At 33.4% G+C, this 230,686-nt stretch carries 230 protein-coding genes, 1 other RNA gene, 3 pseudogenes and 3 other annotated features (2 of these 237 cut by a window edge); of the genes and pseudogenes, 122 read left to right on the top strand and 112 right to left on the bottom strand.

Annotation, left to right across the window (positions count from 1 at the left end):
• Both MHI39_RS13115 and MHI39_RS13110 read right to left on the bottom strand, forming a co-directional pair.
• Positions 1 to 445 carry the 5' portion of a GNAT family N-acetyltransferase gene (locus MHI39_RS13115; protein WP_259545392.1) on the bottom strand. The gene continues 71 nt to the left of window position 1, outside the view, so only the first 445 of its 516 coding nucleotides appear in the window; it begins with the start codon at positions 443 to 445; its stop codon lies off the left edge, out of view.
• A gap of 239 nt (positions 446 to 684) precedes the next feature.
• Positions 685 to 1,239, bottom strand: coding sequence for a DJ-1/PfpI family protein (locus MHI39_RS13110; RefSeq protein WP_058003733.1), 555 nt, complete (start codon positions 1,237 to 1,239; stop codon positions 685 to 687).
• Positions 1,240 to 1,609: 370 nt separating this feature from the next.
• Between MHI39_RS13110 and MHI39_RS13105 the strand changes: the two genes are divergently transcribed.
• From MHI39_RS13105 to MHI39_RS12965, 29 genes are all read left to right on the top strand, one after another.
• On the top strand, positions 1,610 to 1,798 hold the full coding sequence (locus MHI39_RS13105; protein WP_058003732.1) for a hypothetical protein: 189 nt from the start codon (positions 1,610 to 1,612) through the stop codon (positions 1,796 to 1,798).
• Between the two features lie 170 nt (positions 1,799 to 1,968).
• Complete coding sequence (locus tag MHI39_RS13100) at positions 1,969 to 3,468, top strand: amidase (RefSeq protein WP_342541387.1); 1,500 nt, start codon at positions 1,969 to 1,971, stop codon at positions 3,466 to 3,468.
• Positions 3,469 to 4,017: 549 nt separating this feature from the next.
• Entirely contained in the window at positions 4,018 to 5,844 is a 1,827-nt protein-coding gene (locus MHI39_RS13095; protein WP_342541386.1) for a nucleoside-diphosphate sugar epimerase/dehydratase, read from the top strand.
• 14 nt (positions 5,845 to 5,858) lie between these two features.
• Positions 5,859 to 6,734, top strand: coding sequence for a UTP--glucose-1-phosphate uridylyltransferase GalU (galU, locus tag MHI39_RS13090; RefSeq protein WP_212945676.1), 876 nt, complete (start codon positions 5,859 to 5,861; stop codon positions 6,732 to 6,734).
• 43 nt (positions 6,735 to 6,777) lie between these two features.
• Positions 6,778 to 7,806 carry a UDP-glucose 4-epimerase GalE gene (gene galE / locus MHI39_RS13085; protein WP_342541385.1) on the top strand — a complete coding sequence of 343 codons (1,029 nt, stop codon included), beginning with the start codon at positions 6,778 to 6,780 and terminating at the stop codon, positions 7,804 to 7,806.
• Between the two features lie 83 nt (positions 7,807 to 7,889).
• A complete protein-coding gene (locus tag MHI39_RS13080) occupies positions 7,890 to 8,504 on the top strand; it encodes a sugar transferase (protein ID WP_342541384.1) in 615 nt (204 codons plus the stop codon).
• 28 nt (positions 8,505 to 8,532) lie between these two features.
• The gene (locus MHI39_RS13075) at positions 8,533 to 9,687 is read left to right on the top strand and encodes an aminotransferase class I/II-fold pyridoxal phosphate-dependent enzyme (RefSeq protein ID WP_342541383.1); all 1,155 of its coding nucleotides are present in this window, start codon (positions 8,533 to 8,535) and stop codon (positions 9,685 to 9,687) included.
• An 82-nt stretch (positions 9,688 to 9,769) separates the two neighbouring features.
• Positions 9,770 to 10,123 carry a helix-turn-helix transcriptional regulator gene (locus tag MHI39_RS13070; RefSeq protein ID WP_251336785.1) on the top strand — a complete coding sequence of 118 codons (354 nt, stop codon included), beginning with the start codon at positions 9,770 to 9,772 and terminating at the stop codon, positions 10,121 to 10,123.
• 47 nt (positions 10,124 to 10,170) lie between these two features.
• Positions 10,171 to 11,013 (top strand): SGNH/GDSL hydrolase family protein, encoded by an 843-nt coding sequence (locus MHI39_RS13065; protein WP_342541382.1) that lies wholly within the window; start codon positions 10,171 to 10,173, stop codon positions 11,011 to 11,013.
• Between the two features lie 57 nt (positions 11,014 to 11,070).
• Positions 11,071 to 11,802 (top strand): Wzz/FepE/Etk N-terminal domain-containing protein, encoded by a 732-nt coding sequence (locus tag MHI39_RS13060; RefSeq protein WP_342541381.1) that lies wholly within the window; start codon positions 11,071 to 11,073, stop codon positions 11,800 to 11,802.
• On the top strand, positions 11,792 to 12,481 hold the full coding sequence (locus tag MHI39_RS13055; protein WP_342541380.1) for a CpsD/CapB family tyrosine-protein kinase: 690 nt from the start codon (positions 11,792 to 11,794) through the stop codon (positions 12,479 to 12,481). The genes MHI39_RS13060 and MHI39_RS13055 overlap by 11 nt, the downstream gene beginning before the upstream one ends.
• 42 nt (positions 12,482 to 12,523) lie before the next feature.
• Positions 12,524 to 13,288 (top strand): CpsB/CapC family capsule biosynthesis tyrosine phosphatase, encoded by a 765-nt coding sequence (locus MHI39_RS13050; protein ID WP_342541379.1) that lies wholly within the window; start codon positions 12,524 to 12,526, stop codon positions 13,286 to 13,288.
• A 59-nt stretch (positions 13,289 to 13,347) separates the two neighbouring features.
• Positions 13,348 to 14,460: a glycosyltransferase family 4 protein gene (locus MHI39_RS13045; protein ID WP_342541378.1), complete on the top strand. Its 1,113-nt coding sequence runs from the start codon at positions 13,348 to 13,350 to the stop codon at positions 14,458 to 14,460.
• Between the two features lie 72 nt (positions 14,461 to 14,532).
• Positions 14,533 to 15,597 carry a glycosyltransferase gene (locus MHI39_RS13040; RefSeq protein ID WP_342541377.1) on the top strand — a complete coding sequence of 355 codons (1,065 nt, stop codon included), beginning with the start codon at positions 14,533 to 14,535 and terminating at the stop codon, positions 15,595 to 15,597.
• 6 nt (positions 15,598 to 15,603) lie between these two features.
• Positions 15,604 to 16,686: a glycosyltransferase gene (locus MHI39_RS13035; protein ID WP_342541376.1), complete on the top strand. Its 1,083-nt coding sequence runs from the start codon at positions 15,604 to 15,606 to the stop codon at positions 16,684 to 16,686.
• A gap of 29 nt (positions 16,687 to 16,715) precedes the next feature.
• Positions 16,716 to 17,801, top strand: a complete 1,086-nt coding sequence (locus MHI39_RS13030) for a glycosyltransferase (RefSeq protein ID WP_342541375.1) — start codon at positions 16,716 to 16,718, stop codon at positions 17,799 to 17,801.
• Between the two features lie 47 nt (positions 17,802 to 17,848).
• On the top strand, positions 17,849 to 19,153 hold the full coding sequence (locus tag MHI39_RS13025) for an O-antigen ligase family protein (RefSeq protein WP_342541374.1): 1,305 nt from the start codon (positions 17,849 to 17,851) through the stop codon (positions 19,151 to 19,153).
• A gap of 19 nt (positions 19,154 to 19,172) precedes the next feature.
• Positions 19,173 to 20,162, top strand: coding sequence for a glycosyltransferase (locus tag MHI39_RS13020; RefSeq protein WP_342541373.1), 990 nt, complete (start codon positions 19,173 to 19,175; stop codon positions 20,160 to 20,162).
• A gap of 57 nt (positions 20,163 to 20,219) precedes the next feature.
• Positions 20,220 to 21,710 carry a lipopolysaccharide biosynthesis protein gene (locus tag MHI39_RS13015; protein WP_342541372.1) on the top strand — a complete coding sequence of 497 codons (1,491 nt, stop codon included), beginning with the start codon at positions 20,220 to 20,222 and terminating at the stop codon, positions 21,708 to 21,710.
• A 4-nt stretch (positions 21,711 to 21,714) separates the two neighbouring features.
• A complete protein-coding gene (locus MHI39_RS13010; RefSeq protein WP_342541371.1) occupies positions 21,715 to 22,263 on the top strand; it encodes a GNAT family N-acetyltransferase in 549 nt (182 codons plus the stop codon).
• Positions 22,256 to 23,389, top strand: coding sequence for a GNAT family N-acetyltransferase (locus tag MHI39_RS13005; RefSeq protein ID WP_342541370.1), 1,134 nt, complete (start codon positions 22,256 to 22,258; stop codon positions 23,387 to 23,389). Before MHI39_RS13010 ends, MHI39_RS13005 begins: the two co-directional genes overlap by 8 nt.
• A gap of 84 nt (positions 23,390 to 23,473) precedes the next feature.
• Positions 23,474 to 24,385 (top strand): glucose-1-phosphate thymidylyltransferase RfbA, encoded by a 912-nt coding sequence (rfbA, locus tag MHI39_RS13000; protein WP_071975914.1) that lies wholly within the window; start codon positions 23,474 to 23,476, stop codon positions 24,383 to 24,385.
• A gap of 13 nt (positions 24,386 to 24,398) precedes the next feature.
• Positions 24,399 to 25,418, top strand: coding sequence for a DegT/DnrJ/EryC1/StrS family aminotransferase (locus tag MHI39_RS12995; protein ID WP_342541369.1), 1,020 nt, complete (start codon positions 24,399 to 24,401; stop codon positions 25,416 to 25,418).
• A 44-nt stretch (positions 25,419 to 25,462) separates the two neighbouring features.
• On the top strand, positions 25,463 to 26,503 hold the full coding sequence (gene rfbB, locus MHI39_RS12990) for a dTDP-glucose 4,6-dehydratase (protein WP_342541367.1): 1,041 nt from the start codon (positions 25,463 to 25,465) through the stop codon (positions 26,501 to 26,503).
• Between the two features lie 20 nt (positions 26,504 to 26,523).
• The gene (locus MHI39_RS12985; RefSeq protein ID WP_342541366.1) at positions 26,524 to 28,242 is read left to right on the top strand and encodes a M28 family peptidase; all 1,719 of its coding nucleotides are present in this window, start codon (positions 26,524 to 26,526) and stop codon (positions 28,240 to 28,242) included.
• Between the two features lie 36 nt (positions 28,243 to 28,278).
• The gene (locus tag MHI39_RS12980; protein WP_342541364.1) at positions 28,279 to 29,205 is read left to right on the top strand and encodes a beta-1,6-N-acetylglucosaminyltransferase; all 927 of its coding nucleotides are present in this window, start codon (positions 28,279 to 28,281) and stop codon (positions 29,203 to 29,205) included.
• Positions 29,206 to 29,274: 69 nt separating this feature from the next.
• Positions 29,275 to 30,300, top strand: coding sequence for a GNAT family N-acetyltransferase (locus tag MHI39_RS12975; protein ID WP_342541363.1), 1,026 nt, complete (start codon positions 29,275 to 29,277; stop codon positions 30,298 to 30,300).
• 52 nt (positions 30,301 to 30,352) lie between these two features.
• Positions 30,353 to 31,402 carry an acyltransferase gene (locus tag MHI39_RS12970; protein WP_158022198.1) on the top strand — a complete coding sequence of 350 codons (1,050 nt, stop codon included), beginning with the start codon at positions 30,353 to 30,355 and terminating at the stop codon, positions 31,400 to 31,402.
• A gap of 112 nt (positions 31,403 to 31,514) precedes the next feature.
• Positions 31,515 to 31,613 carry a putative holin-like toxin gene (locus tag MHI39_RS12965; protein WP_139254858.1) on the top strand — a complete coding sequence of 33 codons (99 nt, stop codon included), beginning with the start codon at positions 31,515 to 31,517 and terminating at the stop codon, positions 31,611 to 31,613.
• 217 nt (positions 31,614 to 31,830) lie between these two features.
• Here the strand turns inward: MHI39_RS12965 and MHI39_RS12960 are convergent, their stop codons facing one another.
• Positions 31,831 to 32,895 (bottom strand): permease, encoded by a 1,065-nt coding sequence (locus MHI39_RS12960; RefSeq protein ID WP_342541360.1) that lies wholly within the window; start codon positions 32,893 to 32,895, stop codon positions 31,831 to 31,833.
• Between the two features lie 197 nt (positions 32,896 to 33,092).
• On the opposite strand from MHI39_RS12960, the gene selD reads away from it, so the two are divergent.
• The 9 genes from selD (at position 33,093) to ssrS (ending at position 39,751) form a co-directional block, all read left to right on the top strand.
• A complete protein-coding gene (selD, locus tag MHI39_RS12955; protein ID WP_342541358.1) occupies positions 33,093 to 34,142 on the top strand; it encodes a selenide, water dikinase SelD in 1,050 nt (349 codons plus the stop codon).
• 107 nt (positions 34,143 to 34,249) lie between these two features.
• Positions 34,250 to 35,287, top strand: a complete 1,038-nt coding sequence (gene mnmH / locus MHI39_RS12950; RefSeq protein ID WP_058003706.1) for a tRNA 2-selenouridine(34) synthase MnmH — start codon at positions 34,250 to 34,252, stop codon at positions 35,285 to 35,287.
• A 250-nt stretch (positions 35,288 to 35,537) separates the two neighbouring features.
• Complete coding sequence (locus MHI39_RS12945) at positions 35,538 to 35,636, top strand: putative holin-like toxin (RefSeq protein ID WP_235813293.1); 99 nt, start codon at positions 35,538 to 35,540, stop codon at positions 35,634 to 35,636.
• A 343-nt stretch (positions 35,637 to 35,979) separates the two neighbouring features.
• Positions 35,980 to 36,297: a DUF3892 domain-containing protein gene (locus MHI39_RS12940; RefSeq protein ID WP_078111289.1), complete on the top strand. Its 318-nt coding sequence runs from the start codon at positions 35,980 to 35,982 to the stop codon at positions 36,295 to 36,297.
• 184 nt (positions 36,298 to 36,481) lie between these two features.
• A complete protein-coding gene (tnpA, locus tag MHI39_RS12935) occupies positions 36,482 to 36,943 on the top strand; it encodes an IS200/IS605 family transposase (RefSeq protein WP_058006971.1) in 462 nt (153 codons plus the stop codon).
• Between the two features lie 252 nt (positions 36,944 to 37,195).
• A complete protein-coding gene (locus tag MHI39_RS12930; protein WP_342541357.1) occupies positions 37,196 to 38,065 on the top strand; it encodes an ABC transporter permease subunit in 870 nt (289 codons plus the stop codon).
• Positions 38,058 to 38,981, top strand: coding sequence for an ABC transporter permease subunit (locus MHI39_RS12925; RefSeq protein ID WP_342541356.1), 924 nt, complete (start codon positions 38,058 to 38,060; stop codon positions 38,979 to 38,981). The genes MHI39_RS12930 and MHI39_RS12925 overlap by 8 nt, the downstream gene beginning before the upstream one ends.
• Before the next feature lie 258 nt (positions 38,982 to 39,239).
• The gene (locus tag MHI39_RS12920) at positions 39,240 to 39,446 is read left to right on the top strand and encodes a hypothetical protein (RefSeq protein WP_058003702.1); all 207 of its coding nucleotides are present in this window, start codon (positions 39,240 to 39,242) and stop codon (positions 39,444 to 39,446) included.
• A gap of 109 nt (positions 39,447 to 39,555) precedes the next feature.
• Positions 39,556 to 39,751, top strand: a non-coding RNA gene (ssrS, locus tag MHI39_RS12915) — 6S RNA.
• A gap of 336 nt (positions 39,752 to 40,087) precedes the next feature.
• Here ssrS and MHI39_RS12910 read toward each other — a convergent pair.
• On the bottom strand, positions 40,088 to 40,249 hold the full coding sequence (locus MHI39_RS12910) for a hypothetical protein (protein ID WP_158022199.1): 162 nt from the start codon (positions 40,247 to 40,249) through the stop codon (positions 40,088 to 40,090).
• A gap of 377 nt (positions 40,250 to 40,626) precedes the next feature.
• Positions 40,627 to 40,812 (bottom strand): hypothetical protein, encoded by a 186-nt coding sequence (locus tag MHI39_RS12905; protein WP_058003701.1) that lies wholly within the window; start codon positions 40,810 to 40,812, stop codon positions 40,627 to 40,629.
• Between the two features lie 252 nt (positions 40,813 to 41,064).
• Here MHI39_RS12905 and MHI39_RS12900 point away from each other — a divergent pair, with 252 nt between their 5' ends.
• The 9 genes from MHI39_RS12900 (at position 41,065) to MHI39_RS12860 (ending at position 49,570) form a co-directional block, all read left to right on the top strand.
• Positions 41,065 to 41,517: a VanZ family protein gene (locus MHI39_RS12900; protein ID WP_236722853.1), complete on the top strand. Its 453-nt coding sequence runs from the start codon at positions 41,065 to 41,067 to the stop codon at positions 41,515 to 41,517.
• Between the two features lie 49 nt (positions 41,518 to 41,566).
• The gene (locus tag MHI39_RS12895) at positions 41,567 to 41,689 is read left to right on the top strand and encodes a hypothetical protein (protein ID WP_259545352.1); all 123 of its coding nucleotides are present in this window, start codon (positions 41,567 to 41,569) and stop codon (positions 41,687 to 41,689) included.
• A gap of 134 nt (positions 41,690 to 41,823) precedes the next feature.
• A complete protein-coding gene (locus tag MHI39_RS12890) occupies positions 41,824 to 42,273 on the top strand; it encodes a DNA starvation/stationary phase protection protein (protein WP_058003699.1) in 450 nt (149 codons plus the stop codon).
• A 632-nt stretch (positions 42,274 to 42,905) separates the two neighbouring features.
• Positions 42,906 to 43,385: a glutathione peroxidase gene (locus tag MHI39_RS12885; RefSeq protein ID WP_058003698.1), complete on the top strand. Its 480-nt coding sequence runs from the start codon at positions 42,906 to 42,908 to the stop codon at positions 43,383 to 43,385.
• A gap of 71 nt (positions 43,386 to 43,456) precedes the next feature.
• Positions 43,457 to 44,290, top strand: coding sequence for a pyrroline-5-carboxylate reductase (gene proC / locus MHI39_RS12880; RefSeq protein WP_071975929.1), 834 nt, complete (start codon positions 43,457 to 43,459; stop codon positions 44,288 to 44,290).
• A gap of 267 nt (positions 44,291 to 44,557) precedes the next feature.
• On the top strand, positions 44,558 to 46,015 hold the full coding sequence (locus MHI39_RS12875; RefSeq protein WP_058003696.1) for an aldehyde dehydrogenase family protein: 1,458 nt from the start codon (positions 44,558 to 44,560) through the stop codon (positions 46,013 to 46,015).
• A 21-nt stretch (positions 46,016 to 46,036) separates the two neighbouring features.
• Positions 46,037 to 46,900 carry a methyl-accepting chemotaxis protein gene (locus MHI39_RS12870; RefSeq protein WP_058003695.1) on the top strand — a complete coding sequence of 288 codons (864 nt, stop codon included), beginning with the start codon at positions 46,037 to 46,039 and terminating at the stop codon, positions 46,898 to 46,900.
• A 137-nt stretch (positions 46,901 to 47,037) separates the two neighbouring features.
• Positions 47,038 to 47,907, top strand: a complete 870-nt coding sequence (locus MHI39_RS12865) for an NAD-dependent epimerase/dehydratase family protein (RefSeq protein WP_342541352.1) — start codon at positions 47,038 to 47,040, stop codon at positions 47,905 to 47,907.
• A gap of 547 nt (positions 47,908 to 48,454) precedes the next feature.
• Positions 48,455 to 49,570, top strand: a complete 1,116-nt coding sequence (locus tag MHI39_RS12860; protein ID WP_058003693.1) for a M20 peptidase aminoacylase family protein — start codon at positions 48,455 to 48,457, stop codon at positions 49,568 to 49,570.
• A gap of 105 nt (positions 49,571 to 49,675) precedes the next feature.
• Here MHI39_RS12860 and MHI39_RS12855 read toward each other — a convergent pair whose 3' ends face one another.
• Positions 49,676 to 50,968 (bottom strand): Nramp family divalent metal transporter, encoded by a 1,293-nt coding sequence (locus MHI39_RS12855; protein WP_342541350.1) that lies wholly within the window; start codon positions 50,966 to 50,968, stop codon positions 49,676 to 49,678.
• Between the two features lie 283 nt (positions 50,969 to 51,251).
• Between MHI39_RS12855 and MHI39_RS12850 the strand changes: the two genes are divergently transcribed.
• Both MHI39_RS12850 and MHI39_RS12845 read left to right on the top strand, forming a co-directional pair.
• Complete coding sequence (locus MHI39_RS12850; RefSeq protein WP_058003691.1) at positions 51,252 to 51,680, top strand: MaoC family dehydratase N-terminal domain-containing protein; 429 nt, start codon at positions 51,252 to 51,254, stop codon at positions 51,678 to 51,680.
• A complete protein-coding gene (locus MHI39_RS12845; protein WP_342541348.1) occupies positions 51,677 to 52,075 on the top strand; it encodes a MaoC/PaaZ C-terminal domain-containing protein in 399 nt (132 codons plus the stop codon). Before MHI39_RS12850 ends, MHI39_RS12845 begins: the two co-directional genes overlap by 4 nt.
• A gap of 40 nt (positions 52,076 to 52,115) precedes the next feature.
• On the opposite strand, the gene MHI39_RS12840 is transcribed toward MHI39_RS12845, so the two are convergent.
• On the bottom strand, positions 52,116 to 53,096 hold the full coding sequence (locus tag MHI39_RS12840) for a S66 peptidase family protein (RefSeq protein WP_180211901.1): 981 nt from the start codon (positions 53,094 to 53,096) through the stop codon (positions 52,116 to 52,118).
• Positions 53,097 to 53,267: 171 nt separating this feature from the next.
• Here MHI39_RS12840 and MHI39_RS12835 point away from each other — a divergent pair, with 171 nt between their 5' ends.
• The 4 genes from MHI39_RS12835 (at position 53,268) to MHI39_RS12820 (ending at position 58,167) form a co-directional block, all read left to right on the top strand.
• The gene (locus MHI39_RS12835; RefSeq protein ID WP_058003688.1) at positions 53,268 to 53,729 is read left to right on the top strand and encodes a flavin reductase family protein; all 462 of its coding nucleotides are present in this window, start codon (positions 53,268 to 53,270) and stop codon (positions 53,727 to 53,729) included.
• A gap of 88 nt (positions 53,730 to 53,817) precedes the next feature.
• Positions 53,818 to 55,299, top strand: a complete 1,482-nt coding sequence (locus MHI39_RS12830; protein WP_342541347.1) for a helix-turn-helix domain-containing protein — start codon at positions 53,818 to 53,820, stop codon at positions 55,297 to 55,299.
• Between the two features lie 142 nt (positions 55,300 to 55,441).
• Positions 55,442 to 56,827 (top strand): TldD/PmbA family protein, encoded by a 1,386-nt coding sequence (locus tag MHI39_RS12825; protein ID WP_078110995.1) that lies wholly within the window; start codon positions 55,442 to 55,444, stop codon positions 56,825 to 56,827.
• Entirely contained in the window at positions 56,824 to 58,167 is a 1,344-nt protein-coding gene (locus MHI39_RS12820) for a TldD/PmbA family protein (RefSeq protein WP_342541346.1), read from the top strand. Before MHI39_RS12825 ends, MHI39_RS12820 begins: the two co-directional genes overlap by 4 nt.
• Before the next feature lie 95 nt (positions 58,168 to 58,262).
• On the opposite strand, the gene MHI39_RS12815 is transcribed toward MHI39_RS12820, so the two are convergent.
• Positions 58,263 to 59,792, bottom strand: coding sequence for a sodium/solute symporter (locus MHI39_RS12815; protein WP_058003684.1), 1,530 nt, complete (start codon positions 59,790 to 59,792; stop codon positions 58,263 to 58,265).
• Entirely contained in the window at positions 59,789 to 60,130 is a 342-nt protein-coding gene (locus tag MHI39_RS12810) for a DUF485 domain-containing protein (RefSeq protein WP_251345202.1), read from the bottom strand. Before MHI39_RS12810 ends, MHI39_RS12815 begins: the two co-directional genes overlap by 4 nt.
• Positions 60,131 to 60,516: 386 nt before the next feature.
• On the opposite strand from MHI39_RS12810, the gene hutU reads away from it, so the two are divergent.
• From hutU to MHI39_RS12790, 4 genes are all read left to right on the top strand, one after another.
• A complete protein-coding gene (hutU, locus tag MHI39_RS12805; protein ID WP_078110998.1) occupies positions 60,517 to 62,181 on the top strand; it encodes a urocanate hydratase in 1,665 nt (554 codons plus the stop codon).
• Between the two features lie 29 nt (positions 62,182 to 62,210).
• Positions 62,211 to 63,488 (top strand): imidazolonepropionase, encoded by a 1,278-nt coding sequence (gene hutI / locus MHI39_RS12800; protein WP_058003681.1) that lies wholly within the window; start codon positions 62,211 to 62,213, stop codon positions 63,486 to 63,488.
• A gap of 284 nt (positions 63,489 to 63,772) precedes the next feature.
• Positions 63,773 to 65,107 carry a YjiH family protein gene (locus tag MHI39_RS12795; RefSeq protein WP_058003680.1) on the top strand — a complete coding sequence of 445 codons (1,335 nt, stop codon included), beginning with the start codon at positions 63,773 to 63,775 and terminating at the stop codon, positions 65,105 to 65,107.
• Between the two features lie 135 nt (positions 65,108 to 65,242).
• Entirely contained in the window at positions 65,243 to 65,854 is a 612-nt protein-coding gene (locus tag MHI39_RS12790) for a hypothetical protein (RefSeq protein WP_342541345.1), read from the top strand.
• 109 nt (positions 65,855 to 65,963) lie between these two features.
• On the opposite strand, the gene MHI39_RS12785 is transcribed toward MHI39_RS12790, so the two are convergent.
• Positions 65,964 to 66,236 (bottom strand): alpha/beta-type small acid-soluble spore protein, encoded by a 273-nt coding sequence (locus tag MHI39_RS12785; RefSeq protein WP_058003678.1) that lies wholly within the window; start codon positions 66,234 to 66,236, stop codon positions 65,964 to 65,966.
• A 178-nt stretch (positions 66,237 to 66,414) separates the two neighbouring features.
• On the opposite strand from MHI39_RS12785, the gene MHI39_RS12780 reads away from it, so the two are divergent.
• Genes MHI39_RS12780 through MHI39_RS12755 form a run of 6 tightly spaced genes read left to right on the top strand, consistent with a single transcriptional unit; the run spans position 66,415 to position 72,012 of the window.
• A complete protein-coding gene (locus MHI39_RS12780; RefSeq protein ID WP_342541343.1) occupies positions 66,415 to 67,101 on the top strand; it encodes a GntR family transcriptional regulator in 687 nt (228 codons plus the stop codon).
• Entirely contained in the window at positions 67,095 to 68,297 is a 1,203-nt protein-coding gene (locus MHI39_RS12775; protein ID WP_342541342.1) for a CoA transferase, read from the top strand. Before MHI39_RS12780 ends, MHI39_RS12775 begins: the two co-directional genes overlap by 7 nt.
• On the top strand, positions 68,297 to 69,199 hold the full coding sequence (locus MHI39_RS12770; RefSeq protein WP_071975941.1) for a hydroxymethylglutaryl-CoA lyase: 903 nt from the start codon (positions 68,297 to 68,299) through the stop codon (positions 69,197 to 69,199). The genes MHI39_RS12775 and MHI39_RS12770 overlap by 1 nt, the downstream gene beginning before the upstream one ends.
• A gap of 1 nt (position 69,200) precedes the next feature.
• Positions 69,201 to 70,229 carry a DctP family TRAP transporter solute-binding subunit gene (locus MHI39_RS12765; protein WP_058003675.1) on the top strand — a complete coding sequence of 343 codons (1,029 nt, stop codon included), beginning with the start codon at positions 69,201 to 69,203 and terminating at the stop codon, positions 70,227 to 70,229.
• A 14-nt stretch (positions 70,230 to 70,243) separates the two neighbouring features.
• A complete protein-coding gene (locus MHI39_RS12760) occupies positions 70,244 to 70,741 on the top strand; it encodes a TRAP transporter small permease (protein ID WP_071975943.1) in 498 nt (165 codons plus the stop codon).
• Positions 70,738 to 72,012, top strand: a complete 1,275-nt coding sequence (locus MHI39_RS12755; RefSeq protein WP_071975944.1) for a TRAP transporter large permease — start codon at positions 70,738 to 70,740, stop codon at positions 72,010 to 72,012. Before MHI39_RS12760 ends, MHI39_RS12755 begins: the two co-directional genes overlap by 4 nt.
• A 100-nt stretch (positions 72,013 to 72,112) precedes the next feature.
• Here the strand turns inward: MHI39_RS12755 and MHI39_RS12750 are convergent, their stop codons facing one another.
• Genes MHI39_RS12750 through MHI39_RS12740 form a run of 3 tightly spaced genes read right to left on the bottom strand, consistent with a single transcriptional unit; the run spans position 72,113 to position 75,095 of the window.
• Entirely contained in the window at positions 72,113 to 72,997 is an 885-nt protein-coding gene (locus tag MHI39_RS12750; protein ID WP_058003672.1) for a glycine betaine ABC transporter substrate-binding protein, read from the bottom strand.
• A 1-nt stretch (position 72,998) separates the two neighbouring features.
• Positions 72,999 to 73,844, bottom strand: coding sequence for a glycine/proline betaine ABC transporter permease subunit OpuAB (opuAB, locus tag MHI39_RS12745; RefSeq protein WP_058003671.1), 846 nt, complete (start codon positions 73,842 to 73,844; stop codon positions 72,999 to 73,001).
• The gene (locus MHI39_RS12740) at positions 73,845 to 75,095 is read right to left on the bottom strand and encodes a glycine betaine/L-proline ABC transporter ATP-binding protein (protein ID WP_058003670.1); all 1,251 of its coding nucleotides are present in this window, start codon (positions 75,093 to 75,095) and stop codon (positions 73,845 to 73,847) included.
• A gap of 304 nt (positions 75,096 to 75,399) precedes the next feature.
• Here MHI39_RS12740 and MHI39_RS12735 point away from each other — a divergent pair, with 304 nt between their 5' ends.
• The 6 genes from MHI39_RS12735 (at position 75,400) to MHI39_RS12710 (ending at position 80,155) form a co-directional block, all read left to right on the top strand.
• Positions 75,400 to 75,954 carry a GbsR/MarR family transcriptional regulator gene (locus MHI39_RS12735; protein ID WP_058003669.1) on the top strand — a complete coding sequence of 185 codons (555 nt, stop codon included), beginning with the start codon at positions 75,400 to 75,402 and terminating at the stop codon, positions 75,952 to 75,954.
• Between the two features lie 117 nt (positions 75,955 to 76,071).
• Positions 76,072 to 76,431 (top strand): DUF1641 domain-containing protein, encoded by a 360-nt coding sequence (locus MHI39_RS12730; protein WP_158022200.1) that lies wholly within the window; start codon positions 76,072 to 76,074, stop codon positions 76,429 to 76,431.
• Positions 76,432 to 76,559: 128 nt separating this feature from the next.
• Positions 76,560 to 76,952, top strand: a complete 393-nt coding sequence (locus tag MHI39_RS12725) for a CidA/LrgA family protein (protein ID WP_058003667.1) — start codon at positions 76,560 to 76,562, stop codon at positions 76,950 to 76,952.
• Positions 76,927 to 77,613, top strand: coding sequence for an LrgB family protein (locus MHI39_RS12720; protein ID WP_058003666.1), 687 nt, complete (start codon positions 76,927 to 76,929; stop codon positions 77,611 to 77,613). Before MHI39_RS12725 ends, MHI39_RS12720 begins: the two co-directional genes overlap by 26 nt.
• A gap of 160 nt (positions 77,614 to 77,773) precedes the next feature.
• A complete protein-coding gene (locus MHI39_RS12715; RefSeq protein ID WP_058003665.1) occupies positions 77,774 to 78,403 on the top strand; it encodes a lytic transglycosylase domain-containing protein in 630 nt (209 codons plus the stop codon).
• Positions 78,404 to 78,619: 216 nt separating this feature from the next.
• Positions 78,620 to 80,155 carry a BCCT family transporter gene (locus MHI39_RS12710; protein ID WP_342541341.1) on the top strand — a complete coding sequence of 512 codons (1,536 nt, stop codon included), beginning with the start codon at positions 78,620 to 78,622 and terminating at the stop codon, positions 80,153 to 80,155.
• 232 nt (positions 80,156 to 80,387) lie between these two features.
• Here MHI39_RS12710 and MHI39_RS12705 read toward each other — a convergent pair whose 3' ends face one another.
• On the bottom strand, positions 80,388 to 80,528 hold the full coding sequence (locus tag MHI39_RS12705; protein WP_065107248.1) for a small acid-soluble spore protein P: 141 nt from the start codon (positions 80,526 to 80,528) through the stop codon (positions 80,388 to 80,390).
• A 113-nt stretch (positions 80,529 to 80,641) separates the two neighbouring features.
• Between MHI39_RS12705 and MHI39_RS12700 the strand changes: the two genes are divergently transcribed.
• Positions 80,642 to 80,899, top strand: a complete 258-nt coding sequence (locus MHI39_RS12700; RefSeq protein WP_058003663.1) for a hypothetical protein — start codon at positions 80,642 to 80,644, stop codon at positions 80,897 to 80,899.
• Between the two features lie 86 nt (positions 80,900 to 80,985).
• On the opposite strand, the gene sspO is transcribed toward MHI39_RS12700, so the two are convergent.
• Complete coding sequence (gene sspO, locus MHI39_RS12695; RefSeq protein ID WP_058003662.1) at positions 80,986 to 81,135, bottom strand: small acid-soluble spore protein O; 150 nt, start codon at positions 81,133 to 81,135, stop codon at positions 80,986 to 80,988.
• Between the two features lie 181 nt (positions 81,136 to 81,316).
• Here sspO and MHI39_RS12690 point away from each other — a divergent pair, with 181 nt between their 5' ends.
• From MHI39_RS12690 to MHI39_RS12655, 8 genes are all read left to right on the top strand, one after another.
• Entirely contained in the window at positions 81,317 to 82,126 is an 810-nt protein-coding gene (locus MHI39_RS12690; protein WP_058003661.1) for a YitT family protein, read from the top strand.
• A 539-nt stretch (positions 82,127 to 82,665) separates the two neighbouring features.
• The gene (acnA, locus tag MHI39_RS12685) at positions 82,666 to 85,377 is read left to right on the top strand and encodes an aconitate hydratase AcnA (protein ID WP_342541340.1); all 2,712 of its coding nucleotides are present in this window, start codon (positions 82,666 to 82,668) and stop codon (positions 85,375 to 85,377) included.
• A gap of 112 nt (positions 85,378 to 85,489) precedes the next feature.
• A complete protein-coding gene (locus MHI39_RS12680; protein WP_078110632.1) occupies positions 85,490 to 86,107 on the top strand; it encodes a TlpA disulfide reductase family protein in 618 nt (205 codons plus the stop codon).
• Between the two features lie 221 nt (positions 86,108 to 86,328).
• Entirely contained in the window at positions 86,329 to 86,463 is a 135-nt protein-coding gene (locus tag MHI39_RS12675) for an FbpB family small basic protein (RefSeq protein ID WP_071975949.1), read from the top strand.
• Between the two features lie 64 nt (positions 86,464 to 86,527).
• The gene (locus tag MHI39_RS12670) at positions 86,528 to 86,671 is read left to right on the top strand and encodes an acid-soluble spore protein N (protein ID WP_058003659.1); all 144 of its coding nucleotides are present in this window, start codon (positions 86,528 to 86,530) and stop codon (positions 86,669 to 86,671) included.
• 104 nt (positions 86,672 to 86,775) lie between these two features.
• Positions 86,776 to 87,009 carry a small acid-soluble spore protein Tlp gene (gene tlp / locus MHI39_RS12665; RefSeq protein WP_058003658.1) on the top strand — a complete coding sequence of 78 codons (234 nt, stop codon included), beginning with the start codon at positions 86,776 to 86,778 and terminating at the stop codon, positions 87,007 to 87,009.
• Positions 87,010 to 87,109: 100 nt separating this feature from the next.
• Positions 87,110 to 87,526: a thioesterase family protein gene (locus MHI39_RS12660; RefSeq protein ID WP_212945606.1), complete on the top strand. Its 417-nt coding sequence runs from the start codon at positions 87,110 to 87,112 to the stop codon at positions 87,524 to 87,526.
• A gap of 28 nt (positions 87,527 to 87,554) precedes the next feature.
• Entirely contained in the window at positions 87,555 to 87,872 is a 318-nt protein-coding gene (locus tag MHI39_RS12655) for a hypothetical protein (protein WP_278890677.1), read from the top strand.
• Between the two features lie 125 nt (positions 87,873 to 87,997).
• On the opposite strand, the gene MHI39_RS12650 is transcribed toward MHI39_RS12655, so the two are convergent.
• From MHI39_RS12650 to plsY, 3 genes are all read right to left on the bottom strand, one after another.
• Positions 87,998 to 88,288, bottom strand: a complete 291-nt coding sequence (locus MHI39_RS12650) for a HesB/YadR/YfhF family protein (RefSeq protein ID WP_212945604.1) — start codon at positions 88,286 to 88,288, stop codon at positions 87,998 to 88,000.
• Positions 88,289 to 88,375: 87 nt separating this feature from the next.
• Positions 88,376 to 89,521, bottom strand: a complete 1,146-nt coding sequence (locus tag MHI39_RS12645) for a CapA family protein (protein ID WP_278890676.1) — start codon at positions 89,519 to 89,521, stop codon at positions 88,376 to 88,378.
• Positions 89,522 to 89,630: 109 nt separating this feature from the next.
• Positions 89,631 to 90,230 carry a glycerol-3-phosphate 1-O-acyltransferase PlsY gene (gene plsY / locus MHI39_RS12640; RefSeq protein ID WP_212945602.1) on the bottom strand — a complete coding sequence of 200 codons (600 nt, stop codon included), beginning with the start codon at positions 90,228 to 90,230 and terminating at the stop codon, positions 89,631 to 89,633.
• A 141-nt stretch (positions 90,231 to 90,371) separates the two neighbouring features.
• On the opposite strand from plsY, the gene MHI39_RS12635 reads away from it, so the two are divergent.
• The 5 genes from MHI39_RS12635 (at position 90,372) to parC (ending at position 98,808) form a co-directional block, all read left to right on the top strand.
• Positions 90,372 to 92,084: a glycosyl hydrolase family 18 protein gene (locus tag MHI39_RS12635; protein WP_278890675.1), complete on the top strand. Its 1,713-nt coding sequence runs from the start codon at positions 90,372 to 90,374 to the stop codon at positions 92,082 to 92,084.
• An 84-nt stretch (positions 92,085 to 92,168) separates the two neighbouring features.
• Entirely contained in the window at positions 92,169 to 93,452 is a 1,284-nt protein-coding gene (locus MHI39_RS12630; protein ID WP_278890673.1) for a purine/pyrimidine permease, read from the top strand.
• 88 nt (positions 93,453 to 93,540) lie between these two features.
• Positions 93,541 to 93,954: a CoA-binding protein gene (locus tag MHI39_RS12625; protein ID WP_212945599.1), complete on the top strand. Its 414-nt coding sequence runs from the start codon at positions 93,541 to 93,543 to the stop codon at positions 93,952 to 93,954.
• 427 nt (positions 93,955 to 94,381) lie between these two features.
• Positions 94,382 to 96,358: a DNA topoisomerase IV subunit B gene (gene parE, locus MHI39_RS12620; RefSeq protein ID WP_212945598.1), complete on the top strand. Its 1,977-nt coding sequence runs from the start codon at positions 94,382 to 94,384 to the stop codon at positions 96,356 to 96,358.
• Entirely contained in the window at positions 96,358 to 98,808 is a 2,451-nt protein-coding gene (gene parC / locus MHI39_RS12615) for a DNA topoisomerase IV subunit A (protein WP_342541338.1), read from the top strand. Before parE ends, parC begins: the two co-directional genes overlap by 1 nt.
• Before the next feature lie 70 nt (positions 98,809 to 98,878).
• On the opposite strand, the gene MHI39_RS12610 is transcribed toward parC, so the two are convergent.
• The gene (locus MHI39_RS12610; protein WP_341044194.1) at positions 98,879 to 99,835 is read right to left on the bottom strand and encodes an MraY family glycosyltransferase; all 957 of its coding nucleotides are present in this window, start codon (positions 99,833 to 99,835) and stop codon (positions 98,879 to 98,881) included.
• 273 nt (positions 99,836 to 100,108) lie between these two features.
• Here MHI39_RS12610 and MHI39_RS12605 point away from each other — a divergent pair, with 273 nt between their 5' ends.
• From MHI39_RS12605 to bla, 8 genes are all read left to right on the top strand, one after another.
• Positions 100,109 to 100,867: a hypothetical protein gene (locus tag MHI39_RS12605; protein WP_212945596.1), complete on the top strand. Its 759-nt coding sequence runs from the start codon at positions 100,109 to 100,111 to the stop codon at positions 100,865 to 100,867.
• Between the two features lie 57 nt (positions 100,868 to 100,924).
• Positions 100,925 to 101,395 (top strand): staygreen family protein, encoded by a 471-nt coding sequence (locus MHI39_RS12600; RefSeq protein ID WP_212945595.1) that lies wholly within the window; start codon positions 100,925 to 100,927, stop codon positions 101,393 to 101,395.
• Between the two features lie 91 nt (positions 101,396 to 101,486).
• A complete protein-coding gene (locus MHI39_RS12595) occupies positions 101,487 to 101,948 on the top strand; it encodes a PH domain-containing protein (RefSeq protein WP_212945594.1) in 462 nt (153 codons plus the stop codon).
• A gap of 386 nt (positions 101,949 to 102,334) precedes the next feature.
• Positions 102,335 to 104,497, top strand: a complete 2,163-nt coding sequence (locus MHI39_RS12590; RefSeq protein ID WP_342541337.1) for a penicillin-binding protein 2 — start codon at positions 102,335 to 102,337, stop codon at positions 104,495 to 104,497.
• 67 nt (positions 104,498 to 104,564) lie between these two features.
• Positions 104,565 to 106,595: a penicillin-binding transpeptidase domain-containing protein gene (locus MHI39_RS12585; RefSeq protein ID WP_342541336.1), complete on the top strand. Its 2,031-nt coding sequence runs from the start codon at positions 104,565 to 104,567 to the stop codon at positions 106,593 to 106,595.
• 170 nt (positions 106,596 to 106,765) lie between these two features.
• The gene (locus tag MHI39_RS12580) at positions 106,766 to 107,155 is read left to right on the top strand and encodes a BlaI/MecI/CopY family transcriptional regulator (RefSeq protein ID WP_251336857.1); all 390 of its coding nucleotides are present in this window, start codon (positions 106,766 to 106,768) and stop codon (positions 107,153 to 107,155) included.
• Complete coding sequence (locus tag MHI39_RS12575) at positions 107,152 to 108,951, top strand: BlaR1 family beta-lactam sensor/signal transducer (protein WP_342541333.1); 1,800 nt, start codon at positions 107,152 to 107,154, stop codon at positions 108,949 to 108,951. The genes MHI39_RS12580 and MHI39_RS12575 overlap by 4 nt, the downstream gene beginning before the upstream one ends.
• A gap of 133 nt (positions 108,952 to 109,084) precedes the next feature.
• On the top strand, positions 109,085 to 110,002 hold the full coding sequence (gene bla, locus MHI39_RS12570) for a class A beta-lactamase (RefSeq protein WP_342541440.1): 918 nt from the start codon (positions 109,085 to 109,087) through the stop codon (positions 110,000 to 110,002).
• A 500-nt stretch (positions 110,003 to 110,502) separates the two neighbouring features.
• Here the strand turns inward: bla and MHI39_RS12565 are convergent, their stop codons facing one another.
• From MHI39_RS12565 to MHI39_RS12545, 5 genes are all read right to left on the bottom strand, one after another.
• A complete protein-coding gene (locus tag MHI39_RS12565; protein WP_342541332.1) occupies positions 110,503 to 111,372 on the bottom strand; it encodes an LAGLIDADG family homing endonuclease in 870 nt (289 codons plus the stop codon).
• A 159-nt stretch (positions 111,373 to 111,531) separates the two neighbouring features.
• Entirely contained in the window at positions 111,532 to 112,491 is a 960-nt protein-coding gene (locus tag MHI39_RS12560; protein ID WP_342541331.1) for an alpha/beta hydrolase, read from the bottom strand.
• A gap of 55 nt (positions 112,492 to 112,546) precedes the next feature.
• Positions 112,547 to 113,284 carry an SDR family oxidoreductase gene (locus tag MHI39_RS12555; protein WP_342541330.1) on the bottom strand — a complete coding sequence of 246 codons (738 nt, stop codon included), beginning with the start codon at positions 113,282 to 113,284 and terminating at the stop codon, positions 112,547 to 112,549.
• Positions 113,285 to 113,303: 19 nt separating this feature from the next.
• The gene (locus MHI39_RS12550; protein WP_342541329.1) at positions 113,304 to 113,897 is read right to left on the bottom strand and encodes a hypothetical protein; all 594 of its coding nucleotides are present in this window, start codon (positions 113,895 to 113,897) and stop codon (positions 113,304 to 113,306) included.
• A 198-nt stretch (positions 113,898 to 114,095) separates the two neighbouring features.
• The gene (locus tag MHI39_RS12545) at positions 114,096 to 114,950 is read right to left on the bottom strand and encodes an NAD(P)/FAD-dependent oxidoreductase (protein WP_342541328.1); all 855 of its coding nucleotides are present in this window, start codon (positions 114,948 to 114,950) and stop codon (positions 114,096 to 114,098) included.
• 116 nt (positions 114,951 to 115,066) lie between these two features.
• Here MHI39_RS12545 and MHI39_RS12540 point away from each other — a divergent pair, with 116 nt between their 5' ends.
• Positions 115,067 to 115,762: a LuxR C-terminal-related transcriptional regulator gene (locus MHI39_RS12540; protein WP_235813290.1), complete on the top strand. Its 696-nt coding sequence runs from the start codon at positions 115,067 to 115,069 to the stop codon at positions 115,760 to 115,762.
• Between the two features lie 214 nt (positions 115,763 to 115,976).
• Here MHI39_RS12540 and MHI39_RS12535 read toward each other — a convergent pair whose 3' ends face one another.
• The 3 genes from MHI39_RS12535 to MHI39_RS12525 all read right to left on the bottom strand — a co-directional run bounded on the left by MHI39_RS12535 (position 115,977) and on the right by MHI39_RS12525 (position 117,677).
• Entirely contained in the window at positions 115,977 to 116,672 is a 696-nt protein-coding gene (locus MHI39_RS12535) for a hypothetical protein (protein WP_259545324.1), read from the bottom strand.
• Positions 116,669 to 117,490: an ABC transporter ATP-binding protein gene (locus MHI39_RS12530; protein ID WP_259545323.1), complete on the bottom strand. Its 822-nt coding sequence runs from the start codon at positions 117,488 to 117,490 to the stop codon at positions 116,669 to 116,671. Before MHI39_RS12530 ends, MHI39_RS12535 begins: the two co-directional genes overlap by 4 nt.
• Positions 117,491 to 117,554: 64 nt before the next feature.
• Positions 117,555 to 117,677, bottom strand: coding sequence for a hypothetical protein (locus MHI39_RS12525; protein ID WP_342541327.1), 123 nt, complete (start codon positions 117,675 to 117,677; stop codon positions 117,555 to 117,557).
• A 150-nt stretch (positions 117,678 to 117,827) separates the two neighbouring features.
• On the opposite strand from MHI39_RS12525, the gene MHI39_RS12520 reads away from it, so the two are divergent.
• Complete coding sequence (locus MHI39_RS12520; RefSeq protein ID WP_259545322.1) at positions 117,828 to 118,652, top strand: aldo/keto reductase; 825 nt, start codon at positions 117,828 to 117,830, stop codon at positions 118,650 to 118,652.
• Between the two features lie 183 nt (positions 118,653 to 118,835).
• Positions 118,836 to 120,134, top strand: coding sequence for an ATP-binding protein (locus tag MHI39_RS12515; RefSeq protein WP_342541326.1), 1,299 nt, complete (start codon positions 118,836 to 118,838; stop codon positions 120,132 to 120,134).
• A 62-nt stretch (positions 120,135 to 120,196) separates the two neighbouring features.
• Here the strand turns inward: MHI39_RS12515 and MHI39_RS12510 are convergent, their stop codons facing one another.
• The 3 genes from MHI39_RS12510 to MHI39_RS12500 form a co-directional block, all read right to left on the bottom strand.
• Positions 120,197 to 120,331 carry a hypothetical protein gene (locus MHI39_RS12510; RefSeq protein ID WP_257234000.1) on the bottom strand — a complete coding sequence of 45 codons (135 nt, stop codon included), beginning with the start codon at positions 120,329 to 120,331 and terminating at the stop codon, positions 120,197 to 120,199.
• A gap of 244 nt (positions 120,332 to 120,575) precedes the next feature.
• A complete protein-coding gene (locus MHI39_RS12505; protein WP_058003633.1) occupies positions 120,576 to 121,187 on the bottom strand; it encodes a VTT domain-containing protein in 612 nt (203 codons plus the stop codon).
• Between the two features lie 164 nt (positions 121,188 to 121,351).
• Positions 121,352 to 121,963, bottom strand: a complete 612-nt coding sequence (locus MHI39_RS12500) for an HAD family hydrolase (protein WP_071975966.1) — start codon at positions 121,961 to 121,963, stop codon at positions 121,352 to 121,354.
• Between the two features lie 321 nt (positions 121,964 to 122,284).
• Between MHI39_RS12500 and MHI39_RS12495 the strand changes: the two genes are divergently transcribed.
• The 3 genes from MHI39_RS12495 to MHI39_RS12485 all read left to right on the top strand — a co-directional run bounded on the left by MHI39_RS12495 (position 122,285) and on the right by MHI39_RS12485 (position 124,690).
• Entirely contained in the window at positions 122,285 to 123,046 is a 762-nt protein-coding gene (locus MHI39_RS12495; RefSeq protein ID WP_236036304.1) for a hypothetical protein, read from the top strand.
• A gap of 128 nt (positions 123,047 to 123,174) precedes the next feature.
• Positions 123,175 to 124,311, top strand: coding sequence for a DUF2515 family protein (locus tag MHI39_RS12490; RefSeq protein ID WP_071975967.1), 1,137 nt, complete (start codon positions 123,175 to 123,177; stop codon positions 124,309 to 124,311).
• A complete protein-coding gene (locus tag MHI39_RS12485; RefSeq protein WP_342541325.1) occupies positions 124,223 to 124,690 on the top strand; it encodes a CBO0543 family protein in 468 nt (155 codons plus the stop codon). Before MHI39_RS12490 ends, MHI39_RS12485 begins: the two co-directional genes overlap by 89 nt.
• On the opposite strand, the gene thrS is transcribed toward MHI39_RS12485, so the two are convergent.
• Positions 124,681 to 125,901 (bottom strand): threonine--tRNA ligase, encoded by a 1,221-nt coding sequence (thrS, locus tag MHI39_RS12480; RefSeq protein WP_071975968.1) that lies wholly within the window; start codon positions 125,899 to 125,901, stop codon positions 124,681 to 124,683. The two genes, MHI39_RS12485 and thrS, sit on opposite strands and share 10 nt — an antisense overlap.
• Before the next feature lie 90 nt (positions 125,902 to 125,991).
• Positions 125,992 to 126,219: a binding site (T-box leader), on the bottom strand.
• A gap of 68 nt (positions 126,220 to 126,287) precedes the next feature.
• Positions 126,288 to 126,511 (bottom strand) — a binding site (T-box leader).
• An 897-nt stretch (positions 126,512 to 127,408) separates the two neighbouring features.
• On the opposite strand from thrS, the gene MHI39_RS12475 reads away from it, so the two are divergent.
• On the top strand, positions 127,409 to 128,278 hold the full coding sequence (locus MHI39_RS12475) for a hypothetical protein (RefSeq protein ID WP_058005493.1): 870 nt from the start codon (positions 127,409 to 127,411) through the stop codon (positions 128,276 to 128,278).
• A 29-nt stretch (positions 128,279 to 128,307) separates the two neighbouring features.
• Here MHI39_RS12475 and MHI39_RS12470 read toward each other — a convergent pair whose 3' ends face one another.
• From MHI39_RS12470 to MHI39_RS12410, 13 genes are all read right to left on the bottom strand, one after another.
• Positions 128,308 to 128,589, bottom strand: coding sequence for a DUF6509 family protein (locus MHI39_RS12470; RefSeq protein ID WP_058005492.1), 282 nt, complete (start codon positions 128,587 to 128,589; stop codon positions 128,308 to 128,310).
• 80 nt (positions 128,590 to 128,669) lie between these two features.
• Positions 128,670 to 130,628, bottom strand: a complete 1,959-nt coding sequence (locus tag MHI39_RS12465; RefSeq protein WP_342541322.1) for a translation factor GTPase family protein — start codon at positions 130,626 to 130,628, stop codon at positions 128,670 to 128,672.
• A gap of 199 nt (positions 130,629 to 130,827) precedes the next feature.
• Complete coding sequence (locus tag MHI39_RS12460; RefSeq protein WP_058005490.1) at positions 130,828 to 131,883, bottom strand: aldose epimerase family protein; 1,056 nt, start codon at positions 131,881 to 131,883, stop codon at positions 130,828 to 130,830.
• Positions 131,884 to 131,986: 103 nt separating this feature from the next.
• The gene (galT, locus tag MHI39_RS12455; RefSeq protein WP_342541320.1) at positions 131,987 to 133,477 is read right to left on the bottom strand and encodes a UDP-glucose--hexose-1-phosphate uridylyltransferase; all 1,491 of its coding nucleotides are present in this window, start codon (positions 133,475 to 133,477) and stop codon (positions 131,987 to 131,989) included.
• A 5-nt stretch (positions 133,478 to 133,482) separates the two neighbouring features.
• The gene (galE, locus tag MHI39_RS12450) at positions 133,483 to 134,475 is read right to left on the bottom strand and encodes a UDP-glucose 4-epimerase GalE (RefSeq protein WP_342541319.1); all 993 of its coding nucleotides are present in this window, start codon (positions 134,473 to 134,475) and stop codon (positions 133,483 to 133,485) included.
• A gap of 36 nt (positions 134,476 to 134,511) precedes the next feature.
• Entirely contained in the window at positions 134,512 to 135,687 is a 1,176-nt protein-coding gene (locus MHI39_RS12445; RefSeq protein WP_342541318.1) for a galactokinase, read from the bottom strand.
• Between the two features lie 342 nt (positions 135,688 to 136,029).
• The gene (locus MHI39_RS12440; RefSeq protein WP_078111068.1) at positions 136,030 to 137,022 is read right to left on the bottom strand and encodes a LacI family DNA-binding transcriptional regulator; all 993 of its coding nucleotides are present in this window, start codon (positions 137,020 to 137,022) and stop codon (positions 136,030 to 136,032) included.
• A gap of 131 nt (positions 137,023 to 137,153) precedes the next feature.
• Entirely contained in the window at positions 137,154 to 138,155 is a 1,002-nt protein-coding gene (locus MHI39_RS12435; protein ID WP_259545312.1) for a glycoside hydrolase family 43 protein, read from the bottom strand.
• Between the two features lie 116 nt (positions 138,156 to 138,271).
• The gene (locus MHI39_RS12430; RefSeq protein WP_342541317.1) at positions 138,272 to 140,011 is read right to left on the bottom strand and encodes a sugar-binding domain-containing protein; all 1,740 of its coding nucleotides are present in this window, start codon (positions 140,009 to 140,011) and stop codon (positions 138,272 to 138,274) included.
• Between the two features lie 12 nt (positions 140,012 to 140,023).
• Positions 140,024 to 140,446, bottom strand: a complete 423-nt coding sequence (locus tag MHI39_RS12425; protein ID WP_259545311.1) for a hypothetical protein — start codon at positions 140,444 to 140,446, stop codon at positions 140,024 to 140,026.
• Between the two features lie 174 nt (positions 140,447 to 140,620).
• Complete coding sequence (locus tag MHI39_RS12420; RefSeq protein WP_306420390.1) at positions 140,621 to 141,463, bottom strand: carbohydrate ABC transporter permease; 843 nt, start codon at positions 141,461 to 141,463, stop codon at positions 140,621 to 140,623.
• 17 nt (positions 141,464 to 141,480) lie between these two features.
• Positions 141,481 to 142,404 (bottom strand): sugar ABC transporter permease, encoded by a 924-nt coding sequence (locus MHI39_RS12415; RefSeq protein ID WP_342541315.1) that lies wholly within the window; start codon positions 142,402 to 142,404, stop codon positions 141,481 to 141,483.
• An 87-nt stretch (positions 142,405 to 142,491) separates the two neighbouring features.
• Positions 142,492 to 143,745, bottom strand: a complete 1,254-nt coding sequence (locus MHI39_RS12410; RefSeq protein WP_259545309.1) for an extracellular solute-binding protein — start codon at positions 143,743 to 143,745, stop codon at positions 142,492 to 142,494.
• 297 nt (positions 143,746 to 144,042) lie between these two features.
• Here MHI39_RS12410 and MHI39_RS12405 point away from each other — a divergent pair, with 297 nt between their 5' ends.
• The gene (locus MHI39_RS12405; RefSeq protein WP_212945564.1) at positions 144,043 to 144,948 is read left to right on the top strand and encodes an ArsR family transcriptional regulator; all 906 of its coding nucleotides are present in this window, start codon (positions 144,043 to 144,045) and stop codon (positions 144,946 to 144,948) included.
• 141 nt (positions 144,949 to 145,089) lie between these two features.
• On the opposite strand, the gene ileS is transcribed toward MHI39_RS12405, so the two are convergent.
• From ileS to MHI39_RS12365, 8 genes are all read right to left on the bottom strand, one after another.
• Positions 145,090 to 148,173, bottom strand: a complete 3,084-nt coding sequence (gene ileS / locus MHI39_RS12400) for an isoleucine--tRNA ligase (protein ID WP_259545308.1) — start codon at positions 148,171 to 148,173, stop codon at positions 145,090 to 145,092.
• 52 nt (positions 148,174 to 148,225) lie between these two features.
• Positions 148,226 to 148,467 (bottom strand) — a binding site (T-box leader).
• A gap of 277 nt (positions 148,468 to 148,744) precedes the next feature.
• Positions 148,745 to 148,975 (bottom strand): hypothetical protein, encoded by a 231-nt coding sequence (locus MHI39_RS12395; RefSeq protein WP_071975981.1) that lies wholly within the window; start codon positions 148,973 to 148,975, stop codon positions 148,745 to 148,747.
• 51 nt (positions 148,976 to 149,026) lie between these two features.
• Entirely contained in the window at positions 149,027 to 149,200 is a 174-nt protein-coding gene (locus MHI39_RS12390; protein WP_158022201.1) for a hypothetical protein, read from the bottom strand.
• Complete coding sequence (locus MHI39_RS12385; RefSeq protein WP_180211921.1) at positions 149,200 to 150,372, bottom strand: DUF4062 domain-containing protein; 1,173 nt, start codon at positions 150,370 to 150,372, stop codon at positions 149,200 to 149,202. The genes MHI39_RS12390 and MHI39_RS12385 overlap by 1 nt, the downstream gene beginning before the upstream one ends.
• Positions 150,373 to 150,435: 63 nt before the next feature.
• Positions 150,436 to 151,980: an ABC-F family ATP-binding cassette domain-containing protein gene (locus tag MHI39_RS12380; RefSeq protein ID WP_342541314.1), complete on the bottom strand. Its 1,545-nt coding sequence runs from the start codon at positions 151,978 to 151,980 to the stop codon at positions 150,436 to 150,438.
• Positions 151,981 to 152,376: 396 nt separating this feature from the next.
• Positions 152,377 to 152,946 carry a YdcF family protein gene (locus tag MHI39_RS12375; RefSeq protein WP_342541313.1) on the bottom strand — a complete coding sequence of 190 codons (570 nt, stop codon included), beginning with the start codon at positions 152,944 to 152,946 and terminating at the stop codon, positions 152,377 to 152,379.
• Between the two features lie 96 nt (positions 152,947 to 153,042).
• Positions 153,043 to 153,852, bottom strand: a complete 810-nt coding sequence (locus tag MHI39_RS12370; RefSeq protein ID WP_342541312.1) for a DNA-formamidopyrimidine glycosylase family protein — start codon at positions 153,850 to 153,852, stop codon at positions 153,043 to 153,045.
• A gap of 150 nt (positions 153,853 to 154,002) precedes the next feature.
• On the bottom strand, positions 154,003 to 154,758 hold the full coding sequence (locus MHI39_RS12365) for an exodeoxyribonuclease III (RefSeq protein ID WP_342541311.1): 756 nt from the start codon (positions 154,756 to 154,758) through the stop codon (positions 154,003 to 154,005).
• A 211-nt stretch (positions 154,759 to 154,969) separates the two neighbouring features.
• On the opposite strand from MHI39_RS12365, the gene MHI39_RS12360 reads away from it, so the two are divergent.
• Positions 154,970 to 155,122 carry a YpzG family protein gene (locus tag MHI39_RS12360; RefSeq protein ID WP_065107310.1) on the top strand — a complete coding sequence of 51 codons (153 nt, stop codon included), beginning with the start codon at positions 154,970 to 154,972 and terminating at the stop codon, positions 155,120 to 155,122.
• A gap of 259 nt (positions 155,123 to 155,381) precedes the next feature.
• A complete protein-coding gene (locus tag MHI39_RS12355) occupies positions 155,382 to 157,097 on the top strand; it encodes a transglutaminase-like domain-containing protein (protein ID WP_342541310.1) in 1,716 nt (571 codons plus the stop codon).
• A gap of 52 nt (positions 157,098 to 157,149) precedes the next feature.
• Here MHI39_RS12355 and MHI39_RS12350 read toward each other — a convergent pair whose 3' ends face one another.
• From MHI39_RS12350 to MHI39_RS12315, 8 genes are all read right to left on the bottom strand, one after another.
• Positions 157,150 to 158,076 carry a manganese-dependent inorganic pyrophosphatase gene (locus MHI39_RS12350; protein ID WP_342541309.1) on the bottom strand — a complete coding sequence of 309 codons (927 nt, stop codon included), beginning with the start codon at positions 158,074 to 158,076 and terminating at the stop codon, positions 157,150 to 157,152.
• Positions 158,077 to 158,241: 165 nt separating this feature from the next.
• Entirely contained in the window at positions 158,242 to 158,883 is a 642-nt protein-coding gene (locus MHI39_RS12345) for a spore coat protein (RefSeq protein WP_342541308.1), read from the bottom strand.
• A 95-nt stretch (positions 158,884 to 158,978) separates the two neighbouring features.
• Positions 158,979 to 159,407, bottom strand: coding sequence for a cell wall hydrolase (locus MHI39_RS12340; RefSeq protein ID WP_058005476.1), 429 nt, complete (start codon positions 159,405 to 159,407; stop codon positions 158,979 to 158,981).
• Between the two features lie 104 nt (positions 159,408 to 159,511).
• Positions 159,512 to 160,111 carry a DUF4304 domain-containing protein gene (locus MHI39_RS12335; protein ID WP_058005475.1) on the bottom strand — a complete coding sequence of 200 codons (600 nt, stop codon included), beginning with the start codon at positions 160,109 to 160,111 and terminating at the stop codon, positions 159,512 to 159,514.
• 125 nt (positions 160,112 to 160,236) lie between these two features.
• The gene (locus MHI39_RS12330) at positions 160,237 to 161,442 is read right to left on the bottom strand and encodes a hypothetical protein (RefSeq protein WP_342541307.1); all 1,206 of its coding nucleotides are present in this window, start codon (positions 161,440 to 161,442) and stop codon (positions 160,237 to 160,239) included.
• 13 nt (positions 161,443 to 161,455) lie between these two features.
• Positions 161,456 to 162,289 (bottom strand): hypothetical protein, encoded by an 834-nt coding sequence (locus tag MHI39_RS12325; RefSeq protein ID WP_341042281.1) that lies wholly within the window; start codon positions 162,287 to 162,289, stop codon positions 161,456 to 161,458.
• Positions 162,286 to 162,975: an ABC transporter ATP-binding protein gene (locus MHI39_RS12320; RefSeq protein WP_058005472.1), complete on the bottom strand. Its 690-nt coding sequence runs from the start codon at positions 162,973 to 162,975 to the stop codon at positions 162,286 to 162,288. The genes MHI39_RS12325 and MHI39_RS12320 overlap by 4 nt, the downstream gene beginning before the upstream one ends.
• The gene (locus MHI39_RS12315) at positions 162,972 to 163,361 is read right to left on the bottom strand and encodes a GntR family transcriptional regulator (protein WP_071975995.1); all 390 of its coding nucleotides are present in this window, start codon (positions 163,359 to 163,361) and stop codon (positions 162,972 to 162,974) included. The genes MHI39_RS12320 and MHI39_RS12315 overlap by 4 nt, the downstream gene beginning before the upstream one ends.
• 436 nt (positions 163,362 to 163,797) lie before the next feature.
• Here MHI39_RS12315 and MHI39_RS12310 point away from each other — a divergent pair, with 436 nt between their 5' ends.
• Genes MHI39_RS12310 through MHI39_RS12300 form a run of 3 tightly spaced genes read left to right on the top strand, consistent with a single transcriptional unit; the run spans position 163,798 to position 164,857 of the window.
• Positions 163,798 to 164,163, top strand: coding sequence for a DUF2089 domain-containing protein (locus MHI39_RS12310; RefSeq protein WP_018393054.1), 366 nt, complete (start codon positions 163,798 to 163,800; stop codon positions 164,161 to 164,163).
• Between the two features lie 13 nt (positions 164,164 to 164,176).
• Entirely contained in the window at positions 164,177 to 164,566 is a 390-nt protein-coding gene (locus MHI39_RS12305; protein ID WP_071975996.1) for a hypothetical protein, read from the top strand.
• Positions 164,567 to 164,575: 9 nt separating this feature from the next.
• Entirely contained in the window at positions 164,576 to 164,857 is a 282-nt protein-coding gene (locus MHI39_RS12300) for a hypothetical protein (protein ID WP_071975997.1), read from the top strand.
• Between the two features lie 380 nt (positions 164,858 to 165,237).
• Here MHI39_RS12300 and MHI39_RS12295 read toward each other — a convergent pair whose 3' ends face one another.
• From MHI39_RS12295 to MHI39_RS12285, 3 genes are all read right to left on the bottom strand, one after another.
• Positions 165,238 to 165,615: a YbaN family protein gene (locus MHI39_RS12295; protein ID WP_071976043.1), complete on the bottom strand. Its 378-nt coding sequence runs from the start codon at positions 165,613 to 165,615 to the stop codon at positions 165,238 to 165,240.
• Positions 165,616 to 166,086: 471 nt separating this feature from the next.
• Positions 166,087 to 166,338 (bottom strand): GlsB/YeaQ/YmgE family stress response membrane protein, encoded by a 252-nt coding sequence (locus MHI39_RS12290; protein ID WP_058005467.1) that lies wholly within the window; start codon positions 166,336 to 166,338, stop codon positions 166,087 to 166,089.
• A gap of 266 nt (positions 166,339 to 166,604) precedes the next feature.
• Positions 166,605 to 167,282 (bottom strand): hypothetical protein, encoded by a 678-nt coding sequence (locus MHI39_RS12285; RefSeq protein WP_342541306.1) that lies wholly within the window; start codon positions 167,280 to 167,282, stop codon positions 166,605 to 166,607.
• Positions 167,283 to 167,529: 247 nt separating this feature from the next.
• Between MHI39_RS12285 and MHI39_RS12280 the strand changes: the two genes are divergently transcribed.
• The gene (locus MHI39_RS12280) at positions 167,530 to 168,000 is read left to right on the top strand and encodes a hypothetical protein (protein WP_342541304.1); all 471 of its coding nucleotides are present in this window, start codon (positions 167,530 to 167,532) and stop codon (positions 167,998 to 168,000) included.
• On the top strand, positions 167,963 to 168,463 hold the full coding sequence (locus tag MHI39_RS12275; RefSeq protein ID WP_342541438.1) for a magnesium transporter CorA family protein: 501 nt from the start codon (positions 167,963 to 167,965) through the stop codon (positions 168,461 to 168,463). The genes MHI39_RS12280 and MHI39_RS12275 overlap by 38 nt, the downstream gene beginning before the upstream one ends.
• Positions 168,464 to 168,576: 113 nt before the next feature.
• Here the strand turns inward: MHI39_RS12275 and MHI39_RS12270 are convergent, their stop codons facing one another.
• Both MHI39_RS12270 and MHI39_RS12265 read right to left on the bottom strand, forming a co-directional pair.
• A complete protein-coding gene (locus MHI39_RS12270; RefSeq protein WP_180211934.1) occupies positions 168,577 to 170,820 on the bottom strand; it encodes an AAA domain-containing protein in 2,244 nt (747 codons plus the stop codon).
• 119 nt (positions 170,821 to 170,939) lie between these two features.
• On the bottom strand, positions 170,940 to 172,883 hold the full coding sequence (locus MHI39_RS12265; protein ID WP_278892806.1) for an endonuclease MutS2: 1,944 nt from the start codon (positions 172,881 to 172,883) through the stop codon (positions 170,940 to 170,942).
• Positions 172,884 to 173,393: 510 nt separating this feature from the next.
• Here MHI39_RS12265 and msrA point away from each other — a divergent pair.
• The gene (msrA, locus tag MHI39_RS12260) at positions 173,394 to 173,930 is read left to right on the top strand and encodes a peptide-methionine (S)-S-oxide reductase MsrA (protein WP_058005444.1); all 537 of its coding nucleotides are present in this window, start codon (positions 173,394 to 173,396) and stop codon (positions 173,928 to 173,930) included.
• A 268-nt stretch (positions 173,931 to 174,198) separates the two neighbouring features.
• Here the strand turns inward: msrA and MHI39_RS12255 are convergent.
• Together MHI39_RS12255 and MHI39_RS12250 are read right to left on the bottom strand one after the other, a co-directional pair.
• Positions 174,199 to 175,025: pseudogene (locus MHI39_RS12255) on the bottom strand (dihydrodipicolinate synthase family protein).
• Between the two features lie 188 nt (positions 175,026 to 175,213).
• Positions 175,214 to 176,209 (bottom strand): zinc-dependent alcohol dehydrogenase family protein, encoded by a 996-nt coding sequence (locus MHI39_RS12250; RefSeq protein WP_058005443.1) that lies wholly within the window; start codon positions 176,207 to 176,209, stop codon positions 175,214 to 175,216.
• Positions 176,210 to 176,363: 154 nt separating this feature from the next.
• On the opposite strand from MHI39_RS12250, the pseudogene MHI39_RS12245 reads away from it, so the two are divergent.
• Positions 176,364 to 176,714 (top strand): annotated as a pseudogene (locus MHI39_RS12245) (IS1595 family transposase); the annotation flags it as partial.
• Between the two features lie 30 nt (positions 176,715 to 176,744).
• Entirely contained in the window at positions 176,745 to 177,383 is a 639-nt protein-coding gene (locus MHI39_RS12240) for a DUF3885 domain-containing protein (protein WP_058005442.1), read from the top strand.
• Between the two features lie 398 nt (positions 177,384 to 177,781).
• Here MHI39_RS12240 and MHI39_RS12235 read toward each other — a convergent pair whose 3' ends face one another.
• The 7 genes from MHI39_RS12235 to MHI39_RS12205 form a co-directional block, all read right to left on the bottom strand.
• On the bottom strand, positions 177,782 to 178,531 hold the full coding sequence (locus MHI39_RS12235; RefSeq protein WP_078111194.1) for an ABC transporter permease: 750 nt from the start codon (positions 178,529 to 178,531) through the stop codon (positions 177,782 to 177,784).
• Positions 178,532 to 179,293 carry an ABC transporter ATP-binding protein gene (locus tag MHI39_RS12230; protein ID WP_216383289.1) on the bottom strand — a complete coding sequence of 254 codons (762 nt, stop codon included), beginning with the start codon at positions 179,291 to 179,293 and terminating at the stop codon, positions 178,532 to 178,534. It abuts the gene before it with no gap.
• A gap of 168 nt (positions 179,294 to 179,461) precedes the next feature.
• Positions 179,462 to 179,803 carry a DUF1048 domain-containing protein gene (locus tag MHI39_RS12225; protein WP_180211940.1) on the bottom strand — a complete coding sequence of 114 codons (342 nt, stop codon included), beginning with the start codon at positions 179,801 to 179,803 and terminating at the stop codon, positions 179,462 to 179,464.
• A 70-nt stretch (positions 179,804 to 179,873) separates the two neighbouring features.
• Positions 179,874 to 180,194: a PadR family transcriptional regulator gene (locus MHI39_RS12220; protein ID WP_058005438.1), complete on the bottom strand. Its 321-nt coding sequence runs from the start codon at positions 180,192 to 180,194 to the stop codon at positions 179,874 to 179,876.
• Positions 180,195 to 180,600: 406 nt separating this feature from the next.
• Positions 180,601 to 180,900, bottom strand: a complete 300-nt coding sequence (locus MHI39_RS12215) for a hypothetical protein (protein WP_071976010.1) — start codon at positions 180,898 to 180,900, stop codon at positions 180,601 to 180,603.
• A gap of 394 nt (positions 180,901 to 181,294) precedes the next feature.
• Complete coding sequence (murI, locus tag MHI39_RS12210; RefSeq protein ID WP_058005436.1) at positions 181,295 to 182,092, bottom strand: glutamate racemase; 798 nt, start codon at positions 182,090 to 182,092, stop codon at positions 181,295 to 181,297.
• A gap of 576 nt (positions 182,093 to 182,668) precedes the next feature.
• Positions 182,669 to 183,797, bottom strand: a protein-coding gene (locus tag MHI39_RS12205) for an IS3 family transposase (protein ID WP_152984831.1) whose coding sequence is annotated in 2 segments (ribosomal slippage) — positions 182,669 to 183,532 and positions 183,534 to 183,797 — 1,128 coding nt in all. Because the reading frame shifts where the segments join, the coding sequence is not laid out codon by codon here.
• Between the two features lie 143 nt (positions 183,798 to 183,940).
• On the opposite strand from MHI39_RS12205, the gene MHI39_RS12200 reads away from it, so the two are divergent.
• Positions 183,941 to 184,405, top strand: a complete 465-nt coding sequence (locus tag MHI39_RS12200; protein WP_058006725.1) for a low molecular weight protein-tyrosine-phosphatase — start codon at positions 183,941 to 183,943, stop codon at positions 184,403 to 184,405.
• Positions 184,406 to 184,483: 78 nt separating this feature from the next.
• Here MHI39_RS12200 and MHI39_RS12195 read toward each other — a convergent pair whose 3' ends face one another.
• The 3 genes from MHI39_RS12195 to MHI39_RS12185 all read right to left on the bottom strand — a co-directional run bounded on the left by MHI39_RS12195 (position 184,484) and on the right by MHI39_RS12185 (position 186,695).
• Positions 184,484 to 184,969, bottom strand: a complete 486-nt coding sequence (locus tag MHI39_RS12195; RefSeq protein WP_058006726.1) for an NUDIX hydrolase — start codon at positions 184,967 to 184,969, stop codon at positions 184,484 to 184,486.
• Between the two features lie 246 nt (positions 184,970 to 185,215).
• On the bottom strand, positions 185,216 to 186,091 hold the full coding sequence (locus MHI39_RS12190) for an aminoglycoside phosphotransferase family protein (RefSeq protein WP_342541300.1): 876 nt from the start codon (positions 186,089 to 186,091) through the stop codon (positions 185,216 to 185,218).
• Between the two features lie 79 nt (positions 186,092 to 186,170).
• Positions 186,171 to 186,695, bottom strand: coding sequence for a GNAT family N-acetyltransferase (locus MHI39_RS12185; protein WP_058006728.1), 525 nt, complete (start codon positions 186,693 to 186,695; stop codon positions 186,171 to 186,173).
• A 519-nt stretch (positions 186,696 to 187,214) separates the two neighbouring features.
• Between MHI39_RS12185 and MHI39_RS12180 the strand changes: the two genes are divergently transcribed.
• Together MHI39_RS12180 and MHI39_RS12175 are read left to right on the top strand one after the other, a co-directional pair.
• On the top strand, positions 187,215 to 188,471 hold the full coding sequence (locus MHI39_RS12180) for a cytochrome P450 (protein WP_058006729.1): 1,257 nt from the start codon (positions 187,215 to 187,217) through the stop codon (positions 188,469 to 188,471).
• Positions 188,472 to 189,096: 625 nt separating this feature from the next.
• Positions 189,097 to 189,729 carry a Vat family streptogramin A O-acetyltransferase gene (locus MHI39_RS12175; protein ID WP_071974859.1) on the top strand — a complete coding sequence of 211 codons (633 nt, stop codon included), beginning with the start codon at positions 189,097 to 189,099 and terminating at the stop codon, positions 189,727 to 189,729.
• A gap of 87 nt (positions 189,730 to 189,816) precedes the next feature.
• On the opposite strand, the gene MHI39_RS12170 is transcribed toward MHI39_RS12175, so the two are convergent.
• Both MHI39_RS12170 and MHI39_RS12165 read right to left on the bottom strand, forming a co-directional pair.
• The gene (locus tag MHI39_RS12170) at positions 189,817 to 190,353 is read right to left on the bottom strand and encodes an HAD-IIIA family hydrolase (protein ID WP_058006737.1); all 537 of its coding nucleotides are present in this window, start codon (positions 190,351 to 190,353) and stop codon (positions 189,817 to 189,819) included.
• Between the two features lie 32 nt (positions 190,354 to 190,385).
• The gene (locus tag MHI39_RS12165) at positions 190,386 to 191,651 is read right to left on the bottom strand and encodes an MFS transporter (protein ID WP_342541297.1); all 1,266 of its coding nucleotides are present in this window, start codon (positions 191,649 to 191,651) and stop codon (positions 190,386 to 190,388) included.
• Between the two features lie 156 nt (positions 191,652 to 191,807).
• On the opposite strand from MHI39_RS12165, the gene MHI39_RS12160 reads away from it, so the two are divergent.
• Complete coding sequence (locus MHI39_RS12160) at positions 191,808 to 192,419, top strand: DUF2238 domain-containing protein (protein ID WP_058006731.1); 612 nt, start codon at positions 191,808 to 191,810, stop codon at positions 192,417 to 192,419.
• A gap of 287 nt (positions 192,420 to 192,706) precedes the next feature.
• The gene (locus MHI39_RS12155) at positions 192,707 to 193,957 is read left to right on the top strand and encodes a DUF445 domain-containing protein (protein ID WP_342541296.1); all 1,251 of its coding nucleotides are present in this window, start codon (positions 192,707 to 192,709) and stop codon (positions 193,955 to 193,957) included.
• Positions 193,958 to 194,196: 239 nt separating this feature from the next.
• On the opposite strand, the gene nadD is transcribed toward MHI39_RS12155, so the two are convergent.
• The 12 genes from nadD to MHI39_RS12095 form a co-directional block, all read right to left on the bottom strand.
• Complete coding sequence (nadD, locus tag MHI39_RS12150) at positions 194,197 to 194,811, bottom strand: nicotinate (nicotinamide) nucleotide adenylyltransferase (protein WP_342541294.1); 615 nt, start codon at positions 194,809 to 194,811, stop codon at positions 194,197 to 194,199.
• A 2-nt stretch (positions 194,812 to 194,813) separates the two neighbouring features.
• The gene (locus MHI39_RS12145) at positions 194,814 to 196,286 is read right to left on the bottom strand and encodes a nicotinate phosphoribosyltransferase (RefSeq protein WP_071974861.1); all 1,473 of its coding nucleotides are present in this window, start codon (positions 196,284 to 196,286) and stop codon (positions 194,814 to 194,816) included.
• A gap of 14 nt (positions 196,287 to 196,300) precedes the next feature.
• A complete protein-coding gene (locus MHI39_RS12140; RefSeq protein ID WP_058006735.1) occupies positions 196,301 to 196,849 on the bottom strand; it encodes an isochorismatase family cysteine hydrolase in 549 nt (182 codons plus the stop codon).
• A 93-nt stretch (positions 196,850 to 196,942) separates the two neighbouring features.
• Complete coding sequence (locus MHI39_RS12135; protein WP_058006736.1) at positions 196,943 to 197,719, bottom strand: NUDIX hydrolase; 777 nt, start codon at positions 197,717 to 197,719, stop codon at positions 196,943 to 196,945.
• A 95-nt stretch (positions 197,720 to 197,814) separates the two neighbouring features.
• The gene (locus MHI39_RS12130; RefSeq protein ID WP_259545297.1) at positions 197,815 to 198,303 is read right to left on the bottom strand and encodes an SRPBCC domain-containing protein; all 489 of its coding nucleotides are present in this window, start codon (positions 198,301 to 198,303) and stop codon (positions 197,815 to 197,817) included.
• A 224-nt stretch (positions 198,304 to 198,527) separates the two neighbouring features.
• Positions 198,528 to 199,367 carry a YitT family protein gene (locus MHI39_RS12125; RefSeq protein WP_071974865.1) on the bottom strand — a complete coding sequence of 280 codons (840 nt, stop codon included), beginning with the start codon at positions 199,365 to 199,367 and terminating at the stop codon, positions 198,528 to 198,530.
• Between the two features lie 312 nt (positions 199,368 to 199,679).
• Positions 199,680 to 200,438, bottom strand: a complete 759-nt coding sequence (locus MHI39_RS12120) for a glucose 1-dehydrogenase (RefSeq protein WP_180213564.1) — start codon at positions 200,436 to 200,438, stop codon at positions 199,680 to 199,682.
• Between the two features lie 157 nt (positions 200,439 to 200,595).
• Positions 200,596 to 202,254, bottom strand: a complete 1,659-nt coding sequence (locus MHI39_RS12115) for an ABC-F family ATP-binding cassette domain-containing protein (protein WP_342541292.1) — start codon at positions 202,252 to 202,254, stop codon at positions 200,596 to 200,598.
• 236 nt (positions 202,255 to 202,490) lie between these two features.
• A complete protein-coding gene (locus MHI39_RS12110; RefSeq protein WP_259545294.1) occupies positions 202,491 to 202,637 on the bottom strand; it encodes a hypothetical protein in 147 nt (48 codons plus the stop codon).
• A 230-nt stretch (positions 202,638 to 202,867) separates the two neighbouring features.
• Complete coding sequence (locus MHI39_RS12105) at positions 202,868 to 203,341, bottom strand: tetratricopeptide repeat protein (RefSeq protein ID WP_071974868.1); 474 nt, start codon at positions 203,339 to 203,341, stop codon at positions 202,868 to 202,870.
• 33 nt (positions 203,342 to 203,374) lie between these two features.
• Positions 203,375 to 204,265 (bottom strand): GNAT family N-acetyltransferase, encoded by an 891-nt coding sequence (locus MHI39_RS12100; protein WP_342541291.1) that lies wholly within the window; start codon positions 204,263 to 204,265, stop codon positions 203,375 to 203,377.
• Between the two features lie 132 nt (positions 204,266 to 204,397).
• Positions 204,398 to 204,841: a hypothetical protein gene (locus tag MHI39_RS12095; RefSeq protein WP_071974870.1), complete on the bottom strand. Its 444-nt coding sequence runs from the start codon at positions 204,839 to 204,841 to the stop codon at positions 204,398 to 204,400.
• A gap of 390 nt (positions 204,842 to 205,231) precedes the next feature.
• On the opposite strand from MHI39_RS12095, the gene MHI39_RS12090 reads away from it, so the two are divergent.
• Entirely contained in the window at positions 205,232 to 205,711 is a 480-nt protein-coding gene (locus tag MHI39_RS12090) for a DinB family protein (RefSeq protein ID WP_071974871.1), read from the top strand.
• A 245-nt stretch (positions 205,712 to 205,956) separates the two neighbouring features.
• On the opposite strand, the gene MHI39_RS12085 is transcribed toward MHI39_RS12090, so the two are convergent.
• The 7 genes from MHI39_RS12085 to MHI39_RS12055 form a co-directional block, all read right to left on the bottom strand.
• On the bottom strand, positions 205,957 to 206,982 hold the full coding sequence (locus MHI39_RS12085; RefSeq protein WP_071974872.1) for a cytochrome d ubiquinol oxidase subunit II: 1,026 nt from the start codon (positions 206,980 to 206,982) through the stop codon (positions 205,957 to 205,959).
• Positions 206,979 to 208,325, bottom strand: a complete 1,347-nt coding sequence (locus tag MHI39_RS12080) for a cytochrome ubiquinol oxidase subunit I (RefSeq protein ID WP_278892335.1) — start codon at positions 208,323 to 208,325, stop codon at positions 206,979 to 206,981. Before MHI39_RS12080 ends, MHI39_RS12085 begins: the two co-directional genes overlap by 4 nt.
• A gap of 560 nt (positions 208,326 to 208,885) precedes the next feature.
• Positions 208,886 to 209,644, bottom strand: a complete 759-nt coding sequence (locus tag MHI39_RS12075) for a class I SAM-dependent methyltransferase (protein WP_278892337.1) — start codon at positions 209,642 to 209,644, stop codon at positions 208,886 to 208,888.
• A 44-nt stretch (positions 209,645 to 209,688) separates the two neighbouring features.
• Complete coding sequence (locus MHI39_RS12070; RefSeq protein ID WP_259545291.1) at positions 209,689 to 210,135, bottom strand: SRPBCC domain-containing protein; 447 nt, start codon at positions 210,133 to 210,135, stop codon at positions 209,689 to 209,691.
• 28 nt (positions 210,136 to 210,163) lie between these two features.
• Positions 210,164 to 210,346 carry a hypothetical protein gene (locus tag MHI39_RS12065; RefSeq protein ID WP_251336971.1) on the bottom strand — a complete coding sequence of 61 codons (183 nt, stop codon included), beginning with the start codon at positions 210,344 to 210,346 and terminating at the stop codon, positions 210,164 to 210,166.
• Between the two features lie 789 nt (positions 210,347 to 211,135).
• A complete protein-coding gene (aroA, locus tag MHI39_RS12060; protein WP_259545290.1) occupies positions 211,136 to 212,446 on the bottom strand; it encodes a 3-phosphoshikimate 1-carboxyvinyltransferase in 1,311 nt (436 codons plus the stop codon).
• Positions 212,447 to 212,493: 47 nt separating this feature from the next.
• Entirely contained in the window at positions 212,494 to 213,264 is a 771-nt protein-coding gene (locus tag MHI39_RS12055) for a prephenate dehydrogenase (protein ID WP_342541290.1), read from the bottom strand.
• Positions 213,265 to 213,344: 80 nt separating this feature from the next.
• Here MHI39_RS12055 and MHI39_RS12050 point away from each other — a divergent pair, with 80 nt between their 5' ends.
• Positions 213,345 to 214,022, top strand: a complete 678-nt coding sequence (locus tag MHI39_RS12050; protein WP_058006963.1) for a helix-turn-helix domain-containing protein — start codon at positions 213,345 to 213,347, stop codon at positions 214,020 to 214,022.
• 32 nt (positions 214,023 to 214,054) lie between these two features.
• Positions 214,055 to 214,909, top strand: a complete 855-nt coding sequence (locus MHI39_RS12045) for an IS3 family transposase (protein ID WP_139254916.1) — start codon at positions 214,055 to 214,057, stop codon at positions 214,907 to 214,909.
• A 69-nt stretch (positions 214,910 to 214,978) separates the two neighbouring features.
• Here the strand turns inward: MHI39_RS12045 and MHI39_RS12040 are convergent, their stop codons facing one another.
• Positions 214,979 to 216,172, bottom strand: coding sequence for an MFS transporter (locus MHI39_RS12040; RefSeq protein WP_278892367.1), 1,194 nt, complete (start codon positions 216,170 to 216,172; stop codon positions 214,979 to 214,981).
• A gap of 99 nt (positions 216,173 to 216,271) precedes the next feature.
• Entirely contained in the window at positions 216,272 to 216,718 is a 447-nt protein-coding gene (locus tag MHI39_RS12035) for a MarR family transcriptional regulator (protein ID WP_058006793.1), read from the bottom strand.
• A gap of 438 nt (positions 216,719 to 217,156) precedes the next feature.
• Here MHI39_RS12035 and MHI39_RS12030 point away from each other — a divergent pair, with 438 nt between their 5' ends.
• Both MHI39_RS12030 and MHI39_RS12025 read left to right on the top strand, forming a co-directional pair.
• Positions 217,157 to 217,621 (top strand): hypothetical protein, encoded by a 465-nt coding sequence (locus tag MHI39_RS12030; protein ID WP_278892366.1) that lies wholly within the window; start codon positions 217,157 to 217,159, stop codon positions 217,619 to 217,621.
• 490 nt (positions 217,622 to 218,111) lie between these two features.
• On the top strand, positions 218,112 to 218,498 hold the full coding sequence (locus MHI39_RS12025) for a hypothetical protein (RefSeq protein WP_058006791.1): 387 nt from the start codon (positions 218,112 to 218,114) through the stop codon (positions 218,496 to 218,498).
• Positions 218,499 to 218,732: 234 nt separating this feature from the next.
• Here the strand turns inward: MHI39_RS12025 and MHI39_RS12020 are convergent, their stop codons facing one another.
• From MHI39_RS12020 to MHI39_RS12010, 3 genes are all read right to left on the bottom strand, one after another.
• Positions 218,733 to 218,933: a cold-shock protein gene (locus tag MHI39_RS12020; RefSeq protein WP_058006790.1), complete on the bottom strand. Its 201-nt coding sequence runs from the start codon at positions 218,931 to 218,933 to the stop codon at positions 218,733 to 218,735.
• 214 nt (positions 218,934 to 219,147) lie between these two features.
• A complete protein-coding gene (locus tag MHI39_RS12015; protein WP_058006789.1) occupies positions 219,148 to 219,570 on the bottom strand; it encodes a GNAT family N-acetyltransferase in 423 nt (140 codons plus the stop codon).
• Positions 219,571 to 219,613: 43 nt separating this feature from the next.
• On the bottom strand, positions 219,614 to 220,102 hold the full coding sequence (locus MHI39_RS12010) for a DinB family protein (RefSeq protein WP_278892364.1): 489 nt from the start codon (positions 220,100 to 220,102) through the stop codon (positions 219,614 to 219,616).
• A 213-nt stretch (positions 220,103 to 220,315) separates the two neighbouring features.
• Between MHI39_RS12010 and MHI39_RS12005 the strand changes: the two genes are divergently transcribed.
• Positions 220,316 to 221,071, top strand: a complete 756-nt coding sequence (locus MHI39_RS12005; RefSeq protein ID WP_058006799.1) for an AAA family ATPase — start codon at positions 220,316 to 220,318, stop codon at positions 221,069 to 221,071.
• A gap of 236 nt (positions 221,072 to 221,307) precedes the next feature.
• Here the strand turns inward: MHI39_RS12005 and MHI39_RS12000 are convergent, their stop codons facing one another.
• Positions 221,308 to 222,198, bottom strand: coding sequence for a superoxide dismutase (locus MHI39_RS12000; protein ID WP_278892362.1), 891 nt, complete (start codon positions 222,196 to 222,198; stop codon positions 221,308 to 221,310).
• A 142-nt stretch (positions 222,199 to 222,340) separates the two neighbouring features.
• On the opposite strand from MHI39_RS12000, the gene MHI39_RS11995 reads away from it, so the two are divergent.
• The gene (locus MHI39_RS11995; protein ID WP_058004457.1) at positions 222,341 to 223,156 is read left to right on the top strand and encodes an EcsC family protein; all 816 of its coding nucleotides are present in this window, start codon (positions 222,341 to 222,343) and stop codon (positions 223,154 to 223,156) included.
• Between the two features lie 102 nt (positions 223,157 to 223,258).
• Here MHI39_RS11995 and MHI39_RS11990 read toward each other — a convergent pair whose 3' ends face one another.
• A complete protein-coding gene (locus MHI39_RS11990) occupies positions 223,259 to 224,167 on the bottom strand; it encodes a hypothetical protein (RefSeq protein WP_278892360.1) in 909 nt (302 codons plus the stop codon).
• A gap of 53 nt (positions 224,168 to 224,220) precedes the next feature.
• Positions 224,221 to 225,027 carry a GNAT family N-acetyltransferase gene (locus MHI39_RS11985; RefSeq protein WP_342541288.1) on the bottom strand — a complete coding sequence of 269 codons (807 nt, stop codon included), beginning with the start codon at positions 225,025 to 225,027 and terminating at the stop codon, positions 224,221 to 224,223.
• 960 nt (positions 225,028 to 225,987) lie between these two features.
• On the opposite strand from MHI39_RS11985, the pseudogene MHI39_RS11980 reads away from it, so the two are divergent.
• Positions 225,988 to 226,380, top strand: a pseudogene (locus tag MHI39_RS11980) (GNAT family N-acetyltransferase).
• Between the two features lie 107 nt (positions 226,381 to 226,487).
• Here the strand turns inward: MHI39_RS11980 and MHI39_RS11975 are convergent.
• The 6 genes from MHI39_RS11975 to MHI39_RS11950 form a co-directional block, all read right to left on the bottom strand.
• Complete coding sequence (locus tag MHI39_RS11975; protein WP_342541287.1) at positions 226,488 to 226,820, bottom strand: antibiotic biosynthesis monooxygenase; 333 nt, start codon at positions 226,818 to 226,820, stop codon at positions 226,488 to 226,490.
• Positions 226,817 to 227,227: an ankyrin repeat domain-containing protein gene (locus MHI39_RS11970; RefSeq protein WP_342541286.1), complete on the bottom strand. Its 411-nt coding sequence runs from the start codon at positions 227,225 to 227,227 to the stop codon at positions 226,817 to 226,819. The genes MHI39_RS11975 and MHI39_RS11970 overlap by 4 nt, the downstream gene beginning before the upstream one ends.
• Complete coding sequence (locus MHI39_RS11965; RefSeq protein ID WP_342541285.1) at positions 227,202 to 228,008, bottom strand: ABC transporter ATP-binding protein; 807 nt, start codon at positions 228,006 to 228,008, stop codon at positions 227,202 to 227,204. The genes MHI39_RS11970 and MHI39_RS11965 overlap by 26 nt, the downstream gene beginning before the upstream one ends.
• Positions 227,995 to 228,966 (bottom strand): iron ABC transporter permease, encoded by a 972-nt coding sequence (locus tag MHI39_RS11960; RefSeq protein WP_280615750.1) that lies wholly within the window; start codon positions 228,964 to 228,966, stop codon positions 227,995 to 227,997. Before MHI39_RS11960 ends, MHI39_RS11965 begins: the two co-directional genes overlap by 14 nt.
• Positions 228,967 to 229,035: 69 nt before the next feature.
• Entirely contained in the window at positions 229,036 to 229,989 is a 954-nt protein-coding gene (locus MHI39_RS11955; protein WP_342541284.1) for an ABC transporter substrate-binding protein, read from the bottom strand.
• A 178-nt stretch (positions 229,990 to 230,167) separates the two neighbouring features.
• A protein-coding gene (locus MHI39_RS11950) for a metal ABC transporter permease (RefSeq protein ID WP_058004450.1) crosses the window boundary here: on the bottom strand, positions 230,168 to 230,686 show its 3' portion. It continues 333 nt past the right edge of the window; the window shows 519 of its 852 coding nt (coding positions 334–852); its start codon lies beyond the right edge, outside the window; it ends in the stop codon at positions 230,168 to 230,170.

The raw sequence follows: 230,686 nt of genomic DNA, 5'->3' as shown, positions 1-230,686 counted from the left end.
GTGCATGTTTTTCTAGGGCAAAAGTGCGAAATCCAAATTTGGAATAAAGATTTTTGGCTGCAATATTTGATGCTACAACCGATAAGTATATTTGTTCGATCACTTTTAACTCATTTGCTTTATTTATTACTTCCTTTAACAATGCGTTGGCTACCCCGAGTTTTCGTTTGTCTGGTTTAACAAAGAGTGCAAAGATGGATCCTCGATGCTTCAGTTTTCGTTTTGTTTCTTTAACAAAAGTGACGGTTCCAATTAATTCTTGGTTATCAAATGCACCAAAAGTAAATGCAACGTCTGATTCTAATTTTGAAATATACTGTTCGAGTGGGGCATCTTTTTCTTCCTCGTAACTAGAACCAAAAGCTTCCGGACTCATTTGTAAAGCTTGTAAGCGAAGGGTTCGATATCTAATAGCGTCAGTTCCGTTTAAATGTCTGATCTCCATATTGTTTCCTCCAAAGTGAATCGCAAAGAAGAAGACTCTTTTCTCAAACGTTACTCCAGTTTTTAGCTAAAGTTTCAAAATTAATTAATATTAGCTGAAAATCGCTAGCTGTCTAATTTTGACTGAGAAAAGAGCTGTAAACTCCTTCAGAACCGCTGAATCTTTATTAGGGTAAAAGCCAATCGCTAGGCTTTTTTCAAAAGCAAAAAACGATTCGAAAACCATTCAAATAAAAAGAATCAACTTTTATTTACTTGCTTAATAAACTCACGCATTAAACCTGGTAAATCTGGCCATGCATGTCCCGAAACAAGATTTCCATCTACATGAAGGGGTTCTGAAATATATTTAGAACCAACTGCCTCTACTTCAGGTTTACATGCGATATAAGCAGTCATTTCCCTTCCTTTAATATGATCACGTACAGTTGTTAACACAAGACTTGCGTGACAAACAGCAGCAATCGGCTTATTCTCTATAAAGAAATGACTTACAATTCTTGGAATGTTATCATTTAAGCGAATATATTCAGGTGCACGCCCACCAGGAATAATAAGACCATCATAATATTCAGGTTGAACTTCCTCGAAAGCACTACCCGCTTCAATTAAATATCCAGCTTTTTCTGTATAAGTATCCCAACCGATAAAATCGTGCACAACAGTATGCAACTTTTTCTTAGATGGAGCGGCAATTGTTACCTCATAACCTTCTTCTAAACACCGAAAATAAGGATAGTAGATTTCTAATGCTTCTACAGCGTCACCGGCAAGGATTAATATTTTTTTTGCCATTAAAATGCCTCCCTAATTTATAAGATTATAGTTTATAAATACAGTTCAACAAATGAAATGGAAATCCTTTAAAAAAATGAAAATAACTATTATAAATATTTGACTGAAATATGGTTGTATTTTTATAATAAATATATAAATAATCAGTTAATTCGTTACTTGAAAATTCTTCTTTCGCCAATGTAGTGAGGGGAGAGAGACTGGTACTTAATATGTTGTATTAAATGTAAATACTATATAAGGTAACTTAAATAATAATAAGTAGAAGCCTCAGTTAACCATGATTATGGATAATCTTATATGAGTCATTTTTTTTACATGATCTCATAAACTAAGATAAATATTTCTTATGATAAGGGTGGGATATTGTATGCCAGTAAAAGTAACAATGGCCAATGGGAAGGAATATTTGGTTGATACACATATCGACGATTTTATGAAAAAAGTTACAAATCAAATGGGACTGATGACTAATGTTATACAGAAATTTGGGAATTTAATTATCAACCCAACCTTTATCTCATCTGTAGAGGTTATTGATCGTGATAAAGCATTATAAGTAAAAATAAAATAAGTATTCAAAGATGATTGTCTCATTTATTGGATGATCATCTTTTTTAATAGGGTATTTTATGTTATACAGGACTTAGTAAGTGTTCATGACCTTAATGTCTTACAGTATAATTGAATATTAGTAAAATATAAGCTTAATATTGATGGGGTGTAGAAATGGATAAAGAAGTGTATCTAACACATGATGGAGTTTCCTTGGCAAACTTGATTAAGAAGAAAGAAGTTTCACCTAAAGAACTTGTTGAAGCAGCGTATGAACAAATGGAAGCTGTAAATCCTCATTTAAATGCAGTAGTACGTACCCGAAAAGAGAAAGTAATGGAGGAAATTGACCAATTACATATAGAGGAGCAACCGTTTGCTGGTGTTCCCATAGTATTAAAAGATATTTCTCAAGCTATCAAAGGGGAACCACTGACTTCAGGCTCCAAGCTTTTTACCGATAATATTTCTAGAAGAGATTCCAATTTTGTGGACCGTTTGCGTAAAGCCGGATTTCTTTTCTTAGGTCATACAAATACACCAGAGTTTGGATTAAAAAATATAACTGAGCCTGAAATTTATGGGCCTACAAGAAATCCATGGAACACTAATTACTCTGCAGGAGGATCAAGTGGTGGATCAGCTGCCAGTGTTGCATCTGGAATTGTTCCAATCGCAGGGGCAAGCGATGGTGGTGGCTCCATTAGAATTCCAGCATCCTTTACAGGTCTATTTGGGCTAAAGCCAACTCGTGGCAGAACACCTGTTGGTCCAGGTGTAGGTCGTCAGTGGCAAGGTGCATCAATTGATTTTGTATTATCACGTTCCGTTCGAGATAGCGCGGCCTTATTAGATGTTTTACAGACCATTCAACCGGAGGCAGCCTTCCATATACCATTGTTCGATGGAAGTTATTATGAAGAAATGAAAAAGAAAGCAAATAAGAAATTCCGTATTGCCTTTACTACTAAATCCCCAGTGGGAACGCCAGTAGATGAGGAAGCAAAGCAGGCAATATATAAAACTGTCCAATGGTTAGAAGATCAAGGCTATGAAGTAGAAGAGAAGTCTAATAATGTTGACGGAATTCGCTTAATGGAAAACTATTATATTATGAATAATGGTGAAATGGCAGGAATGGTTGATTCAATTGAAAAATCTTTAGGAAGAGCGATAACAGCAAATGATATGGAAATTGTGTCATGGGTATTAACTGTCGCAGGAAAATCAGTTACTGCCGCTGAATTTACACAAAGCATCGCTGAATGGGATTTAGCTGCTGCTCAAATGGCCGAGTTTCATAATAACTATGATCTGTATTTAACACCTGCAACGGCTAATTCTGCACCAAAGATTGGAGAGTTAACTCAAAATGAGAAAGAAATTAGTGAGCTAATGAAGATAAGTGAGTTAACGAAAAATGAACAATTAAAGCTGGTTTATGATATGTTTGAACCAAGCCTAACCTATACTCCATTTACACAATTAGCAAACTTAACAGGTCAGCCCGCTATTTCTGTACCTGTACATATAACAAAAAATGGCCTTCCTCTTGGGGTTCAATTTATGGCTCCAAAAGGAAAAGAGCATTGGTTATTCAAAATTGCAGGTGAAATTGAGGATTCTGATCTATGGATTGGTATGAAGGGGAATCCACTATTTGCTAATGCGTAAGAAATAGTCAGTTTAATAACTTGATAAATCATGAGACTAAACCAATAGATAACGTGTTGGTTTGGTCTTTTTTAGATTATTTTAATTAAAAAAGGATATTGACATGTTCTTTATAAAGAACTATAATGAAGTGAATTAATCAACTAGGAAAATAGTTGTAATTGTATATAAAACAATATAAGTTTTGAATAAATTTTATTAGTAATAAAAGAAAATTTTTTCTGTATGACATCTTAAAAATATTGATTTCTTATCAATCTATGTTCTTTATAAAGAATTAATGATGATAAATTTAAGTACTTTTAGAACACTAATAGACAATCGTAATTTTTTTTGCACGATTGTTCTTTATTAAGAATAATATTGTTCTTTTATAAGAAAGACTTGTTGTTGGTGATGTCTCCTAGCCACTATCAAAGGAGGCACTCGATCATGCTGTGGGTTGTAAAAAAACCTTAGACGCAAGTCGTCAAGAGTGTGGTGTGAGGGCGGGTTAAATGCCCAATTTTTAAACTAATTATTCATATTATATAAAAAGGGGGGAGGTTTTTGACATATCAACAAAGAATTTCCTTATTTCTTCTTATAGACACTATTATCGTATTGACAGCTATTTTTATCGGCTGTTTTTTAGTTTATGAAAGTTTTAATGTTATTAATTATCCAATTGTATTAAGCTGTGCTGCCATATTAATCAGTCATTATTTTTTTTCATTTCATTTTCATTTATATAAGAAGTCATGGGAATATGCGAGTATAGGTGAATTAGTCATTATATTAAAAACGGTTACTGCATCCATTATTATTTCAGCAATTGTCCAAGGAATGATTATTGGTGAAATTTTTTATCGACTTCTAGTGGTTACGTGTTTATTACATATGATTTTAATAGGTGGTTCAAGGTTTTGCTGGAGAGTCTATCGGGATCGATATCTTGTAAAAGATGTCAATAAAAAAAGAACATTAATTATTGGTGCTGGTTCTGCAGGAACGATGGTAGTCCGCCAATTATTAAAAAGAAATGATTCTGAACTGTTACCGATAGCTTTTATTGACGACAATCGAAATAAACATCATTTAGATATATTAGGAATCCCAGTAATCGGTTCGGTGAGTAATATTACAAATATTGTAAGTAGATTAAATATAGATCATATCATCATTGCAATTCCCTCCTTAAAGAAACAAGAATTAAATACCATCTTTCAAGAATGTGCCAAAACAGATGCTAAGACACAAATATTACCAAGATTAGAAGATTTATTAGTGGGTAATATTTCAGTTAGTAAATTACGAGATGTAAAAGTAGAGGATCTACTCGGCAGAGAGACGGTAGAATTAGATATTGAAGGCATATCTGAGCACATATCCAATAAAGTAATTTTAGTAACAGGGGCAGGGGGTTCAATCGGCTCTGAAATTTGCCGACAAATTGCCACCTTCCATCCAAAAAAACTGATATTACTGGGTCATGGTGAAAATAGTATTTATAATATTGAAATGGAATTAAAAGAAACATATAAACAATCAATAATTGATATCATCCCAGTTATTGCAGATATACAGGATATAAAAAAAATGTACAGTGTCATGGATACATATCGCCCAAATGTTGTTTACCACGCTGCAGCACATAAGCATGTGCCGTTAATGGAAGCTAATCCAGAAGAAGCAGTAAAAAATAATATTGTCGGAACGATGAATGCTGCTAATGCATCTAAATGGGCAAAAGTTGAGACATTTGTCATGATATCAAGTGACAAAGCAGTGAATCCTACAAATGTGATGGGAGCTACGAAAAGATTAGCAGAAATGGTCATTCAACATATGAATAGAGATTGTGAGACTAAATTTGTAGCCGTTCGTTTTGGAAATGTGCTAGGAAGTCGAGGAAGTGTGGTTCCATTATTTAAAAAGCAAATTGAAAAAGGTGGACCTGTGACAGTAACTCATCCCGAAATGACGCGCTATTTTATGACGATCCCCGAAGCATCAAGACTTGTTTTACAAGCAGGTGCACTAGCAAATTGGGGACAAATTTTTGTATTAGATATGGGTGAACCAGTAAAAATTGTTGATTTAGCAAAAAACTTGATAAGACTTTCTGGTTTTACAGTAGATGATATTGGAATTCAGTATAGTGGAATTCGACCTGGAGAAAAATTATTTGAAGAATTACTAGATTTTGATGAAATTCATGAAGAACAAATCTATCCGAATATTTATATTGGGAAAACAAAAGAAATATACATCAATGAAATTGAAGACATTATTTCTAATCTAACTGTTCTTGATAAAGAAACATTGAAAAGAAGACTTATAGATTTAGCTAATCATCAACATGTTACACAATCGTTAATCCAATATTCTGGGTAGGGGAGCCATGGAACATGAAAATAAGGAAAGCGATTATTCCAGCTGCAGGCTTAGGAACACGATTTCTTCCAGCAACAAAGGCAATGCCAAAAGAAATGCTGCCTATCGTCGATAAACCTACTATTCAATATATAGTAGAGGAGGCAATCGAATCAGGGATTGAAGACATTATTATCGTAACAGGAAAGGGTAAACGTGCCATTGAAGATCATTTTGATCATTCATTTGAATTAGAACAAGTCCTTTTTGAAAAAGGCAAGCTTGAAATATTAGAGGAAGTACAAAAATCCTCAAATATGGTCGACATACATTACATACGCCAAAAAGAGCCAAAGGGATTAGGGCATGCAATTTGGTGTGCGAGGAAATTCATCGGTGATGAACCTTTTGCCGTTCTACTCGGTGATGATATTGTCAGGTCTAACAAACCATGCTTGAAACAATTAATGGAGCAATATGAAGAATATGAACGTACTATACTTGGAATAAAGCAGATAGATTTTGAGGATGTTCCTAAATATGGAATAATTGATGCTCACAAAGTTGGAAATAAGTTATATCAGATTAATCATTTGGTCGAGAAACCGTTGATTGATGATGCTCCTTCTAATTTAGCTATCATGGGTAGATATATCTTAAAACCACCCATTTTTACTATACTTGCAAATCTTAAACCAGGTGCTAATGGAGAAATTCAACTCACAGACGCTATCGATCAATTGAATCAGACTGAAGAGATTTTAGGATATGATTTTGAGGGAACGAGATATGATGTTGGGGAGAAATTAGGTTTTATAAAAACAAACATTGAAATGGCTTTACAAAGGGAAGAGTTAAAAATGGGTTTATTAAATTATTTATCTACTATTTTTCAAAAAACTAACAGATAAGAATAATATATGAAATTTAGAGGATTACATGGAGGTGAACTTTATGTCAATTTTAATTACAGGAGGAGCAGGATATATTGGTAGTCACACATGTATTGAATTATTAAATGCTGGACATGAGGTAATGGTAATTGATAATTTCTTAAATAGTAAACCTGAAGCGTTAGAACGTGTTCAACAAGTTACTCGTAAGCCTATTAAAATTTATCAAATGAATATTATGGAACAAGAAAAATTAGAAAAAATATTTTCTGATAATCAAATTGAGGCGGTTATTCACTTTGCGGGTTTAAAATCTGTTGGCCATTCTGTAAAAAACCCACTTTATTATTATAGGCATAATATAACGAGTACTTTGATTCTTTGTCAAGTTATGCAAAAATTCAATGTGAAAAATTTAGTGTTTAGTTCGTCAGCAACTGTCTATGGTATTCCTGAAAGCATACCAATATCGGAGAAAAATCAACTATCTGCTTTGAATCCGTATGGGAGAACGAAACTATTTATTGAAAGTATTTTAGAGGATTTGATTAAATCTGATCCATCCTGGAGCATAGTTATATTAAGGTATTTTAATCCAATTGGTGCGCATGAAACTGGACTGATAGGAGAAGATCCATTAGGTATTCCGAATAACTTAATGCCCAATATTTTAAACGTAGCTTCAGGTGAAAGAGATACACTTTTAATTTACGGTGACCATTACCCAACGAAAGATGGAACTTGTATCCGAGATTATATTCATATTAATGACTTGGCCAATGGACACTTAAAGGCACTAGAGAAAACATTGAATTTTTCAGGAATCGAAACTTATAACCTTGGTACTGGTCAAGGATATAGCGTACTAGAAATAATAGCAACTTTTGAAAAGGTAACAGGAATAAAAATACCTTATTCAGTTAGTGCACCTAGACCCGGTGACGTCCCGATTTGTTATTCCGACCCAACTAAAGCCAAACTTGAACTTGATTGGTGTGCAAAACTTCCATTAGAAAAAATGTGTATAGATTCATGGAGATGGAAGTTGAACAATCCAAACGGTTATAAAAAAATACAATATGCTAATTAGAATAAAAGAAGTTTATTTTAATAATATTTATGACTTCTGGATCTGCCATATGTTTTTATTGAATTGATATTGGATGTGAGCATATGAAAAGGATAATGGATATATTAATTTCATTTTTATTGCTAGTTCTATTATTTCCTTTAGTAGTCATGATAGCTGTTTTAGTTAAATTCAAAATAGGATCTCCAATTATATTTAAACAACAACGGCCAGGATTAAATGGAAGGCCATTCTATATTTATAAATTTAGAAGTATGAATGATTCGATGGACGATAATGGAAAATTGCTACCTGATAATGAAAGATTAACTGAATTTGGAGCATTACTTAGAAAATATAGTCTTGATGAACTTCCCCAATTGATTAATGTTCTTAGAGGTGAATTAAGTCTAGTAGGACCAAGACCATTACTAATGGAGTATTTACCATTATATACAAAAGAACAAGCAAAAAGACACCTGGTTAAGCCTGGAATTACTGGATGGGCACAAGTTAATGGTCGAAATTCTATAACATGGGATAAAAAATTTGAGCTAGATATTTGGTATGTAAATAACCAAACCATCCTATTAGACTTAAAAATTTTATGGTTAACTATTGTCAAAGTAATTAAAACAGAAGGAATAGATCAAACAGATAAGGTAACAATGCCACATTTTAAAGGAGAAGTAAAACAAATAGACCGAAAACATGGATGAATTTTGAACAAACATGGAAGGTGCTTAAATGGTTAATACAATAGTAAAAAATAGAATCTATCTTTCCACACCGCATATGAGTGGATCAGAAATAAATTATATTAAAAATGCATTTGAACAGAATTGGATAGCCCCGCAGGGACCAAATGTAGAAGCATTTGAAAGGGAAATTGCATCATTACTAGGTGTGGCTGATGCAGTAGCTGTAAGTTCAGGAACAGCTGCAATTCATTTAGCACTTTCTCTTTTAGATATAAAAAAAGGAGATCGTGTTTTTTGTTCTACATTAACCTTTATTGCATCAGCGAATCCAATTCTTTACCAGGGAGCTGAACCTGTTTTTATAGATTCCGAGTCGGAAACATGGAATATGTCACCACTAGCATTAGAGGAAGCCTTTCAAGATGCATGTTCTGAAGGGAAACTTCCAAAGGCAGTTATCATTGTTAATTTATATGGACAGTCGGCAAAAATGGAAGAGCTTTTACCAATATGTCAAAAATATAACGTTCCAGTAATTGAAGATGCAGCGGAATCATTAGGATCTTTTTATCAAAATAAGGCAAGTGGTACATTTGGGGATTATGGCATTTATTCTTTTAATGGCAATAAAATTATTACAACCTCTGGTGGAGGAATTTTGATATCCAAGCAAGCGAATACATTAAATAAAGCTAGATTTCTATCTACTCAAGCAAAGGATCCTGCGCCACATTATCAACACAGTCAATTAGGTTATAATTATCGTCTGAGTAATATATTAGCAGGAATTGGAAGAGGACAATTAGAAGTACTAACTCAAAGAGTAAATGAAAGAAGGCGTATATTCGAAATCTATGAACGTGAACTCGGTGGAATACCTGGTCTATCATTTATGAGGGAAAGTAAGAGAAGTTTCTCAAATAGATGGTTAACTACGATGACAATAAATCAAACTATTACAGGTATTTCTAATAAAGATTTGTTAATCTATTTAGAAAAAGAAAATATTGAAGCGAGGATGATTTGGAAACCACTTCATTTGCAACCATTATTCACTACTTGTAAGTATTTTTCTCGGAATAATGAAAATATTTCTGAAAAAATTTTTAAAACAGGAATTTGTCTACCATCAAGTTCTAATATGACACTAGAAGATCAAATGAGGGTAATTCAATGTATTAAAAATCTGCTAGGAAGATAGAGTTTAATATTTATTACTAAGTTCGTGACAACAAATAATCATCTTATTATTTCTAGCAAAGAAAATGTAAAGAGGTATATAAATGATAGGAAAAAATATAGTTGAACTTAGAAAAAAAAGGGGATATACACTATCTGAACTATCAAAACTTACAAATATATCTAAGTCTTATTTAAGCAATATAGAAAGAAATATTAATAATAATCCTTCCCTTGAAGTAATGCAAAAAATAGCTAAGGTACTTAAAGTAGATATATTAACGTTATCAAAGACAATTCCCAACCAAGATGCTCAACCATATATTGAGAAAGAGTGGATTGATTTTATCAATGAATTAAAAAAATTGGGTTTAGAAAAAGATCAATTACATCAATATATTATCTTAATAGAGTTTATTAATTGGAAAAATCAACATTCTAAGCAAAATAATTTCTAATTTTCCACAGTTAAAGAATGTTGGATTTTTATGTATTGGAGAGAAAAATGAAAAAGTTCATTGTTTTTCTAGTTGCTCTAATGTGTATTGGAGTTATATTTTTTGGTTATAAATACTGGGGAAATATAGAAGCAGCCGCTGAAAAAGAAGGTAGATTAGCAATTGAGAAAATAAATAAGAAAGAAAGAATTGAAAAGGAACTTCTTATAGATCGTTTAAATCCGGAAACCAATCAAACTCAATCAATCATTGATTTTCTTCGCTACAGATTTCTAACAAAAAATAAGGCGGTTATTTCGATTATTGGAGGTAATATAGGAGCATCGACTGGTGCTAGTACACTTTCATATACATGGACAGAACAATTATTTGAAAAACTGCAAGCAGATAGCGAAGAATTAGAAGCATTACAAATTGTCAATTATAGTAGTGAAGGTTATTCAACCTCTGATTTATTAAATGGGGGGAAAATTGATTTAGTTATTAAAGATCAACCCGATTTAGTTATATTGGGGAGTTCATTAATTAATAACTATTCTCAATCTATTAGTCTAGAGCAAACTACATCTAATCTTAAAAATATAATGTCAAAATTACAAACTGGTTTACCCAATTCAAAGATTGTAATTATGTCGCCTTATCCAATTGGAAATAGTAAAAATAAAAATAGCTTAGGACTCAGTTATTTAGATTATTTGAATCATTCGAGTAAACTTATCAGTCAAAATAAATGGGATAGTATTGACGTTTTCAAGGAAATTGAAAATCAATTAACAGACAGAAATATATTATTAGTTGATATATTAGCCAATGATTATATTCATCTTAACGATAAAGGGAATATCCTTTTATATGAAGTAGTGTATAAATATTTAAACCATTCGCGATAATTAAAAACAATTACTGTTTAATAGCTCTGACTATTCATTCTCTTATAGGAGGGCCGTATGGAAGAAACATTAAACTTAAAAGAGGTTTTAAATATTATTAGAAGACGGCTGAAGCTAATTACACTTATTAGTATGTTTGCGATATTTTTTAGCGCCACAGTTACGTTTTTTTTATTAACTCCTATTTACCAAGCTTCAACACAAATTTTAGTAAATCAGAAAAATAAGGACAATCAACTTGACCTAAATCAAATGCAAAGCAATGTTTCATTAATAAATACTTATAAAGAAATAATTAAAAGTCCAGTTATAGTAGAAAAAGTGATAAATAAGTTGCAAATCGATCAAAGTGTTGAACAGCTTAATAATAATATAATGATTAACACTAGGGATAATTCTCAAGTGTTTTCTTTAATTGTACATGATAAAAACGCTGGAATGGCAGTTTTAATCGCTAATACAATTTCAGAAACTTTCCAAAAGGAGATTAAAGGGATAATGAATGTGGATAATGTCAGCATTCTAGCAAGAGCGGAATTAGATAAAAATCCTATTCCTGTTAAACCGAATCCAATAATGAATATCGCTTTAGCTGCGATTATTGGATTAATGGTTGGTGTTGGGATATCATTTTTGCTCGAATATTTTGATAATACATTAAAAGATAGTAAGGACATTGATGCATATCTAGGCTTACCTATCCTTGGAACTATTCAAAAGATTCCACAGCGCAAAGCTAGAAGAAAAATAAAAAAGTCCAAAATGGGAGTTGAAACTTTTGAATCGTAAGAAGAAAAAAAATTATATTAATGCAGTAGATTTGGTAAGTTATAAATTTCCACATTTACCTATTACCGAACAGTACCGATTAATTAGAACAAATATTTTATATTCCTCTGTAGATAAAGAAATCAAAACCATTATGGTAACATCACCCGATCCTTCTGAAGGTAAATCTACTACATCAGCAAATCTAGCAATTGTTCTAGCTCAACAAGGAAAACGAGTTCTTTTAGTGGATGCAGATTTAAGAAAAGCATCTGTTCATTATACATTTAATGTAAGTAATATTGATGGACTAACAAGTGTACTTACAAAGAAAATTAGTTTATTAGATGGTATATCAAAAACATATGTACCCAACTTGGAAATTTTAACAAGTGGTCCTATACCACCTAACCCTTCGGAATTATTGAATTCAGAAGCAATGGAAAGAATAATAGATGAATTGAATAGTAGATATGATTATATTGTGTTTGATACACCACCTGTACTTGCAGTTACTGACTCTCAAATACTGGCAAATAAATGTGATGGTATCGTTTTTGTGATATACAGTGGTAAAACTCGTAAGGATCGTGCAGTTAAAGCAAAGCAACTGCTTCAAAAAGCAAAATCACAAATTCTTGGCGTAGTTGTAAATGGATTAGAATCGAAGAACGAGGTGTATTATAGCCAATATAAATAATTTAATTTTTCTACCCTTAACAAAAAGGAGGGAAATGCAGTCTTGATAGATATTCATTGTCATATTTTGCCATATATTGACGATGGTCCAAAAAATTATGACGAAGCACTAGATATGGCAAAAGGAGCAGTAGAAGCGGGAATTACACATTTATATGCTACACCGCATCATTTTAATGGTCGTTTTGAAAATCAGAAGGATAAAATTATAGAAAATGTAGCTATTTTTAATGATAAATTACAAAAAGAAAATATCCCTCTTATCATTCATCTAGGACAAGAGCTTAGAATTCATCGTGAGATATTTCTAACATATGAGTTGGATGAAATTCTAACCTTAGATAATAAAGGAAAGTATTTATTATTAGAACTTCCTTCATTCGAAGTTCCTACTTACACACATGAAGTAATTTATGAATTATTACTAAAGGGAATCACCCCAATTATTGTCCATCCCGAGCGGAATAAGGGATTTATACAGGATTTTGACGAGCTAATTAAAATTGTTCAAGGAGGAGCATTAACCCAGATTACTTCTGGTAGCTTAATAGGTCATTTTGGGAAAAAGGTTAAATCGTTTTCTCAAAAAATAATAGAACAACAATTAGCACATTTTATTGCTACAGATGCTCATAGTACTATTACAAGACGTTTTTCTCTTCAAGAAAGTTATAATACAATATCAAATTTATATGGAATGCAACAAATGTATTATTTTAAAGAAAATGCTGAAATACTTTTAAATGGGGACAATCTCTCAATTGAAAAGCCAAAAATAACGAGAAAAAAGATTCTAGGCTTATTTTAAAATCGATAACTATACAATAAATCTATATCACTATCAATATAAGAAAAGGAACTTGGCCAATGAAAAAAATATTGTTTACTGCTACTGTTGATAGTCACATTCTTACGTTTCATTTGCCTTATTTAAAGTGGTTTAAAGATCAGGGAATTGAAGTTCATGTAGCTAGTAACGGTGATGCGAACATTCCATTTGTTGACAAAAAATATAATATACCAATCGAAAGATCTCCATTTAAAAAGGCAAATTTAAAAGCATTGAATAGATTTAAGGAAATCATTAATTGTAATGATTATCATATGATTCATTGTCACACCCCAATGGGGAGTGTGTTAACTAGGTTAGCTGCGAGAAAGGCACAAAAAAACGGAACAAAAGTAATTTATACAGCACATGGTTTTCATTTTTACAATGGAGCTCCACTTTTAAATTGGCTAATGTACTATCCAGTTGAAAGATGGTTATCGAAATATACTGATTGTCTAATCACTATAAATAATGAGGATTTTCAAACCTCTAATAGGCTCCATTCAAAAACCTTAGAATTAGTCAATGGAATTGGAGTTGATTTGAATAAATTTGTTCCTCAAACTGTAAAAAGCAAGTATGAGCTACGACAAAAATATAACTTCAATGAAGGAGATTTTATATTAATATTTGTAGGAGAATTAAATTACAATAAGCATCAAGATCTTTTAATTAACGTCATGTATTTATTAAGTAAAAAGTATTCCAATATTAAACTTTTACTAGTAGGTAATGGAGACTACTTCGGAAACTATAAAGAGCAAGTAAATAAATTACATTTACAAGAATTTGTTCTATTTTTAGGTTATCGCAATGATATAAGGGATTTACTGTTGTTATCGGATGTATCAGTTTCTTCATCAAGAAGAGAAGGATTGCCAGTTAATGTTATGGAAGCAATGGCTACAGGTTTGCCTCTTGTAGTAACTAATTGTAGGGGTAATCGTGATTTAGTAATGAATGAAAAAAATGGTTTTTTAATAGGTATAAATGATATTGATGGTTTCTCTATAGCAATTGAAAAGTTATATCAATCTCAGACATTACGAGAAACATTTGGAATCAATAGTTTAGAGCATATTCATAAATATTCATTAGAAACAATAAAAAAGAAAATGCAGAAGATTTATACGGACTTTATTGATTGAAATTTCAAGTAGTAAAATCCAAAAGTTATTTTGTAAGTAATTCTGTTACAATTTATTGATTGGAGTTGTCAAATGAAAACAAAGGTTTTACATTTGCTTTCTAGTAATAGCTATTCAGGAGCTGAAAACGTAGTTTGCCATATCATAGATATGTTTAAGAATGAAATAGATATGGCCTATTGTAGTCCTATTGGAACAATAAAAGAAAGTTTGGATGAAAAAAATATAGATTACCTTCCTTTAGAAAACGTGTCATATATTGAATTAAAAAAGGTAATTAGGTCATACAAACCGGATATAATCCATGCACATGATATACGAGCCAGTGTCATAGCAGCTCAATTTTCAAAGAAAGTTCCTATCATTTCACATCTTCATGGAAAATTCGAAGAAATGACTAAATTATCTGTGAAATCAATTTTATATAGGATGTGTATTTATAGATTTCGTCATATATTTGCAGTTTCTCAAAGCATCATAAAAGATTATTATTTTTCTCATACGCTCGCAAAGAAAGGATCTGTTTTATACAATGTGGTGAATGAACAGGCCCTTATTGAATTGGTTAAGAACAAACCTAAGTATAATTTTGATTTTATTTTCTTGGGGAGATTTTCGTATCCGAAAAACCCAAAAAGATTAATTAAAATCATTGCAATGATTGTCAAGCGAATGCCAAATGCAACGTTTGTTTTAATAGGAAGCGGTAATTTATTAGAAGAAACAAAATTACTTGCAAAAGAATTAAATGTTTATAAAAATATTACCTTTACTGGATATGTAAAAAATCCCTATCCTTATTTAAAATCATCCAAAGTAATGCTCATGACCTCAAGAACTGAAGGGACACCGATGTGTGTATTAGAAGCAATGCTATTTGGGATTCCTGTTATTTCAACAGCTATTGATGGAATTAAAGAAATCGTCGATCATGGCAGCAATGGTTATTATTTTTATACAGATGATGAAATTGTTAATCAAGCTATTCAATTAATTAATAATGAAGAATTGAGAAAAATCAAATCAATTGAAGTATACAAAAAGGGAAAAGTAATTAATAATATGGAATCTTATAGAGATAACCTATTTAAAATATATAGAAATAATTTTTTTCTAAATAACGAAATAAAGCGGTGAAAAAAATTGCAAAAAATTAATCTTTCAATTGTTATCCCTTCGTTAGATACTGGTGGTGCAGAAAGCATGGCTTATCAGCTTGCAAAGAAAATAGACAAAGATATATTTAACTTGAATTTCATATGTTTATATTCTAGTAATGGGACACCATTTGAAAAAGAGCTGATAAATTCAGGAGTTAACATTACTCATTTGAATAAAAAATTGGGATTTAGCCTTATTACTTATTTGAGATTGTGGAAGCAATTAAAGATACATCATTCAAATCTTGTCCATACACATTTAGGTGCTTGTTTATATGCATTTCCATGGACACTTTTCCATAATAAAAAGCTAGTGCATACTGTACATAATGTTCCTTTAAAAGAATTACCTTTTCTGCATCGTATCATCTTAAAAATATTGTATAGATCAAAAAAAGCTATACCCATTGCTATTTCAGACACGATTCAAAGGCAGATCAGTACATACTATCAATTAAAAACTGAAAATATTCAAGTCGTTTATAACCCTGTTAATATAGATCTGTTTATTCCCAGTAAAACGACGGTGAACAATGGTGGAATTAAATTTATATGTGTAGCGCGATTAGTTAATCAAAAAAATCATTTCACATTACTTAAGGCTTTTTCAGTAGTAAATAAAAAAATACCAACTAGTACATTACTTCTGGCAGGTGATGGCGAATTAATGGAAGAGTTGAAGAAAGCAGCTATTAAACTTAATATAAGTAAACATGTAGTTTTTTTGGGCAATGTAGAGAATATACCTATGCTGCTTCAAACATCAGATATCTTTGTACTATCTTCTATTTACGAAGGACTTCCTATGACAATACTTGAAGCGATGGGAGCAAAGCTTCCTGTAATAGCAACACGAGTAGGAGGTCTTCCTGACATTGTTAAAGGGAATGGAATATTAGTTGAACCCAATGATAGTGATGGATTGGCATCTGCTATGATCCAATTAGCTGAAGATAAGCATTTAAGACAAAAAATGGGATGCCTTGGTTTTGAAATGTCGAAAAAGTACGATATTTCAATCATTGCAAATCAATATGAAGCAATTTATAAAAAATTTTCATTATGAAAAAACTCGAATGAGGTGATTAATTAATAATGAGTAAGACTAAAATAGCTTTAGTTGTACCTTCTCTAGTTATTGGAGGTGCGGAGAATGTTGTATTCCAACTTACCAAAGCATTACACAGAGAAACAGATATTGACTTAATAGTCATTTGCTTAAGTATTAGAAAAAACACCTTGTTTGAATATGAATTATCAAATCAAGGTATACAAGTAATTTATTTAAATAATAAAGGTAAGCTAAGTGTTATCACAGTGTTTTTACTTTGGAAATATTTAAGCAAATTTAAACCAAAGATTGTTCATACCCATTTGCATTCTTCTTTATATGTATTTCCTTGGATTTTTTTTCACGATTCTCTATTACTTCATACAATCCATAGTACACCAAGATTTGAATTTTCTTCGAGAATTATTCGATTGATGAAAATACTTTACAAAAGGCGAATAGCCATACCGATTGCTATCTCAGAAAAAATTAAGCTTGAAGCAGCTAAATTATATAAACTTCCGCTAGATAATATAGAGCATGTGAAAAATCCTGTTAATCTGGAAAAATTCAAAAGGAAAGATAAAGCAGTAAGTCATCAACCATTAGTAAAGTTTATTCACGTAGCCAGGCTTGATCCTCAAAAGAATCAAAGATTATTACTTGAAGCTTTTGCTATATTGTGTAAAAACGGCACTGATGCAACGTTAACAATAGTTGGTGATGGTGATTTAAGGGAGCAATTAGAGGCTTTTGCTTCATCTTTAAAAATACAGGATCGCGTATATTTTATAGGTAGTATAAATGATGTAGAACACTACTTAAATTGTTCAGATATTTTTGTATTATCGTCGATTAATGAAGGATTACCTTTATCCATACTTGAAGCAATGGCAATGGGATTACCAATTATATCAACAAATGTAGGAGGAATTGGAGATGTTGTACAAGAAAATGGAATATTAGTTGAAAGTGAAAATATAAAAGCGCTAAGTAATGCAATGATGAAACTTGCAAAAGATAAGGATTTAAGATTGAAAATGTCCGAAGCGTCTTTTAGATTAGTAAAACAGTTCGATATCTCAATAATAGCTCATGAATATAAGAAACTTTATCTCAAATATAGTTGAATATAATTAAGCAGTTTTCCAATTAGAGGCAGGTGAAAAAGATAGTAATGAATGAGGGATTAACAGTCAACAGTATAAATGAATCCAAAACACACGTGAGAAAATTAGTTTTATTTTGTTTACTAATTTGCTTAGGTGTTTTTTTTCGTGATATGTATGGAATTCCAATAAATAAATATATTTTTTTGATGATATCTGTTTTTGCTTTCTTGTTATTAAATGAAGGGGCAATAGTTGCTTTTATTGCTTTTATTATTCCTTTTTTACCTGGTTTACCTGCTAATTATATTATAGGTTTAGCCATTCCATTTCTTTTGTTCAAACAAAAACATGTAAGACTAAATATATATATGTTTGCTGCATATGCATTCTTATTATTAGAAATGTTGCATTTATTCTTCCCACTATCTTCATTAGGAGATTTTTTCAAATTCAGTAGTTATATTATCTTACTCACTCTTATCTTATTAAAGAAAAATAATGACTATAATTATACAGTTATACTATTATCCTATTGTTTTGGTGTCATTTCTGCTTTTACCTCTATTCTTATTCATTCGCTACAATATATGCCACTTTATTTAGTGTTTGAAAAAGGAATTAGAATAGGAAATATTGCTTCAGTCAATCAACAATTTGATCCAACTATTATTACTTTAACGATGGATCAGAATACATTAGGATATTTTTGCGCGATTGGAATTGCTGTTTTATTAATTTTACAATATGCAAAGAGGTTAAAATTAACAATTGGTATTCCATTAACAATCATTATGTTTATCTACGGTAGTTTGACCTTATCAAGAACATTTATTTTGATATCATTTTTGGTATTTTTTTATTATTTCATTATAAACCTTAGAATGAATAGTACTTCAATAAAAGCTGTTTTCTCATTATTGTTTGCAGTAATTTTAATGATAGTCACAATTCAAACTTATTTTCCGAGTACTTTAGAGCTAATAATTACTCGTTTTCAAGAGAGTGATCTTACAAATGGACGAGGACAAATTTTTGAACAATATAATCATTTTATATTTTCAAGTTTAAAAAATTTCCTTTTTGGAATAGGAATTCAAAACATGAATATAAAGGCAAATCTTTTTAATGTGCCCCATAACGGATTACAACAAATCTTTGTAGCAGGGGGAGTAGTGGGGTTATTTTTATTGTCTTTATGGTTGATAGGAATGTATTGCCTTCACGCACCTAATAGTAAAAGACAGCTTCCAGTTTTTTTATTGCCATTAATTACGATGTTTGCATATATTCAGGGATTACAATTTTTATATCCCTACTTTATTATGTTGCCGTTAATTGTTGTATTTTCTGCATTACGACTTTCTGATTAAGTTACGTCATATTCTTTGCATGAATGAAGGGAGAATCGACTTGAGCATATTAGTGAGTATCTTATGTATGACTTATAACCATGAATTATATATAGAAGATGCCATAGAAGGCTTTTTACAACAAAAAACTAACTATGATGTAGAAATCATTATCGGAGAGGATTGCAGCACCGATAACACAAGAAAAATAGTAAAAAAATATATGAACGAATATCCAGGGAAAATTAAAATGATAACGTCAGACCATAATGTAGGTATGAATAAAAATGCTCAAAGACTAATAGAAAGCTCTCGAGGAAAATATATTGCTATTTGTGAAGGTGATGATTATTGGACTGATCCTTTTAAATTACAAAAACAGATTGATTATATGGAAGAGCACCCTGAATGTAGTTTATGTTTTCATGCAGCTGAAATTGTTATTAATAAAGAAAAGCAAACAGGAAATATAGTAAGGCCATATAAGAATAATAAAATTTGCCCGACAGACGATATTATATTGGGCGGAGGCGGATTTTGTCCAACTGCATCCTTACTTTTTCCTCGAAGAATTATTGAATATTTACCAGATTTTTTCCAAAAGTCGCATGTAGGCGATTATCCGTTGCAAATGTGGGCTGCCTGTCAGGGGTATGCATATTATATGGATGAGATTATGGCAGCTTATAGGATTGGTAATCAAAGTTCATGGACTAATCAATTAATTCGAGAGGGGGATTTAAAGGAAAAGTTAATTAAGGTAAAAATGGGTGATATTCAACTATTAAAAGAGTTTAATCGAACGACAGATAATAAATATAATCCTGTTATTGAAGAAACAATCCTAAAAAGAGAGTTTGAAATTTTACTGCTTCAAAATAATTTAAGAAAACTTAAAACTACCAAATATAAGATTTTGTATACTCAATTGACAACAATAGAAAAACTTAAACTCCTTACAAAATTTTATTTTCCAAGGGCATATAGAGCAATGGTTGGGATGAAGAAAATAATGTATAGAAATAATTGAATAAGATATGGGTAAATTTTCAATTAAAAAATAAAATTATAAAAGTAGGAATATACGATGGAAGTAGGAAAATCATTAAAAGAAAAAACAATTACAGGGTTATTTTGGAGCTTCACTGATCAATTTGCTAGTCAAGGAATTCAGTTTTTTGTTCTTTTGATTCTTGCAAGGTTAGTATCGCCTGAAGATTTTGGATTAATTGGGATGGTGTCCATATTTATTGCAATCTCTAATACTTTAATTGATTGCGGATTAACTCAGGCACTGATACGGGAAAGAAAAGTTAGCCAAGAAGAATATTCAACTATTTTTTTCTTCAATTTCGTTATGGCTAGTTTATTATTTATAATCCTTTACTTGATTGCACCATTAGTAAGTACATTTTTCCATGATTTTCGCTTAGTTACTATATTACGAGTTTTATCAATAGGATTACTTATAAATTCATTAGGAATTATACAAAGAGTCATTCTTATCCGGAATATAAATTTTAGAACACAAACCAAAATAAACTTTGTTGCTGCTCTATGTGCTGGAATAATCGCAATCATTTTTTCATTATTTGGATTTGGTGTATGGAGTATCATTATACAAAGTCTCATTTTTCAGTTGGCGCAAACAATTCTCTTATGGAAATGTAATAAATGGATACCAACATGGACATTTAGCTATCAATCCTTACAAAAATTTTTTTGGTTTGGAAATAAATTGTTGATTTCTAATCTAATTGATACTTTATACAATAATTGTTATTCGATCATTATCGGAAGATTATATCCAGCTGCACAATTAGGTTATTATACAAATGCTTCAAAACTTGGAGATGTCATAATTAATTCTACAACTAGCTCTCTTCAACGCGTTACTTATCCTGTATTAAGTACTATTCAAGATGAGGAAAAGCTTTTATCAGAGGGGTTTCAAAAAATAATAAGAATTACTGCATATATAATGTTCCCGCTAATGTGTGGAATGATTGTAATATCAGATTCTTTGATTCCGTTGTTATTAGGACCACAGTGGAATGATGCAATTATTTATTTTCAACTTATAGCATTTGCAGGAATGATCTACCCTCTACATGCAGTCAATCTAAATATTCTCCAGGTAAAAGGACGATCTGACTTATTCCTAAAATTAGAAGTAATTAAGAAGATTCTCCTAACCTTACTAATTGCAATATCTCTATCGTTTTCCCTTGGAATTCTTGGTTTACTTGGAGCTGCAATTTTAAGCTCTTATATTTCATTATTTATCAATGCGTACTATTCCGCAAAAGAAATATCCTATTCAATTTGGAAACAACTTAAAGATATACTCCCTTTATTTTTGCTTTCAATATTTATGGGTAGTTTTGTTTTTTTTATCGGAGTAATTTCACCTGGAAATTTGATAATTAAATTGATTTTCCAAGTAATTAGTGGTTGCTTATTGTATGCATCCATAGGTTGGATGTTTAAAATGAAGGAGTTTATAGTAATTTATAGCTTGCTATTTCAACTATTTAATAAAGTAAGTCGTCAAAATTTCAAATCAAAAGGAGCTTAATTTCGTGAGTGAAAATATTAATGTAATAGAAAAATATAAATATGTATTAGATAAAAAAGGAATCGATTTAATTTTACTTGAAAAAAGTGAAAAGGATAAAGAAAGATTAGAACAACTATTTATTCAATTAGATTCCATTTTTTTAATACCACAACAACAAAATATGCCATTGAAAATTTATGTAGAAAAGTTAATAAATCAAGCATTTAATTTTGTTTTAGTCGAATCTAATTGTGATATTGGACTAATATCTATCTATGCAAATGACTTTGTTAGTAAAACATCCTTTGTTAATGCGATTGGTATATTGACATCTCATCAAGGAAAGCAATTAGCTTCTATTACTTCGGAATTTATTATTGAATATTCTAAGGGGGTAGGAATGGAATATATGAAAGCTCATATTAATAAAGCTAATTATAAATCTTTATCTTTAGTAAAGAAGTTTGGTTTTAAGGTACTATCAGAAGAAACAGATAAATTTGTTGTCATTAAGGATTTAAAAGAAATAGATTTACATTCTTCTGTCCGGAGTGAATCTCATCATGTATGAAGTAATTTCTCATTGTAATAAATCAAAATGGCAAGATAAATTAAATCAATTTATAAAGAAGGATATATATTACAATCACTCTTTTTCTAATTTATACAAAAATATAGAAAATGGCGATCCATATTTATTTTATTTTGAAAATGAACATGGAAAAAAAATTTGTTATGTTTTTTTTAAAAGGAAACTAAGTATTTTGCCTTTTAAAAATAATACTTCTACATGTAAGTTATATGATATTACGACTCCACCTTTCGGATATGGTGGTCCTTTATTCGATGGGGAAGATGCAGATTTGGTCAACCAATTTAGGAAAGCATTTAATCAATATTGTTTAGAAGAGAATATCATTTCTGAATTTATTAAATTTCATCCTTTACTCCAAAACCATCGATATATGGAAAATTTAATGGAAATTTCATATGACAGGGAAACCATCTTTATTGATTTGACAATACCTGAAAAGAGAATCTTTGAACAATATCATAAAAATCATAAAAGGAATATAAAAAAAGCAATAAAAAACCAACTGATATTTAAGGTCTTTAAGAATGAAAAAATGTATGACCAGTTACATGAATTTACTAAGTTATATAAAGAAACCATGGATAAGGTCAATGCATCACAAAAATCCTATTATTCTATGGACTATTTTAAGAAATTGATAAGAGGATTTACAAATAAAGCAATAATTGGAGCTGTGTTTCATGAAGAAAAGATGATTTCGGCTGCCATTTGTATGTATGAGGGTACCACATTACATTACCATTTAGGATGTTCGGATAAACAATTCTTAAACCTAGGAAGCAACACATTTCTCTTTCATAATCTTTCTTTATGGGGAAGAAGTAACGGTTTGGACGCATTTTATTTAGGTGGTGGGCATAGTGCATTACATAATGGGGGTACTATCGAAAGAGATTCGTTATTCCAATTCAAGTATCGATTTAATCAACACGGAGTACTCAAATTTTATATTGGGAGAAAAATACATAATCCGATACAATATGAATTATTGGTGAATCAATGGGAGAACTATTATTCTGAAAAGCCAAACCCTAATTTTTTTCCATTGTATCGAAATAAATGTAATGTATATAATTCTTCGAATCATACAAAGTTAGTCTAAAGAATACATTTCGATAGAGTAACTAAGTGATCACTGAATCTATTAGTTATAAGATTTTGAGCTTTAAAATAGGAGGTTTAATAGATGAAAGGGATTATTTTAGCAGGTGGTAGTGGAACTAGATTGTATCCAATTACTGAAGCAGTCTCCAAACAACTTTTACCAATCTACGATAAACCGATGATATATTATCCGTTATCGGTTTTAATGCTTGCGGGTATTCGCGAAATCTTAATCATATCCACTCCTAAAGATGTCCCACTATTTAAAAATCTTCTTGGGGATGGAACTAAATGGGGTATTAAACTAGAATATGAGGTTCAAAAGCATCCACGTGGTTTAGCGGATGCTTTTATTATTGGAGAAAAGTTCATTGGAGATGATCAAGTTTGTCTTGTGTTAGGAGATAATATTTTCTATGGTCAAGGGTTTACACCGTTATTAGAAATTGCTGCAAATTTAAAAGAAGGAGCGATAATTTTTGGATATCAAGTGAGAGATCCAGAAAGATTCGGTGTTGTGGAAATAGATCAATTTAATAACGCTCTTTCCATTGAGGAAAAACCAGCGTATCCTAAGTCCAATTATGCAGTAACAGGTTTATATTTCTATGATAATGACGTTATTGAAATTGCTAAGAACGTAATGCCATCTGAAAGAGGTGAACTTGAAATTACAGATATTAATCAGGAGTATCTAAAAAGAAAAAAATTGAAAGTTGGGCTTCTTGGACGTGGTTTTACATGGCTTGATACAGGAACATTTGAAAGCTTAATAGAAGCAAGTCAATTTGTAGAGACTATAGAAAAGCGACAGGGATTTAAAATTGCCTGTTTAGAGGAAATAAGCTATCGAAAAAAATGGATAACAGCGGATGATGTGTTGCATTATGCCCTACAGTATAAAAATGATTATGGGGCTTACTTAAATAATTTAGTAGTTGGGAGGTTAATAGATGATCCCAGTATCACAACCATTTCTTCCTCCGAAGGATGAGTATTTTAATCTATTGACAGAGCTATGGGATAGTAAATGGTTAACGAATCATGGTAAATACGTTCAAGTATTGGAAGAAAAGCTCCTGGAATATTTGAATGTTTCATCAATACATTTTGTTACGAATGGAACCATCGCTTTACAGCTCGCAATTAAATCATTAAATATAAAAAATGAAATTATTACAACTCCCTTTTCATTTGTAGCTACGACAACTTCTATTTTGTGGGAAAACTGCGAACCAGTGTTTGTCGATATTGACCCGAAAACACTAAATATTAATCCGAATGAAATTGAAAAAGCTATTACTCCTAAAACTGAAGCTATATTAGCAACTCATGTTTATGGAATCCCTTGTGATATTGAAAAAATTGGAAAAATAGCAAAAAAATATAATTTAAAAGTGATTTATGATGCCGCACACGCTTTTGGTGTCAGAATAAATGGAACTTCATTGTTAAGTTATGGTGATATATCTACAATCAGTTTTCATGCGACAAAGCTTTTCCATACAGTGGAAGGAGGTGCTGTAATAAATAATTCCGAAAAGAAACTAGATTATAGGATAAGAGCGTTGAGGAATTTTGGCATTATAAACGAGGATTTTGATACAGTAGGAATTAATGGGAAAAATTCTGAAATGCATGCAGCTATGGGATTATGTAACTTAAAGTATATTAATCAAATAATTGAATGCAGAAAAACCATCACAGAAGTCTATGATTCAATTCTTATCAATCGTTTTGAGAGACCGTTTAAATCAAATAATCTTGAGTATAATTATGCCTATTATCCAATTATTTTTGAGACAGAAAAAGACCTATTAAAAGCTAATGAACGATTAAAGAAAAATAACATAGAATCAAGAAGATATTTTCATCCTTCTCTAAACAAATTACCATATCTAAAGCACGGATATTCCTGTCCAATTTCTGAAAATATTTCAAAAAGGATTTTATGTCTACCACTCTATAGTGAGTTACTTCTAAATGACGTTCAAAAAATATCCAATATAGTGTTGGGAAAAATTTAATAGGAACAAATGATCTTTTTTTTAATTATAAAGGAGAATAACTAATGAATTGGTTAATTACTGGTGGAGCTGGTTTTATCGGCTCTAATTTTGTGGCTTATATACTTAAAAAACATGAAGATATTAATATAATTAACTTGGATAAATTGACTTATGCAGGAAATATTAAGCATCTTGAATCTGTTATGAATAATCCCCGACATACTTTTGTGGAGGGAGAGATTTGTGATGCTGAGCTTGTTGGCCGTTTATTTGATATCTATCAGTTTAAAACAGTCATTCACTTTGCTGCGGAGTCACATGTTGATAATTCGATTAATAATCCACAAACATTTATTCAAACAAATGTACTTGGTACATTTAACCTTCTTGAAGCTGCTCGCAAGAGTTGGATGAAGGGAATTGGTAGTTATAAGGAAGGCTATCAAAGTGCTAGGTTTATTCATATATCTACCGATGAGGTATATGGTTCACTTGGAGAGAAAGGGTTATTTAATGAAAATTCATCCTATGCACCAAACAGCCCATATTCAGCAAGTAAGGCATCAGCGGATTTAATCGTACGAAGTTATTATCATACATATAAGTTGAACGTAATAACAACGAATTGTTCAAACAATTATGGACCGATGCAACATGAAGAAAAACTTATACCAACTATTATCAGAAAAGCTTTGGCATTAGAATCAATACCTATTTACGGTGATGGTAAAAATGTTCGTGATTGGATCTATGTAATTGATCATTGTCGCGCGATTGAAATGGTATTTTTTAAAGGAAGAGTAGGTGAAACATATTTAATTGGTGGACATAATGAGAAAACAAATTTAGAAATTGCCCATGAGATATGTGATATTTTAAATTGTTATATACCTGTACAAAAAAATGATAAAGAAATAACTAATTATAAGCAATTAATTACTTTTGTCAAAGATCGACCTGGTCATGATTTTAGATATGCAATTGATGATTCCAAGCTACGTAATGAGGTTGGATTTGTCATGAAAAATTCATTTTCAGAAGGACTGAAGAAGACTGTTTTACATTATTTAAAACAAAATACGTCCTATATTTTGTTGAAGTAAATGAATATAAGGAGCATATTATGAAAAAGGAATCTACTGAAACTTCACCCTCAACAAAGTTTGGAGCATTTATTAGAAGTGTATTAGTCATGTTTACTCTATTAATAGTGATTTCTATAACCGTATGGATTAGCTTTTTTCAGTTTCGCTTACCGCAGGTTCTCCCTTTAAATATAAAATCAGACCAATTCTCAGCTATGAATGCTCTAAAGTACTTAGAAAATTTTGCCGAAACCCCACATCCTCTTGGTTCAGAAGAACATGATCGTGTGAGGGATTATTTAATGGCAACATTAACCAATTTAGGTGTTTCTCCACAAATTCAAAAGGTGGATAGCCCTGATTCTGCATGGGGAGTCAAATACAATGGACAAATTGAAAATATTCTTGTGCGAATTCCTGGGAAAGATTCATCAGGGGCAATAATGATTTCTGCACATTATGATACAGTGGAGGGAAGTGTAGGGGCTGCTGATGACGGATCAAGTGTTGCATCTATTTTGGAGACAGTAAGGATATTAATGCAATCTTCAAAATTAAAAAATGATATCATTATCTTAATCACTGATGGGGAAGAAAGTGGGCTATTAGGGGCTCAAGCATTTGTTAAATTCCATCCTTGGGCAGAGGATGTGCGTTTAGCATTAAACTTTGAAGCACGTGGAAGTGGTGGTCCCTCCATTTTATTTGAAACAAATAGTATGAATGGTACTTTAGTCAATGAATTTATTAAGAGTGTACCAAATCCAATTGCTCATTCCTTTATTTATGATTTATATAAATTTATGCCTAATGATACCGATTTAACGGTTTTTAAAAACGCTGGTATGTACGGACTAAATTTTGCTTTTTTTGAAGGTCTCAATGCATATCATACTTCGAACGACAATATAGAGGCATTAAGTTTAAATAGTTTACAGCATCACGGTGAAAACATGACTAGTTTAGTACAACATTTTGGCAATATGAATTTAATAGATTCTAAACCTGAAAAGATAGTATTTTTTAATCTATTCGGCAAAAATGTCATAACATACTCAGAAAAAATTGTTTTACCTATTATGATAATCATTATCCTAGCTTATATATTAACGTTTATTCATGGTTATTTCCGTGAAAAACTATCTTTTAAAGGAACTTTTATAGGGTTTTTAATTTTTTTATTTACGATTACTATCACATACATCTTAGGCAGTGTACTATGGAAGGTATTATTAATTTTTAATTCAGAAAATACATTAGCGTTTGAATCAGATCTCAAATTAACTAATCCTCTTTTTGTATTTTTTATAGGGGTTATTTTTATAATGATTTCAGTACTTTATCGAATTTTTTCATTGAAAATTGGTCGAAGTAACTTCGCAATGGGGGCATATTTCAGTTGGCTAATGCTAGTCGTTATCACGAGTGTATTTTTTAAGGGATCCAGTTATATATTCGTCTGGCCGCTATTTTTCGCCTTAATAGGACTGAATATTCAATTAATCATGAAAGGATTTAATTTAATAATAAACTATATGACTTCTATTGGGTTTATTTTTCTTACTATACTATTAACTGCCCCAATCTTGTATCTGATATATGTCTTACTATCTTTAAATAATATGGGATTATTGCTCGGATTAGTCTCTTTACTTAGTGCATTTATTATACCTGCTATAGACATATCTAACTTAAGAGTAACAAGGAAGACTAATCGAAAAAGAGAAATTAGTACTTTTGAATCGACCAGAATTTAATAAGTTTGCAAAATTGTAGGAGAGGAGAATATTCATTTGAACACTTTAAGAACTGCATTCTTATTACAAGTTCATAAAAATCCAGAACAGGTTAATGCATTTATTGAACAATTGATTTCAGAAAATCATGCAGATGTATATGTCCATATAGATAAAAAAAACGATGACCAACTTTGTGGAGAAATAGTACAAAATGATCGTATTCATATTTTACAGAACAATATTTCTTGTGATTGGGGAGATATAAGTCAAATAGACACAACCATTTTATTATTAAAAGAGGCACTATCAACAAAGCGTACATACGACTTTATTATCTTAAGAAGTGGTCAGGATTTGTTAGTTAAAAATGGATTTAAAGAGTTTTTATCTGAACATAAAGGAACCATTTTTATGACTTTTTATGAAAAAACAAAAAAAAATTTAGCTTCTATGAAGGTAAATTGGCCAAAAATAACCCGTAGAAGATATACTACACTCCATCCATATAGACTTTACAGACGAAGTGTTCGTTTATTATATGAAATGGGGATCAATATGTATCCAAATATGAAACCATGGCCAGAGAAATTTACATTTTATCATGGATCACAATGGTTCTGTATCCCCTTTGAAGTAGCGAAATATATTATTGAGTTCTTGGAAACTAACGAATGGTACTATGAATATTTTAAAAACACACTGGTCCCAGATGAATGGTTTTTTCAAACATTAATAATGAATTCACATTTTAAACATCAGGTTGTCAATGATAATCTGATGTTTTTAAAATGGGGCGAAACATTTCGAACTGGAAATTCACCTTTGAATATAAGCTTCAAGGATATTAAGTTAATTCAGGAGTCTAATAGTTACTTTGCAAGGAAGTTTGATGGAACCTTTGATCAATCTGTCATTGAATATTTTACTAAGTCAGTTCATTTTGGTAGAGACAACAAAAGAGAGCACAAACAGATACAATGAGTGTTATCGGTTAAAAATGTTCTATACGTGTTTAATTGTCATCAAAAAAATATATGAAGGATGTTATACATGATTAATGTAAATATAAATGATAATTGGAATGAATTAATTAAACGATTTCAATCATTAGATATTTATTATTCACAAGAATATGTAAGTTTATCTGCAGATATTGAAAAAGGAGAACCTGAAGCATTTTTTCTAGAGAATGAATGGGGAAGACTTTTTTACCCTTATGTTAAACGGAAAATAGATGTAAATAAAAATTATTACGATATAATAACTCCTTATGGATATGGCGGTCCAATGTATGAAGGTGATAAAAGAATATTAAACCAATTTTATTCAGAATTTAAAAAGTATTGCATCGATCATGACATCATTACAGAAACGATTAGGTTACATCCATTACTAAATATTACAGATGAAGTAAGAAAGATCATTCCTGTAGGATTTATTCGAAATACAACTGCAGTGGATTTAAGAGAACCATTAGAAAAAATTAAAAATAATTATTCATCTAGTAATAAAAGAAATATTAACAAGGCAATAAGAGAAGGGGTCCGCGCTGTTGTTTCAAATGATAAAAAAGATATTGAAGTATTTATAGAATTATATTATGAAACGATGGATCGAAACAAAGCTACTCCATTCTACTATTTTAATAAATCTTATTTTTATCGGCTAATGGAAGAAACTGAACTAAGTAAGCCATATCTTCTTTTTGCCGAAAAAGATGGAAAGAAAATTGCAGGGTTAATAGTAATTATGGGGAAAGAATTTGCTCATTACCATTTAGGCGCTTCTAAAACGGAGTTTCTTAATTATAGACCTAATAATCTACTATTTGATAAAATGATTGAATTATCTAAATCGATGAATTTAAAAGCTTTACACTTAGGAGGTGGATATACGGACAATGATAGCTTATTTAAATTTAAAACATCTTTTACCAATAACTTTAACTTTGAATATTATTTAGGAAAACATATTTTAAATAAGTCAGTATATAAGGATCTTTCAAAAGTGGTTAAAAATAGTCTGAAAACTAGCTCAGATAACAGCTATTTTCCTCAATATCGAATGAATGGTTAACAAAAATCTACCTTTATTAAGGGGGGATAATACTATGAGAAGGCATTTGAATTTGATCCAATTTTCTAGAGCATTTGTACCTTTTCTTGTTATATTATTACATGCAAAGGCATTTATGAATTTTTATTTTCATTATAATTTTTTAAGTTTATCAAATGTATCGAAATCTGGGGGAGTTTATTATTTTTTTGCATTATCCGGATTTATGATTTTTTACTTATACAAAGAGGAGATAGGAAATCATAAGATAATAAAACAATATTTATATAATCGATTTATTCGTATCTATCCTATTTATTGGATGATGACTTGTGGTATTTTAATTATCTTTATTATTTTTCCGGTTTTAGTACAGTCTCACACTGTAAATATGGGTAAAATCATTACATCCTTACTACTTATTCCAAGTAAAACTGAACCAGTATTGGGAGTTGCTTGGTCACTAGTTCATACAATCTATTTTTATCTAATCTTTACTCTAGTTTTCATTAAATATAAACTATTTTCTCGTTACATCCCTTTATTATGGATTTTCTTTTCAATCATATTTAGTATTCATTTACTACATAGTTCCAATTACATTATTAATTTTCTCTTTAATTTTAATAATTTAATCTTTGTTTTAGGAATTTTATGTGCTTTTCTAGTAACAAGAATAAAAATTAATATTAATGTATCTTGCTTCTTTGTTTCTTTAGGAATAGCCGGTTTTCCCTTATCTTGGATAAATTCTCAATTTACATTCATTCCAATAGATCTTCAGATCACAACTACAATTTCGTCTTTATTTTTAATTTTAGGATTTTCTTCGATAGACTTGCAAAAGGAGATAAAGATACCGAAGTTTGCAAATTTCTTAGGAAAGGCTTCTTTTTCTATTTATCTTACTCATTTTTATTGTATGTCAGCAATTAGTGTACTTTTAAGTACTTATCTAAAACTACCTTTACCTAATTTTGTGATTGCTATCTTATTAATTACTTTATCAACTTTGTGTGGATGTTTAGTATATATATTCCTCGAAAAACCTATTTATCAAAAACTAAAATCCTATAGAAATAAAAGGGGGACTAGCCATAAACCTAGTTCAATTAATGTTTAATTTTAAAAATTTTTTATAATTAAAGTAAGTATTTTTAAAATTACGTCCATACTGATATCAACACAGCAGCAGGGTGGTAGTGGTCACTCCTTTAAAAAGGGGGTGATTACTATTGATCACAGTTTACGAAGCGTTATCGCTCATGATCACTTTTGGATCATTAATCGTAGCCGTGATTACTATTGTTATTTCTCTTGAGAAAAGAAAATAACCCACCCTGGGTGAGTTACGGTTCGTCATGGACCACTGCAGCTCTTGCAGTCGCTGTGTAAAGGAGCATTGGCTCACAGCCAATGCTCCTTCTATATTATATTTACTTAACAGGAATATATACATATGTTAATCGGAATAGGTAGATATCCGCGAAAAATGAAATATATCCGCTAAATTTTACTTTTATCCGCGAAATACGAAATAAATACGCGAATCTAAAGCAACATCCACCCAACTAATCCACTAATTACTCCAATTACCACCACTGACCCCATAACAAAATACATAACCTTCTTCGGAAATGATCGAGCTACCATAATCAGCGATGGCACACTAATAGCTGGTAATGTAATTAGAAGTGCAGCAGCTGGTCCGCCACCAAGTCCAAGTGACATAAATGTTTGAATAATCGGGATTTCTGCTGCTGTTGGGATAACAAAAAGCATTCCTACAACTGCAAAAAGAATAATCGCCATTAAACTATTTGTAGTGGATTCACCAATATGTGGAAATAACCAAATGCGTGCAGCACCGATAACTAAAACAGATAGGACATATGCAGGTACAATATACACAATCATCGTACCGATACTTTTAAACCATCTAATCATAAAATTGCCTTTAGGCTCTTCAATTGTAACTACTTGATCGAGATCAATCGGTTGTAGATCTTTTGCGAATCGATTGGCAAGATAACTTACCCCAAAAGTGATAATTAATCCAAATACTAATCGGATTAAGGTAAATTTCCATGATAATACAAAGGTCATAAAGACAAGAGTTGCCGGATTAATAAGGGGATTACCCATCCAAAAAGCTAGTGCAGCTCCGACTGAAACATTCTTTTTGCGTAAGCCTACTGCAATTGGTGCAGCGCAGCATGTGCACATCATACCCGGAATAGCTGCAAGTCCAGCAACTGCCGTACTACCAAATGAGGTTTTACCTAATACTTTTAATAACCATTGAGTTGGCAATAATACTTGAAGAAGAGAACCAAGTAAAATCCCTAATACAGCTGCTTTCCAAACCGATTGGAAGTAGACTTTAGCATAATCCAAAGCTGATTGCCAGAAGGGAATTTGGTGATTGGATGAATCCCCCAAGATAGAAGAACCAATTGAATGAGTATCAGCTGCTAAAATAGCTTTATGATAATACGGCCACCATTTGACATATAGTAAACCAGCAACCGTAATCAATAAAAAGGCAACAATGAACCATAGAGTTTTTCTACTGTTCACTTGTTGCTGCTTTATTGAATGATCTAGTTGTGACATAGGGTGAAGCCTCCTGTGAAAAGTAGAATGATAAATTTTAAAGACATAATATTATATCATAATATTAGGGGAGATACCTAAATTAATGAATTTTCCTTGGATACATAGTAAATTTATCAATCCCTTCATTATGCAAGTATTGACATGTTGTTCTATAATATGAATAGATGAATCGTAAAAGAAAGGTTGTTGTCAAAATGACAAATTCAAGTCAAGTAAAACTAACATCATTAACGACGAAGGGAGGCTGTGGCTGTAAAATTGGCCCTGCTGATTTGGCACAAGTGATTCGGACCTTGCCGCAAAGTACGCCAAATCCAGATCTATTAGTTGGCTTAGATACTAGTGATGATGCAGGTGTCTATCGTTTAACAGATGACTTAGCAATCGTACAAACTGTCGACTTTTTCACCCCAATTGTAGATGATCCTTATTCTTTTGGCCAAGTTGCGGCTGCGAATGCGATTAGTGATATTTATGCGATGGGAGGAACACCTTTAACTGCATTAAATATTGTTGCATTTCCAATTCACACATTAGATAAACAAATTTTATCTGATATTTTACGTGGTGCTGGAGATAAATTAAAAGAAGCGGGAGTTACATTAGTGGGAGGGCATTCCATCGATGATCAGGAGCCAAAGTTTGGACTCGCTGTTACTGGAACCATTAATCCAAAGAAAGTACGCACAAATGCAGGAGCAAAACCAGGGGACAAGCTTGTTTTAACGAAACCTATCGGTGTTGGAATTATGACTACTTCTTTAAAAAGAGATTTATTATCTGATGATGAAATTGATCGTGTAACTAATGTGATGAGTACATTAAATAAAACGGCTGCGGAAACGATGCAAGCATATGATGTACATGCTTGTACAGATGTAACCGGTTTTGGTCTGCTTGGACACACAACTGAAATGGCCAAAGGAAGCAATACAGGTATTCGAATTTATAAAAATGATGTACCTACATTACCACGTGTAAGAGAATTAGCAGAAGCAGGTGCCGTACCTGGTGGAACTAAAAATAATTATGATCATGTCAAAGCGGATGTATCTTTCCCTGAAACAATGGATCAAATTGACCAATGGATTTTATGTGACGCTGTTACATCTGGAGGGTTATTGATCTCCCTATCTAGTGATGAAGCTGAACATTTACTATCTGATTTAAAAAATGCTGGAGTGGAAGCAGCAATAATCGGTGAAGTTACTGAAGAACATCCTGGAAAGATTACGGTATTATAATTTTAATTGAAATATATTGGGGGTTGTTTAAAAAGTAAAAGGGTTCTTGATCCTTAATAGACAACTCCCTTTTTCACATAGCTAAACCCTAGAAAGGTGGAAACATTGTGTTCCATGATATAACAGTAAATGAATTATTAAAATTAAAAAAGAATAATGAAGTCACACTAGTTGATGTTCGATCCCCCTCTGAGTATAAGGAAGCAACTATACCAGGTAGTATAAATATACCTTTTTTTAATGATGAAGAAAGAGCAGAGATTGGGACTATTTATAAACAAGTCAGCCCCGAGGCTGCAAAAGAACGAGGACTTGAAATCGTCTCAGCTAAACTACCTAGCTTTGTAAAAGAATTCTCAGGATATGAAGGCAAGAAAGCTGTATTTTGTTGGCGTGGTGGCATGCGAAGCAAAACATCAGCTACAGTTCTGTCTCTAATGGGAATCAAAGTTTTTCGTTTAAGTGGTGGATACCGTGCTTACAGAAATTGGGTAGTAGAAATATTAAATACGCTTGAAATAAAGCCTGAAGCTTATGTACTAAATGGGTATACTGGGTCAGGGAAAACAAAGATTTTACGTCAATTACAAAAAGAAGGTTATCCAGTATTGGATTTAGAAGGAATGGCCAATCATCGCGGTTCTATATTTGGACAAATTGGTCTTCATGCAAATAATCAAAAATCATTTGACTCCCAGTTCATCCAAACCCTACTGCCTTTGCAGGAATCTCCATTTATTCTTTTCGAGGGTGAAAGTAAAAGAATTGGAAAAATCATGCTACCTGATGTATTAATGAAAAAAAAGGAAAATGGATTACAATTATTTATTGAAATGCCAATTGAAGAGAGAGTTCGTCACATTTTAGATGATTATGAGCCATGGATTCATCAAAAGGAATGCTTAGATGCATTTTCAAGGATTAAAAGGCGAATTCACACACCAATCGCTGCGCAAATTGAGTCAGATTTAATAAAAGGGGAGTTTGCTTCAGCTGTAGAATTACTTTTGGTTTATTACTATGATCCATTATACAACCATACTGCAAATTTATATCCGGATGATCGTAAGATGACTATAAAAGTGAAGAATGTGGATCAAGCTATACAAGTGATTCGTGAACGATTAAGTGTCAAAATAAAATAACTAATAAAAGAAAGCCGTTCAAGCGACAATCATTGTTTGAACGGCTTTCCTTTTAGTTAAGTATAATAGTATTATGTCAAGTAATGATGACTGTAGACCATTCATCATACATTTAAAAAAAGTGGTAGGTATATTGAATTAATTTTGTAAAAATTTTCAAAAGAGTTAAAAAGCTTGTGCTATAATAACGATAACACAGTATAGCAGGGTGGGCAGTGGTTACTCCTTAATCTTGAAAGGAGGGTCACTGATGATCACATTTTACGAGGCCTTATCGCTAATGATGATGTTTGGGTCATTAATCGTTACCGTGATTACAGTTGTTATTTCTCTTACAAAAAAGAAATAACCCACCCTGCCAGGCCATGGAAAGGGTAGGTTAAAAAGAGATTTCCTTAGTACTAAGTGCCACTGCACATCAGGCAGTCATACTGTGTAGGAGAACATTGGTATATTACCAGTGTTCTTTTTTATCTTTCTTTATTATATACAAAGACAACCCTTTCTACAATGGATAAGTCATTGTACGTTAGAGGATAATTTTCGCCCCAATGTCTATTTTAATTAATTCAACACCAGATGTACATCATGACAAAAGTAGGGTTTTCTGGATGTGAATAAAGTCTGTATCTACCACTAATAAACATATTTAATGAATATTTGCTTATACTACAGGATTGGAGGTGTGTAAAATGAGTTCAAAGAATTTTGAGGAAATCTACGAGCAATATAAACAGCAAGGTACTGAAAATTCTATACTCGAAAACGAAAATCGATATCAAAACGATGGAAAAGAAGAAATTATCGCAGTTAGAAAAAATGATGATGGAGATATTATAGCTATTAAAACAAAGCAAGGTAGGGAATTAGATTATGTGACTGCATTAGAGGAAGCAAAAGCAGGCAAACTGGCTCATGTCGATGTGTTTCATAAATACGGACGAGACATTTTAAGAAGTGAACCTGATGGAATTAAAGAAAATAATTTGGATGAACTCCCACAATTTTAAATTTTATAAAGGCAAAGTATATAGCTTTGCCTTTTATTTTTATGGTTTAGAAAACCCCTGGCTATGCCGGGGGTTCCAGAGAGCTTATAGCGTGGTAATAAAAAAACCTCACTTCAGGGTAAGATAAAGTTGGTTTCCCGACCACTTCATCTCACCATAGAAGGAGGTATGCCCTGTGAAGGACATGAATAGTTTAGCACACACAACATGGAATTGTAAGTATCACATAGTTTTTGCCCCAAAGTACAGAAGGCAGATTATTTATGGAAAATATAAAAAGAGCATTGGGCAAATCATACGAGATTTATGTGAACGGAAAGGTGTAATAATTCATGAAGCAAATGCCTGTCCAGATCACATTCATATGTTAGTCAGTATTCCACCTAAATTAAGTGTATCTCAATTCATGGGTTATTTAAAAGGAAAAAGTAGCCTCATGATATTTGATCGACATGCCAATTTGAAGTATCGATACGGAAATCGGAAATTCTGGTGTAGGGGCTTCTATGTTGATACAGTAGGCAGAAATAAGAAACAAATACAAGAATACATTAGAAATCAGCTAAAGGAAGACTATATGGGTGATCAATTAACATTATTCGAGGAATATGACCCATTTACAGGAGAGAAAAATAAGAAGAAATAAAGAAATTCTTTAGAATTAGTGAGTGAATGTGGTGCAGGCGGGAAACCCTCTCAGTGGGCCTTTTAGGCCAAGGCCGGTAACATAGGCTTTCAGCCGCAGAGCAAACCACCAGTTCACACTGGTGGTTTTGATTGATTGATAGGAGTTGTATCTGACATAGTGTATAAATTTTTAATAACAGTTCAAAAATTCGGATAAATTTGATAAAATTTTACGCATATCGTTATAATTTAGGAATTGAAGGTGACTCGTTTGCTAAAAAGTGTTTTCCAAATCTTATTAATAGTAATTATCATTTTTATTATTGCTGCTGTACCATCGATGTTTGGATTAAAGGAATTAAATGGTAAACATCTTATTCAATTACATCCAGAGGCGATCATTTATAATATTCAAAGCTTTTTTCATTCAATTAAAGAAGGGACATTAGGTACATATTATATTAATGGAGTTCCACATCCTGTACTAGAAGATATTCAATCATATACAAAAAACTCAAGTTTATTATTATTTTTAAGTATGTTGGTTTCACTTATCTTTTCAATTACCTTTGGTGTTTTTTTACACCATTGGAAAATCACCTATTTTTTCAGATGGATGATCAATGCTTTATCTATCATTCCTGATTTTATTATCATCATTTTATCAATTACTCTAGCTATAAAGTTTTATCAAATGACAAACATTCGTTTAATCACATTATCACCATTAGCTGATACAGTAAATTTGACATTTCCACTTATCATTCTTTGTTTAATGCCTTCCTTTTATTTATTTAAAATGACTAATTCAAAGTATGAGGAAATTATAAGCGCTGAATATATCCGAACAGCTGTAGGGAAGGGATTAAGTCGCCCGTATATAAATAGTCGCCATGTATTAAAAAATTTAATTCCTTATCTTACTGGGGATATAAAAAAGGCTATTTCCCTCACGATTGGAAATTTGTTTATTATTGAGTATTTATTTAATATTAGAGGTTTGACGATTTTTATTTTTTCTGATTACGAATTTCAAAAAGTAGTTTTTTCACTTCTCATTTTGTTTGCGATTGCTGCAATTTGCTATCTTTCTATTAAAATCTTTTTCATTTTAATTGAGAAGGTGATTATACATGAGTGATAAAAGAAAATGGAATTTCTATCTACTTATTAGTAGCATTATGGTAGTTTTCTTGCTATTAATCGCTATTTTCGGTCCCGCATTGGCTCCACATCGTTTAACTGATTCCATTACCATCTATCAATATGGAAAAAAAGAAATTGCTTTTCCACCTTTACATCCGTTTACATATAAAGAGTTTCCATTAGGTACTGACAAATGGGGTTATGATATACTGACACTTTTATTATATGGAGCGAAATACACAGTGTTTACAGCAATGGGTATCGCTATTCTAAGATTATTGCTTGGTTTGTGTATTGGCTTATGGACTGGAATTTCGAAAAAGAAAATCAATACTTGGCAAGCTGTAGAAAATTCATTATCATATGTACCTTCATTTTTAATCATTTTTTTTATTTTATGGCCAATATCATTTTACTACAACATTAAGCCCATCCTTTTAATTTTAATTTTTGTCATTGTAGCATCATTGATCGGTTTTCCAACAGTAGCTGGTACCATACGTGAAAAAACAAGACAAGTATATCAGGCTTCTTTTGTAGAATCTGCTATAACCACGGGTTCGTCAAAGTGGAAAATAATAAAAAATCATATCATTCCACATATTAAAGAGGATATAGTTATCTTGTTTGTCCTTGAAATTGTTACTGCTATAACAATAATGGGGCAATTAGCTCTGTTTAATATTTTTATAGGTGGTACACAAGTTGAGTTTGACCCGGTTCTCTATCATTCAATTACGAAAGAATGGGCTGGATTAGTTGGACAAGCAAGAGATTTTATCTGGAGAGACCAGTTTGTCCTGTTTATCCCATTACTCTTTTTATTATATGCCACCATAAGTTTTCAACTTCTCGCTATCGGATTAAAGAAATTCTTCGATAAGCAATATAAAAGAAGTAGATGGATCTAATAAGGCCAATATCATTAACTGTTTTTCATAGTTTGTTGCATTTGTAAAAGCCTTACTACCAGCTTTCACCTTAATAAAGGGGAAAGAACGTTCTTACGAAGTTTGCAGCTATTTTCTTTAGTAAAATGTGGAGACTTGTCGTTCTTCAACTTATTTTTATTCTTTTTTACACTACCTAAATAGCATGATTGTTTGAGTAAATAGCCATATTATTTGAATAATGGTAAATAATATGAAGTAAAAAAGAGGTGGATACACTTGGAAAAAAACAAAGATGAGCATCAAATCATTAAACTTGAACGAGTAACCGATCGACAAATTGTCAATCAATATTTGGATAAGGGATGGACACTTTTAGAAGTGATTATTCAAAATGATGGCGATGAACATTCATCATACCTACTCGGTTGGGACAAGGCAAATGGTGAAATTAACGAATATGAAAATGGAATTGATTATTTTTAGGAGGATCTTTCTTGGTTATTATATATAATTAGTATTAGTGAAAAGAATGAAACAATCTTAGGCATTGTTACCTATTGATTTTTCCTCTTCAATATAGTAATATAATGATTACAAGCTGCATTGTTCGTATTGATAATAAAGTTTTAACCTTTAAGCTGTAAAAGGGAGTTTTATATTAGAACTGGAATGACATGCTTCCGCCTATATGGCATGGATGACAAGCAGGAATGTTCTTGCAAACACCCACTTTGAGGAGTGGTGGTTTAAAACTTTCTTACTACTCATACGGCAAAGGCGGCCTTTAATAATGAAACTACTAGATCGGTTCTGATGAGAACTGATTTTTTTATGCTTAAAATCCATAATAGAAATGAATAACAGGAGTACATTTTCTATTCGATTCATATATTGATACAACTTAGTAGGTGCTTCCAGTTGATCATAAATTTTCATGTTTAAATCATGGTCAAAATGTTTAGCATACTTAGCTGTTTATTTTTTTTGAATATTTTATAAGTAATCCGATCAGTTTCAGTGCTTTAAGAACAATTGAAAAAGAAAGAAGCCTTATCTATGAAGGCTTCAAGTAATTTATAAAATGCAACAATGAGATGTTTATAATTCATGTGTTCCTTTTTCAATTACTGGTGTCTTCCGGTGGAGCCAATTGCTTTATCTGTATTTGATTGATTATTATAGCTTGGATCTGGATTTAATTGTTCTTGGTCTGTTTTTTTTCCTAAATATGTGGTTTTATGTTGTTCCTGTAGTTTGTGGAATTTTTCAAAGTCTTGATTTACCAAGTGAAAAAACCTCCTTTTTTATAGCATCTGATTTAATTACTAAACTATGTAACAGTTTTGTTACATATTTCTGGTTTAATTAGTCTCCTTTATTCAACATTGGTGCTATTAGGAAAGGTTTAACGAATATATATTGTTTGTAGACCGTCAACCGCCTTTAACTCACATAAAAAATAGCTGCAAACTTCATATACTTTTTTAGATGTAAAGTCGGCAGTCTTTCATAAGAAAAGAATCAACACGAAAAGCAGGATAAATATATATCAATGAAAAAGCGGAAGCAATTGCTCCCACTTTAAAAAATAAAAATAAAATATTAATAAGGCCAATTAAAATGGGCATCCCCCATAAAGAATACAATTTATAAGTAAACCTAGTTAACCATTTAATTTACCGACTAAAGCCATAATTGCTTTTACAATAAGGACGATTGCAAAAAGAATAACAGTACCTGCTCCTATGAATTCAATTACTGTACCAAATGTTGAAGTGACTACATCTAAAAGACTTAATCCGAGTAAAGCAAAGCCAGCAACAATAGCAGCTAAAAATAATTGAATCATTTTTTACCACCTCCTTGTCAATAATATATGTACAACATAGAAGATTGTGAATTTAAGGATGATACATAAACTAACAGGAATAAATAATTTTATATTTTTGATGTGATTTTATGGTAATTAAAAAAATAAGTAAAATATAGAGAAAATTAGTCTATAATAGGACATATATCACGTTAAAGGATACAGTGTGCATAATTACTACGGGGGAAGAAGATGTTTCGATTTATTTATCAAAAACAGGTGAAGATTTGTTTGAAAATTGTATTTTGGTTTATTTTCTTTATTTACTTTTGCTACATGGTAAATATATTGTTCTTGAGTCAGTATCGGATGAATGATCCTCAAGGCACCTACAATATCATTCCTTTTAAAACCATCCACATGTATATTCATTACTATGACCATTTTAATTTTACAATTTGGTTTTCTAATTTATTTGGTAATATCCTTGCTTTTATGCCCCTAGGCTTTTTGGCTCCATTATTGATAAATAAATTGGATGGTTTTTTTAAAGTATTTCTACTTTCCTTCTTTTCAACTGTGGTAGTCGAAACGGTTCAATTGGTCTTTCATGTAGGAGGTTTTGATGTAGACGACATCATTTTAAATACAATTGGAGGTATACTCGGATATATTGTTCTTCTCCTTGTTAGAATTAATTTGAATCATTTAAGTAAAGGAAAAAACAAATTTACTGATATGTAAATGAATAAAACAAAATCACTCATCTTAAACTATAGATGAGGTGAAGCCAGTGAGTAAAAATCATAATGAGACATACATCAAAACGAAAGATGATTCTCTGCGAAATCAGAAGGCTAAAATGCCTAAAAAGCCTTTGCCACAACCGAAGGATTATGAAGAAATTGAATATTAGTACAAAAAACTACATCTATTTTAAAGGATGTAGTTTTTTTATGATTGCATATCCGTTAATAAAGATTATTAGGAATAAATAAAGAAGGATGAATCAAAATAAGATTAGATTATGTAGGAAGGAAAGATTATCTCATGTCTAACCAAAAATTAATCAATTTTTTAAATCAACAACTATCCAATTTTGCTGTTATGTACATAAAATTACATCGTTATCATTGGTTCATCCAAGGGAAGCATTTTTTTCGATTACATCAAACATTTGAACAGCTGTATAATGAAATGTCCGAGGATTTAGATGTACTAGCAGAACGTATTTTAGCGATTGGCGGAAAACCTTTAGCCACTATGAGCAAATACTTAGAGGAAACAACCTTGTTTGAAGCACAAGCAGACGATGAAGAGAATGAAATATATAGGCAATTAATCAAAGATTATGAACAAATGTGTATGGAAATGAATGATACAGGAAAGAAGCTAGCTGAAGAACAAGAGGATCAACCGACAATAGACCTATTTAATCATTTATTAGGACGCTTTGAAAAACATATATGGATGTTTAAAGCGAGTATTGCATTAGAATGAAAAAGTTAATAGTAAAAAGCAAACACTATCTTTTCTAGGATAGTGTTTGCTTTTTTTAGGCTCTATCTGAAACATTGTTATATATAGATTTAGTTTAACAAATAAAAATAGCTGAAAGAAACAACATGTTTCCTCATTTTACTAAAGTAAGAAGCTGTAAATTCAGATGTAAAAGAATGCGTTTAGGCTTCTACAACAAGCAACTAACTTTACGAAATCAGCCATTTTAAAGAACATAATATAATAATTATACTAAAAATGCATTTGTATTATTGTGATGACTTTTTGTTCTTTCTTAGAAAACGGAAAAGAAATATCCCAATTACTACATAGATTATAATCATTATACTCAATATAGGTATCCAAATATTATTCAACACGATCACTCCCAAATATATCTAATGTTATTTTAAAGGGTTGGATTGTTTTTGGAAAGGAACAACTTTGTGACACACGATTGTTTCATCCTTTAAACTCAATCGATTTATTAAAATTTGCTTGAAAATTTTCAACTTTGACAGAAAAGATTGTCAATATTTTTGTACTGTTATTTCATATATATTAAACTAACGATTAAGGAATATTTTTAATTCATTTTTTAATTGTATGATAAAAGAGTGAGGGAGAGCAAAATGAGTATTTACCAATATGATGTTATAAATATTAAGGGAGTAAAACAACCATTAAGTGAGTATAAAGGAAAAGTTCTATTGATAGTAAATACTGCTAGTAAATGTGGCTTTACACCTCAATTTAAGGAACTACAGGATTTATATGAAAAATACCGTGATAAGGGATTTGAAGTTTTGGGATTCCCATGTAATCAATTTAATCACCAAGATCCCGGCAATGAAAGAGAGATAGAAGAGTTTTGTCAGCTGAATTATGGGGTTACTTTTCCGATGTTTAGTAAAATTGAAGTCAATGGTAAAAACGCACATCCGTTATATCAATACTTAAAACAAGAATCTGCTGGGTTCCTTGGAACAAAAATGATCAAATGGAATTTTACTAAATTTATTATCAATCAGGAAGGAAAGGTTGTTTCAAGACATGCCCCAACAGTGAAACCCTCTATATTAGAAAATGAAATTAATACACTATTGGGATAATATTTTGTTTACCCTTCCTTGAAATTTTCTACTTTCATGTTATGATTGTAAGATTGAAAGGAAGAGGTTAGATGTTAAATAATCAAAAAATATTATTTATTGGTGCTGGACCAATGTCAGAGGCAATCATTTCAGGGATCATACAGTCCTCCGTGATTCCAGCACAACAAATTTATGTTCAAAACCGATCTAATACTGCTCGCTTAAAAGAATTACAGAAAAAGTATCAGATACATGTATATAATGAGAAAGATGTTCATTTAACTGAATTCAATATAATCGTCCTTGCAGTACAACCAAAAAATATCGAAGAAATTATTAACCAGTTAAAGAATACTATCCATACAAATCAATTAATTCTTTCCATCATTACAAGTATGAACATTGATTATTTTGAAGAAAGACTTATGAAACAACCAATTATTCGGGTTATGCCTAATACTTCAAGTATGGTATGTGAATCTGCTACTGCTATGGCAGTTGGGAAATATACAAATAATCATCATATTGAAATGAGTAAAATGATCTTTAGAAGTATTGGTGAAGTATATACTATTGCTGAAAAACATATGGATATCTTTACTGGCATCGCCGGTAGTGGACCAGCTTATTTTTACGCTTTAATGGAACAAATGGAGAGCGTAGCCATTGAAGGTGGTCTACCGAAACAACAGGTTCGTTCAATAGTTGCCCAAACAATTTTAGGTGCTGCAAGGATGGTTCTCGGGAATAACGGTTCTCCTGAAACCTTACGAAAGAATGTAGCAGCACCGAATGGACCGACCGAAGCGGGTCTAGTTGCTCTAGAATCATTTGGTGGTCTTAAAGCAATTAAGGAAGCAGTAAAAAATACAACGAAAAGATCAATTGAAATAAATGAAGAAATTGAAAAATCCTATATATAATTCCGATTCTTTTTCTAGCTTTTAAAGAAAAACAAGGAGTCTGGCCGAACTTAAGATACTATATCTCGTGAAAAGTTAACCTATTTGGAAACGAGAATTAGTAATAGGGGTCAGACTCCTATTCTTTTTTAGACATCCCCTTTTATCCAACTATTTTACTATACTCGAATAAAAATTCATTTAATATAACAAAAAAAGAGAAACAATTTCTAAAATTTTCCGATGTTAATAGTGTAATGACAAATATTGTATGTCGGAGGTATTCAGATGTTAACAATCGAATCTCTAAGTAATCAATATATTAATGGACAATGGAGAGAGGGGCAAAGTGATCATGTCCTTATTAATGTAAATCCATACAGTGGTGACATACTTTCTGAAGTAAAGATGGCAACTGTAACTGATGTTGATCTAGCATATAAAGCGGCTTTAAAAGCTAAAGACGATTGGGATAAAGTGAATCCATATAAAAAAAGAGATATTCTTGAAAAAGCAATTCAGTATATTGAGGCGCATGAAGAAGAAATTACAAATATTATTATTGAAGAATTAGGTGGGACTCGCTTAAAAGCTGCCTTCGAAATTGGATTAGTAAAAAATATGATTAAGGAAGCAGCAACTTTCCCTTTAAGAATGGAAGGCAAAATTCTACCTTCTACTGAGGATGGAAAGGAAAATCGATTATATCGTATTCCTGTTGGAGTTGTAGGTGTTATTAGCCCGTTTAACTTCCCATTTTTCTTATCAATGAAATCAGTTGCCCCAGCGTTAGGAGCTGGAAATGGTGTAGTTTTAAAACCTCATGAAGAAACTCCTATTACTGGTGGTACACTAATTGCAAAAATTTTCGAGGAAGCTGGACTACCAAAAGGATTATTAAATGTTGTTGTAACTGATATTAAAGAAATCGGTGATTCATTTGTTGAACACCCAATTCCAAGAATTATTTCATTTACTGGTTCGACAAAAGTAGGGAGTCATATTGGGCAATTAGCAGTTAAAAACTTTAAAAAGCCACTTCTAGAATTAGGAGGAAATAGTGCGTTTATTATTTTAGAGGATGCAGATATTGATTATGCGGTACAAGCTGCTACTTTTAGTCGTTTTACACATCAAGGTCAAATCTGTATGTCTGCAAATCGGATCATTGTTCAAGCAACTATTTATGACGAATTTATAAAAAAATATAAAGAGAAAGTATCTTCATTAAGTGTTGGTGATCCGAAAGATCCACAAACAATTATTGGACCTGTTGTGAATGAGAGACAAGCGAATAATTTACAAGCCATGATAGATAACGGAATTGAAGAAGGGGCTAAAGTAGTACTTCAAGGAAACATATCAGGTAATATGGTTGAACCAACTATATTAAAAGATGTAACTCCTAATATGACCATTGCTCAAGAGGAGCTTTTTGGCCCAGTTGTTTGTGTTATGCCATTTGAAACTGAAGATGATGCTATTGCCATTGCAAACGATACAAAATTCGGATTAAGTGGTGCTGTCCATACTAGTAATCTTGAAAAAGGAGTGGAATTGGCTAAAAAAATTCATTCAGGTATGATTCATGTAAATGATATTACAATTAATGATGAACCTATTGTTGCATTTGGCGGTGAGAAACAATCAGGTTTAGGAAGATTAAATGGTCAATGGAGTTTAGACGAATTTACGACTTTAAAATGGATTTCTGTTAATTACGGTCAAAGAAGCTTCCCATATTAATGAGGACAGAGGTAAAGAAAGATGAATGGTACAATAGAATATACAGTAACAGAACCAACTATTTTAGATGCATTTATCACGGTGGCACCTTATCTTAATAAGCTGGTGCATGATGATATAACAATTGGTATTTATAATACAGAGAAATTAATTTTGAATATTCCTGGTAATACTTTTTCACTTAATGTAAAGCCTGGTGATCCTCTTGCAGAAGGGGATATAATAACGGATGCAATTAGAGAAAATCGTGAAAAAACAGCCATCGTTCCTAAAGAGTTATTTGGCTTTCCGCTTCTGGCAAAAGCAATTCCTCTGCATGATAAAAACGGAAGAGTCATTGGTGGAGTAGGTCTTGGCACGAGTTTAGAAAAAGCGAATAAATTATATGAGGTAGCAGAAAGCCTATCTGCTATTGTTGAGGAAACAGCCGCTTCTATTGAGGAAATTACAGGATCTATAACAAATCTAGCCAATCAGGTTACTGATATTTCTGTTCATATGAAAGAGGTTAGTACAGGTGCTGATCAAATTGGACAAATTTCTTCAGTAGTTAAAGGGGTCTCAGATCAAAGTAATTTGTTAGGTTTAAATGCAGCTATAGAAGCAGCAAGAGCAGGAGAATCAGGGAGAGGTTTTTCAGTAGTTGCTGATGAAATAAGAAAGCTAGCTACCAATTCAAAAGAAAATGCAACGCAAATCGATGAAATATCGAAGAATATTCAAAATCTCTTGAAAAACTTAAATACATCCTTTTCTGGGATTCACGAATTAACGGATTCTCAGTCCGCTGCTATTCAAGAAATAAGTGCGACAATCCAGGAAATAAGCAAAAATGCTCATCATTTAGCAATGATGGCTCAAACAAGTTTAGAATCCGGAAAATAAAATAGACGATAAAGAGGAATCCATGTTGTGAAAAACATGATTCCTCTTTTTTATGTAGAAAATGCTGTTTTCAAAAAGGGGAATTTTGCATAAATAAAGAATTACTTATAGAAGAAGATATTTGAAGGGGGATTGCAATGAAAACAGCTTTAGTGCTTGGTGGAACAAGATTTTTTGGGGTTAAACTAGTTCATTCACTCATTCGTCAAGGGGTAGAGGTAACCGTAGCAACAAGAGGAAAAACAAATATCCCTTTCTCGGATAAGGTGAAGCTTATTACATTTGATCGAAATAGTCTCGATTCTTTCCAGACTGCATTTGAAGGTGGACAATGGGATGTCGTGTATGATCAAATTTGCTATTCAGGTGTAGATGCAAGAAATGCGGTCGAGATTTTTCAAGATAAAACAAAAAAATATATCTTCACCTCTACATTGTCTGTGTATGATCTCCTAGATAAAGAGTTAGTTGAAAGGGATTTTGACCCATATACATACCCAATTGATCTAAAAGAAAAGGATGAAGTGTCCTATCAAGAAGGAAAGCGTCAAGCGGAGGCTGTATTTTTCCAGAAAGCATCGCTACCAGTCACAGCAGTCAGATTTCCGATTGTACTTGGAGGTAATGATTATACTGAGAGAATGACATTTTATATAAATAAGGTCATAAATGATGAAGCGATTTATTTAAGAAACTTAGATGCATCTATAAGTTTTGTGAATGAAGACGAAGCAGGGGATTTTTTGGCTTGGATTGGCCAGACTAATTTTGATGGCCCTATCAATTGCTGTACGAATGGATCTGTTACTTTACGAGAATTTATCTCTTTTATTGAACTAGCAGCTGGCAAAAAAGCTAAGGTTGAAATTACTCAGAGTGATAATAAACAAACTCCTTATTCGATTCCTAAATCATGGATCATGAGCAATCAAAAAGCAAGAGATTTAGGCTACCACTTTCAAGACATTCATCAATGGCTGCCTGAACTAATTAAAAAATCAATCTAATATCCTTATAAATAGAAATATTGCCAAGTGTAATATTTCTATTTTTTATAAAGCATCTTTTCTCAAGCATTGTTGCTACTTAACTTAAGTTTTAACGAATAACGATTGGCTGAAGATCGTTTACTGAGAAAAGAGCTGTAATCTCCATAAGAACCACTGGATTCCATTATTGGTTGTAAAAGTAGGCAGTTAGACTTTTGCAACAGCAATAAATGATAGGAAAACAGCCAATTAACAAATCCATTGTTAAAAGGGCAATTATCAAATCACTAAAAGAAGAATGATGGATAAACTATTATATAGTTTCTTTTGATTTGGTATCTTATGAATTTTGTTGTATTTACAAATACTTACAGCCGACTTTTACACGTTATGTTACAGGTCTATTCTTAGTAAAATCAAGGAAGCTGATGTTCAAACTATATTTTTAATCAATGATTGTAACAAAAATATAGGGAAGAGCCTTAGATACGGATTGGGTAACAATATACAAAGGGAAAAATTCAACATAAATATATAGGTTTTCACTTCTAAGAGGAGGATCGACATGTTTGTTTGTTCGAATGAAATACAAGATCGACTTCTAAAGATTTTTCAACAGCTTCATCAAACCCCAGAGATTAGCTGGGAAGAAAGGGAGACAACTAAAATAATTGCGGATATTGTAGAAAAAGAAGGATGTAAAGTTTCTAGATTTGAAAATCAAACTGGTCTTATTGCAGAAATTGGGAGCGGAAAACCGGTTATTGCTATTCGAGCTGACATGGATGCATTATGGCAGGAGGTAGATGGAATATTTCAAGCAAATCATTCTTGCGGGCATGATGCCCATATGACAATTGTATTAGGGGTATTATTCTTATTGAAAAATACTTCTTTCAAAGGTACTATAAGATTTATTTTTCAACCTGCAGAGGAAAAAGGGCAAGGGGCATTAAGTATGGTTGAAAAACAGATTGTAGATGATGTAGATTACCTTTTTGGAGTTCATTTGCGTCCATATCAAGAAGTTCCAAATGGATATTGTTCGCCAATGATTATCCATGGTGCCTGTCGATTTATCAATGGGAATATTATTGGAGATGATCTCCACGGTGCAAGACCTCATCTAGGTGCAAATGCTATTGAGATAGGTGCCACTCTTGACCAAATGCTTAAAACCATACACATTGATCCTCTTGTACCATCATCTGTTAAACTAACTAAGTTTCAAGCTGGTGGAGAGAGCTCCAATATTATACCTGGTAATGCTGAATTCAGTATAGATATGCGGGCTCAAACGAATGAAGCGATGGAAAAAATGCAATCAAAAATTGACTTAATGATCGATGCATTAGAACGTTTTTATGAAGTCAAAATCCCTTATCAGATTAGTTCGAATGTCCCTGCAGCAGTAACCAATGAAGATGCTTGTGACATATTAAAAGAAGCAATCTTTCATGTTTTAGGAAGTAATCGATGCGTACCTCCAATCCAAACAACAGGTGGGGACGATTTCCATTATTATAAAATTAAACGACCGGAATTAAAGGCAACAATGCTTGGATTAGGTTGTGACTTGAAGCCTGGGTTGCATCATCCTAATATGACTTTTGATCAAAAAGCAATATTTACCGGTTCGACTATACTAGCAACTGCCATAAATATTGCATCTAATAAATAATTTATCCTTACTATATGTAAGTACAAAAAAGGAGACATATAAATGTGAAACACATTGATGTCTCCTTTTTACTTTAATGTATATGATTTTTCAAATCTCTGTTTTTTAAAAAATGGTTTCGTATAGTAAAAATAAGTTTAGTAATATTACTAGAATTGCAACAACCCATGCAATCATAGTCGTAATTTTATGGTTGGTTAGACCACCCATAATTGTTTTATTACTTGTAAACATGATCAGTGGTACTAATGCAAAAGCAATTCCAAATGAAAGAATCACTTGACTCATGACTAATGCATCGGTTGGATTAACTCCAGAAATGATAATAGCAAGAGCAGGTAGCATTGTAATGGCTCTTCTTAAATATAAATTTATTCTTACATTGATAAACCCTTGCATAACTACATCTCCAGCCATTGTTCCAACAGATGAGCTAGATAGACCGGCAATTAATAAACCAAGTCCAAAAGAAATTGCCGCAACTGGTCCGACATAGTGACTAAATTCATGAAATGCTATATCTAGGTCCTCTACAACTAAACCATTTTTAAAAAATAAGGCAGCAGAAACAATTAGCATACACATATTGATTGCACCAGCAATGATCATCGCAATAACAATATCAATAAATTCAAATTTAAAGATTCGTTTCTTTTCTGCATCATTTCTACCAACTATACGATTCTGTGTAAGCGAAGAGTGTAGATAGATCGCATGTGGCATAACTGTTGCCCCTAAAATACCAGCAGCGAGTAAAATACTGTCAACGCCTTCAAATTTTGGTGTAAGCATTCCTCCAAAAACGGCTCCCATATCAGGTTTAGCTAAAAATGTTTGAAAAGCAAATGCTAGAACCACTATAAGAACCATTGCTGCGATACCTGCTTCCAATGAACGAAATCCGCGTCGCTGTAATTCTAATATTGCAAATGAACCAACAGCAGTTATCAATGCGGCAGGTATCATAGGAATGTCAAATAGCAAATATAATCCTAGTGCTGCACCGATAAATTCAGCTAAATCTGTTGCAATAATGACTAACTCAGATTGAATCCATAAAAAGATTGAAACTCCTTTTGGAAATCGATCTCTAGCTACCTCAGGTAAGTTTTTTCCTGTCGCAATACCTAATTTTGCAGATAATGATTGAATAAGGACAGCCATCAGATTGGAAATAGCAATCACCCATAATAAAAGATAACCATATTTGGAGCCAGCCGTAATGTTTGTTGCAAAATTTCCTGGATCAATATACGCCACTGCAGCAATAAATGCAGGTCCTAAAAAGGGAAGGATTTTTTTGATTCCTGTAACCTCACCTCTTAAGACTGCATGAGCAGATACACTTGTTTTACTTTTTTTGTTTATATATTTTTTTGTTAAAGTTTTCTCACTCATTGTTTGTTTCCTCCCCACCCAAATGTAAACCTTTAACAAAAAAGTTTGCTTAGGGAAAAATTAGGTTTGTGATTATTTTATTCAATAATTATAAAAATGTAAACAATTTTTATTCGTTATTTTGCCCAATAATCATTTTGTTTTCTCCATATGTTTACAACCTATTTTTGGAAATGGCGATTTGTGTATTTTTTCAGTTGAATAATGAAGGACTTTAGTAATTTATTGAGAATTATTGTATTAAAGAAAAATTTTAGATGTAAATTGGAAAGGAACTGATTATATGAATAAAACTGGCCTTACTTTTTCCATCGATTCATTTATTGTAGAGCGTGGAAAAATAAAGGAATTTGTGCTGGCAATCGGGGATGAAAATCCAATTTATAAAGATCTTTCCTACGCTAAAGAAATGGGATATAAGGATATACCCATTCCCCCTACGTTTCCAACGGTGATTGAAATGTGGGGTGGATTAGATTTCGAAACGATCATTCAGGAGCTCGAACTAGATCCACTTATGGTTTTGCATGGTGAACAGGAATACGAATATTTAGATGAGATTTATGCTGGAGACACGATTTCCTGTTCTGCTAAAGTAACTGCACATGTTAAAAAAAGAAGAATGGATATTATAACAATTGAAGTAGTCTATAAAAGAGATTGTGAAGTCGTGTTAATTAGTCGTTCCAATATTATTGAAAGAAAGGGATGAAAATAATGGATAATCTAGAAACCATACATAAACCAACAATCACTCATACACAACTTGTAAGATATGCAGGAGCTTCAGGGGATTTTAATCCAATCCACACAGTTGTACCAATCGGTGAGAAGGCAGGATTAGGGGGGGTTATTGCCCATGGAATGCTAATCATGGGACTAGCTGGAGATGCAATAGGTAAATGGTTTCCGAGAAGAAATCTTCGCAAATTTAATGTTCGTTTTTCTGCGATGACGAGACCAGGTGAAAGCCTGTGTATAGAAGGTTCTATCATAAATGAAATAGAAGTTGACGGCGAGATTAGATATGTAGGGAATATTACTGTAAAAAATCGTGAGGGTGAAAGAAAATTAAAGGGCCAATTTCAAGTAAAAAAAGAAATTTGAAAGGGATTGTCGAATAAGACAATCCCTTTATTTATATAATTCAATATTCATTTTGGTCAATATATACTTCAACGGTTTCTGTAAATACCTCTAATGTTGCTTTTGTGCCTATCGGAATAGTTGTTATTGGATCTGTATGTCCAAAATTTACATTAGCTACTATAGGAATGCCTCTTAATTCATATTTGGATTCAATGATTCTTCTCAAGGCTGATTCTGTCATATTCGAGCCTTTTTGAAATCTTCCGATCATTATTCCTCGAACTTTATCAAATTGAGGCAGGTGTAGTAAAGCCTGTAAATTTCGTTCAAAAGATAAAGGGTGAGATTCTTCATCATCTTCAATAAAAAAGATACTGTCTTCTATAGAAGGTAGAAATTCCGTTCCTTGTAACAAATTGATAGTAGAAAGATTCCCTCCAATTAGCTTTCCTTCAGCCGTTCCCTCTTGAATTATCATGTATTCGTTAGGAAGATATTGTCGCTCTTCTTCCTCTATATACCATTTGTCATCACTCCACATGTTTGAAGGAATTATTTCAAAAGGTGCGTCATTCGTAACTGCCTCTAAAAAGGATTGAAGTGTATATGCTGATGTTTTTTTCATACCAAAGGTGGAAAAATGCGGACCTGAGTATGTAATTAATCCTGTTTTTTTGTAAATGGCTAGTTGAAGTGCTGTAATGTCACCATGACCACATAAGATTTTTGGATTATTTTTAATTAGGTTATAATCAATATTTTTTAAGAGTTGGTTAACATTGTATCCACCAATTGCTGTTAAAATTCCTTTTACATTTGGATCCTGAAAAGCATCATGTAAATCTTTTAAGCGATGTTTGATAGATGTTGAGAAAAATTCATCATGTTCATCTACATATTTTCCAAATGATATGTTAAATCCTAATGATTCTAAACACTGTACAGCATTTTCAATTTGTTTTCCTTTTATAACGGCCATACTTGTCGAAGGAGCTAACACTCTTATCTCATCACCTGGTGTCAATCTATTGGGTAACATATATTCTTGTCCTTTCCTTTTTTCCTATTATAGCATTTGTTGTTTTTTTCGTTCATTTTATTGTCGCTGTCTGAACAATCCAATCATAATAAATAATTTTGAAATATTAACATAAAATTGTATAGTTATATTAGAAAATTAATCTAAATTAAATATAAGGAGGAAAATTGTATGGATGAACGTACTTTTCGAGACGCTATGGGGAAATTTGCAACAGGAATTACTGTGGTTTTAGCTGAAATTGATGGACAAATTCATGGTATGACAGTGAATGCCTTTATGTCTGTTTCACTAGATCCAATGCTTGTTATGGTTTCAATAGATGAAAAAGCTATGATGTATGAAAAAATTATAGATGCAAATCATTTTTCTATTTGTTTCTTAAGAGAAGATCAGCAAGATTATTCCATGATCTTTGCTAATCAAAAACAACCAGATCACCCCATTCAATTTGATCGTTTCGATGGTCAACCAATTTTAAAAAACCCCTTGGCAGCAATTACATGTAGTAAGTATGAATTAAAGCAAGCTGGAGACCACATGCTGGTACTTGGAGAAGTCAAGAATATTCTTATAAACGAAGGAAAGCCGCTTTTATATTATCAAGGGCAATATAAAAAGATTACTGAATAAAATTGGAAACGATTTAATTAGTGAGTAACGTTTTGGGAAAGAGGGATTTTGAGTTTTTTAATAGTACATGGATTGGGGGTCTGATTAATTGATCAAAATACTAATCGCAAATCCTGATGAATTTGAGGCAAAAGGGATTCAATGGCTCATTGAAACATCTATTTCAAACGTAAAGGTCATACTAGGAAAAAATTCACTTGAAACTTTAACGATCCTAGAAAATGAGAAACCACATATACTGATATATGAAATGAATATTGGAATCGATGATTCTTTACTAAAAGTAATTAAAATAACTGAGCCTGCTATCATCTCTCTCACAATGGAAGCGACATTTGAAGCGGCGAAAAAAGCAATTGACATAGGAACGAATTTTTTATTAATTAAACCATTTTCTCCGCAGGAACTTTTACATCATGTTCAAACTCAAATACGAGATGTTATACATAAACATTTAAGCTTAACTACCGAAGCTAAGTTATTAGGTTCCCCAGAGATTGAGTATGAGGATATATTTATTAATGGAACGAAATTAGCTTCACCCTATATATTCATAGCATTTCAGCTTGAAAAATCCTATCTTTTATCAAAATTGAATAGTTTTTTAAAAGAATATTCATTTCCGGTAAAACCTTTAATATTTCCGCTAAGTGATATGACATTATGTGTATTTCACTCCTCCACATCTATTAATTGGAGTGAAATATGTCAGCGCTTATTGTTCGATTGGGAACAAAGGGAGAAAGAATCGATTTGTATTATTATTAATCGTGAAGATCATCCTGATTTAACTTTACATGATAAATATATACATACAAAAAAGATGACAGAAGTCACGTTTTTTGTCGGTTATAAGCAGGTATTAGAATTTAGTAAAGAATTGCAATGGCAATTTATTGATCCATTTCTAACACCTAACGAACAAAAACAATGGATTCGATTTTTAAATGAAGGAAATAAAGAAGGGATATCGGATTTTTTAGTCACTAATTTTTTGGATATTTCAGACTCCTACCCGGATCCAGGTTTATTAAGGATCCGATTGACAAGTATTCTTGCTCAAATCCGAAGACATATGAAATCCGTGAATTTAAATGATCCATTTTTTGAACAGGAATATTTACATATTTTTGATAGTATCTTGTATGAACCTGTTATTTATCGTATTGTTTATAAACTTCTAATCTTCATTTCGACGATTTTGGATGCGGCTGGGGAAATTAGTAAAAGTCAACATCTCAATATTATTGATCAATGTATCCATTTTTTAGAGTTAAATTATTGGAAACCCGAATTGGATTTAGCGGATTTAGCGAATTTTGTGGGAAGAAATGCTTCCTACTTAAGTCATTTATTTGTTGAAAAAACAAAAAAAACATTCCGTGAAAAATTAAATGAATTACGGATAAAAGAAGCAAAAAGATTATTAGTGGAGACCGATATGTCTATTAAGGAAATTGCAATCCTATCAGGCTTTCAAAACCAGCATTACTTCTCTAAAGTATTTAAAAAAATGGTCAATCAAACACCAAAGCAATATCGATTATTGGAAACGATTGAAAATTATTGAATCGATCTCCATCCGAAGACTGAAAGTAAATCAATCATAAAAACGATCAAAGTTTTCAGAGAAAATAGTAGGATAAATATAAGAAAGGCATATACGAATATTTCGCAATCTTTCTATAATAAAGAAAGTTTAGGAGGCTACCATGTTAAATAAATCAATAATAGAAGATGTACTTAACGAAGCTTTATCGACAGGAGGAGATTTTTCAGAAATATTTATTGAAGATCGTTTCACCAACAATATGACACTACATAGTGGAAAATTGGAAACTAGTCTTTCTGGAAGAGATTTTGGAATCGGGGTCCGAGTATTTAAAGGGTTACAAAGTGCTTATGCGTATACAACAGATTTCAGTCGAGAAGGATTAATAAAAACCGCTAAAAATGCAGCACAAGCAATTAAAGGAAATAAAATTATACAATTATCCCCATTTGAACCAAGAACCTTTAATAATCAACATCCCATTGAAATTATTCCTCAAGATGTTGAAAAAACAAGGAAATTATCAGTGATGAAAAATGCATATGATATTGCCAAAAGCTATCATTCTAGTATTTCGCAAGTAAATGTTCGCTATTCGGATGAGGAGCAAAATGTTTTAATCGCTAATTCTGAAGGAACTTTTGTTGAGGATACACGTATTCGCAGTAGGATGTTAATTCAAGCGATAGCCACACGTGATAACCAAATGGAAACTGGCTATTATGGGCCTGGTGCATTGCAAGGATTTGAATTTATTGAAAATCTAAATTTAGAACATTATGCAAGAGAAGCTGCTCGAATTGCAGTTACCATGTTAGATGCAAGTCCATGTCCGAGTGGGAAGTTTCCGGTAATCATTGATAATGAATTTGGCGGTGTTATTTTTCACGAAGCCTGTGGACATGGATTAGAAGCAACAGCTGTAGCAAAAAAGCATTCTGTATTCGCTGATCGTTTAGGTCAACAGGTTGCACCAGAAATTGTTACGTATATTGATGATGGTACGCTAAAAAATGAATGGGGTTCTATCAATATTGACGATGAAGGAGAACTTTCAAGAAAAAATGTTCTTATTGAAAATGGTATTCTCAAAGGCTATTTGATTGATAAATTCAATTCAAGAAGAATGGGTATGGAATCAACTGGATCAGGAAGAAGGGAATCCTTCCGCTTTGCTCCAACCTCCCGAATGACCAATACGTATATTGCACCCGGAAAGTCATCACCAGAGGAAATTATCTCTAATACTGAGAACGGAATATATACTAAATATATGGGCGGAGGACAGGTTAATACTACGACAGGTGATTATAACTTTGCAGTAATGGAAGCGTATGAAGTGAAAAACGGAAAACTAGGTAAGCCTTTAAAAGGAGCTACATTAATTGGAAACGGTCCTAAAACATTACAGAAGGTAGATATGGTTGGGAATAATTTAGGGCATGGTGCAGGAATGTGCGGTTCGCAAAGTGGAAGTATACCTGTAAATGTAGGACAGCCAATGATTCGTGTAAGTGAAATAACAGTAGGGGGAAGTAATGAATGAATATAGGAGAATTTCAATTCCAACTATTTGAAACTGCTTTAAATGAAGGATTTACGGATGTTGAGATGTATTATGAAAAGAAAGAAGTATTTGGCTGCCAAGTATATAAAGGGGAAATAGACCATTATGAAATTGCAGAGGATGGTGGAATATCTTTTCGTGGGTTAATTGAAGGAAAAATGGGCTATGCCTATTCAGAGAAAATTGATGATGATTCCATACGATTTTTAGTACAGCATGCAAAGGAAAATGCAGTAATCCTTCAAGAGGACGGATTAGAAGAGATCTTTGAGGGCGGTAATTCTTATGAAAAGGGTGACTTCTTTTCTAATTCTTTAAATGAAACGACCATTCCAGAAAAAATACAATTTATCAAAGAAGTAGAGAATAAAGTACTTTCATATGATCCAAGAATAAAAACTACAGATTATTGTGGAATTCAATCTGAAACTATTACACGAAAGATTTTCAATAACAAAGGACTATCATTAAGTGACCAAATGAATTATTTATATGTTTATGTCAGTGTTGTTGCAAAGGAAGGCAATGAAACAAAAACCGGGGTAGGATTTGAAATAACGAAAGATTTCCACTCATTACAGGCAGATAAAATAGCAGAAAAAGCAGCAAATGAAGCACTTTCGCAATTAGGATCTAAAAATATTGAAAGTAAAAGTTATCCTGTATTATTAAAAAATGATGCAGCGGCAAATTTTTTGTCTGTTTTTGTACCAAATTTTTCTGCAGAAAACACACAAGCAGGACTATCCGTTTTAAAAGATAAGCTAGGAATGAAAATTGCAAGTGATAAAGTGTCTATTATTGATGATCCATTTTTGGAAAAGGGGCTAGCATCAAGAACATTTGATAGTGAAGGTGTAGCTTCGAAACCATTAAACTTAGTGGAATCAGGTGTTTTACGTTCATTTTTGCATAATTTAAAAACAGCAAAAAAGGATCAAGTTGTTACGACAGGCCATGCAAAGAAGGACTCATATAAAGGTTCGGTAAAAGTCGGTCCATCAAATCTGTATATTAAACCTTCTACTATCTCTTTCAAAGAATTAGTTAACGATATGAAAGAAGGAGTATTCATTACTGAACTATCTGGATTACACTCTGGTGTGAACACAGTATCAGGTGATTTTTCCGTTGCAGCAAATGGCTTCTATATTAAGGATGGAGCTATTCAATATCCCGTTAACTTAATGACCATTGCCGGCAATTTTTACGAATTATTGAATGATGTTGATGCAGTCGGCGCTGATTTGAATTTTCCTTTAAACAATATTGGTTCTCCATCACTTTGTATCAAATCATTATCTGTTACTGTAGAATAAATTGATACGAAAGTAATATCCGTTCGTTTACTAGATTTTAAGGCAAAGTAAGAGGGGCACACTGATAAAATCAGCAAGCCCCTTCGTCATTGATTTTATTCTTTGAAACCCGTATTTGCTTTGACAGCGACTTCTGCAAAGCGTTTAGCATCTTGCTTCTTAGAAACCACTGTTCCAATATACGCCCCGATAAAACCTAATGGAACCGAAATAATCGCTGGATTTGTTAGTGATATTAAAGGCTCCCCGACAAAAATGGCAGCACCTTCAACAGGAGAAAACACATTAGGACTAATAATTACGAGAATTAAAGATGATAACAATCCAGAGAGCATTCCTGTAATCGCACCAGAAGTGTTAAATTTTTTCCAATAGATTGTAAAAATTATTACGGGCAAATTTGCACTTGCTGCCACACAAAAAGCAAGTGAAACTAAAAAAGCAACATTCATTTTTTGTGTAAATAGAGCTAATAGAATTGATAAAATAGCTACGCCTACTGAAGCATATCGTGCTGCAAGCATTTGTTGTTTCTCTGTAATTTTTCCTTTTTTTATTATCTCACCATATATATCATGGGCAAATGCAGAGGCACCGGACAACACTAATCCCGCAACAACAGCCAAAATGGTTGCAAATGCTACAGCTGATACAAATGACATTAGGAAATCACCACCAAGTGCTCCAGCTAGTAAAGGAGCAGCCATATTACCTGCTGCATTTGCTTCAATTATCTTATCAAACCCAACAAAATAAGCGGCACCAAAACCTAGGAATATCGTTAATACATAAAAGATTCCAATAACCCAAGTTGCTGAAATAACCGAACTTCTAGCGGTTTTCGCATCTTTAACAGTAAAGAATCGCATTAAAATATGTGGTAATCCAGCAGTACCTAGAACAAGTGCAAGCATTAATGAAATTGTATCTAGCGGTACCTTATACTTCACTCCAGGTTTTAGATAATCTTCTCCAAGTGGTGTAGCTGTTTTCATTTCAGTAAACATTTCGAAAATATTAAAATGAAATTTGGCTAATACCATAATTGAAATGACAATAGTTCCCACCATTAACAATACAGCCTTTATAATCTGTACCCAGCTTGTAGCTGTCATTCCACCAAAAAGGACATATATCGTCATCATAATTCCAACAATTAACACAGCAATCCAATAATCAATGCCAAATAATAATTTAATGAGTGCACCAGCACCAACTAACTGAGCAATCATATAAAAGATAACAATTGTTATTGTGTTTAATGCTGCAACTGCCCGGACTTTCTTCGCATCAAATCGTGAATTAATCATATCTGCTAAAGTATATTTTCCAAGATTTCGCAATGGTTCTGCAACGATAAATAACACAACTAAATAAGCAATAAGAAAGCCAATACTGTAGAAAAATCCATCAAATCCATTAAGAGCAATCATCCCTGCAATACCTAGGAAAGATGCTGCTGATAAATAGTCTCCTGCAATCGCTAAACCATTCTGCCACCCAGTTAAACCACCGCCGGCAGTATAAAATTCACTTGTTGTTTTCGTACGTTTTGCTGCAAAATACGTAACCACTAACGTAATTCCAACAATTAATAAAAATAAGATGATTACAGTAGGACTCATGCACTAATTTCTCCTTTTTTCTTGTTTTCTTCAATCACTTCATCGGCCAGCTTATCAAAATATGTTGCCTTTTTGACATAAACGATACAAAGTACCCAAGTCATAATAAACTGAGCGAAAGCAAAAACCCAAGCCCATGAGATGTCTCCAAATGCAATTTTATTGAGAATATTTGAGTAAGAAGTTAAAAATGGTAATGTAAAGTAGAATACTAAGAAGAATATCGTTAATGGAACAATAAATTTTTTCTTAGAGGTCATTAACTGTTGAAATTTATTGCTTGAAGCAATCTTTTCGAAATCAATAGATGTTTGGTCATTATTATCCTTTTTTGGCATAAACACGTTCTCCTTTCGTTATTTTCCCTACATTGTAATCGTAAAGTAAAGGGATTCAGCTTGTCAATATAATATTAAGATAATTCTGAATATAGAAAAATCTATTTTCACCCCCAATAATTTCATAGTTAAATTATGTATTTCAAAGAAAATAAGTATTTTAATAAAATATAAGAAAATCAAGCTTCCAAACTATACTCCTCTAATCATTCTAATTTAAGTATAAAAATATAAGAAAATTATAAAAAAATAGCAAGCCATTATAAAAAAACCAAAATTATCATTGAATAATTATAAAAAAACTAGTCTTTTTTTAAAACTTCGCAGAATATTTAGTCTTTATAATTAGATTATGAAATGAGAAGGAATTTAGGAGGGAACATAAAATGAAAACGCATTCAAAGAGAGAAATTACTAATTATACTGGGTCTGAATTACATGCAAAGGGATGGGTACAAGAAGCAGCACTAAGGATGTTAATGAATAATCTCAATAAGGATGTTGCAGAACGTCCTGAAGATTTAGTTGTTTACGGAGGAATAGGAAAAGCAGCAAGGAACTGGGAATGCTACGATGCCATTGTAAAAACATTGCATGAGCTTGAATCCGATGAAACTCTTCTTGTTCAATCAGGAAAACCAGTTGCCGTATTTAAAACACATTCAGATGCTCCAAGAGTATTAATTGCGAATTCTAATCTTGTTCCGGCTTGGGCAAATTGGGATACTTTCCATGAACTTGATAAAAAAGGACTGATGATGTACGGACAAATGACAGCTGGAAGCTGGATATATATTGGTAGTCAAGGGATTGTTCAAGGGACGTATGAAACATTTGCTGAATTAGGAAGGCAACATTTTGGTGGTTCACTTAAACAAACCATAACGGTTACAGCAGGACTAGGCGGCATGGGTGGTGCTCAACCTCTCGCAGTAACTATGGCAGAAGGAGTTTGTATTGCTATCGAAGTAGATGAATCAAGGATCGATCGGCGAATCGAAACTCGTTATTTAGATATAAAAACGACTTCATTAGAAGAGGCTATTCGCCTTGCTAAAGAAGCGAAGGTAGATGGAAAATCATTATCCATCGGATTATTAGGTAATGCAGCAGAACTATTACCAAAAATGATCGAACAAGGATTTATTCCTGATGTTTTAACAGACCAAACTTCTGCGCATGATCCACTAAATGGATACATTCCAATAGGATATACATTGGAGGCTGCTGACCAACTACGCAATATAAATCCAGAGGAATATGTAAGAAAGTCAAAGGATAGTATGGCTACACATGTTAAGGCGATGCTTCTAATGCAAGAAAAAGGGGCCATTACATTCGATTACGGCAATAATATCCGTCAAGTGGCAAAAGATGAAGGGGTTGAGAATGCATTTAATTTCCCTGGCTTTGTACCTGCATATATTCGACCACAATTTTGCGAAGGAAAGGGGCCATTTAGATGGGTAGCATTGTCTGGTGATCCTGAGGATATCTATAAAACAGATGAAGTAATACTTCGTGAGTTCAGTGATAATGAGCATTTATGTAAGTGGATTAAGATGGCTCAAGAGAAAATTCAATTTCAAGGTCTTCCTTCACGAATTTGTTGGCTCGGTTATGGGGAGAGAGCAAAATTTGGAAAGATCATTAATGACATGGTAGCAAGTGGAGAATTAAAGGCACCAATCGTAATTGGTCGTGATCATTTAGACTCTGGTTCAGTTGCCTCACCAAATCGTGAAACGGAAGGCATGAGGGATGGAAGTGATGCTGTTGCTGACTGGCCAATCTTGAATGCAATGATTAATGCTGTAGGTGGTGCAAGTTGGGTATCTGTCCATCATGGTGGTGGTGTTGGTATGGGTTATTCATTACATGCTGGCATGGTAATTGTTGCAGATGGCACGAAAGAAGCAGAAAAACGTTTAGAGCGTGTTCTAACATCTGATCCAGGAATGGGTGTTGTACGCCATGTGGATGCAGGCTATGATCTTGCAATAAAAACAGCGAAGGAAAAGGGAATCCATATTCCAATGTTAGGTAAATAATTAATGGATTTGCAATGGAGGGATGAAGCATGACAAATAAACCCATCTTAATTCAGCATGCAAATGAACTAATTACCGTAGCAGGAGGTTCAGAAAAACCTTTGACCAAAGATCAAATGAATGATCTTCATATTATTATCGATGGTGCACTATGGTTAGAAGATGGAAAAATAGAAGCTGTTGGAAAAACTGAAGAAATTAGAAACAAATTTTCTCACCGTTTACATGAGGCTATTGTGGTTGATGCATCAGAAAAAATCGTTATGCCAGGACTTATTGATCCACATACACACATTGTTTATGCGGGTAGTCGAGAAAATGAATTTAATATGCGCCTCAATGGAGCTACGTATATGGAAATTATGAATAATGGGGGAGGAATTCATGCAACAACATCTAAAACACGAGAAGCGACACATGAAGAACTTTTTTCCGAAAGCAAAAAAAGATTAGATTCCTTCCTAAAACATGGGGTAACTACTATTGAAGCGAAAAGTGGCTACGGTTTAGATTGGCAGACAGAAAAGAAACAATTGGAAGTTGCCAAGCAATTAAATGAGGAACATGTAATTGATGTGATTCGTACATTCATGGGAGCCCATGCTGTACCTGCAATATATAAAGATAATCCAGATGAATTTGTAAAGATTGTAACCGAGGAAATGCTTCCTAATGTTGCAAATGAAAATCTTGCAGAATTTAATGATGTGTTTTGTGAGAGGGGTGTTTTCACCCCAGATCAAAGCCGTAAAATTCTATTAGCTGGAAAACAATTAGGGCTTATCCCGAAAATACATGCAGACGAAATTGAACCATATGAAGGAGCTGAGCTTGCTGCTGAAGTTGGAGCTATTTCAGCAGACCATCTTTTAAAAGCATCAGATAAGGGCATTCAACAAATGGCCGAAAAGGGAGTTATTGGTGTTTTATTACCCGGAACAGCTTTCTTTTTAATGGCTGAATCAGCTAGAGGAAGAAAAATGATCGATGAAGGTGTACCAGTGGCACTTTCTACGGATTGTAATCCTGGATCTTCACCTACTACTTCATTACCATTCATTATGAATTTAGCATGTATGAAAATGGGAATGACGCCTGCTGAGGCAATAACTGCTTGTACTATTAATGCTGCACATGCGATTAATCGAGGAAAAGATATTGGAAGCTTAGAAGTTGGAAAAAAAGCAGATATAGTTATGATGAATGTGCCAAATTATATGCAGCTTCCATATCATTATGGGATGAATCATACAGATATGGTCATAAAAAATGGAAAAATCGTTCTAGAGAATGGTCAATTATGTTGAAAGGAAAGTCAATCACCAAAATGACTGTTGATTGAATTTTCAGGGGATCATTTAGGCGATCTATTAAGGGGAACTTCCCTTTATGGATCGCCTTTCTTTAAACAAGGCTATTTTAGTATAGTTTGTTGCTTATATAAAAGATTCAGCGATTCTAATAAAGTTTGTAGCTCTTTTCTCAGTGAATTGAAAGGTGTAGCGGTCTTCAGCTGAAAGTTATTTGTTACAACTTTACTTTAATAACAACTAATATTAGAAAAGAACCTTAAACAAAGGGGGAAATAGGGATGGCGAAAACAAATCCAGTAATACACACTCAATTGCAAACTAGACCATCGCATATTAAAGAAATTCTAAAATTTATTATTTTTAGTGCAATCGGCATTTTTATGTTTTTCATACCAATCAGTATTCAAGGTACTTCTTCTATTATGCTTGACCATATAGTAACATTCATCCAAAACAGAGTGCCTAATCTAATTCCGTATTATGCTTTATTAGTAATATTACTAGGTGCTATTTATCCTTTTTATACGAAAACCTGGAATAAAGATGGAATATCGATCTTTTTTTCTATTTTTAAAGTAATAGGGTTGGTTGTGGCAGGCTTACTTGTTTTTAATCTTGAACCTAAATGGTTAGCAGATCCTGATATGGGACCATTTTTATTTAATAAACTGGTCATCTCTGTTGGATTACTTGTTCCAATAGGCTCTGTTTTTTTAGCTTTACTCGTTGGTTATGGTTTATTAGAATTTATTGGAGTATTAATGCAGCCAGTTATGAGACCTATATGGAAAACACCAGGAAGGTCAGCTGTAGATGCTGTTGCATCTTTCGTTGGTAGTTACTCAATTGGTCTATTAATCACTAATCGTGTATATAAAGAAGGAAAATACACGGCGAAAGAAGCTGCAATTATTGCAACTGGATTTTCTACTGTTTCCGCGACATTTATGATCGTGGTTGCAAAAACACTTGGATTAATGGATAAATGGAATCTATATTTCTGGGTAACATTAGTCATCACTTTTATCGTTACTGCGTTAACAGTAAGAATTTGGCCATTACGTTCAATGAGCGATGAATATTATGAAGGTGTTGGAAAACCAGAGGAGATCGTTAAAGGAAATCGTTTTAAGCATGCATGGAAGGAAGCAATGGATGCTGTCCAACAATCTCCGAGTTTAGGAAAAAATATATGGATGAATTTAAAGGACGGATTCATTATGACGATGTCGATATTGCCATCCATCCTTTCTGTAGGTTTATTAGGTCTCGTTTTGGCTGAATTTACTCCAATCTTTGATATTATCGGTTATATTTTTTATCCTATTACTGCATTATTTCATTTACCTGAACCATTATTAGCTGCAAAGGCAAGTGCAGTTTCTATTGCAGAAATGTTCCTACCGGCTTTATTTGTAACAGGGAGTGCACTCGTTACAAAATTTGTTATTGCCGTTGTTTCAGTTTCAGCCATTATTTTCTTTTCTGCCTTAATTCCATGTATTGTCTCTACAGACATTCCAATTTCATTGCCAAAATTACTTATCATATGGCTAGAACGAGTGATTTTAACACTAATTATTACGATACCTATCGCATACTTAATACTATAATAACTATCATCCCTTTATCTAACTTTATTGATCCGTTCCAGGTCAGTAAAGTTTTTTTATTAAAGGAATTTTCAACAATTTATAGAATACGAATAGTAAAAGGTTTTATTGTACAACAAAGAGGTGTTAAAAGGAATGAATGTTTGGTATGTAAGCTATGGGTCAAATATTAATTTAGAAAGATTTATGTGTTATATAAATGGAACAAAACCTGAAGGATCCAATAAAAAAGAAAAGGGATGTAGGGATAAAACTCCTCCAAAAGCTATTAATAGCGTTGTCCTCCCTTATCAACTATATTTTTCTAAGGAAAGAAGTAAATGGGGAGAAGGGGGCGTTGCGTTCATCAATTATATCGAGGATTTTCGATGCAGTACTTTAGGTAGAATGTATTTGATAACGGACCAACAATTTTGTGATGTTGTAGCACAAGAAAATAATACAAAGGAGATGCTGATAGATCTTCAAAAAGTGATTAATCATAAATATTCAATCATTAATGATGGCTGGTATGGAAGAATTTTATTTTTAGGCTATAAGGATGGAGCTCCTATGTTTACTTTTACAAATAATCAACTATATAAGAACATCACTATTAATAAACCCCATTCATCCTATTTAAAAACAATTACAAAGGGCTTATTAGAAATTGGTTTAGGTCTAGATGAAATTATCGATTACTTTTTAAAACAGCCCGGAATAAGAGAATATTTCACAAAAGAAAAGCTTTTTAAATATATCACTTAACGTGTACAACTATTGATTGACATACTATTCTGTATCAAAATAAATGAGTCTGACCCCCACGAAATAGAAAAAATATCTCGTGGGGGTTTAATACTTTATTTACTTATTATTATTTTTTACTAAGCTGTTCCTGCGCCATTCGAATCATTTCCTTCACCATATTTCCTCCGATTGGACCACCAACTTTTCCAGCTTGTTCACTTGTTAAATGACCATTGTATCCTTTTTTTAAGGGAATTCCTTGTTCTTTAGCTACTTCGAATTTAACATTATTTGGTTCTCTTTGATCAACTTGATACCCTTTTTCTTTCATTACTTTACCTTTAAAATTATCCAAAGCATTTCTTGCTTCAGGGACTAAAGTTTTTCTCCTATTAGACATTTTTCACCCTCCTTTATAGGTATTATGCCCAAATAAAATAAAGCGACGATTAACAAAAGTTCAGTTTTTTTAACTTTATATTTTGTTTATTTTAAATATTCATTGTATACTGACTATTTAAATTATTTTGACTATTCTAATAAAGGAGTATACTGTATACAGTCTACAGAAAATAGGGGTGATTTCAATCGTTCAAATTATAAAAAAAGGGATCACATTAAAAACGCAAGTCTATGATTACCTTAGAGATCAGATAATTATTGGAGGACTTAAACCGGGTGAAAGATTGATTGAAGAAAAAATTGCTGAGGAATTACAGGTAAGTCGTAGCCCGATAAGGGAAGCTATTAGAATGCTAGAAAAAGATGGATTATTGGTTCATTCCTCTGGTGGAGTGACTATCATTCAGCCTACAATTGAAGATTTTCGTTATTTATATGAGTGCAGAGTTGAGATTGAGCCTCTTGCTGCCTTTTATGCAGCAAAAAGACGTTCAAGCGAACAATTGGAAACGATTAGAGGATACTTACTACAAATGGGGAAAATTTCAGAAAAAAATACTTTAAAATGTGTACATGATGCAAATGTAAATTTTCATGAAGCAATCGTTCAATCGAGTCAAAATCCATTTCTTGTTTCAATGATTACTCAATTACGTGGAGTCAACAGTTTTTACCGAAAAACTTTTCTAGAAGAAAATCACATGTATGCCGAGGAAGCAAGGAGGGACCATCAAAAAATATTTCAAGCAATAGTTGATCAAGATTCAGAAGAAGCGAGGCGCTTAATGAAACATCATATCAAAAGCGATTACAATTCCTTTGTGAGGTTCAGTGATCAATCATTGGAGGGTGACAAATGGTAAAAACAAAACCACTTGAAGGAATCAAAATACTTGAACTAGGAAATATTGTTGCCGCACCATTTGCCGGAAAAATTTTTGCTGAATTCGGAGCAGAAGTAATTAAAGTAGAAGAACCGACAAAAGGTGATCCACTTAGAAATTGGCGAGTGATGTACGAGGATACATCTATTTGGTGGCATGTTCAGTCACGTAATAAAAAATCAATAACTGTGAATTTACGTGATGAACGTGGGCAAAAAATAATTAAAAAACTAGTTCAAAAAGTAGATGTTGTATTAGAAAATTTCAAACCTGGAACATTAGAAAAATGGGGATTAGGGTTAAAAGATTTACAAGCCATTAATCCAAGTATTATTTTGACAAGAATTTCAGGATATGGTCAAACCGGTCCATATCGTCACAAGCCTGGGTTTGGTAGTGTCGCAGAGGCTATTGGTGGATTAAGGTATTTAACAGGATACCCTGAATTACCTCCTGTGAGAGTGGGTATTGCTATAGGTGATCTTGTTGCAGGATTATATGCAGTAATTGGCACACTGATGGCAATACGTGCACGAGAAAAAGGAGTTGATAATAAGGGACAATTAGTAGATGTAGCTCTTTATGAATCTGTTTTTAGTTTACTAGAAGGAATTCTACCGGAGTATAACTTAGCAGGAATAGTAAGAGAAAGAACCGGAACTACTCTGCCGGGTATTGCACCTTCTAATACCTATGAGTGTGCGGATGGAAATCATGTGGTAATTGGTGGAAATGGTGATAAGATCTTTCAGAGATTAATGAAAGCAATTGGTAGAGAAGATATTGCAAATGATTCAAAATATGCAACGAATCAAGGAAGGGCAGCAAATGTGAAATTTATTGATGATGCAATTGAGAATTGGACAAAGCAATATCCATTAAAAATGGTTCAAAAAATATTAGATGATGCATCTGTGCCAGTAGGTCCGATATATGGAATTAAAGAAATAGTCAATGATGAGCACTATAAAACAAGAGAAATGATTAAGGAAGTTGAGCTCCATGATGGAAAGAAGCTTCTAGTTCCAGGTATTGTACCAAAGTTATCTGAAACCCCTGGCGAAATAATATCGAATGGTCCCAAATTAGGTGAACATAATGAAGATGTTTTTAAAGAATATATGAATTTCACATTTGAAGATTTTAAAAATCTAAAAGAACAAGGAGTCATCTAATGGCAGATGTAAAAGTTATCGAAGTTAGTCCTAGGGATGGTTTACAGAATGATCCTAATTTTGTAGTTACTAGTAAAAAGAAGGAATTAGTGAATTTACTTATAAAAGCAGGGCTAAAACAAATTGAGGTAACTTCATTTGTTCATCCTAAAAAAGTACCACAAATGGCGGATGCACCTGAACTTTTAAATGAAGTTATATCTTTTGATAATTTTGAAGCCATAGCCTTGATTCCTAATTTAAAGGGATATGATAGAGCAAAAGAACATACACTCAGTGAAATAAACTGGGTCAGCTCTGCTACAGAAACCTTTAATAAAAAAAATATTGGAATGACTATTGATGATAATTTTAAACAATTTGAATCACTCGTAAAAAAAACCGAAAATATAGACATAAAAGCATGCTTCTCTATTGCAGTAAGCTTTGGATGTCCATATGAAGGGAAAGTAAATGAAGAAAATGTATTAAAATTAGTCAAGCGTGCAAGAAATGTTGGGGCTGATCGTATAGGTATCGCTGATACAATAGGAATTGCTACACCTGATCAAGTTGAAAGTCTAATGAAAAAGGTATTGGAGGCAGCAGAGAATACACCTGTTGCAATTCATCTCCATGATACTAGAGGTCTAGGATTAGCAAATGCTTACTCAGCCTATCAATCAGGTATTCGTATATTTGAAACGTCTGTATCTGGGATAGGAGGTTGTCCATTTGCACCCGGAGCAGCAGGAAATTTAGCAACTGAAGATTTAGTTTATCTATTTCATAGAATGGGGATTGATACAGGAATTGATTTTGATAAACTGCTGGATGCAGCGGATTATGCAGCGAGTATTTCATCAATGAATCCTCTAGGACGAATAAGACATGTCGCAAGAAATGAAAGTGGGAGGGAATAGGATGAAAAATGTAACGAAGATTGTACCTTTGATGTTAATATGCATACTTATATTAGCTGCCTGTAGTTCATCAAAACCTAAAACAAGCAGTAGTAGTAATGAGAATGGATATGAAAAAACTACCATTCGTTTGGCATATAATTTACCTCAAGACCATCATATTTCGAAAGGGATTGAACAGTTTGCTAAAGAAGTAACTGAAAAGTCCGGTGGTGCAGTTAAGGTACAAGTATATCCTGCTGGTCAATTACTTAGTGATAAAGATATGAATCAATCTATTTTAACTGGTGGAGTCGAAATGGGAGTTAACTCATCTACTCTTTGGGCAAGTACAGTTCCTGCTATGGGAATCTTTGATGTTCCTTATATATTCAAAGATTATGGAGCAGCCGGAGATGCTTTAAGTGGGGAATTTGGTGATAAATTACGTAAGGCGATGGAGGACAAAGGTGCTAAGGTTTTAATGTTTGCAGATTATGGATACGCCCAATTTGCTAATAATAAACGTCCTTTAAAGTCACCTTCCGATTTTAAAGGATTAAAGATTCGTAGTATCGGAGACATTCCATCAGAAATGATAAAGGCTTATGGTGCTTCACCAGTTTTTATGGGAGCAGGTGAAGTATATATGGGGCTTCAGCGGAATACAGTCGATGGTGCAACCTCTGGAACAACTGCAATGGTCCAACGTAAATATGACGAGGTTACTAAATATTTAACGATTAATAATTATGCATATTTAGAATTTATTTTAGCAGTTAATAAAGAATATTGGGATAATCTCCCTGAAAAGACTCAGCAACTAATAAGTAATACTGCAGCAGAAACCGAAAAATGGATTCGTTCACAAGCTGAAAAGGAAGATGAATCCACTGCAAAAGAATTAGCAGAAAAAGGGATGGAAGTATATGTCGTTCCGAAAGAGGATTTACCTAAGTGGAAAGAAGCAGCAAAGCCTGCATGGGATTCTTTTTCAAAAAATGCTGGAAAGTTAGGCGATGAACTTTTAGATCTTGTTGATGAGAATTGAGGTGGAATTCACTTATGAAAGTACTATACAGATTAGCAGATCTGATCATTAAAATAGGGGCATATATAGCTGGATTCCTTATCATTCTAACAACATTTATGATTTTTTATGAAGTAATCTCTCGGTCATTTTTTAACCATCCAACCAGTTGGGCAACAGAGATGTCTATTTATTCAATCATAGGAAGTTGTTTTCTAGGAAGTGCTTATGCCGTAAGAACCTATTCTCATATTACTGTAGATTTACTTATAAACAATGTAAATGACAATATAAAAACGATTCTTGCCTATATTTCAAATGCTTTAGGGTTAATTTTTAGCTTGATTTTCACATTTTATGGATACGAGCATTCCATGAAGTCATTAGAATTAGGAGTTACATCAGCTTCATTATTAAGAATCCCTATGTATCTGCCAGAGATGATTCTTCCGGTAGGTGGGGTGTTAATGTGCTTAGCCTTTATTTTACAAATTGTAGATGGTGGAGCCCATAAAGGAGGTAACCACTTATGAATCTATTTTTCTTAGGAGGGATGGGTACTCTATTACTAATTGGATTACCTGTGGCGTTTGCTTTGGCATTATTAGCTATAGCAGGAATGTACTTTTTTAATGGTGGGACTTTTGCTTTTATGCAAATTCCTATTATCTCATACAAATCGCTTGATGATTTTACATTAACTGCACTACCCATGTATGTTTTAATGAGCCAGGTACTTTTAGTTAGTGGTGTTGGTAGGGATCTATATGAGATGGGGAGTAGATGGTTTAGACACTTTCCTGGAGGCCTTGCAATAGCAACGATATTTTGTTGTACTATTTTTTCAGCAATATCAGGCTCAAGTGTTGCGACAGCAGTCACTGTTGGATCAGTTGCATTACCAGAAATGGTTCAACGTGGTTATAATAAGAGATATGTCCTTGGCTTACTAGCTGCTGGAGGTACTTTAGGAATATTAATACCACCAAGTGTTCCCATGATTATATATGGATCGGTAACAGGAGAGTCTATAGGAAAATTATTTATTGCAGGTATTGTGCCTGGACTTATTTTAACTATACTATTTATGGTTTTTGCCTCTTATCAAACTAGACATATAAAAGATATTCCTGCAACATGGAAAGAGCGAATGGAAGCTACTAAAAAAGCAATCTGGGGACTTCTATTACCTGTCATTGTTATTGGAGGTATTTACAGCGGTTTATTTACTCCTACAGAGGCTGCTGCAGTTGGAGTAGTAGTTAGTTTTGTTATTTCTGCATTTGTTTACCGTAACTTAAATTGGAAAAACTTCAAGAAAATGATAATATCAACAGTCAATACAAACGCTATGATTCTATTTATTATGGTAGGCGCAATGCTCCTAGGATATATTATGACTATATTACAGATTCCACAACTAATTACTAATTACGCAACAGAACAAAATATCTCACCTTGGGTGATATTTATACTTATTAATATTGCTTTATTAATTCTAGGAATGTTTTTAGAAACAATTTCAATTATTGTTATTACAGTACCGATTTTATATCCAATAGTAACAACATTAGGATTTGACCCAATTTGGTTCGCTATTATTATGGTTATCAATATGGAATTAGCATTAATATCGCCACCAGTTGGATTAAACCTATTTGTTTTAAAGGGAATTGATAAATCAAATACAATTAGTGAGATCGTAAAAGGAGTAATTCCTTACGCGATAATAATGGTTTTCTTCATTGTATTACTATCTTTATTCCCTGAGATTGCAACTTTTTTAATAAATAAGGTGGATTAATAGACTAATATAATAAACCTAAAAATGGCCATTATCATATTGACAGCCATTTTTAGGTTTAGCCAAAAATTTTACTTATGTTCGTTCAACTTTTTTACACTTATTTCAAATCTTCTATAGAATCGATATCCATATATTTAGGTACTGTTAAACCGATTTTTACTCCTGTCATACTTGTGCCAATATCTTCATATTTACCGTCAAATTTCTCTGCATATGTTTTATGTGTTAACGGTAACCATGCTGCAAGAGATGCGTCAGCACTTCCATCGGCAATTGCAGTCCACATTGGACCTGCTTCAACTTGGGTGAGTGTTACTTTAAATCCGAGATCCTCTAAGACTTTTCCCATTACATTTGTACTTGCAATTTCACTATCCCAAGCAACATATGTAAGTTTGATTTTTTCACCTTTTACTTTGTCTACACCTTTTGTCCATTCTGCTACTTTATCTGGATTATCCTTTACCCATTTGGCTGCCGCATCTTCTGGTTTAGAACCTTCTTGAATATCTAACATTACTTCACCCATATCATCTTCAGACCACTTGAATTGACTTAATACTTTATACGCATTTGGGTGATCTTCCTTTAAACCTTTTCGAGCAATCGTATGGATTTCTTCTGCTTCTCCATATACACCTTTAGGATCATCCAGATATTTTAAATCATACTTGGCAAACATCCAGTGTGGATTCCAGCCAGTAAAAATAATTGGTTCTTTTTTATCGTATGCCTTTTTTAAAGCAGCTGTCATAGCAGCACTTGAACCTGTAACCAATTCCCAATCATCAAGCTTATATTCCTTAAGAGCTTTCTCAGTTGCCGTCATGATTCCTGCTCCTGGATCAATTCCTGTAATTTTATATTTTACACTATCTCCAACTGTTTCATTTTTACTTGAACTTGCTTTATCATTTCCACATGCTGCAAGCCCAATAGATAACGCTGCAACCGCTCCGATTCCAACAATTTTTTTCCACATATTAGTTCCCCCTTTGTTTTTTCTTTCCTGCATTTTGTGTAATACGGTCTAGAACGATTGCTACGATCACAATAGTTAGACCTGCTTCAACACCTACACCTGTTTTTAATTGCGTAACTGCACGATAGACTTCTTCTCCTAACCCCGGTGCGCCAACCATAGATGCAATGACGACCATTGATAGTGCGAGCATTATACTTTGATTTATTCCAGCCATAATAGTCGGTGTGGCAAGTGGAAGTTGAACTTTTAACAACCTTTGACTAGTTGTTGAACCAAAGCTTTCTGTCGCTTCAATAATGTCCTCAGGCACCTGTTGGATCCCAAGTATTGTTAGACGTATAGTAGGTGGCATGGCGAATATCACCGATGCAACTACTCCTGGTACAACTCCGATATTAAAGAAGAAGATAGCAGGAAGTAAGTATACAAATGCAGGCATTGTTTGCATAAAATCGAGGATAGGGGTGACTATTTTGCGAACCGTATCCTTTTGTGATGCCCAAATTCCAATTGGTATACCAACTACTACGGAAATAATAACCGATGTTAAGACAAGAGCCAATGTACTGAGCATGGCATCCCAGTATCCTAAATAATCAATAATTAGAAATCCAATTAATGAAAATAAGGCAATGCTTTTTTTGGTTAACCACCATGCAATTCCAGCAATAATTAATGAAAGAAGAATAGGGGGGATAAAGCCGAGTCCAGAGACAATTCCATTTACGAGTCCTTCTAAGCCTGTAGCAACTCCGTCAAATATTCCTCCAAAATTTGATGTTAGCCAATCAACAAATCGATCAATCCAATCTGCTAATGGAATTCTTGGTATCCATTCATTCATTTAATTCACCTCCCTTAAAGAGGCTTCAGTTACTTCAACTGGCGCTGTATGAATATAAGAATCATTTCCTGCAAGAGCACCAATTAATGCTCCACGGATCACAATACCTTTCATTCGATCCCGCTCATCAACAACAGCAATCGGTATTTCCGCGGTAGATACGATATCGAATAAATCCATTAATAATGTGTCCTTTTGTACAGTGGTAATATTTTTTTGAATTACCTCATTCAGGGGAAGTCCTTTTTCGAAGGCATCCTTTGCTAATTGAGCTGTAACAGCACCTAAAAGCCGGTTTTGTTTATCGACCACATATATCGAAGAGATACCTAGATTTTTCATAAGTGTTAAGGCGACTCTTGGTCCCTTTTCAATTTGTACCGTTTCTGCACGCTTCATAATATGTCCGGCTGTTAACACTTTGGAAAAATCTACATCTTCAACGAAACGTTCCACATATTCATTGGAAGGATTCATTAAAATTTCCTCTGGAGTACCTATTTGAACGATGTTCCCATCCTTCATTAATGCGATGCGGTCTCCGATACGTAGGGCTTCATCTAAATCATGAGTAATAAATACAATTGTTTTCCCTACAGTATTGTGAAGCTCTAATAATTCATCTTGCATATCTTTTCTAATTAATGGATCCAAAGCACTAAACGCCTCATCCATTAATAAAATATCTGGATCGTTGGTTAGAGCTCTTGCAAGTCCAACACGCTGTTGCATTCCACCGCTTAATTGATCGGGATATTGATCCTCATATCCTTCTAATCCAACCAGCTTTAGTGATTCAAGTGCAATTTCTTGTCTTTTTGATTTTTCAATACCTTGAATTTCTAAACCATATTCAGTGTTTTGGAGAATGGTCCGATGGGGAAGGAGTGCAAATTTTTGAAATACCATGCTGATTTTTTTTCTACGAATATTTCTTAATTGTTCCTTGTTCATTTTAGTTACATTCTCGTTATCAATTAATATTTCTCCTAATGTTGGTTCAATCAAACGATTCAACATCCGAACCAAGGTCGATTTTCCACTTCCTGATAAACCCATGATGACAAATATTTCACCATCATTAACATGAAAGTTAGCTTGATTTACACCGACAGTTGCTCCGGTAGACTTTAAGATTTCTTGCTTTGTTTTTCCTTCTGATAGAAGCTGTGACGCTTTTTTCGTATGTTTGCCGAAAATTTTAGTCACGTTTTTTACTTCTATTTTGATTTTTTTCTCGTCACTAGTCATTTTTTTCCCTCATTTCTTTGCACTTTATAAGTGTAACGAAAATGTAATACTTCCCACAAACTCGATATTCCTTTATATTCCGATTGTACAGTTCGTAAAGAAAAAACTGTACGTACTTAATATACTTTATTCTTACATTTCCTCCGTATTCCTCTTGATTCCGTTTTGAAGTCCCTCTTTACTTTATATCTACAAAAGGATAGATTATTTATTGTTAAGAATCTTTTCTGTAATCAATCGATGGATTTAAGTGAATGATGAGATTAAAGTTCAATTGGAAAATTTCAAAATTAAATACCACTAAATGGGGTGTGAAAATAAATTGGAAGGTAAGGATCAACTAGACAGAGCACGAGAAAGGGTAATCGAAGCTATTGCACAAAACATGAACTTATATGGAGTAACACCTTCAATTGGCAGATTATATGGAATGATGTTTTTTCATAATGAGCCGTTAACACTGGATGAAATGAAGGAAGAACTTGGTATGAGTAAAACAAGTATGAGTACTTCCGTAAGAACACTTTTAGATTTAAAAATGGTCGATAAAGTATGGAAAAAAGGGAGTAGAAAAGATTTATATGCAATAGAAGGAGATTGGTATCAAAATTTTATTGACTTATTCACAGTGAAGTGGCGACATGCTATCTCGATGAATAAACATGTAATTGAAAAGTCATTAAAAGAGCTTTCTGACATGTTGACTGATGGGCATGTTGACGAGGAGATAAAGGCTTTAGTCAATAGCGATATCATTAAGTTAAAGGAGACGTTGGAATATTATAAATGGTTAAATCGTCTAATTGATACATTCGAAAGCGAAGAAATTTTTAATTTTGTGCCAAAAAATAATAAATAAACTTGTAGAGGATGACAATTTTTGTCGCCTCTTTTTTCTTTTAGTATGATTGTTCATTTCTCTACAAAAATGTACATATGTTATAAAGTCAAAGACTTATGGAAGGCAGGGTGGAAAATGACAAAATCAATGATAAAAGAGAATGGAATACCAAACAGAAATTCCGAACGAAGCCTTGAATTGGAACAGATTACTAACGAAACGGAAGACCTATTAAAAATAATTAAGTATTTAAAGGAATCAAATTTATTACCTGTCATTACGGATTTTTTAACAAAGAGAACTTCTTCAGAAATGTCACAACTAGATACAATTAAAAAAGGGGTTAGAAAAGGGATAGAATCTGCTATGTCCACACTTGATTCTGGTAAAGAATTAAGTTCCTTTCAAGTAATGAAGCTATTAAAGGACCAAGATATCAATCGAGCCGTCTTATTTTTAATGGGATTTTTAAAAGGGATGGGGAAAAATATATAGATGATAACCTGCACTTCGTTTGCAGGTTTTTTCGTTCTGAAAAAATCGTATCTAGCCTAGAAAAGGAGGAAAATTTCTCTAAAAATCGAATAACTATTTATTCGGTATGAAAGGAAGTCTAAAACAATATGAAAAAAGGGTTCGTAATAATCTGTCAAATTTTTTTGCTTTGGGTGATCAATGAATTAGGTACTTTCATTGTAAATATTTTACACATTCCTGTTCCTGGAAATATTATTGGAATGCTTTTATTATTGATTTTTTTACTAACCGGAATCATTCAATTAAAATGGGTAGATATAGGTGCTTCTCTATTAAATAGGCATTTATCTTTCTTTTTTATTCCTATATCTGTTGGGCTAATGACTCTGGGGTCTATTTTTATGTCATCAGGTATTCGTTTATTGTTTATCTTAGTATTGAGTGCAATTATTGGAATTATCGGCACTGGATTAACGAGTCAGTTATTAGCAAAAAAACGAGAGGTGTCTTCAAATGAGCAGCATTATCACAGTGTATAGTTTGATGATTACTATCTTTATTTATCTTTTTACTATAGCAATATCCAAAAAATATCCCTCTCCATTTACGACACCTGTCTTTTTAAGTACAGTTTTAATCATTGGCGTACTTTATCTTTCTCATATTACGTATTCACAATATTCTATAGCGAAAGAAATCATAACGGAATTATTGGGTCCAGCAACAGTGGCACTGGCTGTACCACTTTATAAGAACCGAAGAATTTTTTTTCAGCACTTAAAGCCAGCTTTACTAGGAATTATCTTGGGTACATCGTTGACTATTGCTTCTGCTGAAATAATTGGAAAAATGATGCATTTTTCAAATGAATTTCTTATCTCATTAAGTGTAAAATCGATTACCATACCAGTAGCAAGTGAAGTCTCAAATATCATAGGAGGTAATGAGTATTTAGTTGCTGCATTTGTCATGATTACTGGAATGTTTGGAGCAATGTTTGGTCCACTAATCCTAAATTTATGTAAAATTAATCACCCACTTTCAAGAGGACTAGCTATTGGAACGATTTCTCATGGAATAGGTACAGCTGAAGCTGTTAAGGAAGGCGAGATCCAAGGCGCAGTTTCAGGAGTTGCCATGGGAGTAGCTGCTATATTCACATCTATTTGCATCCCCAATATTTTACCCTTAATCTTATAGGCAAAATTTTTTGTTGAAATGAATAAGGTTTATTCGTATGATTACTATAAACATAAAATTTATAAATTTGTTTATTAAATGATTAAATATATGGCATAACTAGTATTAAACTAGTTGTGCCTTTGTTTTTATAGAAAAGGGTTGAAGGGAAAACAATAGAATGAAGCAGGCGAAGAAAAAAAATTATCAAAAATATAAGCTTAAAAAGCAATCACCATTACTTATCTTATTGATTCCAATTGTAATAATTACAGCTTATATCATCTTACAAAACAAAGAACAAGTACAAGAGAAACCACCTAAAAAACAAGAACCAAAAGTTCAACTTGTACCGACTCAATACCTTCCAATTTATAAAGCAGCGGAAAAAAAATATGGTGTACCCTGGTATGTACTTGCTGCACACCATCGAGTAGAAACAAGATTTTCTACAATGGATCCAATGATTTCCCCAGTGGGAGCAGAAGGACCGATGCAATTTATGCCATGTACATTTGTTGGGTGGAGTCATCCGACTTGCACAGGAAAAGGAGTAGGCAATATTCCTGAAAAGGAAAAAGAAGATCCTGTGGTCATTCATAAATATGGGGGATATGGTGTTGATGCAAATGGTGATGGAAAAGCAGATATATGGGATTTAGAGGATGCTGTCTTTAGTGCGGCAAATTATTTATCCCAAAATGGAGCAGCAGAAGGAAACCTTAAGCAAGCGATTTATTCTTATAATCATAGTGAAGATTATGTGAATGAAGTGTTGCATTATGCAAGACTTTACAAAAAAGATGAGTAAACTCGAATTGAAAATTGATTCGGGTTTATTTTTTATCATATATTTCAGCACCAGGAAAAACTAGAGTCATGGTCATTTATTTGATTGGTAAACTTCCCTTATACATAAGGGATTAATGCGTAGAAATAGGGGAATATAAACTTTGCAGCTAATTAAAGAAGAGTAAGAAAAATAAAATTTTACTCAGTTTCATTGAAGCCTAGAAAGGAGAATTTGATGAAAAACATATCGAGTGTCTTTTGGGTTTCTATTGCTATTTTGTTAATTGCCGTCGTATATGGGGTTGCAGCTCCAAGCAATTTTGAAACAATCACCTCAAATATCCAAGCTTTTCTTACGTCCAGGTTTGGTTGGTATTATTTAATTTTGGTATCGTTAATCGTTATCTTTTGTATTTTTCTAATACTTAGTCCGATTGGAGCAATTACATTAGGAAAACCGAATGATAAACCAGAATATTCTACTGTTTCCTGGTTTGCTATGTTATTTAGTGCTGGAATGGGAATTGGTCTTGTCTTTTGGGGAGCGGCAGAGCCATTGTCGCATTTTGCAACGAATCCACCCCTGTCTGAGCCTGGAAGTGATGATGCATTAAAAGAATCGATGCGCTTTACTTTTTTCCACTGGGGCTTACATGCTTGGGGCATCTATGCATTGATTGCATTAGCGTTAGCCTATTTTAATTTTAGAAAAGGTGAGCCAGGACTGATTAGTTCAACACTTACACCGATTCTTGGAAAATATGCAAGCGGCAAAATAGGAGGACTCATTGATATTCTAGCCGTTTTAGCAACGGTCATAGGGGTTGCAACGACACTTGGATTTGGTGCAGCACAAATTAATGGCGGACTATCGTTTCTTTTTGATATTCCTAATAATTTCAAAGTTCAACTTATTATTATTGGTGTAGTCACGGTATTATTTATCATCTCGGCATGGTCAGGATTAGGGAAAGGAATTAAATATTTAAGTAATACGAATTTAGTTTTAGCAATAATATTGTTAATTCTAATGTTTATCGCTGGACCCACCTTATTAATTTTGAATTTATTTACAGATACGTTAGGGGAATATTTGCAAAATATTATTCAAATGAGCTTTCGTATTGCCCCATTAAATTCAGAAAATCGTAATTGGATTAATTCGTGGACGATCTTCTACTGGGCCTGGTGGATCTCTTGGTCTCCATTTGTTGGTATTTTTATTGCCCGTGTATCAAAAGGGAGAACGATTCGCCAGTTTCTAATAGGTGTTTTGTTAGCTCCATCCATTGTTAGTTTTATTTGGTTTGCTGTTTTTGGCACCGCTTCTATCCATGTTCAACAACAAGGGAGAATCGATTTAACCGCATTGAAAACAGAGGAAGTATTATTTGGAGTTTTTGAAAATGTCCCGATGACAACCTTCCTTTCAATCATAGCTCTCATTCTAATTGCTATATTTTTTATTACATCTGCAGATTCAGCAACCTTTGTTCTTGGTATGCAAACAACATACGGTTCGTTACTTCCTCCAAATAGTGTGAAATTAACCTGGGGAATTTTACAGTCTTTAGTAGCAGTGATTTTATTATATAGTGGCGGATTGCAAGGTTTACAAAATGCCCTTATTATTGCAGCTTTTCCATTTTCAATAATTATTATCTTGATGATTATTTCGTTATATAAATCATTGATGAAGGAACGAAGAGATTTAAGGCTCTATGTACGGGCCAAACCAATAAAAAAGATAACAGAGCAAGAACCAGAATAAAAGGGAGTTGATAATTCTCCCTTTTTTCTAGTTTATTTCGAAAGTTGTTTTAGTTTGTTGCTCTTGTATATGCCTAACTGTCGGCATTACAAGATATCAGCATTTTTTTTGGAAATTCCAGCTCTTTTCCCAGTAAAATTTACAGGTTAGCAATATTTAGCAAATAGTTATTAATTAATACTTACTTAAATACCAACAATGTTTAAGAAAAGAGCCATTTCGTGATTATTTGCTACATATCATGGCCTTGATTATGATTTTGGCGTGTATGATTACGATTTTTTACTTTTTTAGACCCACTTAATGGTTCAGGTTGCCCAGATTGTTTTGGAGCATTTTTTCTCATATCTTTTCCATCATTTTTATTAGACATTTCTTCATCCCTCCTTCGCATAGATTGTGCTTATTGAAGGGATTTATACCGTATATTTTGTGTAAATAAGCGCAATCTATTTTTGAAAAGAACTTTGAAAGGGAGAGACATGGATGCCATATCATAAAAATAAACAACAAGCTTTTCAAGCTGCGCAACAGGGCATGAAGCAATTAGACGACGTTTATAGTCAATTAGTTCGCGATAGTGCTGACTATGGTCAGCAGTTAAAACATTTAAAAAATGAAGTCAATGAAACATATCAACAAATAGAAAATGCCATGGAAGTAGCAAGCGAAACCCAAAGACAGCAACTAGAGAAGTTCCGTTCAGATATTGAACAAATTGTAAATGACGTAAATAATGATTAAAAGGTCAAGAGACCGTTAAAACACAAGTTGACGTAATGCTGTGTTTTAACGGTCTCTATTTTAATATATGTGTGAACGATTAAAAGCTATTGGTTTTTCTTTCGCTTTTTATTATTTTGCTTCTGTTTCTCGGTTAGGGGTTCATTGGAAAACTCTTCATTATATCCTGTACCTTTTCCTTGTGCACTGGCTGCATTCATTCCTGGAATGATATGGTTCGCTTTTCTTTTAACCATTTATTTCACCTCCAATACTATTTTGTGCAAGAACGATAGAAATAATCAAATTTAGAAATAACTATCAATTTAGAATTGGCAATTGAATCTTATATTTTTGAAAAAACTTTTAGTTTTTTTATTGTTTCTTTCTTTAATATAATATTCTCTAGTGAAAGATTGTAAATAAAGGGGAGAAGGAATGAACAGAATCATAACTATTATCATCGGTTCCTTATTAGTGAGTGTTGCATATAATTTGTTTCTAATACCTCATGAAATCTTAAGTAGTGGTTTAAGTGGTATTGCAATTATGCTAGGTCTGATTACTCCATTTAATACAGGAATATTAAATTTTTTACTTAATCTTCCTTTACTGATTCTTGGAGTGTTTAAATTAGGTAAACGGTTTATTCTTTATACTATTTTATCCGTTGTGGTAATCTCAGTAGGACTATACATCATACCAATTAAACAGATTTCAACTGAACCGATATTATCCTCTTTATTTGGTGGAGTAATAACTGGATTAGGAATCGGATTAATTTTTCGAGTATCAGGTTCATCCGGTGGTTTCGATATTTTAGCCATGCTACTAAATAAGAAAAAAGATTTCCCATTAGGGACAATTTTATCTGCTATGAATGGAATTGTTGTTCTAATTTCAGGATTTATTTTTAGTTGGGACGCAGCTTTAAACACAATGGTAGCCATTTATGCAACTGGTAAAGTGGTTGATACAATTCATACGAAACATATAAAACTCACCGTGATGATTGTGACCGACAAAGGAAAAGAGATGAAAGAAAAATTACTTTCGAGTGTATATCGCGGAATCACTTTAATAGATGGTGAAGGTGCTTATTCAGGGGAAAATCGAAAAATCTTAATGACTGTTATTACTAGGTATCAATTGACAGATGTTAAATCTTTAATTAGAGATATTGACCCAAGTGCATTTGTTAATATTACCGAAACAACAGAAGTAATGGGTTCGTTTCATCGAAATTAGTAGACGTCAACCGAAAATTAGCGTAGAAAATCTTTTGATTAATAGAGATTCTGCGCTTTTTTTATACACAAAAATACAGAGATAAACTTTTTATAGATATTTCTTTTCTCAGTGGATTGTAAAGATTGGTCTTTTCTTAAAATTATATTTATTTATTAAAATATTACCTAAATTCAACAAGGTCTGAGAAAAGCTTTATTAAATGAATGTATTTATATATATATATATGTAAAAGGCTTAGTGCCGGCTTTACTCTTAACAAAAGAATCGACAAAAATCTGCATTTTTTTCATAAAAAACGAAATATGTAACTCATTAAATTATAATAAATATAACGAGAAACAAAAACTTGAGCTAATATTTAAAGGTTCCCCGTTTATGATAATATTTTCTTATTAAAAACGATAACATTCTTGTTATTTACTTATGTAACTACTTATATTAAGATGGTAATTGTGAAAAGTAATTGAACATAATTCGAGCTTTTCGTGAAACTATCAGTGAATATGACATTTTTTGAAAAAGAGGGGGAATCTTGAGTGGCTAAAAACGACGTTTTTAACGCACGTACTTCTTTTGAACTAGAAGGCAAACGTTATCATTTTTATCGTCTTGCAGCTCTTGAAGAAGCAGGTTTAGCGAAAATCTCTCGCTTACCATACTCAGTAAAAGTATTATTAGAATCTGTACTTCGCCAACTGGATGGCCGTGTAATTACAAAAGAACATGTTGAAAATTTATCAAAATGGGGATCTGAAGAAGTAAAAGATGCAGAGGTGCCTTTTAAGCCATCTCGTGTTATTCTCCAAGATTTCACAGGTGTACCTGCCGTTGTAGACCTTGCTTCTTTACGTAAAGCAATGGCTGATTTAGGTGGAGATCCTGATAAAATTAATCCTGAAATTCCTGTCGATCTTGTAATTGACCACTCAGTACAAGTTGACAAATATGGTACGGCAGACGCTTTAAAAGCGAATATGGATTTTGAATTTGAACGTAACGCAGAACGTTATCAATTCTTAAGCTGGGCTACGAAAGCGTTTGATAATTACCGTGCGGTGCCACCAGCAACTGGTATTGTTCACCAAGTTAACTTAGAATATCTTGCTAGCGTAGTTCATGCAATTGAAACTGCAGATGGTGAATTTGAAGCATTCCCAGATACTCTAGTAGGTACTGACTCTCATACAACAATGATCAATGGTATCGGTGTTCTTGGATGGGGTGTTGGTGGTATTGAAGCGGAAGCAGGTATGCTTGGTCAACCTTCATACTTCCCAATTCCAGAAGTTATCGGTGTTAAATTAGTAGGGGAACTTCCAAATGGAGCGACTGCGACTGACTTAGCACTAAAAGTTACTCAAGTGTTACGCCAAAAAGGTGTTGTTGGTAAATTTGTTGAATTCTTTGGTCCTGGTGTATCTAAATTACCACTTGCTGACCGTGCAACAATTGCTAACATGGCCCCTGAATATGGCGCTACTTGTGGTTTCTTCCCTGTAGATGCTGAAAGCTTAGGATATCTTCGATTAACTGGTCGTCCGGAGGAGCATATTAAGCTTGTTGAGAAATATTTACAGGAAAACAATATGTTCTTCACTCCAGAAAATGAAGAACCTGTTTACACAGATGTTGTTGAAATTAACTTATCTGATATCGAAGCAAACTTATCAGGTCCAAAACGTCCACAGGACTTAATTCCGCTATCTAAAATGCAAACAGCTTTCCAAGATGCGGTAACTGCTCCTGTAGGTAACCAAGGATTTGGATTAAAAGATACAGAAATTAAGAAAGAAGCTGTAGTTAAATTCGATAATGGCGATGAAGCAACAATGAAAACCGGCGCCGTTGCTATTGCAGCTATTACAAGTTGTACAAACACTTCTAACCCTTATGTTATGTTAGGTGCAGGTTTAGTTGCCAAAAAAGCAGTTGAAAAAGGCTTAACGGTACCTAAATATGTAAAAACATCCTTGGCTCCAGGTTCAAAAGTTGTTACTGGATATTTAAGAGATTCTGGACTTCTAGGGTATCTTGATCAATTAGGATTCAATCTTGTAGGTTATGGTTGTACAACATGTATCGGTAACTCTGGTCCACTTAAAGAAGAAATCGAAAAGACGATTGCTGAAAACGATTTACTTGTTACTTCAGTACTTTCTGGTAACCGTAACTTTGAGGGCCGTATCCATCCGCTTGTAAAAGCAAACTACTTAGCATCACCACCATTAGTTGTTGCTTATGCATTAGCAGGTACAGTAGACATCGATCTTATCAATGAGCCAATTGGAAAAGATAAAGACGGTAATGATGTTTACATGAAAGATATTTGGCCATCTACTGAAGAGGTAAATGAAGCGGTTAAACAAAGCGTAACACCTGAGTTATTCCGCAAAGAATACGAGCGTGTATTCGACGATAATGAACGTTGGAATGATATCAAAACAGGTAATGATCCGTTATATACTTGGGATGAAAAATCAACGTATATTGCGAATCCGCCATTCTTTGAAAATCTTTCTCCAAATCCAGAGGAAGTTAAGCCATTATCTAGTCTTCGTATCGTAGCTAAATTTGGTGATTCTGTAACTACTGACCATATATCACCAGCTGGTGCAATTGGTAAAGATACTCCTGCAGGTAAATACTTACGTGAAAACGGGGTGGAACCTCGCGAATTTAACTCTTATGGTTCTCGTCGTGGTAACCATGAAGTCATGATGCGTGGTACATTTGCGAATATCCGAATTCGTAACCAAATTGCTCCTGGAACAGAAGGTGGTTTTTCAACTTACTGGCCAACTAATGAAGTAACTTCAATGTATGATGCTTGCATGAAATACAAAGAAGACGGCACTGGATTAGTTGTTCTTGCTGGTAAAGATTACGGGATGGGATCTTCTCGAGACTGGGCAGCAAAAGGTACAAATCTTCTTGGTATTAAAACAGTTATTGCAGAAAGCTTTGAACGTATTCACCGTTCTAATCTTGCATTGATGGGTGTTTTACCACTTCAATTCAAGAAAGGTGAAAACGCTGAAACACTTGGTTTAACTGGAAAAGAAATCATTGATGTTCACATTGATGAAAATGTTAAGCCACGTGATATTTTGAAAGTAACTGCTACAGATGAAGCAGGCAACAAGAAAGAATTTGAAGTACTTGTACGTTTCGATTCTGATGTCGAAATTGATTACTATCGTCATGGTGGTATTCTTCAAATGGTACTTCGCGACAAATTACAAGCATAATCGACTGATCTCACACACTCTGTTTTACAGAGTGTGTTTTTTTATACTAATTTTTTAAAAAGTACATATACTTAAATAGAGTAAATAAATGATCATTCTATAGGAGGAAAAAATGTTTAAAAGAATCCTTCCATTTATGATAATCATGCTGTTAGTTTGTACAATGCTAGTACAAGCACTTGAACATAAAAAAGATAAACAAGTTAAAGCATCTACAGAAACGTCTTTATCAAAAGCAAGTGATGAGGATTTAAATGAGTTATATAATTCTATTATGTCATCTCAAATTGAGGAACCAGAAGAAGAGGAAGAAGAGGTTGCAGAAGGATTAGAAATCGGTTCTAAAGCACCTGATTTTGAACTAACCACTCTAACAGGCAAAAAAATGCGACTAGCTGATTTTAAGGGAAAACGTGTAATAATCAATTTCTTTGCCACTTGGTGTTACCCATGTAAAATAGAAATGCCTGTGCTCGAGAAATTCTATCAAGAGAATCACGATGATATTGAAATACTAGCGATTAATATTGATACAAAATCTGATGTAAAAGGCTATGTTAAAAAATTAAATTTATCATTTCCGATTCTTTTAGATGAGAAAGGTGTAGTCGATACACAATACCAAGTATTAGCGATCCCAAGTACTTATATTGTGGATGAGAAGGGAATTATAATTAATAAACATTACGGAGCATTAAATGATCAGCAATTAGAAAAATTATTCAAATAACTACAGACACTTCTTCTTGTGAAGTGTTTATTTTTTTGAAATACTATTATTATAACAATTTTGTGACAGTTCCAGCTAAAGTTGTTAGAAAATTTTAATTTATGTTAAAATAAATATGTAGAAATAACTAGGTTATTTCAAAAGTATTGGTAAAATAATTATAAATTTTTAATTTTATGACCATACTATTATAAAATATACAACCTAAGGAGATTATATAGATGAGAAAAACAAATAAGAAATCATTTTCAGATTTAGTGTTGGAAAATAAACAAGCTTTATTAAGAGATCAAGAAGCGATTGAAAGAATTGAAACAAAGCTTGAACAAAAACATTCAATTAAATTGGCGGAATAAACCTATATTTACTACTCATATCCCCTTTATTTTAGGTGAAACTTAAAATAAAGGGGGTTTTTTTATGAGTAATCCAAAAAAGAAAAGCAAATACTATGGGCCTACACATTTAGGTACACAGCCTCGTTCTTTTGGTGGGAACAAAGGAAAACAAATGCAAGATAAATCAGGAGAGCATGCCCAGGTAATTCAGACTAAAGGGGAATAACATGAAAGTGCTAAAAAAAACCAGGCTTGAATGAATCGTAAAAACAACATACTATCATTGTCCACACAAATTGTGGTCACTCTTACTGTAAGGAGGACTTTAATATGGCATGGAATAAACCTAAACCAGATGATCGCAGTGATAATGTAGAAAAATTACAAAATATGATTGATAACACACTTGAGAATATAGAAAAAGCAGAAGAAACGGCTAGTCTCTCAAGTAATGAAGAACGCGCCAAAATAGAAGCGAAAAATGAACGCCGCCGTGAAAGTATCGAGAGTATGCGCAGTGAAGTAAAAGATGAAGCCCATGCTCAAAATAATCAATATCAATAATGAATAACAGCCGGTTTGACGCCGGCTGTTATTTTTGTTATTCACAACAATCAGTGCTAAAATAAATAATATTATTAATGAAAGGTGCTACTACATAAGAATGATTATTTCAGAAACAGATATTCAAGTTCGTTATGCAGAGACAGACCAAATGGGTGTTGTCTATCATGCAAATTATTTAGTATGGTTAGAACTCGGTAGAACGAAGCTTATAGAGAATTTAGGTTTTAAATATGCTGATATGGAAAATGAAGGAGTTTTATCTCCTGTAGTTGATATTGAAATTTCTTATAAAAAGCCTGTTCGATATGGGGAAGTTGCTAAAGTTAAAACTTGGATTGAAGAGTATGATGGTATACGTGTTGTTTATGGGTATGAGGTATTAACGGAAGGTGGAGAACTCTCGGTTATAGCCAAATCAAAGCATGTATGTGTAAAGAAAGAAACATTCCGTCCTATTTCAATTCGAAAACGATTCCCTGATTGGCATGAAGCATATGAAAAGGCAAAAAAATAAACTTTTTAATTATTAGAGGGGGAGACTTGTGGCTTTCGGAATATCAAAAAGTCAACTAAAAAAATGGAAAAATAAAATTGATTCAGGAGAAATTGCGATTATTACTCATTTCTGGATTGATGAGCGTTTCCCCAATTGTAACTCAGTTACGAAGGTAGGTTGTCGTAATATCGAAAAATTAGTCAACTGGGGTACTATATACGGTTTAAAAGAAGAATGGATTCATCACCGTAAGGATGGATATTCTCATTTTGATTTGTTAGGAGATAAACAGGAGGAAGTATTATTAAAAGAGGGACATATAGAAGAATTAAACAAGTTCTGTCACAAAAGAATACGAGAGTGAACGAAATGAAGCTCACTCTCGTATTCTTTATTTTAGCTATCAAAGACATTTAACACTACGTATATCCCTTTTTCTATTGCCTATCTTATACGAATGATAATGAGTAAACACTTTTAAAAGGCACCTTATTTTTTATACAAATAAATTGGTTCATCTAGTTCTTGATCATAATCAACATGTAAATTATGATTATCAAAATACCAAAGATCCTTTTCCTCTATATAAAAAAGTATTCCATTTTGTTCTTTTTTTACAGCTATATCACTTGGTGCTTCCTTTGACATCCCTAATGAAAATCCTTCTTGAACCGGTGAAGATCCACCATACTTTACGAAAAACCGAATATGATCACCATTTTCTAGAAACATTTCTTCCTTGAACCATTTTGTTGCTTCATCTGATATGTAAATTTCCATGCGGTTAGCTCCTCTCCAAAAAGAGTATTCATCATCTTCATTATAAGCTCTTTCTTATATATTCTACTACTAAATTGATTCGCTATTCTAATTAGACATCATATAATGAATTATTTCGTCGTAGGTATGATTAATTAATCCTTTTTCATAGGCTTCTTGGAGAGGATAAACACGGTATTGGCTTAAGTTTTGATTGGCAACATATGTCGGATGAAATTGAATATCCTCAATTTTTATCTGCTTTTCATTTTTTAAAATATTTTTAGATACTTTAAATTCAATCATTCCTCCAATATCTTTATAATCCCACATTTGCCCCGATAGAAAATTCCCTAATGAATAGATGACATATGCATCTCTGCCATCTTTAGTATGTAACGTTTCAACCGGCTGAAGGACGTGTGGATGGTGTCCTAGAATAATGTCTGCACCTCCATCTGTAAATAATTTAGCCAACATCTTTTGCTCTTCATTTGGCTGCCTATTATATTCTATACCCCAATGTAAGTTTAAAATAACTAAATCTGCCACTTGACGAGCTCTCTTTAATTCGGATAGTATCGTATCTTTATTAATGAGATTAACTAAATAATCTTTTCCGTCAGGAACAGGAATTCCATTCGTCCCGTATGTATAAGCAAGAACTGCAATTTTAATCCCGTTTACTGATTGAACTCTTAGCTTCTGGTGATCATTTACATCTTTAAATGTCCCTACATAGGGTAGCTTCTTATTTTCATAGTAAGAAATTGAACTTAAAATTCCTTTTTCACCTTTATCTAGAGCATGATTATTTGCAGTGGATACAAGATCAACACCTGCATCCATAATCGCGTCAACAATTTCATATGGACTATTAAAAGCAGGGTAGCTACTAATTCCTAATTTCTCTCCACCAGGAATAGATTCCTGATTGGCAATTAATAAATCTGGTTTCTGAAGCATTGCTTTAACTGGTTGAAACATCGGCTTAAAATCATAGCCACTTTGAGTTCTAGCATCATCATATACCCAATCATGGATTAAAATATCTCCAATTGCTCCAATCACAGCACTTGTATGGAAATCTTTCGGAGTAATACTTACTGTACGTGCAGAATGAGTTAAGGAGCTATGTGCTTGCTTAAAAAAGGATTGCTTCCATTGATAGTATTGTATAAAGCATAAAATGAAAATGGAAAGAAGCAAAATCAATATGATCATGCTTAAGTATAAGTTCCGTCGTTTTATCATGTTATAACCAGCCTTTTAATTCAGAATCCATTTTATTTTACAATAAATCATACAAATGTAGTGAAAGAATTTAAGAAAACAAAAAAATAACCCTAAATAGGGTCATTGGTTAAATCCATTTTACTTTTGGCTCTGTTTTATTTTTAATTCTAGATATATTTGTTCGGTGGCGATAAATGACAAAACCTGCTAATGCAAAAACAATCACGACCAATGGCCAATCCTTCGTAATAAAAAAATCTACAACGGAATAAATTATTGCAAAAATACCGGCTATAATGGATGAAAGAGATACATATTTACAGATTTTCAAACTTATTAGAAACACGATAACAAGTAATATAAATAATAGAGGAACATATGCAAGCAATACCCCTCCAGATGTTGCTACAGCCTTACCTCCACGGAAACCTGCAAAAATAGGAAACATATGTCCAATTACAGCAAATAATCCAATGAGTAGTGGGTGAAGTGAATCATCCACACCGAAAAATAGTGGCAATAAAGTGGCTAATGTTCCTTTTAATATATCCGCAGCTGTAACAGCAATTCCTGCTTTTACTCCTAAAGTTCGAAAAGAGTTGGTTCCGCCTAAATTCCCACTCCCATGTTGTCTAATATCAATTCCATAGAAAAGCTTGCCCACAATTAAACCAGATGGAATCGATCCTAATAAATAAGCTAAAATGATAATAAGTGCATACGTCATAACATTACCCCTTTAAATATGAAACTATAAGGCTTTCTTATTGTACCATGTACTTTAAGGAAAGAAAAATTTTATTAAAAATAGATTTTTCTCTTTTCTTGATTGTAGTACTCATGTAGGATGAAGAAGGGAGGAAATTAAATGGCAACATTAGAATTTAGAACCAAAACGAAAAGAAAAAATAAGTTATTCTACGGGATATTAGTGCTGCTTCTTTTGGCGGCTGCTTGTCTATTATTCTATTTTTATCCTTTTGCATCTTCTGAAAAAGTACAGTATATAAGTAATAAAAATTCTATTTTAGTTAACGGAAAAATACAAGGTACAGCTGTACAAGATGGAAACCAACTATATGTCCCAATAAAAATCGTTCAAAAGAATATTGATCAGTCTCTTTTTATTGAGAACAACGCTGTTATTCTAACAACCAATCAAAACGTTATTCGCATGCCTTTGAACAAAGAAGGTTATACAGCCAATCAAGTATCCAAAAAAACCGATTTTCCAATTGTTAAGTCTATAAATAACGATATTTATATCGATTTAAAGACATTAACTAAGATCTATCCTATTCAATTCCATATCACTAAGGAAAATAAAGTCATATGGATTGAAAAAAATAATGAGGCATATGAAAAAGGAAAGATTACTGTAAAGGATACACGAAAAGCCTTTTTAAGATTACGAACAAAACCGGATTTGCATTCTTCTTATGTAGAAGAGATCAAAAAAGGAGAAAACATTCGGATTGAAAAAGCAATCGGAGAATATTATTTCGTACGAACTCTTGAGGGAATTGGTGGGTATATTAAAAAAGAATATGTTACTAAAAACGAAAAGGTACAAATCTCAACTGTCACTAAGGATGAATCAACAACAAGTTTAAAATACAATGCGCCGATTCATTTAACATGGGAGGCCGTTTATACAAAAACTCCAAATCCAGATCAATTACCTAAAATGCCAGGCGTAAATATTGTCTCTCCAACATGGTTTAAATTGAAAAATAATCAAGGTGACGTGACAAATCTTGCTTCTGATTCGTATATGAAATGGGCAAGAAAAAATGGATTTCAAGTTTGGGCTTTATTCTCTAATTCATTCGATCCGACATTGACAAAGGAAGCCTTAACACATTATGAAACAAGAACAAAGATCATTAATCAATTACTAACTTATGTAAAAACCTATAAATTAGATGGATTAAACATCGATATAGAAAATGTTTCACCAGAGGACGGTCCACTAGTTACTCAATTTGTCAGGGAGCTTTCCGTCTATTTACACAATGAAGGCAAATACGTATCTATGGATATAACCTTTATCGCCAAAGGAAGCTGGTCTGAATTCTATGAGCGAGACAAGCTTGCTACTGTTGTCGATTATTTAATCGTAATGGCTTATGATGAGCATTGGGCAAGTTCCCCAACAGCAGGGAGTGTAGCAAGTCTTCCATGGGTAAAAAACAATTTGGAACAATTGCTAAAAGAAGTTCCAAATGAAAAATTAATACTAGGATTACCTTTCTTTACTCGTTTATGGTCGGAAGAAATGAAGGATGGGCAAATGTCTGTATCTTCCAAAGCGTTGTCAATGGATCAGGCAAATGCTTGGATGAAGGAAAGAAATTTAAAAGCCCAAGAAGACCCAGAAACAGGGCAAAATTATATCGAATATAAAGACGCAAAAACAAATATTGTCTATAAGATGTGGTTAGAAGATTCTCTTTCATTGAAAAAAAGGGCACAATTGGCTGCGCAATATGACTTAGCTGGTGTTGCCTCATGGGCACGTTATTTTGCAGATGATTCTGCATGGCTAGCGCTTCAAAGCTCATTATCTGCTTTTAAATAATATCTAAACAGTATCGGAGGATGGAGGTAGATGGTTTAATACCTCCTCCTCCTAACTAACAATATACAGTAAGGAGTTATTTATTTGAAAACAACAGTATCCGCCATCCAATGGATGGCTTTTATGATTGCGGGTTCTATTGCTGCACCTATAGCAATAGCAGACATTTACCATTTAAGTCCTGTTGAGACTTCTGCGTTTGTAGAACGTACGATTTTTGTATTAGGAATTGCCGGATTGCTCCAAGGCATCATTGGTCACCGCTTACCGATTAATGAAGGACCTGCAGGTTTATGGTGGGGAGTATTTACTATTTATGCTGGATTTGTAGGTACATTATATACCTCAAATATCGAAACTCTTAGAGAATTATCCGGCGGAATGCTGTTGAGTGGGATATTTTTCTTTATTTTTTCAGCATTTGGTTTAATACAAAAACTGGCAAAGTTATTTACACCATCAATTACTTTTATTTATTTATTTTTACTTATTCTCCAATTAAGTGGTTCCTTTATAAAAGGGATGTTTGGTTTAACAAGTGGGGTACATCAAATTCAAATAACGACTGCCATATTATGTACGATTATTATTCTATTAACATTTTATTTAGGACAAGTTCGCATTCAATGGATCAAACAATTTTCTATTATGATAGGAATGATCGTAGGCTGGCTTTTATTTATAATCTTTGGAATTGCACCCGAAGTCCCTAAAAGTCATTCATGGATATCCTTCCCTGAAATCTTTTCCTTTGGCATTCCAAAGTTAGACTCAGGTATTATCGTCACCTCGTTCTTTATTACCATCTTACTCATTACTAATATGATTGCCTCTGTTCGAGTAATGGAAGAGGTAATAAATAAGAAGGAAACTAAAAAAAATACACGTTATAAGCAGGCGGGATTTATTTCAGGAATTAATCAGCTAGCTGGTGGTTTATTTTCTAGCATTGGACCTGTTCCTATTTCAGGAGCAGCAGGTTTTGTTAGTCAAACTGGCATAAAGTCCATCCGACCATTTATCCTTGGTAGTTTAATTGTAACCATTATTTCTTTGCTTCCACCTATTATGAACGTTATGAGTGCATTACCCGCACCAGTTGGTTATGCAGTCACCTTTGTAATTTTTACAAAAATGGTTGGCTTAGCACTTTCAGAAATCGATAAAACGACTGATCGCCAAATCACTTATTTTTCTGCTGGAATTGGCTTTTTAATTGGCGTTGGTGTCATGTTTCTTCCAGCTGAAGCGACAACTGGATTACCAGTCGTTGTTGCATCAATTATTAATAATGGGCTGATTTTAGGAACCTTATTTGCAGTGATCACTGAGCAATATTTACTTTGGAAAAAAAAGAGAGCAAAATGATATTCGTTTGCAGTTCTGCAAGTAATGCAGTACGATAAAGAATATAAGTTAGTAATTAATGGGGTGAACATTAATGGGGTGAACATTAATGACGATTGATAATCCAAGTAGAGAAGAAATTGGTATCATTTTAAAGAAAGCCAAGCGAGTCGCAGTCGTTGGATTGAGCAATAATCCAGAGCGAACTTCCTATATGATATCAGAAGCGATGCAAAAAGCAGGATATGAAATCATTCCTGTAAACCCTTCGGTTGATGAGGTTTTAGGTGTAAAAGCTGTCTCTTCCTTGAAGGATATTGATGGCCATGTAGATATTGTCAATATTTTTAGACGTTCTGAATTTTTGCCTGAGCTTGCTCAGCAATTTGTTGAAATAGATGCCGATGTATTCTGGTCCCAACTTGGTGTTGAGAATGAAGAGGCTTATCAATTTCTTAAAGATAAAGGAAAAACAGTCATAATGAACCGCTGTATTAAAGTAGAGCATGCATTAACCAAATAGTCTCATACTTGAAGCAAGCGTTGGTATTAGCGCTTGCTTTTTTATCTGTATCTTTTTCTTTACACTCTAATCATGTAAAAAAAATATACTTTGTTTTAACTTATATTGTCTTTTAAAAGACTGTTTTCGTTTAGTTTGTTGCTTTTGAAAGATGAATTGGTTTTTAGCCGATAGTTATTAGATAAAACCTTACATACAAGGTTAGAGAAAACAGCCAAATTAACAGATTAGTACTTAAACATTTAATGCTATTTGAAAAAAACCAAATTATAGTTAAAATAGTGAATAGACGTTTGTACGGAAGATGTTATAATTAATAGCGAACAGATGTTTGTTTTTTAAGCGGTGGACAGTTGAGTATAAATATATTCATTGTCTATATAAGGAGTTTGAGAAAGAGAGCAGTGTGTTTGAAAGGGGAATCTTTGTGGTAAAGAAGCAAAACTTAATTGAATACAACGATGACGCAATACAAGTATTAGAAGGTCTAGAAGCAGTAAGAAAACGTCCAGGTATGTACATAGGATCTACGGATGCTAGAGGCCTTCATCATTTAGTATATGAAATCGTTGATAACTCCGTGGATGAGGCATTAGCAGGTAACGGAGATCATATTATCGTTAAAATACATAAAGACAATAGTATAAGTGTTGAGGATAAAGGCCGAGGTATGCCAACAGGAATGCATAAATTAGGCAAGCCAACCACCGAAGTCATTTTTACGGTACTACATGCAGGGGGAAAATTTGGGCAAGGTGGTTATAAAACATCTGGAGGTTTACATGGTGTAGGTGCTTCAGTTGTTAACGCATTATCCGAGTGGCTAATAGTCACAATTAAGCGAGATGGTGCTGTATATCAACAAAAATTTATTAATGGTGGCAAGCCAGAAACCACTTTGGAGAAAATCGGAAAATCAAATCAAACTGGAACTCTCATTCATTTTAAACCAGATCCATCCATATTCAGCACAACCACTTATAATTACGATACCTTGTGCGAACGCTTACGTGAATCTGCCTTTTTATTAAAAGGATTAAAAATCGAAATCATTGATGAAAGATACGACCAAAAGGATGTATTTTTTTACGAAAATGGAATTGAAGCATTTGTCGAATATTTAAACGAAGGAAAAGATGTTCTACACCCAGTTGTTTTTATCGAAGGAGATTCAAGTGGAATCGAAGTTGAATATGCCTTCCAATTTAATGATGGTTTTTCTGAGAACATTCTTTCATTTGTTAATAATGTTCGAACAAAAGACGGCGGAACTCATGAAATCGGAGCAAAAACAGCAATGACACGAGTCATTAATGAATATGCTCGAAAAGTGAACTTATTGAAAGAAAAGGATAAAAACCTGGAAGGTACAGATATTCGTGAAGGGTTATCTGCTATCGTTTCTGTGCGAATTCCAGAAGAACTTCTTCAATTTGAAGGTCAAACTAAAGGTAAATTAGGAACAAGTGAAGCTAGATCTGCTGTAGATTCTGTTGTTTCGGAACATCTAGCCTATTTCTTAGAAGAGAATCCAGAATCAAGTAATCTCTTGATTAAAAAATCGATAAAAGCAGCTCAAGCAAGAGAAGCAGCACGAAAGGCTCGTGAAGAAGCACGAAGTGGAAAAAAGCGAAAAAAATCAGAAAGCTTGTTATCTGGTAAATTAACTCCTGCACAATCTCGCAATCCTGATAAAAACGAACTTTATTTAGTTGAGGGAGATTCCGCTGGTGGTTCTGCGAAGCAAGGACGCGACAGAAGATTTCAGGCTGTTCTTCCTTTACGAGGAAAAGTTATTAACACTGAAAAAGCAAAACTCCAAGATATTTTTAAAAATGAAGAAATTAATACAATCATTCATACAATCGGTGCCGGAGTGGGTCCAGATTTCAATGTAGATGATGCCAATTATGATAAGATCATTATTATGACCGATGCAGATACAGATGGAGCACATATTCAAGTATTATTACTTACATTCTTTTATCGCTATATGAAGCCTCTTATTGAAGCGGGAAAGGTTTATATTGCTCTCCCACCTTTATATAAAGTAAGTAAGGGTTCAGGAAAAAAAGAAATCATCGAATATGCATGGACCGAGGATGAATTAAATAGTGTAACTAAGAAGGTAGGAAAAGGCTATATGCTCCAACGCTATAAAGGACTTGGAGAGATGAACGCTGATCAACTATGGGATACAACAATGAATCCAGATTCAAGAACCTTAATACGTGTTCGAATTGATGATGCAGCAAGAGCCGAACGTAGAGTCACTACCTTGATGGGAGATAAGGTCGAACCAAGACGTAAATGGATTGAAAACAATGTAGCTTTTGGTCTTGAAGAGGACCAAAACATATTAGATAACGAAAATATATCAGTTGATGGAGGGGAAGAAGACTGATGTCAACAATAGAAAAATTTCAAGACCTACCCCTAGAAGAAGTTTTAGGTGATCGATTTGGTAGGTACAGTAAATATATTATTCAAGATCGTGCCCTTCCAGATGCTCGTGATGGATTAAAGCCTGTTCAACGACGAATCTTATATGCGATGCATGTAGAAGGAAACACAGCAGAAAAAGGATTTCGAAAATCCGCCAAAACGGTTGGGAATGTAATCGGTAATTACCACCCTCATGGAGATTCTTCTGTTTATGAGGCTATGGTACGTATGAGTCAAGATTGGAAGGTTAGAAATGTACTAATTGAAATGCACGGAAATAACGGTAGTATTGATGGAGATCCTGCTGCTGCTATGCGTTATACAGAAGCAAGATTATCAGCGATAGCATCTGAACTTTTACAAGACATTGATAAAAACACCGTGGATTTTATTCCAAACTTTGACGATACTTCAAAGGAACCAACCGTTCTCCCCGCAAGATTTCCTAATCTGCTAGTGAACGGGTCAACAGGGATTTCTGCCGGTTATGCAACAGACATCCCTCCTCATCATCTTGGTGAGGTAATTGATGGGACCATTAAACGAATTGAAAATCCTGATTGTACAGTGGATGAATTAATGTCAATCATTAAAGGTCCTGATTTTCCTACTGGAGGGATTATTCAAGGGATTGAAGGAATTAAAAAAGCCTATGAAACAGGTAAAGGAAAAATGGTGGTTCGTGGAAAGACTGAAATCGAAGAAATTCGCGGAGGGCGTCAACAGATTGTAATAACTGAAATTCCATATGAAGTAAACAAGGCAAATATGGTAAAAAAAATTGATGAGCTTCGGTTAGATAGAAAAGTAGAAGGAATTTCAGAAATACGCGATGAAACCGATCGTACAGGCCTTCGAATTGTCATCGAATTAAAAAAAGAGGCGAACGCAGATGGTGTCTTAAACTTCTTGTTTAAAAATACCGATTTACAAATTTCCTACAATTTTAACATGGTGGCAATTCATAATCGTAGACCAAAGCTAATGGGATTAAAAGATCTATTAGATGCATATATAGAGCACCAAAAAGAAGTTGTTACAAATCGTACAGCTTTCGATTTACATAAGGCACGTGAACGTCAGCATATTGTTGAAGGATTAATGAAAGCATTATCCATTCTTGACGAAGTGATTGCGACCATCCGAGCTTCGAAGGATAAACGAAATGCGAAGGATAACTTAATACAAAAATATCAATTCACAGAGGCACAGTCGGAAGCGATCGTTTCTTTACAACTATATCGATTAACAAATACGGATATTACCGCTCTTCAACAAGAGGCTGAAGAACTAAATAAAAAAATTGCAGAATACACGTCTATATTGGAAAGTGAAAAGAAACTTCTAGGAGTCATAAAAAAAGAATTAAAAGAGATTAAAAAGAAATATGTCAATGATCGCAGAACGGTTATCGAGGATGAAATCGAAGAGATTAAAATAAATCTAGAAGTAATGATTCCTAATGAAGAAGTTATGGTTACGGTAACTAAGGATGGATATGTAAAAAGAACGAGTATGCGTTCATTCGCTGCTTCAAATGGAATGGATTTAGCTATTAAAGAAACAGATCGAGTCTTATTCCAAGAGGAGATAAACACAACGAGCGTTGTCCTATTGTTTACGAATAAAGGCAATTACTTATATTGTCCTGTTCACGAGCTCCCTGATATTAGATGGAAAGACCTTGGACAACATATAGCTAATATTATTCCAATTGACCGGGATGAGCATATAATCAAGGTAATGGAAGTAAAAGATTTTCAGGAACCAAGCTACTTGTTATTTATTACGAAAAATGGCATGACGAAAAAATCAGAAATCAATCAATATAATGCCCAACGTTATTCTAAACCACTAGTTGCTATTAATTTAAAAGGCGATGATGAGGTCATCGATGTACACTTAACTGATGGTACATTTGATCTCTTTATTGCCACTCATTTAGGCTATGGGCTATGGTTTAATGAGGAAGAAGTAAATATTGTTGGTGCGCGAGCTGCAGGGGTAAAAGGAATTAACTTAAAAGAAAATGATTATGTTGTATCTGGAAAAATCTTGAGTAATGATTCAAATGAATCCATTTTTATAGCCACGCAACGTGGTGCAATTAAAAAAATGAAATTAAGTGAATTTGAAAAAACCTCACGTGCTAAACGTGGCGTGGTTATGCTACGTGAACTAAAAAACAACCCTCATCGAATCATTGGTTTAGACGTAGTTAAAGAAGAAGATACTATGTTTTTGCAGACAGAAAAAGAAGTAATTGAATCCGTTCAAATTCAAAATTTACGTTATAATGATCGGTATTCGAATGGATCATTCATAATTGATGAAACTGTAAATGGAAGTATAACTGAGATTTGGAAGGAAATTTCATCCAATAGTGAAGAGGATTTAAATAAGAAATAAAATATAGAAAAAAGAAGAAGCCGTATATCGAGCTTCTTCTTTTTTCTTGGTTGAAAATATTACATTACAGTTAAAATGAATCAATCAGTAATACGATGATTGCCAATAAACTAAAACATGTACTTAGTAAAAAGATAAATGCTGTAGATTGTTTTGGATTTAGTCCCTTTGAAATTAATCGATAATGTATTTGACTTCGATCAGCTATGTAAATTGGTTTACCTTGTAAAAACCTTTTAATAATCACATACAAATTATCGAAGATTGGTACACTTAGAACTAAAATCGGTATTAAAATAGAAAGAAGAGTGGCTTGTTTAAATGCGCCATTTAAAGAAATGATTGCTAACATATAACCTAAAAAAGTAGCACCTGCATCACCCATATATATTTTCGCAGGCGGCTTATTATACTTTAAATAGCCTAAAGTTGTACCTAATAAAATGATGGATAAGATAGCAGACTCCTGTTGTCCTTTAAATAAGGCTACAATAAATAGCGTGATAGCTGAAATTGTCGTAATGCCTCCTGTAAGTCCGTCTAAACCATCCATAAAATTGATAACAGTAGTCACACCAAAAATCCACAGGACTGTTAAGGCAAATTGTAAAAAGGCAGGAAGAATAATGTATTCCCCACTTATTGGATTTGCAAAACCTGTAAAAACAATTCCCGAATAGTAAATTAAGACAGCAGCTAATAATTGTACTGCGGCTTTTGGCCATGCAGGAAATTCTTTTCCCTTTGTTTTAAACCAATCATCTACTAATCCAATGCCTATTATTAAAAGAGAGCCCATAAAGATTGGGATTGAGTGATCCCTTATTTGATCGTTAAATATCCAAAAGGTAATAAAAAATCCTAAAAAAATCGAAATACTTGCTAATTGTGGTACAGGTATTTTATGAATTTTTCGTTTTGAAGGCTTGTCTACAAAATCAATTTTAAATGCTAATTTTCTAATTGGAGGTATTGTAATTAGTACAATAACTAGTGATATAGTAAATGCTAAAAAATACAAAAATATCTCCCCTTTTTATTTCCACTAAATATAGACTAACATACTTTTCTGAATACTTATTTCATTTTATGACATTTTACAACAAAAATCTATTCTAACAATCAGATCAAGTTGATATTAAGGGAGATCTTCCATCAATTACACAATATCTATACTTTTATATAAATGGTATCTACTCATGAACAATTAGAAACAACTTGTCGAGATGTTGGATTAATTTACATATTCAAATACATACTGGAAATACTAGATTCAAAAGCAGGAAAGGGGTTAGTATACATGAAAAAAGAATATGTTTTTGGCCTTTTAGCCTTTTTCTTTATGTCTTTAAGTACAGTAGCTATAACCTATGCTGTCGAGTCGGAAACGGTTAAGGAAAAGGTGATTCATGAATATAATATGGATGTTACAGGTGATAAAAAAAATGACCATATTGTACTAAAAGGGATTCAAATTGATCCTAGCAGCGCATACATGAAAAAAGTATGGGCAGAAATTACAACATCAGCAAATACGAAGTACAGAATTGACTATGCTCCAGGATATGAACCTAAAATTGAATTTGCCGATCTAAATCATGATGGTGTCGTTGACCTATTTCAATCTAGTGCAACAGGTGGGAGTGGCGGGCTTAATAATTATCATCTTTCTACGCTTAAAGATGGAACAGCCTCCATCCTCCCTTTACCACAATCATTGAATATTCAAGGACATTTTGAAAATAATTTTAAAGCTTCTATTCAAATACCTGAAACGCAGTTTACAAAAACAGTAGATTTGAGCAATCGAAAAAAAGATTATATTCGTTTAGGATTGTATCAAAAGAATGGGGAATTAAATGAACCAACTGAATTAATGATTGATCCGGTAGCAATGTATAAAATCATTAACTTAAATGGGACAAAAGAGGTTGGATTAAAAGCCTATCGACAAATTAGTGGGGCCTATCATGCAGATGTATTAGGAACGGTCACTTCGATTTGGAATTTTGAAAACGGCTCTTGGAAACTTAAGAGTGCAAAATGGAAACAACAGTAACCCTTTATAGGCAAGTATCATACTATATAATGAGCATAGATAAAGAGGGGATGCTATATGATTGATCGATTTGACAATTTGTCGGTAAATATACTTCCATTAGCAACAAAATTAACCCCATTACAAGGTAGAAGATATACTCTATCACATTCAGAAGCTACAGGTGAGTGGTTAGTTTCTATTGGATTAAAGGGTAGTAAGCAGATAACCTCCTTTAATTTGCAGAATGTTATTCAGGCAGAATGGACAACAAAAATGGGTGAATACGTTCTTCTAGGAAAAATTAATATTGATTCTGAAGCAAATGATAAAAAATTGGCGCAAATTCGTTATATGATTTATCAAAAAGAACTTCCATTTCTCATAAAGATGATAATCAATAGCGACAGACCCTTTTTTAACTATTACCCATTATTATTAGATGCACCCATTCATATAGAATTTCAATCTACTTCTTCACAACTTTATCAAACGCTATTCATGGGTACACCAAGAAAATATTTAATAGAAGAATCGGTTAATACATAGGGAAAGCACCTATGTATTTTTTTTTGAAACTTATCCCATTATTACTCGTATATAATATAGAAATATTTGTACGACGGGGGAGTTTAAGGAAATGCGTTATTATTCTAAAAAGGGGCCAATCTTGTCATTAATTGTGTGGGCACTGGTTATTACACTTATTGGTACAATGATCTTTTTATTGTTCCATGGGCTAAATGATTCTGATACATTATTTGAGTTTATTGTTATTGCTATAGCTTGTGTCTTAATTATTTGGCTATGGATGAATACTTATTACGAAATTACAAATAAAGGGCTATTAAAAGTCGTAACCGGCCCATTTCATTATACAAGTATTGAAATAAAAGGGATAAAATCAATTACTAAAACAAGAAATTTTATTTCAAGTCCAGCATTGTCTATGGATCGAATTGAAATTCAGTATAATAAATGGCATAGTATCATCATTTCTCCAAAAGACAAAAATCAATTCATAAATCAATTGATGGAACTAAATCCAGATATAAATGTAGATGATGCTTATGACAAACAAGAAAAGATTAATATCATGTAAATGAAGGTAATAAAAAAATTATAATAACAAAAATATATCCAGCTTTTCTTAAATGGAAAGGCTGGATTAGTTTACGAGCAAAACATTATCTAAAAATTAGAAATTCCATACCCCCAAATGGATTTAAAAAAAATTTATCTTTGAATAAATAATCATTTTTCTTTAAGTAATTTTCTATTCATGATATAGTAAATACTACAAATGTAAAAGTTTTGGTTGATTATAATTTGATATCGTTTATATTAGAAAAGATAGAAGTTCAACTATGCTTTTTTAGGTATTTTTTATCATCAAATACTACATTTGTAGTATTTGATTGGAATGTAAATTCATTCATTATAATTACGGATGGCTAAGAAAATCAAAAGGAAAATGGAGGGTGTAAATTGAAGAAAAAGACATTCGTCTCCTTTCGTATGAATATTTTATTTTTTATTGTATTTTTGTTATTCTCACTGCTTATTTTTAAACTTGGCATTGTGCAGATTATTTACGGAGACGATTATAGGCGAGAAATCGATAGGAAAGAAAATGTAACGATAAATACATCTATGCCACGCGGAAATATAATGGATCGCAATGGGATGCTAATTGTCGGGAATAAGCCTTCAAATGCCATAACATATACGAGACCACAAAATATTAAAGCTGAAGAGGTTTTAAAAATTGCTGAGAAACTTGCAACTATTATTCATAAGGATTCTAAAGAGGATTTAAAGACAATACCCGAGATTGATAAAAAAGATTATTGGATTTTAAAATACCCAGTCGAAGCAGAAGCAAAAATTACTGATACAGATCGAGAAAAACTAAAAAATGATAAAGATTACGATACAAAAATGTATCATTTAACTCTTGATCGTATTACTAGTAAGGAAATTAATTCATTTTCTAAGAAAGAACTAGAGATATTAGCTATTTATCGAGAAATGATTACCGGCTACCCGTTATCACCACAAATCATTAAAAAAAATGTTTCTCCAAAAGAATTTGCGATGGTAAGTGAAAATCTAGATTCCCTTCCTGGTGTAGATACAACAATAGATTGGGATCGGTATAATCTTTATAAAGATAAAGAAGGGAAGGAAATATTAGCTTCTGTAATAGGTAAAGTATCTTCATCTAAAGAGGGATTGCCAAAAGATTCAGTTGATTATTATTTAGCAAGAGGATATAGCAGAAATGATCGTGTCGGAAAAAGCTATATTGAGTATCAATACGAGGAAGTATTACAAGGTCAAAAGGAAAAAGTAAAAAATGTAACAGATAAAAATGGAAAAGTGGTAGAATCACATGTCATCAGAGAGGGAAAAAGAGGCGATGATTTAGTCCTTTCTATTGATATTGATTTACAGCGTAAAGTTGAAACTATTATTAAAGAAAAATTAAGCAAAGCAAGACTAGGTCAGCCCTATTTAGATCGTGCATTTGTCACAGTGATGAATCCATATACTGGAGAAATTTTATCTATGGCAGGAAAACAGTTTGAACAAAATAGTACATCAGGCAAAACGAATGTGAATGATTTTGCTTTAGGTAATCTTACAACATCCTATGAGATGGGGTCTGTAGTCAAAGGAGCTACTGTATTAACCGGCTATCAATCAGGTGCTATCACTCCAGGAGAAATACTAAATGATAGACCAGTAAAATTTTTGGGCACGAAAGTAAAGAAATCATGGAATACAACGGGATTTGGACCGATCAATGATCTCTACGCACTAAAACGATCTTCAAATGTATATATGTTTTTAACGGCAATGAAATTGGGAGGACAGCAAACATATATTCCAAATGGACGATTAAGCATTGATAAAGTAGCTGCAATTGAAACATTTAGAAAAAATTTCTCACAGTTTGGGTTAGGCGTAAAAACGGGGATTGATTTACCTGGAGAACAAATAGGATATGGGAGTGGTCAGATCCCACCTGAAGCGGGGAAAGTATTAGACTATGCGATTGGTCAGTATGATACATATACACCCCTACAAATAGTACAATATATCTCAACAATTGCTAATGGTGGCTATCGGATACAGCCACATATTGCTAAAGAAGTTCGTGAACCTAGTAATCAAGCAAATGAGCTTGGATCTATTATACAGGAGATTCAACCTAAAGTGCTTAATAAAATCGAAATGAAGAGTGAATGGCTTAAACGTGTTCAAGAGGGATTTAAACAAGTTGTAAATGATCCGCTTGGAACGGGATATGGAATAAAAAATAAGCAATATAAAATTGCAGGTAAAACAGGTACTGCCCAGGCATTATATAATGGTCCTATATCACATAGTCCTGGTCTTATGCTTTGGAATATTACATTTGGAGGATATGCGCCGTATGATCATCCTGAAATTGCTGTTTCTGTAGTTGTACCATGGCTCACAACAGACCAATCACATGTAAACTTAGAAATCGCTAATGAAGTGTTTGAAGCATACTTTGAATTAAAGAAAAAACGAGCAAAAGATAATCATACAATATCAACTCCCAAAATACATCAAAATCAGAAACAAATAATGATGAGTAAAATGATAAAAAACTATTAATCTATAAAGCTTGTTTGAATAAAATACTACATATGTAGATTTTATGTAAAAGAAATGAGGGGAAAGAATGAATAATAGAGTAAACAGGAAAAAGAAACGATTCAAGCCCTATTTAGTATTATTAATAATCACGATTATAGGGATAAGCGGTTTTAGTTTATTCATTGTAGTAAATAGAACAAATACTAGCCAATCACAAAAAGTAGTAGATCATTTTATTCATATATTAGAAGAAAAACAGTATGCTAAATTAGGAGATGTGCTTGATTCAGAATCATATAATTCATTAGGCTATACTTTAGAAGATGTAATTAATAAATATGATCGTATATTTAATGGAATCAATATTCAAAACATCCATGCTTCTAACATTACTGTAAAAAAATTAAGTAATGATGAACAAGAATTATCCTACAGGTTAAACTTTACTACTCCTTTTGGGAAATTAACTAATATCAATTATCAAACGAAGATATTAAAAACAGACAATCAATATTTGGTGAAATGGGAGCCATCATTAATTTTCCCAGAGATGGAAGGAAAGGATACAGTAGCATATCATGAGTGGAAAGCGGAACGTGGAGAAATAAAAGACCGTCTCGGTAATGGTTTAGCAGTAAATAAAGAATTTAAAGAGGCAGGGATTGTCCCTAAAGATTTATCTCAAGGGAAAGAAAAAGAAAAAAAACTTCAAAACATTAGTAAGCAATTAGACATCCCAATAAAAGAGATACATCAAAAATTAAATCAAAGCTGGGTAAAAGATGATTTATTTGTTCCACTTAAAGTTATTGATTCGAATCAAGCGGCAATCATATCTGGGATTTCCTATCAAAATACACAGCTTCGTTATTATCCATTAAAGGAAGCGGCAGCACATTTAATTGGCTATATAGGTAAAGTAACAAAAGAAGATCTCGAGAAGAATTCCAGTTTAAAAGAAGGGGATGTGATAGGCAAAACAGGCTTAGAGAGATCACTTGATAAGGAACTAAGGGGTAAAGATGGAGGAGAAATCGTTATAGTCGATGAGAATGGGAAAGAGAAGCAAATCATTCAAAAGATCGAAAAGAGAGACGGGAAAAGTATTCAATTAACCATTGATGCTTATGTCCAAATGGAGGCATACAACCATTTGAAAGAGAAACCTGGATCCACCGTGGTCATGAATCCAAAGGAAGGGGGGCTTTATGCAGTAGTTAGTTCCCCTTCATATGATCCGAATAAGTTTGTTCAAGGTATTTCAAAGCAAGATTATGATCAATATGCGAATGATGAAAACAAGCCATTTCTTTCAAGATTTGCTTTGGGATACGTACCCGGCTCTACATTTAAAACGATCACTTCTAGTATTGGACTTGATGCTAAAGTGACATACCCGGATAAGCTCAGAAAAATAAATGGATTAAGTTGGAAAAAAGATGATGCATGGGGAGGGTATTCAGTCACTCGTGTTTCAAATGTCCAAAATGTAGATATGCGAAAAGCGCTAATTTATTCTGATAATATTTATTTTGCCCAAGAAGCATTGGAAATGGGAGAAGAAACATTTAGAAATGGCCTGAATCAATTTATCTTTGGGGAGGAACTTGACCTACCTATCGCAATGAACCCAGCACAAATTTCTAATCAGCCAACTTTTAAATCAGATATTCTATTAGCGGATACTGCATATGGACAAGGGGAATTATTAATATCACCTATCCAGCAAGTAGCCATGTATTCAATCTTTCAAAACAAGGGCAAAATTGTTTATCCAAGATTAGTACTAAATAAAGGAGATTTCAAAACAAAAACGGCAATTTCTGCTTCGACAGCAGAGGAAATGAAAAAATCACTAGAAATGGTAGTAAGTGATCCAAAAGGAACAGCCCATATACTATTTAACCCACAATTTCAGCTAGGTGCAAAAACCGGTACAGCAGAATTAAAAATGAAGCAAGGAGAAAAGGGCGAGGAAAATAGTTTCTTACTTGCCTTTGACACAGGTCATGATAACTTTCTCTTGCTATCATTAGTAGAACATTATACTCCAGGCAATTCTGCAACTCAGTTGAACAAATCTTTTATTGATGAGTTATATAGTTATTTTCATTAAGAATCTTTAATTAAGTAGTTGATATTTAGTAAGGTTATTACTAATATCTAGCTGTTAATGATCGAAACTTTATTTCCATTTACAAAAGATTACAATATCTATTCACGCTTTAAGCATTTGGCTGAACCTGCTATAATAACTACTACAGATGTAAAAGTGGGAGGGTCATGATGAAGGAATTACCACAAATTTCAGAAGCTGAATATGAAGTGATGAAAGTAATATGGAAGTATGAGCCAATTTCTACTCCTGAGATAGTGGAGAAGGTTTCGGAAAAAATTGATTGGAAACCGAATACGATTCAAACCATGCTTGTGCGTTTAGTAAAGAAAAAAGCATTACAAACAAGAAAAAAAGGTAGATCATTTATTTACACTTCTCTTGTACAAGAGCATGAGTATGTTGAACAAAAAAGCAAATTATTTCTGAAACAGTTTTTCGGTGGCACCATAAACTCAATGGTATTGAATTTTATCGAAAATGATCAGCTGTCAGATGAGGATATTACTGAATTAAAAAACATACTATCTGAGAGACATAAGAAGGATGGGGAAAAATGATGGGCACCAGTATACTCCGGTTTTTACTAAGTGTTCTGGTGATATCCCTTCTAATTTTAATCATTCTTTTAATAAAAAGGGTATTTAAAAAACACATATCTCAACAAGTACATTTTAAAATTTGGTATTTTCTTTTTATACCACTGATCACTTTCATTTTTCCATGGGATTTTTTGCGGATTGGCGAAAAACTCGAGTATATTAAGAGTTTAATATCCTTTAACACCAGTACAACACCAAAGCTTAAACAGTTAAGTGACGTACAGCCTTTAGAGACAGTAAACAATAATTTAATACATGATTTCACCTTATCGGTAAATAAAAAAACTCCAGATTTCTTCAATCATACATTTATTGTATGTTGGGTGATTGGAATGATCTTTTTCCTAGGAGTAGCAATATATGCAAACTATCAAATTAATAAAATGAAAAAAGTAGCTACTACGATACATGATCAAAAAACCAATGAACTATTAGAGGCATGCAAAAAAGTTGTAGGAGTAAAAAGAAATATAATTGTACAAGAATCTTCACTTATTACTTCTCCTATTACACTTGGAATTTTGCAACCATATATATTTCTGCCCCAAAAAACATTAGAAGAATTCTCGTTAAATAAATTAAAATATGTTTTTTTACATGAATTAAGTCATCATAAAAGAAAAGATGTATTTATAAATTATGTCATGTGGGCGTTCCAAATTATTTATTGGTTTAACCCTTTAGTATGGATTGCCTTAAAAAGGATGCGAATCGATCGTGAGTTAGCTTGTGATGCTTCTGTCCTAAATCTCTTGGATGAAAGTGGATATATCGAATATGGATACACAATTATAGAGTATGCAGATAAAAAACATAACTATGCCTTTGGTCAGTTTTCCTCTGGAATTGGTGGAACAAAACAACAAATTAAACAAAGAATTCAAAACATCGCCAACTATACAAGTGATTCTAAATTAATGAAATGGAAAGACAAGTTAATCTATATTTGTTTGGGGATTCTAGTTGTATTGCCATCATCATTCATCTCAGCTACAGCTAGTTCAGATGATGTATACCATTTTAATGAAAAAAATGCTATATACGAAAATTTAAGCTCTTATTTTAATAACTACCAAGGGAGTTTTGTTCTATTTGATTCCACTAACAAGCAATATCTGATTTATGATCGGGAAATGAGTAAGCAGAGAGTTTCTCCTGACAGCACCTATAAAATTTATTCAGCCTTATTCGCTTTGGAATCAAATGTCATTTCTCCAAGGAGAAACGAACAAATTTGGGATGGAACCGTCTATCCTATTAAAGAATGGAATACAAATCAAAATTTATCAACAGCTTTGCAAAATTCAGTTAATTGGTATTTTCAACATCTTGATCAGGAAATCGGAAAAAAGCAACTACAATCTAATTTCCATAAAATTAGTTATGGTAATGAAGACCTTTCAGGAGGTTTAGATAATTATTGGATCGAATCTTCATTAAAAATATCACCAATCGAACAAGTGCAATTACTATATGCCCTTGGAGAAAATAGGCTTGGCTTTAAAGAGGAGAATATTCACGCAGTAAAAAAAGCACTATTCATTGATAAGAAAAATCAAGGACAACTATATGGAAAAACTGGTACCGGAAAAGTAAACGGGAAGAATATAAACGGATGGTTTATTGGCTTTGTAAAGAAAAACAATCATTCTTATTATTTTGCAATTAATATTCAAAATAAGAATGGTAATGCCACAGGTAAGAAGGCTGCAGAAATTGCAAGACGAATTTTGAAAGATCAACATATTTTCTAAAATAAACTCCCAAAAGAGAATATTTCTTTTTGGGGGTGTTTTTTACACGAAATACTACAATTGTAATACTTTGTATTTCAAGTTATCTCTACTGAAAGGGGGTGAACATAAAACATTAGGAAATTACTAAAATATAGGAGGATTAATCATGTTAAAAAGTTTCAAGATGATAAAGATAGGAATGTGTGCAGGTTTAATAGGAATAAGTCTATTATCAAGTGGAGCAGTACAAGTAGATGCAATGGAACAGCACAATAAGACTGTTGATCATTCGACTAATCGAAAGTTTGCTCAACTTGAGAAAAAGTTCGATGCACGGTTAGGTGTCTACGCGATAGATACAGGTTCGAACAAGACGATAACTTATCGACCTGATGAACGCTTTGCTTACGCCTCCACCTACAAGGCTTTAGCGGCAGGTGCGGTGCTTCAGCAATATTCAATTGATCAACTAGATGAAGTAATCCACTATAGCAAGGACGATCTTGTTTCCTATTCACCTATTACAGAGCAACATATTGATACAGGAATGTCATTAAAAGAAATTTGCGATGCTGCTATTCGCTACAGTGATAACACTGCTGGGAATCTTTTATTCGAGAAATTGGGTGGACCAAGTGGATTTGAAGAATCATTGCGACAAATTGGTGATCATGTCACCATAGCCAACCGTTTTGAACCCGAACTGAACGAAGCCATCCCTGGAGACTTACGGGATACAAGTACACCAAGAGCACTTGCCACTAGCCTTCAGACTTTTACATTAAGCGACTTGCTCCCAACTAACAAGCGTGCTATTCTCACAGATTGGATGAAGGGAAACACTACCGGAGACAAGTTAATTCGATCAGGATCCCCAAAAGGATGGGAGGTAGGAGATAAATCTGGTGCAGGTAGCTACGGTACCCGTAATGATATTGCTATTGTATGGCCACCAAATAGGGAACCAATTATCATTGCCATTCTTTCTAGTCGTGATACGAAAGATGCTACCTATAATGATGAACTTATTGCTCGTGCTGCAAAACTTGTGTTTAAAGCTCTTAAATAGTAAGTAGCACACCAAAAATAACTTAAAACAACCGATTTCCACTTGAATTATTTGTGGAAATCGGTTGTTTTATCTAGTTTATTAGAAACATGGGGGAGATAGAAATTTATAAATATCTCTGTTTTATTTTCCAAATTATTTGATTTATAGCATATAAAAAAGCCTTATTGAAATTTTTCAACAAATTATATTTTCCATTTACAGCCACATGGAAGAACTAATGAAAATAGATCATAAAATTATAAGATGTAAAAATTTAAATTTAAACTACAAATTTTAATTTAGTTTATTAGTCGGTCAAACCGTATTAATTAATTAAAAACAATCGAGATATACATAATTGAGCTATACATAAACGTAAAGATAATTAACTTGCTACAAATGAATAATATAAATACATATTAAAAAATTTTATTCTGTCTCAAAACATAAAGTATTCTTTTGATATGAGACATCATATAGTTTTAAAATTCAACTTCCTATAATATATATTATGTAAACTAGAGAATTTGTAAAAAAAATAGTCTAGTCTTCCCCTTTGAAAGCGTAAAGTTTTCTGTATTCAACAAATTCTCTAATCGTCTTAATTGCCAGTTTGAATGTTGAATCATATTAATTCGCTTATGATTGATATAATATCCAATTTCATTTGAATATAGTATATTAGCCAACTGAAGCAAATCGTTTTTTCCTTTAACCCATATACGATAAATCAAATTGTTTGCTTGTGATTTTATATGTGTAATTGAAAAGTTTAGATTCCATGATTCAAAAATTGATGCTACTGAATATACAAATGATTTACTCCCAGTAGTGATATTCATCCTATACCCCTCTATATCTACCCAACCGTCCCCATCAATTACTCCTCTTAAAAAAGCTGGTAAATATTCGTTTGGAACTTTAGGGAAAGAAACGATCATTGATTTATTTGCAGAAATACCTAGATTATTAAGATCTTTTTTTATTTTCTTGGAGTTAATAAATAAAGATGGTATAGTAGCTGATGATCTTTTAGAATAAATGACATAATCTGCACCCATAAAATTTGCTATCATTTGTAATATCGTTTCATCTTTTTGTGCAAAAGATATGCTGTGGAGCTGTTTATTCACACATCCATCTGTCACAAACAGTCCTAATACCCATGCCATTTCATGTGTCCACACTTTAAAGAAATCTTCATTTACTTTGTGTTTACGAGGCTGACCGGACGATTGTTCACGATTCATTTCAATGCCATGTTTATACATTACATTGCGAATTGCGCGATCTGATAGACAGATAATACTTTGCAGCTCTTTAAATGGCATTCCGCTTTTATACAACTTAATAATTTTATCATCTGTCATACCTGGTTTTCTAGGCATTTTTATACCCCCTTTCTTCGAACTTTATGCTTGTATTTATATTTTATCATATTTCCAGAATATATGTTCGCTTCTGGGGAATATAATAACAAATTAATTTTATAAACTAAAAATATCCCACTTAAACAAAGTGAGATATTTTTTCGTTACCAACTACTATTACACTTGTTTAACTCCTACCTTTTTAAATGCTTCACATAGTGCTTGAACATACTGATCCGTTGCTTTCTTTCCAATTTCGGTAAATGGTGCGTATCCGTCAAAGCCATGATAGCATCCCGGGTATAAATGAAATTCCGTTGGAACCCCTGCCTTTGTTAGCTTGGCAATATACTCAATGGTTTCATCTCTAAATGGATCAAGATCACCCACACATGTATATGTCGGAGGTAGATTGGAAAAATCGGTACATCTTGCTGGTGCAGCGTAGATGGATACTTCATCTTGCAAGTGACCTAAATACATATTCCAGGCATTTCTATTGGATTCTTCATTCCATACTCTAGTATCATGGATCTCTTTGCTTGATGGTGTGACATGTCTATCATCAATCATAGGGTAAAGTGGCATTTGAAAAATAATTTCTGGGCCCTTTCGATCTCTAGCTAATAAACTAGTTGCTGCAGTTAATCCTCCACCAGCACTCGCTCCAGCGACCGCAATTTGTGAAGGGTTAACACCTAGCTCTTCAGCATGTTGAGAGAACCATGTTAATGCTGCATAGCAATCTTCTAATGGGGCAGGAAACGGATGTTCGGGTGCTAATCGATAATCGACCGATACAACGGTACAATTTACCTCTAAAACAAAACGTTCACACAATCCATCATCCATTTCTGGTGTCCCTAGAACATAGCCTCCTCCATGAATCCAGAGCAATCCTGCACTTGATTGGGTAGGTGCTTCTGACCGATATATTCTTATTCTAATTTTTTGTTCTCTGCTTGGACCTGGAATCAGTCTATCCGTTATCGTAACAGCAGGATTGGGTACAGGTTTATTCATTTCTATCATTTCTTTAAAACTTTGTTGAATAAATGGCATTTGTTCTTTATTAATAATCAATTCCGGCATTTGATCTAAAACGACCTTCAATTCTGCATTCACTCTTTCTTCCATTTTAACGCTCCTTCCACTCTTTTTTGTAAACGTTTACAATTTACGACGATCAATCTCAACTTGATAATCCACCATCAACTGGTAATAAGACACCGTTAATATATGAAGCTTCTTCAGATAATAAATAAGTAACGGCATCTGCTATTTCATTAGGAGATGCAGCCCTTTGCATTGGACCATAGCTGGACTTATCGTTTTGTTCAAGCATACCTACAGTCATATTTGTTTTTACGCCACCAGGACAAACAGCATTAACGCGAATACCTTGCGCGCCGTATTCACATGCCGCAGTCACAGTAAGACCAGATAATGCATGTTTCGTAGCTGCATATACACCGAGATATGGTTCAGCTCTAATTCCAGCATGTGAAGATGTATTAACAATAGCCCCTGATTGCTGTCTCACCATTTGTTGTAAAATATATTTTAATCCATAGTAGGCTCCTTTAAGGTTTACGTTGATGACACGTTCAAATTCATCATTTTCAATTTCGTGTAGATTAGAAGGCTTTTGTAATACACCTGCATTATTGTGAAAAAAGTCGATTTTACCAAATAACTGTATCGCTTTCTCTACATAGCCCCTTACTTGAGAAACGTCGGCAATATTAGCTTGGAATCCATATACCTCTCTGTTTTTTGGCTTAATCAGTTCCACAGTTTCCTGTAAAGCGTCTGTATTATAATCGACTAGTAAAAGCTTAGCTCCTAACTTAGCGAGTTTTTCAGCTGTCGCTCTGCCAATTCCACTACCTGCACCTGTTACAATTCCACACTTTCCTTCAAAGTTCATTTTCTTGTCCCCCTCTTAACTAGTGGATCGTTTTTTCTGACATGTTTAATAAATGAAAACCTTTATAGTTGTTATTAGCTACATCATTACAAATTTTTCGGTAAGGTCCTATTCCAGGTAAATAGATAAGAAATCTTCGTGGTTTTCCCTCTATATTTGCACCTGTATACCAGGAATCAGTTTTAGTATATAAAGTAGACTCCGCTATTTCCCTACAATGTTGACTCCATCTATCCTCAGCTTCTCTCTTAGCTTCAATAACATCAAAGCGATTTTCCTCAAGATAATTGATACAATCTATAATCCAATCAACATGCTGTTCAATACAAAGTGGCATATTACTAAGAACAGAAGGACTTTCAGGACCAGTTATCATAAAGAAGTTTGGGAATCCAGCAGTCATTAAACCTAAATAGGTTCTAGTAGATGCACCATCGTCCCATTTATCTTTTAATGAAAGTCCATCTCTCCCTCTAATGTCTATTTTAAATAAAGGACCAGTCATACCGTCATACCCTGTTGCAAAGACTAATATATCCAAATCATACTCTTCTTTTATTGTTCGAACGCCTTTATCATAAATTTCTTTTATTGGAGTTTCTTTCAGATTCACTAATTCTACATTTGAGCGATTAAACGTTTCATAAAAATTAGTTCCTAATATAGGACGCTTCGTACCATAATAATAATTAGGCTGTAAAGCTTTAGCTAACTCTGGATTGTTAATAATGTTTTTTATTTTTCCTCTAAAAAATTGAGCGATTGTTTCATTTGACTTTTCATTGACAAGAAGATCATTATAGGAAGTTGCTTAGTAAAAACCACCTTTTTTCCAGGCTTCTTCATAAATCTTTTGTCGTTCTTCAACAGAATCATCTAAGGCTGATTTATTTGGAGCGTCTTTCGGCATTCCAAACATTGTGCTTTTCATTTGCTCCTTTAACAGTTGAAAATTTGTTTTCAATCGATTCATTTCATCATTTGTATATGGATAATTATTTGCTGGAGCCTCATATTGCGGTGTCCGCTGAAACACGAACAATCGTTCTGCCTCTTTCGCAATCTCTGGTATTGATTGTACACCGCTTGAACCAGTACCAATAATACCAACCTTTTTCCCTTTAAAATGAACCTTTTCATGTGGCCAATGGCCCGTATGATACCATTTTCCTTTAAAATTTTCTAATCCTTTGATCTTTGGTAGATTTGATGCTGATAAACAGCCAACACCCGAGATAAAATATTTAGCTGATATATGCTGATTTTTATCAGTGTATACATCCCAACGATTCGTCTTTTCATTATAATGAGCGGATTTAATTGTTGTATTAAACTGAATATCCTCTCGCAAATGAAACTTGTCAGCTACATAATTTAAGTAGGCTAAAATTTCTGGTTGCTCTGGATATCGTGACGACCATGTCCACTCCTGAAATAGCTCCTCTGAAAAGGTGTAATTATAAGAAAAACTTTCTGTATCACAACGTGCTCCAGGATATCGGTTCCAATACCAAACCCCACCAACACCTTCTCCTTTTTCAAACGCTTCGACAGAATATCCCGCTTCTCTTAAGGTTAATAACATGTATAATCCGGAAAATCCTGCTCCAACAACAACAGCATCAAGCTCTATCTTTTTTGAAATTGATAGATTCATTGATGTCATTTTATCCCCCTTACTAAATGATGATTTGAAATTAATACTATAATCATAAACAATTTAGTATAATTAAAATATTCCTATTTTTTAACGTGTTCATTCCCTAAAAAGGAGGATTAATGTTGGTACCATTTAATACTTTATATGAGCAAGTACAAAGAATTGAACAAGCCGAATCCCATGAGGACCAATTATTTCTTATTCTAAAAACGTACATGGAGCTTTATCCAGTGTTAAATGCTACCTTATCAAGATATTCTTCATTAGGTTTTTTAGGAGAAGGAATTATCTCTATTGACATGAAAGCACTTGAGTATATTAGTGAAATGAGAGATGATATACGATCCATCCCTATCGTTTATTCTGCCATTCAAGAACGACGATCAAAGATTTGCAAAGGGATAGATTGCTTGAAAATGACTAGCAGCAAATATCAAATAGCTTCTAATGTACAAGCCATCTCTGTTACGCCAATAAGTTATGGCACTTTTGTATTTGGTTTTATTTGCTCAACGCTTTTTGAACCCAAACAGCCATTAAATGATGGACTCCTAGATTCATTCACGCAATTTGGAAAATTAGTTGGGCAGATAATGGCAGGCACCGCATTTATTCATAATGGAATGAAGTTAAGTAAAAGAGAAATAGAAGTAATGCGAAGAGTATCCTGGGGAGAAAGCGCAAAGGAAATGGCGGCTACGATGAAGATTAGTGAATTTACAATTAATCAGTATGTGAAGTCCTCTTTAAAAAAATTAGGAGCAAATAACCGTGCTCAAGCTGTAGGAATATTACTACGCGAAGGGATAATAACATAATTTTTTCCTATTTATCACTTATAACTTTTCATCATCTCTATTGACCAAATGAGCTTAGTAAAATAATCAATAGAGATGATAGAAATTTTCTTCGTTCTTTTTAACTTTCCTGTCTTTAAATTTTTTTATTACAATTATCTAAAAATCATATTAAAACTTGCATTAGTATCAAAATTATATTCCTATAAGCCTCTTTCTTTGTTAAATTGCGTAACTATCCATTTCTCCTAGAAAACATTCTTTCAATTAGTATAAAACCAATTATTGAATAAACGGTAGCTACTCCAAAATTTATCCAAAATTCTCCCCCTATCTGCACTGAATCACCCATATTTAAATAATTTAAGACCTGTGTAACTGGTGGAAACAGCCATAGAAGCCATTTAACAAAAGAAACTTTTTCAACAATACCTTCATAGGCTAATGAAATAACAATCACTAAAACAGCGGATAACCACGAGTACTTATTTAATGAAAAAGAAAACAAAGAACCAATGAATATACCAAACAATGCTAAGGTCCAATGACTATAGATTGCTAAAGCAATATGTAAAGTGTGGATTGTTCCACTAAAATTATTCATAATTATCGGGTAAATAATAGCAATGATAATCAAAATGAAAGAGAAAACAAAACAAGTGGCCCACTTCCCCCATAAATAGCGTTTTTTATTACCTAAATGAACAAATAATATATGTTTCTCGCTTTCTTCCTCTATCGAAAATACGGTCATCGTTAACCATGTCATTATTAAATACACAGTAATACTTGTAACTGCATAGCTACTTAATATTGGAACACCTTTATATATGTATAAAACAATTATCCAAACACAAAAGATAGTTATTGGCGGGATCATTCTTAAGGAGCGGATATAATTCATTAACTGGTAGTGCATAAATCCTTTCAAACGCCATTCACTTCCTTCACTTCACGAACAGAAAAGTTATTTTGCAGCAGTTCTAACAATAATTGATCGCTATTTTCACCATCCACCGTGAGTATTGTTTCTGGGCCTACAGACCGTATATGAAAAGCTACATCTACCTCTTTTAATCTCTCACTGTGATCACACTCTATTTTTATTTGCATCAGTTTCCTTCGTGACCTATTGAGGGTTAATAATTTTCCGGAATCTACATAAAATATCTGATCCGCTAATCTATCTACCATCATCTCTTCATGTGTTGTAAAAAGGATCGTCCGTTCTCGATTTAATTTTTCCAATATAAGAATTAGTTCATCCTGTGATGTAGAATCTAGTCCAGTTAAAGGTTCGTCTAACAAAAGAATGTCTGGATCATGTAGCAAAGCTTGAATAATCCCTACCTTCTGTTTTGTCCCTTTAGAGCATAACTTCAATGATGTTTGAAGATATGCTTCAATATTGAATAACTGAAAATACATAATAAGTTTAGCATCTAACTGTTGTTTATCCATATTATGTATTGAACCTATCATCATTAAATACTCTTTAACTTTAAATCTTAATTTCTCCGGAAAATGTTCTGGTACATAGCCTATCTTTCTAGTTCTTCTAATAATTTGTCCATTAGTCGGTTCATAAATACCTGCCAAGAGTTTGAGCAAAGTACTTTTTCCTGATCCATTTTTTCCTTGAATGGCGATAATCGTATGCTGCTCACATTGAAGCGAGATATTATTTAAAATTTGTTTTCTATTTAACTTTTTAGCAACTTGTATGGCTTCTAAAATTACTTTAGTCATTCAGACACTTCCTGTTAATTTATTTATAACTAAATATAATGGATATTACGTATATTTAAACTAGTTATTTCTTTGCTTTATCCACCATATGAACATATTTTTCGGTTATGATCGTAGTTCCTCCGTTTTCGTACACATACTCCTCAGATCTTGTTTTTTTACAAACACCACTATATAAAATATTCAAGATAAATGGTATTTCTCCTTTATCATTAGAAATTAAAGGAAATATAACATGAAATTTTAAAATTCAGTACTCTTTATTTGAATGTAGAAATAAATATTGGTATTCTAAATACTGAATTTGAAACTTTATTTTTTCAAAGGAGAATGCCAAATGAATTACGTAACATTAAACAATGGATTAAAAATGCCACAATTAGGTTTCGGTGTATGGCAGGTAGAAGATAATCAAGCTACGGATGCAGTTGCAAAGGCACTTGAAGTTGGTTATACATCAATCGACACAGCGATGATTTATAAAAATGAAAAAGGCGTAGGAAAAGCGCTACAACAATCCTCTGTTCCTCGTGAAGAATTGTTTATTACAACAAAAGTATGGAATACTGATCAAGGTTATGAAAACACTCTTCGTGCTTTTGATGAGAGTTTAGAACGTCTTGGACTTGACTACGTTGATTTATATCTTATTCACTGGCCTACTCCAGAATATGATCAATACGTGGATACATATAAAGCATTAGAAAAGCTCTATAAAGATGGTCGTGTAAAAGCAATTGGAGTTTGTAATTTTGACATAGAACATTTGGAACGCATTCTTAATGAATGTGAAATTAAACCGGTATTAAACCAAGTAGAATGTCATCCTTACCTTATTCAAAGTGAATTAAAAGAATTTTGTGCGAAGCATGATATATTTGTTGAAGCATGGAGTCCTTTGCAACAAGGTGGCGAAGTTCTAAAGAATGAATCCGTTATGAAAATTGCTGAAACACATGGTAAAACCCCAGCACAAGTTGTCTTACGCTGGCACTTACAAAATAATACAATTGTGATTCCAAAATCAGTAACTCCATCAAGAATTGAAGAAAACTTTAATGTTTTTGATTTTGAACTTTCTACAAATGAAATGGAAGAAATCAACAAATTAAACCGTAATGAACGTAAAGGCCCGAAACCAAGTGAAATGAACGTTCGTTAATTTATCTTTTTAAGAAGCAGCCAATGTCTGCTTCTTTTTTTAATCATTTTCATTTAATGAAAAATTGTGGTGAAAAACGTTTTATATACTAAAAATAATTTAATATTTCGACAAATTTCCGCACCAAAAATAAAATATTTTCGTTATTCTTAAATTAACAATGACGAATGGTGCTGATGGATTATGTTAAAAAATTACTATGGTAGAATCATAGCCACTACATTTTTTATTATTGCATTTTCAGTTTGGAATATAATTTACTATGGGTTAAATGGCTATCGTTTTAATATTTTTTTGGATAGTTCATATACGTTTATTCTTGCAATAATTGTTTGGTGGCTTGGTTCATACTTTGACCGTTCTAAGCTCCTCTATGAAAATTTAAGAAAAAGTGAAGAAAATATAAAAAAATTACTAGATGAAACAGACTATATATTCGACAACCTTGATCAAGTGGTGTTTCAAACAGACAAAAGTGGCCAAATTACAAAATTAAATCAAGCATGGGTTAATCTCACGGGATATAAGGTACATGAATGTATTGGCAGTCAGCTAACCTTTTTTATCTATCATGAAGATGAATGGATTGGAAATAAAATGTTTAGTGACTTAACCGATTCAAAAAAGGCGACAATGAGACAGGAACTTCGTTTACGAAAAATTGAAGGTGGCTATGTTTTAGTAGAAATGAATTGTAAGGTCACCTATGATTCGTTCGGCCAATTATTCTCTACAGTTGGAACATTTACAGACATAACAGAACGGAAACAATCAGAGCAGGAAATACTACAATTAAACGAAAACCTCGCTAAACGCTCTGAAAAATTAAGAGTTGTTTCGCAGTTATCTGCAGCTATCGCACATGAAGTAAGAAATCCATTAACATCTATTTCAGGATTTATTCAACTATTAAATGAACAAAAACAAATTGACCATGAATATATCGAAATCATTCTTAAAGAAATTGCGAAAATAGAACTGGTCATTGCAGATTTATTGACCTTATCGAAGCCTCAAACCGTCACTTTAAAAAAATATGATCTTATTCAAATCATCGATTATGTTCTAACATTGATAAAACCGATGGCACAGAAGCATCGTATTGTTATAAAGTTTAATAAAGCAGATACACCTATTTGGGTTTTAGCTGAAGAAAACCAGTTAAAATTAGTGTTTATTAATATCATCAAGAATGCAATCGAAGCCATTAATTATGAAGGAGTAATTGAAATCGTTCCAAGCTTAGCTTGTCATGATTTTATTTCGATTTATATTAAGGATAATGGCCCTGGAATACCGGAAGAAATTATAAAACATATTGGACAACCCTTCTATTCCACTAAGGATAAAGGAACTGGTCTTGGTTTAACTACCTGCTTTAAAATTATTGAAATTCACAAGGGAAAAATCCATATTACTAGTCAGGTAAAAAAAGGGACTACCATCGAGCTCATTCTTCCTCAATATTTACAAGATGAGTAGTTTTAAAACAACATAATCTAAAGGTACTTACTTATATATATCCCATTTATTTTATCTTTCACTTAACCTTTATTTTCTTTTTTGATTTCTTTGAGCAAGTGAACAATCGATTCACTTGTTTTATTTAAATTCCTTAATTGAGTCTCAACGGAAAGTAGAGTAACTACTATAATCACACCGATGATAATTCCGATCAAAACTAATCACCCCTTTTTACAAATAATCTAATTTTTACTTTGTTCTAGAATCCTGGAAGGCTAGCCTATTACTTTGACAAGTCAAATACAAAAATAATACTAACTCCTATACATTCCCCCACTATAGACTTCTTTTCTATAGAATATTTCTGAATTCCTTTAAATTACCTTTTTATAAAATAATAAGGAGTGTCTGATGCTTAAAAGATCAGACAACTCCTATTCATCTTCTTATCCAATATTTCTAATTGTCACTTTCCATCCGCTCTGTGTGATTTTGATATTTATGTCGTAATTTGCTCCAAATATATAGACCAAAGATAAGGACAATTCCAATTAGAATAGTGATTTGGAAATGTTGAATTTGTTGAATAAGCTCTTGGATGTTACCAGGATAAAAATGGCCAATACTCAAATATAGAAAGGTTGTTGGGATGATTCCAATCATTGTTAGTAGTGTATACAATCCAATATTCATTCTAGATATCCCAGCCATAAAAGGAACAAAATTCCCTAACGGAAGTGGACTTGATATAGCCACACTCCAAACACCATACCTACTAAAATATTCTTTCGTTTTTTGATACTTTTCTCTTCTTTTTGAGGTTAATCTGTTTTCAGTAATTTTCCCTACCTTGTAACCGAAATAATATGGGATATAACTTCCCACTGCATATAAGAAACTTCCAAAAATCGAGGTAAAGATCATTTCAAACCAGGTTAGTTCCATTACAACGCCCATAGTTATGAGAAAGAACGTTCCAATAAAGGGGAAAGAACTTCCTTCAATAAACATTGAGAAAATAATCCCCCATATCCCCCACTCTTCAATAAAAGCATAAATTGAATGAGACATCTGAATCACTCCACATTTAAAAAGCTATTATCTAAAGAATAAATGTCCTTTCACTTTTGTTATAGAGACCATCGAATTAATTTTGCATCAGTCCTTAGATGGATGCAGTTTTATACATATATATAGTAAAAAAACCTCTCCTGACACATGGAGAGGTTAAATTTTTAATCATTCATTAATTTTAATATATCACCAGGTGTTTCGAAAATATATTGTGCTTCATCAAAACCATCCGTTGATCTTGCTCCCCACAATGCTAAACCAAAATCAACCCCAGCAGCATGTGCACACCTCATATCATAAATGGAATCTCCTATATAGATGGCTTGATTAGGCTCACAATGAAGTAAACTTAACCCTAAATTTAGAGGATCCGGGTATGGTTTATGCCTTTTAGTATCACTTGCACAAACAATTACCTCAAATTTTTGATGGATATTTAATAAATAAAAACTATTGTCCATTTCCTCAGCTGTTTTAGATGTAACTATTCCCATCTTTGGTAATTGATCAATAACTTCTATTATCCCCTCAAACAGAGGAACATTTTTTAATAACGGTTTTTCCCTTTCCATCCATGATTCAAGAGTTGTTGGGATGTCTGCAATATTTAATATTTCCAACGTTTTTAACCCTGGTATTCCTAATGAAAAACGTAAAGAATCTAAATCCTTATCAATTCCTTGTTCCTTTAAGGTTGCTTGTAAGGCTGTCAATCCGATCATTTCCGAATCAATAATTGTCCCATCTAAATCAAATATAAAAGCGGTATACATCCTTCTATCCATCCTCCCTACCATCATTTAAATTAAAGGTAATGGATGAAATGGATTTCATGTCAATAGTGAAATTGAGACTCATTCAATCATTTCATATCGACTTCATTTTTATTTGGTGTATAATTTTATTTCTTGGATTGCCTTTTTAATCGCTGTTCTTTATTCTTCGGAAAAATATTTCTCTTGATACAGTTGTAATCGCTACTCCCCACAAGCATTTTCAATATCAATTGGCTTATATCTATACATTTAACCATCGGCTAATTTCATGTATAATAAATGGAAAAGTTGATCTTAAGAAAAAGGAGATAGGCTAATTTGATAACACCTAAACTTATGAATATCATTCCACCCAAAGGTGATTACATAACATTTACGGATGAATCCCATTACACAGAGAAAATAAAAGAATGGGGATTATCAGCAAAAAAACAATTTTTATATAAAGATGGAAGAAATCAAGAATCCGTTACCATTAAGGGCTATGAAATATATGGAAAAACAGAAGAATATAACACGATTATTATTGAGTTCAATGATGGACAATTAAGCTGTATACACCCAGCATATTTAAAAGAAATGCAGGCTTCTAGCTTTAAAAAGACAAATATCACATCCTATTCAAATACAAATGAATCAGTAACTAACAACCAACAACAAGAGGAAATCCTCGAGGAGCAAACCGTGAAAACAGAAAAAACAACAGCTCCACAAGTAGAAAAAAAGATAAAACAAGAAAAGAAGCCTAAAATAGATCTTCCAGAAGAAAAGGTACGTTTTTCGGCAAATGTTAAACAGTTTGCTTTAACCTGGAATAACTTTAATGAGGAAAATGATGAGGTAGTCGTTTTAGAAAATGTTGTGATTCATCAGGATTCTCCGATTGAAATAGGCCATGCATGGTGTTCTCACTCAAAAACTCTAAAAAAACACGAACTCACTCAAGGTGACACTCTTGAATTTGACGGAAAAATTATAAAAAAGAAGCTTCCTAAAGGAAAAGATGTCGATGAAGAATTTATTGTTGATGTTCCTGTTTACTATAAAGTCAATAATCCGTCCAAAATCAAAAAAAGTTAAAGGTTCATCTTTTGTTCCTTTAGCTTTTTTATTCGGTTATTTTCCTCTAATAATCATTAAACTAACTCATCCTAAATAAAATGAGTATAACTAGTACAAATGACTCCCAAAGGAGGGGATTATTCTTTGTGTTTTTGATCAAGCAGAAGAAAAAAATACAATTAACAGATGCTTTATTAAAAATAAAAAAAGAGTTAAACAAAACTCATAACAATTCACTAGTCCCTCTTCTCCCCAAAGAGGAGAGATTACTCCACGAAATAATACAGAATACCATCCTTCATAATAAAAATAATCTTACGAGAACAAAGGCATATCTTGATTTTTACCAACGTCACCCTGAAATCCATTGGGCTTTTTTAGGTCATATGGTATCAAGGAATGGTGGTTGGAACATGACCGATTTAAAAGGTGAATTACTGTCCAAATTAGTAAGTAAAAAAGAAGCGATCGCCTTCTTTACCTTTCTTGAGAGAGGGAATTGGCTTATATTCCAGGATGCTTATCCCCAATTTTTAGTGTACGAGGAAAGCATGAAGCGTGGCCAAAATTTATTTCATCTCCTTCCTCACCTACATATTTCATCATTTATGTTCACCATTTGGAATCATTTTTGGAAAGATCGAAATCCTTATCTATTAGCCATCGCTCTTATCATTAATGAACAAAATTATTTAGAAATTAGAATCATTAACAATCAAACATTTAAGAAGCAAGTCTTCGAAACATTTGAATTCAAAATACAAGAAATCCTTTCAATGAACCATATTATCTTTCCCTATCTAGAAAACAATCAAATAGTATTAGTTGGCCAAACATTAAATCATTTTGAAAGTTTGCATGAGCGAATACTATTAGGGAAGCGATTATACAATATCTTATTTGACCATCCAGAACGATTGAAGAAAACAGTGCACTGGGCAAAAACCCATTCTCATACTGGTTCCCGAAAAGACTACTGGCCTCATCTGTTTAATGATGTGAATGAAGGAGTACCAGGTGTTGAATGGAAAACAAGGTTAAAGTCTTGTCAGATCGAACCTAGCTGTCCTCGTTTTTATAGTCCAAGACTACCTTATGCTTGGAAAAATTCTATTCATGAAAAAGCAGAAATCAAAGATTGGTACACAAATTGGCAAGTTATCCAATACCTTGTAGACTCAAAAGAAAAAGTAGATGGAGAGATTAAGCATGATTACTGTAAAACCCTTGAAAAGCTTGAACGAGCAGGAATTGCAAAAAAAACGATCACATTCCTCAATTAGAAATTTGATCCCTACCTTGCTTTTCGCTTCGCTTATTGGCACCTATCTAGATCTATTTTTTACAGGAGTTGGTTTATATACCTTCCCTAAAAGGCCATTTCCTGAACTATTTTCGATTAATATTTTCTTTCCACTGCTCGGACTCCCTTGTTTAATTATTCTCTACATCTATATAATCCGTTACTTATCTAAATGGAGGAAAGCAGGCTTGATCATGCTATTAAGCCTGCTCATGGCTGTTTTTGAAAGATACTCTGAAACGCTTGGCTTTCTGGATCATACGAATTCATGGAAACATATTTATTCAGTTTTTGGCTATTCCCTTTATTTTACTGTTATTGATTATTTCTATCGCTGGTCAAACAAGTCCTATGAATGATTTTCTAGAGTATTTTTTTCTTTTATGATTTTATCCAAAGCGTCCATCACACTCATCTGACCAAGGTTTCCCTCTCCTCGTCTCCTTAAAGATACCGCTCCATTTTCAATTTCTTGATCACCAATTATGAGCATGAACGGTATCTTTTCTGTTTCTGCATCTCTTATTTTTAAGCCTATTTTTTCAATTCTTTCGTCGATTTCAATTCGTATTCCAACTTGTTGAAATTGCTGTTTAATGTGCTCGGCATACGGAAGGTGCTTATCAGAAATAGGCAAAATCTTCGCTTGTATAGGAGCTAACCATAAAGGGAAATCACCAGCATAATGTTCAATCAATATGGCCATAAAGCGCTCAAGCGATCCGTAAATAGCTCGGTGAATCATAATTGGAATATGATATTTATTATCCTCACCGATATATTGGCAATTAAATTTTTCTGGCATTTGAAAATCAAGTTGTACGGTACCGCATTGCCAGCTTCTACCTAATGAATCTAAAATATGATAATCAATCTTTGGCCCGTAAAACGCTCCATCTCCATGGTTTATTTGATAAGGAAGCTCTTTTTTCTGTAGTACTGATTCCAAAGCCGCCTCTGCTTTGTCCCATATTTCCTCTGAGCCCATATATTTCTCAGGTCGAGTGGAAAGTTCAATTTTATAGCTAAATCCAAATTCTGAATAAAATTCATCCACTAGTTCTAGTACCTTATCAATTTCAGATTCAATTTGATCCTCTCGTACAAAAATATGTGCATCATCCTGTGTAAACGAACGTACTCGTAGCAGACCATTTAAAGATCCAGAAAGTTCATGCCGATGAACTAATCCTAGTTCTCCGTATCGTATCGGGAGCTCACGATAGCTTCGACGTTTATTATTAAAAATGAGAACAGCACCCGGACAATTCATTGGCTTAATAGCATAATTTTGATCGTCCACTTTCGAAAAATACATGTTTTCATGATAATGGTCCCAATGACCTGATTTCTCCCATAACTCTTGTTTCATCATGATCGGTGTCTTAATTTCCTGATATCCAGCTAAATGATGCTTTTGTTTCCAAAAATACTCGAGTTCATTTCGTATGACCATTCCTTTTGGTAAGAAGAAAGGCATACCCGGCGCTTCTTCTGATGACATAAATAACTCTAATTGTTGACCTAATTTACGATGATTTCGTTTTTCTGCTTCCATTTCAATTGACATAGTAATTCCTCCTAAAATTGAATAAGCTGTTTGTGCTCTAACCATTAATTTTTATAAGAGTATAAATAAAAAAACGCACTCATCCCAAAGACAAGGGACGAGTGCGGTCGTGGTGCCACCCTAATTTCGCAAAGCATGCAGCTGCTTTACGCTCAAATAGATAACGGTTTTTTTCCGATTATGGATACTAAGCAAATCCTTTTCCCCATAATAGCTCAAAGGTGGTAAATTTTCCTTTTTCTTCAGGGCTCGCAGCCAATGACCCTGTTCTCTGCAAAGAAAAATTAGAAAAATTCATGTCCTTATCATCGCAATATATATATATATAATTTTTTTAAAAAACATACTCTTTAAAAATCAAATAAAAAACGCACCCATCCCAAAGACAAAGGGACGAGTGCGGTCGTGGTGCCACCCTAATTTCGCAAAGCAAAATCTACTTTACGCTCATAAAGATAACGGTTTTCCCGTTTATGGATACTAAGCAAGGCTTTTCCCCATAAAAGCTCAAAGGTGGTAAATCAAACATTTTTCTACAGGGCTTACAGCCAATGACCCTGTTCTCTGGAAGAAAATTAAGTATGATTCATGTCCTTATCAAAGCAATGTTATTTCTTACAAATTGTAATGAATTGTTTTTTTGAATTGTAAATGGATAATTTATAAAAGTCAAGAAATATTTTTTGATAAAGTTACTATTGATTATTTACAATGATAATTATTTTAAACACGACGGAAAATAAAGTCAATAACGAATATGAGGTGTAAAACCGTCTATTTTCCAATAAATGATCAGTATTTTAAATGTCTAACAATAATACTTTCATGCTTTAAATTTTTTATCTCAGGTATTTCACACCATTATTTGTTGATAATTTTCCTTAAATTTTAGACACTCATGTAATAATAACTTTCGATATTAAAGAATTTTAGTCAAAAGTGTATAGATGAAATGATAATAACTGCATTGAAATCGATTCATTACAAAATTGGGTTATTAGTAGACCTACCAATCTGTATCCAAATCACGCTCTGAAAATAATAAAAATTTTAGTAAATATTTTATTACACACTTTATATTAGTTAAGCTTATTTAATAAACGTAATAAATGGAACTACAATATTTAATTCAACTCAAGACTGACCTTAAGTTGGTAAACTCTTGTTGTCCAGTACCCCTATATATATCGTTAAATTTCCCCCTAAAAAGCAACAATGTTTGAGAAAAGATCCTATAATAATATTGAGGTTATATTTTATTAGGAATTAATCCATTTCCCAATTATGCAAATTAAACATATTCTTAGGATTTTTAAACTGATTATTGGCGATTAACTAATTTTCATTTCGTATTTTTTGTGTAAGTATATGTAGTTATTGACAATGAAACAAGTATTAAAAAATAAAACAATACCACATTCAAATTTCCATTTATTATCAGTTATTGCCTTAATAAGAATGGTAAAAATAAGTTCAAGACACTTATTCTTATTTGGAGCTGGTAAAATTGGCTAAATATACGTTAACTTTCAGTTTCTTTTTCCTCATGCTTATTTACTCACCGTCTATATCAGCTTCTACTATTCATTCGAACCAACAACCGATTAATTTTCAAATTGAATTGCTTCATTGGAAAGATGTAAACCAAATTATTCCAAAGAATTCCGTGTTTACAGTTATTGATGTTGAAACAGGAAAAAGCTTTGACGTACAAAGACGGGCAGGGTCACATCATGCAGATGTTCAGCCTCTCACGCGAAAAGATACAAAAGTGATGAAAGAGATATATCATGGTCATTGGAGCTGGCGAAGAAGAGCCATATTAATCTTAGCTGAAAACAGACTACTTGCAGCTTCTATGCACGGCATGCCTCATGGTGCAGGTGCATTAGCAAATGGTTTCCCTGGACATTTTTGTATACATTTTGCCGGAAGTACTACACATCGAACAGAAAGAACGGATTTATCCCATCAGCTTATGATCATGAAAGCAGCAGGAAAAATTGATGACTATTTAGCAGGAGCAAACCCTTTTCAAGTTGCAGATGCCCTACTCGTATTTATTAAAAATGGGGATAAAGGGTTAATCCATAAAGTGGCATTGACTGAAAAGAAGAATTTAAATAAGCAGATTAATAAAATAGATAAAATTGAAACTCTTCGTTGGAATAGAAAAGATAGTATAGAAGATGGCGCCAATGATTTAACCATCACTGTACCAGTTGAACTCCAATTGTACATTAAAGAGAGCGGAAGAGTAAACACGAAGATCTCCTTTCAATTGGTTAGAACTTCGCCATTATCACCTTGGAAAATAAATATTGATGATTTAATTTCTATTATCAACGAAACACAGAAAGAAGAAAAGAAAAAATGATAGCAAGCAAATCGCCTGCTATCATTTTTTTACTCAATATGTTGCTTGCAATATTCATTAACCAATTCTTCTTCTTCATCTTCTAATGCAAAATCAAGGACTTCATTTGTTGCTCTTTCAATAAATTGATACAGAGCAATTCTTGATTCATGATCTTCTACAGCATAAATGACCTTTAATAAAACTCCATTTTCAGAGTACAGCTCATCATCTTCAGGTACTTCAATATTGAGAAAGAACTCATAACGATCCCCAACGATAATACCTGTAGGATCGTTTAATTTTTCAACGTTATGACCAGTAATTTCCATCAACAACTTCTTCCTTTCAAAACTAACCTAAAATTACATACTTCTTGTATTATACACTCTATTTTTAAGAGCTCAAGAATTCATTTTAAAGCATGCATCATTTTTTCAACTTCATCCCATGAAACGGAAAATCCTTGACCTTTTGAACAAAAGATAGAAGATGAACTATATTCAGGATCAGCATTTTTATTATATCCAATTTTTTCAATAACCTCTGCTTCATTATGACATTGCTCATAACCACCGAACACCAATGAAATAGAGCCTTTTCCTTGTGTAAAAGATGCTAGGATTGTGCTATAATCCATAAATGTAGCTACCGGTGCTCTCCCCATTATCACTGCTTTGTTTCCATTCATTTCTGGTGGTTGGAATTGTCCATAGGCCGCTTGAATATCTGATAAGACCCGTCCCATTTGTTCTATATCTACTTTAATTTTAAAATGATAAACTGGCTCTAATAAAATATTCTTAGCTTTTTCAAGACCTTGTCTAAGGGCACGGAGTGTGGCTTCTCGGAAATCACCGCCACTAGTATGTTTATTATGGGCTCTTCCTGTAAGTAAAGTAATTTTTACATCTGTTAAAGCTGTTCCTGTTAGTATGCCGCGATGCTCCTTTTCTAATAAATAATGCTTCACTAAATTTTGATAGCTAACCATTAAGTCATCTGGATGACAATCGTTATCAAAAATAATGCCACTTCCCCTATGTCCCGGTTCCAATAATAAGTGTACTTCTGCATAATGTTTTAGCGGTTCAAAATGACCGTATCCGTTCACGATCGTCTGAATCGTTTCTTTATATAAAATTTCCGGCTTGCCGAAGCTAACCGAAAGATTAAAACTATCCTTTACAATTTGCTCGAGTACTTCAAGCTGAATTTTCCCCATAACATGAAGGTGGATCTCCTGTAAACCTTCATCCCAGGTTACTTTTAACGATGGATCCTCATCATTTAACATTCGAAAATATGATAGTACTTCCTTATGATTTAAGGAGGAGTCATAGATGACCTTAGATTTTAATGTCGCTACGGTTTCATAAGTAGCCTTTGCTTGTATCGCTCCAAGTCCATCACCTACAGCCGCATTCGTTAATCCTGTTACTGCAAATAAATCACCTGCATTCATTTGATCAACGATTTCATAATTTGCACCATTATATAGCCTTATTTGTGTAATCTTCTCCCGTAATTTCTCCTCTTGATCCCCATATTCCAGCACATCACGTACATGAAGGGAACCACTTAATGATTTAATAAAAGTAACCCGAGCACCCGTGCTATCATGACGGATTTTATAAACTCTTCCTGAAAACGAATCGGTGGAGTTATAATCGGAAAAAGTTAATTCGTCCAGTTTTTCCAAAAATGAAAGGATTCCAATATCCTGCAGGGCAGAACCAGAAGCTATAGGATAGATGTTGTTATCTTTAATCATCCGTTTCATTTCCTGCTGCCAACGACCCTCGTCATATTCTCCATCTATATACAGATTCAATAATGTTTCATCTCTTTCTGCAATAAACTCGATTAACTCTTCACTCATGGCACCTTTGTTATATGTCTCCGTTATGTCAATACCATGCTCTGTTAGCTGATTTCGAATTTCTTTTTTTACTTTATTAACATCTGCACCAACTCGATCAGTTTTATTAATAAAGAAAAATGTAGGGATTTGATGCTTCCTTAATAATTGCCAAACGGTTTCCGTATGTCCTTCTACACCTTCCACTGCGCTTAAAATAATGATGGCGTAATCCATTACTTGAATGGATCGCTCCATTTCTGGAGAAAAATCTACGTGTCCTGGAGTATCGATCAGATAATAGGTGGAATCCTTATATTCCATAATTGCTTGATCAGCAAATACAGTAATTCCTCTCGCTTTTTCAATTGCATGATTATCTAAAAATGCATCTTGATGATCGACTCTTCCTCTATGATGGATACTTTTCGTATGAAATAAAAGTTGTTCAGCAAAAGTTGTTTTACCTGCATCGACATGGGCTAATATTCCGATCGTTATTTGTTGCATAATTCGCCTCTTTGTTTAATTTAAAATTTTCTAGGTACCTAATAGATGATGTGTTTTACCGATACCGCACCTTACTACTATTAAATAGCAATTTTCACATTTGATTACAACCATATTTATCATACCATTCCATGCCTGATGGGTATACATATGTACTTTATCTTTGAGGTTATTTATACGGAACAAGCTTTAATCCAATTCAACTTTTGATGTCAAATTTATATTTCGTAACAGATTGGAATACCTCTCCTTTTTTTAAGATATTTGATGGGAAATGTGGGTTATGTATGGAATCTGGTAATCCCTGAGTTTCTAAACATAATCCAAGATAATTTCGTGAAGGAACACCTCTGATGGAATAGCTTTCGTCAGCCTCAAGTTGATTACCTGTATAAAGTACAACCGCAGGTTCATCTGTTTCTATGATGAGTTCCCGACCGCTTTCTTCATCCAATAAAATAATTTCCTTATTATGTTGTTCTGTTAATAAAAAGGGATGGTCATAACCATTTCCTGCAATCCAATTTTGCACATGTCCAGATGTCATTCCATCTTTAATTTTTCTGCCATTTTGAAAATCAAATGGAGTATTTTCAACTGATAATATCTTACCGGTTGGAATAAGTCTTTCATCTAATTCAACGAATTTTCGACTTTTAATCGTTAACTGATGGTTCAAAATATCTCGCTTTAAATTACCACTTAAATTAAAATAGGTGTGATTTGTGACATTCAGTAGAGTAGATTCATCCGATTCTCCCTTATAAGAAATGATAAGTTCATTCTTATTGTTTAGCGTATATGTAACCTTCATAAGCAGATTTCCAGGATAACCTTCTTCTCCTGATTTACTTAAATATGTAAATTCCAGTTTGGTTGAATCCGCCTCTAAAGCTGTTTTTGTCTCCCAAAAAACCTTATCAAACCCTTGGAGACCACCGTGAAGATGATTATCATTATTGTTCTTTGCTAATTGATAAATTTTACCATTGAGATTGAATTCTGCATTTTTGATCCGTCCAGCAAATCTTCCAATGATTGCACCAAAATAAGGGGAATATTTTTGATATTCCTCTATGGAATCAAACCCAAGCACGATGTTTTCGAAATGCCCATTCCTATCAGATGCTACTATTTTTGTAATAATACAACCATAATCAAGACAGGTTATTTCCATGCCATGATCATTCACCATCGTAAAAGCTGTAATTGTTCGACCATCGATTTCCCCATAATCCTCCTGCATTATTTCCAATGATACCACCTCCTATTTTTAAAGCTCTTTTCACAAGCACAACTGCTATACCTATAGGTGGAAAAGCTAGCTGTATGGCTTTTTTGAAGCAACAAACTACTTTTTAAAGTGAGGAAATAAATTTTTGAAACGCCTTCTGTCCTTCTGTCCGTTTAAAAACACTCGCATCCTCAAGTACTCTTAAAAATTTGTATCCAACCTCCTGAATGATTATTTCCTTTACCGTAGTGGGAGTTATTTTATTTTGATATCGAATCTTTATATCATCTGCCCAAATATGATGATATGGTTGAATTTGATTTGGTTGATCCAACAAATATTTTTCTACCTCTAACAGTTCCGTCTTTAAACGAGCAGGCAAAACCGCAAGCCCCATCACTTCAATCAGCCCGATATTTTCCTTTTTAATATGATGTACATCAGCATGTGGGTGAAAAATTCCAAGTGGATGCTCTTTATTGGTTCGATTATTTCGCAACACTAAGTCCATTTCAAACTCGTTATTTCGCATTCTTGCAATCGGTGTTATCGTATTATGTCTTGTTTCACCAGTATATGCGACAATATCTGCAGCAGGATCCGAATAATTTTTCCACTTTTCAAGAATATAATTGCAAGCATCAACCATTTGGTTCACGTCACTGCTTCTCAATCGGATAACGGACATTGGCCATTTGATGGTAGAAGCATGGATCATTGGGAAGCTATCAAGGGTAAATGTCAATTCATCTTTTGCTTTTGCCATGGCAAACTCATAATTTCCACCTTGGTAATGATCATGTGAAAGAATAGACCCCCCTACAATTGGCAGATCAGCATTAGAGCCGATGAAATAATGAGGAAACTTCCCAACAAATTCAAAAAGCCTTTGAAATGTTGCTTGATTAATCGCCATATTTCGATGTTCATGGGATAATATAATGCAATGCTCCTTATAATAAACATATGGTGAATATTGTAAATACCATTGCTCTTTATTTAGTTCCAACCGAATCAATCGATGATTAGATCGAGCCGGATGACCAATTCTTCCAGAATATCCTTCATTTTCTATGCAAAGCAAGCAAGTCGGATAATTAGATACTATTTTTCTTTCATTTTCCTTTGCGATCTCATTAGGATCCTTCTCAGGCTTTGCAAGATTAATAGTAATATCTAATTCACCATATTCTGTTGTAATTTTGTAATGACTATTTTCGGCGATTCTTTTTGTTTGAATATAGTTACTATTTTGGCTTAGTTCATAAAAGTAGGAAGTAGCTTTTTCTGGACTTTGCTCCCATTTTCGATGGAAGTTTTGATTAATTTCTGATGGCCGTTGCAAAAAAACATTCATAATATGACTACTCAGAATTTCCTTTGCATCAAATAGATCTTCTATTAAACCTTTTTGTACAGCAAAAAATACCAATTCATCCAGAAGCTCAGGAACATCGAGGTTTCGCATTTCTTTCTGTTCATTTTCATTTGAGAAATCAGTCAATCCGAGAAGCGCCATAATCTGATTTCGTGCATAAATCTCGTCTTCAGGGTGAATCATCCTTAGTGAAATCGCTTTGGAGACAAGTTCGTTAATGGACAAATATGCATTCATAATAATCACTCCTTGCTATATCCATCTGGATGAGTACGGTGCCAGTTCCAAGCATCCTGAATAATATCGTGAATCGATGTTCGTTTTGGATTCCATTCAAGAACCCGTTTTGCTTTTTCAGAAGAAGCAATTAATGTGCTTGGATCACCTGCTCTTCGTTCGACTATTTTTGTTGGAATCGGATGCCCCGTTATCTCTCTTGCGGCTTCTACAATTTCTTTTACGGAATAGCCTTTACTGCTGCCAAGGTTCAGCACAATGCTCTCGCCACCCTTTTGCAAGTATTGTAAAGCTAAAATATGCGCATCAATTAAATCTTCTACATGAACATAATCGCGGATACATGTCCCATCATAAGTTTCATAGTCATTACCAAATATAGAAATAAACTCTCTTTGTCCTAAGGCAACTTGGAGAATTACTGGGATAAGGTGCGTTTCAGGGTTATGGTCCTCACCAATCTCTCCTGTTGCTCTTGCACCAGCAACATTAAAATAACGTAAAGAAACAAATTTAATTCCATATGCCACATCGCACCACTTCATCAACTTTTCCATTATTAGTTTTGTTTCACCATAGGCATTGGTTGGGTTGGTTAGCGCATCTTCTGTAATTGGCATGACTTTCTGTTCACCATAAGTGGCAGCAGTTGAAGAAAAAACAATCTGTTTGACACCATAGTCTCTCATTACATCTAAAAGGACTTGTGTTCCATAAACATTATTATCAAAATACTTAATGGGGTTAGACATCGATTCCCACACTAATGAACTAGCGGCAAAGTGAATCACACTATCAATTTGTTCTTTTTCAAATACTTGTTGTAAAAAGACCTTATCTTTAATATTCCCCTGATAAAACTTTGCTTTTGGATGGATAGCCTGCTGATGTCCAGTTAGTAAATTATCTACAACCACTACATCTATATTTTTATCGATTAACTGGTAAACCGCATGTGAACCTATATAACCTGCTCCACCAAGAACTAAAATACTCATGATTCATTTCCCTCCATATCGTAAACTTCAGTAATCCTATTCTATTGCTTTTGTTCCGTTGCCAATACTTGCTGCATAAAATGTTGCTTGATAACCAATATTTGTTTGATATTCCTTTCCTACTTCAAAAATAAATTTTTCCACCAACTCTTCTTTGACGATCGCAATAGCACAACCACCAAATCCTGCCCCCGTCATACGAGCCCCAACTACACCTTCCTGTTTCCAAGCTGCTTCAACTAAAGAATCTAATTCAATCCCAGTAACCTCATAATCATCCCTTAAAGAAACATGAGAAGCATTCATCAATCGACCAAATCCTTTTAAATCATCATTTTTTAACGCCTGCAAAGCTTTTAATGTTCTTTGATTTTCATAGACTGCATGCCTTGCCCGTTTTTGTAGAACATCGTTATCTATCAAATATTTATATGCCTCAAATTCTTCTTCCGTAATTTCTCCCAAAGACTGAACTTTACATTCCTGCTGTATAAGCTTTAAAGCCTTCTCACATTCACTTCTTCTTGTATTATATTTTGAATCAGACAGCACCCTTCTTTTATTCGTGTTCATAATAATAATTTTATATTCAGATAATGGTAATGGGGCATATTCGTATTTTAATGTATTGCAATTAAGAAGAATTCCACAATTGTCCTTCCCCATCCCAATAGCGAATTGATCCATAATTCCACTTTTGACACCAATAAATTCATTTTCGACCCTTTTACCAGCTTTAACTATATCCAACATATCGAGTTGAAAACCATATAGTTCATTTACCATTACACCTGTTAACATTTCAAGCGATGCGGAGGAAGAAAGTCCTGCCCCATTTGGTATATTTCCATAAATAAGCACATCAAGACCACATGGCAGTTCCTTACCTAGTTCTTGAATAAAACGGATCATTCCTTTAGAGTAATTGACCCAATGATGATGAGATTTATAGTTTAAGTCATCAAGTGTAAATTCGATGATTCCTTTCTCTTCGAAGTTCATAGAAAACATTCTTACTAAACGATCCGATCTTTTTCTTGCAAGTCCGTACGTTCCATAAGTGATAGCAGCAGGAAAAACATGTCCCCCATTATAGTCCGTATGTTCACCAATTAAGTTAATTCTTCCTGGAGAAAAGAATGCTTTTGGATCATCACATTCTTTTTGCGGATAAATTTCTCGAAATGTATCAAATAAAAAATGTAAATTCATCTTTTCTTTCGCCCCCATAGTATTAAGTGAGGGAAAATTCAGTCATATGGAAACTAATCAAATTGTGCCTAAATTCTCCTTAAGAATATTTTATTTAAAAAGTAAAAATATTTCAATACTTTTACTAAAAATTTTACTTATTATTTTACTTGGTTATTTTTCATATACTTGGCTGTTGATGACCTTTCTACAAGGACGAAGTTGGACTCCATCTCCCACACGATTTGCGACTCTACTGCAAACTACAAAATTAAATAAAAAAACCCTGATTTTCATCAACATACGAGGAAATCAAGGTGTCATATCTATATCCTGATTCTTTCTTCTTCATTAAAAATAAACCTACTTACTACTTCCGCGAATGACTAGTTGAGTAGAAAGACTCACCTTTTTTGCAACTTGACGTTCAGTTATTCTTTCAATTAACAAATCCACAGCCGTTTCCCCCATCAATTCGGTATAAACTCTAACAGTACTTAATGGCGGAAATACGTATTTCGTTACACTAATATCGTTCACCCCGATAATACTGACCCTTTGAGGAACGGAAATACCTTCTTCAAGTAATGCTCTTAAACATCCAATAGCCATAGAATCATTACCGACAAAAAATGCAGACGGAAGATCATCATGATGCTCAGATATTGCTTGTTTCATTAGTCTGTAGCCATCATTTACGGAAAACGAACCAATATATATAAAATCTTCATTATAAAGATTTCTTTTTTTAGTAAAGTTTATGAATGTCTCTTGTCTATAATCAATAATCTCTGAAGTATCATCCTTATATGTTTCTCGCCCCCCAATATAGCCGATTTTTTCATGCCCATGCTGTACAAAATAATTGAGAACATCAATGGTTGCCTTTTCAAAATTACATACTACTGAATCAAAGCGGTCTTCATCAGGAGAACTATCAATGAAAACAATATTTTCAGTAATGTTCTGAATTTTCTCTGCTTGCTTTTTATTAAATTTTCCAATGGCGATAATGCCATGAAATTCCTGATTCTGCACGGAATCCAAATGATCAAGGGAAAGTTTTGTCATTTGAATATGAAGTGCTTCACACCGCTTCTCAACACCCACCCGAATAGATAAATAATATAAATCATTCAACTCTTCTTCTTCTGTATACCAATTTACAATAGCAATTCGAAAAGACGCCATGCGTTGTTCTATCTTTTTTTTACGATATGATAGATCCTCCGCAGTTTGGAAAATTTTCCTTTTGGTTTCATCGCTTACAGAAAGAGTGGGATCATAATTCAACACCCTTGATACCGTTGATATTGATACACCCGCTTTTTCCGCGATATCCTTGATCGTAGCCATATGTTACTCCTTTAAAAATATTTACACTTTCCCTAAATCATAATATCATTGAAAATTCTAGTCAATATTTTACTAATTTTCCGCAAAAAATTTTACCTATTGATAATTGATAGTTGTGTTTCCTATTTAACCTATATTTCTCCTGAGGGTTTGTCCATCGGAGTGTAAGCTGGCAGCGGCGTTCCAAAGTTAGGTGTACCATCCGGATTCCAATTAAATTTTTGCACTCTTGGATTCCGAAGCTTTCCCAATCTATGATCTCCTTCATTCTCGGAAAATGAAAATGCATGGTAGAGGATCCAATCCTCTTTCCCATCAGGGGATTGAGTAAAGCTATTATGCCCAGGGGAAAATACTCGGTTTTTTACATTTTTCAAAAAAACCGGTTCTGGATGCTTCAACCAAGAATCAGGATTGAGAAGATTTGCCGTTTCTAGTGCTGTAAGCATCCCTAAACAATAATCATCTGACCATGTAGCACTAGCAGAAAAAATCAGGAAAATTTTCCCGTTTCTTTTTAGGGTTATTGGCCCTTCATTTATTGCCATTCCACCTTGTTTCTCCCATTCATTCGTTGGAGCCGATATTAATACATTTTCTCCTTTTAAAGTCCATGGATTATCCATTTTAGCAATATAAAGCGCTGATCCATAATCAGGAAAATACCCATATCCTGAATATATAAAGAATAATTGATTTTGATGCTGAAGAACAGTTCCATCTAAACCTGGAAGTTCGGTATTAACAGCACTCTTAAAATGCCATTCACCAAGCATTGGGTTAGCTGAAGAATTCTCAAGTACATAAATACGTCGAGTCTCATCTCCACCACCATCATTTGCAGTAAAGTAAATAAACCATTTCCCCTGAATATAATGTAATTCTGGTGCCCAAATATTGTCGCTGTAAGGTGCTTCTTCTGGAGGAGACCAAATAATTTTTTTCTCTGCTCTGGATAGTCCTGTTATAGACGAACTCTTCCAAATCGCAATATGATCTGCTAAAGTCGTTGTGAAATAGTAAGTACCATCAACATGTTTATAAATATAAGGATCGGGACCACTCTCAAGTAGGGGATTCATAAATTTTTTATCTTTTCGACTTGTAACTCTTTTATTAGTTTGTTTTTCCATTATAACTACCTCCTAATATTGATAGTTTATTTAACTCATCCAAACTACTAAGTTAAAAAAAGGTAGATATTGATTATCTACCTTTTTCCACTAATTCCTTTAGCATTTTTTCTATGCTACTTTATTCTTCTTTCATTTATTTTACGAATTTCCGCTAAATCTACTTTTGCTTTTCTATCAATGGTTAGCAAGCCATTAATTTCTTGTTGAACATCTGTTATCTGTGTATAACAGAATCCACATACATACTCGAGATCCTGAATAGCTTGATGTATACTATCAAAGCGTTTAATAAATGCCGCTTCATCTTTCACTTGATTGCCATATCCCCAACCACTTTCCGATGCAAATGCAATCCCACCGAATTCAGAAATTATGATAGGTTGCCCTTGATAACCATAGCCTTTAGCAAAAGGATAACGATGCTTATTATGCTGAATTTGATTGGAAAGAAGTACTTCATCATTTTCATAACGTTTCTTAAATACTTCGTTATATTCTTCATAATCATGGAGTGTGATGATATCGGAAATGGTATGCTCCCATCCGTCATTCGTTACAACCGGACGCATAGAATCATAGGTTTTAGTTAAATAATAAATCGCTTCAGTAAACTTCTGCTGTGCATCATTGACATAAACATCCTGTATTCCCCAAGATTCATTAAAAGGAACCCATGTAATGATACTAGGGTGATTGTAATTTTGTTTGACGATTTCTAACCACTCATTAGTAAAATTAGAAATAGCCTGATCATTGAATGCATAGGTTGCACCTACCTCAGACCATACAAGTAAACCTTTCTTATCGCAAAGATACAGGAAACGATTATCCTCTATCTTTTGATGTTTTCGAACACCGTTGTACCCCATTTCAAGCACCTTTTCGATATCTGTTTCAAGGGCTTCAACTGAAGGTGGGGTTAAATCACTTTCTTCCCAATACCCTTGATCTAATATGAGCCTTTGATATAGTTCTTCATTATTCAGAAGGATTTTTCTTCCCTCAATAGAAATTTTGCGCATTCCAAAATAAGAGTTAACTAGGTCGATAGACTGTTCTTTTTCAAATAATTCAAATTTGATATCATATAAATTCGGAGCATTTGGACTCCATCTTTTCATGCTCCAAGGGTCTCCGTTTTCCATGACACTAGGTGAAAACTTTGCAACCCCATCAATCACATTTACACTTACTTTATTAATAATTTTTCCTTCAAATGAGATTTCAGCACAAGCCATAAAACCAGCACCTAACTGCCGTTTATTTGTGTACAGTTCAACTGAAATTTCTCCTTTATCATATATAGGAGTCATTTTTACATAATCTATATGTACTGGTGAAACATATTCTACCCAGACTGTTTTCCATATACCGGTTGTTTGTACATACCAACAGCCAAAGTTATCCTTCAACCATCGTTGCTTACCACGCGGTTGAGAACAATCGATCGAATCTTCTATTTTAACAATGATTTGATTTTCACCGTTTTGTACATAGTTGGTAATATCAAACGCAAATGCAGTATATGCCCCTTGATGATTCCCTACCTTCAATCCATTCACCCATAATGTTGTATAATAATCAGCTCCTTCAAAATGAAGCAGTACATTTTTGTCTTTCGTCACATTAATTGTACGTTCATACCAAACCACTGGATGGTGCGACTGATCCCCTATTCCGCTCATTTTTGTTTCATAGGTGAATGGGACTTGGATGGTTTGCCCCTTCGGAATTCCCTTTGTCCATTCATTTACTTCCCCATTGTTGTGATCATCAAAGGCAAATCGCCACTCTCCATCCAGTGTTTCCCAATCATCGCGAATAAACTGTGGTCTTGGATGTAATTTGTTCATATTATTTCCTCCTTAGTTAGATAAATCATTGGATTTTGCATACATTTTTAACGAACGATTTTTTGCTAAAATAATAATTCCCGCTCCCATGTAAAGTACTAAACTGATGATATCCATTGTAAAATATGAAATGATCCCACATAGGAGAAACCAAAAGGGCACTTTCTTGGGCACAATGTCATTTTTCATATAGGTTTTTGTAAAATAAATAGTAACTAAACCTAATAAAATGAGTAATATCCCATAGATTGAAACAAAGCTATAGATACTCCCAAAGATCGATTCCAATCCCTTTTTTTCCCCATAGGATAAGCCATTTATGTTTGCTCCCTTATTTCTTATATATGGTCCATAAATAAAGACGGTTATGAATCCATCTAATAACTGCCAGATAGCTGCAGTATAAACGATGATTCTTTCCATTTTATTCGACATCACAACAACCCCTTTTTACCTTTCACTTTTTCTAAAACACTAGGAGGAAATTTCCTCATTATAGCTTTTTAAAACAGAGTTAAAATCGGCAGATGGATTTAACGGTTATTACCATTTATATTGTGAGTATGAGATGAAGAAAAAGAATCGGTAAGAAATTAATTGCATACCAACTTAACCTTTTATACCAGCTGAAAGTGACATAGACTGTAAAAAGTATTTTTGTGCGAATAAATAAATAATAAATGTTGGAACAATTGCCACTAACGCTCCTGCCATTAGTAAGGTCGGCTGAGCTATGTACATTCCTTGTAGTAACTGAAGGCCTGATGTGATTGGCATTTTTTCGATATCATTAAAGATAATGGACGGCCATAGAAAGTCATTCCATGAGCCAGTAAAACTAAATAATGCAACCACCATAAGAATGGGCCTTAATAGAGGGAGAACAACTCTCCAGTATATTTGAAAATCTCCTGCTCCATCTATTCTTGCGGCTTCATCAAATTCAATTGGAATATTCACCATAAATTGTCTTACAAGAAAGATGTTAAAAACCCCTGCCGCACCTGGAACAATGGCTGCCCAATAACTATTAACCCAACCGAGCGTATCAACAATTTTATATAAAGGAACTAAATTAACTACTCCTGGAAACATCATTGTTGCCATCAAAAACATGAAAATGATATTCCGCCCTTTAAAACGTAATCGACCATAAGCAAATCCTGCAAAAGAAACGACAATAAGAACTAATAAAGTATGAGCAACTGCTATAAATAAGGAATTAAAGAACCAATGTAATAGTGGTGTACTATAATTATCAACTAAGAGTGACGTATAATTTGTAGTTACCCATTCAACTGGTAGAAATTTAAAACCCATTGTTTGAAATTCCATTTCATCCTTAAAGGAAGTAACGATACCCCAAATTAAAGGTAATACCCATATGATCGCCATCAATAATAGAAAGAAAAAAGCCACTAATTTAGGAAGAGATAGTAGTTTAGTCTTCACCTTTCCTCACCTCTCATCTAGTCCTTGTTACGTAAAAAAAGAAATTGAATAAGTGATACAACCATAATACATAGGCCAAGAATGAATGCCATAGCTGAGGCAATCCCAGCAATGGATTGACCTGACCCAAAGGCATTTTGTTGGATATCCATTAACAGAACACGCGTAGATTCTGTTGGGCCACCTCCTGTTAACATGAGCGGTTGACCGTAAACATTAAATTGCGCAATGGTTGTAATAACTACTGTATACAGCAATTGTCCACGGATACTCGGAAGTGTAATTTTAAAAAACTTTTGAATAGAATTTGCGCCATCAATGTCTGAAGCTTCATAAAAATCTTTAGATATCCCATTCAAAGCCGCTTGGTAAATAATCATATTACCGCCGATACACCACCACACTGTGACAACTACTAACGCTACCCAAGCATATGGCTGAGTTCCCGTCCACACGATCGATTCACCTAGGAGCTTGTTAATAGGTCCTTGATTCACGTTAAACATTAAGGTCCAAATAATCACGACAGCAGAAATAGAAAATAAGGAAGGTATATAAAAAATAGATTGAAATAACTTATGGAATCTCGGTTTAGCATGTAAAGCACTTGCCAATAATAGCGGAACAATCACGCAAAACGGAACAGATAAAATAACAAAAATAAATGTATTTTTGAGGCCATTATGGAATTGCGTATAAAATGATGAATCCTTTTGAAATAAAATCTCCTTATAATTTGCTAATCCTACAAAATCAGCTTTTCCGACCAAATCCCAATTAGTAAAAGAAATATAGATTCCATAAAGAATCGGCACTAGAAAAAATAGACTAAAGATTACCAAATGTGGTGTAATAAAAAACCATGGAGTCCAATTTATCGATTTCCCTTTGGAGCGTTTTATTCTTTTCTTCAACTCCATGGATTTCACAGGTACTTCCATACTTACCCCTCCAGCATTATTAATCTATGAAAGCTGCAACTATATTTATAGAAACAGCTTCCATTTATTCGAGATGATTCATTCTTATTACTTAGAAGTATCCTTAGCTATTTTATCTTCAAGTGTTTTTTGGATATTAGCGAGTCCCTTTTCAATAGGAGTTTTGCCTAATATCATTTCAAGAGCTTTGGCATCCAACTCTTCTGAAACATAACCATTATATTTGTAGTCAAAAATTTTTAGTGAGGCTTGTTCCTCAGGATCTTTCAGTAAAAATGATTGAGCCATTTTTTGGTATTCTTGATCATCTAGAATTTTAAGCGAAGCCGGGTTCTGTCCTGCTTTTGCCCATTCTAAAGAATTGTCACGTAGCCAATCGATGAAAGCAATCGCTCCCTTTGCTTTGTCATCCGAGCGATCTTTACTGTTAAACATGACAAATTGATGCGATGAAGACCAGTTGATCATTTTACTCTTATCATTAGAAAGTTGTGGTGCATTAGTTAATCCATACTCAAATTTTGCTCCTTTTAAATTATTATTCATCCAGATTCCTTCAGGATAAAAGATTAATTTACCTTGAAGGAACATTTGCGCTGGGTCTTCCCCGTCTTTGTTTGTAATATGTTGCTTATACATATCATTCCATAATTGGAAGGCATCCTTCGCTTGATCATTATCTATGGTTGGATCTATACCATTTTCTGTTAAATTCCCGCCATTTTGTGCGTACAATGAAAGGAAATTCGGTTTTGTCCATGTAATACCAAGGGCAGTAATTTTATCTTGTTGTGATTTTTCACCAGCAGCTTTAATTTCATCAAATGTGACAATGTTATCATCAAGTGCACCTGGGGCATATTTTTCCACCAGATCTTTGTTGTAATACATCACGAATGAATGGATATCAAGTGGAACACTGTATCTGGAACCATCTAAATCGCCGATGTTCCAAGCTTCTTGCATATAATTTTCTCCCTTAATTTCTGGGTAATCACTTAGGTACTGATCATAATTAATTAGCATTTTATTATCTTTATACAACTTAATACGTTCCGCATGAACAATCATTAAGTCTGGTACATTTTTCCCTGAATTCACCACCGTTTGAATTTTTTTATACATATCCGTTTCTTTTAGAGAGATATTTTTTATCTTATACGTTGGATTGGTTTTGTTATATTCATCTACCATCTTTTTCATGTTTGTACCGTCTGGACCAGTGAATGGATTCCAAAAGACGATTTCTTTGCTTGAGCTAGAGCTTGAAGATTTACTACTACAAGCGGCTAAAACAAATACAAGCATCATTGTCATAAATAATAGACCTAGTTTTCTCATGATTTCCTTCCCCCTAAAAATATTTTTTCAGTTTTCAAAAAACTCTCTCTAAAAAAATATCCCCTCCTTAATCTGTCAAGAATAATCTTTTAATTCTACTACACCTTGATTAACTAATTAGTAACTTAAAAAATATATTGAATTTATAGAATATAATATACACATCAAATAAAGCGCTGTCAATACTAATAAATAGCCATTTTAATTTGATTAACCTTTTAGTTAATGATGTTACATGATATAATAAAAATAATCTAAAAATTGTACATTTAAGTTAATAGAATGGAGGTTATTAAATTGCAATTAGATATTTCGAAAGATTCATTACATGTCTATGACGCTCTAAATAGTGAAGTAAGATTAAAAATACTTCAGCTATTGTCTGAAAAAAGAATGAATATAAAAGAGCTTGCGCAAAAATTAGGTTTGAGTAGTGCAATTACCACAAGGCATATTCAGAAATTAGAGAAAGCACAATTGATAAAGACTGAAAAAATTCCGGGTAAATCAGGTATTCAAAAACTTTCTTATTTGGCTGTAGATACCATTGAAATTCAGTTCCCCCAGAAAATCTACCATTCATATAAGTTACACACGACTCAGCTAAGCGTAGGCCATTATACAGACTTTTATGTAAAACCTACATGTGGCATCGCATCAACTGAGGATTTTATCGGCCAAGTGGATGACCCTAAGTTTTTTATGGATTCTGAGCGCATGAACGCTTCATTAGTATGGTTTTCAGAAGGGTATGTTGAATATAAGATTCCGAATTTATTAACTGCCAGAGATACTCCGGAACTATTAGAAATTAGTTTGGAGCTTGCTTCGGAATTTCCAAATTCTAATAATGTTTGGCCGAGCGATATTACTTTCTATCTTAATGGAATTAATTTAGGGACATGGACCTGTCCGGGGAACTTTTCAGATACACGTGGAAGATATACACCATCATGGTGGGAAGATAAAAATAGTCAATATGGGTTACTCAAGCATATACGAATCAGTCAATATGATACTTGTATCGATGGGAAATTCCTTTCTGACGTTGTATTAGCTGATCTAGGAATAGAGGAGAAAACATTACTAACATTTAAAATTTGTGTTGAAAGTGATGCTCAAAATGTCGGGGGAGTAACGATTTTCGGCAAAGGCTTTGGTAACCATGATCAAGATATCCTTTTTAACTTTTATTATCTTTAATGAGGTAGAAGGAGAATATTCCGTATTCTATGCAAATTAAAAGTATGCAACAGATCAGTTATAGAGAGGGACACGGGGTCAGACCCCCTGTCCCTTTTAAACTGGGACAATGGACCGGACCCTGTGTCCCACCGTGTCCCTTTACTTGATTTGAATGAATATTTCTTCTTCACCAAGAGAAATTTTTTCCATATCTTTTGTTTCCTTATAGTGTATTGTTTGTAAAACAATGCTATTGTGTAATAATGAGTCAAATTCTTTTAACCAGTTGGTTATTGTTTTTGATCCGTGGATAAATAATTCAATTCTTTTTTCGACTGGTAGATCACGTTTTTTCCGCATTTCTTGGACGATTCGAATAAAGTCTCTTACGATTCCTTCACGTTTCAATTCATCTGTTAAGTTTGTATCTAAAAGAACGGTGAAATTTCGATTTGAAGCTTCGGTAAATCCTTCGATATTTGTAATTTTCGTTACAATGACATCCTCTTGTTCTAAAAGTAAAGTTTCACCATTTTTCATGCAAAGAGGTAATGTACCTAGGTTTAGAAAATGTTTTATGTCTTCTTTTGAAGCGTTCATTAACTGTTGCTGAACCTCATTTACCAACTTCCCTAATTTCGGTCCCGCGGATTTAAAATTCAATTTCAATCGATGTTCAATGAACTTATCCGAAGAATCTACCCATTCCACAAGTTTTACATTCAGCTCTTCTTTAATGATATTTTCAAAAGTAGAAAGTGTTTTTACATTGCCATTATGAGCGACCACTATCATTTTCGCTAAAGGTTGTTTCGTTTTAAATTGTTTGCTATGCCTAATACTTCTGCCTAACTCCACCAATTCAATTACAGCAATCATCTCATTTTCAAGCGTTTTATCTATACTGTTGTTTTGGACGGTTGGGTAATCAGTTAAATGAACACTCTCCCCATTAAGCGTGTAAAAAATCTCTTCAGCGATAAACGGTACAAACGGCGCTATAAGTTTCGAAAGTTCATTCAACACTTGATATAAGGTTTGAAATGCCGCAATTTTGTCGGGTGACATACCTTTACTCCAGAAACGTTCTCTGTTTCGACGAATATACCAATTACTCATTTCATCAATGAAGTTTCCTGCCAGTCTAGCTGCATTTGTCAGTTGATAGTTTTCCATCTCCTTTTTCATAGACGAGATGGTGGTGGCTAATCTTGATAATATCCACTTATCCATGATTGTAGCTTCTTCAGTGTGATGAATTTTAGGATCAAATGAGTCGATTTTTGCATACAACTGATAAAAATGAAATAGGCTTGCAAGTGTATCAATAATTTTTGATTTTGCCTCTTGCACATTGCGTTTGGAAAAGTTTTTTTGATTCCAAGGTGCGCTGTCAGCTATTAAAGACCAGCGAAGTGGATCCGCACCAAATTCTTTAATTAAGTCCCTAGGATCTAAAGCATTCCCTTTACTCTTTGACATTTTTTGTCCATGTTCATCCAGAATATGACCTGTTACTAAGACATTTTTATATGGAGCTACCCCTTTAAAGAGTACAGATACTGCAAGCAATGAATAAAACCAGCCTCTCGTTTGATCGATTGCCTCAACTACCACATCCGCTGGAAACTGAGAATGAAATACATCTGTGTTTTCAAACGGATAATGGTACTGAGCGAATGGCATTGAACCACTATCAAACCACACGTCTATTACCTCTTCTGTTCGCTTCATTGTCCCATGGCAATTAGGACACTCAAAGGAAATTTGGTCAACATATGGTTTATGAAGCTCAATCGTTGATACGGATTCCTTTGCATGTTTTTTTAAATCTTCAATACTTTTCGGGGCAATTTCATGTTTACATGTATGACAAACCCAAACATTTAAAGGAGTTCCCCAGTATCTTTTTCTGCTGATATTCCAATCCACTAATCCTTCTAAGAAATTGCCAAATCTCCCGTTTTTTATATGATCAGGGAACCAATTGACTTGTTGATTATTTGAAATCAATGCATTTTTAAGGGCAGTTGTTTTGATAAACCAGCTCTCTGTCGCATAATACAATAATGGAGTATCACACCTCCAGCAATGAGGATAAGAATGTTCATACTTTTCTTTATGATATAAAAGCCCCTTTTGATGTAATAGTTTTACGATATCCACATCACTTTCTTTTACTTTTTGACCAGCTAGTGGCGTAAAAATATCATTATATCTTCCTTGTTCATCAACTAAATTGATAAAAGATAATTGATTTTCTTGTACTAAACGATAATCATCTTCTCCATATGCAGGTGCGATATGAACAATTCCTGTTCCACTATCCTCAGTAACAAATGAAGCTTCAACAATACAATGTCCTTTTTCTAGCTCAACAAAATTAAATGGGGCTTCATAGCTTAATCCAACGAGATCTGTCCCCTTGACGACTTCAATTAGTGTATAAGGCTGATTGATAACTTGTTCTAACCTAGCAACAGCAATAACTACTATCTGATCCTCTATTTCTACTCTTGCATAATCAAGATCGCCATTTACTGCAAGTGCGACATTGGCAGGCAATGTCCATGGTGTAGTCGTCCATCCTAGTACATATTCGTTTTCCCTGTCCTTAAGTTTAAACTTTACCGTCGCACTTAAATCTTTTACATTTTTATATCCTTGTGCAACCTCATGTGAACTTAAAGAAGTCTGACAGCTAGGGCAATAGGGCGAGACGCGATGTCCTTTATATAGCAATCCTTTTTCATGAATCGTTCCGAGAATATGCCATACAGATTCAATGTATTCATTACTCATAGTCATATATGGATGATCCATATCAACCCAATAACCTAAATCTGTTGTAAAATCCCTCCATTGCTTTTCATAAAAGAATACACTTTCCTTACATTTTTCGATAAATGGTTCAATACCGTAATGTTCAATTTCTTGTTTTCCTGAGATTCCCAGCTGCTTTTCTACTCCTAATTCAACTGGTAAACCATGTGTATCCCATCCTGCTTTTCTAATTACTTGTTTACCATTCATCGTTTGATAACGGGCAATAATATCCTTAATTGTCCTCCCTAAAGCATGGCCAACATGTGGAAGTCCATTTGCAGTAGGTGGTCCCTCATAAAAAATGTAGCGATCTTTTCCGGTTCTATTATCTATTGAACGTTGAAAAATATTTTCCTTACCCCAATACTCCTGCCAACGCTTCTCACGTTCAAAACTTCTATGATTCTGACTATCCATTTTAGCATCCTCCTTCATTAATTTTGAAAAATAAAAAACACTCGTCCCTAAAAATAGGGACGAGTGTATTAACCCGCGTTACCACCCAAAATTCTGCTTATTACAAACAGCACTTGTCAACGTACTATCATACGCGTTCCTTGTAACGGCGGACTCCCGTCAAGACTTACTTAAAAATTTCAGCCTTGCATCTCAGAGATGATTTTTCCGTTCGGCTTCCTCACTGGCTTTCACCATACCCAGCTCGCTTCAAGAGTTCAATCCTTACGTACTTTTTCTCTTCATCGATTTATACATCAAATATTTCGATTATCATACCACTCACAATAATGAATATCAAGATATTTTTATTTATTGCGATCTCATTTTTATCTCTTTTCTAACATTCCCGATATTTAGAGCAATTCTCCAAGCGATACATAAGGATAACAATTCCTTTTTTCCACTGAGAAAAAGACCTGTGAACCCGAAACCTTTATTATTTGTAAAGACCTGCAGATAGGTTTTTACACAAGCAACACTCTATACGAAAACAGTCTTAAAATAGGCATCAAACTAATCATAATAGCTTTTACTTTTTTTCATTACCCCTTTTGAAGTTTCCAGTTACCTTAGCTAATAGTAGTTGGATTTCTTTTTCATTTTCAGCTTGTGTAATTTTAGTAAGGAGCTTTTCTGCTTCTTTTCCTTTTATAATCTTGACTTGTTTGCCATACCAATCAATAAATATCGTATTATTCTTTGAAATCCGATAAGTAAAAACCTCATCTTCTAATCGATTGCGTTTATCAAAATTCCCCATCCAGTACCATTCCCCACCTCTGTATATGAAAAAAAGCTCCTTTATTGGAGCTTAAATAATGGAGTGTCGCGTCTTTTTATGATTCGAAAACGCTTCTTTTAAGATGCGATTATTTTCATCGAAACGTTTTGCTTTTTCTTGAATATATTTTTTACTTCCATTCGCTTTACCGGAGGCGACATGAATAATACTATCGTTTTTTGTCCGTTTAGGTTCTGCAGCCACTATCGAATCCCTCCTAACAATTGAATAGCGAAATCACGATACAATGCTGATTCTGATTCCATTATATCACGCATCACATCATCCTTAAAGCCTTGAACCTTCTCAATAGACCAATATGACTCAACAGGATAATGAAAACTTATGACATAATTTCCCGTACGAATTGATAAATAAAATTGCTGCTTCTCTTCGCTAAAAAATAACTCCTGGCCAGACTGACTATGAAAAGCTTGAACAGAATACGAACTCCTATCCTCTAAAGGGTATGTTTTATTTTCATCACTTGCCATACCAGATACACTTACAAGAGTTAATAAATCACCCTTTTTTTTGTATAAGGTTGTTCCTGAACAGGATTCATATGCACCAAGCTCTGTTTCAAACATGGTATGGGGCTGACTATATATTATCCCATTTTTTAAAAAACGTTGAAGATATTCTAAAAACAATCTTGGATTGATTAATTCACCATTTTTAATATAACTTATGATTTTAGAGGTAAAATCAGCATGTTTTTTATAAATTGGACCTTCTTGAAGTTGTTCTTCGATGGTTCCTTCAAATGCGAGATATTTACTTCCTCTTCTAAACAAGTCACTAAAATATCGTTTTATTGTACGGCTTGGATCCATTCCGAAGGATATTTTCTCCAAATAATGACCTTTGATATAAATGTCATACATAAATCCCCAAATATACGGTTCAATATTTTCATGTTCTTTTTTCTTTGGATGCTTTTCCCATGCTTCTTTTGCAATTTCAAAGTAATTATCAGGATTAGTGCCAAAAGTTTCTTTATAGCTTTTTAACATTTCGCCAATAATTAAACGAATTTCATACCAAAAAAGATCATAAATATAATCTTCCACAAAAACAATAATATATTTATTACATTGATAAGCCTTCTGAAACTCACAATGAGTGATTGTCGCCTTATAATATTGGCTATAATTACCAGCTTTATCAGATATGAAAAGAAGAAAAATATCACTCATTTCCACATACTTTAAACAATTCTCTACAAGCTGTTCTGGAGGCCAAGGTCCAAAATCCTTTTCATACATTAAAGGTCTATGCTCCATCTCCATTAATAATCGATGGAGATTTCCCCTTAAGGGTCTAAGTCGATCTTGGGCAGCTGAACTAATAAATATTTTTGTAGGTTCGGGCAAAATACATCACTCCTTACTTAGTAAAAAATTCGATGTATTTGCCCTAAAATCCTTTAATTTATTTTATCTGTAATCCTCAAGATTAAGTACGTTTGTGCACCATTCTTCATAAAATTCAGGTTCATGAGATACAATCAGTAATGTTCCTTCATATTGCTTTAGTGCTAACGCCAATGCTTCTTTTGCTTGAACATCTAAGTGATTCGTTGGCTCGTCAAGAATAAGCCAGTTACTTTTTTCTAACATCAATTGACATAATCTTACTTTCGTCTGTTCACCCCCACTTAAAGTATGAAGTGGTTGTAATATATGTTCTTTATTGATACCAGCACGTGCAAGAGCTTGGCGAATTTCTTTTTGATTCATTTGTTCATGCATAGACCAAATATAATCCATCGGTGTTTGTTCAACTGGCGTATGCCATTCTTGTTCGAAATAAGATGGCCTTACATTATCACCTATTGAAATTGTTCCGCTTAAAGGATTAATTTCACCCATCATTGTTTTTAGTAAGGTAGATTTTCCAATCCCATTATGTCCAATAATAGCAACTTTTTCACCTCTTTTTAAAGTAAAGTTTAAAGACGGGAGTAAAGGATAGGTATACCCAACAATAATATCTTTCGTTTCAATGATCGTACTAACGGGTCGTTCAGAAACGTGAAATGAATATCTTGGATGTAGGTTTCCCACCGGCTTTTCAATTCGTTCAATTTTTGCTAATTTCTTTTCTCTTGATTTTGCTTGTTTAGAAGTGGAAGAACGGACTTTATTTTTTTGAATATAGGTTTCAAGCTTGTGAATTTCCTGTTGCTGCTTACTATACGCAATATGAATTTGGTGTTTTCTTAATTCATAAGCTTCTAAGAATGCTTGATAATTCCCTACATACCTAGTTAAATGTTTATGCTCTAAATGAAAAATAACATTTACGACCTCGTTCAAAAAATGCGTATCATGTGATATAAGAATAAATGATTTCTTATAATTAATTAAATAGTCTTTCAACCAAACAATATGTTCGTAATCAAGATAATTCGTTGGTTCATCCAATAATAATATATCCGGCTCAGTTAATAGAAGTTTTGCCAGCAATAGTTTTGTACGTTGTCCACCACTTAATTGTGCTACATCCCGATCTAATCCTAGTGCTAGGATACCTAATCCAGATGAGACATCTTCAATTTTTGAATCAATAAGGTAAAAATCCTGAGCTTCTAATATATCCTGAATTAACGAATATCGTTTCAAGAGCCCTTGTAACTCAACCTCATTACATATCGCCATTTTATTTGTAATTCCTAACATTTCTCCTTCCATATCATATAAATGTTGAAATGCACTTTTTAAAAAATCTAAAATACTTGTTCCCTTTTTTAATTCGATATGCTGTTCTAAATAGCCAATTTGCTTATTAGGAAGCCAAGAAATACTTCCATAATCAGGTAACAGTTGGCCTGATAAAATTTTTAGCAGTGTTGATTTACCCGCTCCATTTGGACCAACTAAACCAACCTTTTCTTTGTTCAATAAACGAAATTCAATATCTTTAAAAACTAATTGATCACCATAGAAATGAGTTAAATTTTCAACATGTACGATACTCATATTTTTTCCCTCCAAAAGTTCTGTTTGTAAGAACCAATCGTAAAACATGGAGGTTATAAACGATTATTATTTAATTTGAATGGACATTCCTTTGAAATATCTTAATTAGTCTCATTTATACAAATAAAAAAGGCAGGGAAATAGACCCTGCCCTATTCGTGTTTACGATTACCTGTTATACACGAATATTAAATAAGAATAAAGGTCTAATTATCCGATGTTTTACGATTGGCTTTGCTAAAAATGGGCATACTTATCCCGTCTTAAGCTAAAACCATTTGAAAAACAACGGACATACTCATTTGACCTTCATCTCTCCTTTAAAATAAATTTAGATTCTTCATAATCTTACCAAAAACAAAAGAGGCAGTAAAGGGATAAATTCATTAATAATTCTCACTTCCCAATAATTTTCATTTTTATTATGGCCAAATACTCCCTTAAATATAGTTTTGTTTTGACAATTTTAGGGGTTTTACCTGCAAGTGGATAAGCTTCGATTCCTAGTGATTTTGCCAATTGAAGTGATCGATAAAGATGAAAATCATTGCTAACGATTACTGCCTTCTTTATTTCTAAAAATTCCTTTGCATTTTGAAGATTCTCGAATGTATTTACGGACTTATCCTCAATTATAATTCGCTCATTCGAGATACCTTGTTCTAATAAATAGGAGCGAAGAGCTTCAGCCTCAGGTATTTCCTCATCAGGTCCTTGCCCACCTGTAACAATCACTTTTGTCCCCTCATTCTCTTTTAAATAATGCAAACCTGTGATTGCTCGTTCATATAAAGCTTTTGACATAACCTGCCCATTCACCTTTGCTCCTAAAATAATTAGATATGGAACGTTTTTAGGAGGTTTTTCTTTTGCCACATTTTTTATTTGTTTATAAGTGAAAAGCACCCAAGCCAAGCTGAAAAGCAAAAATATTAAGATATAAGAAATAAATAACTTTTTCTTCATACATTCTCCCTCATACCCATTTTCAATCTATCAACATGTAAGACGTCATTTCATGGGTAGAGGTTTCAGCTATCTACATTTAATTTAGTAATTTCGTTAAAATTGACAATGAGGACAATAAAAGGTTTTTCGAGATGATATCATTTTTTTGATAATCTCTGAACCACATCTCTCACATAATTCACCTTCACGATCATACACTTTACATCTGTTATCATAACCTCCTGTAAGCCTATCATCACGATAAAATGCATGGTTCATATAACCACCATATTGAGTTGCGTTTCTTAAGATAAATTGAATGGATTCATACAATTGTTTCTTTTCGATATCGGTTAAATCTTCTAAGGTTCTAGTAGGTAATAGCTGTGCATGATAACAAATTTCATCAGAATAACAATTACCAATCCCAGATAAAAATTTTTGATCAATTAATTTGGTCTTTAGACGTCCACGCTTTTTGTATAAGTAGTTGATAAAAAATGGTAGAGTAAAATTGATATCCAATGGTTCTGGTCCTAAATTAGGCAATGCTTCATCTACTTCATTTATTGGATAAAGGTGTAAATAGCCTAAACGAAGACCTATAAAGTATAAATTCTCTACACCAAAAGCAAGCTGAATTTGAATCGTTCGTTTTGGTTTCTCCTCCTCTGTACCATAATACATCCATCCTCCGAGCATAAGATGGAGAATGAGGGCTCGACCATTTGCCAAATAGAAAAGTAAATGCTTGCCTCTTCGATCAATACGAATTACTTTTTGTAGTTGTATATCTTTAATAAACATATCCGGCTGACAATTTATTGATTTTTCACGATTGATTATAATATTCGTAATCGTCTTCCCTACAATTTTTTCATACAGCAATTTTTGATATGTTTCCATTTCAGGTAGTTCGGGCATCCGTTTTTCCCCCTTTTCATGGAGTTATATATGAATTCCTTTTGTAGTCATTACATGATCTTTATTCTTATCATGACAAATCAGAGAAAAAGTATTAAAAAAAACACCTAATTAAAAAATTAGGTGTTAGTGATGAACGAATATTTTTATTTACATTTTCATTTCAAGCATAACAGGACAATGATCACTTCCTAAAATTTCGGAGTGGATTTGTGAGTCCTGCAATGAGTCTACTAACCTATTAGATACAATAAAATAATCAATTCTCCAGCCAATATTTCTTTCGCGAACCTTATTCATATATGACCACCAAGTATAGGAGTCTGTTTTATCCGGGTAAAAATAACGAAAGGAATCAGTAAATCCCGTGTTCAATAATGTACTCATCTTTTCTCTTTCTTCATCAGTAAAACCAGAGTTTCCTTTATTCGATTTTGGGTTTTTTAAATCAATTTCTTGATGGGCAACGTTTAAATCACCACAATAAACAACTGGCTTTTCTTGATCTAATGAGATCAAATGTTCTTTAATTCTTTCTTCCCATTCTAAACGAAATGGTAATCTGGCAAGATCCCTCTGAGAATTCGGAGTGTAAACATTTACTAAATAAAATTGATCAAATTCTAGAGTTAATATTCTACCTTCAGATTCATCTGTTTCATCACCCACGCCATATTTTACTGATAATGGCTTTTGTTTTGTAAAAACCGCTGTTCCGGAATATCCCTTTTTCTCAGCATAATTCCAATATTGATAGTAATTTTCTAATTCAAGAGTTACTTGTCCATCCTGACATTTTGTTTCTTGAATACAAAAAATATCAGCATCTACATTATTAAAATAAGATAAAAATCCTTTATTTATACATGCTCTTATGCCATTTACATTCCAAGATACGAATTTCATTTATAGAAAGCTCCTTGCTTTTATTTTTAATAATCATTATTTCTAAATATTTATTATAACATTTTAAATGAGTCATCAAAAGAATTTACCGCTAATAGATTTGTTTATTTCAATGAATTTTTTATCGTTTACAGTACAAAATATTACTGATACTCATTTCTTGAGTATTTTACGTTTCTAAGTATAGATCCTTCCAAAGAGGTGATATTCGATGAGTTACAGAAACTTTTTAGATCCACAATCTGAACGATTTCATTATAGTACCACAAGAAGAAAACATACGAAATCACAAGTAAATGGACAAACACAAGTTTCTCAAAATATCATAATTCTTAGAAGCAATGCGAAAGCACATTTTTGGTAAGGTGAATACAAAGAAATGGACAAGAAGGACGCCCAGTGCGTCTTTTTTGTTTATTTCTTTGTCTGACGTCAGTGAATAAAGAACTATTAAAAAATGATTTCAATTGAATAAACCATTCTCTTTCCCTTTATCTACCAGTAACCCATTTTAAAATAGGCTTTTTCGCTTATGTCTTTTATCACCAACTGTGTGATATAAATAATAAGATGTGGGAAATTTTGTATTTAGGTACAGTAATCAGGGGGATAGGAGGAATAAAATGGATGTAAAAAAATTACTAACAATTGCTGCATTATCATTAGTTTTAATTTCTGCGTGCAGTAATGGAAGTAAAACCCAGATGTCTGATAAGAAGGAAACAATCAAAGTAAGCACTGAAAATAAAGAGTTAGCTAAATATGATAAATTAGTAAAAGAGAAAAATAATGAGCTTAAATTAGAGCCTCTAGAGCTCACTAATTATAAAGATAAAATCGGTGCAACATTAACCAATCCAAAATATAAAAAATTCGCCGTAAACAATGAACTCACCATCTCTGGAGTTATAGAAAAAGAAGATCAATTAATAGAAAGATATGCATGGGTTAAAGTAAGTTCACTTGATATTATCGATTCAAATTCAGTTCAAGATTATTATATTCCTATAGAAAATGGAACATTTAAAGAGGATATTCATTTTTATAATGGAAAAGGAAACTACTCTATTAGAGTCATGCTCCCTGCTACAGATCGCAATAATTATTATTATGATCTTGCTACCTTCGAAGTCATTAATGTTCATCCAGAGAAACAAAGAGATGTAACCTATACTCCCTATGCACAAGATGCAAATCTCGTATTAAAGAATGTAGATTCAGGTTTGATTGAAGCCTCAGAACATTTAAATTTACATGGGAAAGTAAAAAACTTAGAAAAAACAAAGACGATCATGATTGAAGTAAAAAAAGATATGGAAAATTGGAAACACGAAATTCCTGTAAAAAATGGCCAATTTTCATACGATGTTCCCCTTTTCTATGGGGAAGGACTTCATCAAATCAATGTCCTCGTACCTGATAAAATGAAAGATAATCGTTATCAATATGGTACTACACTTTTTGTCAATAATCGTTCAAATAAACAGATGACACCAATAGAATTTTATCGAACATATGACGAAAGAGGGATTCAATTAGAAACACCTAGATTTGGTAATGCCGAAACAAAACTCACTTATCAAATAAAAGGGAAAATCGACCCTGATGCTAACTTAGCCAAAGAAACCACACATATTTATATAAAAACAAAAAAAGATCAAGATGAAGCTCTTGATATCATCCCAGTAAAGGATTTTACATTTGACGGCTCCATTTATTTACGATTCGGACCAGGTGAATATGAGGTATCAGTCAATGTACCTGAAATAAGGGAAAAGAACACAAATTATTTTCGTTATTTTTCAGTTGCCTCTTTCTCAGTAACAAATCTTGATCAAAACGATCAAAGAGATCTATTGCCATCAAGAGGGATACCATCGAAACACTCAAAAATTATTAAACTTGCAAAAGAAATTACTAAAGACAGGAAAAATGATCGAGAAAAAGCGAAAGCAATTTATGATTTCACTTCGAAAAATATTTCCTATGATGTTCAGAAATTTAAAAACAACGAATTTGAATGGGATGATAATGCATTAAAAACTCTACGCTTAAAAACCGGTGTCTGTCAGGATTATGCTTATCTAGCGGGAGCTCTGTTACGTGCAAGTAATATTGAGGCAAGAGTTATTTCAGGAAAGGCGGGTACAGGTATATTGAAAAATAATCATGCATGGATTGAAGCAAAAGTTAATGGAAAATGGTTAACTATGGATCCTACATGGGGCGCGGGATATGTTCAAAACAATCAATTTATAGCAAAATATAATGAACAATATTTTGATCCTAATGAACAGGAGTTTAGGAAAACTCATATTAGAGAAAATATCGAGTACTAAGTAGCTTTGAGGGGGTGTCTAAAATATCAGCCCCCCCCTTTTTTAATTTGGTTTATTTTAAGGCATCGGTTAATTGAGGAACAATTTGTTTCTTGCGTGAAACAACACCTTTTAATATAGCTGTATTGTTTTCTAAGCTTACATTAAATGCCTTTTCCACGGCACTTGCTGCATTTCCTAAAGCAATGGCAACTGAATCACTATTTAATATGTCTGTCACAACAAATAGGAACAAGTCTAAATTCTTTTCGGAAATTTTGTTCGTTAATGCTACTTCTAATTCTTCCTTACGAGCCAAAACATCATTTGTATCTACTGCATTCACTTGTGCAACTTCTACCTTATGTGTACCCATTTGGAATTCCTTCGCATCCAAACTGATTAGTTGTTCAATAGATTTATCACTTAAATCAGCACCAGCTTTTAACATAGCTAAACCATATGTATCTACATCAACTCCAGCAATTTCGGCTAATTCTTTAGCTGCTGCAATATCTTGATCCGTACAAGTTGGAGATTTAAATAATAGTGAATCGGAAATAATTGCAGAAAGCATTAAACCAGCTGTTTCTTTACTGATAGCTACCCCATTCTCCTTGTACATTTTGTTTAAAATTGTAGCTGTACAACCTACGGGCTCTGCACGATAATATAAAGGGTCACTTGTTTCAAAATTAGCAATACGGTGGTGATCAATTACCTCTAAAACTTTTACTTGATCAATATCATCCGCGCTTTGTTGACGTTCATTATGATCAACTAATATTACACCATTGCTTTCATTTGCAACTGTCTGAACGAAACGAGGAGCATCTACTTTAAAGGTATCTAATGCATACTTTGTTTCACCATTTATTTCTCCTAATCGTACTGGCTCGGCTTCTACACCTAATTTCTTCTTTAATTCTGCATAAGCAATTGCTGAACAAATTGTGTCTGTATCAGGATTTTTATGTCCAAAAACTAATATCTTTTCCATCTTTATTCTCCTTAATTCTCAAGTTAAATAGGCTTTCTATACACCAATATTATTTTAGCACAAACAGCTTTAAATAAAAAAGCAGTTTTCTTTATTAGAATGATTCTATCCCAAATTTTCATAAGAAAAACGTCAATCCTAAGGAATGACGTTTTTGACGATTATTTAATGGGGCATATTATTAGTGTTTTGCATCTGCCCTCCTGTAGGGGCATATGCTTGAAGCATTTGCTGCATATCTTGTTGAGCAAATTGTGGTACTTGATAATAATGATGTTTATTTTGATAAATTGACAGTTCATAAGCCATTTCAATACAGTTTGGTATGGAATCTGCTAACACTCTACGTACTACAGGGTTAGTCGTTTCACATGCAGCCACTGTCTTCATAGAAGCAGAAGATTTTACACCACCGAGCATTAAACCAGAAATGCATTCATCAGTCAATTCTGACACAGATTGTAAAGGTTTTTTCGGTTGTGACGGCTGCAATCCATAGACAAAATTATTATCTTGCTGCATTTTATAGCTTTGAGTAGGGACCGCTGGATCTTTACCTGATTGAAAGCAATCCACCAATGTATTATATTCCTGTTGCATAAATTGGTATTGTCGGTCTAAAATGTTTAATAGTTCCTGGTCTTGAACATGACCTCTTAATAAAGTATATTGATCCATTAAGCCAATAGATCCTGATAATACTTCCCCTACATCCAATACTTCATGACCACCATGATTCATTTGTTGTGGAATATTGCCTGTATGCATATTTTGATGCATTTGGTTTGAGTTTTGCTGGTTTTGCATGAATCCTACCTCCTAATTAATTCATTTTACCTTTGTTAGTATGAATTAATTTAAAGGAGTTATTCACGAAACACCAATTACAAACTTGCTAAGTGTTAAAATGTGTTATATACATTTTGACATGTTTCAGCGGTTGGTTCATAAAAGCAATGATTTTTAAATCTTGCAACTAATGGCTGATTGTACCAAGTTGCTGGACAATCACCGGGTGGTTTAAAATACCAAAGACTATACTTTGCCGGCCAAAAACTTTCTCCATTAATTGATCGACGAGCTAAGCGCTTCTCTTTTTCCCTTGCCCTCTGATAAAAATAACCATGTATAGTAGCTTCAAAGGCATGAGGTTGAAAAACCATTTGCGGTATCGTACGGAGCCCCTTAAAATCGGAACAATTTGCTCTTATCCGATTAATGCCGACATTCCCTACGAGAAGCATACCTTGTATACCTTCCCCTTCTGCCTCAGCTCTTAGCAACCTTGCTAAAAGTGCAATATCTGAATCAGTAGCCTTGACAACTGCCATTACTTCACCTCCATCTGCTTTTCACCTCTATCATATTCTTTATGGCTAGATTGATGACCATTGTTACATAAAAAAAGGAGGGAATAATTTCCCTCCTAATCAAATCATTCACCAAACTTAATGGCTTCTGCTTTAAATAATTGATGATATTCCTCATATTTATCCCAAAGTTTTAAATGTTTAGCAAAAAATTGGGCATTATAAAATTTATGATATGAATTGATTTCTCTTTCGATTTTTTCAAAAGCTCGTTCAATATTCGAGTATTTTTTTAGCCACGGCAAGCCCGTTTTCAAAAACGAATATTTAATATTATTGATAACATCCTCGATATTTTTTCCATTCGACCAAAACCACCAGATCGTTTCCTTCTCTCGATCAGGTTTATATCCATTATTTTCTCCTTCATTTACACAACACAATTCCATCTGGACTTGACAATCATAATGATTTGGAAATTTATTGAATTCAATGATAGGGGGAATAAAATCAAAATAAATACCGATAGTAACATTTAAGGATTGGGCAGGCCAACCTGATAATTCGGAATAATATTTGCCAATATGATTAATGCTTATGACCCATGTACAGTTATCATGAACAGCATAATATCTTCTATTATTGATACTTTCAAACCCATATTCTTTTAAAACAGGAAACAGGATTCGTTTTAATTTCTTATCAATTTTATTCCGAACAATCAAATTGATCCCCCCTTTATAAAATATTTTAGGCTCTATTATATAAGACGTTTGAACACGGGAAAAAGTTTCAGATAATTATCAAAAACAGGAAATTACTAACATAAATGTTTCTAATCAACTTTTTATTACCTTTTAACTTGAATTTCATCAAAACGAATGAAGTACTCCTTATCAATTCCATTATTATTGATTTTGCCTTGATAAAGTGACTTACCTGTACTGATGTCGTTAACAAATAATTGACTTTCTGTTTTCTCGTTTACATATGAATCTAATAGAAATACTTTATTTTGGGCAAAGGTCAGGGTTACTCCTTCGTTCCAATCTTGACCATTTGAAGGTAATTGTAAAGTACACTCATTTTCAATCTTTTTGTTTTCTAGATTGTACGTATATAATTTCACGCCTTTTTTATCTCTAATGGTTAAATATATCTCTTTATCTTTATACGCTTCAATGTTCGCATTTTTTAATTTCTCAGGAAGGTCAATCACTTCCTTTTTATTTTTTTCGAGATTGTAGGCAATGAATTGACTTTTAACAAGTTTTTCCTCATACGAGCCATCGTTATTATCAACCATTTTTAACTGATCATTTGTAAATAAGAAATATTTATTTGGAATGGTACGATCAGAATAAGAATAACTGTTATATTGATTGTAGGTATCTCCAACCGGATCTGATGTTAGGACATCATCACTTAGTAGCTTTTGCTTCTCAAGGTCAATCGTATATACATGTATTTCATTATTTGGAGTATTTGAATAAACGTTTTGCGTATTGTTTGCGATAAGCTTTAATTGATTATTTTTTACTAACTGAACATCCTGAACATAGAAACTACCATATTGCTTTTCATTAGGGATGGATATTGTGAAAGATGTTTTCTTATTTTCCTTCTTTTTTAACACGGATGTTTTAATTTTAATATCATCCTCAATATTAGAATAATTTTCATTGAAAATATTCGAATAAATTAAGAAATTCTTATCTTCATAAAACGAAGCTTCATTCAATTTACCACGCATAAAATTCCTATACTTTTTTCTTAATTGGTTAATTTTATGAGACTGTTGAAAATTATCTTCTAAAAAAGGATTATTCTTTTTAAAATCTGCTCCATTAACGGTTAACTTAAATTGATTAGAATCAGTATTCCCGACGTAATCCCCAGTAATGATCATTGACTTGATTTCTTTTTCATCACCACTAATTTTTTGAATATTTATCGTTGGTAAAGAATCCGCTGATACATTTGAATAGACGTAATACGTTCCGATACATATAACAACTAAAGCTACGACAATTGATGAATATATATAGCGTTTCATTCCAAATACCTCCTTAAACCGTTACCTTATTTTTTATTAAATAGACACTCATACTAATCGATCCAATAAGGACAACGATTCCCATAATTAATTCGATAAAGAATCTTTCAATTGGATAGAGGAAGTTTGGCATAAAAAATGTCTCAATAAGTAGTGGTGCAAAAAAGACGATAACTGAAAGAATACAGTATAACCCACCTAAGATGATACCCTTCAAGCGAAAGCTTCTTTCGAATAGAATGCCTGTAAAAAGGATTGTTACTGCTAAGAATCCTAATCCATAAAAAACGAGAAATGTTAAAAATGAACCAGGAATCAAAATGCTGAAATAGTCGGATAATTGAATAGCATCAACTAACTTCAATTCTATTCTGAATTCATTTGGAATAATGGCCTTAAAGATGAAGTTTTCAATCGGAAATAGTATAAGTTGAATGGCAATTAATCCTAAAACTAATAAGAAAATCGTTAATGCTTTTGATAGAAAAATATTCACTCTTGAAGTAGGCAGCATCAATAATCGGTAAATAAACGTATTTTTTCCAAACCATTCACGATACCAAATGAAAAATAAATAGATTACTAACGCTGCTGCACAAAGTGCAACTGAAAAGAAGAACCATGATGTATTCAGCATTATTTTAAAGTCAATGGTTCCATTTTGGCTAACATATTCTGATGCATTTATGGAAGTTTCTCGTATCGTTTCATTCACATTATTCATATAATTTAATGTTTTATAGATTACTCCAGTTATTTGAATGACGACTGTTAGTAAAATTAACACGATGTAGATTTTTTTAAATCGATTCAATTCAAAATTCAACAATTTTAAAAACTTATTCACCCTCTGTACACCTCTCTCATCACATCAACAACCGATTTCCCCTCTGTCAAACGAATTTCTTCTGTATTAAATTCTTTTAATACATTTCCGTTATCTATGAGAACAACCTTATCAATTAAGTGTTCAATATCATTTATTTCATGGGTTGTAATAATGACACCTCTGTCTTCGACTAGGTGACTCGTGAACACTTCTGCTATTTGCTCTCTGCTAAAAATATCAATACCTGAGAATGGTTCATCCATTAAAACATAGTCAACATCAATACAAAGTCCTAATAATAAATTTACTTTCGCCACATTTCCCTTAGAAAGCTCAGAAATTCGTGTTCCTTTATCTAGTTTAAAAAATGTAAGCAAGTCGTCCGCACGCTGTTGGTTCCAATTTTCATAAAAGTCATCCATAAATACCATTGATTGGTGGATTGTCATGTGGGGAAGCATGGTAATCGCATCTGGTATAAAAGTGATTTTTTCATAGCTAGATTTAGTTAATTTTGCACCATCGATAAGTATTTTTCCGCTATTAATGGGAGTTAGACCTACGATGGCTTTCAATGTTGTTGTTTTCCCTACTCCATTGATCCCAATTAAACAGGTTATTTCTCCTTTATTAGCAGTAAATGAAACACCGTTTAGTACTTTTTTACGACCATACCTTTTCGTAATATTTTGGACCTCGATCATTCCAGTTCCTTCCTTTCGTTTTCTGATGAATTATATTTTTCCTTTATTAATTCAAGTAACTCGTCAACTGGGACATTAATAGACCGAATGGATTGAACAAAGGAATCCACTGCTTCAACAATTAACTCTGTTCTTACCTTACTTAAAACAACCTCGTCATTTGTAATTCTACTTGGGTAATTTTTTTCAGTGTGTATCAACCCTTGTTCCTCCATTTCCTTATAGGCTCTTTGTGCAGTATTCGGATTAATTTTCAGCATTGAGGCAAGCTCTCTTCGCGAAGGAATTTCTTGGCCCTTTTCTAACATACCTATTGCAATTTGTTCCTTGAAGTACCGTACAACCTGTACATAGACAGGATCACGATTATTAAAATTAATTTTCATTGAAACATCTCCTATGTGATGTGTGTATTAAGTGATTCATACATAGATGACAAAATTATATGTATTATGGCATTCATACACCTCTTGTGTGTATTATATGGTTCATACACATAGTGTGTCAAGTAATATTTTTCTAAGCTACAAAAATAAAGTTTGGTTATTTAAAGAGTGTAAAATTACTATCAAATATCATCGATTACAGAAACAATATCGTAAGTCTCAGTAGTTGGTTTAATTAGACAACGGGGAATGTTTACAAGAGGAATACCTCAATCTAGAAAATGTTATACCCCAATGAATATAAAATATAACATTAATATTATTAAACAAAAAATTAATATTATTGATTTTTTTGATCTAAATATTTAAATATTATTATTTATATTTTCAATCTCATGTTGTATAATTGAATCAACTAATAGGAAGGGATTTTATTATGGCTTATAAAGTAATCACAAATTGTCCTGTCTGCAGTAAAACATTGAAAATTACAAAGTTGCAGTGCTCTCATTGTCATACTACGATTGAAAATGAGTTTGAATTATCAAAGCTGGCATCCTTATCTAAGGATCAGCTTCATTTTGTGGAAGTATTTTTAACTTGCAGAGGGAATATCAAAGAAGTTGAAAAGGAACTGGGGATTTCATACCCAACGGTTCGAGGTAAGCTAACAGATATCATTTCATCCCTTGGATATGTGCAGAAGAAGAAAAATGAAGTAGACGAGAAAAAAGTTGTCACTATGTTGGAAAATGGCGAGATCACACCAGAAGAAGCCATTAAGCTCTTAAAAGAGGAATAGGGAGGAATTTATCATGAAAGAGGAAATTACAAGAGTGTTAACAATGGTTCAAGAGGGTAAGATTGATGCAGATAAGGGATCAGAACTGATTCAAATATTAAAAGAGAAAGAAGAAACAGGTAATAAGCCTTTTGATAAACCAAGTAAATATTTAGATAAAACATTGAAAATTCGTGTAGTATCAACCGAAAATGATAATGTCACTGTCAACTTACCTATCAAACTTGTCAAGGTAGTATTAATGGCAGGACATAGTATTGCTGCGAGTATTCCACAAGCGGAAAAATATGTGAAAGATATAGACATAGACCTTATTATTGAAGCAATCGAAAACGAATTAGATGGACAAATTGTTGATATTCAATCGGCAAACGGAGATACCGTTTCGGTTATCATTGATTAGTGATTGCTTATGATGCATGTAAAAGTAAAAGCAAAAGACGTGCGGTTTACCATCCCAATCCCATACTCTATTTTAAACATTGTTATTTCAATTTTGTCTTCAAAAATTTTTCAGCAGAATCTAAACAGATGGACAAAAGAGCATTTCGAAAGAAAAAAATTGGACTTTACCTTTCCACTAATAGAGAAAAATACATTAAAGCCTATCGTCAAGGAATTGAAAAAATATAAGGGAATCGTGCTAGTGGATGTCAAAGCTAAGGACGGTACTGAGGTTAAGGTTAGACTATAATCTATTCTAGAATACACCATCCACTGACCTGCTTTTCGATGAATGCTCTTTTTCAAATATTGTTACAAATTAGTAATGTTTTAACGAAAAAAATAGGTGAAGCCTAAATAGCCCCATCATCTCAATGAATAAAATGCTGTAACCTTCATAAGAACGCTAATTCCATTTTTTTACGAAAAAGCCAGCAGTAGGTTTTGCTTATACATGAGCAACAACGATCCGAAAACAGCATTTTTTATAATACCTAATTACTCGCTGCCAATACCGAGAAAATTAATATGAATAACCCCGTTCTATATTTAGGACGGGGTAAAAATATAGTTGTTTAATTTTTTTTGAAAGGTACTTCACTAAATTTAAAAATAAATGCAGTTTAAAATCTATTCAATCGTTTTGATTTTTTTAATAAAATAATAATGTTTATAAAGAGCCAAAACTACTAATACTATTTTTAGCAAAAGGAAATCGATATATATGACAGAAATTAAAATAAAGATATCAGCAATTAAATTGATACGGATTTTCTCTTTTCGTGTCATTCCTTTTTTCTGAAGAAATGCTAAAACGTATTTTTTATAAATGGTCGTGCCTTTGAACCACTTTTCAAATCGTTTTGAACTTTTCGTAAAACAAAAAGTTGCAAATAAATAAAACGGACCGCCAGGCAAGCCTGGTAGTACAGTCCCAACAATACCAATCCCTAAAGAGATGAAACCTAAAAGCATAAACAGGAAACTTTTTATTTTTTTTACTGTCATCACCTTTTTATACATCCTTCGCTTCGATACAATAAGATTCAATCATATACGTTCCTTTTTCTTAACTTAATATGATCGTAACATAAATTGAATCGGAGTCAATAAACAAACAGATCTATCGTCATAAAAAGCAAATATGGTTTTCAATGGGATTAAAAATACATTTTAGTACTACAAAAGTCTTTTTTGCATTACAACTAATATATAACAATAATGTTTGACAAAATTGTGCTACTAGTTTGATAGATACACCTTATTATAATTGATCTATTTTGGATAACAAAAGATCCGAAATTAAGTCCAAAACATAAATAATACTGGTGATTATTTACCCACAAAAGAACAGCACCTTCGTCATGAGGTGCTGCTGTAAAGTATATTTCGTTTTATACCTTTCATTTATAGAAAAAACAATTGGCATCAACGATATATTGTTTACATAATAATATTATAGATAACTTTGTTTTTGTTCTAACTTCTTCTTAAACTCTTCATAATGAAGGTTAAAATTAATATGAGAACAATCGCTCCAATTAAAGCTGGAATAATATAGAATCCACCAGCTTCAGGTCCCCATTCCCCTAATATTAATGAACCTACCCAAGCTCCAATAAATCCTGCAATGATATTGCCGATAATCCCTCCTGGTACATCTCGACCTATGATCAAACCTGCTAGCCATCCGATAATTCCTCCGACAATTAAAGCCCAAATAATTCCCATAACTTTTTCACTCCTCATTTTTAATTAGTATTGTTTAATAATTAAAATACCCATTTTTACGCTTCATAAACAAAAAACTAGATTCAAGTAAATAGAATTAACTGTTTTCAACATTCATCCCTATACCTACCAATATAAAATCCCATAGTTTTGTAGGTATTCAAGTATAACCAGCACGAAGGATCCTTTCACTATTTTGTAAATATGAAAATCTACGATAATTAATCTTCTGAAATTGGTGTGTGAGTTTGATTTTTCATTTTATCTTACATTATATTAAGATCATTTTTAAATTTCTCTCTAATTACCTCTTTGCTACCGAATAGTAATATTTGATCACCTTCGTGGATTTTCGTCTGATAGATATTTTTTCTGATTTTCAATTCTCCTCTTTTAATAAACAATACAACCATATCTAACTGATCGTATTGTTTGAGTACGTCCTTAATGGTGTTATGAAATAAATAAGATTCTTTATATATGTGAAGATTTACTAGATCATCTGTTTTATCTGTTAAAAATATATCTCGCATAGGTAAATCACCAAGTTCAATATTTTTCTTCATATTTTTATTAAATAATTGGGACAATCCCCTTTGGATGGAAGTCAATTTTAATACTCCTAGTACCAATAATAGCCCTGTTGCAACATATAGAGTTTCCTTTATTCCTAAATCATCTGAAAGAAAATTACTTATAGATGAGATAATTATTGCAAGTGAAAATGCTCCAAATAATATAAGAAATATCGCTAGCTTTCTACGAACTGGATGTCCTAATATAAGTTCTGATTCTCCAGTTGTAAATCCTGTACCTGTCATCATCGAGATGACTTGGAAACGCGAAACTTCCAATTTCAGACCAGTTAACCGAAATAGTATGACATGAATTTCTATGACAGCTGTGATGACAACAAAATAGATAAGTAAAAATAGTAAATTCATTTTATTCACCCCACAATAATAGTTGAGAAATAATGATGCCCTTTTTAGACAATGCTGCTTCGTAATATCGTATTGCATAAGCCGATATTTCGATTTCTCTTGAAACAATAGAATGATGTCATTCTTTTTATATTTTTTTATTTGTTATTACCTCCTTCCTTTCATAGAAAAACATAGTTATCAGAGGTTTTATTTTTTCAACAATCGGGAATGGGTAGGAAAATACTTTAAAAATAGGGATGATAATATGACAAATAGCTGGAAATGGTATCAATTTAAGAAAAATGAAATAGATCAAATAAAACAAATTATTGAAGAAGATAGCTACTCCTTGAATAAGGAATGGCTCAATCAAGTGAAGGAAAATAGGAAAAATATATTAAGAATTGAAATACACGATGATAATAAAAGAATTGTGAAGGGATCGCTTATTTACAAACAAAATTTCAAGGATGAACAGGATTACAAAATCTTTCATTTTTATTTAACTCATGATCAGTTCATTACCGTAGATCTTGATTTATCATTTCTTAAACGAAATAATAAATCCTTCCTTCTAGCACAAATTGATCGGGCAGACAATGCAATTGATGGATTTTTAATCATAATTGGTGAACTAATGAATGAGATGTTATATGGAATTGATCGATTTGAAGATGAACTAAAAAAAATGACTTGGCATTTTCATAAAAAAAAACGAAACGAGCATTCTCGATAAAATTTATAAGCGTCGCCATGAGCTATTAGTATGGAAAAGTCTATTAATTCCTGTAAAAGAAGTGAAAATCGGAATTGAGGAGGCCTTTCTTGAGGATGTAAATAAAGGAGAAATATTTAAACGTACATGTAAAAGAATTGAACGAGCTATCGAGCTAATCAACGAATACGAGCATGAAATTGATTCTATTATTAATCTAGAAGAAGTGATTTCCTCCCATCGGGGAAATGAAATAATGAAAACTTTAACTGTAATAACGACTATTTTCACTCCATTAATGGCTTTAGGGGCGTTATGGGGAATGAACTTCAAATTTATGCCGGAACTTGAATGGAAATATGGCTACTTACTATCATTATTCCTTATCGTTGTCTCTACAATTGGATTTTATGGTTATTTAAAAATGAAAGGTTGGACTGGAGACCTTTTGAAAAGTAGTAAAAAAGGGTCATTTTTTAAATAAAATACTTAGTAGAGCTAGTAGTATATATGAAGACCAACGCATTAGCAGCGTTGGTCTCCTCTTTCTGTATTGCAAACTCCAGTACTTCTCTTTATTTAAATACAAGGAAAAACTCATTCAGAATGAATCGGCAATTGTTTTAAAAAATATTCAGAGAATGATGGAGCATCAAGTCTTGCAGTAATATATGGTGGTTTGAGCCTTTTCATTCCTTCTAGTGGAAGTCCCAACCAAATGATTTGTTCATCAATAGAAACAAATGGAAACGGCAAGGAATGATCTATTTTTTTATATTTATTAATAGGTTTGATGTCCTTTGTTGCGATTATCGTTAGTTTTATTTTATTCGATCGATTATTCAATATTTCAACCCACTGTTTAGAAAGGACCGTGTGGTCTGGTAATGAAATCACAATAGATCGTGAAGCATGCTGAATATCCTCAAAAACTGGTTCTAACTTACGAGCATGAATCCATCGTAATCGTGGATGCTGATGTTTTATCCATTGGCCAATTTCACAAGGGGAAACACTTTGCTTATGTTTCTCTTGATAGTCAACAAGCTGCCTAATTGTTTTATTAGGATAAATCTGTTTACGAATAAACTCTTTATCGGTCACGTTAATAAATTTACCTTTCGCTCTTGTCATAGCCACATTAATGAGCCTTTCACTTTCACGACCTGCTAACAGCATACTTGCGCGATTTTGTGGGTAGCCATCGACTGTATCAAAAATAATCATCTCACGTTCACTACCTTGAAAACGATGAACAGTAGCTGAAATAATATCCGCTTCCCCACATTCCTTTTCATATAAATCAGCCAATAAATGTTCCATTAAAACGGCTTGTGCCCGAAATGGAGTAACATATCCAATGGATGTCATTCCATCCATATATGCCTCATGGATTAATTGGAAAGACAGGAATAAATGTAATGGATTCATTCTTGAATGAGATGCCTGTTCATTAATGCAAAATTCTCCTGTAAAACTGGTGTCTAATAATACCGATGCACGCTTTGAAAATGGTTTTTTTAAAGCGATGGAACGTCTTTGTTCACCTACTTTTTCATGATCACCAACAAGAGATTGGTAAATGTGTTGATTTGTAAAGCCTGAAATTTCCGGATGCATCCTTCTTTGTTTTTTTAATAAAAAAAGATGTGGGTGAAATTCAGCTGTGTCAATTCCTTTAACAACGTTAGCCTTATGGAAAATGTCTTCCTTTAACCACTCATTGACTTTAGAATCTCTGGCTGAAGCAATAGGTGGTAATTGTTTAAAATCACCACACACGATTACACGTTTAGCTAATGATGAGGCAAAAGCAATTTGTGGAACATATGCCATACTTGCTTCATCAATGATGACAATATCAAACTCCTGTTCGAAAATTGCCGCATCACCTGCCGCTTTCGCTAATGTTGTTCCTATAATCTTTGCTTCCTTAACAAATTCAATTTCTTTTCTACGAATTCGCTCAAGTACTCTTGCTAACTTTTCTTCAATCTCTAATAATTGATCTGTATCTCTATGGCTAAATGATTGACTTAAATCATTCTTTAATCCTCGTTTTAGTTCGGAAAATCGAAGTCTTTTATCAAAAAGACCGGGTTCACGTTTTTCAACTAATTGCATCGTTGTTAAAAAATCATTCGTCACAGAAGCTCCACTCATTCCGTAGCGTAATATTTCTCCTTCAACTTGTTTGTCCATTTTTTGTACAAAATGATTAATTTCACCCATTAATACATCGACGGCTTGATTACTATGGGATAAAACAAGAACACGTTTCTCTTTAAAATACTTATTAGCGGCAACTCGTGCGAGAGTATATGTTTTCCCAGTACCTGGTGGTCCCCACACATAAGTTACTGGATTATACTTTGATCGCAGGACTAGCTCATGGATATTACTTTTAATATGATTAGTTGGGTGTTTCGCTAGTAGGCTTGGAGTGATTACTTGAAGCATGCGATTTCTTTTTTTCTTACTTTTTTTAGCATCATCGAGACGTTGAATAAGCTGTTCGAGAAGTTCCCATGGATCATGAAATAATATGGCATTAGAAACTAAATCTCCAAAGCTTTTTTCAAAACTAATAATGATACTTTTCCCTTCCGATGAAAGGACTCTACCTGTCTGTTTCCATTCTTCCCATTCCAGTCGGATGGTTGAACCTACAGGTATTCGCAAAGATGTAGCTGTTTCAAAGTAATAGGAATATGATTGGTCACTTGATAGTAAATGACCATTAGAAACATGATATTTAGTACTACCGTATTTTTTCACATATGCTATTTCATGTTGAAGGGCTACCTGCCATTCTTTAATATATTGTTTTATGGTTGTCATAATTAGTATCCTTTTTACTATATTAACTTGAAAAAGGTTATCTAATATGAGGCATGACCTCTTATTAGACAACCCTATCTATTCTATATTACTATACTAAAAAAAGAAATGGATATCTTTTAATCCTCCTGTTTATCATTCACTTCAATCGTTAATCCATCGACATGTTTTCGCTCCATTAGATGTGCTTTCTTTCGATTTTCTTTTGATTCAAAGATAATATTAAAATCATAATCTTCTGGGTACAATTCATTAGCGGCAATATATAGTTTTAACCTTTTATAATTAAACGTTTTTTTCTCATTTTTCACTTGGACAAGATAGTTTCCAAATGAATCTGGCCCTTTATAAATAATGCCGTATTCACCTGTTGCCAGTATGTGAACATTATCCCCTTGTTGGAACATGACGACCGGTTGGTTTGAAGTAGGTTTCTTTTGTTTGTTTGTTTTTATATAACGATTTAAAGCAATTTGTTTATCCATTTCTCTTTTTTCAAAAGAATTATCACATTCCATTTCATATACCTTTTCTTCCTTATATGTGATTTGATAGGCATCAGATATAATCGTTGGATGCATCCCTAATCGCAGTGCAATAGCGAATGCTTGACTTTCACCGCCAGTACCAATATTTAAACGATAGGTTGGTTGTAGTGTATGGATATCAAATTCCATTGATCCATTCATAAATCCATCCGTCTTATCCGCGAAATCTTTAATTTCACTATAATGAGTTGTTGCTAATATCGTGGCACCCTTTTGATGGAATTGCTTTAATATCGCAGTCGCTAACCCCATTCCCTCTCCAGGATCTGTACCTGATCCAAGCTCATCTAATAAAACTAGACTATACTCATTTGCCTCCTTAAGAAGCTCGATAATATTTTTTATATGTGAACTAAAAGTACTCAAATTTTGCTCGATACTCTGACCATCCCCGATATCTAGAAGGACTTTTTTAAAGATACTAATCTCACTCCCCTCATCAACAGGAATATGCAAACCAGATTGAACCATTATTGTTAATAATCCAACGGTTTTAATCGTTACTGTTTTTCCACCTGTGTTCGGTCCCGTAATAATTAAAGCATTGTATCGTTCGCCTAGTTCAATGGTCAGTGGTACAGCTTGTTTTTCTAATAACGGATGGCGTGCACCCTTAAGACGGATATTAAAAGTTTCATTTACTTCAACACTTCGTCCTTCAATGAGCCGACTATATTTTGCTTTTGCAAATAAAACATCATAATGAACCATCGTCTCCATTGCCAGCCTTATTTCGTGCAGATGCTCATCGACTAAAACAGTTAAGGCAGCTAAAATTCTATCCACTTCTGTTTCTTCATTTGCTTTCAGTATCGAAATTTGTTCTCGAAGGAATGCAGCTTCCTCAGGTTCAATATACAAAGTTGCTCCCGAAGCAGAAGTATCTAACACTACCCCTTTTATTTTTCCTTTGTACTCTTTCTTAATTGGAATTACATAATGACCATTTCGTTCACTTACAATAAATTCTTGAAGATAGGATTTGTATTTGGATGATTTAATGATTTGATTTAGTTTATCCTTAAGCCTATCCTCTTGAATGGATATTTGCTTTCGAATTTTCACAAGCTCTTTGCTTGCATAATCATCCACTCGTCCATTACGAATACATCTTTCAATTTCTTCAAGTAAACGAGAAAGATCTTCAATGCCATATACATACGAGGTTACACGTGGTGCAAGAAATTCTTTATCCTTCATATATTGCTTAAGTCTTTTACAGCTAATCAAAAATTCTGCGAGTTCTTTAAAATGAGCAGGCTTTAATGTCAGACCTTTGTCTAATTGACTAATGATTAGTTCCATTCCATTCAATGAAGAGATAGGAACACTAGCGCTTTTTTCCAAAATATTGACTGCCTCTGTTACTTCATCTAACCAAGCTCGAATTTGTTTTACATTTGTAGATGGAGCTAAATTTACGATTTTATCCTTTCCTGCTTCAGACATTGTAAATTGAGCAATCAGTTCTTTTACGTGATCAAATTCAAGGATTTTAAACGTATGGGAATTCACAATAATAGCCTCCTTATAATAAAAAAAACGTAATGAACAATTGTTCATTACGCTTAGAAGTGTTTTAACAAAATAAATACTTTGTTATTGTTTCTACCTAGTTATATCCTCCCAAATTTCATGAGAGCATAAAAAAGCTATGCCAATAGACATAGCTTTCGTAGAATGATCTTCTATCTGCCATGATTATCGTTCTTAACATTCACACTTTTTACCATACTTAAATAAACGTATGTTGTGAAAAATTTTTTCACAAGCAACGTCAATGAAAAGTGTGACCGTATGAAATTACGGATTAGTTAAGAACGACACCAAACATAAAATTATCTCCTTTATTAAGGGAATCAATAACTAGGCTAATATTGGTAAGTTTATTACCATTATGCTTTTTAAATTACTTGAAAATTATGTGATTGTCAATATGTGAATGCTGAAATTTAATTCATTGCTTTATTATGCAGAAAAATGATATTATCCGATTATACTGATTTTTACTATGGGGGAAAAAGAATGGATAAGCAATTAGACAAAGCGACTTTTGCAGGTGGTTGTTTTTGGTGTATGGTCAAGCCCTTTGACCAATGGGATGGAATTGATCGTGTAATTTCGGGGTACTCTGGTGGTCATATTGAGAACCCAACATATAAAGATGTAAAGTCGGGTACTTCAGGACATTATGAAGTCGTTCAAATTACATTTGACCCTAGTATATTTTCGTATGAAAAATTACTTGAAATTTACTGGCAGCAAATTGATCCGACCGATGACGGTGGTCAATTTCATGATCGTGGAGATTCCTATAGGACGGCGATATTTTATCATTCCGAAGAACAGAAGAAATTAGCAGAAATCTCTAAGAAAAACTTAAGTGACAGTGGAAAATTTAAAAAACCAATTGTCACAAAAATACTTCCTGCTGCTACATTCTATCCTGCTGAAGATTACCATCAGGATTTTTATAAAAAAAGTAAAGAAGAGTACATGGAAGATCGAAAAAAATCAGGTCGTGATGAATTTATTGCTTCACACTGGAATGATAAAAACTAAAATCAGAGGTGCTTACCTCTGATTTTGCTATTTTTATATAGTACAATAATTTATAGGTTAAAAAGTATTAGATGTTTCATAAGTAGAATTACCAATAGATCTCTTATCCGTTAATGTCATTCATGAAGAAAGAAAGGTTGAACATAAAACATTAGATAAGCATGAAGATGAACCTAGTGACACAAAGACCACAAAAATTGTAATATAAATAAAGATAGTAATTAAACAGGAGTGCATAAACACCCTGTTCATACCGCTTCTTATTTGATTATTGATTTCCGATTGGACTCCTGCAAATTCCGATAGGTATTCCCTTTTTATTAATATTTTCTTTAATATTTATTAAGGGTGAACCTTGATAAACCTTTAGTAAAATGTCTTCTATCCTTAGCCGCTCTTGTTTAGTAATTTCTTGCCTAGAAACTAATTTTTTAAACCATTCGCTGATTTCTATTGGATATAAATTTCCAGCAATCGAGGAAAGACGATCAAACCCAAGAATCACTTTCTCATCCAATTCAGATTCTCCACCAGCATAATAATAGAAGTCATTTCTTTTCATTTCTTTTTTTAATAGTTGAACTCTTTCTTTTCTTCCTGCTTCTTTTATTCCAACTACTAATTCCATATTACTTAACTGAATAATACTTTCTGTGATAAATCAAATCCGGTTCGATTTGGATTATTATATAAAATAGTTGGCTTTTTACAATGATTAATAATGGTTTTTGTATATATTAATGCTTCTGCTTGTGTCGGTAGTATATAAGGCGGGTATCCAAGTAAAATACCTGATATATTTGTATCACGAATGTTTTTAGCTAATTCCTCTGCTTCTTTCTGCCTAATGGAAGAAACACCAAAGATAATTTCCATATTATTAATGAGTTCTTTTTCTGTTACTATCCGATCAAGTATTTCGATTTTTTCATTACTATTTAAGCTATGTTGTTCTCCAGTTGTACCGCAGACTAGAACCGATTTTACTCCTTGTTTATATAAATACCTTATATGATCTATAGTTCCTTGAATATTAATAGATTCATCTTCAAAAAATGCCGTTGGTACTGCAATGTGAAATGGTTCTTTTAGCATACTTTTATCCCCTTTATAGCTTTTCCTAATTATTATACTTCCTTGGATGTACTCCCAAATAGGGAGCATCTATGTTCCTCATTTTTATTAGAAAATATGGTGGCAAGGTTGTGATTTTCAAAAATATCATAGATTATTTTTATATACGAAAGAAACAATTCAAGCAAAATATATCCATTGCTAATTAATTACCATTCATTTGTCAACACGACTTTACCAATGGCCATATTAGATTCCAATAAGGTATGTGCTTCCATTACTTGATCAAAATTAAAAACCCTTTCATCGATTAGAGGTTGTAGTTTTCCTTCTTCTACAAGTTTTGTTGTTTCTCGTAATATCTCACCATATTCCTGCCTTTTTTCCTTATCAATTATTTTTAAAAGCATAAAAGTGACATGTAAAGATAGTGCCTTGGCATGGAGAGGAGACAAATCATGTGTCGAGCGAGCTGCGATTGCTAATACAGTTCCGTATGTGGCAGAAGCCTGAAACGACCGATCGAGGTTTTCACCGCCGACTGTATCAAACACAATGTCAAATCCTTTTCCATCTGTATGTTCCTTTACGTACTCCTCCACAGATTGTTCGCGATAATTAATGGACACATCTGCCCCTAAGTGTTTTCCAATAATTAACTTTTCCTCAGATGAAGCAGTTGTATATACTTTTGCGCCTGCAAGCTTGGCCAGTTGGATTCCCACATGCCCTACTCCCCCAGTGGCAGCGTGGATAAGTACAGTTTGTCCGCTTTGAACATTTGCCCGCTTATAAAGAGACTCCCACGCAGTAATTGTTACTAAAGGAAGTGCCGCTGCTTGTGCCATCGTTATATTTTTTGGTTTATGAGCTAGAAGTTGTACATCCGCTAGCATATATTCTGCAAGGGCACCACTTGTTCCTTTTACACCACCTGCGCAACCATAGACTTCGTCACCAACCTTAAACTCTGTTACATCCTCTCCGACATCTACAACAACTCCTGCTACATCACTATGTAACACAGCGGGAAACTCTGGAGCAACTGCAGGTACGGCTCCACTGCGAATCTTTGTATCGATTGGATTTACACTCGTTGCCTTTACATGAATGACAACATGCCCAGAAATTGGGTCAGGTTTAGGAACCGCAGCAAGCTCAAAAACAGATGGACCTCCAAATCTTTTAATCACCTGTGCTTTCATTTGTATCACACTCCTCTAATATAATTTTACAGTAAGTTGCTAGATATCTAAATAATAAGAATATTTTAATTGTATTTTTCAATTAAATACTAATTAATATCGTTTATTTCCAAAGACAAATCCTTTTTATATAATAAAAACCTTCTTTTTTTATTCCGACAATGTACTTGTAACTGACGCTTGGAGAGCCTACAAAACCTATGTCAAAGAAAAAGGATTAGATCATTACCGAAATCAAGTCAGAAGATGGGAAGTACGTTTTAAAGGCTTTTATTATATTTAAAATGGGAACAACTTTCATTCTCGAATGACAAAATGGCTTGACCGTTTTAAAGGTGCCGCTACTAAATATCTAGACAATTACCTTGCTTGGTTCTTGTTTATAGAAAGTCGTAGTAATGATAGGACAAAACAACACATTAAAGAATTTTTGCTAACATCATTTGTATTAGAAAGGACAGTGATTTATGATAGTTTACGGGAGTCCAAATTTTGGGTCAGTTGAACCAATAAATAGTGACTATGAGGTGTTAAAATGCAGTTAAATGAGTTTATGCACAAAAATTACCCCAATTTAGAGCTTAGACCACCTTTATTTTATAGTTGGGATATTGGGATTCGTTTTGAACTTGGTGTAGAGTGGAAAAGGGATTATGATTATCCAAACAACCCCTATATATTGAGGTGTTATAAAAGGGCGATTACTTTATTTGAATCCGTACATTCTCCAACAGAAGATATTTTTGTAGTGATAGATGTCAATGATTTTGTTAAAGGGAAAAACCTAAAGCATCAGTTAAAGAATTTTCGCCTCTATGTTAAGAAACCATTATTGTTTAGTTTAAAATATCAAGAACTGCCTTATATTTTTCCAGAAGATGATGAAGAAGGCACGTATAAAACTCACAGATTTACTCTAAAATGCAAAACATCCGATTTTAAATATGTTTCATTGCTAAAAGCAATTTGCAATCAAGACATGGGTTTGGAACCGAGAATTTTCCACAGGGTTTACTTCATTAATATCAATAGAAAAACCATCTTTCACGTTTACGATGATAGAGGTTGTGATTTGTTGGCCACTTCATCCGCCACAATAAGAGATGTTTATAGCAGGTACAATGACTGGATTTTAGACTATGACAGACCTGAGATTGAAAAGGTATTTAATTGAATTTTATATAGGGAAACGCCATAAATAAGCGGCTCCCATTTTTATAATTTAACAGAACTATTCGAATAACAAAAAAGCATCCCTGATTATATTTATCATGTTAAAAAGTTTAATAATCCATCTAAAGAATGGACGGATGATCTGCTTATAGAATACTTGGCAAAATCTAGTTAACAATTGAAAAAACTATGAATCACCCAACTGATATGTAATCCATAGTTCATTCATTAAAGCAGTTTGGCTTCGTCATTTACTCTTATACTGTCAATTATTTGGGCTATATTTTCCTTCCGCGAAAGAGAGCACCCCACTGTCTTCTACAGCATGACTGGCAAACCACACGTCGGGATAATGATTCAGCAGTTGATTATTGATCTAGCTTAACAGCATAGTTCAGTTTACCCTAACTGACGTTTAAATTGCTTGCTCGCGAAGAAGTAGGCGATAACCATGATGCCAACGCACCAAGTAAGCGCGATCCAGATATCATTGCCAACATCCCCTTTATATAAGAGAGCTCGAATCGCATTCACGATTGAAGTCACTGGCTGATTCTCAGCGAATGCACGGACAATTTTAGGCATAGTTTCGGTGGGGACAAAGGCAGAACTGATAAACGGTAGAAAAATTAGCGGGTACGAATAGGCTGTCGCTCCTTCCATAGACTTCGCTTTCAATCCGGGAATGACAGCCAGCCACGTTAGAGCTAGTGTAAATAGCCCAAGTATTCCAGCTACTGCGAGCCAATGGAGAATATCAGCGTTGGAACGGAAGCCCATCAAGAGTGCGACGAGGATAACCACCACGACTGTAAGTGCATTGGAAACAAGCGAAGTTAACACGTGAGCCCATAATACCGACGAGCGCTTAATTGGCATAGTAATGAAACGTGCCATCAGCCCACTCTTTACATCCGTAAACAGCCGTAGGGACGTATATGCGACGCCGGAAGCGATAGCCATCAACAATATTCCTGGCAATAGATAATTGACGTAGTTGTCCGCGCCTGACTTTATGGCGCCACCAAATACGTAGACAAACAGCAGCATCATCATAATCGGTGTAATCGCCACCGTGATAATTGTATCCGGGCTGCGCATGATATTGCGCATTAAACGTCCTAGTAATACCCCTGTTTTGCTTTTCATTTACATTTCCTCCTTTTTGCCGATTATTGCAAGGAAAATTTCCTCCAATGTCGGCTGCTTTTCAATGAACTCTACTTTCGCTGGTGGGAACATTTCTTTGAGTTCGGTAAGGGTACCGGTCGTGATAATTTTTCCATCATGCAGAATTGCGATACGATCCGCCAATTGTTCCGCTTCCTCCAGATACTGGGTCGTCAGCAAGATGGTTGTGCCTCCGTTGGCAAGTTCCTTGACGGTATCCCATACTTCAATCCGTGCTTCGGGATCAAGACCTGTCGTCGGTTCGTCGAGAAAAATGACTGCTGGCTTTCCGATCAGGCTCATGGCAATATCAATACGACGCTTCATCCCACCGGAATATTGCTCCACCCGGCGATTGGCCGCATCCGTCATGCTGAATCTTTCAAGAAGACTGTCTGCAACTTGTGCAGCGTTGGCAACTCCTCGCAATTTGGCGATCATCATCAGGTTTTCCCGACCAGTAAGCATGCCATCTAAAGCTGCGAACTGCCCTGTTAAGCTAATGCTCTGGCGAACCTGATCCGGTTGACGCTGAACGTTATATCCGCAAATACTTACTTCACCACAATCAGGCTTCAACAGTGTCGAGAGGATGTTGACCGTCGTCGTCTTACCCGCTCCATTTGAGCCAAGCAGAGCGAAAATTTCGCCAGGCCGCACCTCAAAATCTACCCCCTTTAAAACTTCTTTATCTTTAAAGGATTTTTTTAACGCTTTTACAGAAATCGCTACATTGCCCATACTTATCTCCTCCTCTTAAAAAGTACCTTTTGAGCGTAGATTACTTTACTATCTACTTAGTCTCACTAATATTCTGTATTACTTAGTACTGAATGAAAAATATAACTGAATAACGAAGGTGGCAATTCACATTTATAACCAGCTATTCAGTCGGTATTATTTATGAGTTTATTTTTTTCCCAAGCGCTTCAAGATACTCTCATTCAAATCTTCACGATACTTGGCAAAGTAGGTTTTTGCGTTTGCCACTAGTTCATCAGCAAAGGACGCCACATCATCTCCCGTAATTTCCAGCACTTGTCTGCCTTCGGCTGCACCTGCTTCGAACAAATCAATTAATTCATACTGTATGTGTAACATATCCATCCCGTTGCCAGCTGTGAATTTCCACATATAGTTTTGAATTTTCTTAAATACATACTGATAGTCCTCTGGCATGGCTTCAACACGTGCCATCATCATCTTGTATTCCTTTTTATCACCAATCATTTTTTTGAACATTTCCATCATGTTATTTTCCTCCTTTTTTATAAAGCTAAACAAGACACACCAAAAATATCGGATGGAATATCTTATGAAGCTAGGTAGACTTCAAGACATTAATTTTTGATGATACAAAATCCCATTTTTCCCAAAACAATTCAAGTTCCTTGCGTCCAGCCTCATTAAGCGTGTAAAACTTGCGGGGCGGCCCCATATCTGACGGCTTCTTTTCAATGTTCACAAGTTTTTTCTTTTCTAATCGTACGAGGATAGTGTAGACCGTCCCTTCCACGACTTCGGTAAACCCAAGATCGTTCAGGCGGCGGGTAATCTCGTAGCCATAGGTTTCATGGCGGCTTATGATTTCCAAGACGCAGCCTTCCAGCGAACCCTTCAGCATTTCAGTTAAATTTTCCATGCTCAATGCCACCTCTATTTAGTCTGACTTATATTCAGTACCACATAGTACTGAAGCAAATTTTTTTACTGAATAGCTTTGTAAAATTTCACTGTTCAATATTACTAATTACAAGTACATCGTATCACCGAGTAGCAAGGATGTCAACAATATTTCTTAAAAATAGTTTGATACCTATATGGATGGCTATGCAACATCATCACAAATCAATACTGTATCTATGCAAATAAGTCGTACAAATGTGTTGAAAAACATTTACATAGCTTAAAATCAAGCTTTAACCTGCCCAGTTTGATCGATAAAAAAAGGAGGTGTTGCAACTACGTCTGTTGTTACATACATGTCCCCCCTCTAGTTGAACAAGATATATGATTTATTTTTTAGATATGTGCAATCGAATTTAAGATTATTGCTGAATTTCTCGCATTGAACCTAATACGATATTGTATCCATCGGGGTCTTTTATACAGGCATTTTTAAACTCCCAATTGCCGTGTGCACCTATAAATGGCTCGATTGCAATCTCTCCCCCTTTTCCTCGAACTTCTTCAACTAGAGTGTCCTGGTCATCCCAACTAACATGAATATACGTGTCCCATCCAAAATCAGGCCCTTCCCAATCTGTAGGATAATCTAAACGCTTTTTGGATACAGCGTTTGGTCGTACATCTTCTGGGGAGTTTGACTGTTGAAGAATGATAATCATTCCGTCTCGTTCTGCGTGCCCCCAACCATCGCTTTAACATAGGATATATCCCGTACGTTTTTATTAAATGGCTACAAATGAAGGGTAGAATAAAAATTCAAAACATAGAAAATATATATAGAAAATGACAATACCATGGTTATAACGTTCAGATGGGAGGGATATTAAAAAATCAATAATAATAAAATTCTGTTTAATTTCATTTTTTCACAACACCAGCAGTCTAAAAAATTCAGCTTAAAAAGCGTTAATCTTTCTGAACTCCATCCTAAATAGTAGAACGAATCTAACATTTTTGGGGGAGTTCATCTCGATTAACGCAACCGTTTTTTTAAGTACAAAATTCACAAACTTATTTCTAAATAAGATATCGAAACAGTTTAATCTATTTGATTTAAACAAGCGTTGTTATAGAACTCATCCTGTCTAACAATACCAACAACTCATTATAAGCAGATAAAGTTTCTTTATCCTCAACTTCATATCCAGATTTAAAAAACTTAATATCTCCTGTACCATCATTCATTTGATTGTTTGCCTCAAGAACTCGTTTTAAGTTCTTTGCAGTTCCAATACTTCCAGAAATAATATCCACATCTTTAGGAAATATTTTCTTTATACTATTTTCAAAATATGGGAAATGGGTACAACCAAGAACAACCGTTCCAAATTGCTTTAAATCAAACGAGGATAGTTTTTCTTTTAAATATGGTACAACTTTTTCTTCCTTAAATTCAAAATTCTCAGCGAATTCTACAAGACCAGGAAGAGGTAGACTTTCAACAATATCATGACGGTCAATCCTTTTCACAAGGTTATGAAACTTTTCCTCTTTGAGAGTCAAACTAGTTGCCAATACTAATACCTTTTTTCGTTTTCCCTCACAGTTTTCAACAGCTGGTTTTACAGCTGGTTCTATGCCCAAAATTGGAAAATCATACTTTTTACGAAGATCATCCACTGCAATACTAGTTGCAGTATTACATGCAATGACTAATGCTTTGATACCTTGATTAGCCATAAAGTCAACGGCATTAAAAATATATTCTCTTACCTCTTCTTTTGGTTTTTCACCATATGGAACGTGTAAGGTATCTGCATAAAATATATAATCTTCATTCGGTAAAAACCTCAATGCTTGATGAAGGACAGTAATTCCACCTATTCCAGAATCAAAAAAACCTATTCTCACTATTTTCACTCTTCTCCTAATTAATGCTATGAATCACTTATTAATCATACCATTTTATTGTTAGACATACCTTAATTCTTATGAACTAAATTTCACTCTGCCACTTTGGTTCCATAGGAAAAGACATTACTACTGAACAAGTATTACCTCTTGAAGAAAAATCGGAATTATATCCGTTTTATTCATCATCTTGTCGTTTTGTTCGTAGATTATAGATATAAACTATTGGAATAAGACCACAAATAAATAGTATTACACCCATAATTACCCCATTGATTTTAGTAAAGCCATCAGTGAGTGAAACGAAGAGTCCAATAGCAATTGAAATTAAATAAAGTGGACCCCTTCGTCAAGACACTAATTTAAATTTTTTAAGGTGGGTCAGAATCCATTATGGATATCTGCTTTATAGGAGCTAGAGGTGCTCACTGGGGCTAGGGGGGTGGTAGGTGCACATTTTTTTGCGAGTGATTCATCCTACTCTATTTTTCCTTCTCAGGGGAGGTTCTGTCAAGGGCGAGCGGAGCGAGGGCTAGCCATACCCTTGACAGGTTCTTCCCTGAGAAGTATCATCCCTTATGGATGAATCACTCCGAGGCCATAAACGGAGGCGGGGGGTTTATAGCCAATCGATTGGTGAGGGCGTTCATAGTTATAGAAGTGGATAAAATTGTTAATCTCTTTCCTTGCTTCTCTTGGACTCTCGTAATCTTTTAAGTAAACCTCCTCATATTTAATCGTTCTCCATAACCTCTCTGTAACAATATTATCAAGGGCTCTTCCTTTGCCGTCCATGCTAATTCGGATGTCCTTATCCAGCAGTAATCCGGTATATTGGGGACTGGTAAAATGGCTACCCTGATCACTATTTAAGATCTCTGGCTGTCCTACCGACAGAGCCCGTTTCACTGCCTCCAAGACAAAGTCAATCTCTAGTGTTTGGTCTAGCTCCCAGCTAACGACAAAGCGAGAATACCAGTCTATCAGAGCTACAAGATACATCCAGCCTCGTTGGAGGCGAATGTAGGTAATATCGATTCCCCAGACGTGGTTAGGGTGGCTAATGGCCAAATTTCTAAGAAGATACGGATAGATCCGGTGCTCAAGATTGCGTTTACTAAGGTTAGGGCCGGGAGAAATCCCTGCAATGCCCATTTCCCGCATATGACGTTGTACAGCCTTGCGATTAATATTTATTCCATTGTTGTTTAGAACAACAGTAATTCGCCTAGACCCAAAATAGGGATGCTTGGTATAAATTTCATCAATCTTGTGCTTGATAAATATTTCCTCAGGAGAAGGCTCGACTGGCTTATAATACAAGCTAGTACGATTGAGCCCAAGCAGCTGAGCCTGGGTAGTGATTGGCAGCTCTTTATCATCCCAATCAATCATTTGAATACGCTCGGCCCTACTCCTTGATTCCAGATTTTTTTTTAAGCCACGACAATTGCGTGGTTAAACGGCCAACCTCAGCGTAGAGGTTTTCAATTTGATTTTCATATTCCGCCTTCATTTGATCCGCTTTTTTATTTTCTTTAGCGAAGATCGAAGGCATTTGATCAAGAAATGCATTCCTCCATTGTCTAATTTGATTGACGTGAATTCCATGAGATGAAGCGATTTCATTCATGGTCTTTTCTTCCTTTAGGACCTCTAGCACGATTTGAGCTTTAAACTCTGGTGTGTATCGATTTCTTTTCATAAACCTACTTTAACATCTCCTCATTTCGTGTCTAGTTTCTTGGGTCCATTATAAAATTTCTATGTAGTACATATTTTACAAATAGGTGTTCTGTACATGAGATCGTGTTTGTGAATAAAAGATAGATAAAAGGAGTAAAGTACATGATTAGTGTTTTATTTGTATGCTTGGGGAATATTTGCCGTTCACCAATGGCGGAAGCTTTGTTTCGTGACATGGTCAATAAAGAAAATTTAAATGAGAAATTTTTAGTTGATTCGGCTGCTACTAGTTCATGGCAAATCGGATTACCTCCTCATAAGGGAACTCTTGATATTCTAAAGAAATATAATATTTCTTCTAAAGGGCTAATTGGACGCTCATTAATAAAAGAAGACTTTTGGAAGTTCGACTATATTATAGGTATGGACATGAGTAACATAAAAAATATTTATAGTATTACCGGCAAACCTAACCATCCAAAGATAATAAGGTTGTTAGACCTCACAAAAGACAGAAAAGATATACCTGATCCATTTTTCACAGGCAACTTTGAAGAAACCTATAGTCTTGTTTCAACTGGCTGTCGGGCATTACTCAAGAAAATATGTAGGAAAGAAAACATATAGCATTGAATTAATCTACCTTTCCAACATAAAAAGCTGATTAACTCGAGTTAGTCAGCTCTAGCCTGTATAAGAAAATATTTATTTTACTACTTTCCAATCTTGGTATATCTCAGCATCTATCCCTAAATCCTTTGTTCTTAACCACTCAAATGCTTTTAAAACTAATGGTGAAGCATTATCCAAAGAAACATCTTTTTCGGTTACCCAAACGGCTCCCAATGAGTCTTGTCCTTCAAATTGTTCAGGTGTTTGTATGTTCCCACCAATAGTACGAACAGAATAATAGACCGCAATATGATGAACATCCGTAAACTCTTTCCATAACCAAGGCAGTTTAAAATCCACAACCCCAATGTTTTCCTGGATTTCTATTTCAAGTCCCGTTTCTTCAAGGAACTCTCTTTTCATTGCTTCCGATAAAGTTTCACCTTCTTTTAAACTTCCTCCAGGTAAGTCAAAACGATTAGTATATGGACCCCCATTTTTATTTATAACTAAGAGTTCTCCTTCTTCTACATAAATGCCGTAAACTCCAAATGCTCGGTGATATTTATTCTTAGACATATTGAGTTTTCCCCCTCATGATGTTTCCTTGTTTCATTGAACTCCCCATAAAAAAAGCTTTAATCCTTTTTGAACTATATCCCGTTAATAGCATATGAAAAAGCCTTCTAAATAACAGCTCTGTTCTTCTGTTCATGCACTTTTTAGCTCAATTAATAATCAATGGTTTTATCTTTTAGTTTGGTAATCATTAAGGATGACTTTTATTCTTTCAAATGATTCATCTAAAATGATGGAACAAGCAATTTATCTATAATCTTGAATTCCACTCTCAAAAGCTTCTCTATCACCATTTTCAATTCCGTGTAGTGCTTCTTGTAAAGCAAATGTACTTTTATAAAATTTCACTCGTTCCGATATTTCATCACCGTTAGGGTACAGATTCATACACATATCAAAAAATTCTCTTCCGTAGCTGGAGAGTATTCCAGCAAAATCATATGCTGGGTCTCCTAAACCTGAACCACCAAAATCTATAATCCCAGAAATCCTACTTGTTTCAGGATTCCACAAGATGTTAGATGCACCGAAATCTCCATGTATAAGTGTTATATCTAAATTTGAGAACGATTTCCCTTCTAGGAAAGTTTCAAAGGATTGTGATACTTCTTTTTGAGCATCTTCTCTAATATAAGGAAATAATTTAGTTTGAATCTTGTCATACAGTTTATACATTTCTTCACGAGGATTACGAACTTTTAGGTTCAAATCTCTACGTACTTTTTCTCCTGAAATAGAGTGGAGTTCTACAAGAAAAGAAACAAGTTGTACTGCCAATCCTTTCATCATTTCAACACTCTTAATACCTATTAAACTTTCCTTCCATAATGGAACACCATCTATTAAAATATAGCCAGTGAAAGCCTTACCTGGTTCAAACTCTCCAAAGGACTCATAAATTGGATTTGGAATAGGGGTTGAGACGATATCTTTAATATATTTCAAAATTTCCGTTTCTCTTCTTAATTGAATGATTCCATTTTTATATTTCGGAAATCTAAAAACCAGTGAATGGTTTACAATTAGCACGTTATTATTCTGTCCAATCTCATTCGTATAAAAGTCTTCAATGGATAGGTCAGAATAAACCAATTGAATATTTCTAATTAAGTTATTATTCATATAGTAATACTCCCCCTTTTTTTGTCTTTTTCAATTGTTTTTATTTTAATGATCTCACCTGTTAGTAGTAGAATGAATACTAAAATATAGTGCGAATATCTTTCCAACCATACACAAGTTCGGATAGTATTTTTCCTCCAATTTCAACTTCAACACGATCTATATTTTGACCACCTAATGCTTCGTAGAAGTGACGTGAAGTATTATCTTTCAATACAAGAACAAGCATAGTGTTCAATCCCATGCCTTTAATTTCATCTATAACTGGTTTAATAAGTGCTGTTCCAATTCCTTGACCTTGATATTCTTTTAAAATATAAATGGCATATAGCTCTCCTTCGTACCCTTTATATTTACCGCTTCTTTCTTTTCCGCCCTTGGAAAAACCAACTATTTTTCCTTCATTGTTTTCTGCTACAAAAACACCTCCATAAGGAATGGCATCAGTCCACATTTGTTCACGACTTTCATATGAAAGATTATCTAAATATTCATCTGAAACAATATTGGCATAAGTTGTTTTCCAACTGTCAACGTGTACTTTAGCTATTCCTTCTGCATCAGTTAAAACAGCTTTTCTAATCGTTATAATTTCATTTATCATTCCATTGCCACCTCTACTTTTTATAACCATACTATTTACTTCATCATTCTTCATGAAATAACCTGCCTTTTATTCGAATAAAAAAGCTGCTGAACTCTTAGATCTTCAACTCCTTCCCTCTTAATTCACAATCCTCTTTTTCTATTTCCAATATTATCAACTTTGAGGTATCAATAGATCATATAACAATTCACAGCTTTCAATATATTTACTTTTCCATTATCAATAGGATCCTTTTTCATTATTTTTTTGCATATGCAAGAGCATGGTAATACACCCTTGATCCCTCTGTTATCATCACTCTTCATTACGCCTTTGATAGTGACCGACTTCATATTTGAGTCATTTGCAACTTTTTTATTCTCTCAACCATCTGTTGTATAGATTCTTCTATTATTAGGAAAAAACTAACCTTGAAATATTCAAAAACATAAGAAGATGATTCTTCTAAGAGTAATTAGGGTAAATTATCAAATAATAATAATTATCTATTCCACAGAAAAAATGGAGCTGGATCAAATGGAAAAAATTAAAAAGATACCCAAAGAAGATGGATTAGACCATAGCTTAAGTATGCTTAGAGAAGGTTATATGTTTATACCAAATAGATGTCAAAGCTTTCAGTCCAATATTTTCGAGACACGATTGCTTGGTAAAAAAGCAATCTGTATGACGGGGAATGAAGCGGCAGAAGTTTTTTATGATACGGATAAGTTTGCAAGGAAAGACGCAGCGCCTAACCGTTTAATTCAAACCTTATTTGGAAAAAATGGGGTTCAAGGAATAGATGGTGAAAAACATAAACATCGTAAGGAAATGTTTATGTCCCAAATGTCTCCCTATGAACTAAATAAACTTAAAGTTATAGCTGAAAAACAGTGGCAAAATGCGTTAGATAAATGGGGAAATATGAAAAAAGTGATATTATTTGATGAGGTGAAAGAAATTTTATGTAAATCCGCCTGCCAATGGGTAGGTATTTCTGTTCAAGATGAGGAAATGACAAATCTAACAAAAGATCTAGCTGCAATGTTTGAATCACCTGCTAAAATCGGTCCAACTCATTGGCGTGGGAGGAAAGCAAGAAATCAAGTAGAAACCAACATGAGTGAGCTGATTAGCAACATTCGGGATGGAAAGCTGAAAATCTCAGAAAATACACTATTGCATCAATTTACCTGGCATAAGGATCTTAACGGGGAGCTTCTTAATACTGAAACTGTTGCTGTAGAAGTCATTAATATATTGCGTCCTATTGTGGCAATTTCAATTTATATTAATTTTCTTGCGGTTGCACTACATCATTATCCTCATGAAAGGGATAAACTAGTGAAAAATGATGAAGATTATTATTGGATGTTTGTACAAGAGGTACGGCGGTTTTATCCATTTTTCCCAATGGTAGCAGCATTAGTTAAAAAGGATTTTATCTGGAACGGCTATTTATTCAAAAAAGGAACATTAACCCTATTAGATCTTTACGGAACGAATCATGACCCAAAAATATGGGATCAACCTGATGAGTTTAATCCAAATCGATTTGCTCAATGGGAGGAAAATCGATTCAATTTTATACCCCAAGGTGGTGGTGATTATCTTCTTGGACACCGTTGTGCAGGAGAATGGGTCACTATAGAAATCATGAAGATAAGTCTAAATTTCCTTGTGAATCATATGGAATACGATATACAAGACCAAGATCTTAGCTATAGCATGGTGAATATTCCAAGCATTCCTCACAGTAAAATTATTCTAAGTAATGTTCAATCAAAATAGGCTAATTAACTTTCAAAGACTCTGTTGTGTGAAATAGAGAATTTGAGGACAGTCTTTCCCTTTTAAAATCATCTTTATGTCATTTTTTAGAGAAACACAAAAAAATAGTTTCGAAATGAAAAAATCACCAAGGGAATTCCTTATCATTCAGAAGTGAACATCAACAGTAACTAATATTCAATTCATAGAAAGGCAGATTGTCTTGCCTTTCTTTTTTATTGTATATAGCCCTCATATGTAAAAATAAAGAAGTATTATGTATTGTTTACTAACTGATCCCATTATCCCTACCCTAATAATAATCGGGATTTTTCCCTTTCCTTCGAATCACATACAGATTATCTATGATTTTATAAAAAAGAAGATATGAGCAAAAAAATTTCATTTTAAAATTATTTACTCACTAAATAACAAGAAAGATTAAATGAAGTTTGAAGGTTTGAAGGAATTTGACGATGACTATCGAAGTAAAGAAGGAGAGTTCATTTTAATACTCTTAATAACTCTAATTTACACTTATTAAAAGCTGTTTTCGTATAGTTTGTGAGTAATAAAAATTAGAAGGGTATATCAAGTAATACGCTGTATTCTTGCAATCTATATAATGCAAAGGAGTGATTTTTATATGCAATATGGACCCGATCCTAATGCCATCTACCCAAATAAAGCAATTAAAAGTATATGCTTTATTAAAAACGTTATAACACGTCCAAATATTATTGTCGGTGACTACACATATTATGATGATATGAATGGTGCTGAAAAGTTTGAAGAGCATGTCACACATCACTATGAATTTATTGGTGATAAACTGTTTATCGGAAAATTTTGCGCTATCGCAAAGGGTATTGAATTTGTAATGAATGGTGCAAATCATCGAATGTGCAGTGTCACTACCTATCCATTTAACATTATGGGCAATGGCTGGGAGAAATCAACTCCTTCACTATCAGACTTACCACTAAAAGGTGACACTGTAATCGGAAATGATGTGTGGATTGGTCAAAATGTCACCGTAATGCCCGGTGTTCATATTGGTGATGGAGCAATTATTGCTGCCAATTCTGTCGTTTCAAAAGATATTCCCCCTTACCATATTGCAGGCGGGAATCCCTGCAAAATTATAAAAAAAAGATTTGATGATGAGCTCATCGATTATCTTCTTACTATTAAATGGTGGGATTGGCCTGCCTGTAAAATTTTTGATAATCTTGATACACTATGCAGTGGGGATTTGTCTAAAATTAAGAAAATTTAAAGCTCACTTGGAGCAATAAGGGGGAAGTCGAGAATACAGGTTCTTTGCTTCCCGCTTTGCTAGTTTAATTACTGTTCCAGCCACTACTCATTCCATGATCCAATTCACTGCATCTCGCAAATCTTCTGCTATATAATTAGGTGAAACTTCTGCCCATCTTCCAAAAAACTCAGCATTTTTATATTTTTGATATTCGTTCATTCCTGCACCAGTTTTTACGAGGATTTTCATACATCCAGCCAAATGTGCAGCAAGCATATCTGTCCATCGATCTCCTATAACCATACATTTTCTTAAATCCAAGTCATTTTCTTTGGCAGCAGCCATTAACATACCTGGTGATGGCTTTCTACATCTACACCCTTCAAGATGTTCATGAGGACAAAGATAGATTTTATCAAAACCGAACTTTTTTAATTCTATTTCGAAATCCTCTTTATTAACTTCTCCCCTACTAACCCCTGGCTGATTAGTTAATGCATAAATCTTTAAACCACTGCTTCGTAATTGTTCAAGTGCTTTTTCTACATATGGATACATTTCGAATTCTCCAGGAAAAATCGCTTGATCGTTCCCTCCAATAGTTCCATCACGATCAATAAATACAGCTTGAATTGAGTTCATCAATTATTTACTCCCTCCGCTCTATTAACCATCTATTTACCTAAACCATCTGAATGTATCACTTGATTACTAGTTAATTTTTTATACAAAAATATGCTACACCATGCGAGCATTAATAAGAGTAAAACAATGGAGCTTCCCCAATATAAATAATAATATCCGTTTACTTTTTCGATAAAATAATAACCAGTGAATGGACCGATTGCGGCTCCTAAATCTTGGACAATCGAGTAAATCGTCAAAAAAGAAATAGCATTTGTTTCCCTCGCTACATCACTCGCAATAGCGTCTGTTAAAGTAGTTATAGCTGTAGAAGCAGCCATTACGAGCAGGATGATGAATAACCATACGAAAATGGCTAGGTGTAAGGAAAGCATGCCGAATAATATCGACGAAAGAGCTAAGAAACCGATATAAAGTGGAATCCTTCCTCTTTTTCCATCAGACCATATGCCAACCTTCGTACCTAGAAATGGTTCCCATACCCACCGTGCTGATTGAATACTACCAGATAAAGCCGTTACACTAATCACAATTCCTAATAAAGAAGGTTTTTCTCCGAAATGGTACTCGATTAAGCTACTTAATGTAGCTGTTAAAATCCCCTGTATAAGCATGGCAATAAAAAAACCGCTAAACATAATGGTTATAGTGGATCCGATGTCATTTTTAAAGAAACCTTTATTTGTAGATTTTTTAGGCACAGTTTCAGATGAAATTGGTTGTTCTTTTAATCTAAAAAGTATGATAGGTAAACCTGCAACTGATACGATGCCAAATAAAATGGAAATAATATTAAAGCCAAATAATGGCACAAGAATTCCGCCTAATAACATGCCAAATAAACTACCTAAGCGATGAAGCCCATTATATAATCCCATCGCCTTGCCCCTACTATTATCTTCAGCAAACAAAACAACTGCTGATAACCCACCAATCCGAAAGAATGACCATGCAATCCCCCATAACCCTCGTAAAATAACCCATCCGAAAAAGCCTTCTACTACTCCATATCCAACGGTTGTTAATGATCCGATAATAACAGCAATTAAAAGACCGGTTCTTAAGGTAATTTTTTTATAAATCCATCCTATGATGGGATTTGCAGGTAATCGTACAAAGCGATTAATTGATAATAAAAAACCTACCTGCCATATAGATGTTAATCCTGCGTCTTTCCAATAAATTGGCAACGTGATATACAGCATTGAATCGCCGATTAAGCAAAGCGCTGTAGCAATAGAAACAATAATTATATGATTATTTTCTAACTTTTTCATTTTCCTATTACTAACCACTTCACTCCACCCCTGTATCCTATTACTATACAAAGAATACTTAAATTTATCAAACATTAAAATTATTCAAATACTTATTAAATCCGTCTTTAACTCTCTCGCATAATTTGAATAGATAGATGGTAACACTATTGCAAAAAGGAGATATTTTCATAAATGAAAAACGTAAAATTTTCCCACTTCTTTTTATTTATTATTATTATCATATTCCTTCTATGGTCTGTCATTCAGGCTAATGATTATTTTACATGGATGCTTGAAGTTTCACCTGCGGTCATCGGTCTATTGGTTCTCCTTTTTACCTATACCCGATTCCGATTGACAACCCTTTCCTATTTAATTATCACTATTTTAGTCGTTCTTATGTTTATTGGTGGGCATTACACATATGCCGATGTACCACTATTCAGTTGGTTAAAGGGTGAATTTCATTTACAGCGAAATAATTATGATCGTTTTGGCCACTTTGCAAAAGGAAGTTTTATTATTGTAATCCGCGAGCTTCTTCTTAGGAATACATGTATAAAGCCTTCAAAATGGATGATTTGTATTACTTTATCCATCATTCTTGCTATTTCAGCGATATATGAAATAATAGAATGGCTTGTTGCTAAGATAGTTGGAAGATCGGCAAAAAGTTTCCTTGCAACTCAAGGGGATGTTTGGGATTCACAGTGGGATATGTCATTAACTTTTATTGGTGCGATCCTTTCTCTATTATTACTCTCAAAATTACATAACCGTATTATGAACAAGGAGCTTAAATAGATCTTTGTATGCCTTTATTAGCTGATTTTTTTAAGGATGATATTCAACAACCGGGAACATATATCTTAACCATTCTTTAATGACGAAAGGTTGGAGTACGTTTAAAATGTCATTTCAGTTTTACATACTTTAAATAATGAAGAAAAAAGCTGATTTGAGTTAACATAATATGTTTATTTTTATACATCATTCTTCCATTTATCAGCAATAAGCATTAAAATGTTTTTATTAATAGCTCTTAATTACATATTGTAAATAAGTATTAGGCAGTAAAAGGATGATTGATTATGGTGAAAAATTCTAAGTATTTAGCGAGAACATCGCTTGCAGTTATGGGAATTGGTTTTATAGCCACCCTCCCCTTCGAGCATTCCAACCCATTTTTAGGATTACTACAAGGTGGTTTTGAAGCAGGAATCGTCGGTGGTTTAGCAGACTGGTTTGCAGTCACAGCTCTTTTTAGGCATCCATTAGGAATACCTATACCACATACCTCTTTATTATCAAAAAACCGAAAACGTATAACGAAAGCTCTCGTTTCTACAATTGAAAATGACTGGCTTTCGAAAGAAAGTATAGTAAATAAACTTAAGAACATACAGTTGACAGTAAAGCTATTAGCGGTAGCAAAAAAAGAGATGTATTCTGAAAGATTTAAAAAAGGAATCCTCTCTTTAATTGAAAAAATAATTAAACATATAGATCTATCAAAATTTATTCCAGTCATTATTGAACAGATAAAAAATTATATTCATTCCTATAAGGTAAAAACCTTGCTTCCAAACATAGTTAAACTAATTGAAGATCGACAATATGATCATAAGGCATTGGACTACCTATTGGAGCAAGCAGAAAGCTGGGTAGCAAAAGAAGAGAGTAAAATCCAACTTGGAAGTGCAGCAATCAAAGCTCTGAATAAAATTGAGTTGGATGGATTTTTACAATTTGCTTTAAAGTCTTTCCAAAGCTTAGTAAATGAAGAAAAACTCGGAAAAATTATTCAAACCCTGCTGAAGAATATTATGAATGACCTAAAACATCAGGATAGTGAAAACCGTGAAAAACTTCTACACTCCATTCACACCGGGTTAGATAATCTAAAAAATAACGAGCAATTGATTAATGAAATCGAGGGATTAAAGGATGCTTTTCTTTCTAAATGGAACCCACATGACCAATTAGAAGGAATGATCGAAAGTTTTAGACATAGAGCAATTGCTTATATTCATGAAGATAGGTTTTGGGATGAATCCCTCTTTCCCTTGTTAAATGGAATATTGGATAATTATAGTAATGATGAACAAAAAATTGCATCTATCGAAACCTGGTTACATACACAAATTACAAACTTAATCGAAGTCAACCATTCAAAAATAGGGAAGCTTGTCCAGGAAAACCTGGATAAACTGGATGATGAAATGTTGATTAACATGATTGAGAATAATGTGGGCAAAGATCTACAATGGATTCGGGTGAATGGGGCTATTTGTGGTTTTATTATTGGTCTCTGTATTACTGCAATCAAGCTTATCCTCTAATTTAAGAAAGGATGATTATTTTTGTGGCTAGTCACTCAATAATCATCCTTTTTTAACAAGACTCTTTTCCAAAATCATGTTGCTATTTAAGTAGAGATTAAAAGAATTGAAAAAAGCTGCAAACTTCATAAGAATACAGAACCTGTTTATAAGTGTAAAAGTCCGAAGTTAGGCTTTTACAAATGCTACAAACTATACGAAAACAGCCTGTAAATAAAAATTACTGCAAACACTTAAAATTATTTATATAAATCGTGATTGATACAATATTCATAACATTTTCCTGGTAATAAATATCTTGGTTCTCCACCTAATTTAAATTCCTCTCTAATATAAGTTGAACTAATTTCCATAGACAATCCCTTATCAATTAAATGAAATGTATTTCCATCATCATTATTTCGTAGAATGGGAGATTTGCTAATCGCTTTAACCATATCAATGCCATCACGTGCCATTACAATAAATTTATTTTCTTTCACCAGTAATTCAGAATTTCCCCAACGTCCCTCTCCTATATCAATAAGAAGATCGGCCCCCATTATAAAATATAATTCATCATTTTTATATTTTTGTTTAAAGTACTTTAATGTTTCATACGTTGAGATTTTCCATGCATCTTGTAGCATTTCATAATTATCTGCAATAAAGCGTTCATTATCTTTAATAGCTAATTGAACCATGTTCCAGCGGTGTTCATCCTTTGTATTCATTTGTTTGTCCTTCCGCTTATTTGAGCATGGCAGAAAAATTACCTTATCTAATTTACATCGGTGCGCAACTGTACTTGCTGTCCATAAATGAACATTTGTAATTGGATCAAATGAAGATCCATATATTCCAATTTTCCCCACAATTATTCCCCCTGAATATTTAAACGTTTATTCATTTCTTCTTTCACTTCATGAATTTTATTCATTTTATGATTCCAGCATTCTTGACTTAAGTCCACTGGGTATTCCTCTGGATTTAATGGACGCTTATATTCATCCCATAATAGTTTTAAATTTTCTTTAACCATTTTCTGAATTTGTTGAAGTGAAGGTGCTTCATAAACCAATTGTCCATCTTGAATAATCAAATGATGAAGCTCTCTTGCCTCGAAATTTGTTACGAACTTACTAATAAATGTGTGAACAGGATGAAACATTTTAAGTCTCTTTTCTTCCTGTGGATTCTCATGATCTAATGCAATATAGTCACCTTCGGATTTACGATTTGTTTTATTGATAATTCTATATACCCTCTTAAGCCCAGGTGTAGAGACTTTCTCTGGATTTCCACTAATTTTAATCGTATCAACCATATTTTTATGCTCATCTTCAATGGAGACTAGTTTATATACAGCGCCTAATGCAGGCTGATCATAGGCGGTAATAAGCTTCGTTCCAATTCCCCAAATATCAATTTTTGCTCCTTGTGCCTTTAGATTCATAATGGTATTCTCATCAAGATCATTGGAGGCAATAATTTTTGCTTGCTTAAAGCCAGCTTTATCTAACATTTCCCTCGCTTTTTTAGATAGAAATGCTAAATCTCCACTGTCTAAGCGAATCCCTTTAAAATTGATTTTATCACCTAGTTCTTTAGCTACTTTAATTGCATTTGGAACTCCCGATTTTAAGGTATCGTATGTGTCTACTAAAAATACACAATCTTTATGCGTCATCGCGTATTTATGAAACGCTACATATTCATCTTGGTATGCTTGAATCATAGAATGGGCATGGGTTCCTGAAATAGGAATATCAAATAATTTACCTGCTCGTACATTTGAGGTTGCCTCAAATCCTCCTATATAAGCTGCTCGTGTTCCCCAAATAGCAGCATCCATTTCCTGTGCCCTTCTTGTACCAAATTCCATTGCTACTTGTTCACCAATTACTTGTTTGATTCTTGAGGCTTTAGTTGCTATAAGCGTTTGATAGTTCACAATATTCAATATAGCCGTTTCTATTAATTGAGCTTCGATAAGCGGTGCCTCGATACGAATTAATGGTTCATTTGCAAATATAATCTCTCCTTCAGTCATTGCTCGCATCGTTCCAGTGAATCGCAATGTTTTTAAATAACTGAGAAAGTCTTCCTGATAACCTTCTTCTCTTAAATATTGAATATCTGTTTCTGAAAAATGGAAGTGATTTAAATAATCAATGACCTTCTCCAAGCCTGCAAATACAGCATAGCCATTTCCAAAAGGCATTTTACGAAAATATGCCTCAAAGACAGATTTTTTCAAATGGATTCCATCTCTCCAATATGTTTCTGCCATATTAATTTGATACAAATCAGTGTGTAATGCATAGCTATCATCCTTATATTTATACATATTTATTCCTCCTATTAAATCACATTAGCTCCTAATGTATGTTTGAAATGTTCTAACGCCCATTGATGACCTAATTGGTTGAAGCTGGCCACACAATCCTCATAGACGGTAAGTTGAAAGCCTTTATTATAAGCATCGATTGCAGTGTGAAGGACACATATATCTGTACATACTCCCACTAAATGTAGATCTGTTATACATCGTTCCCTTAATTTAATTTCTAAATCAGTACCTGCAAATGCAGAATACCTTGTTTTGTTCATCCAGTATACATTGTTCTTTTGTTTATTATGTTGATAAATTTCATTTACTTTCCCATATAATTCTCTTCCCTTTGTACCTTTAAGATTATGAGGGGGAAAAAGCTTATTCTCTGGATGATATTTATCATTTCTCTCATGAATATCAATTGCAAAGACCACAAAGTCATTATTTGCAATAAATGTACTCGTTATGTCAGCAATTGCCTGTTCTATTAATTGACCTGGTTTCCCACAGGTTAATGCCCCATCCTCAGAAACAAAATCGTTTGTATAATCAATTTGAATTAACGCTTTTTTCATGATAAAAACCTCCTTTTATTTAACAAGTTGTTAATTATAAATGTTAAAAAAAATCAATATGTGGGTTAAGCTGTATTAACCCACCTGTAAAAATTAATATCTTGCTGTATAAATAGGTTTGACTATATCCATCTCAATAAATTCATATAATTGAGTAGGGATTTTTGACGTTCTTTGTGTTTTCTGACCTATAACTGGCTTTATAAACGGAAGAGATTTTATTTTTCTAGCAAAGCTTTGATCACTTGCAATTGCAGGATCGTCCGTTACTGTTAATAATAAAGCTTGAAGCTCAGAATAAGTAAAATACTTCGGTAAAAAGTTTTTGGCAACTGTTGTTTGAAGTAAATCGCCTGTTATTTGTTTTATGGCATCCTGAATTATTTGTTTATGATCGAAAGCTAATTCAATTCGAAATATATCTTCTAAGGAGAATAGTTCTACTTCTGCTGCATCATCATTTGCTTGACGTGTAGATAAGTATTGCTCAGGGACAATTGCATAATGAGCATTCGAAATAATCCAGCCCCGCGGGTCTCTTCCAGGTTGATCGTACACGCCAAAATGCTTTATGTGAATACCTTTTACCCCTGTTTCTTCTTCCAGTTCACGCCCTGCTGCCTCTAAAGCAGATTCATTCTCTTGTACAAACCCACCCGGTAAAGCCCATTTCTCTGCTTCAATATTTAATTGTCCTTCCGCATTAAGGTTTGATCGCTTTATAAGCATAAGCTTCAATTGCATAAGGGGTGGTTTGTATTCAGCCAGTTGTTTGGAAACAATTGTAAATACAGCAATATCTGAAGTATAACCATCAGGTGTGCGAAATTTTTTGATATCATATTGTCTTAATGCTTCTTCATTTGACATTTGGTAGCCCTTCTCTTTAATTAACGTTTTGTTAATTAAAATTATATCCTTAAAAAAGGAATTGTCAATAGTAAATCAATTTTTTTTTGATTACATTACTTAGGCTGACAACACAATTCGCCTTCACCTTTTTCGATAGCTGCCTTTAAACTATTGAGTACCTGTACCCAAGCCATTTGATGCCATTGAAATGCCTCTGACCATTCATTTGTATCTTTGAAGCCATCATGAATAACCTTAACAGAAGTTGTATCTTCATCAATCGTTTGAAAGCTTACTTTAACAACAGTCAATTCATTATTATTCATCACTTCATTAAATTGGTCAGGACCCTTCCAGGAAAAATGCAATTCCTTCTGATGAGCAAGATGAAGAACTTTACATCCCTTTGTATTCATGCCCTCTTTATTACCAGGCACGAAATATAACTCATATGCACCACCAATTTCAGGTTCAATCACAGTCTCAGGGGCAAACCATTCTGAAACTCTACTCGAAATTGTCCATGCATGCCACACTAGATCTAGAGGCGCATCAATTGATACTTCATGTGTTAATTGTCTATCTTTCGTAATATTATTCACTTACAACTTCCCCCTTCCGAATGATTTAATATTCTATTAATTCACTCTATTATACTTTTAAAAATCTCCATTCACAAACTATTTCTAAATGACAAGTTTGTGGACATGAATAATTCTATACTAAACTAATTGTTTAATGTTGTTTAATAAATAACCGTAATGATCATCTATTAAAATAAAAAAACTGACTCAAGAATTTTTCCTCGAATCAGCTTTCATAAACCTTATGCTTTTGAAATATCAATAAATCCTTCACCAAATACATCTCGGACATCATGAATTGCAATAAACGCATTTAAATCCACTTTTTTTACGATTCTTTTTAGCTTCACTACCTCTTGCTTACTAATGACAATATAGAGTATATCTTTTTGATTTTTCGTATAATATCCATGTCCTGAAAATACTGTCACACCTCTGTCCATAAGAGTAATTACTTGCTGGGCAATTAAATCAGGTTGGTTTGAAATGATGGTAACTGCCTTTTTCGGGTTTACACCTTCAATTACAAATTCCATCACTTTTGTGCCAATATATAGCATGATAATTGTCAACATCAGTTTTTCAACGCCAATGATAAAATAGGAAGAGAAAGCAACAATTAAATCAAAAAAGAGCAAGCCATAACTAATGCTCCACCCAAGATATTTATGTGTAATTCGAGCTAAAATAGTTGATCCAGCTGTCGTTCCACCTACTCGGATAATCATTCCGATACCAACTCCAGCAAATATCCCTCCGAAAATGGCATTAACAAATAGTTCATTGGAATCAATTCTCCAATGTTCAGTTAAGTGAAGGAATATGGAGTTAAATACAACTGCAATAATCGTATAAATCGTTGTCGTTTTGTTCAAAAACTTATATCCAACAAGCAATAATAATAAATTAAGAACAAAGTTTATCAGTCCTGGACTCCATTGAAAAAGATAATAAAGTATAATCGTTGTCCCTGTAACTCCGCCTTCACCTAAATCATTGGGAATTACAAAAAGATTGACAGCTAATGCAAATATAAATGCACCAACAATTAGAAACAAAATATCTATTAACCTTTTTTTCATACGTACCACCTTAGTCTATCCTTGATGAATCATTTCATTATACGTTTTAATAGATTTAGTTTCAATACTTATTAAAAAACGGGTTTATTTCCTTTAATTTAAGGCATATTTACAACAAAATTGTTTTGATTTTTTTCTATGATTAATTATTAAAAACGTATTTAAAAATGCCATTCAATGATTCTTAATCAAAGAAGATCCCACTGGAAGTAATTTCTAGTGGGATGATAGAATCAAAATTTAATTGTTACTTCATGTCATTTTAAACAAACGTGACATGCATTATTTTATACCAATCTTCCTCGATCTTTTCTATACAGTTAAACTACCATCTACTGATACGATAGAGCCTGACATAAAGCTAGCTTTATCAGAAGCTAGGAATAAAACAGCTTCTGCTACCTCCTCAGGTTCACCATGACGTCCCATGCGCATTGGCGACATTTCTTCAGGAACATATCCTGTTTTTTCTAATGTTTCTCCTACACTTTTAAATAATGGTGTTACGATTCCACCTGGACATACTGCATTAATTCGAATTCCCTTATTTGCATATTCAATTGCTGCTCCCTTTGTTAATCCAATAACCGCATGCTTACTTGCAGAATAAACTGCAATACTGTGCTCTGGACGAATTCCTGCAGATGATGCCGTATTAATAATTGAGCCCCTCCCTTGTTCAAGCATTATAGGGATCACATATTTCATACCAAGAAATACACCCTTTACATTAATATCCATAATTCTCTCATATTCCTCTAATTCAACAGTTGTAAACGGTGCAAATTTTTGAATGATACCAGCATTATTGAAAAATACATCAATACGGCCATATTTATCAACAGTTTTTTGAACATAGGCTTGTACATCAACTTGATTTGAAACATCCGCTTTGACGAAAATACATTCTCCTCCTTCATTACGAATTAGGTTAAGTGTTTCTTCTCCCGTCGCTGGATTAAAATCTACAAGAACAACTTTATACCCATTACCTGCTAATTTAATGCTTGTAGCTCTACCAATACCACTACCTGCTCCTGTAACGACGGCAACTTGATTATCATTTGACATATTCAGATTCCTCTTTCCTGTAATTAAATTAATTGTTTGGAACATTATTCACTAAAGATTTTCTATTTGCTAATCTCTCATTAATCATAGTCAAATAGATTCCTAATGATATAGAATCACTGGAGGACCTCTGCAATTCACTTGAATTCTCTCCATCTTACTTTCTATTTGAGGAATCAATTGATTCGACTTTTTTAGAATGAGATTTGCTTCTTATATAATCATCATAATTACCATTGTAATTAGTGACTCCTGTTGGCTGAAGTTCTAAGATTCTAGTTGCTACCTTATTAATAAAATATCGATCATGTGAAATAAAAAATATGGTACCCTCGTAATTCAATAATGCTGTTTCCAATATCTCTTTAGTAAACAAATCTAAATGATTCGTCGGTTCATCTAGTAATAGTACATTTGCATTTTCTAGCATTAGTTCAGTAAGTGCAACCCGAGCTTTCTCACCACCACTTAGCGCGGAAATTTTCTTAAAAACATCTTCGCCGTTAAATAAGAAATTCCCAAGTATTGTACGGATTTTCGCTTCTTCTTCGTGAGGAAACTTAGTCCAAACCTCTTGAAGAATGCTCTCCCTAGAGTTCAAAGTAGCTTGTTCTTGATCATAATAGCCAATCTTAACTTCATTGCCCCATTTAATTTCCTCACTTGTGAGTGTATTATTGACTAATTTTTTAATCAATGTTGATTTTCCAATACCATTGGGTCCAATTAATGCAACCTTATCCCCTCTTTGCATTTGAAAAGTAATATTCTTTATTAAAGAATAGCTATTATCTTTATCAGCAAAAAGAGCTAGGTCCTTTACATCTATTACTTCTTTATGTGATTTTTTTTCGATTGGAAAAGATAGTTTTGTTTTCTTTAAATCTCCAAGAGGTTTATCTATTTGTATAATTCGTTCAAGCTGCTTTCTTTTATTTTTTGCACTTTTGGATGATGTTGCCCGAACGATATTTCGTTGAATATAATTTTCCATTTTTGCTATATCTTCCTGTTGTTTAACATATTTCTTCGATAGAATTTCTTGATCCTTCTCTTTACTTTCAACATATTTTGAATAATTACCCACATATCTGCGAGCTTCTGTGCGCTCAATTTCATAGATGGAGGTTACAAGGGAATCTAAAAAGTATCGATCATGAGAAACGATCAGGATCGTTCCTACATATGAATGTAAATAATTCTCTAACCATGTTAAGGTTTGTAAATCTAGATGGTTGGTTGGCTCATCTAATATAAGTAAATCAGGCTGTTGAAGTAATATTTTGGCTAATGCTAATCTTGTTTTTTGCCCTCCACTTAACGTATTTATTTGTGTACTAGTTGAAATATCACTAAAACCCATTCCGTTTAAGATTCTATGAATTTTTGCTTCTTTTTCATACCCATCATTCTGCATAAACCAATCTGATTTGTTGGCATAACGATTCATCGTTTTTTCGTACTCGTTTGAATCTGTCATAATTGCTGGATTTGCCATCATGCCCTCAAGCTCACGAAGTTCTTTTTCAACTTGAAGTAAATGATCAAAAACGCTCATCATTTCATTCCAAATGGTCAGCTTATCTCGCAGACCGCTATCTTGACGAAGATAGCCGATTTTTGTTTCCTTTTTTATGTGGATTTCTCCGTTATCATAAGGAATTTCTCCAGCGATGATTTTTAATAAGGTTGATTTTCCCGCACCATTGACTCCAACCAACCCTACCCTTTCACCAGCTTCAATTTTCATCGATATATTAGAAAGTATCTGCTCCCCAGAGTAATACTTATCAATCCCATTTAGTTGCAGTAACATTTTTTCACACTCTTTCTTGTATTATTGTTTTCCAAAGGGCTTTATCCAAAAACATTAAAGACTCTTTAAATAAGCCCATAAAAAAAAGACGCCGAATATATCGGCGTCTATCACATAATTTAATAAGCTTTGTATCCAGAAAGAAATAATCGTCAAAAACACAAAAGGACGCCTAAACAGCTGGCGTCCAAAATATTATGATCATGTCAACTCATTAAATCTATTGATATTTTCAATTAAGGAGCAAAAAGCATCCGACAGCTGTTTTCGATATGAAGTTTGCTTAAAAAAGGGCAGACTAATCCCTTTACTAGCAAATCCCCTAACAATCTTGGTGATTTTACCATTTCTTCCAATTGTGACATAACAAAAACAGAATCCATTGCTTATTGCCTCCTTTCTCATTTTAGTAGTTAATGATGATTATAGCTTCTTTACGCACCCATTTTACTCTATTGTTACAAGGAAAACAAGCATAAGAATCTAACATGACCAACAAATCTTCATAGTCATAAATATTTTCTATCCAGTCTGCCCTTCTTTACAAAGGGAACTGGGCATTATACAGGCAATCAAACTATATGAAAATTGCCGTTCATATAATAGTGACTTATTAAAAATGATCTCTTTTTTGTCTCGCTTGATTTAACCAATAATCAGATTTTTCCTTATTCATTTCCACACCTGCGCCCAATTCATATTTTTTTCCAACATTGAACATAGCACTCGGATCACCTTTTTTTGCTGCCAATAAGTTCCACTCAAAAGCCTTTTTGTGATCTTTTTTGACACCAATTCCATTGCCATACATATAACCTAAATTAACCATCGCTGTGGTATTGCCATTATTCGCACTTTTTATGTTCCACTTCAGGCTTTCATTTATGTTCTTCTTCACTTTAATCCCCTGTTCAAAATAAGCTCCTAATAGCGCTTGAGCCTCTGCATCCTCTTTTTGTGCTAATTTCATTAATTCATCGACTGAAAGCTTACTATAATCTAGATCTTGATTCACAAATGAATAGAAGGTGTATAAACCAATCGAAACGACTATTGTTAATAATAAAAATATTCCTCTTTTTTTCATCAGATTTATCCTTTCATACATACTTTCTAATTTTTAGAATTCAGCAGTTAATGGCATCATAAAAGATTCACCATGCAAAAGGAGCTGACCTCTGATCATTAAATGATTTTCAGTATTGTATTCGATTTCCTCTACATGCGGAAGCTTGAATACATCAGGAGAAAAGTAGAATTCAATAGTGTGAAACGGAAATGGTATGAAAGCACATAATTCTTCTATTGCAGGAATCGTTTCACTTACTATATCGAATACTCGACATATTCCTTTGCTTACTTCAAATACGATGATTGTATTTAATTCCTTAATATAATAAAATTTTTGATTTAAATTTGCACTGTAAAAGTTAAAATAAAGTGCATGTTCATATGTAAGAGGAGCAAATTTCTTTGATAGAGCCTCTTTATGTGGAAAGATATTCATTAAAATATTTACATCCTCCTGATTGAAAAGATTCAAATTTTTCATTTTAGGTGGAGGATTAAAAGGTACATGATTATACTCTATTTTAAAATAATATTGCTTGACAACATGGAATCCAAATGGAGTATAAAGTGATGGGCTTTCGGTGAACAAAAAAGCATATTCATACTGTTTATCAATATCTACTAATATTTTCTTGAATAGATCTTTCATCAGCCCTCTTCCTCGATAAACTGGGTCCGTCATAACCGATTGAATACCCACACATTTTTTACGTACTCCATTTATTTGCATATCCAGTGGGAATATAGATGCATTCGCGACCGCTTGCTCACCATCGAAGTATGTATAGGGTACATATTGATCATTCCATAAACCTCTATTGTAAAAATCTTCAAGCAAGCTTGTTTCAATGCCAAATATCTTCTCAAAAAGTGGATATAATTTTTCGCGTTTATTTGGATCATTCGTGAAATTAGTATGAAAGTTTAGTTGATCATTCATTCATTAACCTCATTAATAGTATTTTAGTTTCATAATCTCGTCGAATACTAAAGTTGTTTTCTTATAGTTTGTTCATTTTGAAATGCCATCTTCGGCTTTTCAATTTAACCACTTATTTTTACTAATTCTCTATTAAAAACCATTTCCCCACATTGCATTAATAAATACCATATAAAAAGTAAAGATTCCTGTGATGAAGATGAAAATGATAGGTACCATTCTCATTTTATTACTTTTTATCAATGTAATCACATAAACAATAAACGAAATGATTGCAGCAAGATAGTAAACAATAATCATTGCAAAGTTTGAGAGAGGCCCTAAAAATAATGCGAACACCGCAAATTGAATTAAAAAAACGAATATGGAAATAGCCACCCATATTAAGCTATTTCTGATCATTAGAACATTTTTAATAGAATACAACATTAATGTGATGACAAAAACTGTAAGCATCCATTCATATACAAAAAATAAATTTTCTTTCTCGACAGCAAAATAATATCCCACGATAGAGATCGGAATAATTAGAAGCAGTAAATATGCATTTAATTTAAGATTAAACGTTTCATTCATCATTCTACTCCTTTATTTAATGGAATAACTAATCACCTAAACCTTACATTCTACAATCCTTCTTAATTTCCCTTTTATACAAGGCTTTTTTTTCGTATAATTTATTGCAATTGTAAAAGTGAAAATTATTATTTATTTTCTTCCATTTTCGATCGATAAAAATCGCTACACAAAAAATTGCTACAATGAAAAGTGTAGCCCAATCGAGATAAACTCCTGCCCTTAATTGTTTTGTAAACTGTGACACTCGGTGAGCATTATAAAATTTCTAAAGTTAATTAATTTTAACTTTTATCATAATTATTAAATAATATGCATTGATTAACCATAGAGGTCATAATAACCTTTTATTTTTGACGCGAATTTTTAAATTTACGGAGGTTGATGATTATGTCAAATGTATTATTAAGTTCTGCAGTAACAATACGTCATTCGCTCATTCAACAGGTACAATCGATTCCTGAAGAACTTTTCGATATTATACCGGAACCTTTCACTAATTCGATAAGATGGAATATTGGACATATTATCTTATCTCATAATTATTTTCTCTCTTTAGGCCAACCGAACATATCTAGCCTTCCAGAAAACTATACACAACTTTTCAAACCGGGCAGTAAGCCATCTGATTGGACTGAGGTCCCGCCAACAAAAGATGAACTAGTCAATTACCTATCAAACCAACTCTCTAATCTTTCAGAGATAGCTTCTAGCACATTCGCTAAACATTTGGATACACCGGTAGAAATCGGACCATTAAAATTAAATACATTTGATGAGGTTTTCAATTTTTCAACAATACATGAAACGAGTCACCTCACAACTATTTCATGTCTATTAAAAGTTCTTCAGTATCAAAAGTCTAAATAAGGCTACATATACCGATAAATTAGTATTCGCAAACCATATCCTAAAGAAGCCTACATTGAAGGACTATCAATGCAGGCTTTTGGCACGTTCCAGTTTATTCATATTACTTATAACTAAATAATGATCATTCATCATTTTTCACAGGACTATCTTTTAGCCCTATGATAAACGCGCTAATAATTGAGAGAGCAACGATAATAAATGGCGCATAGAAAATTAATATTTTTTCCATTTAGACTCCTCCCCTATACATGACCATTTTCTTTTCCTCTTATATAATCCTTATCAAATAGAAATAATTTAAGAACTAGATATAATGAAGGAATTAATAAACAAAAACCTGCAATAAAAGCAATGACCAGTGCAATCGCCATCGCCTTGTTCGTAAACGAATCATACAAAGTTAAGTGTGGGTAAAGCAAAAAAGGGTAATGGGATACGCCATAAGCGAAAAAAGCAAATGCAAATTGCCCCACTAATAACGTTAATGCCATCCCATAATTTTTACGTTGCCAAATGAGCCATACTGTAATGACAAACATAATTGCAGATATTACGAATAAGTACCATACTTCAACCATTCGTGCATAGTGATCCGGATTGTGCCTCCGTAATTCCACCATAATACCAATCACTGCAATAACTAAAGGTATGGCCCATATTAAGGCATATTTCCTAAGTAAATTTGTCGCTCCAACATCATTAGCTTTATTTGCATACCAGGTTAAAAAAACGGCTGAAATATAAAGCACAGCTGCAATTGCAAGAACGACTATACTCCATGTTAAAGGACTAGTAAACAATCCCCAATAATCTAAAACCGGCTGTCCATTTTGCAGGGATATAAAGCCGCCTTCAGAGATAGTCAATACAACAGATAATGCAGCAGGTAATAATAATCCAGCCACACCATACATAAATGAGTAGCCCTTATGTCCCCGTGAACCATATGATTCAAAAGCATAATAACTTCCTCGAATGGATAATAAAATAATCCCAATACTCGCTGGTACCAGTAGGGTTGTACCATAGTAAAAAGCCGTTTTTGGAAAAAAACCTACAGTTCCAACGAAGAAAAAAACTAAAAATACATTGGTTATCTCCCAAACAGGTGATAGATAACGTTGGATAATATGAGTTAGTATATGCTGGCGCCCCGTTAGAACACTATATGCATTAAAAAAGCCTGCTCCGAAATCAATGGATCCAATAATGACATAACCAAATAAGAATAGCCACAATACTGATATACCTAATATTTCTAAATTCATAATCCAGCACCACTCCTATCAGCTTGTCGATCGGCAATTTCTTTTTCAATTGGATTTTTTCGGAACATACGAAGTAAGACAACTACACTTCCGATTCCAAGAACTAAATATAATAGACAAAAGAGCATCAGCATAAGATCAACATGTTCACTTGTTGTAGCTGCATCAGCAACCTTCATATATTTATACAATATCCAAGGTTGACGCCCCACCTCTGCGAGCCACCAGCCCGCTTCCAAAGCAATAATAGATAATGGGGCACCGGCTACAATGATCCAACGAAACCAATTTGAAGAGATAAATTTCCATTTCTTGATTTTACCAAATACAAATATAGCAGAAAATACGATCATAAATGTTCCAATGATCACCATCGTGTCAAATAAGTAATGAATATATAAAGGGGGGGTTTCATCTTTTGGGAATTCATTTAACCCTGTTACCTCAGCTACTGGGTTCGTATGGGCTAATATACTTAAAGCGTAAGGAACTTTAATGGCGTATTTCACTTCCTCCCCATTTATTACACCAAATAATTTTAGCGGAGCTCCTTTTTCTGTTTCAAAATGCCATTCTGCAGCGGCAAGTTTTTCAGGTTGGTATTCCACTAAATATTTCGCAGAAAAATCTCCTATAACTAAAGTAGCAATCGAAAATACTAGACCTAATTTCATATATAAGAATAAGGCTTTTTTATAGTAAATATGTACAGAACCTTTTAATATTCTATATGCTGCAATTGCAGCTAATACAAATGCAGAAGTCATATAAGCAGTAACAAGAACATGTCCTACCTTTGTTGGCATTGCTGGATTCAGCATGGCAAGAACAGGTTTAATATTCACTAGTTGACCATTTACTACATCAAACCCTTGTGGTGCATTCATAAAAGCATTCACAATCGTTATGAACACGGCAGACATGGATGCACCAATGGCTACCGGGATTAGTAAAAGCAAATGCTTTTTCTGATTTTCGAATCGATCCCAAGTGTATAAATAAATACCTAGGAAGATAGCTTCAAAGAAAAAGGCAAATGTCTCCATAAAAAGGGGCAAAGCGATCACATTACCTGCTAGTTGCATGAAATTTGGCCATAATAGAGATAATTGAAGACCAATAGCCGTTCCAGTTACAACACCAACTGCTACTGTAATAACAAATCCACGTGCAAGACGTCTTGCAAGCAAGATATAGTGCTCATCATTTTTCTTTATAGCAACCCACTGTGCAATCATAATCATCAACGGAACGCCGACACCGATTGTAGCGTATATAATGTGGAACGATAAAGTAAGTTCAGTTAAGACACGACTATAATAAACAGCATTTCCGTTGTCCATACATAAAGCCTCCTTAGCCTCCGAAAATTCGCCCAATAATTGACAATAGCATGATCCCAGCTACAATAAAGCTGAGCCATATAAGTTTCTTTTCTTGAGATTTATACATACTACCAACTCCTTTTTAGTATCTTACCCTTTTAAACAATTTATTAACTTTATTCTCGTGTATAAATAATGAAAAATTACTGACTAAGAGTACATTGGAGTTAGTATGAACGTTGTATAGTTCATTAGAATAGATGAAATTTTTTTAAACTTCTCTGCTAATAAAAACATAAATGATGCATAGTTATCAAAAAAATGATATTAAAGGGGATATGGTGGAAGAATGAAAAAAATAGTTAAGAACGAGGATTTGAAGATGCTATTTCTGGTATGAAACTACATGACTCCGATTCGGTCATATGTCATTTGCTATACCAATATATTAAATATTTTTTAATCTTAATTAACATTAAAAAATAAGAACCAAATGACTTTCTACCTGTAAGTACACTCATTAACATAGAGGAAAACAAAAAGAGATTTTGATAACCAAAATCTCTCCTTATTTTCAATTATTCTCTTTTTACTGCCTCAAAAGTTACTGGAACATTAGGGTTATTCGGATATTTACCAAACTGATAATTTTCAGAAACGACAATATGTTCAAAGCCAATATGTTCTAATAAAAGTCTGAATTCTTCTATTCCATACCACCTTAAGGGAAAGCGCTCCAATTCAGTTTGTACGAGTGTACCATTTCTCCATTTCTCATATCGTCCATGTGAGATAAGATACTGATTAATATAATCTACCTCAACATTAGTTGTTTCTAATGTAATCACATCTCCGTTTTGACAGGACCATGTTCTTGTAGAAACTTTTCCTAAATCAATTTCAGTTTGTAAAAAAATATCAATGATTAATTTCCCACCATCAACTAGATGTCGATAAAAATTATGTAACGCTTGAATAGACCTTTCTCTTTCATGTAGTAATAAAAATGTTCCAGATGGAATAATAATTGCCTCATATTTCGTTTCAAGTGAAAAGCTTTCCATTTTAGCCTCGAATAGCTTTGGATTTAAACCTCTTTTATGACAATTTTCACGACATATAGTCAACATTTCGTTTGAAATATCAAATCCATCCACCTTAAATCCTTCTTCTAACAGAGGAATAAGCATCCGTCCTGTACCAGTTGCTGGTTCCAGTATTGGCCCACTAATAGATGCTAATCTTTTACTATAAAATTCAATATCACCAAATGAATGACCTATTGGCTTATCCAAATCATATACTTCAGATGAAAGCTTGCTATAATAACTTAACAAAATCAGCCCTCCAAATATTATTCAGTACGATCCTTTTATGATTATCAACACAAATCGTTTTTAATAACTATTCCATATTCTAAGTAAATTTTTAATAAAGTTAATGCTTCCCCCCAACCAATTGCACAATCTATACAAGCTTCAATATCATGCTCAGTATCGACGTATCCTATTTCATCTAATTGGACTAGAGTCCCATTCTTATAATCTATCAGTTTAAAAGAAACCACCGTTTTTCTCTTCACAGGAGACCACTGGAATACAAAACGGTGATTCGGGATAGCCTCTAGGATTACTCCACCATCTTCCATATCCCTTTCATCAATTCCAAATTTTGACCATCTTAATTTGATTTCTCCAGTTCCATCTGGTCTAATATCTAGCTTTGTATCATCCGTAAACCAAGCATTCCATCCGTCTGCAGATGTAAGTACTTCATAAATCTTTTTTCTATCTACTTTTATATATGTACAATGTTGAATCATAGGCATAGGGAGAACTCCTCCATACAATCTTATATTAATTTGTACATGCTTTTACAATGAAAATTAGTATTAATATAATTAGTATTGATAGTAAATTTATTAAACAACCACCGTCTGGAAATCCAGTAAGTGCTCTTGCAAAAGTATTGTTTAGTATGGCTCCCGGATTTTTTGACTGTTCTTTTGACTGGAGTTTGTCTCTCTGCTCTCTAGACATCAAGTTCATTCCTTTCGAGTGAACATTTATTTATTTAAAAATATGATTGAGACTTGAGGAGTGAGAGAAGGTACAAGTTCAGTTAAAAATTTTAATTTCCGCACTTTTAGTATGACTCTTTCCTCAAACATTGTTGCTATTTAGGTAAAGTTTTAAACGAATAAAAATATGATGAGGATCGACAAGTCTCATTCCACTTAGAAAAAGAGCTGTAAATTTTATAGAAAACAAAACCCTTTATTTTTAGATGCAAAAGCTGGTAGTAGGGCTTTAACAGATGCAACAAACTATACTACACTTAGTATTGTGAATAGAGAAAATACATTGAACTTTGCTCCAATCTTCTTTTTTGTTCTATTCAATTCCTTTCCTTTCCTTTCATTTGGATTATAGTATGTAAATATGGAAATGTATATAAATATTTGTAATTATAAAAAAATTAACTTTATTATTATTAATAACGGCCTAAAATAGATTTTCACCTTTAATCGAATGACTATACTTTTTTAGTCAATGTATATGCAGTTTTCTAATCTATGTAAAAGCAAAGCCAGGCAATTAAGCCTGGCCTTTATACACGAATTATGATCACTTTTTATAATATATAGCAAAGTAATCAACTTCCTACTATCGTTAAATTATAGATTACGAGAGTTCATTAAGATACGCGTTGAAGGGACACCATTTGAAGTTACTTATAATAGCCTGTAGCAAATACGTAGGTTAAATGGATTTATGCACCCATTAACGAGCAATTCTAAAGACCTAGATAAATAAAAAAAAAAGATTCTATCCAATAACCATTTGATTCATCTCTTGAAGCTTGCTTAGTATTTCAAAAAAAGTTGGATATGACACCTTAATTGCTTCACTATTTTCAATAACCGTTTCTCCATCAGCAAGACATCCTGCAATGGAAAGCATCATCCCGATACGGTGATCTCCATGGCTGTTTACGTACGCTCCTTTCAATGGGGTTTTACCATGAATAATTAACCCATCTCCAGTTGTTTCAATATGTGCACCCATTCTATTTAGTTCCTCAGCTACGGTATTAATACGATTGGTTTCTTTCACTTTTAGTTCACTAGCATCCTTAATAATGGTTGTTCCTTCTGCTTGGGTAGCTGCAAGAGCAATAATTGGAATTTCATCGATTAATCTAGGAATCATTTCACCACCGATTTCCGTTGCTTTTAAAGGGGCAAATTTAACTTCCAAATCGGCAAATGGCTCGAATGTTTGTTCCTCCTTCCCTGTTTTTTTAATAGAAGCCCCCATCCTCTCTAAAACATCGATGATCCCCGTTCTAGTTTGATTTATTCCAACTCTTTGAATGGTAATATGACTATTTGGTATAATAGAACCAGCTACTAAGAAAAATGCTGCAGACGATATATCTCCTGGTATATCAATTGTTGTGGCGGTTAGGCTCTGCTTCCCCGCAATAGTTACTTTTTTACCACTTCGGTGTATCGTTACTCCAAATGCCTCGAGCATGCGTTCAGTGTGATCTCTTGAGACATGAAGCTCCGTAACAGAAGTTGTTCCTATTGCATGAAGGCCTGCAAGTAGGATCGCCGATTTAACCTGTGCACTGGCTACTGGCATTGTATAATTAATGGCTTGCAAGCTTCTTCCATTAATGGCGAGCGGAGTATATTTACCATCTTGACGGCCATCCATTTTTGCTACCATTAACCGTAATGGTTCAACAATTCGATTCATCGGTCGTTTAGCAATGGAAGAATCCCCTTGCAGGCAAGCGTATAAAGGCAAACCTGCCAGTAAACCCGATAACAATCGGATGGTTGTTCCCGAATTTCCAACCTCAAGTACAGATGCAGGCTCCCGTAAATGCTTTATCCCTTTCCCATCAATTTCTACGTAATCCCCTTCCTGCAATATGTTTACTCCAAGCTGCCTTAGACATGAAATCGTACTCAAACAATCATCTCCTGGTAAAAATCCTTTTACCACCGTTTTTCCGTTCGCAATTCCACCTAACATAATAGCTCGATGGGAAATCGATTTATCCCCAGGAACAGCTATCGTTCCTTTAAGACCATTTTTTGTTTTCCTTACCACTTTTACTGTCACTAGTTTCCCTCCTGCTAATATTTTTCACTGAATTCATTGATCAACCTTTAAACATGACTTGGTAAAGAATCACGGTATTCTTTTGCACCTTCAAAAAAATGATGGATCGCTTGTTCATCACCAGTCTGTAAAACAGTAGTTAAATTACGAATTTCATTCATCCAATCCTCCATTAATTCCATTAAATTACGGCGGTTATCCATAATGATTTCGCTCCAAATGCTTGGATTACTTGAGGCAATTCTTGTAATATCACGAAATCCTCCTGCTGCCATTTGACGGATAAGGGGTTCTTTTGTCGCATGTTTTTTTGCTTGATTCACCAATACTCCTGCCATTAAATGTGGAAGATGACTAATCATTCCTACAATATAGTCATGCTCATCCTTGTCGAGAATATGGAGACGTGCATTGGTACCTCGTAACCAATTTTTTAATTCACTTATTCTATTCTTACTGATTTCAGGGGAAGGCGTAAGAATATAGTACGCACCGTCAAATAAATGTAAATCGGCATTTTCTACTCCGGTTTTATGAGAGCCCGCAATCGGGTGCCCGCCAATAAAGGTTACTTTTCTATTAAACAACTCATCAGCAGCCTCCATTATCTCCCCTTTTGTACTACCTGTATCTGTAATAATGACATTTTCTCTCAATGTCATGTTTGCTAATTGTTTCATTATTTTTCTCAGTTCTAATACAGGTGTTGATAAGATGATTAAGTCGGCAAGTTCGGCTCCTTGCTGTAAAGAATCCACTTTTTCATCAATAACGTTGAATTTAATTGCTTTTTCTATTTCATGTTGATAAATATCCAAACCATAAATTTTTGATATGCTCCCCTTAAAGTGGACAGATGAAAAAACAAAAATCTGTCGTTACTCTAGGGGGATTTTTTATGTCAAAAAGAAGTAAATATTCTACCGAGGAGAAATATCAAATTTTAATGAAATACATAGAGGGGGAAATGAGCCCCAGCAGTTTGATAAAAGAATATAAAATATCTAAATCCACACTCCATAGCTGGAAAGATAAATATGAATTATATGGTATTGATGGTTTAAAGGAATCACGCAGATGGAAACAATACTCGGATGAAATAAGATTAAGGGCAATTCAAGACTATATATCTGGTGATTATTCCATGTTGGAAATATGTAGAAGGCATAAAGTGAGCCGTGGCGCCCTCAGGGGTTGGATAAAGAACTATAATAATCATAAGGAAACGAGACAAACAAGTCAGGGGGAATCCCTTATGATTCATTCTAGAAAATTGTCTTTCCAGGAGAAAGTGGAGGCAGTTCATTTTTGTATAAAGAATGGCCATGACTATTCAGCTGTCATGAAGAAATTCCAAATTAGCTACCAGCAAATATACAGTTGGACAAAAAAATATGAAGCAGATGGACCAGAGTCCCTACGGGATCACCGTGGAAGAAAGAAACCTCAAGAAGAAATGTCAGAACAAGAGAAATTAAGGATAAAGATTAAGGAATTAGAAGCAAAAAATTATCGATTGGAAGCTGAAAATGCTTTTTTAAAAAAGTTGGAGGAAATCGAAAGAAGGCGGTACTAAGCAAGGTTCGGAATGAAGTCGCTTATTGTGCAATACGGGAATTAAATGAAAGAATGAATTACCCTATTCAGCTCCTTTGTACAATAAGTCATACCAATCGGTCTTCATACTATAAATGGGTCAATCGAAAGGAAACGGATCAGGAACGCGAAAATCGCGGATTACTTAAAGAAATTAAAGCGATTTATCAAAAGGTGGATGGAATATACGGTTATCGACGTATTACCATGAATCTCAATCGGAAAATGAATAAGCATTATAACACAAAACGAATTCATCGTTTAATGCGATTAGTTGGCCTACAATCAAAGATACGACGGAAAAAGAAATGGGATCATCGCCCATCTGATAATAACGTGGAAGAGAATATCTTGAACCGAGAATTTACGGCAGTACACCCAAATGTAAAATGGGTAACTGATATAACAGAATTAAAATATGGGAATGGTCAAAAGGCCTATCTAAGCGCTATTTTAGACCTGTATGACAATTCTATCGTATCCTTTGTATTGGGACATCGAAATGATAATAATTTAGTCTTTAAAACCATCAAAGGTGCCTTAACGAAGAATCCTTTACATGATGAGCAACGTTTAATTCATAGTGACCGTGGCTTTCAATATACATCAAATGGATTTAAAAGGATAATCGAAAAAAACCATCTTATCCACAGTATGTCTAGAGTAGGAAAATGTATTGATAATGGATGCATGGAATCATTCTGGGGGACTTTGAAAGTAGAAAGATATTATCTTCATCATTATCAATCCTTTGAGGAGCTTCAAAAGGATATCAAAGATTATATAAAGTTTTATAATCAAGACCGTTTACAAGCCAAATTTAATGGCCTTAGCCCGATAGAATATCGAACTAAGGCCATTGCCTAATTTTATTTTTTTATACTGTCTACTTGACAGGGTGCAGTTCAAAATTCAATAGAGCGATTTTTATTAAATCTAACCATGTTGGTTTGATAAAACAAGCGCAGATACTCCAATTAATATTATACCCATGATGGCTGGAGTGGAGTGGCTTGCAATTGAATACAACTGTCCGCCAATAATCGGTCCAATGACTCGAGCTAGCGATTGAATGCTTTGAGAACCACCAAGTATACGCCCTTGTTCTCTGATGCTAACAGATTTTGAAAGCATGCCATTAAATGATGGACCAAATATTGAGTCACCGAATCCAAAGAATATCATACCTACTATAAAGAGTGGATAAAATGCTGTAAATGCTGAAACAGCAATAAAGATATAACCTATAATTTCATTTATCATACCTAAAAGAGCAATTTTTTTATCTGTCACAAATTTAAGTAATCGTGGCATAATGATAGCTTGCGAGATGATATCAAGCACTCCCATTATTGAAAATGTCAAACCAATTAGAACAGGTTTCCATGCAAATGTATCAATTGAAAATTGAGAGAAAATAGCTTGTAATGATCCATTAGGAATCCATATTAGGAATCCAGTAATTAGTAGCCATTTAACAGATTTAAAGGAAAAAATGTTTGATAGTTGAATAAACGGATTGAGATCCTTAGCGGAAATGCTAGAAGAGCGTCTAGGCTTTTCAAGGCTCTCAGGCATAAAGAAATATCCATATATGGCATTAAGCAATGTTAATACGGCGCCAGCATACAAAGGGACGCTATTCCCAAAAGTTGCAAGTGCTCCTCCAAGTGTAGGACCGAGAGCAGTGCCAACCCCAACAACTGCACTAATCCAACCAAAGAATTTTGTGCGTTCACTGGAGGGAGTAATATCAGCAAAGTAAGCAAAAATCGCTGAAATTTCACCACCTGTCAAACCCTCAATGGTACGTCCAAGGAAGAGAATCCAAAGTGCCCCTCCAAGACCAAAAATAAAATAACCAAGACTAGAACCGATTAAGCTAATAATCAACACTGGACGACGACCATACCTGTCACTTAATGCGCCTAAAACTGGTGCAGCCAAGAATACAGAAAGTGCGTATATAGAAGTAATGAGTGTTATTGCAGTAGCCTGACTGTTTGAATCACTAGTATAAGATTTTACTAGAAAAGGTAAAACAGGGCTTACGATAGTCAATCCTAGACCTGCTAAAAAGACAGATATAAACCCAAACGTTAGTGCGTGTTTATTGATTGTAGTATTCATAATAATTCCCCTCCAAGGTTATTGTTTCCTCGTTAACAAAATTAGTTTACTTCTTTATTGTTTCCTCGTCAACAATAAAACAAAATAAAAAAATACCACTTACACAGTGATATTTTTCAAATGTTGCCTGTATCGACCAATGAAACGAAAAATAGTGTTGAAATCGTCATCAGTCATGTTATTAAATACTTCTTTGTCACGTTCGAGAAACGTCCGATGTAATTCTTGATGGACATTATTTATTTTTTGCCCATTCGTTGTTAATCGGAAATATATCTCTTTTTTATTTTCAGCATTTTGATAGCTCTCAATAATATTTTTCGCAATAAGCTTCTTGGTGAGCTTACTTATAGCACCTCGAGTCATATAGCTTGCCGCCGCAAGTTTTGTTACGTTTGCATTTGGGATTAGGGAGATATTTTCTATCAATTCTATCTCACTCAATGTATAGCCATCTAAAGCCGATTCTAGTTCTGGTTTATTAAGCCAGATTATTTCATTGCATAAATCCATAAGTTCACTCATTAACTGCTGCCTTTTATCCATGATAGCACCTTCCCGATTTATATAAAGTATACCCGGATTTTGTTTCTTTCGCAACAAAGCCTCAACAGTCTTAATGTTGTACAGTTACTCATAAAAGTCACGAGTCTTATGTTCTTCTAATACTTAATACGCTAACAATACTTTAATGAGTCCTGAATTAATAAAATCTCATCTTGGTTCTTTACTAAAGCATAAACAGAAATTGGTTGTTTTGGTGGTTCATAATCCAATTAGAATGGACTCATACAATTTTTAAATTCGCCAACATTTCATAAATTCCTTCATTTATAAACTTGCTTCAATAACATACTTTCTCAATTAAAATTACAATCCATTTTACACTAATAATACAATTTGAATATTAAAGATTTTTTAGGTAAAAATACCAATAATTCGTAGTCCAGCATAGTATTTTTAACTTTACTCAGGAGGTTGTTTATGAAAGGGAAATGGAAAATGTATTTGATACTGTTTTTGCCTTGGTTATCTGTGGGAAAGCTCGGAAAAAATTCCTTTCTTCGCTTCCTCCCTACTATAATTTTTAGTGACTTGATTATTGCACTAATAAGTGAGCTATCTCAAAAGTTAAAATGGTGGAAAGTAAGAAATCCTATCTTCCCTAAATTAGCAACAGATGTCTCTTTTGTTTTTGGTCCTTTTACTATCATAAATTTTTGGGTCTTTAAAATGACGTACAAGAGATTTTGGTTGTATTTATTGAGTAATATTTTTGCAGACTACTTATTTGCTTATCCTTTAACAACAATAGCAGAGAGACTAGGTATATATAGGATGATAAAAATGAGCCGAAAACAACTTTTCCTTTTAAGTGTAGCCGTAGCAATTCTAAACTACTTATATCAAAAAGTATTTGTTGATCCTCTTAAAAGAAAAACTTCATGAAAATGACCTTTATGAGAATCTATATATATATGGCTGTAAAAAAGTTAATGCTTAATGTATAAATAAGAATTGTATAAAAAAGAACCCTGGTTAATGTAAGTAACCCAATCAGGATTTTTAGTAAAGAGTTCCTTGTACTAGCTTTTATCTCCTTTTTACTTAAACAAAACAGAAGATTCTTAAAGAATATTCAATTCATTAATACCATCTTGTCATTTTTTCCATACATAATAAGAAATAAGTATTTTTTCGAAATATAAAATTTTTTATCAAAAATAATATTTCTATGGTATAATAAACAAACCATTTACTGTTACCTTTTTTTGAGGGGAAATCATAAGTAAAATATACTTATGATTTCCCCTCTTTTGCATTAAAAGGGACAGGGGGTCGGTTCTTTCGTCCCACTGGGACAAAAGAACCGACCCCCTGTCCCTTTAATTTTTTATAATATTATAAATTGACAAATAATACAAAAAGGAGATGTATGATGGCTGAAACTGAAAAAATAACTATAAATATGAATGTTGTGGATTTAGGAAAAGTGGATTTATTAGTCGAACAAGGATTTTATTCAAATCGTACTGATTTCATTAAAACGGCTATTCGAAATCAATTAACAACTCATTCCGATGAGGTTAACCAAATGATTGTAAATAAATCCTTTGTAATTGGAATATGCAGATACAATCGGAAATCACTTCAAGAAATTATACAAAATAATGTGAAACTTGATATTAAAGTAATCGGAATGCTTATTCTAGAAGAGGATATTGATACGGATTTAGCCTTAAAGACCATTAATTCAATCAAAGTTTATGGTGTGCTTAAAATAAAAAATTATAATCTAAAAAAAACGATTCAACAATTTATGTAAATAAAAAATGTCATCGAAAAAGTTTGATCAAATAGCCAGTTTTCATACTTTTGTTTCTTCTGTAATATCCCTATTTCCGGCCTTTCAAACAGAATAAAGGTTTTTGTGCGCATGAAGTTTGTGGCTTTTTCTCAGTTACTTATATTTAATATTAACAATGCTTTAGAAAATGACTTATCAAACAATTGAAAACAAAAAACAGACTCAAAATGAGTCTGTTTTTTTATGCAACAATTAAGCTTTTACTACGTTAGCAGCTTGAGCTCCACGTTGACCTTGTTCAACGTCAAAAGTTACTTTTTGACCTTCTTCAAGTGTTTTGTAACCTTCGCCTTGGATCGCTGAGAAATGAACGAATACATCGTCTCCGCCTTCAACTTCGATGAAGCCGAATCCTTTTTCGCTGTTGAACCATTTAACTGTACCTTGTGTCATGTAAATCTTCCTCCTAGTGTGCAATACACACAATGTATTACTATCCTTGCTCAAGTGATATCAGGCGATATGTTAAAAACACTATCTTTTCCTTACATACCGAACAAAAATAATTCTTATTTAGAATAACAGATAAAATTAAAAAATGCAAGTTTTTACTAAAACAATTTTTAAATCATTTTTTCATATCAAGCATAAAAAATTACCTGATATATTAATCAACTAAATATTCATTTGATAATGAAGAGTTTAAATACCTTGCCATACCTGTTTTCGTTTTTTTGAATCCCAGTTTTTCATAAAATCCTTCGTTTCCAGTAGTAGAAATTAGGTGGACACACGAAACATTCTTGAAACGCTCGATAAAATAATGAATGATTTCTTTTGCTATTCCTAATTTTTGAAAGTCTCGATGAACAACAATATCATAAATTGCTGCATTGAACACTCCATCTGAAAGTGCTCGACCAATTCCAACAATCTTTCCTTCTGTCATTATTATACAAACTTCATTACTATTTCTAAAAACCGTTTGTATAATTTCTATTGTATGTTTATTCCAACCGACAGATTGATAGACCTCACGGATCTCTTCCCATTTCACATCATCTATCGTATTTTTTATTTCTAAAATCATACTCCCATTCTCCTTCTTAACTAAAAAACATTTAAATTCAGTTCTAATTCACACCATTCATGGTGTCCCAATTGCCTTGGCTTTTACGTATATGAACGATCTGACCAATGTGATACGCATGATGTATTGGGATGTTTAATAACACTTCCCACCAAGTACTATTAGAATCATGTGGTGGACTGCTGTCTAACTTAGTTTCATGACAGTTTGAAATCTCTTCTTCCCATTGCTTTAAAATTTCATTAAATTGTTGAAGGATGGATTTCCAGTCACTATCATTTTTATAGATGAATGTTTGATCATTCATAATATCTTCCTTATTTACTATTTTCCCTTGAAATCTTTTTAAGTAAAGTTCATTCCAAAACAACAAATGCTGAATAATTTCTTTAATGCTATTTGTTTTATCTGCATCTTTATTCACAGCATCTGCATCATCTAGACCATTTAAAGCATCATTTAGTGAAGCAAACCAGCCGCTTTCATTATGACAGGCACGCATTTGCTCTAGTAAAAATTCTTTACGTTCCATAAAAACACTCCTATTCATTTAAATATATGTATGTATTCTCTACTACAATGAATAATCCTCTTTTAAATCATATGCATGAAAATTCACAAATAGGTTTTTACTAATTTTTACAACAATCCTCTAAAAACACTAAAAGACGTCATTTATTTGTGATATGCTAAAACATATCATCGAATTCATTAAATTTATAGTGGGTGATTCTTTTTGGAACCGATTTTACAACAACCATATATTAAACACCTCGAATTAAAAACGGAGGAAATTCCATCTTATAATTATTATCCATTCAATCTTCCCATTCTGAAATCAATAGACAGGATTCAATTTCATCCGAAAGTAACTTATTTGGTAGGAGAAAATGGAATGGGCAAATCTACTTTACTCGAAGCGATTGCCGTTGCTATTGGATTTAATCCAGAAGGAGGAACCTTTAACTTTAATTTTTCCACCTATGATTCCCATTCAGAATTGGAACAGTATATAAAACTAGCCAAAGGGGTTTTTCGCCCAGAAGATGGTTTTTTTCTTCGTGCAGAAACATTTTATAATGTTGCCTCCAATATTGAACAGTTGGATCAAGAATCATTATCTGTACCACGAGTAATTGATTCTTATGGAGGTGTTTCTTTACATGAGCAATCACATGGGGAATCCTTTTTTGCTACGTTTTTAAATCGCTTTAATGGGAATGGCCTATATATTCTGGATGAACCTGAAGCAGCACTTTCCCCTTTAAGACAATTATCCATGCTAACAAGAATTCATGAACTTGTGAATCAGCAATCACAATTTGTTATCGCCACACACTCACCAATTATTATGGCGTATCCAGATTCAAAGATTATTGAGTTAACTGATGAAGGAATAAATGAAGTTTCCTTAGAGGAAACCAACCATTATTCTATTATGAAACAATTCTTTACTGATAAAGAAAGATTACTACATCACCTATTCCAACATGAAGAATGAAGGGAATGTCTGACTTTCAGACACCCCCTTGATCATTATTTTATCTACAATTCACTATAACCAACTCTACCATTTGATTCACTTTATAGGGCAAATATATTTATATCTACATGTGGTTCAAGTGTATAGAAATTTACTTGTTTTTATATTCCATGTGAACGAATATACCATCCTGAATATTGCAAAGGTTAAAATACTCTTTGTTATAGTATGCAGTTTACACTAGCTTAATAGTCTTAAAAAGGTTTCCATTTTAACTTCTTTGCTTCTTCATAACGTTTTTCAACATTTCTCCAATAAACAATATTCCACCATGCATCAACGTATTGATCCCGGTTATTTTTGTATTGTAAATAATAGGCATGTTCCCACACATCTAAGACTAAGAGTGGAATAGTATCCCATTGGGTTAGAAATTGATGTCTTTCTGCTTGAAGAATTTCTAAGCGATGGGAACGTGGTGACCATACTAATATGGACCATCCAACCCCTTCAACTTTTTTAGCAGCCTCTGAAAAATGCTTTTTGAATAGATCATAACTCCTAAAATCATTTCGAATTTGCTTTGCTAATTCACCTTGCGGCATCCCTCCTCCGTGGGGGTTCATTACTTCCCAAAAAATTGTATGGAGATAATGTCCTGATCCATGGAACGCTGCTTCTCGCTCCCAATGTTTGATTAATTCATATCTATTTTTGTTACGTGCCTCCTCTAGCATCGTTTCAGCCTTATTTAACCCATCAACATAACTTTTATGATGTTTATCATGATGAAGTCTCATAATTTCTTCACTTATATATGGCTCTAATGCATTATACTCATAAGGTAATGGAGGAAGTATATGTTTACCAATTGGAATTGCTGTTTGAATTCTGTTTCGTTTTGCTTCTAGGGGCTTTAATGATTGATTAATGTCACTTACGGAGCGTTGAATCATTAAAATTTTCGATTCATTTGTTTTCGAGTCTTCAAGTTGCTTGTTAACTAGTTCTTTCGTTTCATTAATCAATAATTGAATATCCTCCTCCCCAGTATCATTGTTTAAATCTACAATAAAAATTGATACCTCTTCCAACCATGAATTTACATCATTCAAATAACTTCTCAGTTCTTCCTGATTGGCCATCCCCTTCATCTCCTCTCTCACTCACTATTTCTATTGTATTGTTGCTCACATGTACACATACCAAAATGTAGTCACGTATGTTGTAAAACCCGTCTGGAAAATATAGTATAATAATAAATAAAATGCGAAAGTGAGATAACAGATGGAATCAAGGGAAGAACTAGAACTAGAACTCAAAAAAATTAAAAAATGGGAAAAATCTGCTAGTGGCCTATGGATCTGGGAGCGAATCAGCAGACTTCCATTTAAACTACTGGACAAGTTAACCCCTCATTTTATCCATAATAAGATTGGCATTCTTTTAGATGAATTAGGAAGTTTTATTCAAACAGGTGGCAAATATTTAACCTCTGAAAAACAAATTTTTCGCTTAATTGAAAAAGAGAGTGAAGTTAGAATCGAAAGTTATGAGGACATTGATCATCTTTCTTTACAAGAAATGAGGACCATTTGTGATGACCTTATTCAACGTCGGACAAAGGTAGCCACACTCCAAGGAGCAACAACGGGGATTGGTGGAATCGTTACATTGGCGATCGATATTCCTGCAATTTTAGGTTTGTCATTAAAAACATTACAAGAAATCGCAATCGTTCACGGTTTTAATCCAAATAATAAAGACGAACGAATATTTATTCTAAAATGCTTGCAATTCTCATCTTCAGATGTTGTAGGGAAAAAAGCCATTTTAAAAGAGTTATCCGCCTATTATAATCAAGATGAACGCTCTAATGAAGTAATGTCACAATTACAAGGCTGGCGGGAGGTTGTATACACGTTCCGAGATCAATTTGGGTGGAAAAAGCTATTTCAAATGGTTCCCATTGCTGGTATACTCTTCGGAGCGATCTCTAACCGCTCCATGATAAATGATGTAGCAGAAGTAGGAAAAATGTTATATCAAAAAAGAAAGGTTCAAGAACGGTTACATCAATTAGAAATGAAAGATTTTAATTAGATAGATGAAAACTTCGTCAAATATTCCATAGAAAAAATAACAATGGCAAAACCACTGAAAATAAATGATCAGTGGTTTTGTTTAAATGACTTGGTAATGGCTTTATTCCTGCCACCCTGTTAACTCATTATTATCAAAGGTTAAATGCTTAATATCTGAGTACACCCATTGTTCTGATACTCCTTGTTCTGTAGGGAATATCTTAATTTGTCGTGGTTTTCCCCAAGCTGAATGAATTACTTCCTGCTTTGACATACCAATCTCAAGTGGGATATTTTTTACTTGATCAGCTTTATATTCTTGATTCATAATTTTATTGTTAACTCTTACTATATATTTTTCTTTCCACTCATCTAATGCTACATATTTTGTAACAAATGCTGCTATTTCTTTATTTTTTTCTCCTTGATACATGGGGTTAATACTTAAAAGTAAGTCGAAGAAGTGATTTGTTTCTCCATTTTTTTGTAATTCTTCAATGGCATATCCATACGATAATAAACTATCTAAAGTTTCTTTCTCTAGCGTATCATCTGTATAGGAATGTAAAGAATCAAAATTCCCATTATCGATGATTGATAAAATGCTTTTTATCTTTTCTTTCTTAGCATCTTCTTCTTTTTTCACATCTGCAACAATTTGATTTACGTTTTTAACTAAGTCTTTTGACAATACTTCCTTATGATTTATAAATCCTTCAGTATACAAGAAATATAGTCTTTTATGATCCTTTGAAGTTATTAAATGTTGTACAACCTTATTATACATTTCATTAGCCATATTTTTTGCTTTAGTTGAAGTAAACTGATCAATATATTGACTATACGTTTCAAAAAAATTCTGAGCACTATAATTCTCCTGCGAATTAACTTCTAATATTTCCAACCAGGAAAGTTCTGTTTCTGTTGGCTCATTTCCATCCTTTTCAGATTTTTGTTGAATTGTAGTATTCGAACATGCTGATAAAACAAGTATGGTAAACAATAAAAAAATTGAGAGCGCTTTTTTCAATATATACTCCCCCCTTCTATTCTTATTGATCAATATTCTATGTAGCATTATATTTATTTTTGCACCCAAATTGTCTTTGTATAAGCAATTTTCATCCCAGCTCGTTCCATATTATTTTGGCTAATGCTGCCGAACCTCGCTTGTCCGACAATCATTTTACAACCTTGTAATTTCGCAAGTTGAATCCGGGAACTTATTAAGGCTTGATGAATTCCATTATTTCTATAACTAGGTTCAGTTGCAGCTGCTGCAAGGGTTGCAATTGAATCTTGAATAAAGATGACACCAACACCAGCTGGTTGGTCGGAGAAGGATGCAAGATAAAAGGTCCAACCATCCCTATTATGTAGGACTTGATTATTTTGTGCGATTCCATCCTGTAAAAATGCAGGAAGCTGGAATCCATTCGCATAAATTTCTGCGAATAAGTGAAATTCATCCTTTTCTAATTCACGTATCAATATCTCAGAACCTGCATGATCAGTGATTGATTGTAAATCGGCAAATAAAGTTGCATGAAAATCAGTTTGATAAAACCCAATACGAGCTAAATAGGTTAAGAACTTAGAGGATACATGCGCTGGAGTAATTTCTAAACGAACCGGTATATCTTTTTGCTTATAATAATTAATGATATTTTCAACTTCATTTTGCTCTTCATCTGTTATACCCTTTACAGTATTAAATGATGGGCCCGGAATATTCCTTGCTGAAAAAGCCGTAGCATTACCAAATATTTTGACTTCAATCCCCATAGGATTTGATTGGATTTTTTGAATAGCATTTAATCTTGAATGAAGTGTATTTATTTCAGCTGCTTCTAATACTTTTGCCAATTCATTTGTTACAACAAGAGTCATATCCTTGCGCCCCTTCTTTGCTTAATTGATTTTATTAGAGCTAACCATAATTTCACTAACTACACACTTAATATACTAATAAACGCTTAGTTAGTAAAATAGATAATTCAGTAATAGCTTCCTAGTTTCCAAGTCGGTAAAAAATACAACATATCCTCCATGAATTTTTTAGTCACTTTTACCATCCTTAAAAAACATCATTACTATTTTATTTAGTTAACATCCACAAAAAGATCATTTTTTTAGCCCTTCATTATTTCAATCCACCAAACTTCCTAGCGAATGAAATATTTATATTTACCAACCGTATAATCTAGTAATAAATAAAAGGCGATGATTGTAATGTTCAAATCAGTATTTGCAAATTTAATTGTCAACCTGGTGAGCTATGTTATTGTTTTTTCTGTGTTAATTCGTATTTCTAGTGGAGATGTTTGGATGATTGTAATGTCCATACTCGTAATAGCACTTAAAGCAATACACGACATAGTTAAATACAAAAAAACCAACACAAAGGATTCCTAAAAAAGCAGATTTGTTTATCATATAGTTCGGCAAATTATTTTTGTAATATTTTTCCTCAACGCATATGATTGTGTTAAAATTGAGAAAAGGAGGAAAACAATGAAAGCTATAAAATTACCTGTTGTCATAATCCTTGTCTCGTTAATTGTTGGTGCAATTGGTTATTTTTTATTTATGAATGTTTTTATTCCAAATTTGATGGGACCTCAGTAAATCTAAGTTTTTAGAACTGGAAGGTAACAAAATGCTTAATATGTTTAATTAAGTAAACTCTTCAAGTATAAAGTAATTAAAAAGTACATAAAAAAGGAATTTTTCAGCTTGAGTCGAATTACTTAAAGAATCACATGCATTGTTTGGAGGTCATGATTTTGTTACTTTACTTTTGATATATCATCAGCCTAAAAAGAATTTAATATTTAGGAGTTGAAAGTGATGATATATAAAAATTCTCTTGATGAAGTTTCTTCAGACATGTTGGATGGCTTTTTTGTTGATTGGCTTAATCCTCCAAATCCACAAACACATTTAAAACTATTAAAAAACAGCAGTAAAGTAGTCATAGCTATAGATAATAATACAAATCAAGTAGTAGGATTTATAACAGTTATTAGCGACGGGGTGTTATCTGCCTACATTCCGTTACTTGAAGTGTTGCCAGAATAAAAAAATATAGGGATTGGTAAGGAGTTAGTCAAAAGAATATTAAAAGAACTAGATGATATTTATATGGTTGACTTGGTTCCTTATTATGAGAAGTTTGGAATGAGAAAATCAAACGGAATGATCGTAAGAAATTACGAAATGCAGTCCGGAAATTTCAAATAAATTAAGAAAGGCAAAAACACTTAGGTATCCTTCCCAAGTGTTTTTATTTGTAAGATTTTCAATTAGGACCAATTGTGATTTGGGGAGTGACTTTTTTATCAAGATTATTATAGTGAACCTGGTTGATGTTGATATACTACCTCAAATGTAGTCAAACGAGAGCTTATTATATGGCTCTCTACTGAAGATTTTTCTTTTGACTGTCTATGGGATTTTGTCGATTCTCTACTGTTCAGCCATTTTTCAAAGAAACTCTGATCTTCCCATGTTGTACAGATTTTCAATTCATCATAATCTAAGCTATTCTCCTTCTTCAACACCTCCATAAAGACAAATCCTTCAAATGTATGGACAGCTTTCGGTTTTTCAAATCGAATAAGAATTTCATCTGCTTTTCCTTTTTGTAATCTAATCGTATTTACTGCTTTCATCCTTTTCATTTATTTGACACCTCTGGAACAATGGATTTTAAATATTCATATACTGGTAAAGCACATTCCCCTCCTATTTGGGCATGACGAATAAGAGGGATTCCATGTGGTCCTTTTGAATGAATCACATCTGGATAAACATTGAGTATTTCTTTCACTATGTTCAAGTGACCAAGCATTGCAGCAGCAAAAATGTCCATTCTTGCTCCGTTTTCTAATAACCACACGGCGATTTCCTTATTTCCTGTATGGGCTGCTGCTCCCAGTCCACTTTCCCAATCATCACCTCCCCAATTATACACAGAATGAATAAGATCAGGTTCTTTTGAAACAAGTCTTTTTACCTCTTCAAAATTTCCATGTGTAGCTATAATGAATTCCCTTACTATTTCAATATTCAAAGGCTCTTTTTTCATCTGTTCCTTCCTTTCTTGAGCGAATTGGGGTAAAAAATGGCTTACCTTCTTTACTATCAATTTCAGCATCTATCTCAAAAATAGTTTGAAACATTTCTTTGCATAAAACTTGTTGTGGTCTACCATCAAAATACACAGATCCATCTTTAATGACGATTAAACGATCACTGTATCTTGCTGCCTGATTAATATCATGCAGGACCATTACCACAGTCATCCCTAGGCTAATATTAAGAGAATGAATCAGTTCCATCACCTCAAGCTGATGAGAGATATCGAGATAAGTTGTCGGTTCATCTAATAATAGAATGTTGGGTCGTTGAGCAATTGCCATGGCAATCCATGCTCTTTGTCTTTCACCACCAGAAAGGGAATGTAGCATACGATTCCTATATTGAGAAAGCCTAGTTACATTTATAGCCCATTCAATGATTTTTTTATCTTCACTTGTTAATTTGTTATATTTTCGTTGATGTGGATATCGCCCAAACTCAACTAGCTCACTTACAGTCAAATCAAGTTGATGATCATGCATTTGCGGTAACATTGCAAGCTTTTTAGCGATATCAATACTATGCATCCTTTGTATACTAGTTCCATCGAGGATCACCTCCCCGCCTTTCGGACGTATGAGACGTGAAATTATTCGAAGAAGTGTTGATTTTCCTGAACCATTTGGTCCTATTAAACTAACAATCTCTCCTTTTTTAATTTCTATATCAATCCCTTCTAACTGAAAAGAAGAAGAATATTCATACGAAACATCCTTAGTAAGAAGCAAAAGAATCCCTCCGTCTATGAATCAAATATAAGAAAAACGGTCCCCCTAAGAATGATAATAATAGTCCTACAGGTAACTCAATCGGATTAAATGCACTACGGGCAACTGTATCAGCAATGACAACTAGTATAGCTCCTCCAAGAGCTGAAGCCGGTAATAAATAACGATAATCACCACCAATAATCATTCGCAAAATATGTGGAATGACAAGGCCAACAAAACCTATTAACCCAGCAACACTTACAGCAATGCCTGCAAGAAGCGTGCTAAGTAGGATGAGGAAGAATCTACTTTTCTCCACATGATGACCGAGCAATGTCGCCACTTCATCCCCGAGCCGTAAGATTCGAATATGTCTAATGGAAAAGATAGAAATAATTAATGCCGCTAATGCGTAATAGATTATCATGTTAAATTGAACCCAGCCAACACCGGAAATCCCTCCAGCAAGCCAAGATAGTACAGATTGAACACGATCGCTATATATCAGCATTAATGCACTAGAGCAGGCTCCGATTATGGCATTGATCGCAACCCCAACTAATACAATTTTGACAGGTGATGTCCCTCCTTTCCATGACATCCCGTAAATAACCATGGCAGTTATTAGTGCACCTAAAAATGCAGCAAGTGGTAAAAAATTAATGTATGCTGGAAATAAAATCATAATTAATGTTGCTGCGAGACCCGCCCCAGAAGATACACCGATAATCCCAGGATCAGCTAAAGGATTTTTCATGACCCCTTGTAAGATCGCTCCGGATGCAGCGAGACACATTCCAACAATCATGCCAATAAAAATACGAGGCAAGCGTATATCCCAAACAATGCGTCTAGCAAGGGAGTCTTCAGAATGAAATAGTCCACTCCAGATCTCTCCAAGTGAAAAAGTCACTGTTCCAATCATCAAACACACTACACAGGATATAAGCAACAAAAAAGAGAATAAAACTATCACAAATATACGTTTCCTAATAAAAGGATGAGTATTCTTTACTGTTTTTATGTCATCTGCTATCGCTTCCAATTACTTCACCTTACTTAAGCTTTCTTTCATAACTTCAAGAGCTTCTACTACTTTCGTGCCTGGATTTGTGCCAAATAGATTTGATGGAAGAACAACAACATTGCCATTTTTTACTGCATCTAGATTTTTCCATGCTGCATTCTTCTTCATTTCCTTTTCAAAAGCATCTTTTACTGCGTTTGGATCACCATGAGTAATCAGCATAACCACTTGAGGATTTCTTTCAATAATCTTTTCGACACTTAAACTAGCATATTGTGGATAGGAATCTTCTTTTGGAAAATCTGCAGCAATGTTTTCGCCACCTGCTTTTTCTAGTAAATCGCCGGATAAAGAATTAGGAAGCGCAGCTAAATATGTACCTGGTGCACCATATACTAATAATGCCTTAACTGGACTGGCTTCTTCCGCTTTCATTCCTTCTACACGTTTAGAAATTCTTTGATTTACCTTTTCTGCCTCAGTCTCCTTTTGTAATAACGTTCCGTATAACCGGATCGAATTTTGAATATCATCAATTGAGTTTGCCTCCGTGAAGATTACTTTCGTACCTTGTTTCTCAATATTTGCTGCATGTTGCTTGAAACTCATACCAGCAATCAATACCGAGGGGTGAATTTCGGCAATTTTCTCAAAATTAGGTTGATGTGGATTTCCAATTTCGGAAATTGTTTTCAAATCTTTAGCAACTTCACCACTTACCGTTGGACGTCCAGTCACATTGGCTCCTAATGATAATAAAATATCTAAATCGCCGGAGCTTAATGTAGCAATTGAATCCGGAACCTTGTCAAATGAAAGACTTTGTCCAGATGCATCCGTCACTTTGATTGAGATCTCTTCGACACTTTTATTTTTAATTTGGTCTCCTGATGCCTCCTTTTTCCCATTATCACATGCAGTAAGCGCCACTAATAAAACTAAACTGAATAAAATGTATGTATATTTCCTCAAATTCCAACCTCTCCTTAATTAATAATGAGAATCATTCTCGTTAGTTGAAGTATATCGAGAACGATTCTCATTGTCAATTATGTTTAAGGAATTTTCAAAAATATAGCTCATACCTCCTTATCTAAACCAAAAAAAGCTATCCCATTCACTCAAACATGAATGGGATAGCTTTATTCAATTAATTATATAATTGCTTATGCTTTTTCCTCTTCAAACTTCTAGCGAAATGAAGGATTAGTTTTTGAACAGAAAAGCCAACCAATAAAATGACTACTAATAATAGCGTGATGGTAGCTCCTGGTGGAGTTCCTAATTGATAACTTGTAATTAGACCTGAAAAAATACTAAACAATGCTATAATCATTGCTGTTGCAAACACCATTTTAAATCCTTTCGTTAACCGAATGGCAAAGGCAGCAGGTAGAACTAGTAAAGCTGAAACAAGTAATACACCAATCGTTGGAATGATCACTGAAATAGCCAAGCCGGTAATAATACTAAATGACAAGGATAAAAGTTTCGTATTAATGCCACTTGTAAATGCGGTATCCTCATCAAAAGTCATTAAATATAAAGGCCTTCGAAGGATAAAGAAATATAGTAAAATAACGATTGTAACACCAACCATTGTATAAACCTGTGAACTACTAATAGTTACAATTGATCCAAACAAGAACTGATCAATATTAGTAGTCAT

Origin of the sequence: Heyndrickxia sp. FSL K6-6286 (assembly GCF_038630395.1) — a bacterium.
Taxonomy (GTDB): domain Bacteria; phylum Bacillota; class Bacilli; order Bacillales; family Bacillaceae_C; genus Heyndrickxia; species Heyndrickxia oleronia.
The sequence above is the reverse complement of the archived record's forward strand: the minus strand, read 5'-3'. Positions and strand labels throughout refer to the sequence as shown.

Excerpts from the sequence above, each read along its gene's own strand:
- MHI39_RS12035 (WP_058006793.1), bottom strand. The coding sequence starts at position 216,718 with ATGGATAAAAGGCAGCAGTTAATGAGTGAACTTATGGATTTATGCAAT.
- MHI39_RS12010 (WP_278892364.1), bottom strand. The coding sequence starts at position 220,102 with ATGGAACGTAAAGAATTTTTACTAGAGCAAATGCGTGCCTGTCATAAT.
- MHI39_RS12365 (WP_342541311.1), bottom strand. The coding sequence starts at position 154,758 with ATGAAATTCGTATCTTGGAATGTAAATGGCATAAGAGCATGTATAAAT.
- MHI39_RS12750 (WP_058003672.1), bottom strand. The coding sequence starts at position 72,997 with ATGTGGAAAAAAATTGTTGGAATCGGAGCGGTTGCAGCGTTATCTATT.
- MHI39_RS13015 (WP_342541372.1), top strand. The coding sequence starts at position 20,220 with ATGGAAGTAGGAAAATCATTAAAAGAAAAAACAATTACAGGGTTATTT.
- MHI39_RS12795 (WP_058003680.1), top strand. The coding sequence starts at position 63,773 with ATGGCGAAAACAAATCCAGTAATACACACTCAATTGCAAACTAGACCA.
- MHI39_RS12650 (WP_212945604.1), bottom strand. The coding sequence starts at position 88,288 with ATGGAAATTTACATATCAGATGAAGCAACAAAATGGTTCAAGGAAGAA.
- tnpA (WP_058006971.1), top strand. The coding sequence starts at position 36,482 with ATGAATAGTTTAGCACACACAACATGGAATTGTAAGTATCACATAGTT.
- MHI39_RS12860 (WP_058003693.1), top strand. The coding sequence starts at position 48,455 with ATGTTTGTTTGTTCGAATGAAATACAAGATCGACTTCTAAAGATTTTT.
- MHI39_RS12700 (WP_058003663.1), top strand. The coding sequence starts at position 80,642 with ATGCCATATCATAAAAATAAACAACAAGCTTTTCAAGCTGCGCAACAG.
- MHI39_RS12395 (WP_071975981.1), bottom strand. The coding sequence starts at position 148,975 with ATGGGGAATTTTGATAAACGCAATCGATTAGAAGATGAGGTTTTTACT.
- MHI39_RS12435 (WP_259545312.1), bottom strand. The coding sequence starts at position 138,155 with ATGGAAAAACAAACTAATAAAAGAGTTACAAGTCGAAAAGATAAAAAA.
- MHI39_RS12505 (WP_058003633.1), bottom strand. The coding sequence starts at position 121,187 with ATGTCTCATTCAATTTATGCTTTTATTGAAGAGTGGGGGATATGGGGG.
- MHI39_RS12625 (WP_212945599.1), top strand. The coding sequence starts at position 93,541 with ATGACGATTGATAATCCAAGTAGAGAAGAAATTGGTATCATTTTAAAG.
- MHI39_RS12575 (WP_342541333.1), top strand. The coding sequence starts at position 107,152 with ATGATGGGCACCAGTATACTCCGGTTTTTACTAAGTGTTCTGGTGATA.
- MHI39_RS12020 (WP_058006790.1), bottom strand. The coding sequence starts at position 218,933 with ATGACACAAGGTACAGTTAAATGGTTCAACAGCGAAAAAGGATTCGGC.
- MHI39_RS12705 (WP_065107248.1), bottom strand. The coding sequence starts at position 80,528 with ATGTCTAATAAAAATGATGGAAAAGATATGAGAAAAAATGCTCCAAAA.
- MHI39_RS12775 (WP_342541342.1), top strand. The coding sequence starts at position 67,095 with ATGGTAAAAACAAAACCACTTGAAGGAATCAAAATACTTGAACTAGGA.
- MHI39_RS12200 (WP_058006725.1), top strand. The coding sequence starts at position 183,941 with ATGATTAGTGTTTTATTTGTATGCTTGGGGAATATTTGCCGTTCACCA.
- plsY (WP_212945602.1), bottom strand. The coding sequence starts at position 90,230 with ATGACGTATGCACTTATTATCATTTTAGCTTATTTATTAGGATCGATT.
- MHI39_RS12310 (WP_018393054.1), top strand. The coding sequence starts at position 163,798 with ATGGCTTATAAAGTAATCACAAATTGTCCTGTCTGCAGTAAAACATTG.
- MHI39_RS12290 (WP_058005467.1), bottom strand. The coding sequence starts at position 166,338 with ATGGGAATTATTTGGGCTTTAATTGTCGGAGGAATTATCGGATGGCTA.
- MHI39_RS12090 (WP_071974871.1), top strand. The coding sequence starts at position 205,232 with ATGTCAAATGTATTATTAAGTTCTGCAGTAACAATACGTCATTCGCTC.
- MHI39_RS13060 (WP_342541381.1), top strand. The coding sequence starts at position 11,071 with ATGGAAGAAACATTAAACTTAAAAGAGGTTTTAAATATTATTAGAAGA.
- MHI39_RS13065 (WP_342541382.1), top strand. The coding sequence starts at position 10,171 with ATGAAAAAGTTCATTGTTTTTCTAGTTGCTCTAATGTGTATTGGAGTT.
- MHI39_RS12295 (WP_071976043.1), bottom strand. The coding sequence starts at position 165,615 with ATGACAGTAAAAAAAATAAAAAGTTTCCTGTTTATGCTTTTAGGTTTC.
- MHI39_RS12925 (WP_342541356.1), top strand. The coding sequence starts at position 38,058 with ATGAGTGATAAAAGAAAATGGAATTTCTATCTACTTATTAGTAGCATT.
- MHI39_RS12080 (WP_278892335.1), bottom strand. The coding sequence starts at position 208,325 with ATGGACAACGGAAATGCTGTTTATTATAGTCGTGTCTTAACTGAACTT.
- MHI39_RS12940 (WP_078111289.1), top strand. The coding sequence starts at position 35,980 with ATGAGTTCAAAGAATTTTGAGGAAATCTACGAGCAATATAAACAGCAA.
- MHI39_RS12885 (WP_058003698.1), top strand. The coding sequence starts at position 42,906 with ATGAGTATTTACCAATATGATGTTATAAATATTAAGGGAGTAAAACAA.
- MHI39_RS13040 (WP_342541377.1), top strand. The coding sequence starts at position 14,533 with ATGAAAACAAAGGTTTTACATTTGCTTTCTAGTAATAGCTATTCAGGA.
- MHI39_RS12340 (WP_058005476.1), bottom strand. The coding sequence starts at position 159,407 with ATGGCAGTTGTCAAGGCTACTGATTCAGATATTGCACTTTTAGCAAGG.
- MHI39_RS13045 (WP_342541378.1), top strand. The coding sequence starts at position 13,348 with ATGAAAAAAATATTGTTTACTGCTACTGTTGATAGTCACATTCTTACG.
- MHI39_RS12670 (WP_058003659.1), top strand. The coding sequence starts at position 86,528 with ATGAGTAATCCAAAAAAGAAAAGCAAATACTATGGGCCTACACATTTA.
- MHI39_RS12115 (WP_342541292.1), bottom strand. The coding sequence starts at position 202,254 with ATGTTACTGCAACTAAATGGGATTGATAAGTATTACTCTGGGGAGCAG.
- MHI39_RS12040 (WP_278892367.1), bottom strand. The coding sequence starts at position 216,172 with ATGAATACTACAATCAATAAACACGCACTAACGTTTGGGTTTATATCT.
- MHI39_RS12810 (WP_251345202.1), bottom strand. The coding sequence starts at position 60,130 with ATGCCAAAAAAGGATAATAATGACCAAACATCTATTGATTTCGAAAAG.
- MHI39_RS12110 (WP_259545294.1), bottom strand. The coding sequence starts at position 202,637 with ATGGATTCTGTTTTTGTTATGTCACAATTGGAAGAAATGGTAAAATCA.
- sspO (WP_058003662.1), bottom strand. The coding sequence starts at position 81,135 with ATGGTTAAAAGAAAAGCGAACCATATCATTCCAGGAATGAATGCAGCC.
- MHI39_RS12675 (WP_071975949.1), top strand. The coding sequence starts at position 86,329 with ATGAGAAAAACAAATAAGAAATCATTTTCAGATTTAGTGTTGGAAAAT.
- galU (WP_212945676.1), top strand. The coding sequence starts at position 5,859 with ATGAAAATAAGGAAAGCGATTATTCCAGCTGCAGGCTTAGGAACACGA.
- MHI39_RS12945 (WP_235813293.1), top strand. The coding sequence starts at position 35,538 with ATGATCACATTTTACGAGGCCTTATCGCTAATGATGATGTTTGGGTCA.
- MHI39_RS12635 (WP_278890675.1), top strand. The coding sequence starts at position 90,372 with ATGGCAACATTAGAATTTAGAACCAAAACGAAAAGAAAAAATAAGTTA.
- MHI39_RS13080 (WP_342541384.1), top strand. The coding sequence starts at position 7,890 with ATGAAAAGGATAATGGATATATTAATTTCATTTTTATTGCTAGTTCTA.
- MHI39_RS12820 (WP_342541346.1), top strand. The coding sequence starts at position 56,824 with ATGAATATAGGAGAATTTCAATTCCAACTATTTGAAACTGCTTTAAAT.
- MHI39_RS12725 (WP_058003667.1), top strand. The coding sequence starts at position 76,560 with ATGAAAAAAGGGTTCGTAATAATCTGTCAAATTTTTTTGCTTTGGGTG.
- hutI (WP_058003681.1), top strand. The coding sequence starts at position 62,211 with ATGACAAATAAACCCATCTTAATTCAGCATGCAAATGAACTAATTACC.
- MHI39_RS12160 (WP_058006731.1), top strand. The coding sequence starts at position 191,808 with ATGAAAAACGTAAAATTTTCCCACTTCTTTTTATTTATTATTATTATC.
- MHI39_RS12560 (WP_342541331.1), bottom strand. The coding sequence starts at position 112,491 with ATGGAAGAAAGAGTGAATGCAGAATTGAAGGTCGTTTTAGATCAAATG.
- MHI39_RS12195 (WP_058006726.1), bottom strand. The coding sequence starts at position 184,969 with ATGTCTAAGAATAAATATCACCGAGCATTTGGAGTTTACGGCATTTAT.
- MHI39_RS12855 (WP_342541350.1), bottom strand. The coding sequence starts at position 50,968 with ATGAGTGAGAAAACTTTAACAAAAAAATATATAAACAAAAAAAGTAAA.
- MHI39_RS12815 (WP_058003684.1), bottom strand. The coding sequence starts at position 59,792 with ATGAGTCCTACTGTAATCATCTTATTTTTATTAATTGTTGGAATTACG.
- MHI39_RS12430 (WP_342541317.1), bottom strand. The coding sequence starts at position 140,011 with ATGAACAAATTACATCCAAGACCACAGTTTATTCGCGATGATTGGGAA.
- MHI39_RS13070 (WP_251336785.1), top strand. The coding sequence starts at position 9,770 with ATGATAGGAAAAAATATAGTTGAACTTAGAAAAAAAAGGGGATATACA.
- MHI39_RS12065 (WP_251336971.1), bottom strand. The coding sequence starts at position 210,346 with ATGTCTAGAGAGCAGAGAGACAAACTCCAGTCAAAAGAACAGTCAAAA.
- MHI39_RS12105 (WP_071974868.1), bottom strand. The coding sequence starts at position 203,341 with ATGAAAAAAAGAGGAATATTTTTATTATTAACAATAGTCGTTTCGATT.
- MHI39_RS12515 (WP_342541326.1), top strand. The coding sequence starts at position 118,836 with ATGTTAAAAAATTACTATGGTAGAATCATAGCCACTACATTTTTTATT.
- MHI39_RS12170 (WP_058006737.1), bottom strand. The coding sequence starts at position 190,353 with ATGAACTCAATTCAAGCTGTATTTATTGATCGTGATGGAACTATTGGA.
- MHI39_RS12465 (WP_342541322.1), bottom strand. The coding sequence starts at position 130,628 with ATGCAACAAATAACGATCGGAATATTAGCCCATGTCGATGCAGGTAAA.
- MHI39_RS12600 (WP_212945595.1), top strand. The coding sequence starts at position 100,925 with ATGATTGATCGATTTGACAATTTGTCGGTAAATATACTTCCATTAGCA.
- MHI39_RS12250 (WP_058005443.1), bottom strand. The coding sequence starts at position 176,209 with ATGAAAGCACAGGTGATTAAAAGATTTGGAGGTCCATCTGTTTTTGAG.
- MHI39_RS12410 (WP_259545309.1), bottom strand. The coding sequence starts at position 143,745 with ATGAGAAAACTAGGTCTATTATTTATGACAATGATGCTTGTATTTGTT.
- MHI39_RS12500 (WP_071975966.1), bottom strand. The coding sequence starts at position 121,963 with ATGTATACCGCTTTTATATTTGATTTAGATGGGACAATTATTGATTCG.
- MHI39_RS12230 (WP_216383289.1), bottom strand. The coding sequence starts at position 179,293 with ATGGGCAATGTAGCGATTTCTGTAAAAGCGTTAAAAAAATCCTTTAAA.
- MHI39_RS12180 (WP_058006729.1), top strand. The coding sequence starts at position 187,215 with ATGGAAAAAATTAAAAAGATACCCAAAGAAGATGGATTAGACCATAGC.
- MHI39_RS13005 (WP_342541370.1), top strand. The coding sequence starts at position 22,256 with ATGTATGAAGTAATTTCTCATTGTAATAAATCAAAATGGCAAGATAAA.
- MHI39_RS13075 (WP_342541383.1), top strand. The coding sequence starts at position 8,533 with ATGGTTAATACAATAGTAAAAAATAGAATCTATCTTTCCACACCGCAT.
- MHI39_RS12850 (WP_058003691.1), top strand. The coding sequence starts at position 51,252 with ATGAATAAAACTGGCCTTACTTTTTCCATCGATTCATTTATTGTAGAG.
- MHI39_RS12770 (WP_071975941.1), top strand. The coding sequence starts at position 68,297 with ATGGCAGATGTAAAAGTTATCGAAGTTAGTCCTAGGGATGGTTTACAG.
- MHI39_RS12835 (WP_058003688.1), top strand. The coding sequence starts at position 53,268 with ATGGATGAACGTACTTTTCGAGACGCTATGGGGAAATTTGCAACAGGA.
- MHI39_RS12155 (WP_342541296.1), top strand. The coding sequence starts at position 192,707 with ATGGTGAAAAATTCTAAGTATTTAGCGAGAACATCGCTTGCAGTTATG.
- MHI39_RS12425 (WP_259545311.1), bottom strand. The coding sequence starts at position 140,446 with ATGTCGAATAAAATGGAAAGAATCATCGTTTATACTGCAGCTATCTGG.
- MHI39_RS12030 (WP_278892366.1), top strand. The coding sequence starts at position 217,157 with ATGAAAGGGAAATGGAAAATGTATTTGATACTGTTTTTGCCTTGGTTA.
- MHI39_RS12015 (WP_058006789.1), bottom strand. The coding sequence starts at position 219,570 with ATGATTTTAGAAATAAAAAATACGATAGATGATGTGAAATGGGAAGAG.
- MHI39_RS11995 (WP_058004457.1), top strand. The coding sequence starts at position 222,341 with ATGGAATCAAGGGAAGAACTAGAACTAGAACTCAAAAAAATTAAAAAA.
- MHI39_RS12605 (WP_212945596.1), top strand. The coding sequence starts at position 100,109 with ATGAAAAAAGAATATGTTTTTGGCCTTTTAGCCTTTTTCTTTATGTCT.
- MHI39_RS12355 (WP_342541310.1), top strand. The coding sequence starts at position 155,382 with ATGGATGTAAAAAAATTACTAACAATTGCTGCATTATCATTAGTTTTA.
- thrS (WP_071975968.1), bottom strand. The coding sequence starts at position 125,901 with ATGTCAATTGAAATGGAAGCAGAAAAACGAAATCATCGTAAATTAGGT.
- MHI39_RS12645 (WP_278890676.1), bottom strand. The coding sequence starts at position 89,521 with ATGATAAAACGACGGAACTTATACTTAAGCATGATCATATTGATTTTG.
- MHI39_RS12660 (WP_212945606.1), top strand. The coding sequence starts at position 87,110 with ATGATTATTTCAGAAACAGATATTCAAGTTCGTTATGCAGAGACAGAC.
- MHI39_RS12845 (WP_342541348.1), top strand. The coding sequence starts at position 51,677 with ATGAAAATAATGGATAATCTAGAAACCATACATAAACCAACAATCACT.
- MHI39_RS12225 (WP_180211940.1), bottom strand. The coding sequence starts at position 179,803 with ATGATGGAAATGTTCAAAAAAATGATTGGTGATAAAAAGGAATACAAG.
- MHI39_RS12735 (WP_058003669.1), top strand. The coding sequence starts at position 75,400 with ATGGGGTGTGAAAATAAATTGGAAGGTAAGGATCAACTAGACAGAGCA.
- MHI39_RS12840 (WP_180211901.1), bottom strand. The coding sequence starts at position 53,096 with ATGTTACCCAATAGATTGACACCAGGTGATGAGATAAGAGTGTTAGCT.
- MHI39_RS12305 (WP_071975996.1), top strand. The coding sequence starts at position 164,177 with ATGAAAGAGGAAATTACAAGAGTGTTAACAATGGTTCAAGAGGGTAAG.
- MHI39_RS12370 (WP_342541312.1), bottom strand. The coding sequence starts at position 153,852 with ATGCCCGAACTACCTGAAATGGAAACATATCAAAAATTGCTGTATGAA.
- parC (WP_342541338.1), top strand. The coding sequence starts at position 96,358 with ATGTCAACAATAGAAAAATTTCAAGACCTACCCCTAGAAGAAGTTTTA.
- MHI39_RS12145 (WP_071974861.1), bottom strand. The coding sequence starts at position 196,286 with ATGTATAAATATAAGGATGATAGCTATGCATTACACACTGATTTGTAT.
- MHI39_RS12235 (WP_078111194.1), bottom strand. The coding sequence starts at position 178,531 with ATGAAAAGCAAAACAGGGGTATTACTAGGACGTTTAATGCGCAATATC.
- MHI39_RS12240 (WP_058005442.1), top strand. The coding sequence starts at position 176,745 with ATGCAGTTAAATGAGTTTATGCACAAAAATTACCCCAATTTAGAGCTT.
- MHI39_RS12050 (WP_058006963.1), top strand. The coding sequence starts at position 213,345 with ATGTCAAAAAGAAGTAAATATTCTACCGAGGAGAAATATCAAATTTTA.
- msrA (WP_058005444.1), top strand. The coding sequence starts at position 173,394 with ATGGATAAGCAATTAGACAAAGCGACTTTTGCAGGTGGTTGTTTTTGG.
- MHI39_RS12960 (WP_342541360.1), bottom strand. The coding sequence starts at position 32,895 with ATGTCACAACTAGATCATTCAATAAAGCAGCAACAAGTGAACAGTAGA.
- MHI39_RS12765 (WP_058003675.1), top strand. The coding sequence starts at position 69,201 with ATGAAAAATGTAACGAAGATTGTACCTTTGATGTTAATATGCATACTT.
- MHI39_RS12220 (WP_058005438.1), bottom strand. The coding sequence starts at position 180,194 with ATGGAAAATTTAACTGAAATGCTGAAGGGTTCGCTGGAAGGCTGCGTC.
- MHI39_RS12595 (WP_212945594.1), top strand. The coding sequence starts at position 101,487 with ATGCGTTATTATTCTAAAAAGGGGCCAATCTTGTCATTAATTGTGTGG.
- MHI39_RS12825 (WP_078110995.1), top strand. The coding sequence starts at position 55,442 with ATGTTAAATAAATCAATAATAGAAGATGTACTTAACGAAGCTTTATCG.
- MHI39_RS13100 (WP_342541387.1), top strand. The coding sequence starts at position 1,969 with ATGGATAAAGAAGTGTATCTAACACATGATGGAGTTTCCTTGGCAAAC.
- MHI39_RS12445 (WP_342541318.1), bottom strand. The coding sequence starts at position 135,687 with ATGAATTTACATTTTTTATTTGATACATTTCGAGAAATTTATCCGCAA.
- MHI39_RS12730 (WP_158022200.1), top strand. The coding sequence starts at position 76,072 with ATGACAAAATCAATGATAAAAGAGAATGGAATACCAAACAGAAATTCC.
- MHI39_RS12285 (WP_342541306.1), bottom strand. The coding sequence starts at position 167,282 with ATGAATTTACTATTTTTACTTATCTATTTTGTTGTCATCACAGCTGTC.
- MHI39_RS12545 (WP_342541328.1), bottom strand. The coding sequence starts at position 114,950 with ATGACATCAATGAATCTATCAATTTCAAAAAAGATAGAGCTTGATGCT.
- MHI39_RS12415 (WP_342541315.1), bottom strand. The coding sequence starts at position 142,404 with ATGGAAGTACCTGTGAAATCCATGGAGTTGAAGAAAAGAATAAAACGC.
- MHI39_RS12440 (WP_078111068.1), bottom strand. The coding sequence starts at position 137,022 with ATGGCTACGATCAAGGATATCGCGGAAAAAGCGGGTGTATCAATATCA.
- MHI39_RS12790 (WP_342541345.1), top strand. The coding sequence starts at position 65,243 with ATGAATGTTTGGTATGTAAGCTATGGGTCAAATATTAATTTAGAAAGA.
- MHI39_RS13030 (WP_342541375.1), top strand. The coding sequence starts at position 16,716 with ATGAGTAAGACTAAAATAGCTTTAGTTGTACCTTCTCTAGTTATTGGA.
- MHI39_RS12360 (WP_065107310.1), top strand. The coding sequence starts at position 154,970 with ATGAGTTACAGAAACTTTTTAGATCCACAATCTGAACGATTTCATTAT.
- MHI39_RS12865 (WP_342541352.1), top strand. The coding sequence starts at position 47,038 with ATGAAAACAGCTTTAGTGCTTGGTGGAACAAGATTTTTTGGGGTTAAA.
- MHI39_RS12320 (WP_058005472.1), bottom strand. The coding sequence starts at position 162,975 with ATGATCGAGGTCCAAAATATTACGAAAAGGTATGGTCGTAAAAAAGTA.
- MHI39_RS12890 (WP_058003699.1), top strand. The coding sequence starts at position 41,824 with ATGTCTAACCAAAAATTAATCAATTTTTTAAATCAACAACTATCCAAT.
- proC (WP_071975929.1), top strand. The coding sequence starts at position 43,457 with ATGTTAAATAATCAAAAAATATTATTTATTGGTGCTGGACCAATGTCA.
- MHI39_RS12710 (WP_342541341.1), top strand. The coding sequence starts at position 78,620 with ATGAAAAACATATCGAGTGTCTTTTGGGTTTCTATTGCTATTTTGTTA.
- opuAB (WP_058003671.1), bottom strand. The coding sequence starts at position 73,844 with ATGAATGAATGGATACCAAGAATTCCATTAGCAGATTGGATTGATCGA.
- MHI39_RS12585 (WP_342541336.1), top strand. The coding sequence starts at position 104,565 with ATGAATAATAGAGTAAACAGGAAAAAGAAACGATTCAAGCCCTATTTA.
- MHI39_RS12720 (WP_058003666.1), top strand. The coding sequence starts at position 76,927 with ATGAGCAGCATTATCACAGTGTATAGTTTGATGATTACTATCTTTATT.
- tlp (WP_058003658.1), top strand. The coding sequence starts at position 86,776 with ATGGCATGGAATAAACCTAAACCAGATGATCGCAGTGATAATGTAGAA.
- MHI39_RS12280 (WP_342541304.1), top strand. The coding sequence starts at position 167,530 with ATGACAAATAGCTGGAAATGGTATCAATTTAAGAAAAATGAAATAGAT.
- MHI39_RS12975 (WP_342541363.1), top strand. The coding sequence starts at position 29,275 with ATGATTAATGTAAATATAAATGATAATTGGAATGAATTAATTAAACGA.
- MHI39_RS12345 (WP_342541308.1), bottom strand. The coding sequence starts at position 158,883 with ATGCAAAACCAGCAAAACTCAAACCAAATGCATCAAAATATGCATACA.
- MHI39_RS12875 (WP_058003696.1), top strand. The coding sequence starts at position 44,558 with ATGTTAACAATCGAATCTCTAAGTAATCAATATATTAATGGACAATGG.
- MHI39_RS11975 (WP_342541287.1), bottom strand. The coding sequence starts at position 226,820 with ATGAAAAGGATGAAAGCAGTAAATACGATTAGATTACAAAAAGGAAAA.
- MHI39_RS12485 (WP_342541325.1), top strand. The coding sequence starts at position 124,223 with ATGGAGAGATTAAGCATGATTACTGTAAAACCCTTGAAAAGCTTGAAC.
- MHI39_RS13110 (WP_058003733.1), bottom strand. The coding sequence starts at position 1,239 with ATGGCAAAAAAAATATTAATCCTTGCCGGTGACGCTGTAGAAGCATTA.
- MHI39_RS12175 (WP_071974859.1), top strand. The coding sequence starts at position 189,097 with ATGCAATATGGACCCGATCCTAATGCCATCTACCCAAATAAAGCAATT.
- MHI39_RS12985 (WP_342541366.1), top strand. The coding sequence starts at position 26,524 with ATGAAAAAGGAATCTACTGAAACTTCACCCTCAACAAAGTTTGGAGCA.
- MHI39_RS12565 (WP_342541332.1), bottom strand. The coding sequence starts at position 111,372 with ATGCCTAGAAAACCAGGTATGACAGATGATAAAATTATTAAGTTGTAT.
- MHI39_RS12300 (WP_071975997.1), top strand. The coding sequence starts at position 164,576 with ATGATGCATGTAAAAGTAAAAGCAAAAGACGTGCGGTTTACCATCCCA.
- MHI39_RS12100 (WP_342541291.1), bottom strand. The coding sequence starts at position 204,265 with ATGAATGATCAACTAAACTTTCATACTAATTTCACGAATGATCCAAAT.
- MHI39_RS12530 (WP_259545323.1), bottom strand. The coding sequence starts at position 117,490 with ATGACTAAAGTAATTTTAGAAGCCATACAAGTTGCTAAAAAGTTAAAT.
- rfbB (WP_342541367.1), top strand. The coding sequence starts at position 25,463 with ATGAATTGGTTAATTACTGGTGGAGCTGGTTTTATCGGCTCTAATTTT.
- MHI39_RS12350 (WP_342541309.1), bottom strand. The coding sequence starts at position 158,076 with ATGGAAAAGATATTAGTTTTTGGACATAAAAATCCTGATACAGACACA.
- MHI39_RS12690 (WP_058003661.1), top strand. The coding sequence starts at position 81,317 with ATGAACAGAATCATAACTATTATCATCGGTTCCTTATTAGTGAGTGTT.
- MHI39_RS13025 (WP_342541374.1), top strand. The coding sequence starts at position 17,849 with ATGAATGAGGGATTAACAGTCAACAGTATAAATGAATCCAAAACACAC.
- rfbA (WP_071975914.1), top strand. The coding sequence starts at position 23,474 with ATGAAAGGGATTATTTTAGCAGGTGGTAGTGGAACTAGATTGTATCCA.
- MHI39_RS12520 (WP_259545322.1), top strand. The coding sequence starts at position 117,828 with ATGAATTACGTAACATTAAACAATGGATTAAAAATGCCACAATTAGGT.
- MHI39_RS12000 (WP_278892362.1), bottom strand. The coding sequence starts at position 222,198 with ATGGCCAATCAGGAAGAACTGAGAAGTTATTTGAATGATGTAAATTCA.
- MHI39_RS12215 (WP_071976010.1), bottom strand. The coding sequence starts at position 180,900 with ATGATTATCATTCTTCAACAGTCAAACTCCCCAGAAGATGTACGACCA.
- MHI39_RS12315 (WP_071975995.1), bottom strand. The coding sequence starts at position 163,361 with ATGAAAATTAATTTTAATAATCGTGATCCTGTCTATGTACAGGTTGTA.
- MHI39_RS11970 (WP_342541286.1), bottom strand. The coding sequence starts at position 227,227 with ATGAAAAAAGAGCCTTTGAATATTGAAATAGTAAGGGAATTCATTATA.
- MHI39_RS12870 (WP_058003695.1), top strand. The coding sequence starts at position 46,037 with ATGAATGGTACAATAGAATATACAGTAACAGAACCAACTATTTTAGAT.
- ileS (WP_259545308.1), bottom strand. The coding sequence starts at position 148,173 with ATGGATAGTCAGAATCATAGAAGTTTTGAACGTGAGAAGCGTTGGCAG.
- MHI39_RS12755 (WP_071975944.1), top strand. The coding sequence starts at position 70,738 with ATGAATCTATTTTTCTTAGGAGGGATGGGTACTCTATTACTAATTGGA.
- selD (WP_342541358.1), top strand. The coding sequence starts at position 33,093 with ATGACAAATTCAAGTCAAGTAAAACTAACATCATTAACGACGAAGGGA.
- MHI39_RS12095 (WP_071974870.1), bottom strand. The coding sequence starts at position 204,841 with ATGAATGAAACGTTTAATCTTAAATTAAATGCATATTTACTGCTTCTA.
- MHI39_RS12905 (WP_058003701.1), bottom strand. The coding sequence starts at position 40,812 with ATGATTCAATTATTTTTAGCTGCTATTGTTGCTGGCTTTGCTTTACTC.
- MHI39_RS12270 (WP_180211934.1), bottom strand. The coding sequence starts at position 170,820 with ATGACAACCATAAAACAATATATTAAAGAATGGCAGGTAGCCCTTCAA.
- MHI39_RS12185 (WP_058006728.1), bottom strand. The coding sequence starts at position 186,695 with ATGATAAATGAAATTATAACGATTAGAAAAGCTGTTTTAACTGATGCA.
- MHI39_RS12085 (WP_071974872.1), bottom strand. The coding sequence starts at position 206,982 with ATGAATTTAGAAATATTAGGTATATCAGTATTGTGGCTATTCTTATTT.
- MHI39_RS12120 (WP_180213564.1), bottom strand. The coding sequence starts at position 200,438 with ATGTCAAATGATAATCAAGTTGCCGTCGTTACAGGAGCAGGTAGTGGT.
- galE (WP_342541319.1), bottom strand. The coding sequence starts at position 134,475 with ATGAGTATTTTAGTTCTTGGTGGAGCAGGTTATATAGGTTCACATGCG.
- MHI39_RS12470 (WP_058005492.1), bottom strand. The coding sequence starts at position 128,589 with ATGGAAATTACTGGTCATAACGTTGAAAAATTAAACGATCCTACAGGT.
- MHI39_RS12135 (WP_058006736.1), bottom strand. The coding sequence starts at position 197,719 with ATGTCAAATGAAGAAGCATTAAGACAATATGATATCAAAAAATTTCGC.
- MHI39_RS12140 (WP_058006735.1), bottom strand. The coding sequence starts at position 196,849 with ATGAAAAAAGCGTTAATTCAAATTGATTATACAAACGATTTTGTTTCT.
- MHI39_RS12785 (WP_058003678.1), bottom strand. The coding sequence starts at position 66,236 with ATGTCTAATAGGAGAAAAACTTTAGTCCCTGAAGCAAGAAATGCTTTG.
- MHI39_RS12715 (WP_058003665.1), top strand. The coding sequence starts at position 77,774 with ATGAAGCAGGCGAAGAAAAAAAATTATCAAAAATATAAGCTTAAAAAG.
- MHI39_RS12070 (WP_259545291.1), bottom strand. The coding sequence starts at position 210,135 with ATGCCTATGATTCAACATTGTACATATATAAAAGTAGATAGAAAAAAG.
- MHI39_RS12760 (WP_071975943.1), top strand. The coding sequence starts at position 70,244 with ATGAAAGTACTATACAGATTAGCAGATCTGATCATTAAAATAGGGGCA.
- MHI39_RS12125 (WP_071974865.1), bottom strand. The coding sequence starts at position 199,367 with ATGAAAAAAAGGTTAATAGATATTTTGTTTCTAATTGTTGGTGCATTT.
- MHI39_RS12330 (WP_342541307.1), bottom strand. The coding sequence starts at position 161,442 with ATGAAACGCTATATATATTCATCAATTGTCGTAGCTTTAGTTGTTATA.
- MHI39_RS11985 (WP_342541288.1), bottom strand. The coding sequence starts at position 225,027 with ATGACTCTTGTTGTAACAAATGAATTGGCAAAAGTATTAGAAGCAGCT.
- galT (WP_342541320.1), bottom strand. The coding sequence starts at position 133,477 with ATGAATGCATATTTGTCCATTAACGAACTTGTCTCCAAAGCGATTTCA.
- MHI39_RS12580 (WP_251336857.1), top strand. The coding sequence starts at position 106,766 with ATGAAGGAATTACCACAAATTTCAGAAGCTGAATATGAAGTGATGAAA.
- MHI39_RS12025 (WP_058006791.1), top strand. The coding sequence starts at position 218,112 with ATGGCTGAAACTGAAAAAATAACTATAAATATGAATGTTGTGGATTTA.
- galE (WP_342541385.1), top strand. The coding sequence starts at position 6,778 with ATGTCAATTTTAATTACAGGAGGAGCAGGATATATTGGTAGTCACACA.
- MHI39_RS12375 (WP_342541313.1), bottom strand. The coding sequence starts at position 152,946 with ATGAAGAAAAAGTTATTTATTTCTTATATCTTAATATTTTTGCTTTTC.
- MHI39_RS12740 (WP_058003670.1), bottom strand. The coding sequence starts at position 75,095 with ATGACTAGTGACGAGAAAAAAATCAAAATAGAAGTAAAAAACGTGACT.
- MHI39_RS12190 (WP_342541300.1), bottom strand. The coding sequence starts at position 186,091 with ATGAATAATAACTTAATTAGAAATATTCAATTGGTTTATTCTGACCTA.
- MHI39_RS13020 (WP_342541373.1), top strand. The coding sequence starts at position 19,173 with ATGAATGAAGGGAGAATCGACTTGAGCATATTAGTGAGTATCTTATGT.
- hutU (WP_078110998.1), top strand. The coding sequence starts at position 60,517 with ATGAAAACGCATTCAAAGAGAGAAATTACTAATTATACTGGGTCTGAA.
- MHI39_RS12680 (WP_078110632.1), top strand. The coding sequence starts at position 85,490 with ATGTTTAAAAGAATCCTTCCATTTATGATAATCATGCTGTTAGTTTGT.
- MHI39_RS12555 (WP_342541330.1), bottom strand. The coding sequence starts at position 113,284 with ATGAACTTTGAAGGAAAGTGTGGAATTGTAACAGGTGCAGGTAGTGGA.
- MHI39_RS13105 (WP_058003732.1), top strand. The coding sequence starts at position 1,610 with ATGCCAGTAAAAGTAACAATGGCCAATGGGAAGGAATATTTGGTTGAT.
- MHI39_RS12380 (WP_342541314.1), bottom strand. The coding sequence starts at position 151,980 with ATGAGTATCGTACATGTTGAAAATTTAACTCATTTCTATGGTGATCAA.